The 229,954-nt window shown below is 64.2% G+C and carries 208 protein-coding genes and 1 pseudogene (1 of these 209 cut by a window edge); 115 read left to right on the top strand and 94 right to left on the bottom strand.

Annotated features, from left to right (window positions below; all coding sequences use genetic code 11):
* From LFL96_RS28715 to LFL96_RS28740, 6 genes are all read left to right on the top strand, one after another.
* On the top strand, positions 1-232 hold the end of the coding sequence (locus LFL96_RS28715; RefSeq protein ID WP_281001281.1) for a SidA/IucD/PvdA family monooxygenase. It extends 1,139 nt beyond the left edge of the window; the window shows 232 of its 1,371 coding nt (coding positions 1,140-1,371); its start codon lies beyond the left edge, outside the window; the stop codon is at positions 230-232.
* 70 nt (positions 233-302) lie between these two features.
* The gene (locus LFL96_RS28720) at positions 303-1,406 is read left to right on the top strand and encodes a GNAT family N-acetyltransferase (RefSeq protein ID WP_281001282.1); all 1,104 of its coding nucleotides are present in this window, start codon (positions 303-305) and stop codon (positions 1,404-1,406) included.
* 236 nt (positions 1,407-1,642) lie between these two features.
* Positions 1,643-2,365 carry an alpha/beta fold hydrolase gene (locus LFL96_RS28725; protein ID WP_281001283.1) on the top strand — a complete coding sequence of 241 codons (723 nt, stop codon included), beginning with the start codon at positions 1,643-1,645 and terminating at the stop codon, positions 2,363-2,365.
* A 13-nt stretch (positions 2,366-2,378) separates the two neighbouring features.
* Entirely contained in the window at positions 2,379-3,365 is a 987-nt protein-coding gene (locus tag LFL96_RS28730) for a TauD/TfdA family dioxygenase (protein ID WP_281001284.1), read from the top strand.
* A 95-nt stretch (positions 3,366-3,460) separates the two neighbouring features.
* Positions 3,461-3,991, top strand: a complete 531-nt coding sequence (locus LFL96_RS28735) for a sigma-70 family RNA polymerase sigma factor (RefSeq protein ID WP_281001285.1) — start codon at positions 3,461-3,463, stop codon at positions 3,989-3,991.
* A 64-nt stretch (positions 3,992-4,055) separates the two neighbouring features.
* Positions 4,056-4,268 (top strand): MbtH family NRPS accessory protein, encoded by a 213-nt coding sequence (locus tag LFL96_RS28740; protein WP_281001286.1) that lies wholly within the window; start codon positions 4,056-4,058, stop codon positions 4,266-4,268.
* Positions 4,269-4,364: 96 nt separating this feature from the next.
* Here the strand turns inward: LFL96_RS28740 and LFL96_RS28745 are convergent, their stop codons facing one another.
* Complete coding sequence (locus LFL96_RS28745; RefSeq protein ID WP_035559916.1) at positions 4,365-4,838, bottom strand: Lrp/AsnC family transcriptional regulator; 474 nt, start codon at positions 4,836-4,838, stop codon at positions 4,365-4,367.
* 396 nt (positions 4,839-5,234) lie between these two features.
* On the opposite strand from LFL96_RS28745, the gene LFL96_RS28750 reads away from it, so the two are divergent.
* On the top strand, positions 5,235-5,855 hold the full coding sequence (locus tag LFL96_RS28750) for a LysE family translocator (RefSeq protein ID WP_281001287.1): 621 nt from the start codon (positions 5,235-5,237) through the stop codon (positions 5,853-5,855).
* Between the two features lie 343 nt (positions 5,856-6,198).
* Here LFL96_RS28750 and LFL96_RS28755 read toward each other — a convergent pair whose 3' ends face one another.
* From LFL96_RS28755 to LFL96_RS28770, 4 genes are all read right to left on the bottom strand, one after another.
* Positions 6,199-6,999, bottom strand: a complete 801-nt coding sequence (locus LFL96_RS28755) for an SDR family oxidoreductase (RefSeq protein WP_281001288.1) — start codon at positions 6,997-6,999, stop codon at positions 6,199-6,201.
* Positions 7,000-7,218: 219 nt separating this feature from the next.
* Positions 7,219-7,374, bottom strand: a complete 156-nt coding sequence (locus LFL96_RS28760; protein ID WP_281001289.1) for a DUF3309 family protein — start codon at positions 7,372-7,374, stop codon at positions 7,219-7,221.
* A gap of 142 nt (positions 7,375-7,516) precedes the next feature.
* On the bottom strand, positions 7,517-8,185 hold the full coding sequence (locus tag LFL96_RS28765; protein WP_281001290.1) for a GntR family transcriptional regulator: 669 nt from the start codon (positions 8,183-8,185) through the stop codon (positions 7,517-7,519).
* Between the two features lie 96 nt (positions 8,186-8,281).
* Positions 8,282-9,049 carry a DinB family protein gene (locus LFL96_RS28770; protein ID WP_281001291.1) on the bottom strand — a complete coding sequence of 256 codons (768 nt, stop codon included), beginning with the start codon at positions 9,047-9,049 and terminating at the stop codon, positions 8,282-8,284.
* A 200-nt stretch (positions 9,050-9,249) separates the two neighbouring features.
* Between LFL96_RS28770 and LFL96_RS28775 the strand changes: the two genes are divergently transcribed.
* The 10 genes from LFL96_RS28775 to LFL96_RS28820 all read left to right on the top strand — a co-directional run bounded on the left by LFL96_RS28775 (position 9,250) and on the right by LFL96_RS28820 (position 18,677).
* Positions 9,250-10,137, top strand: coding sequence for a LysR family transcriptional regulator (locus LFL96_RS28775; RefSeq protein WP_281001292.1), 888 nt, complete (start codon positions 9,250-9,252; stop codon positions 10,135-10,137).
* A 198-nt stretch (positions 10,138-10,335) separates the two neighbouring features.
* Complete coding sequence (locus LFL96_RS28780) at positions 10,336-11,031, top strand: GntR family transcriptional regulator (protein WP_281001293.1); 696 nt, start codon at positions 10,336-10,338, stop codon at positions 11,029-11,031.
* A gap of 299 nt (positions 11,032-11,330) precedes the next feature.
* Positions 11,331-12,314 (top strand): ABC transporter substrate-binding protein, encoded by a 984-nt coding sequence (locus LFL96_RS28785; RefSeq protein WP_281001294.1) that lies wholly within the window; start codon positions 11,331-11,333, stop codon positions 12,312-12,314.
* A gap of 7 nt (positions 12,315-12,321) precedes the next feature.
* Complete coding sequence (locus LFL96_RS28790; RefSeq protein WP_281001295.1) at positions 12,322-13,185, top strand: ABC transporter ATP-binding protein; 864 nt, start codon at positions 12,322-12,324, stop codon at positions 13,183-13,185.
* Positions 13,182-13,940 carry an ABC transporter permease subunit gene (locus tag LFL96_RS28795; RefSeq protein ID WP_281001296.1) on the top strand — a complete coding sequence of 253 codons (759 nt, stop codon included), beginning with the start codon at positions 13,182-13,184 and terminating at the stop codon, positions 13,938-13,940. Before LFL96_RS28790 ends, LFL96_RS28795 begins: the two co-directional genes overlap by 4 nt.
* Positions 13,937-14,713: an ABC transporter permease gene (locus tag LFL96_RS28800; RefSeq protein WP_281001297.1), complete on the top strand. Its 777-nt coding sequence runs from the start codon at positions 13,937-13,939 to the stop codon at positions 14,711-14,713. The genes LFL96_RS28795 and LFL96_RS28800 overlap by 4 nt, the downstream gene beginning before the upstream one ends.
* 13 nt (positions 14,714-14,726) lie before the next feature.
* Positions 14,727-15,617 carry an isocitrate lyase/PEP mutase family protein gene (locus LFL96_RS28805; RefSeq protein ID WP_281001298.1) on the top strand — a complete coding sequence of 297 codons (891 nt, stop codon included), beginning with the start codon at positions 14,727-14,729 and terminating at the stop codon, positions 15,615-15,617.
* Complete coding sequence (gene leuC / locus LFL96_RS28810; protein WP_281001299.1) at positions 15,614-17,038, top strand: 3-isopropylmalate dehydratase large subunit; 1,425 nt, start codon at positions 15,614-15,616, stop codon at positions 17,036-17,038. The genes LFL96_RS28805 and leuC overlap by 4 nt, the downstream gene beginning before the upstream one ends.
* Complete coding sequence (gene leuD / locus LFL96_RS28815; protein ID WP_281001300.1) at positions 17,035-17,655, top strand: 3-isopropylmalate dehydratase small subunit; 621 nt, start codon at positions 17,035-17,037, stop codon at positions 17,653-17,655. The genes leuC and leuD overlap by 4 nt, the downstream gene beginning before the upstream one ends.
* Positions 17,656-17,771: 116 nt before the next feature.
* On the top strand, positions 17,772-18,677 hold the full coding sequence (locus LFL96_RS28820; RefSeq protein ID WP_281001301.1) for an isocitrate lyase/PEP mutase family protein: 906 nt from the start codon (positions 17,772-17,774) through the stop codon (positions 18,675-18,677).
* Between the two features lie 163 nt (positions 18,678-18,840).
* Here the strand turns inward: LFL96_RS28820 and LFL96_RS28825 are convergent, their stop codons facing one another.
* On the bottom strand, positions 18,841-19,737 hold the full coding sequence (locus tag LFL96_RS28825) for a LysR family transcriptional regulator (RefSeq protein WP_281001302.1): 897 nt from the start codon (positions 19,735-19,737) through the stop codon (positions 18,841-18,843).
* A gap of 99 nt (positions 19,738-19,836) precedes the next feature.
* On the opposite strand from LFL96_RS28825, the gene bla reads away from it, so the two are divergent.
* Positions 19,837-20,775, top strand: a complete 939-nt coding sequence (bla, locus tag LFL96_RS28830; RefSeq protein ID WP_281001303.1) for a class A beta-lactamase — start codon at positions 19,837-19,839, stop codon at positions 20,773-20,775.
* A gap of 79 nt (positions 20,776-20,854) precedes the next feature.
* Here bla and tehA read toward each other — a convergent pair whose 3' ends face one another.
* From tehA to LFL96_RS28860, 6 genes are all read right to left on the bottom strand, one after another.
* Positions 20,855-21,868, bottom strand: coding sequence for a dicarboxylate transporter/tellurite-resistance protein TehA (tehA, locus tag LFL96_RS28835; protein WP_281001304.1), 1,014 nt, complete (start codon positions 21,866-21,868; stop codon positions 20,855-20,857).
* A 179-nt stretch (positions 21,869-22,047) separates the two neighbouring features.
* Entirely contained in the window at positions 22,048-22,878 is an 831-nt protein-coding gene (locus tag LFL96_RS28840) for a citryl-CoA lyase (RefSeq protein ID WP_281003883.1), read from the bottom strand.
* Positions 22,875-24,074 carry a CoA transferase gene (locus tag LFL96_RS28845; protein ID WP_281001305.1) on the bottom strand — a complete coding sequence of 400 codons (1,200 nt, stop codon included), beginning with the start codon at positions 24,072-24,074 and terminating at the stop codon, positions 22,875-22,877. Before LFL96_RS28845 ends, LFL96_RS28840 begins: the two co-directional genes overlap by 4 nt.
* Positions 24,075-24,090: 16 nt before the next feature.
* A complete protein-coding gene (locus tag LFL96_RS28850; RefSeq protein ID WP_281001306.1) occupies positions 24,091-25,524 on the bottom strand; it encodes an MFS transporter in 1,434 nt (477 codons plus the stop codon).
* Between the two features lie 246 nt (positions 25,525-25,770).
* Positions 25,771-26,121: a response regulator gene (locus LFL96_RS28855; protein ID WP_281001307.1), complete on the bottom strand. Its 351-nt coding sequence runs from the start codon at positions 26,119-26,121 to the stop codon at positions 25,771-25,773.
* Positions 26,122-26,127: 6 nt separating this feature from the next.
* A complete protein-coding gene (locus LFL96_RS28860) occupies positions 26,128-27,678 on the bottom strand; it encodes an ATPase domain-containing protein (RefSeq protein ID WP_281001308.1) in 1,551 nt (516 codons plus the stop codon).
* A 312-nt stretch (positions 27,679-27,990) separates the two neighbouring features.
* Here LFL96_RS28860 and LFL96_RS28865 point away from each other — a divergent pair, with 312 nt between their 5' ends.
* Together LFL96_RS28865 and LFL96_RS28870 are read left to right on the top strand one after the other, a co-directional pair.
* A complete protein-coding gene (locus LFL96_RS28865; protein WP_281001309.1) occupies positions 27,991-29,037 on the top strand; it encodes a phytoene/squalene synthase family protein in 1,047 nt (348 codons plus the stop codon).
* A 133-nt stretch (positions 29,038-29,170) separates the two neighbouring features.
* Entirely contained in the window at positions 29,171-29,419 is a 249-nt protein-coding gene (locus LFL96_RS28870; RefSeq protein ID WP_281001310.1) for a hypothetical protein, read from the top strand.
* 237 nt (positions 29,420-29,656) lie between these two features.
* Here LFL96_RS28870 and LFL96_RS28875 read toward each other — a convergent pair whose 3' ends face one another.
* Together LFL96_RS28875 and LFL96_RS28880 are read right to left on the bottom strand one after the other, a co-directional pair.
* Positions 29,657-29,977 carry a DUF4148 domain-containing protein gene (locus LFL96_RS28875; RefSeq protein ID WP_281001311.1) on the bottom strand — a complete coding sequence of 107 codons (321 nt, stop codon included), beginning with the start codon at positions 29,975-29,977 and terminating at the stop codon, positions 29,657-29,659.
* Between the two features lie 371 nt (positions 29,978-30,348).
* Positions 30,349-30,780 (bottom strand): transposase, encoded by a 432-nt coding sequence (locus LFL96_RS28880; protein ID WP_281001312.1) that lies wholly within the window; start codon positions 30,778-30,780, stop codon positions 30,349-30,351.
* Between the two features lie 304 nt (positions 30,781-31,084).
* Here LFL96_RS28880 and LFL96_RS28885 point away from each other — a divergent pair, with 304 nt between their 5' ends.
* Positions 31,085-31,963 (top strand): EAL domain-containing protein, encoded by an 879-nt coding sequence (locus LFL96_RS28885; RefSeq protein ID WP_281001313.1) that lies wholly within the window; start codon positions 31,085-31,087, stop codon positions 31,961-31,963.
* Positions 31,964-32,115: 152 nt separating this feature from the next.
* Here LFL96_RS28885 and LFL96_RS28890 read toward each other — a convergent pair whose 3' ends face one another.
* Both LFL96_RS28890 and LFL96_RS28895 read right to left on the bottom strand, forming a co-directional pair.
* Positions 32,116-33,384 carry an isoprenylcysteine carboxylmethyltransferase family protein gene (locus LFL96_RS28890; protein ID WP_281001314.1) on the bottom strand — a complete coding sequence of 423 codons (1,269 nt, stop codon included), beginning with the start codon at positions 33,382-33,384 and terminating at the stop codon, positions 32,116-32,118.
* A 204-nt stretch (positions 33,385-33,588) separates the two neighbouring features.
* A complete protein-coding gene (locus tag LFL96_RS28895; protein WP_281003884.1) occupies positions 33,589-34,752 on the bottom strand; it encodes a collagen-like triple helix repeat-containing protein in 1,164 nt (387 codons plus the stop codon).
* Between LFL96_RS28895 and LFL96_RS28900 the strand changes: the two genes are divergently transcribed.
* A complete protein-coding gene (locus LFL96_RS28900) occupies positions 34,748-35,638 on the top strand; it encodes a highly repetitive protein (protein ID WP_281003885.1) in 891 nt (296 codons plus the stop codon). The two genes, LFL96_RS28895 and LFL96_RS28900, sit on opposite strands and share 5 nt — an antisense overlap.
* A gap of 356 nt (positions 35,639-35,994) precedes the next feature.
* Here the strand turns inward: LFL96_RS28900 and LFL96_RS28905 are convergent, their stop codons facing one another.
* The 3 genes and pseudogenes from LFL96_RS28905 to LFL96_RS28915 form a co-directional block, all read right to left on the bottom strand.
* Complete coding sequence (locus LFL96_RS28905; protein WP_281001315.1) at positions 35,995-37,158, bottom strand: iron-containing alcohol dehydrogenase; 1,164 nt, start codon at positions 37,156-37,158, stop codon at positions 35,995-35,997.
* Positions 37,155-37,463 (bottom strand): putative quinol monooxygenase, encoded by a 309-nt coding sequence (locus LFL96_RS28910; protein WP_281001316.1) that lies wholly within the window; start codon positions 37,461-37,463, stop codon positions 37,155-37,157. The genes LFL96_RS28905 and LFL96_RS28910 overlap by 4 nt, the downstream gene beginning before the upstream one ends.
* Positions 37,464-37,507: 44 nt before the next feature.
* Positions 37,508-37,747: pseudogene (locus LFL96_RS28915) on the bottom strand (glycerol-3-phosphate responsive antiterminator); the annotation flags it as partial.
* Positions 37,748-37,993: 246 nt separating this feature from the next.
* Between LFL96_RS28915 and LFL96_RS28920 the strand changes: the two are divergent.
* The gene (locus tag LFL96_RS28920; RefSeq protein WP_281001317.1) at positions 37,994-38,581 is read left to right on the top strand and encodes an RNA polymerase factor sigma-70; all 588 of its coding nucleotides are present in this window, start codon (positions 37,994-37,996) and stop codon (positions 38,579-38,581) included.
* On the opposite strand, the gene LFL96_RS28925 is transcribed toward LFL96_RS28920, so the two are convergent.
* Positions 38,490-40,142: an MFS transporter gene (locus tag LFL96_RS28925; RefSeq protein WP_281001318.1), complete on the bottom strand. Its 1,653-nt coding sequence runs from the start codon at positions 40,140-40,142 to the stop codon at positions 38,490-38,492. The two genes, LFL96_RS28920 and LFL96_RS28925, sit on opposite strands and share 92 nt — an antisense overlap.
* A 196-nt stretch (positions 40,143-40,338) precedes the next feature.
* Between LFL96_RS28925 and LFL96_RS28930 the strand changes: the two genes are divergently transcribed.
* Positions 40,339-41,262, top strand: a complete 924-nt coding sequence (locus tag LFL96_RS28930; protein WP_281001319.1) for a LysR family transcriptional regulator — start codon at positions 40,339-40,341, stop codon at positions 41,260-41,262.
* A gap of 132 nt (positions 41,263-41,394) precedes the next feature.
* Here LFL96_RS28930 and LFL96_RS28935 read toward each other — a convergent pair whose 3' ends face one another.
* Positions 41,395-43,584, bottom strand: coding sequence for a TonB-dependent receptor (locus LFL96_RS28935; RefSeq protein WP_281001320.1), 2,190 nt, complete (start codon positions 43,582-43,584; stop codon positions 41,395-41,397).
* 440 nt (positions 43,585-44,024) lie between these two features.
* Here LFL96_RS28935 and LFL96_RS28940 point away from each other — a divergent pair, with 440 nt between their 5' ends.
* Entirely contained in the window at positions 44,025-46,253 is a 2,229-nt protein-coding gene (locus LFL96_RS28940) for an NADP-dependent isocitrate dehydrogenase (protein WP_281001321.1), read from the top strand.
* A 152-nt stretch (positions 46,254-46,405) separates the two neighbouring features.
* Here the strand turns inward: LFL96_RS28940 and LFL96_RS28945 are convergent, their stop codons facing one another.
* The 5 genes from LFL96_RS28945 to LFL96_RS28965 all read right to left on the bottom strand — a co-directional run bounded on the left by LFL96_RS28945 (position 46,406) and on the right by LFL96_RS28965 (position 51,665).
* Positions 46,406-46,636: a hypothetical protein gene (locus tag LFL96_RS28945; protein WP_281001322.1), complete on the bottom strand. Its 231-nt coding sequence runs from the start codon at positions 46,634-46,636 to the stop codon at positions 46,406-46,408.
* Positions 46,637-47,044: 408 nt separating this feature from the next.
* Complete coding sequence (locus tag LFL96_RS28950; RefSeq protein ID WP_281001323.1) at positions 47,045-48,346, bottom strand: DUF3443 domain-containing protein; 1,302 nt, start codon at positions 48,344-48,346, stop codon at positions 47,045-47,047.
* A 30-nt stretch (positions 48,347-48,376) separates the two neighbouring features.
* Complete coding sequence (locus LFL96_RS28955) at positions 48,377-48,883, bottom strand: DUF2844 domain-containing protein (protein WP_281001324.1); 507 nt, start codon at positions 48,881-48,883, stop codon at positions 48,377-48,379.
* Positions 48,884-49,122: 239 nt separating this feature from the next.
* Positions 49,123-50,685, bottom strand: a complete 1,563-nt coding sequence (locus tag LFL96_RS28960) for a diguanylate cyclase (RefSeq protein ID WP_281001325.1) — start codon at positions 50,683-50,685, stop codon at positions 49,123-49,125.
* Between the two features lie 263 nt (positions 50,686-50,948).
* A complete protein-coding gene (locus LFL96_RS28965) occupies positions 50,949-51,665 on the bottom strand; it encodes a FadR/GntR family transcriptional regulator (RefSeq protein WP_281001326.1) in 717 nt (238 codons plus the stop codon).
* A 277-nt stretch (positions 51,666-51,942) separates the two neighbouring features.
* Between LFL96_RS28965 and LFL96_RS28970 the strand changes: the two genes are divergently transcribed.
* On the top strand, positions 51,943-53,277 hold the full coding sequence (locus tag LFL96_RS28970; protein WP_281001327.1) for an MFS transporter: 1,335 nt from the start codon (positions 51,943-51,945) through the stop codon (positions 53,275-53,277).
* A gap of 171 nt (positions 53,278-53,448) precedes the next feature.
* The gene (gene gudD, locus LFL96_RS28975; protein WP_281001328.1) at positions 53,449-54,798 is read left to right on the top strand and encodes a glucarate dehydratase; all 1,350 of its coding nucleotides are present in this window, start codon (positions 53,449-53,451) and stop codon (positions 54,796-54,798) included.
* 127 nt (positions 54,799-54,925) lie between these two features.
* Here the strand turns inward: gudD and LFL96_RS28980 are convergent, their stop codons facing one another.
* The 5 genes from LFL96_RS28980 to LFL96_RS29000 form a co-directional block, all read right to left on the bottom strand.
* Positions 54,926-55,399, bottom strand: a complete 474-nt coding sequence (locus tag LFL96_RS28980; protein ID WP_281001329.1) for a hypothetical protein — start codon at positions 55,397-55,399, stop codon at positions 54,926-54,928.
* Positions 55,400-55,526: 127 nt separating this feature from the next.
* Positions 55,527-55,985 carry a DUF2501 domain-containing protein gene (locus LFL96_RS28985; protein ID WP_281001330.1) on the bottom strand — a complete coding sequence of 153 codons (459 nt, stop codon included), beginning with the start codon at positions 55,983-55,985 and terminating at the stop codon, positions 55,527-55,529.
* A gap of 35 nt (positions 55,986-56,020) precedes the next feature.
* On the bottom strand, positions 56,021-57,532 hold the full coding sequence (locus LFL96_RS28990; RefSeq protein ID WP_281003886.1) for an MFS transporter: 1,512 nt from the start codon (positions 57,530-57,532) through the stop codon (positions 56,021-56,023).
* Positions 57,533-57,750: 218 nt separating this feature from the next.
* Positions 57,751-58,317: a GNAT family N-acetyltransferase gene (locus LFL96_RS28995; protein WP_281001331.1), complete on the bottom strand. Its 567-nt coding sequence runs from the start codon at positions 58,315-58,317 to the stop codon at positions 57,751-57,753.
* Positions 58,318-58,469: 152 nt separating this feature from the next.
* Complete coding sequence (locus tag LFL96_RS29000; RefSeq protein ID WP_281001332.1) at positions 58,470-59,348, bottom strand: NmrA family NAD(P)-binding protein; 879 nt, start codon at positions 59,346-59,348, stop codon at positions 58,470-58,472.
* 116 nt (positions 59,349-59,464) lie between these two features.
* Between LFL96_RS29000 and LFL96_RS29005 the strand changes: the two genes are divergently transcribed.
* The 5 genes from LFL96_RS29005 (at position 59,465) to LFL96_RS29025 (ending at position 67,383) form a co-directional block, all read left to right on the top strand.
* Positions 59,465-60,358, top strand: a complete 894-nt coding sequence (locus LFL96_RS29005; RefSeq protein ID WP_281001333.1) for a LysR family transcriptional regulator — start codon at positions 59,465-59,467, stop codon at positions 60,356-60,358.
* A 51-nt stretch (positions 60,359-60,409) separates the two neighbouring features.
* Positions 60,410-61,876, top strand: a complete 1,467-nt coding sequence (locus LFL96_RS29010; RefSeq protein ID WP_281001334.1) for a phosphatidylserine/phosphatidylglycerophosphate/cardiolipin synthase family protein — start codon at positions 60,410-60,412, stop codon at positions 61,874-61,876.
* Between the two features lie 171 nt (positions 61,877-62,047).
* Entirely contained in the window at positions 62,048-63,721 is a 1,674-nt protein-coding gene (locus LFL96_RS29015) for a methyl-accepting chemotaxis protein (protein WP_281001335.1), read from the top strand.
* An 82-nt stretch (positions 63,722-63,803) separates the two neighbouring features.
* A complete protein-coding gene (locus tag LFL96_RS29020; RefSeq protein WP_281001336.1) occupies positions 63,804-64,952 on the top strand; it encodes a porin in 1,149 nt (382 codons plus the stop codon).
* An 814-nt stretch (positions 64,953-65,766) separates the two neighbouring features.
* Entirely contained in the window at positions 65,767-67,383 is a 1,617-nt protein-coding gene (locus LFL96_RS29025; RefSeq protein WP_281001337.1) for an alpha/beta hydrolase, read from the top strand.
* 22 nt (positions 67,384-67,405) lie between these two features.
* Here the strand turns inward: LFL96_RS29025 and arsH are convergent, their stop codons facing one another.
* From arsH to LFL96_RS29045, 4 genes are read right to left on the bottom strand one after another with little or no spacing between them, the layout of a single operon-like run.
* Positions 67,406-68,161, bottom strand: coding sequence for an arsenical resistance protein ArsH (gene arsH / locus LFL96_RS29030; protein ID WP_281001338.1), 756 nt, complete (start codon positions 68,159-68,161; stop codon positions 67,406-67,408).
* On the bottom strand, positions 68,161-68,583 hold the full coding sequence (gene arsC / locus LFL96_RS29035) for an arsenate reductase (glutaredoxin) (protein ID WP_281001339.1): 423 nt from the start codon (positions 68,581-68,583) through the stop codon (positions 68,161-68,163). The genes arsH and arsC overlap by 1 nt, the downstream gene beginning before the upstream one ends.
* A complete protein-coding gene (gene arsB / locus LFL96_RS29040) occupies positions 68,580-69,668 on the bottom strand; it encodes an ACR3 family arsenite efflux transporter (RefSeq protein WP_281001340.1) in 1,089 nt (362 codons plus the stop codon). Before arsB ends, arsC begins: the two co-directional genes overlap by 4 nt.
* Positions 69,665-69,991, bottom strand: a complete 327-nt coding sequence (locus tag LFL96_RS29045) for a metalloregulator ArsR/SmtB family transcription factor (protein ID WP_281001341.1) — start codon at positions 69,989-69,991, stop codon at positions 69,665-69,667. The genes arsB and LFL96_RS29045 overlap by 4 nt, the downstream gene beginning before the upstream one ends.
* 171 nt (positions 69,992-70,162) lie before the next feature.
* On the opposite strand from LFL96_RS29045, the gene LFL96_RS29050 reads away from it, so the two are divergent.
* Positions 70,163-70,669: an N-acetyltransferase gene (locus LFL96_RS29050; RefSeq protein WP_281001342.1), complete on the top strand. Its 507-nt coding sequence runs from the start codon at positions 70,163-70,165 to the stop codon at positions 70,667-70,669.
* Positions 70,670-70,702: 33 nt separating this feature from the next.
* On the opposite strand, the gene LFL96_RS29055 is transcribed toward LFL96_RS29050, so the two are convergent.
* Entirely contained in the window at positions 70,703-71,398 is a 696-nt protein-coding gene (locus LFL96_RS29055; protein WP_281001343.1) for a methylated-DNA--[protein]-cysteine S-methyltransferase, read from the bottom strand.
* 195 nt (positions 71,399-71,593) lie between these two features.
* Between LFL96_RS29055 and LFL96_RS29060 the strand changes: the two genes are divergently transcribed.
* The 3 genes from LFL96_RS29060 to LFL96_RS29070 all read left to right on the top strand — a co-directional run bounded on the left by LFL96_RS29060 (position 71,594) and on the right by LFL96_RS29070 (position 74,899).
* Positions 71,594-72,304: an acetyltransferase gene (locus LFL96_RS29060; RefSeq protein WP_281001344.1), complete on the top strand. Its 711-nt coding sequence runs from the start codon at positions 71,594-71,596 to the stop codon at positions 72,302-72,304.
* A 134-nt stretch (positions 72,305-72,438) separates the two neighbouring features.
* Complete coding sequence (locus LFL96_RS29065) at positions 72,439-73,776, top strand: protein kinase (protein WP_281003887.1); 1,338 nt, start codon at positions 72,439-72,441, stop codon at positions 73,774-73,776.
* 94 nt (positions 73,777-73,870) lie between these two features.
* Positions 73,871-74,899, top strand: a complete 1,029-nt coding sequence (locus LFL96_RS29070; RefSeq protein ID WP_281001345.1) for a substrate-binding domain-containing protein — start codon at positions 73,871-73,873, stop codon at positions 74,897-74,899.
* A gap of 40 nt (positions 74,900-74,939) precedes the next feature.
* Here LFL96_RS29070 and LFL96_RS29075 read toward each other — a convergent pair whose 3' ends face one another.
* The 6 genes from LFL96_RS29075 to LFL96_RS29100 form a co-directional block, all read right to left on the bottom strand.
* A complete protein-coding gene (locus tag LFL96_RS29075; RefSeq protein WP_281001346.1) occupies positions 74,940-75,371 on the bottom strand; it encodes a PRC-barrel domain-containing protein in 432 nt (143 codons plus the stop codon).
* 123 nt (positions 75,372-75,494) lie between these two features.
* Positions 75,495-77,024: an efflux transporter outer membrane subunit gene (locus LFL96_RS29080; protein ID WP_281001347.1), complete on the bottom strand. Its 1,530-nt coding sequence runs from the start codon at positions 77,022-77,024 to the stop codon at positions 75,495-75,497.
* Positions 77,025-77,029: 5 nt separating this feature from the next.
* Entirely contained in the window at positions 77,030-78,127 is a 1,098-nt protein-coding gene (locus tag LFL96_RS29085) for an HlyD family secretion protein (RefSeq protein WP_281001348.1), read from the bottom strand.
* A gap of 42 nt (positions 78,128-78,169) precedes the next feature.
* Positions 78,170-79,825, bottom strand: coding sequence for an MFS transporter (locus LFL96_RS29090; RefSeq protein ID WP_348638428.1), 1,656 nt, complete (start codon positions 79,823-79,825; stop codon positions 78,170-78,172).
* Between the two features lie 202 nt (positions 79,826-80,027).
* Positions 80,028-80,924, bottom strand: a complete 897-nt coding sequence (locus LFL96_RS29095) for a LysR family transcriptional regulator (protein WP_281001349.1) — start codon at positions 80,922-80,924, stop codon at positions 80,028-80,030.
* A gap of 98 nt (positions 80,925-81,022) precedes the next feature.
* Positions 81,023-81,736 (bottom strand): hypothetical protein, encoded by a 714-nt coding sequence (locus LFL96_RS29100; protein ID WP_281001350.1) that lies wholly within the window; start codon positions 81,734-81,736, stop codon positions 81,023-81,025.
* A gap of 258 nt (positions 81,737-81,994) precedes the next feature.
* Here LFL96_RS29100 and LFL96_RS29105 point away from each other — a divergent pair, with 258 nt between their 5' ends.
* From LFL96_RS29105 to LFL96_RS29125, 5 genes are all read left to right on the top strand, one after another.
* A complete protein-coding gene (locus LFL96_RS29105) occupies positions 81,995-83,023 on the top strand; it encodes an ABC transporter substrate-binding protein (protein ID WP_281001351.1) in 1,029 nt (342 codons plus the stop codon).
* A gap of 26 nt (positions 83,024-83,049) precedes the next feature.
* A complete protein-coding gene (locus tag LFL96_RS29110; protein WP_281001352.1) occupies positions 83,050-84,108 on the top strand; it encodes an ABC transporter permease subunit in 1,059 nt (352 codons plus the stop codon).
* Complete coding sequence (locus tag LFL96_RS29115) at positions 84,102-84,989, top strand: ABC transporter ATP-binding protein (protein WP_281001353.1); 888 nt, start codon at positions 84,102-84,104, stop codon at positions 84,987-84,989. The genes LFL96_RS29110 and LFL96_RS29115 overlap by 7 nt, the downstream gene beginning before the upstream one ends.
* Positions 84,990-85,050: 61 nt before the next feature.
* Positions 85,051-86,181 (top strand): ABC transporter substrate-binding protein, encoded by a 1,131-nt coding sequence (locus LFL96_RS29120; protein ID WP_281001354.1) that lies wholly within the window; start codon positions 85,051-85,053, stop codon positions 86,179-86,181.
* A 206-nt stretch (positions 86,182-86,387) separates the two neighbouring features.
* Positions 86,388-86,981: a flavin reductase family protein gene (locus LFL96_RS29125; protein WP_281001355.1), complete on the top strand. Its 594-nt coding sequence runs from the start codon at positions 86,388-86,390 to the stop codon at positions 86,979-86,981.
* Between the two features lie 58 nt (positions 86,982-87,039).
* On the opposite strand, the gene LFL96_RS29130 is transcribed toward LFL96_RS29125, so the two are convergent.
* Positions 87,040-87,705, bottom strand: coding sequence for a GntR family transcriptional regulator (locus LFL96_RS29130; protein ID WP_281001356.1), 666 nt, complete (start codon positions 87,703-87,705; stop codon positions 87,040-87,042).
* 244 nt (positions 87,706-87,949) lie between these two features.
* Between LFL96_RS29130 and LFL96_RS29135 the strand changes: the two genes are divergently transcribed.
* Positions 87,950-90,217 (top strand): alpha/beta hydrolase domain-containing protein, encoded by a 2,268-nt coding sequence (locus LFL96_RS29135; protein ID WP_281001357.1) that lies wholly within the window; start codon positions 87,950-87,952, stop codon positions 90,215-90,217.
* Positions 90,218-90,369: 152 nt separating this feature from the next.
* Positions 90,370-91,173, top strand: coding sequence for a hypothetical protein (locus LFL96_RS29140; RefSeq protein WP_281001358.1), 804 nt, complete (start codon positions 90,370-90,372; stop codon positions 91,171-91,173).
* A 31-nt stretch (positions 91,174-91,204) separates the two neighbouring features.
* On the opposite strand, the gene LFL96_RS29145 is transcribed toward LFL96_RS29140, so the two are convergent.
* Entirely contained in the window at positions 91,205-93,040 is a 1,836-nt protein-coding gene (locus LFL96_RS29145; protein WP_281001359.1) for an ABC transporter ATP-binding protein, read from the bottom strand.
* Positions 93,041-93,322: 282 nt separating this feature from the next.
* Between LFL96_RS29145 and LFL96_RS29150 the strand changes: the two genes are divergently transcribed.
* Complete coding sequence (locus LFL96_RS29150) at positions 93,323-93,511, top strand: DUF2970 domain-containing protein (protein ID WP_281001360.1); 189 nt, start codon at positions 93,323-93,325, stop codon at positions 93,509-93,511.
* Between the two features lie 57 nt (positions 93,512-93,568).
* Here the strand turns inward: LFL96_RS29150 and LFL96_RS29155 are convergent, their stop codons facing one another.
* The 6 genes from LFL96_RS29155 to LFL96_RS29180 all read right to left on the bottom strand — a co-directional run bounded on the left by LFL96_RS29155 (position 93,569) and on the right by LFL96_RS29180 (position 100,788).
* A complete protein-coding gene (locus tag LFL96_RS29155; protein WP_281001361.1) occupies positions 93,569-95,002 on the bottom strand; it encodes a PLP-dependent aminotransferase family protein in 1,434 nt (477 codons plus the stop codon).
* 205 nt (positions 95,003-95,207) lie between these two features.
* Entirely contained in the window at positions 95,208-96,344 is a 1,137-nt protein-coding gene (locus tag LFL96_RS29160) for an FAD-dependent oxidoreductase (protein ID WP_281001362.1), read from the bottom strand.
* Positions 96,345-96,556: 212 nt separating this feature from the next.
* Complete coding sequence (locus tag LFL96_RS29165) at positions 96,557-97,093, bottom strand: flavin reductase family protein (protein WP_281001363.1); 537 nt, start codon at positions 97,091-97,093, stop codon at positions 96,557-96,559.
* Between the two features lie 30 nt (positions 97,094-97,123).
* Positions 97,124-98,071: a 2-dehydropantoate 2-reductase gene (locus tag LFL96_RS29170; protein ID WP_281001364.1), complete on the bottom strand. Its 948-nt coding sequence runs from the start codon at positions 98,069-98,071 to the stop codon at positions 97,124-97,126.
* A complete protein-coding gene (locus LFL96_RS29175) occupies positions 98,072-99,832 on the bottom strand; it encodes a carbamoyltransferase C-terminal domain-containing protein (protein ID WP_281001365.1) in 1,761 nt (586 codons plus the stop codon).
* A 56-nt stretch (positions 99,833-99,888) separates the two neighbouring features.
* Entirely contained in the window at positions 99,889-100,788 is a 900-nt protein-coding gene (locus LFL96_RS29180; protein WP_281001366.1) for a transglutaminase-like domain-containing protein, read from the bottom strand.
* A 395-nt stretch (positions 100,789-101,183) separates the two neighbouring features.
* On the opposite strand from LFL96_RS29180, the gene LFL96_RS29185 reads away from it, so the two are divergent.
* The 15 genes from LFL96_RS29185 to LFL96_RS29255 all read left to right on the top strand — a co-directional run bounded on the left by LFL96_RS29185 (position 101,184) and on the right by LFL96_RS29255 (position 117,585).
* On the top strand, positions 101,184-101,465 hold the full coding sequence (locus tag LFL96_RS29185) for an acyl carrier protein (RefSeq protein ID WP_281001367.1): 282 nt from the start codon (positions 101,184-101,186) through the stop codon (positions 101,463-101,465).
* A 3-nt stretch (positions 101,466-101,468) separates the two neighbouring features.
* Positions 101,469-102,578 carry a hypothetical protein gene (locus LFL96_RS29190; RefSeq protein WP_281001368.1) on the top strand — a complete coding sequence of 370 codons (1,110 nt, stop codon included), beginning with the start codon at positions 101,469-101,471 and terminating at the stop codon, positions 102,576-102,578.
* Between the two features lie 94 nt (positions 102,579-102,672).
* Positions 102,673-103,617 (top strand): hypothetical protein, encoded by a 945-nt coding sequence (locus tag LFL96_RS29195; protein WP_281001369.1) that lies wholly within the window; start codon positions 102,673-102,675, stop codon positions 103,615-103,617.
* Positions 103,614-104,969 (top strand): hypothetical protein, encoded by a 1,356-nt coding sequence (locus LFL96_RS29200; RefSeq protein WP_281001370.1) that lies wholly within the window; start codon positions 103,614-103,616, stop codon positions 104,967-104,969. The genes LFL96_RS29195 and LFL96_RS29200 overlap by 4 nt, the downstream gene beginning before the upstream one ends.
* A complete protein-coding gene (locus LFL96_RS29205) occupies positions 104,966-106,588 on the top strand; it encodes an AMP-binding protein (protein WP_281001371.1) in 1,623 nt (540 codons plus the stop codon). The genes LFL96_RS29200 and LFL96_RS29205 overlap by 4 nt, the downstream gene beginning before the upstream one ends.
* Before the next feature lie 34 nt (positions 106,589-106,622).
* On the top strand, positions 106,623-107,327 hold the full coding sequence (locus tag LFL96_RS29210) for a hypothetical protein (protein WP_281001372.1): 705 nt from the start codon (positions 106,623-106,625) through the stop codon (positions 107,325-107,327).
* Positions 107,324-108,352 carry a hypothetical protein gene (locus tag LFL96_RS29215; protein WP_281001373.1) on the top strand — a complete coding sequence of 343 codons (1,029 nt, stop codon included), beginning with the start codon at positions 107,324-107,326 and terminating at the stop codon, positions 108,350-108,352. Before LFL96_RS29210 ends, LFL96_RS29215 begins: the two co-directional genes overlap by 4 nt.
* 8 nt (positions 108,353-108,360) lie before the next feature.
* Positions 108,361-109,638, top strand: a complete 1,278-nt coding sequence (locus LFL96_RS29220; RefSeq protein ID WP_281001374.1) for an acyl-CoA dehydrogenase family protein — start codon at positions 108,361-108,363, stop codon at positions 109,636-109,638.
* Between the two features lie 72 nt (positions 109,639-109,710).
* Positions 109,711-110,784 carry an LLM class flavin-dependent oxidoreductase gene (locus LFL96_RS29225; RefSeq protein ID WP_281001375.1) on the top strand — a complete coding sequence of 358 codons (1,074 nt, stop codon included), beginning with the start codon at positions 109,711-109,713 and terminating at the stop codon, positions 110,782-110,784.
* A gap of 79 nt (positions 110,785-110,863) precedes the next feature.
* A complete protein-coding gene (locus LFL96_RS29230) occupies positions 110,864-111,943 on the top strand; it encodes a cupin-like domain-containing protein (RefSeq protein ID WP_281001376.1) in 1,080 nt (359 codons plus the stop codon).
* Positions 111,944-112,018: 75 nt separating this feature from the next.
* Positions 112,019-113,284, top strand: coding sequence for a pyridoxal-dependent decarboxylase, exosortase A system-associated (locus LFL96_RS29235; RefSeq protein WP_281001377.1), 1,266 nt, complete (start codon positions 112,019-112,021; stop codon positions 113,282-113,284).
* 34 nt (positions 113,285-113,318) lie between these two features.
* Positions 113,319-114,023, top strand: coding sequence for an ABC transporter ATP-binding protein (locus LFL96_RS29240; RefSeq protein ID WP_281001378.1), 705 nt, complete (start codon positions 113,319-113,321; stop codon positions 114,021-114,023).
* Positions 114,020-115,411, top strand: coding sequence for an FtsX-like permease family protein (locus LFL96_RS29245; protein ID WP_281001379.1), 1,392 nt, complete (start codon positions 114,020-114,022; stop codon positions 115,409-115,411). The genes LFL96_RS29240 and LFL96_RS29245 overlap by 4 nt, the downstream gene beginning before the upstream one ends.
* Positions 115,412-115,483: 72 nt before the next feature.
* Complete coding sequence (locus LFL96_RS29250; protein WP_281001380.1) at positions 115,484-116,311, top strand: outer membrane lipoprotein-sorting protein; 828 nt, start codon at positions 115,484-115,486, stop codon at positions 116,309-116,311.
* Complete coding sequence (locus LFL96_RS29255; protein ID WP_281001381.1) at positions 116,311-117,585, top strand: hypothetical protein; 1,275 nt, start codon at positions 116,311-116,313, stop codon at positions 117,583-117,585. The genes LFL96_RS29250 and LFL96_RS29255 overlap by 1 nt, the downstream gene beginning before the upstream one ends.
* A 119-nt stretch (positions 117,586-117,704) precedes the next feature.
* Here LFL96_RS29255 and LFL96_RS29260 read toward each other — a convergent pair whose 3' ends face one another.
* The 8 genes from LFL96_RS29260 to LFL96_RS29295 form a co-directional block, all read right to left on the bottom strand.
* On the bottom strand, positions 117,705-118,721 hold the full coding sequence (locus LFL96_RS29260; protein ID WP_281001382.1) for a zinc-binding dehydrogenase: 1,017 nt from the start codon (positions 118,719-118,721) through the stop codon (positions 117,705-117,707).
* A 379-nt stretch (positions 118,722-119,100) separates the two neighbouring features.
* Positions 119,101-120,267, bottom strand: a complete 1,167-nt coding sequence (locus LFL96_RS29265; protein ID WP_281001383.1) for a prolyl oligopeptidase family serine peptidase — start codon at positions 120,265-120,267, stop codon at positions 119,101-119,103.
* A gap of 167 nt (positions 120,268-120,434) precedes the next feature.
* Positions 120,435-121,253 (bottom strand): AraC family transcriptional regulator, encoded by an 819-nt coding sequence (locus LFL96_RS29270; protein WP_281001384.1) that lies wholly within the window; start codon positions 121,251-121,253, stop codon positions 120,435-120,437.
* Between the two features lie 515 nt (positions 121,254-121,768).
* Positions 121,769-122,995 carry an MFS transporter gene (locus LFL96_RS29275; protein WP_281001385.1) on the bottom strand — a complete coding sequence of 409 codons (1,227 nt, stop codon included), beginning with the start codon at positions 122,993-122,995 and terminating at the stop codon, positions 121,769-121,771.
* Positions 122,996-123,346: 351 nt separating this feature from the next.
* On the bottom strand, positions 123,347-124,750 hold the full coding sequence (locus LFL96_RS29280) for an SUMF1/EgtB/PvdO family nonheme iron enzyme (protein WP_281001386.1): 1,404 nt from the start codon (positions 124,748-124,750) through the stop codon (positions 123,347-123,349).
* Positions 124,751-125,001: 251 nt separating this feature from the next.
* Positions 125,002-125,658 carry a helix-turn-helix domain-containing protein gene (locus LFL96_RS29285; RefSeq protein WP_281003889.1) on the bottom strand — a complete coding sequence of 219 codons (657 nt, stop codon included), beginning with the start codon at positions 125,656-125,658 and terminating at the stop codon, positions 125,002-125,004.
* A gap of 438 nt (positions 125,659-126,096) precedes the next feature.
* Positions 126,097-126,564: a universal stress protein gene (locus tag LFL96_RS29290; RefSeq protein WP_281001387.1), complete on the bottom strand. Its 468-nt coding sequence runs from the start codon at positions 126,562-126,564 to the stop codon at positions 126,097-126,099.
* Positions 126,565-126,881: 317 nt separating this feature from the next.
* Complete coding sequence (locus LFL96_RS29295; protein WP_281001388.1) at positions 126,882-127,475, bottom strand: acyl-homoserine-lactone synthase; 594 nt, start codon at positions 127,473-127,475, stop codon at positions 126,882-126,884.
* A gap of 154 nt (positions 127,476-127,629) precedes the next feature.
* Here LFL96_RS29295 and LFL96_RS29300 point away from each other — a divergent pair, with 154 nt between their 5' ends.
* The gene (locus LFL96_RS29300; protein WP_281001389.1) at positions 127,630-127,947 is read left to right on the top strand and encodes an XRE family transcriptional regulator; all 318 of its coding nucleotides are present in this window, start codon (positions 127,630-127,632) and stop codon (positions 127,945-127,947) included.
* Here the strand turns inward: LFL96_RS29300 and LFL96_RS29305 are convergent.
* Positions 127,931-128,635: a LuxR family transcriptional regulator gene (locus LFL96_RS29305; protein ID WP_281001390.1), complete on the bottom strand. Its 705-nt coding sequence runs from the start codon at positions 128,633-128,635 to the stop codon at positions 127,931-127,933. The genes LFL96_RS29300 and LFL96_RS29305 overlap by 17 nt on opposite strands.
* Before the next feature lie 653 nt (positions 128,636-129,288).
* On the opposite strand from LFL96_RS29305, the gene LFL96_RS29310 reads away from it, so the two are divergent.
* Both LFL96_RS29310 and araD read left to right on the top strand, forming a co-directional pair.
* On the top strand, positions 129,289-130,224 hold the full coding sequence (locus LFL96_RS29310; protein WP_281001391.1) for an SMP-30/gluconolactonase/LRE family protein: 936 nt from the start codon (positions 129,289-129,291) through the stop codon (positions 130,222-130,224).
* A 62-nt stretch (positions 130,225-130,286) separates the two neighbouring features.
* Complete coding sequence (gene araD, locus LFL96_RS29315) at positions 130,287-132,011, top strand: L-arabinonate dehydratase (protein ID WP_281001392.1); 1,725 nt, start codon at positions 130,287-130,289, stop codon at positions 132,009-132,011.
* Between the two features lie 46 nt (positions 132,012-132,057).
* Here the strand turns inward: araD and LFL96_RS29320 are convergent, their stop codons facing one another.
* Together LFL96_RS29320 and LFL96_RS29325 are read right to left on the bottom strand one after the other, a co-directional pair.
* Positions 132,058-132,663, bottom strand: a complete 606-nt coding sequence (locus LFL96_RS29320; RefSeq protein WP_281001393.1) for a short chain dehydrogenase — start codon at positions 132,661-132,663, stop codon at positions 132,058-132,060.
* Positions 132,664-132,970: 307 nt separating this feature from the next.
* Entirely contained in the window at positions 132,971-133,426 is a 456-nt protein-coding gene (locus LFL96_RS29325; RefSeq protein ID WP_281001394.1) for a DUF3005 domain-containing protein, read from the bottom strand.
* Positions 133,427-133,803: 377 nt separating this feature from the next.
* On the opposite strand from LFL96_RS29325, the gene LFL96_RS29330 reads away from it, so the two are divergent.
* The 3 genes from LFL96_RS29330 to LFL96_RS29340 all read left to right on the top strand — a co-directional run bounded on the left by LFL96_RS29330 (position 133,804) and on the right by LFL96_RS29340 (position 136,014).
* A complete protein-coding gene (locus tag LFL96_RS29330; RefSeq protein WP_281001395.1) occupies positions 133,804-134,037 on the top strand; it encodes a hypothetical protein in 234 nt (77 codons plus the stop codon).
* Between the two features lie 219 nt (positions 134,038-134,256).
* The gene (gene epsC / locus LFL96_RS29335) at positions 134,257-135,183 is read left to right on the top strand and encodes a serine O-acetyltransferase EpsC (RefSeq protein ID WP_281001396.1); all 927 of its coding nucleotides are present in this window, start codon (positions 134,257-134,259) and stop codon (positions 135,181-135,183) included.
* 3 nt (positions 135,184-135,186) lie between these two features.
* Positions 135,187-136,014 carry an AraC family transcriptional regulator gene (locus LFL96_RS29340; RefSeq protein ID WP_281001397.1) on the top strand — a complete coding sequence of 276 codons (828 nt, stop codon included), beginning with the start codon at positions 135,187-135,189 and terminating at the stop codon, positions 136,012-136,014.
* Positions 136,015-136,140: 126 nt separating this feature from the next.
* On the opposite strand, the gene LFL96_RS29345 is transcribed toward LFL96_RS29340, so the two are convergent.
* The 3 genes from LFL96_RS29345 to LFL96_RS29355 all read right to left on the bottom strand — a co-directional run bounded on the left by LFL96_RS29345 (position 136,141) and on the right by LFL96_RS29355 (position 138,693).
* Complete coding sequence (locus LFL96_RS29345; RefSeq protein ID WP_281001398.1) at positions 136,141-136,656, bottom strand: metal-dependent hydrolase; 516 nt, start codon at positions 136,654-136,656, stop codon at positions 136,141-136,143.
* A 133-nt stretch (positions 136,657-136,789) separates the two neighbouring features.
* Positions 136,790-137,143 (bottom strand): sugar ABC transporter ATPase, encoded by a 354-nt coding sequence (locus LFL96_RS29350; protein WP_281001399.1) that lies wholly within the window; start codon positions 137,141-137,143, stop codon positions 136,790-136,792.
* A gap of 398 nt (positions 137,144-137,541) precedes the next feature.
* Positions 137,542-138,693, bottom strand: coding sequence for a porin (locus LFL96_RS29355; protein WP_281001400.1), 1,152 nt, complete (start codon positions 138,691-138,693; stop codon positions 137,542-137,544).
* 701 nt (positions 138,694-139,394) lie between these two features.
* Here LFL96_RS29355 and LFL96_RS29360 point away from each other — a divergent pair.
* Both LFL96_RS29360 and LFL96_RS29365 read left to right on the top strand, forming a co-directional pair.
* A complete protein-coding gene (locus LFL96_RS29360) occupies positions 139,395-139,943 on the top strand; it encodes a hypothetical protein (RefSeq protein WP_281001401.1) in 549 nt (182 codons plus the stop codon).
* A gap of 260 nt (positions 139,944-140,203) precedes the next feature.
* Positions 140,204-142,189 (top strand): alkaline phosphatase PhoX, encoded by a 1,986-nt coding sequence (locus tag LFL96_RS29365; protein WP_281001402.1) that lies wholly within the window; start codon positions 140,204-140,206, stop codon positions 142,187-142,189.
* 193 nt (positions 142,190-142,382) lie between these two features.
* Here the strand turns inward: LFL96_RS29365 and LFL96_RS29370 are convergent, their stop codons facing one another.
* Positions 142,383-142,814 (bottom strand): hypothetical protein, encoded by a 432-nt coding sequence (locus LFL96_RS29370; protein WP_281001403.1) that lies wholly within the window; start codon positions 142,812-142,814, stop codon positions 142,383-142,385.
* A gap of 239 nt (positions 142,815-143,053) precedes the next feature.
* Here LFL96_RS29370 and LFL96_RS29375 point away from each other — a divergent pair, with 239 nt between their 5' ends.
* From LFL96_RS29375 to ppk2, 7 genes are all read left to right on the top strand, one after another.
* Positions 143,054-143,782, top strand: coding sequence for a CDP-alcohol phosphatidyltransferase family protein (locus LFL96_RS29375; protein ID WP_281001404.1), 729 nt, complete (start codon positions 143,054-143,056; stop codon positions 143,780-143,782).
* Positions 143,779-144,606: a 2OG-Fe(II) oxygenase gene (locus LFL96_RS29380; RefSeq protein ID WP_281001405.1), complete on the top strand. Its 828-nt coding sequence runs from the start codon at positions 143,779-143,781 to the stop codon at positions 144,604-144,606. The genes LFL96_RS29375 and LFL96_RS29380 overlap by 4 nt, the downstream gene beginning before the upstream one ends.
* Positions 144,603-145,622 carry a flippase-like domain-containing protein gene (locus LFL96_RS29385; protein ID WP_281001406.1) on the top strand — a complete coding sequence of 340 codons (1,020 nt, stop codon included), beginning with the start codon at positions 144,603-144,605 and terminating at the stop codon, positions 145,620-145,622. The genes LFL96_RS29380 and LFL96_RS29385 overlap by 4 nt, the downstream gene beginning before the upstream one ends.
* Before the next feature lie 27 nt (positions 145,623-145,649).
* The gene (locus LFL96_RS29390) at positions 145,650-146,414 is read left to right on the top strand and encodes a phosphocholine cytidylyltransferase family protein (protein WP_281001407.1); all 765 of its coding nucleotides are present in this window, start codon (positions 145,650-145,652) and stop codon (positions 146,412-146,414) included.
* Positions 146,415-146,624: 210 nt separating this feature from the next.
* Positions 146,625-148,028, top strand: coding sequence for an MFS transporter (locus tag LFL96_RS29395; protein WP_281001408.1), 1,404 nt, complete (start codon positions 146,625-146,627; stop codon positions 148,026-148,028).
* Positions 148,029-148,154: 126 nt separating this feature from the next.
* Positions 148,155-149,888 carry a gamma-glutamyltransferase gene (ggt, locus tag LFL96_RS29400; RefSeq protein WP_281001409.1) on the top strand — a complete coding sequence of 578 codons (1,734 nt, stop codon included), beginning with the start codon at positions 148,155-148,157 and terminating at the stop codon, positions 149,886-149,888.
* Positions 149,889-150,293: 405 nt separating this feature from the next.
* On the top strand, positions 150,294-151,220 hold the full coding sequence (ppk2, locus tag LFL96_RS29405) for a polyphosphate kinase 2 (protein WP_281001410.1): 927 nt from the start codon (positions 150,294-150,296) through the stop codon (positions 151,218-151,220).
* 153 nt (positions 151,221-151,373) lie between these two features.
* Here the strand turns inward: ppk2 and LFL96_RS29410 are convergent, their stop codons facing one another.
* Complete coding sequence (locus LFL96_RS29410) at positions 151,374-152,960, bottom strand: inorganic phosphate transporter (protein ID WP_281001411.1); 1,587 nt, start codon at positions 152,958-152,960, stop codon at positions 151,374-151,376.
* A 550-nt stretch (positions 152,961-153,510) separates the two neighbouring features.
* Here LFL96_RS29410 and LFL96_RS29415 point away from each other — a divergent pair.
* Complete coding sequence (locus LFL96_RS29415; RefSeq protein ID WP_281003890.1) at positions 153,511-154,371, top strand: CHAD domain-containing protein; 861 nt, start codon at positions 153,511-153,513, stop codon at positions 154,369-154,371.
* A gap of 45 nt (positions 154,372-154,416) precedes the next feature.
* On the opposite strand, the gene LFL96_RS29420 is transcribed toward LFL96_RS29415, so the two are convergent.
* Complete coding sequence (locus LFL96_RS29420; RefSeq protein WP_281001412.1) at positions 154,417-155,496, bottom strand: VTT domain-containing protein; 1,080 nt, start codon at positions 155,494-155,496, stop codon at positions 154,417-154,419.
* A gap of 240 nt (positions 155,497-155,736) precedes the next feature.
* On the opposite strand from LFL96_RS29420, the gene LFL96_RS29425 reads away from it, so the two are divergent.
* A complete protein-coding gene (locus tag LFL96_RS29425) occupies positions 155,737-156,666 on the top strand; it encodes a DMT family transporter (RefSeq protein ID WP_281003891.1) in 930 nt (309 codons plus the stop codon).
* A 66-nt stretch (positions 156,667-156,732) separates the two neighbouring features.
* Here the strand turns inward: LFL96_RS29425 and folE are convergent, their stop codons facing one another.
* Positions 156,733-157,371: a GTP cyclohydrolase I FolE gene (folE, locus tag LFL96_RS29430; RefSeq protein WP_281001413.1), complete on the bottom strand. Its 639-nt coding sequence runs from the start codon at positions 157,369-157,371 to the stop codon at positions 156,733-156,735.
* Positions 157,372-157,446: 75 nt separating this feature from the next.
* On the bottom strand, positions 157,447-158,373 hold the full coding sequence (locus tag LFL96_RS29435) for a LysR family transcriptional regulator (protein ID WP_281001414.1): 927 nt from the start codon (positions 158,371-158,373) through the stop codon (positions 157,447-157,449).
* Between the two features lie 342 nt (positions 158,374-158,715).
* Here LFL96_RS29435 and LFL96_RS29440 point away from each other — a divergent pair, with 342 nt between their 5' ends.
* The 5 genes from LFL96_RS29440 to pcaC all read left to right on the top strand — a co-directional run bounded on the left by LFL96_RS29440 (position 158,716) and on the right by pcaC (position 162,723).
* Positions 158,716-159,414 carry a 3-oxoacid CoA-transferase subunit A gene (locus LFL96_RS29440; protein ID WP_281001415.1) on the top strand — a complete coding sequence of 233 codons (699 nt, stop codon included), beginning with the start codon at positions 158,716-158,718 and terminating at the stop codon, positions 159,412-159,414.
* A gap of 16 nt (positions 159,415-159,430) precedes the next feature.
* Positions 159,431-160,093: a 3-oxoacid CoA-transferase subunit B gene (locus tag LFL96_RS29445; RefSeq protein ID WP_281001416.1), complete on the top strand. Its 663-nt coding sequence runs from the start codon at positions 159,431-159,433 to the stop codon at positions 160,091-160,093.
* 72 nt (positions 160,094-160,165) lie between these two features.
* Positions 160,166-161,524, top strand: coding sequence for a 3-carboxy-cis,cis-muconate cycloisomerase (locus LFL96_RS29450; protein ID WP_281001417.1), 1,359 nt, complete (start codon positions 160,166-160,168; stop codon positions 161,522-161,524).
* Positions 161,525-161,548: 24 nt separating this feature from the next.
* Positions 161,549-162,340, top strand: coding sequence for a 3-oxoadipate enol-lactonase (pcaD, locus tag LFL96_RS29455; protein ID WP_281001418.1), 792 nt, complete (start codon positions 161,549-161,551; stop codon positions 162,338-162,340).
* Complete coding sequence (gene pcaC, locus LFL96_RS29460; RefSeq protein WP_281001419.1) at positions 162,337-162,723, top strand: 4-carboxymuconolactone decarboxylase; 387 nt, start codon at positions 162,337-162,339, stop codon at positions 162,721-162,723. The genes pcaD and pcaC overlap by 4 nt, the downstream gene beginning before the upstream one ends.
* On the opposite strand, the gene LFL96_RS29465 is transcribed toward pcaC, so the two are convergent.
* Positions 162,678-163,451, bottom strand: a complete 774-nt coding sequence (locus LFL96_RS29465; RefSeq protein WP_281001420.1) for a TetR family transcriptional regulator — start codon at positions 163,449-163,451, stop codon at positions 162,678-162,680. The genes pcaC and LFL96_RS29465 overlap by 46 nt on opposite strands.
* 333 nt (positions 163,452-163,784) lie before the next feature.
* Between LFL96_RS29465 and LFL96_RS29470 the strand changes: the two genes are divergently transcribed.
* From LFL96_RS29470 to LFL96_RS29520, 11 genes are all read left to right on the top strand, one after another.
* Entirely contained in the window at positions 163,785-165,404 is a 1,620-nt protein-coding gene (locus tag LFL96_RS29470) for a 6-hydroxynicotinate reductase (protein WP_281001421.1), read from the top strand.
* A gap of 56 nt (positions 165,405-165,460) precedes the next feature.
* Positions 165,461-166,453, top strand: coding sequence for a UPF0280 family protein (locus LFL96_RS29475; RefSeq protein WP_281001422.1), 993 nt, complete (start codon positions 165,461-165,463; stop codon positions 166,451-166,453).
* Complete coding sequence (locus tag LFL96_RS29480; RefSeq protein WP_281001423.1) at positions 166,429-167,019, top strand: amino acid synthesis family protein; 591 nt, start codon at positions 166,429-166,431, stop codon at positions 167,017-167,019. The genes LFL96_RS29475 and LFL96_RS29480 overlap by 25 nt, the downstream gene beginning before the upstream one ends.
* A 97-nt stretch (positions 167,020-167,116) precedes the next feature.
* Positions 167,117-167,701, top strand: a complete 585-nt coding sequence (locus tag LFL96_RS29485; protein ID WP_281001424.1) for an amino acid synthesis family protein — start codon at positions 167,117-167,119, stop codon at positions 167,699-167,701.
* Between the two features lie 33 nt (positions 167,702-167,734).
* A complete protein-coding gene (locus LFL96_RS29490; RefSeq protein WP_281001425.1) occupies positions 167,735-169,696 on the top strand; it encodes an ABC transporter permease in 1,962 nt (653 codons plus the stop codon).
* Positions 169,693-170,526: an ABC transporter ATP-binding protein gene (locus LFL96_RS29495; RefSeq protein ID WP_281001426.1), complete on the top strand. Its 834-nt coding sequence runs from the start codon at positions 169,693-169,695 to the stop codon at positions 170,524-170,526. Before LFL96_RS29490 ends, LFL96_RS29495 begins: the two co-directional genes overlap by 4 nt.
* The gene (locus tag LFL96_RS29500; RefSeq protein WP_281001427.1) at positions 170,523-171,236 is read left to right on the top strand and encodes an ABC transporter ATP-binding protein; all 714 of its coding nucleotides are present in this window, start codon (positions 170,523-170,525) and stop codon (positions 171,234-171,236) included. Before LFL96_RS29495 ends, LFL96_RS29500 begins: the two co-directional genes overlap by 4 nt.
* Before the next feature lie 58 nt (positions 171,237-171,294).
* Entirely contained in the window at positions 171,295-172,494 is a 1,200-nt protein-coding gene (locus LFL96_RS29505) for an amidohydrolase family protein (RefSeq protein WP_281001428.1), read from the top strand.
* A gap of 13 nt (positions 172,495-172,507) precedes the next feature.
* Positions 172,508-173,026 (top strand): (2Fe-2S)-binding protein, encoded by a 519-nt coding sequence (locus tag LFL96_RS29510; protein ID WP_281001429.1) that lies wholly within the window; start codon positions 172,508-172,510, stop codon positions 173,024-173,026.
* Entirely contained in the window at positions 173,023-176,691 is a 3,669-nt protein-coding gene (locus LFL96_RS29515; RefSeq protein ID WP_281001430.1) for a molybdopterin cofactor-binding domain-containing protein, read from the top strand. The genes LFL96_RS29510 and LFL96_RS29515 overlap by 4 nt, the downstream gene beginning before the upstream one ends.
* A 93-nt stretch (positions 176,692-176,784) precedes the next feature.
* Entirely contained in the window at positions 176,785-177,993 is a 1,209-nt protein-coding gene (locus tag LFL96_RS29520; RefSeq protein WP_281001431.1) for an ABC transporter substrate-binding protein, read from the top strand.
* Positions 177,994-178,104: 111 nt separating this feature from the next.
* Here the strand turns inward: LFL96_RS29520 and LFL96_RS29525 are convergent, their stop codons facing one another.
* Positions 178,105-178,356, bottom strand: a complete 252-nt coding sequence (locus LFL96_RS29525) for a hypothetical protein (RefSeq protein ID WP_281001432.1) — start codon at positions 178,354-178,356, stop codon at positions 178,105-178,107.
* A gap of 227 nt (positions 178,357-178,583) precedes the next feature.
* Between LFL96_RS29525 and LFL96_RS29530 the strand changes: the two genes are divergently transcribed.
* Positions 178,584-179,111, top strand: a complete 528-nt coding sequence (locus LFL96_RS29530) for a DUF6496 domain-containing protein (RefSeq protein ID WP_281001433.1) — start codon at positions 178,584-178,586, stop codon at positions 179,109-179,111.
* A 138-nt stretch (positions 179,112-179,249) separates the two neighbouring features.
* Here the strand turns inward: LFL96_RS29530 and LFL96_RS29535 are convergent, their stop codons facing one another.
* Entirely contained in the window at positions 179,250-180,578 is a 1,329-nt protein-coding gene (locus tag LFL96_RS29535) for an aspartate aminotransferase family protein (protein WP_281001434.1), read from the bottom strand.
* A gap of 237 nt (positions 180,579-180,815) precedes the next feature.
* On the opposite strand from LFL96_RS29535, the gene LFL96_RS29540 reads away from it, so the two are divergent.
* Positions 180,816-182,231, top strand: a complete 1,416-nt coding sequence (locus LFL96_RS29540; protein ID WP_281001435.1) for a PLP-dependent aminotransferase family protein — start codon at positions 180,816-180,818, stop codon at positions 182,229-182,231.
* 6 nt (positions 182,232-182,237) lie between these two features.
* Here LFL96_RS29540 and LFL96_RS29545 read toward each other — a convergent pair whose 3' ends face one another.
* The 3 genes from LFL96_RS29545 to LFL96_RS29555 all read right to left on the bottom strand — a co-directional run bounded on the left by LFL96_RS29545 (position 182,238) and on the right by LFL96_RS29555 (position 185,485).
* Complete coding sequence (locus LFL96_RS29545) at positions 182,238-182,852, bottom strand: LysE family translocator (protein ID WP_281001436.1); 615 nt, start codon at positions 182,850-182,852, stop codon at positions 182,238-182,240.
* Between the two features lie 191 nt (positions 182,853-183,043).
* On the bottom strand, positions 183,044-184,138 hold the full coding sequence (locus LFL96_RS29550) for a branched-chain amino acid ABC transporter substrate-binding protein (protein WP_281001437.1): 1,095 nt from the start codon (positions 184,136-184,138) through the stop codon (positions 183,044-183,046).
* Between the two features lie 378 nt (positions 184,139-184,516).
* The gene (locus LFL96_RS29555; protein WP_281001438.1) at positions 184,517-185,485 is read right to left on the bottom strand and encodes a LysR family transcriptional regulator; all 969 of its coding nucleotides are present in this window, start codon (positions 185,483-185,485) and stop codon (positions 184,517-184,519) included.
* Between the two features lie 157 nt (positions 185,486-185,642).
* On the opposite strand from LFL96_RS29555, the gene LFL96_RS29560 reads away from it, so the two are divergent.
* The 4 genes from LFL96_RS29560 to LFL96_RS29575 all read left to right on the top strand — a co-directional run bounded on the left by LFL96_RS29560 (position 185,643) and on the right by LFL96_RS29575 (position 190,692).
* Positions 185,643-187,073 (top strand): aldehyde dehydrogenase family protein, encoded by a 1,431-nt coding sequence (locus tag LFL96_RS29560; RefSeq protein ID WP_281003892.1) that lies wholly within the window; start codon positions 185,643-185,645, stop codon positions 187,071-187,073.
* A 43-nt stretch (positions 187,074-187,116) separates the two neighbouring features.
* On the top strand, positions 187,117-188,031 hold the full coding sequence (locus LFL96_RS29565) for an NAD(P)-binding domain-containing protein (protein WP_281001439.1): 915 nt from the start codon (positions 187,117-187,119) through the stop codon (positions 188,029-188,031).
* Positions 188,032-188,116: 85 nt separating this feature from the next.
* Positions 188,117-189,451 (top strand): MFS transporter, encoded by a 1,335-nt coding sequence (locus LFL96_RS29570; protein ID WP_281001440.1) that lies wholly within the window; start codon positions 188,117-188,119, stop codon positions 189,449-189,451.
* A gap of 53 nt (positions 189,452-189,504) precedes the next feature.
* Entirely contained in the window at positions 189,505-190,692 is a 1,188-nt protein-coding gene (locus LFL96_RS29575; protein ID WP_281001441.1) for a pyridoxal phosphate-dependent aminotransferase, read from the top strand.
* A gap of 31 nt (positions 190,693-190,723) precedes the next feature.
* Here the strand turns inward: LFL96_RS29575 and LFL96_RS29580 are convergent, their stop codons facing one another.
* The 10 genes from LFL96_RS29580 to LFL96_RS29625 all read right to left on the bottom strand — a co-directional run bounded on the left by LFL96_RS29580 (position 190,724) and on the right by LFL96_RS29625 (position 200,709).
* On the bottom strand, positions 190,724-191,128 hold the full coding sequence (locus LFL96_RS29580; protein ID WP_281001442.1) for a PaaI family thioesterase: 405 nt from the start codon (positions 191,126-191,128) through the stop codon (positions 190,724-190,726).
* 65 nt (positions 191,129-191,193) lie between these two features.
* Positions 191,194-192,672 (bottom strand): aldehyde dehydrogenase, encoded by a 1,479-nt coding sequence (locus tag LFL96_RS29585; RefSeq protein ID WP_281001443.1) that lies wholly within the window; start codon positions 192,670-192,672, stop codon positions 191,194-191,196.
* A 19-nt stretch (positions 192,673-192,691) separates the two neighbouring features.
* A complete protein-coding gene (locus tag LFL96_RS29590; protein ID WP_281001444.1) occupies positions 192,692-193,519 on the bottom strand; it encodes a CoA ester lyase in 828 nt (275 codons plus the stop codon).
* Positions 193,512-194,888, bottom strand: a complete 1,377-nt coding sequence (locus LFL96_RS29595; RefSeq protein WP_281001445.1) for an MmgE/PrpD family protein — start codon at positions 194,886-194,888, stop codon at positions 193,512-193,514. Before LFL96_RS29595 ends, LFL96_RS29590 begins: the two co-directional genes overlap by 8 nt.
* A 22-nt stretch (positions 194,889-194,910) precedes the next feature.
* The gene (locus LFL96_RS29600; RefSeq protein WP_281001446.1) at positions 194,911-196,089 is read right to left on the bottom strand and encodes a CaiB/BaiF CoA-transferase family protein; all 1,179 of its coding nucleotides are present in this window, start codon (positions 196,087-196,089) and stop codon (positions 194,911-194,913) included.
* An 11-nt stretch (positions 196,090-196,100) separates the two neighbouring features.
* Positions 196,101-197,261 carry an acyl-CoA dehydrogenase family protein gene (locus LFL96_RS29605; protein WP_281001447.1) on the bottom strand — a complete coding sequence of 387 codons (1,161 nt, stop codon included), beginning with the start codon at positions 197,259-197,261 and terminating at the stop codon, positions 196,101-196,103.
* A gap of 14 nt (positions 197,262-197,275) precedes the next feature.
* Positions 197,276-198,154 (bottom strand): MaoC family dehydratase N-terminal domain-containing protein, encoded by an 879-nt coding sequence (locus LFL96_RS29610; protein ID WP_281001448.1) that lies wholly within the window; start codon positions 198,152-198,154, stop codon positions 197,276-197,278.
* 105 nt (positions 198,155-198,259) lie between these two features.
* A complete protein-coding gene (locus LFL96_RS29615; protein WP_281001449.1) occupies positions 198,260-199,192 on the bottom strand; it encodes a LysR substrate-binding domain-containing protein in 933 nt (310 codons plus the stop codon).
* 288 nt (positions 199,193-199,480) lie between these two features.
* Positions 199,481-200,086, bottom strand: coding sequence for a thiamine pyrophosphate-dependent enzyme (locus LFL96_RS29620; RefSeq protein ID WP_281001450.1), 606 nt, complete (start codon positions 200,084-200,086; stop codon positions 199,481-199,483).
* Positions 200,087-200,094: 8 nt separating this feature from the next.
* Positions 200,095-200,709, bottom strand: coding sequence for a thiamine pyrophosphate-binding protein (locus tag LFL96_RS29625; protein WP_281001451.1), 615 nt, complete (start codon positions 200,707-200,709; stop codon positions 200,095-200,097).
* Between the two features lie 211 nt (positions 200,710-200,920).
* Between LFL96_RS29625 and LFL96_RS29630 the strand changes: the two genes are divergently transcribed.
* The 6 genes from LFL96_RS29630 to LFL96_RS29655 all read left to right on the top strand — a co-directional run bounded on the left by LFL96_RS29630 (position 200,921) and on the right by LFL96_RS29655 (position 207,968).
* Positions 200,921-201,670 carry an electron transfer flavoprotein subunit beta/FixA family protein gene (locus LFL96_RS29630; RefSeq protein WP_281001452.1) on the top strand — a complete coding sequence of 250 codons (750 nt, stop codon included), beginning with the start codon at positions 200,921-200,923 and terminating at the stop codon, positions 201,668-201,670.
* 62 nt (positions 201,671-201,732) lie between these two features.
* On the top strand, positions 201,733-202,680 hold the full coding sequence (locus tag LFL96_RS29635) for an FAD-binding protein (RefSeq protein ID WP_281001453.1): 948 nt from the start codon (positions 201,733-201,735) through the stop codon (positions 202,678-202,680).
* A gap of 37 nt (positions 202,681-202,717) precedes the next feature.
* Positions 202,718-202,984 carry a hypothetical protein gene (locus tag LFL96_RS29640; protein WP_281001454.1) on the top strand — a complete coding sequence of 89 codons (267 nt, stop codon included), beginning with the start codon at positions 202,718-202,720 and terminating at the stop codon, positions 202,982-202,984.
* Between the two features lie 454 nt (positions 202,985-203,438).
* A complete protein-coding gene (locus LFL96_RS29645; RefSeq protein ID WP_281001455.1) occupies positions 203,439-206,636 on the top strand; it encodes an autotransporter outer membrane beta-barrel domain-containing protein in 3,198 nt (1,065 codons plus the stop codon).
* An 800-nt stretch (positions 206,637-207,436) separates the two neighbouring features.
* Complete coding sequence (locus LFL96_RS29650) at positions 207,437-207,634, top strand: hypothetical protein (RefSeq protein WP_281001456.1); 198 nt, start codon at positions 207,437-207,439, stop codon at positions 207,632-207,634.
* 13 nt (positions 207,635-207,647) lie between these two features.
* Positions 207,648-207,968 (top strand): hypothetical protein, encoded by a 321-nt coding sequence (locus tag LFL96_RS29655; protein ID WP_281001457.1) that lies wholly within the window; start codon positions 207,648-207,650, stop codon positions 207,966-207,968.
* 134 nt (positions 207,969-208,102) lie between these two features.
* Here LFL96_RS29655 and LFL96_RS29660 read toward each other — a convergent pair whose 3' ends face one another.
* Positions 208,103-209,623: an ATP-binding protein gene (locus LFL96_RS29660; RefSeq protein WP_281001458.1), complete on the bottom strand. Its 1,521-nt coding sequence runs from the start codon at positions 209,621-209,623 to the stop codon at positions 208,103-208,105.
* Positions 209,604-210,317 carry a response regulator gene (locus tag LFL96_RS29665; protein ID WP_281001459.1) on the bottom strand — a complete coding sequence of 238 codons (714 nt, stop codon included), beginning with the start codon at positions 210,315-210,317 and terminating at the stop codon, positions 209,604-209,606. The genes LFL96_RS29660 and LFL96_RS29665 overlap by 20 nt, the downstream gene beginning before the upstream one ends.
* A 204-nt stretch (positions 210,318-210,521) precedes the next feature.
* Here LFL96_RS29665 and LFL96_RS29670 point away from each other — a divergent pair, with 204 nt between their 5' ends.
* The 4 genes from LFL96_RS29670 (at position 210,522) to LFL96_RS29685 (ending at position 215,046) form a co-directional block, all read left to right on the top strand.
* The gene (locus LFL96_RS29670) at positions 210,522-211,775 is read left to right on the top strand and encodes an ABC transporter substrate-binding protein (RefSeq protein WP_281001460.1); all 1,254 of its coding nucleotides are present in this window, start codon (positions 210,522-210,524) and stop codon (positions 211,773-211,775) included.
* Positions 211,776-211,878: 103 nt separating this feature from the next.
* Positions 211,879-212,949 carry an iron ABC transporter permease gene (locus LFL96_RS29675; protein ID WP_281001461.1) on the top strand — a complete coding sequence of 357 codons (1,071 nt, stop codon included), beginning with the start codon at positions 211,879-211,881 and terminating at the stop codon, positions 212,947-212,949.
* Positions 212,946-213,764: an ABC transporter ATP-binding protein gene (locus tag LFL96_RS29680; RefSeq protein ID WP_281001462.1), complete on the top strand. Its 819-nt coding sequence runs from the start codon at positions 212,946-212,948 to the stop codon at positions 213,762-213,764. The genes LFL96_RS29675 and LFL96_RS29680 overlap by 4 nt, the downstream gene beginning before the upstream one ends.
* A gap of 130 nt (positions 213,765-213,894) precedes the next feature.
* Positions 213,895-215,046 carry a porin gene (locus tag LFL96_RS29685; RefSeq protein WP_281001463.1) on the top strand — a complete coding sequence of 384 codons (1,152 nt, stop codon included), beginning with the start codon at positions 213,895-213,897 and terminating at the stop codon, positions 215,044-215,046.
* A 242-nt stretch (positions 215,047-215,288) separates the two neighbouring features.
* Here LFL96_RS29685 and LFL96_RS29690 read toward each other — a convergent pair whose 3' ends face one another.
* On the bottom strand, positions 215,289-215,561 hold the full coding sequence (locus LFL96_RS29690; RefSeq protein ID WP_281001464.1) for a hypothetical protein: 273 nt from the start codon (positions 215,559-215,561) through the stop codon (positions 215,289-215,291).
* 3 nt (positions 215,562-215,564) lie between these two features.
* On the opposite strand from LFL96_RS29690, the gene LFL96_RS29695 reads away from it, so the two are divergent.
* Both LFL96_RS29695 and LFL96_RS29700 read left to right on the top strand, forming a co-directional pair.
* Positions 215,565-215,828 (top strand): hypothetical protein, encoded by a 264-nt coding sequence (locus LFL96_RS29695; protein WP_281001465.1) that lies wholly within the window; start codon positions 215,565-215,567, stop codon positions 215,826-215,828.
* A 12-nt stretch (positions 215,829-215,840) separates the two neighbouring features.
* Complete coding sequence (locus LFL96_RS29700; protein WP_281001466.1) at positions 215,841-217,532, top strand: PepSY-associated TM helix domain-containing protein; 1,692 nt, start codon at positions 215,841-215,843, stop codon at positions 217,530-217,532.
* 191 nt (positions 217,533-217,723) lie between these two features.
* On the opposite strand, the gene LFL96_RS29705 is transcribed toward LFL96_RS29700, so the two are convergent.
* The 4 genes from LFL96_RS29705 to LFL96_RS29720 all read right to left on the bottom strand — a co-directional run bounded on the left by LFL96_RS29705 (position 217,724) and on the right by LFL96_RS29720 (position 223,372).
* Complete coding sequence (locus LFL96_RS29705; RefSeq protein ID WP_281001467.1) at positions 217,724-219,985, bottom strand: TonB-dependent siderophore receptor; 2,262 nt, start codon at positions 219,983-219,985, stop codon at positions 217,724-217,726.
* Between the two features lie 295 nt (positions 219,986-220,280).
* Positions 220,281-221,003 carry an aldolase gene (locus LFL96_RS29710; RefSeq protein ID WP_281001468.1) on the bottom strand — a complete coding sequence of 241 codons (723 nt, stop codon included), beginning with the start codon at positions 221,001-221,003 and terminating at the stop codon, positions 220,281-220,283.
* A gap of 4 nt (positions 221,004-221,007) precedes the next feature.
* Positions 221,008-222,387, bottom strand: coding sequence for an MFS transporter (locus LFL96_RS29715; RefSeq protein ID WP_281001469.1), 1,380 nt, complete (start codon positions 222,385-222,387; stop codon positions 221,008-221,010).
* 94 nt (positions 222,388-222,481) lie between these two features.
* On the bottom strand, positions 222,482-223,372 hold the full coding sequence (locus LFL96_RS29720) for a LysR family transcriptional regulator (RefSeq protein ID WP_281001470.1): 891 nt from the start codon (positions 223,370-223,372) through the stop codon (positions 222,482-222,484).
* 86 nt (positions 223,373-223,458) lie between these two features.
* Here LFL96_RS29720 and LFL96_RS29725 point away from each other — a divergent pair, with 86 nt between their 5' ends.
* On the top strand, positions 223,459-223,890 hold the full coding sequence (locus LFL96_RS29725) for a response regulator (protein WP_281001471.1): 432 nt from the start codon (positions 223,459-223,461) through the stop codon (positions 223,888-223,890).
* A gap of 116 nt (positions 223,891-224,006) precedes the next feature.
* Here LFL96_RS29725 and LFL96_RS29730 read toward each other — a convergent pair whose 3' ends face one another.
* Positions 224,007-225,014, bottom strand: a complete 1,008-nt coding sequence (locus tag LFL96_RS29730) for an FAD-dependent oxidoreductase (RefSeq protein ID WP_348638429.1) — start codon at positions 225,012-225,014, stop codon at positions 224,007-224,009.
* Between the two features lie 334 nt (positions 225,015-225,348).
* Here LFL96_RS29730 and LFL96_RS29735 point away from each other — a divergent pair, with 334 nt between their 5' ends.
* The 4 genes from LFL96_RS29735 (at position 225,349) to LFL96_RS29750 (ending at position 228,530) form a co-directional block, all read left to right on the top strand.
* Positions 225,349-226,518, top strand: a complete 1,170-nt coding sequence (locus LFL96_RS29735; RefSeq protein ID WP_281001472.1) for a MerR family transcriptional regulator — start codon at positions 225,349-225,351, stop codon at positions 226,516-226,518.
* A gap of 27 nt (positions 226,519-226,545) precedes the next feature.
* Positions 226,546-227,163, top strand: coding sequence for an RNA polymerase sigma factor (locus LFL96_RS29740; protein WP_281001473.1), 618 nt, complete (start codon positions 226,546-226,548; stop codon positions 227,161-227,163).
* On the top strand, positions 227,160-227,720 hold the full coding sequence (locus LFL96_RS29745) for a DUF2878 domain-containing protein (protein WP_281001474.1): 561 nt from the start codon (positions 227,160-227,162) through the stop codon (positions 227,718-227,720). Before LFL96_RS29740 ends, LFL96_RS29745 begins: the two co-directional genes overlap by 4 nt.
* A gap of 123 nt (positions 227,721-227,843) precedes the next feature.
* Positions 227,844-228,530 (top strand): dihydrofolate reductase family protein, encoded by a 687-nt coding sequence (locus tag LFL96_RS29750; protein ID WP_281001475.1) that lies wholly within the window; start codon positions 227,844-227,846, stop codon positions 228,528-228,530.
* Positions 228,531-228,607: 77 nt separating this feature from the next.
* Here LFL96_RS29750 and LFL96_RS29755 read toward each other — a convergent pair whose 3' ends face one another.
* Complete coding sequence (locus tag LFL96_RS29755; RefSeq protein ID WP_281001476.1) at positions 228,608-229,384, bottom strand: DUF4410 domain-containing protein; 777 nt, start codon at positions 229,382-229,384, stop codon at positions 228,608-228,610.
* Between the last annotated feature and the right edge of the window lie 570 nt (positions 229,385-229,954).

Raw genomic sequence — 229,954 nt, forward strand, 5'->3', positions numbered from 1 at the left:
GCTGGAAAACCTCGCGCCGTATCTCGGCGAGTTCAAGGTCGGCCGCGATTACCGGATCGAATCGCGCGACGACTTCCTGCCGGGCATCTGGCTGCAAGGTGGCTGCGAAGCGACCCATGGTTTGAGCGACACGCTGCTGTCGATTCTCGCGACGCGGTCGGCGGAGATTTGCGCGTCCTTGCATGACGCGTACGAAACGCTCGCGGAACAGCGCGCGCATGCGGTGGCTTGATCGTTGATCGTTGATTGAACTGCGATCGAGCGCCCGGCACCTATTTTTTGACTATCAACGGAACACCATCATGGACCAGGCTGTGAGCCATGCGCCGACTCTCGCGACGAGCGATCCCGCCGGCGCGGGCGGCAACGAATTTTCCTCGTTTTCCCACGCGCTGCCCGATGGCCGCGTGTGCTGCGTGCAAGTGCTCGCGGGCGGCAGCGTGGCGCTGCACGTCGACGGCGAAGCGCAGGCGCTGCTGACCGCGCGCTTCGACACCACGCACGTGTCGATCGACAATCTCGGCGACGCGCGAACGCTCGGTCGCCAGCCGCCGGAGATTTTTCTACCGCTGCTGGCCGAGTACTTCGCGCGCCCGGATCAGGTATCGACGATCGAGATCACCTTGCCGGTGAGTCGCGCATGGGCGGTCGACGCCGTGCGCAACGGCATCTTCGACGAGATCGAGGAAACCTCGGCCGGTTGCCGTCTGCGTTGCCGCCGCGCGAGCTTCTGGCAGCATCCGGCGATGTGGCTGCGGGCGACATCGAGCCGGGGCTTCGCGCCGCGCTACACGCTGACGAATCATCATCGGCATCCGGTGCGGCCGCCCAAGCCGCGCGGCGTCGTGTACGAACGCCAGCTTCCGCATCTGGATCTGACGTTTTCTCTGCGCACGATCCACGGCGAACAGGATCTCGAACTGTTCAATCGCTGGATGAACCTGCCGAACGTCGCGAGCGTGTGGGATCAGGCCGACGACACGATCACGCACGCGCGTTTTCTCGCCGATCAGGAAGCGGACCCGCATACGCAAACTTTGTTCGGCTGCTTCAACGGCGAGCCGTTCGCGTACTTCGAGGTGTACTGGGTCAAGGAAGATCGCCTGTCGCCGTTCTGCAATGCCGGCGATTACGACCGCGGCATTCATATTCTGGTGGGCAATCGGCGCCATCAGGGACCGGCGAAACTGGAAGCGTGGCTGCGCTCGCTATTCCATTACGTGTTCCTCGATGAACCCCGCACCCAGACGATTTACGGCGAACCCCGCATCGATAATGCGCGCTGGATCGATTACATGCAGGAGCAGGGCGGCGTGAAGCAGAAGGAATTCGACTTTCCGCATAAGCGCGCGGCGCTCATCAGTCTCGCCAGAGAGACTTACTTCGAGCACTTTGGTCCACGATAACAGCGCGATGTCTGAAGAAGGGGCGCTTCGGCGCCTTTTTTGCGTGTTGGGCACAAGCATTCAAGGAAACGTCACTTGACACGCATCACGCTCACACTTTTAAATGCGAATCATTATCAGTATCATTGCCAAAATTATTTCACGAGAGAGTTGCATTCGATGACGCATCGACAGCCTGCATTAAATCGCCTCATTTGCGTGCCTGCCGTTGCGGCATTTCTGCTGTGAGCGCTGCGTTGAATCTCTTTTGCCTGCCATTTGCAGGCGGCAGCGCGGCGGTATTCAACCCGTGGCGAACGCTCGCTCCCGCATCGATGCGCGTGACGCCGATGGTGTTGCCGGGACGCGGGACGCAATGGGGCGAACCGTTGGTCGCCGAGTGGGCGACGTTGCTGGATCGGCTGTATGCGCAGATCGCGCCGTATGCGCACCAACCGTACGCGTTGTTCGGCCACAGCATGGGTGCGCTGCTCGCGTTCGAACTGGCGCATCGGCTGCGTGCGCACGGCATGCCGGCGCCTGCGTTGCTGATCGTGTCGGCGACGCGTCCGCCGCGCGAGGATCATCGCCTGTCCGGTATCGACTGGCGGCGTTGCGCCGACGAACAGGTGCTCGACACGCTGTTCGGCATCAGCGGCAGCGATCCGGCCTGGGAACACGCCGAGTTGCGCGAGCTGATGTTGCCGATCGTGCGCAACGATTTTCAGCTTTGCGCGGATTACCGCTATCGGGAACGCGCGCCGCTGGCCGTGCCGATTCACGTTCTCGCCGGTCGCGACGATCACGGTTGTCCGTATGCGCCCGCCTTCGCCGCATGGCGCGACGAGTCCAGCATGAGGACGACCGGCCGTGAAGTCGATGGCGGCCACCTGTTTCTTCGCGACGATCCGGCTGCCGCGTTCGCGGCGGTCATCGACGCGCTCGACGCTTTGCAGCGCGAACCTTTTCACTCTATCTAGTCAGGAGTCAAGCATGTCGACCGATATCCGGGAAGCACCCGCTGAAATCCAGCTCGCCGACACCGTGTTCCAGAAGGGCAGCACGCGTCTGCCCGTCATGCACGCCCCCGCCGACGCCAGCGACATTCTCGATCGCGGCTGGCACGCAACGATCGCCCGCCATCTCGCCCGCGACGGCGGCGTGTTGCTGCGCGGTTTCGCGGACATGAGCATCGATCGTTTCCACGAATTCGCGAAGAGCTTCGGCTCGCCGCTGCTGTCGTACGAATTCGGTTCGACGCCGCGCAGCGAGGTGCAGAAGGGCGTGTATTCGTCGACCGAGTACCCCGCGCATCAATGGATTCCGCAGCACAACGAGCAGGCCTACACGACCAACTGGCCGATGAAGATCTGGTTCTATTGCGACGTTCAGCCGGAAGATCGCGGCGAAACGCCGGTGGCCGATTCGCGCGTCGTGTATCAGGGCATCGACCCCGCGCTGCGCGAGCGCTTCGCAAGCCGCAAGCTGATGTACGTGCGCAATTACGGCGGCGGTCTCGATCTGTCGTGGCAACAGGTCTTCAATACCGACGACACCGCGGTTGCCGAAGCGTATTGCCGCCAGCATCAGATCGAATGGGAGTGGAAGGAAGACGGCAATCTGCGCACCCGCCAGATCTGCCAGGCGGTCGCGCGTCATCCGCGTACCGGCGAGGACGTGTGGTTCAACCAGGCGCATCTGTTCCATGTGTCGGCGCTCGAGGAAACGACGCGCGAGGCGCTGCTCGACATCGTCGAGGAAGAGGACCTGCCGCGCAACGTGTACTACGGCGACGGCTCGCCGATCGCCGACGAGGAACTCGACAGCGTGCGCGCGGTGTACGACGCGCATCGGCTCGATTTCGCGTGGCGGCGCGGCGACGTGATGATGCTCGACAACATGCTGATGACGCACGGCCGCGCGCCGTTCTCGGGGCCGCGACGCATCGTCGTCGCGATGGCGGAAGCGCACGGCGTGTAAACGCGGCGCACCGTTTCGTTGCGCGCGCATCGAACGTTGCAAACGTTTCACGCGCCCTTTCATTCGTTTGAACGAACCAGAGAAGAGGTCCCATCATGCAGGAACCGATGCCCATGCAGAAGCAGGCGCTAGCGCATGCGCTGATGACATCCCGGCGCACGCTGATCGATACCGCTTCGCGCATCGTCGGCTGCCGTCGCGGCGGCGAGGATGTCGTGCACGACATCTGGCTCAGGCTGGAAGAAGCCGACGACTTCGGCGAGATCCGTCAGCCTGGCGGCTATATTGCGCGGATGGTCCGCAATCATGCGATCGACCGTTGCCGTCGTCTGAATCTCGAAGCCTTTTATTGCGCGCCGGAAGAGGCGGCGCTCGACGTCGCGTGCGAAGAGCCGTCGCCCGAGCAGGCCAATATGAATTGTCAGGCCATGTGCATGCTCTCGGATGCGCTCGACGCGTTGCCCGAACGCTCGCGCACCGCGTTCTGCCTGTATTACGTGTACGGCTACACGCAGCGGGAAATCTCGGACCACCTCGGCGTATCGTCGACGCTCGTCAACTGCATGGTGCGCGACGCCACCGTGCATTGCCGTGCGCGTCTCGAAGCCTATCGTCCGGGCCAATGAATTCGTTCCGGGCGGCATTGCTGCCCGGACTCACTCAAGTCAAGCTAACCAGGAGAAGTGAACCATGAGTTTCGATAACGACGACGCGATCTACCAGGTGGTCATCAATCACGAGGAACAGTATTCGATCTGGCCGGATTTCAAGGAAGTGCCGGCGGGCTGGAGCAAGGTGGGCGTGCAGGGTAATAAGCAGACCTGTCTCGAACACATCGAAAAAGTGTGGACCGACATGCGTCCGCTGAGCTTGCGCCAGGCGCTGGCACAGCAAACGGCCTGAAACACAGGCGCGCTTCGAGGCGCAATTCAGGCGCGCCTCACGAACTACGCGGGCGGGTTGCGATCGTTTCGACGATGGCGACCCGCCCGCTTCGTTTCACACTGCGATGGACGGAATGCTCTTCATGCAGCGCAGCGCGAACATCGACCGGCTGTGGCGGATGCCGGCGATCTTGTAGAGCTTCTCGCGCAGAAAACGTTCATAACCCGCGGTGCCGTCCACCGCGACCTTCACCAGATAGTCGTAGTCGCCCGAGACCAGATACGCCTCGAGTACTTCCGAGAGCGTGGCGAGTTCGGCGCCAAAGCGCGCGAGCGCGTCGTCGTCGTGACGGTCGAGCGTGACTTCGAGCAGCACCACATCCGCGAAACCGAGCTTCTGCTGATCGAGCAGCGCGACGTAGCCGCGAATGTAGCCCTCGGTTTCCAGCTGGCGCGTGCGATTCCAGCACGCGGTGGTCGACATGCCGACCAGTTCGGCGAGTTCCGCGTTGCTCAGGCGCGCGTTCTTCTGCAGTTCACGCATGATCTTGCGGTCCTGGTTGTCGAGTGGGCGATTTCGGGTGGTCATGGGGTGTCAGGAAGGTTGTTCCGTGTATTGCAATGATAGCGGAATATCGTCCTGTATTTAATGGCTGCGTGCGCAACTTTAAGAAGCCTATCCAGCCTATCGCCGGGTATATTTTCAGCGTGCATTCATGCCCGGGACAACCGCCCGGGCCGCGGGCCCCAACCCGCGGCCTCGTTCAGCCACAAGCTGTCTTCCGGTGTCTCGCTGCCTTCACGGGAAGGCGGCACGCGGGCGAATTCCGGCGCTATCCGCGCGGGAAGGCGCGCTCGCCGGGCATGGACGCATGTTCCTAACCGAATGCTTGCCCACATCACCACGTCGATAGCGACGGGTTTATCCGACCCTGAGCGAGTCGCGGCTGCGTGCCGTGGCAATGCATGTAACCCATGCCTGCCGATGTCGATCCAGCTGTACGTTTCATTTCTTCTTGCTTCGTTAGTTCTCGTCTACTCCCCCGGTCCCGTCAATGTACTGACGATGAGTCAGGCACTCAGCGCCGGTTGGCGCGCCGCGTTGCCCTGCGTATGGGGCGGCACCTGCGCGGTGCTGGTCCAGCTCGTTTTCACCGCCCTGTGTCTGAATTCACTGCTGCTTATCGACGAGCGCGCGTTGGTCGCGCTGCGTTGGGCCGGCGCGATCTATCTCGTGTATCTCGGCTGCAAACAATGGCGCAGCGCGACGTTTGTCGCGACTGCAAGCTCCGATCGCGAACGCGGGTTGTTCTGGCGTGGCTTTGCCACGTCCGGGCTGAATCCGAAAACGCTGCTGTTCTTTCCTTCGTTCTTTCCGCAGTTCATCAGCGCGCCTGCCGATTCCGCGGACTGGTCCGCGAATCAGCAATACCTGTTGCTGGCCGCGACGTTTGCACTGGTGTTTGCGCTCGGCGTTGCATCGACGGCGGTGTTCTCGCATCGGCTGCGGACGGTTTTACAAAGGCCGACGCGATTGCGCGCGGTGAATCGCTTGATGGGCAGCTTGCTCGTTGGCATGGGCGCGTTGATGGCAGCGATGCGTTGAACGCAGAGCGCTAGAAACGCCTGAAAAAACACAAGCGCGAAAGGCGACGTCCCGGTAACGGGTGTTGCCTTTCGCGCTTTCTTTCGTACTCGTCGTACGTTTGGAACCGTGGTTTTCGTTCTTCGGAACAGCCGGCCGGTCAATGGAAAATCAGATACAGAATGACCAGCACGATCAACGGAACGCCAAGAAGCCAGCCAAGTAGATAAGGCATGATGTGATCTCCTTTCGTGTTGAAGTTTAAGTACGAAATAGATCGAGCATCCGGCGTGCCTGCCCTCGTGATCGTTGCGATGAGTCGAGTGTGGTGCGCCGCATCACGCGCCTGACGCGGGCTCGGACGTCAACCGTTGTCCGCGAAGCCCGGATACAAGGTCATGCCGCCATCGACGAACAAGGTCGTGCCGACCACGTAATCGCTTTCATCAGACGCGAGCCATACGGCAGCCTTGCCGATGTCGTCGGTTTCACCGATACGTCCGTACGGAATCAGCTTCAGCAACGTGTCGAGCGCGGCCTGCGTGTCCCACGCGTCCTTATTGATCGGTGTGCGGATCGCGCCTGGTGCGATCGAGTTGACGCGGATGCGCTCCGGCGCAACTTCCTGCGCAAGGGATTTCATGAACATCTGAATGCCCCCTTTCGACGCTGCATAGTTGACGTGCCCGGCCCATGGAATCACTTCGTGCACCGAGCTCATGCAGATGATTTTGCCGAGCGCTCTGGACACGTCGCGCGGCCCGCGTCGGCGGAATTCCCTGACGGCTGCCTGCGCGGTCAGAAATTGTCCGGTCAGATTGGTGGCCAGTACCGCCTGCCAATCCTGTAACGTCATCTCGGCGAAGGCGCTGTCTTTCTGCATGCCCGAATTCGCGACCACGATATCGACCGTGCCGAAATGGGCGCGGCACGCGTCGAACATGTGGTCGACCTGTGCGGGGTCGCTGACGTCCGCTTGCACAGCGAGCGCTGCGCCGCCGGCACTTTCTATTTCCTTGGCCAGTTGTTGCGCTTCTTCCGCATGAGCGTGGTAATTCAGTACGACAGCCGCGCCCGCATCCGCCAGTGCTTTTGCAACGCCATAGCCAATGCCGGAACTGGCGCCGGTGATCAACGCAACCTGTCTTGCGAGTAACTTTTCCATCGCACTCTCCGCGCGTGAATACGGTGACGGGTAGATGACAACGAAGCATCGAAACAACGAAAACAACAAAGCAAAGCCGCCGGATACGCGCCGCGATTTGCGACGATATCCGGCGGCCGTTCGGCTCGCCACCTTGCCTGTGCTACCCAAACTCTACCCAAACTGCGAGAGCGCGACGAACAGGCGAAAAGACTAACCGAAGCGCTCAACCCGCGACGGCTATATCACGCCCGCCACCAGCAACACGATAATCACGATCAGCACGATGCCGATCCCGCCGGTAGGCGCATAGCCCCACGAACGGCTATGCGGCCAGGTCGGAAATGCACCGATGAGTAGAAGAATCAGCACAATCAGAAGAATAGTTCCCAACATATATGACCTCCGCTTGGGTTGATAGGACCTGCCGTGACGACAGCCATGCAGCGCCCGTTGTGGGACGGGTTGGCGAAAGGCAGATCGACACTCCTGTCGAGCAAACCGCATGCCCAGACAAAAATTCAAACGGAGGTAGGTTTCAAACGTCGAGAATCCGGAAGCGCCGCAGCGTGTCGATCTGAAACTGCACGCAGCTCGCGCGGTAGTCGCGGCAGAGTAGTTCCGCTTGAGCGACGTCGCCATGACGAATCGCGTCGAGAATGGCGCGATGCCGATCCATCGGCAAGTCGGCTAACGCGGTGAGCCGTAACGTCAGATCGCGCACACGGCGAATCTGATCCCAGCACTCGTTGACGATCTGCGCGAGCCGCGGATTGCCGCCGAGTTTCAGCAGATGCGCGTAAAAGGTTTCGTCGGCGGCGCCCCATGCGTCGAGATCGCTCTTTTCGCGGGCGCGCTCCAGTGCCTGGCATGCGTGATCGAAAGGCGCCAGATCTTTCGCGCGCAGATTCGCCGCGGCGACGATGCCGGCCGCCGTCGCCTCCAGACTGGTTTGCACCTGATTGATTTCCTCGACATCCGCCAGCGACACCTGGCGCACGCGAATGCCGTGGCGCGGCACGATCTGCAGCAGGTTTTCCTTTTGCAGCCGGACCAGCGCTTCCCGCACGGGCGTGCGGCTCACGCCGAACAGATCGACGAGATCGCGCTCCAGCAATTGCATGCCGGGCCGGAATTCGTTGCTGAGAATCTTGGCACGCAGTTGTTGATACACCGCGTCGGTGGATGTTTCGCGCAGCGTGGTCATCTGTTCTGTCTCGCCGACGGATTGAAGGCGATTCTGCCACGCACGCGTGCAAACACTCAACGCTCGAACACCCGAACGAGGGAGCAATAAAAACCGCTACCTGTCCCACACTTCGTCGGGCAACGGCAATCCCGCCAGATCCTGCGCGGTCAACGGACGCTCGACCGGCACGCCTTCGCTCTCCAGCATCAGCATCACTTGCCGCGTGTGCTGCGCGCTATGCCACGCGGTACGTTCCAGCACTTCATGCATCGGACGCCGCCCATAGTAAGTCGGCACCTCGTAGCTCAGCGAGCGGTCCGTCTCGGCCTCCCACCATGCGCGTAGACGCTTGCGCACGCTGTCGCCCCATGCGGCGATGTCCTCGGGGCCCCAATCGCCGGGCGGCACTTCGTCGAAGCCCTCGAACAGCAGTTCGATCTGCTGCGCGGCTTCGATACCCATCTCGGCGACGCGAAACACGTGAAACGTCAAACCCGCCGGGGTGCGATTGCGATTGCGGAAGCGCTCGCGAAACGCCGGACCGCTGAACTGCCGCGTGTAGCGCGCATTCGATTCGAGCACGAGCTCAAGCCGGTCGACGAGTTCGGCCGGCGGCAGCGGCGTCAGGATCTTCGTCTTCAGATCCAGAAACTTGATGACGTCGTTGATCGACTGGCAGAACGTGTATTTGCCGCCGAGCGCCACGACGGGGACGCTGCGTGCGCCGAGCGCGGTCAGCTTTTCAAGGCCACCGGCGTCGTTGTGCACGTCGATGGATTCGAACTCGATGCCCTGTTTGGTCAGGAATTCCTTGGTCCGCAGGCAGGACGAACAGCCGGGCTGCCAGAACACCTGGATCTTGGCGTGGGTCGCGGTTTGCATCATTGGCTCCTCTCGGTCGGGCGGCGCGGCGTGGGCTGACGGTGGACGTCATGGGTTGTGTCCTAGGTTGACGTCATTGTTCGCCGTACCGCGCGGCGTGCAAAGCATTGCTTGACCATGCCGCCATCGCGATCCACGATGGCAACGCGCGGATCCAAGTCCCACTGGCTCGCGCGTTCCCTCATTTGCCGCGAGCCGCCATGCCGACACTCGATCCGCTTTCACTCAGGCTGTTCGTCAGCGTCGCCGAAACCGGCACGATCGCGGCGGCGGCGCAGCGCGAACATATCGCGGCGGCGGCCGTCAGCAAACGTATCAGCGAGATCGAAACGACGCTCGGCGTGACGCTTCTGCGACGCACCAACAAAGGCGTGATGCCGACCGCCGCGGGCGAGCGGCTGGTCACGCTCGCGCATCGCGCGCTGCACGAACTCGACGACATCGCGGTGCAGATGCGCGACTACGCGAGCGGCTTCAGCGGCTTGATCCGGTTGGTGGCGAACGTGTCGTCGGTCGTGCAGTTTCTGCCGCATGAAATTCAGGCGTTCGCCGCGCAGCATCCGCGCATCCGGATTCAGCTCGAAGAAAAACCGAGTGCTGGCGTGGTGAAAGCCGTGGCCGGCAATGCGGCCGATATCGGCGTGTTCACGTCCGTGCCGCATGGCTACGACGTGCAGACGTTCCCCTACCGGCGCGATTGCCTGACGCTCGTCGCGCCAGTGGGTCATGCGCTCGCGCAGCGTCAGGCGATCGCCTTCGCCGATACGCTCGATTTCGAATACGTCGGCTTGCCGTCCGATACCGCCATCAGCCAGCAATTGACGCGCGCGGCGCACGCCCACGCGCGACCCGTCAATCTGCGCATTCAGGTGACGAGCTACGACGCGCAGTGTCTGATGATCGCCGCCGGCCTCGGACTCGGCGTGATGCCGCGCGCGGTCGCGCAACAGCAGGCCGCGAAACTGGGACTTGCGACGATCGCGTTGACCGACGCGTGGGCCGAGCGCGAACTGCTGCTGGCCGTGCGTTCGCTGGACGCGCTGCCGGTCGCGTGCCAACTGCTGGTTGCGCATCTTCGCGGTGTGTGAGTGTGGCGGGGTTACCGCGTGATCGCCGCGAGAGTGGTGCACGGGTCCCACCGGCATTAAGCGTTTCCCCCTTATCCCGCAGCGCCGCATGCGGTGCTAGCATCGGAACGTTCGCGCGCGGCGGCGCCTGGCCAGCGCCGTGCGCGCCTTGCCCTGCCGGACGTCCGCGTGCGCTCCGGCGCCGCCTGGAGAAGCGTCGTGCCCAAGACCCGATCGACCGCACAGCCCGAAGCGCGCAACGGCAATTCATCGCAACTCGCGTACGAAAGCCTCCGGCAGAAAATCATCGAAAGCGAGTTGACGCCTGGCTCCTACGTGCTCGAACAGGAACTCGCGCTGATGCTCGGCGTGAGCCGCACCCCAATCCGCGAGGCAGCGATCCGTCTGCAGGGAGAAGGTCTCGTCGAAATCGTGCCGCGTCACGGCATCCGCATCGTGCCGACCTCGGTGACCGATATCAGCCACATCTATCAGGTTCTGATCAGCCTCGAATCGACGGCGGCGGGGCTGGTGGCCGCGCGCAGCGGCGTGGACCTCAGCCCGCTCGACAACGCCTGTCAGCAGATGACGGAGGCACTCGCCGCGCAGGACATGCAAGCTTGGGCCGCCGCCGATGAAGCGTTCCACGAAGCGCTCGTGCAGCTCGGCGGCAACTCGCGGCTCGCGCAGGTGGTGATGAATTGCCGCGACCAGGTGCATCGCGTGCGGCGTTTCACGCAGCAGTTGCGGCCGCATCCGCAGCCGAAGAAATCGATCGCGGAACACTACGAAATCATCGAGGCGATCCGTCGCGGCGATGCAGCGCGCGCGAGCCGGTTGTATCGCCAACACCGCGAGCGCGGCTGGCGCGAGCAGACTGCGGTGCTGCAGCAACACGGTATTCATCAGGCTTGATGCCGCCTTGGGCGATTTCATGAGATCGCCAGAAAATCCCTTGAAATCAGGCATAAAACTGACGAATGATTCGTGAGAAAGCGGGGTAAACCCAGCCGGTTTTCAACGCGGATGTTCTGTACTTTTAACGATTTAATGCATACATTAACTTACACGGCGATCGCGTAACGCCACATCGGCGAGCTCGATTTCCGACCCGCTACCGGCGTCGCGGCGCGTGGCGGTGCGAGAAAAAAACGCGGCACGGAAGGCGACCATGACGGGCCATCAACCGTCAATCGTGGATGGAGACGAACCACATGAACGCGATTTGCCAGATCGCGCGGGCGGTGTGCCTGTGCGCGACGCTGACGCTTGCGAGCGTCGGCGCCAACGCCAGTTCGTTGACGGTGACGCACTGGGGTGACGGAATGTACGGCGTGCCGTTCGCGGTCGCGCTGGACAAGGGGTACTTCAAGGAAGAGAAAGTCGACGTGACCGGCTTTATCACCTCGGAAGGCGGCGGCACCAGCATCCGCAATGCAATGGCGTCGGAGATTCCCTACGGTGAGGTGGCCTTGCCCGCCGCCATCGCGGCGGTGAAGCAGGGCGTCGATCTGACCATCGTGCACGGCGGCGTGCAAAGTCTTGGCGACCTGGTGTGGGTCGAATTGAAGAACGGCTCGATCACCAACATCAAGCAGATGAAGGGCAAGACGATCGGCTACAGCAGTCCCAAATCGACCACCGACATGATCTCGACGATCGCACTCGATCGCGTCGGTCTGCTCGGCCAGGTGCAACGCAAGCCGGTCGGCAGTTCGAGCGGCATGCTCACGTCGCTGCAACAGGGCGCGGTGGATGTCGCCTACATGACCGAGCCGTCGTACAGCGCGAAGAAGGACGGTCTGCGAATCGCATTCCGTTCGAACGACGTGGTGCCGAACGAAACGCAAACGGTGGGGATTGTCCGCACCGATTATCTGAAGGCGCACCCAGAAGTGATTCGCGGCATCATCGCGGCGCGCCGCAAGGCGGTGATCTACATGGCGACGCATCGCGCCGAAGCCGCGCAGATTCTCGCGAAGGAGTACAAGATGGACCCGGCGGTCGCCGCCTCGGCCATCAACAACGTGCTCGACGCTGATCCGAAGTACTGGAGCGAAGGCGGCTTCGACTACAAAAGCATGGACGAAGTCCTGAAAGGTCTGGTGCTGGTGAAAGCCATTCCCGAAGGTCCGTTCGACTGGCCGAAGATCGTCGACGAATCGATGTTGCCGGCCGATCTGCGCAGCAAGAAGTGAGGCCGCGATGAGCGCGTTATCCCGCCATAAGCCCAACATCTCGGTGGTCGCGCCGAGTACGCTGTCGCCCGACGGCAAGCGCATCGAAGCCACGCTGACCGACGTCACGCGCATCTATCCGGGCGTCGACGGCAAGCCGCCGTTTCACGCACTCGGTCCCGTGAGCCTCGAATTGCGGGCCGGTGAATTCTTCTCCGTGGTGGGGCCGTCGGGTTGCGGGAAGTCCACCCTGCTCGACGTGCTGGCCGGTTTGAATCCGGCGAGCGGCGGCACGGTGACGTTTGAAGGCAAACCCGTCGGCGCGCAGGTGCCCGATGGCGTGGCCGTCGTGTTTCAGGAAGACGCGAGTTTTCCGTGGCTCAACGTGTTCGACAATGCGGCGTTCGCCGCGCGCCAGGCCGGTGTCGCCGAAACGGAAGTGCGCGAACGCGTCGAACACGCGCTGTCGTTCATGGGCCTGAAGAAGTTTGCGAGCGCGTATCCGGCGCAGCTGTCGGGCGGCATGCGTCAGCGGGTCTGCATCGCGCGCGCGATGGTGGTGCGGCCACGCTTGCTGTTGCTCGACGAGCCGTTCGGCGCCCTCGATCAGCAAACCCGTCTGCTGATGGGCGACGAAACGCTGAAGCTGTGGCGCGACACCGGCGCGACCGTGCTGCTGATCACCCACTCGATCGACGAAGCCGTGCTGCTATCCGATCGCATCGGCGTGATGTCCGCGTGTCCGGGCCGTTTCATCGCGACGATCGAAACCGGTTGGCCGCGCCTGCGCGACAGTACGACCGCGCTCGACGCGCGCTTCGGCGAATTGACCGCCCAGGTGTGGGGCCTGCTGCGCGAGGAAGCGCTCAAGGCACTCGGGAGCCAGGCGTGAAACCCGCCCTTCGCTGGCGGCTCGGCTTGATCGTCGGGCTGATCGTGGTGCTGGAGATAGCGAGCCGGATGGCGTGGATCAACCCGGTGTCGTTCATTCCACCATCGCGCATGATCGTGAGCGCCGCCGAATTGTTGTGGTCGGGCCAGTACACCACCGACATTCTGCAAACGCTCGGCAGCGCATTGCTGGCGGTGGCGCTCGCGGTCGTGGCGGGTTTTGCCGGCGGCGTGCTGCTCTTCAGACTGCCGCGCGTGCGTCGCGTGCTCGATCCGCTGCTGCTGTCGTACTACGCGGTGCCGGTGTTCGTGCTCTATCCGATCCTGATCGTGCTGCTTGGGCTGAATCGCTGGCCGCTGGTGGGCATCGGCTTCGTGTTCGCCGTCGTGGCAATGGCGGTGAATACGCTCAACGGTCTCGAGCGCGTACCGCGCGTGATGTTGCGCACGGCCCGCGTGTGCCGGCTGAATACCTTCGACGAAATCCGTCTGATCACGTTGCCGGCGAGTCTGCCGTTCGTCTTCACCGGTATCAAGCTGACGGTGGTGTACGCATTCATCGCGGTGGTGGCGGGCGAATTCGTCCTGTCGGGTTCAGGCTTCGGCTATCAGATCGCGTTCGCGTATAACAACTTCGATAACCCGACCATGTACGGCCTGATGGTGCTGATGCTGCTGTTCGTCGGCACGCTCAACGCGCTGCTGCGCACGGCCGAAGCGCGTCTCTACCGGCGCATTCGCAGGGAGGCCGCATGAGTACGATCGTCGTTGCGCATACGGAAAAACCGCGCCACGCGCGCCGCTGGGTCGACGGCGTGGTGCTGCTGATCGTGCTCGCCGCGCTGTGGCAGATTGCCAGCGAATTGCTCGGCCCGGATGTACTCACCACGCCGTGGCGCACGCTGATCCGCGCGGTGCATATCGCGAGCGATCCGGATTTTCCGGCGAGTCTGTACGTGACCGCGTTCGCGTTCGGGTCGGCGTTCCTGATCTCGGCCGTGTGCGGCGTATGCGCCGGCATGCTGCTCGGCGTGCGCAAGTTGCCCGGCGACGTGATGGAGCCGCTGATGATGGGCTTCTACTCCATTCCGAAGGTCACGCTCTACCCGGTCGTCCTGCTCGCGTTCGGCTTGGGCCTGTGGGCCAAGATCGTGTTCGGCGTGATGCACGGCATCGTGCCGATCACGTTGTTCACGATGAACGCGGTGCGCAACATGCCGCCCATCTATTCGCGCGCGGCCCGCACCTACCGCTTGAATCCGGGCGCTTTCGCGCGGCACATCCTGTTTCCCGCGTGCGTGCCGGAAGTGGTCGCGGGATTGCGGATCGGTTTTTCATTGACCTTGCTCGGCACGTTGATCGGCGAAATGTTCGCGTCGCAAAGCGGCATCGGCCACATGCTGATGATCGCGATGAACCGCAGCGAGACCAGCACGATCATGGCGCTCGCGCTGATGCTCTTCGTCTTCGCGACGCTCGTCAATCTGCTGCTGCTCGCGTGGCAACGGCGACTCACACACAGCAACTGAGCAGGAGCGTTCGATGAGCACATCCGCGAAACTGAAGACGATTCTCCAAAGCGGACGCTTCGTCGTCGCGCCCGGCGTGTTCGACATGTTCTCGGCGCGCGTGGCCGACCGGCTGCCGTTCGAGGCGCTGTACATGACCGGCTACGGCGTGTCGGGTTCGTATCTGGGCGTCGCCGATGCGGGGCTGGTCAGCTACGCCGACATGGTCGGACGTGCGCGGCAAATCGCCGAGGGTATCGGCAAGCCGTTGATCGCGGATGCGGACACCGGTTTCGGCGGCCTGCTCAATGTGCGTCATACCGTACGCGGTTACGAGGCCGCCGGCGTGCAGGCGATCCAGATGGAAGACCAGGTGATGCCGAAAAAATGCGGCCACACGCAAGGGCGCCAGGTCGTTCCGCTGGACGAGATGCTGAAGAAAATCGACGTGGCGCGGGAAGCGCGCCGCAGCGACGACATGCTGATCATCGCGCGCACCGATTCGCGCACCACGCTTGGCCTCGACGAAGCGATCCGGCGCGGCAGGGCGTTTGCGAAAGCGGGCGCGGACATCGTGTTCGTCGAATCGCCCGAAAGCGCGGAAGAGTTCGAGCGGATCGGCGGCGAGCTTGGCGATTGCGGCGCGTGGCTGTTCGCCAACATGGTGCCCACGGGACGCTCGCCGGTCGTGGCGAGCAGCCAGTTGAAGGCGTGGGGCTTCAGCATCGCGATCTATCCGTCGATCGGCATGGCGGCTGCCACCGCCGCGCTGGATAGCGCGTACCGTCATCTGCTTGAACACGGCGATTCGCTGGACTTGCAGGTGCCGTCGTTCACGATGGACCAGCTGCACGAACTCGTCGGCTTTCCCGAGGTGTGGGCCTTCGAGAAACGTCATGCGCAAAGCGGCGAGGCCGCATCATGAACGCGCCGCGCACGCTGTTCGACAAGCTGTGGGACAGCCATGCGATTGCGTCTCTCGCCGGTGGCGTCGATCTGCTGCAGGTGGATCGCAACCTGATGCACGAGTTGACCGGCGTCGAGGCGATCCGGGTGCTCGAAGCACGCGGCCTGCCTGTCGATCAGCCGGCCTTGACCTTCGCGACGCTCGATCACGTGATCTCCACGCAACCCGGCCGCCGCGCGGGCGACGCCGGCTGGAGCACGACGATGGTCGACGCATTGCGTGAACAGACCGCGCGCTACGCGATTCCGCTGTTCGATATCGGCGCGCAGGGGCAGCAGGGCATCGTGCATGTGATCGGGCCGGAGTTGGGTTTGTCGCTACCGGGCACGCTGATCGTCTGCGCGGATAGCCACACGTGCACGCACGGCGCGCTGGGTACGCTCGCGTTCGGCATCGGCTCGACGGAACTGGTCCATGTGCTGGCGACGCAGACGGTGCGGCAGAAAAAGCCGCGCACGATGCGGATTCGTTTCGACGGCAGCGTGGCCGAAGGCGTCACCGCGAAAGACATGATTCTGTATGTGATCGGTGCGCTGGGGGCGAGCGCGGGCACCGGTTACGCGGTCGAGTTTGCCGGCCCGGCGGTGCAGGCGTTGTCGATGGAAGCGCGTTTGACGCTGTGCGATCTGACGATCGAACTCGGCGCCAAATTCGGCCTGATCGCGCCGGACCAGGTGACGTTCGATTATCTGCGTGGCCGTCCGTACGCACCCCAAGGGGCCGACTTCGATGCCGCGGTGAGCGATTGGCGTGGCTTACCGAGCGACGCGGGCGCGCAGTTCGACCACGAGGTCGAGATCGACGCATCGGCGATCGCGGTGCAGGTGACGTGGGGCACGAGCCCCGAGCACGTCATCGCCATCGATGCCGCCGTGCCGGACCCCGTCAGCGAATCCGACCCCGCCCGTCGCGAAGCACTGCAGCGCGCGCTCGATTACATGGGCGTGCACGCGGGGCAGCATCTGGAAGAACTGGCCGTCGACCGCGTATTCATCGGCTCGTGCACGAACAGCCGTATCGAAGATCTGCAGGCGGCCGCGCGCGTGGTGGCCGGCCATCATGTCGCCGATGGCGTGACCGCGTGGGTGGTGCCGGGTTCGTTGAGCGTCGCGCGCGAAGCCGAGGCGCAGGGACTCGCGCAGGTGTTTCGCGCGGCGGGTTTCGAATGGCGCGAACCCGGCTGTTCGATGTGCGTCGGCGCGAACGGCGACGTGGTGGGGCGCGGCGAGCGTTGCGTGTCGACGTCGAACCGCAACTTCGTCGGCCGGCAGGGCCCCGGCGCGCGCACGCATCTGGCTAGTCCAGCCGTCGCGGCGGCGAGTGCGCTCGCCGGTCATATCGCCGCGCCATCGAGCGTGAGTGCGGGAGCCGTGCGATGAAACCGTTCACCGTCGTCAAGGGGCCGGCCGCGCCGCTGCTGCGCAATAACGTCGACACCGATCTGATCATCCGCATCGAACGGATTTCGCAACTCGTGCGCGGTCAACTCGAGCCGTGGCTGTTCGAGACACTGCGCTATCGCAATGGGGGTCCCGAAGAGGGCGAGCGTGACGATTTCGTGTTGAACCGGCCGGCGTTTCGTCATGCGTCGATTCTGCTCGGCGGCGCCAATTTCGGTTGCGGCAGTTCACGCGAAATGGCCGTGTGGGCGCTGGAAGAGTTCGGCATTCGCTGCGTGATCGCACCGTCTTTCGGCGACATCTTCTTCAACAATTGTCTGCAGAACGGCTTGCTGCCGGTGCGTCTAGACGCTGCGTCGATCGACACGCTGGCGGCTGTCGCAGCGAATGGCGTGCCGCTCGAAGTCGATCTGCGCGCGCTGGAGATTCGCGCGAGTGGACTGGCGCCGGTGTCTTTCGACTTCGATCCGTCGCGCCGCGCGGTGCTGCTCGAAGGACTCGACGAGGTCGACCAGACGCTGCGCCTCGCCGACGAGATTGCCGCTTTCCGCCGCGAAGATCGCGCGAGGCGTGCCTGGGCTTACCTGCCGCGATAGCGCGCGCTGTCGTTGGGACTGTCTTGACGAATGTACCGGCGAATGCGAATGCGGATGAATGCGTTCGCATCGATCCGTCGGCGTCGTCCGATCCGACCTTCACTGGGAGAAGCACCGTGAGCCGTTCCGCACGTTTCAGAGAGTTGTTGAAATCGCCGCCCTTCGTTTGTCTTGGCGCGCACGACGCGTTGACCGCGAAGCTGGCCGAGCAGGCGGGCGCGAAAGCGATCTACGTCAGCGGCTTTGCGGCGTCGGGCATTCTGGCCGGCGAGCCGGACGTCGGCTTGTTGACGCAGACGGAAATGTTCGAACACATCCGCCGGATCTGTCGCGTGACTTCATTGCCCGTGTTCGCCGACGCCGATACCGGCTATGGCGGCATTCTCGACGTGCAACGGACGATTCGTCTGTGGGAAGAGGCGGGCGCATCGGTGTTGCATCTGGAGGATCAGGCGGTACCGAAGAAATGCGGCCACTTCGCGGGCAAGCAGGTGATTCCGAAGGAAGAGATGCAGGCGAGGCTGCGCGCGATGCTGGCCGCGCGCACCGATCCGGATTTCTTCGTCGTCGCGCGCACGGACGCGATTGCCGTGACCGGACTCGACGACGCGATCGACCGGCTCACCGCCTATGCCGAGGCTGGCGCGGATGGCTTGTATGCGGACGCACCGGAAAGTGTCGAGCAGATGCGCGAGCTGGTGCGCCGCCTGAAGCCGCTCGGCAAACCGATCCTGTTCAACATGGCGCGCACCGGCAAGAGCCCCTTTCTGACGCTCGACGAGGTGTACCGGATCGGCTTCGACTACACGCTGTGTCCGATCGAATCGATGCTGGCCACGCACAAGGCGGTGAAGGAGATGATGGAAATCTTCCTGCGCGAAGGTTCGACCGACGCGGTGGCGGACCGGCTGACTTCGTTCAAGGACTTCAACCGCTTTGTCGGTCTCGACGAAGCGGTGGCCGTGGAAGCTTCGTATAACGTGAGTACGATCGCGCCTGAACCTAAAGTCGACGCGGCCTGAAACCGATCGACGCTTTTAGCCAATCTTCAGGTTAAATGCACAGAAGCCCCGTCACGAATCTTTCGTGACGGGGCTTCTGTTTTCCAGATTGCCGTTATGTTCAACGTGCTGAGGTCTCCTCGCACTGTGAGTATAGGAAATCCGTGTGCGACTTGCCGGCTGTTTATTGGTGTCTCATGGAATCGCCGCGCGCGTGCGCCGCCGCTTCCTTCACGATCCACTGACTGAACAGCAGCATGGCTGGGGTCGCGGGTTTGCCCTTCAGACAGGTCAGCCAGTAGCTGCCCGAATGGACTTCCACGTCGAATGGCCGTACGAGACGACCTGTATTGATCTCGTGATCGAACATCAACGCCGGCGCCAGGGCGATTCCCGCACCTTGCATCGCCGCTTCCACCATCAGCCGCGACGAATCGAACACCGGCCCGCGTATCGGCCGCGGCGGAATGCCCGCGGCGTTGAACCAGTTCATCCAGTCGTCCGCGCGATAGGAGCGCAGCAGCGTTTCGTCGGCGAGATCGCCGGGTGCCGAGAGACGCGCGGCGATTTCCGGTGCGCACAGCAACGACAGCGGCGCATCGAGCAGGCGGGTGGCGAGCGAACCGGGCCAGGTGCCATCGCCGAAACGGATCGCGAAGTCGAGGCCTTCGGTGGCGAGATCGACCAGGTTGTTGTTGGTTTGCAGCCGCAATTCGACGAACGGATGCGCTTCGCGAAACGACTTCAGACGCGGCATCAACCAGCCGACCGCGAACGTGCCCACTACACCGAGCGTCAATACCTCGTGAAAATGGCCGCCCTCGAATTGCTTGAGCACGGCTTCGATGCGGTCAAATGCATCAGTCAGCACCGGGCGCAGCGCGAGGCCCTCGTCGGTCATCGCGAGTCCGCGCGGCAGGCGCTTGAAGAGCGTGGTGCCGAGCCGCTCTTCGAGAGAGCGGACCTGCTGGCTCACGGCCGCTTGCGTCACGTTCAATTCGAGCGCCGCGCGCGTGAAACTCAAATGCCGGGCCGACGATTCGAACGCGCGCAGCGCGTTCAGTGGCAGGTAAGGTCGCATGGCGAACACATAAGATTTTCTTGTGAGTCGTCTAACTTATCATCGTTTGTCAGCGAGCGGCGGAAATCCGATAGTGGCGGCTTCTCACAAGGAGCGGCAATGATCACAAGACGGAAATTCGCGGGCGCGGTGCTGGGTGTGTCGATAGCTGGCGTTGCGGTTGGCGGCGTGGGGGCGTTCGGCAAGGTCATCCATAAAGGGGGCGCGGCGTCGCCGGACCGGCAACTGGCGAAGGCCGACACGATTCGTCGACGACTCGCGCAGATCGAGGCGGAAAGCGGTGGACGGCTCGGCGTATCGATCGTCGATACGGTGTCGGGTTTGCACGCGGGGTTGCGCGGCGACGAGCGGTTTCCGATGTGCAGCACGTTCAAGGCGTTGCTCGCGGGCGCGGTCCTGACGCGCGTGGATCGCGGGCAGGAAAACCTCGCGCGGCGCGTCGTTTTCTCGAAGCGCGAGCTGGTGTCGAACTCGCCGGGCACGAGCCCGCATACGCGCGAGCTGACCGGCGAGGAAGGCATGAGCATCGCCGATCTCTGCAAGGCGGCGATTACGTTGAGTGACAACACGGCGGCCAATCTTCTGCTGAAGACGATCGGCGGTCCGCCGGGATTGACCGCGTTTGCCCGCGATCTCGGCGATGGCATCACGCGTCTGGATCGCATCGAGCCGATGCTGAACGAGGCGACGCCCGGCGATCCGCGCGATACGACCACACCGAACGCGATGCTCGGCAATCTGCGGGAACTCCTGCTCGGCGAGCATTTGTCGTCGCCGTCGCGTGCGCAATTGCTGGCGTGGCTGGTGGCGAACGAAACGGGCGGCGCGCGGCTGCGCGCGAAGCTGCCGCCGGACTGGGGCGTCGGCGACAAGACCGGAACCGGCGAGCACGGCACGGCGAACGATATCGCGATTCTGTGGCCGCCTGGACGCGGCCCGGTGCTGGTCGCCGTCTATCTGACCGGCACGGATGGCGATGCGGCACGTAGCAACGCGGCGATTGCGAACGTCGGCGCGCTGGCGGTGGAATCGGTTTGACGTGACCGCAACGAGTGAGGCGCACCAAACGAAACGAGGCGCACGTGGCGCCTCGTCGTTTGCGGGAGGGTGCTGCTTGTCAATGCGCCTGCGCAATCCGGCGCGGTTCCACCGGCGCAGTCTGAGCGGCCACAGCCGCAACTGCCGGCGGAATCAACTTCCCTTGCACCAGCAAGCTCACCGTCTTCACCACCAGAATCCCGACGATCACATTCGCGGCAACGAACAGCACCGGCGCCGCCCATTCGACCGGACCCGTCGCGCCTCGTTCGACGAGACGGATCGCCATGGTCGGCAATGCCGCCACGCCGAAGCTGAAGGCCCAATAACCGGGGACGAAAGCCTGCTGACGAATCCAGGGCAGCAGACGCAGCAGCATCAACGCCTGATACAGACCGTAACCGAGCAACATCATCGCGAACAGATCGGGCACGCCCGTCGTGAGGCTCAGATACGTGACCCCACCCACTACCGGCGGCGCGAGCTGGATGCCGAGCACCGGCCGCAACGCTTCGGGCAACGCGTCATGCACCGTGGCGCGATGCAGGATGATCGACTCGATCGCGAGCCAGGACAGCAGACCCGCGCCGAAGAACAACGTGCCCAGCTGATGGAAACCGAACGCCGCCGATGCCGTTCCCGCCACGAAGCTCGACGCGACGCTCGGCAGATAAATGGCGGGCGTGACCAGCTCGGGCTTGCGTCCGCCTTGCCAGAGCCGTCCATGCAGATAGACGCCGAGCGCCAGTTGCCCGACCATCGCCACGCCGAACACGCCGAGCGCCAACGCATGCGCAATCGGTTGCAGCAGTTGCGCGGCCAGCAGGCTCGACACCGGCACGAGCGCCGCGAACGACGATTGCACTGGATGCTGCATTTCCGCGCGTGCCTCGTCGGCGTGCGCAAGCCACTTGTGTGCGTACGCTGCCAGCAGCACGACCCACACCACCAGCGCGACGGCCGTGCTCAACGCACCGATTTCGGTGGGCAGATGCCACACCGAAATCGCCACACGCCACAGATTGGCGAACGCCAGTGCGCCCACCGCGATCCCGAAGAAAGCAACTGGAATCGTGCCACGATTGCTGTTCATCACCGACCCTCCGACAGTTGCGACGCGCTCCGATGTTCTGGCCTCACGCGTTCGATGACGTACTGTAAAAGGCGGCGGCCCGGCGGTGAACGCGGACGACGCTCAACAAATCGCGCGATCGTCTCAAGCTGCGGGGAAGCGCAAAACGACGTAAGCCACGGAAGCCGACGCGATCCGCATCAAGGCAGATGACGCTCGGGCTTGCCGGTGTAGGTGTAGCTCATCTGGCGCGGCATCGGCCCCTTATTGCGTTCGTGGCGCCCGCGCTGCTCCCACGCGTGCGACAGAATCCCGACCGCGCGCGACAGGCAGAACACGCCGCGCGCCAGCTCCGGCGCGAAACCGAGTTCGGCGTAGATGACCGCGGTGGCGCCGTCGATATTCATCGGCACGGGTTTGCTTTTGCGGCGCATCAGCAACGCCTCGATGCCACGCGCGATCGCCGCGTAACGTCCGCCGATGCGACCCTGCGCGACGTTGTCATCGACCAGCGCGAGCAGGCGTGGCGCGCGCGGATCGACCGGATGGAAGCGGTGGCCGAAGCCTGGCAGATACTTGCCGCGCGTCTGCGTGAACGCATCGACGCCCTGTTCGACCGCTTCGTCCAAGGTTGCGCCCGCATCCATTCGGGCGCCGATCGCATCGTAGAGTTCGACTGCCTGTTGTCCCGCGCCGCCGTGCACGTCGTCGAGCGCGTTGAGGGCCGAGGCCATCGCGCCGTTTAGCGGCAAGCCGCAACTGGTCGCCATCCGCGAAATCGCGATCGACGGCGCGTGCGGTCCGTGATCCACCGACGCGACCAGCGCCGCCTCGAACAGACTCGCCTGCGCCGCATCCGGCAACTCGCCGCGCAACATCAGCCAGATCATCTGCGGAAAGCTGATGTGGCCGATCAGCTCCTGAATCGGAAAACCGCGCACGTTGATCGAGCCCGGATGAATGTCGATGATCGACGTGCTCCAGTAGTCGGCGGCGAGTTTCGCGGCGTCGAATGTTTGCGTCATGGTCAGATCACGCCTTCGGCGCGTAGTTGGTCGATGTGGGCGTCGTCGTAGCCGAGCGCGCCGAGTTGTTCACGGGTGTGCGCCGACAGCACCGGCGCGGGCGTGGCGGGCGCCGTGTCGGCGTCGTGCAGACGGAAACCCGCGCGCGTCACGCGTTGCCGGTCGGTGTCGTGCGTGCCGTCGAACTCGCGGATGAATTCGCGCGACGCCAGATGCGGATGCGCGAGGATTTCCGGCACCGACATCACGCGGCCGGCCGGCACGCCCGCTTCGTAGCATTTCGCTTCCCAGTTCGCGGCGCTGTCGGCGGCGAGCGCGGCTTCGATTTCCGCTTTCAGCGCGGCACGGTTCAGCTTGCGCGCGTTGCGTTCGGCAAAGCGCGGGTCGTCGAGTAGATCGGCGCGGCCGATCAGGCGGCACAGGCTCGCGAACTGTTTGTTCTCGTTCGCGGCGATGTTCAGCGGGCCGTCGCCGGTCTTGAACGTGCCCGACGGCGCGGCGGTGAAATTCTCGTTGCCCATCGGCGTGGGCGTGACGCCCGCGTTCAGATAGTTCGACACGACCCAGCCCATCGTCGCGAGCGTGGCTTCGAGCATCGACACGTCGAGCATGCGGCCGTGGCCGGTGGCGCGCGCATCGAGCAGCGCCGCGCAGATGCCGAACGCCGCGGTGAGGCCGCCCACCGTGTCCGACACCGGATAGCCGACGCGCAGCGGCGCGCTGTCGGCGTCGCCGGTCACGCTCATCACACCGGCAATGCCCTGGATGATCTGATCGTAAGCGGGGCGTTTGGCAAACTCGCCGTCCATGCCGAAGCCGGAAATCGCGCAGTACACGAGCTTCGGATTGACTTCGCTCAGCGCGGCGAAGTCGAGGCCGAGCCGCGTCATCACGCCGGGCCGGAAGTTTTCGACCAGCACGTCGGCGGTTTTCACCAGCTCGCGCAGGATGTCCTTGCCGCGCGGGTCTTTCAGATTCAGCGTGACGGACTGCTTGCCCGCGTTCACCGCGACGAACGAGGCCCCCATGTTGCGCGACGACGCTTCCTTGTCGGCGCCGAGCCGTCGCGCGAGATCGCCGCCTTCGGGATGCTCGATCTTGATCACTTCGGCGCCGAGCAGCGCGAGTTGATACGCGCAGAACGGCCCCGCCAAAACATTCGATAAGTCCAGTACGCGGACTCCAGCCAACGGCAGCGTCATTGCAGAAGCCTCTTGTTCAATGCGAGATTTCGTCGAGATTGAGATTGTTGGTGCGCGGCCCGAACAGACCGATCGCGCCCATCACCATCACCATCGACACGCTGATCAGCGCGAACACGCCGGTCACGTCGAAGTGCCGCAGCGCGAATGCGATCATGAAGCCGGAGAACATCGCCGACAGTCGCGACATCGAGTACACGAAACCGACCGCGCGCGCCCGCAAACGCGTGGGGAACAGTTCGGTCTGGTACGCGTGATAGCCGACCGAGAGAAGCGTGCCGCACAGCGTGATGAGCACGCCGAGCGTCATCAGCATGGCGGGCGAGGTCTGCGTGGCGAACAGGCTGCCGAAGATCACGATGCCGAGCGCCGACAGCACGATCAGCGTTTTACGTTCGATACGGTCCGCGATCGCCATGCCGAGCAGCGGCCCGAACGGATTCGAAATCGCGATCACGAACGAGTACAGCAGGCTGTGCGTGATGGTCACGCCCTTGGAGACCAGCAGCGTCGGCACCCACGACGCGAAACCGTAGAAGCCGATCGCCTGGAACAGGTTGAACACGAGCATCGTGATTGCGCGGCGGCGATACGGCGGTTGCCAGATTTCGCGGAAGGCCGCCTTCGTGGTGGCGGGTTCGACGGTCGGCACGGGCGGCGGCAACGGTTTGCCGTATTGCGCGGCGACCTTCGCTTCCAGCGCCTGCAGCACCTGTTCCGCTTCGGCGGCGCGCCCTTGTTGCGCGAGCCAGCGCGGGCTTTCCGGCACGCGCCGGCGAATCGCCCACACGATCACCGCGCCCAGCGCGCCGATGATCACGACCCAGCGCCAGCCGTCGAGACCGAACGGCGTTTGCGGCACCAGCCACCACGCGAGAAACGCGACCGACGGCACCGCCGTGTACTGCACCAGATGCACGAACGCGAACGCGCGGCCACGCAGATGCTTCGGCACGAGTTCGCTGACGTAGGTGTCGATCGTCACCAGTTCGACGCCCACGCCGATGCCCGCGATCAGCCGCCATGCGTTGATCGCGGGCGCGCTGCTTTGCAGGGCCATGATCAGCGTGGCGACCGAATACCACAGCAGGGATACGGTGAACACGGTGCGCCGGCCGTAACGGTCGGCCATTCCCGCGAGAAAAAACGTGCCGATGAACAGGCCGGCGAACGACGCCGCCACGAACGCGCCGAGGCCGGACACGCCGAAGAACGAGGCCGTGGTGGTCGCGTACATGCCGCTCTTGACGAGACCGGGGCCGACATACGCGGTGAAGAACAGATCGTAGAACTCGAACCAGCCGCCGATCGACAGCAGAAACACCAGCGTCCACACCGTGCGCGTGGCGGGCAGACGGTCGATTCGCGCGTTGATGCCGGGCGTCGGCTCCGGCGTCCCGGCGGGCGGGTTGGATGATGCGTGTCGCGCATCGAGCGGCAGGCTTGCCATGGAATCCTCCTTCGGATGTCTCTCGGCTAGATTGTTTTCGTTCTATTGGGCAGAACGATGTTCTATAAAATGGATGTGCCGAGAGTAGTCCGAGCGCGCGTCGGCAGATATCGGGGTTTTACCTGGAGGGCGCTATATCGCGCGGCGTTGCGCTTTCACGAGTGGCAGGCCGCCAAAAACGAAAGCGCCGGATGGTCGTTCGACGATCCGGCGCTTCGCTTCAAGGTTTTTGCAGAGTTGCGTGCGTTACACGGCCATGCGTTGCAGGGTTTGCAGCAAGGTATCGAAGGACAGCGGTTTGCGCGCGTATTCGATACGAGGATTCGGCTGAATGGGAATGTCCGCGGCGGCGCTGCACAACAGGATCGGAATCTCGCGCAGGTCCGGGGCGGCGTTCAGGATCGCGCAGAGTTGCAAGCCGGACATGACCGGCATCATGCAGTCGGACACGATGATGTCGGGCCGGGTCGTGCGAATCTGCACCAGCGCGGCCGCTCCATTCGACGCCGTCAATACCGTATAGCCGTGCCGCTCCAGCAACAGTCGCCAGACCGTGAGAATGTCGAATTCGTCGTCCACGACCAGAATGGTTTTCATGGGCGGCTAGGGAAGTCGTCGCGCTTGCAGTGTGGCTGACAGGCCAGGTACCGACACCATGCTGGCCGGGCCGGCTGAATTGGCCGTGACGTCGAGTCCGTCGGACGAAATCACGAGCTCGCGCAACGACGTGTCGTGTGCGCTCTCGCGTTGCTTGACCACGGAAATCATTCGATGCAGACCGCTGTCGGTTTCGGCGTAGCGCAGCAGCACGAGGTTTTCCGTCAACGCGGAGACACGTACGCTCTTCGCGTGACCCGGGTCGGCGTACAGAGGCAGTTCTTCCGTGATCAGCGTGGTCACGCAGGCCTCGCGAAGCTGATGCAGGAACGCGTTGAGGAACAGGCCGAAGCGCTCGGTACGCAGCGCCGAGTCGCGGAATCCTTCCACACCGTCGATCACGATGCGCGTTGCGCCGGTCCGTTTGACCGTGGCGAGCGCGGTGGCCGCGAGTTCGTCGACCGCGAGTTCGATTGCCGGTTGCCATTGAATGGCCAGGCGACCGTCCTGATAGGCGTCGGTGAGCGGGATCGAGACGGCCTCGGCCTTGCCGATCAACCGCTGCGGCCCTTCGTAGAAACCGAGGTACACGCAGCGTTCGCCGCGCGTTACGCCGGCCGCGAGGAACTGTAGACAGAGCAGCGTCTTGCCGACGCCCGACGGGCCGATCAGCGTGGTGGTGGAGCCTTGCGCGAAGCCGCCGCCCAGCAACCCGTCGAGATGCGGCAATCCGAAGCCGAGACGCGATTTCAGATCCACCGGCCCCGGCTGCGCGGCGCACTGCGCTTCGAGACGCGGGAACATCAGCAGGCCGCTTTCGGCAATACGGAAGAAGTGCTTGCCCATCAGATGATTGCGCGCGCGCATCTTGTGCACTTCGATTTCGCGCGCGCGGCGCATGCCGTCGCTATAACGGTTCAACTCGATCAACCCGTCGACCAGCGTGTGCTCCGGATGCGGTTCGTTACCGGACAGCGGCGCGAGCAGCAGCGTGGTGCAGTCCATCGCCGCGACCAGCGCGTTGAGTTCGTGAATGAACTTCGACAGCGACAGCTCGGTTTCGCTGAATTCACGCGCGCTGCGAAAACCGTCGATGATCATCAAACTCGGGCGGTAGTCGTAAATGCTCGACGCGATCAGCTTCAGGAAACCGTCGAGACCGTCCTGCATCAACTCGTGGTAGCCGGAAACGAACAGCATCTGCTGGGCGACCGCGCGTTCGTCGAAGAAGCTCAGACCCTTCAGGTGGCCCAGCAGCTTGTCGTGCGATTCGGCGATCAGGGTCATATACAGCACCTTCTCGCCCTGGCTTACACGGTGAAATCCAATCTGGCTCGACAGGATCGTTTTACCTGCACCGGCCATGCCTTCCAGCAGATAGACGCCGCCGCGGACGAGGCCGCCGCCCAGGATTTCGTCGAGGCCCGGTACGCCCGTCTCGACATTGGCGCGAGCCGCGTCAGGCCGGGCCGCGTCAGGCCGAGCCGCGTCAGGCCGAGCCGTGCCCGGCCGGCCCGGGTCCGGCGATGGAGACGACTGGGATTCGTGGATAGTCATTGTCGATGTGTCATTCAGAGTGCGAAGAGGCGAAGGCTCGTGCGTGCGGTCCGGATCGCCCAAACAAGATAACGTAGCAATCCGCGTTCCTTAACGTACCCGCTCACGAGCGTGATGACGCCCGCCGACGTTGGATGGAGGGGATTCTATCCGGCCCTGGCCCGCTTGGCGAACCGCGGGCCGACTGGAGCTGCCGCATCGGACCGGCACGCGACGCAAGGTCCGAACGCTTGTGCCGTATACAATTCGGCAGCGCCGGAGGCTTACCGGCTTGTGCTTCGCGTTCCACCCAATCCTGACCTGATCCGATCCATGCCGACTCCGACCCGGGCCTTTCTTCTCGGCCCGCTCCTGAAAGGCGTTTCACGCTCCTTCTATCTCACGCTGCGCGTGCTGCCCACCGGCATGCGCGACCCGATCGGCCTCGCGTATCTGCTGGCGCGCGCGGCCGACACGATTGCGGATACCTCGCTGATCTCGCCCGAACAGCGACTGGAATTGCTGTTGGCGTTGCGCGCCCACGTGAACGGCGCGACCGACGACGGCACGCTGCTGCGTCGCCTCACCGCCGAGGTGGCGGGTCAACAGACGCAGTCGGATGAAAAGGTGCTGCTCGAATCGCTTGGCCCCGCGCTCGACGTGCTGTCGCAACTCGGCGAGTCCGATCGCAAAGCGGTGCGCGGCATCGTCACGACGCTGAGCGAGGGCATGGAATTCGATCTGCGCACGTTCCCCGACGAACGTTCCGGCCAGATCGCGGCGCTGGGCAACGAGGACGATCTCGATCGCTATACGTATCTGGTGGCGGGATGCGTCGGCGAATTCTGGACCACGATGACCTATGCGCATATGCCGGGCACGCTGAAGGAGCGGCCCGACACGATGACCGGTCGCGGCGTGCGTTTCGGCAAGGCGCTGCAGATGACCAACGTGCTGCGCGATTGCGGCAAGGATCTGCGGATCGGCCGCTGCTATCTGCCGCAAACCTTGCTCGATCGCCATGGTCTCGGCGCGCGGGACTTGCTGTTGCCCGCCAACTCGCTGCGCGCGCGTCCGCTGATGGTCGAACTGCTGCGCAAGTCGCTCGATCATTTCCACGCGGCGCTCGACTACACGCTGGCGATTCCCGGGTGGTCCGTGCGCTTGCGTCTCGCCAGCTTGTGGCCGATCCTGATCGGCCTCGACACCTTGCTGCTGCTCGTGCAAAACGATGCGTGGCTCGATCCGCAGAAGGTGTCGAAGGTGCGGCGCAATCACGTGTACCGGATCATCGGCGAGTCGTTCATGATGGTGGCGTCCAATGCCATGGTGCGCAAGGCGGTCGAGAAACGCATCGCGCAGATCGAAGCGCGGTTCTGAATGACCTGTTTCGGCGTTCGTTGCGCCGGCATCGATCGATTTAATCTGGATCATTGAATCGCGATCGATCGGGAAACCCCTAGGACCGTGCGTCCGTGGTTCGCGTTAGTCTCTGTTCAAGAGGAGACGAACCATGAGACAAGCGTTTTACATTGCCGTGGTGTTGTTGCTTGGCTATCTGATGGCCGATCGGGCGCTGATGCGCGCGCAGGCCGGAGAGATAGGCACCATTACGTGCCATCAAGGCGCGGAACTGGTCAAATCCGGCGCGTTGAAGAAGGGCTTCGGCGAAGTCGGCGCCAGCAGCCAGGGAGAGAACTTCCTGTCGAGCTGCCTCGTTACCGGCCGTGGTCAGGTCGGCGATCTGATCGCACGCGAATAAAGACAGCAGGAAAAAGCGCCCGGACCAGATGGCCCAGGCGAAGTCATCGGGAGCCCGATGACGGAGGTATCGAATACGAAACTGGCCCGCGATCGGGGATGCTCGGTCGCGGGCCAGTTCGTTTACAGCGTGTTGTGATGCGTGCCGGGTGCGTGAAGATCGCAAATCCGAAGCGCGGCCATCAATCCTTCTTTTCCAGCGACAGCCCAGGTATCGGTATAACGGTACGCGACTGGCTTAATGGCCGAAGTAGACCGATTGCGGACCCGTGCCGACCGCGACCGGATGACCCCCTTCCGACGATCCGCTAACGACGCCGCCATATCCCGATTCCGCACCTTGCGCGGTGCCGTTTTTCGCGTCGACACGCGCCTGGGCCGCTTGAATGTCGGCGGGGTAATACGGGTCGGCGTGGCCCGGTTGATAGCCGGCCTGTTCCAGTTGAATCAGTTGGGCGCGCACTTCGGCGCGGGTCATCGGCTGGTTGGACTGGGCAAACGAAGCGACAGGCGCGGCCAGCGCGGCGGCGATAACGACAGCTTGAATGAGCGATTTCATGATGAACTACCTCCAGTTCGGTCTTTGTGGCGCTACGAACGCGCTTGTTCGTAGTCAGTGATTACATTGTAGTTTTGAGAACTGGGCGGAGTAATCGCCAAAACAGGTAATGTTTGTTGTTAAAACTGAGACAAATGCGCCGGAACTCTGGTGCTGGATTTGCCGCTGGTGGCGACGCAAAGGAGATAGGCCGTTCGATCGAAGAGTAAACGGCATGGGCGGATGCGGGCAAGGCTCGACGGTCGCATCGCGGAGTGTGGGATGACGAGGTCACCGTAATTCGCTACGGCATCCGAATCAAATTGAAGGTGTCGAAAAATTACGCCACGACACGACGCAACGATCGCGACGCCAGGGTCGCGACACACGATTCACGACACGGAACACTCCGGATCGCTGACGAGAAGAAGTTCATTGACCTGATCCAGCACGCCGGATTTTTTCCACGCCGTATAACGAAGATAACAGGTCTGTTGCGGCGGAAAGGTGGCTGGAAGCCGGTGCCATTTTTCCTTGGTCTGTTGCAGCCACAGTATCGCGTTGAGAATCTCGCGATCGCTGCGGCGCGGTCGCCCGCGTACGGATGAAGACTCCGGAAAGAGACTCTGGACGCGAGCCCAATCGGCGTCGGAGAGTGGGATCTGTAGCATCGGCTGCCTGAATGACGGTGGGGGAAATTGGCGGTCGTCGCATGCTGCGCTGAAGCCGATACTAGAGAATCTTTTTAACCCGGTCAAACGTTCCGGTGCTGATATATCGCACTGAAAACGTTTATGTTTCAGCGCTATTTCGCGATCTTGCACGGCATGCCGTTTCGTTCGCATTCGACGATTTTTCGTTATCGTCGCGCGCAATCATCGTTGGCGTGCCGCTGTAGTGTCGGTGGCGTTCCCGCAGCGTAACGTCACGTGTTTCGCTACGTAACGTGCGTGCTGGAACGAACCTTTTCGATGCCGGAACGAGGCGGCGAAAGTTTGGGGAAGATGCCCGCGAAGCATTGCGCGGCGTGGCTTTGCGGTGAGGCGCGACGTTTCATACTGGTGTTGTACTGGCGCCTGGCATAAGCCGTGCATACGTTGGCGAAGTTCCATCGATCATCGGTTCGCCATGCACACCCTCGACTATATCCAACCTGTTGCGTTCGCAACGAACTCGATCGCGGGCGCGCTCAGCGCCGCGCGGCACGACGCGGACGACGCCCGCGACCCTTCGTCGGGTTTGACCGGACTCGAGCAGCGGGTTCAGGACGGACTGCGCGCGGGCGAGTTTCATCTCGTGTTTCAGGGCGCGCATCGTGTGGCGGGCGGCGCGCTGGCGCGTCTCGAAGCGCAGGTGCGCTGGACGCATCCCGATTACGGTTTGCTGCTTCCCGGTATCTTCATGATGCCGCTCGATCATCCGCAGCTCGCGCTGGAGATGGCGCAATTCGTCGTGGATGGCGTGTGCCGCGAGTTGCGAGACTGTCTCGCCGCGCAACTGCCTTTGCGTCCGGTGGCGATCAGGGTGCCCGCACAGGTCGCCGTGCTCGCGTCGTTCGCGGAGGACATTGTGCGGATCGCCGGGTCGTACGGCGTGCCGGTCCATCTGCTCGATATCGAAGTCGTCGACGGCGCCGAGGCGGCCAAGCTGCTGTCGTTGCGGACCTTAACCGCGGGCTTGCGCGATGCCGGGGCGAGCATTTCGTTGGGGCAATGGGGCAACGGCGCGTCGTCGCTCGCGTTGCTCGGAGCGCTCGACGTCGACACCATCACGATTTCGCGTGACCTGATGGCGACCGTGCCGCGCGAGGCGCGCGCCGGCCTGGTGATGTCGACGCTGATGGACCTGTTGCAGGCGCTGGACGTGCAGGTGGTGGTGAACGGTATCGATACCGAAGCGCAACTGGCATGGTTGAAGCGTTGGCCGCAAGCGCTGGCGCAAGGGCTATTGTTCTCGCGCCCGCAAGCCGGCCTCGCGAGTGTGTTGAAGCTGCGCCGCGTGCCGTGATCTGCGAGCGCAAGGCGATGAGCGGTATCTGATTCACGGGCGGCATAGGCACACTCACGGCACACACGCAAAACGCACACGCAAAACACGAATGACAACGCCGGTTGAACTCACGTTCAACCGGCGTTTGTTTTGCGCGGCACCCGACTGGACTAATCGAACACGCGCGACAGTCTCGCGAACAAGCCGTTCTTCGCGATCCACTCGGCGTACGCGCGGTAGTCGGGATCGTTCATCAAATGTTTTTCCTCGGTTTTCGCGCGCAGGAAATACAGCATGTTCACCATCGCGAGCGCGAAGCAGTGCATGAGCGCCGCGCGCCAGCCCAGCGGTTCGATGAACGGCACGGCGATCATCCAGTAAGACAGATTCTTGGCGATGTACGCGGGGTGCTTGGTGAAGCGGTAAGGCCCCGACGTGATGATGCCGCGATTGGTCAGGTTCGAGAAACGCAGGCCGAACGAGATCGTGGCGAGCGCGTAGCACAGCAGCAGCGCCACGATGACCGTGCCCCACACGATGCGCAGCAGCGGTAGCGAAATGAGCCAGTTGTCCCAGAACATCGATCCTTCGTAATGGATGTACTGGTTCGAGATCAGCGACCAGAACGGCTGATAGCAGATCAGCGCGACGAGCCAGCCGAGCGCGGTCGGCTCCGCGCTCCGCACGTGGGTGTCGAGAATGCGCAGCGTGCACAGATAGCCGACGGTGCCGAACATCAGGTCCATCGCGAACGACAGGTCGTACATGAAGCGGAACGTGGCGAGCGAGAACGGTGCATTCAGCGCGGCGGTCAGCGACGCGTCGAGGTGATCCGCGTTGGTCGACAGGTAGACGATCATCAGCGGCAGGAAGAAGGCCTTGACCATCCACCCCGCCAGCATCTCGCGCACGGGGCGGAAGTTCGCCGGCCGCTCGCCGCGAAACAGCAGGCGCGCCCACACCAGATACGCGTCGTCGACATCGCGCTGATGCCGGTCCATCCACGCGAAATAGAACGGCGCGACGATCAGCACGTAAGGCGCGAGGGTGCGGATCAGCGACCAGAACGGGTTGTAGAACGCGCCGTGATATTCGGGCAGCAGCCAGTACAGCGCGCCGATGCCCGCGTAGACCGAACTGAGCGCGGCCAGCCGCGCGCCGACTCGCGCGACACTCAGCGGCCGCACCGCACGGCTCGCGAGGCCGGCGCTCGGGCGCAGATAGACGCGCGCGACGAAGAGTTCGTAGGTGGCGATCGTCGCGATGATCGCGAGACAGGCCAAGGTGCCGCGCGCCGCGCCGTCGAGCGTGGTGCTGTCGCGCAGCAGCCAGAGCGTGAGCAGGCCGGCGGCGATGCCGAGCAGGCCGATCGAAAACGGCGTCGCGGATTGCGGCCGCGCGTCCTGGAGATGCGCAACGGTGTCGAAGGTCGAGTTCATGTCATCCTCGTAGTCATGACATCGCGGCCGGGCTGTTTGGTTTTTTGAGGGCTGGCCGCTGCGGTTGAATGCTGGGTCGAGACGATGATTCAGTGGGGCGTCGTGTAGTACCGCGTTCGATATGGCGAAAGCTTTTTGCTTCGAAGCGCCGCGCGCGAGGTATCGACTCGAAGCGCGGCGCTTCATCTGCTGCTGTCCGTTCGGTTACTTGCCGGTGGCGACGCCGCCGAGCAATCCGCCGACCAGATTCGTCACCGGCGCGAGCGGATTCTTGCTGGTGGAACCGCTGCTGCCCGAGCCGCTGGCGGTGCCGCCGGTCAGCCCGCCGATCAGACCGGTCACCGGATTGGCCGCCGTGCCGCCCGACGACGACGCGCTGACGCCGCCTGTCACGCTGACCGTCAACGAACCGACCAGACTGACGACTGGCGTCAGCGGATTGCCCGTGCCTGTACCTGCGCCGCCGAGCGAGCCGACCTTGCCGAGCAGACCGGTGATCGGCGTGAGCAATCCGCCGATGCCGCCTGCGCCGCCGATACCACCTGCGCCACCCGCGCCACCGAGCGAACCGAGGTTGCCGATCAGACCCGTCAACGGCGGGATCGAGATGCCGCCGGTTCCGCCGAGTCCGCCTAGCCCACCCAAAGGTCCGAGCAGGCCGGTGATCGGTGCAAGCGGGTTCGATGTCGCGCCGGTGAACAGACCGCCGGTGCTCGTGACGGTCTTGCCCAACTGACTCACGACGCCGCCGATGTCCTTGCCGACCGGGTCGCCGGTCGAGCCCGACACCTTGATACCGGCCGCATCGAGGCCATTGCCGAGGGTGCCGAGCAGGTTGTTGAGCGGTGCGCCGAGACCGGTCGCGTTGCCGAGCGTCTGCGTCGTGTTCGAGACGGTCAGGGTGATCGGGTTGATGGCCGAACTGAGCTGGGTCTCGATCTGCTGGACGGGGGCGCTCGCGAGGACGTTGTTCAATCCCGAACCGACCGACGTCACACCGTTGCCGACACCGCCGACCACGCCGCCGACCGCGGACGTCACGGGAGAAAGCGGCGACAGCGGGCCGCTGCCGAGACTCGACACCACGCCGCCCACGGCGGTCACCGCGTTGCCGGTGTTGGAGACGAGGCCGGAGGTGGAGGTGAGCGTCGGGCCGAGCGGGTTGGCGGCGCTGCCGACCGTGCCGAGACCCGCGGCGGTGCCGTTGCCGAGCGTCTTCACGCCATTGCCGAGATCGGTGAGGGCGTTGCCGAGGTTCGTCGTCGTTCCGCTATCGACGCCAGGGACCGATGTGCCGGTGACTTTGCCGCCGGTATCGGCGACTGTCGTGCCGACCGCGGCGATCAGGTTGCCGGTTTGCGTGATGATGTTGCCGAGCGGGGTGGAGGAGGTGCCCGAGGTGCCCGAGGTGCCCGAGGTGCCCGAGGTGCCCGAGGTGCCCGAGGTGCCCGAGGTGCCCGAGGTGCCCGAGGTGCCCGAGGTGCCCGAGGTGCCCGAGGTGCCCGAGGTGCCCGAGGTGCCCGAGGTGCCCGAGGTGCCCGAGGTGCCCGAGGTGCCCGAGGTGCCGGAAGTACCCGAGGTGCCGGAAGTACCCGAGGTGCCGGAAGTACCCGAGGTGCCGGAAGTACCCGAGGTGCCGGAAGTACCCGAGGTGCCGGAAGTACCCGAGGTGCCGGAAGTACCCGAGGTGCCGGAAGTACCCGAGGTGCCGGAAGTGCCTGAGGTGCCGGAAGTGCCTGAGGTGCCGGAAGTACCCGAAGTACCCGAAGTACCCGAAGTACCCGAAGTACCCGAAGTACCCGAAGTACCCGAAGTACCCGAAGTACCCGAAGTACCCGAAGTACCCGAAGTACCCGAAGTACCCGAAGTACCCGAAGTACCCGAAGTACCCGAAGTACCCGAAGTGCCCGAAGTGCCGGAAGTGCCGGAAGTACCCGAAGTGCCGGAAGTACCCGAAGTACCCGAAGTACCCGAAGTGCCCGAAGTGCCCGAAGTGCCCGAAGTGCCGGAAGTGCCCGAAGTGCCCGAAGTGCCCGAAGTGCCCGAAGTGCCCGAAGTGCCGGAAGTACCCGAAGTACCGGAAGTCCCCGAAGTACCGGAAGTCCCCGAAGTACCGGAAGTACCGGAAGTCCCCGAACCACCCGAAGTCCCACCACCCCCACCACCCGACGTCCCACTCCCCGACGTCCCCGCGAGCCCTCCTCCGCCGAGCCCGCTCGTAGTACCGGGGCTAAGCGTCGATCCACAACCATAGAGAGCGAGCAATGTAGACGTCGCAACAGCGATGGCTGTCCGACCCGCGAATTTGTTCATGATGTCCCCGTTGTGCGACTAATGGTGGGGACATCATTGCAAGTTGCACGCCAATGGCGGCTTGTGTCTCAATCACGGCGATTGACAGAAAAATCACCGTCAAGATGGAACAAAATCAGAATTTAAATCGCCAAATCGGCAATTTCATTAACATGAAGAGGGCGGTGTTCCCATGCGTGCTACGTAACACACCGAGCGTTCGTAACGCCGCATGGACGGAGAACGAAAGCAAACTCGACCCGAGCCCACCACCGCAACGCCCGTTTGAAGACACCAAGAAAAAACCTCAAAAACACCTCAAAACGCCGCCGTATAAATCGCCAACGCATCCCCCTCGCTAACCGGCCGGGGGTTATTCACCAGCAGACGCGTCTGCAACATCGCATCGCTCGCCATCCGTTCGAGGCCGCTCCGTTCAATCCCGACGTCGCGCAACCGCGCCGGAATCGCGGTCGCCGCGATCATCCGTTCGAGCCGCTCGATCAACGCCTGCGTCTTGCTCTCGTCGCTACCGGCTACGCCCGGTACGACCACCTCAGCCAGTTCCGCGTACAGCCGCGCGGCGGCCGACGCATTGAAACGCAGCACATGTGGCAACACCAGCGCGTTCGAAAGACCATGCGGTACGTGATAAATCCCGCCGATCGGATAAGCGAGCGCATGCACCGCCGCGACCGGCGAGTTGGCGAATGCCTGCCCCGCGAACGTGGCGCCGAGCAGCATCGCCTCGCGCGCGGCCTGGTTGTGACCATTCTCGCAAGCGGGCAGCAGATTGCGCGACAGCAATTCCAGCGCCTTGACTGCGAGTAGATCGGAGACGGGGTTCTTCAAATGCGCGGACGTATAGGCTTCGATCGCATGCACCATCGCGTCGATGCCGGTCGCCGCCGTGGCCGCGACGGGCAACCCGAGCGTGAGCTCCGCATCGAGAATCGCGAGGTCGGCGATAAGCTGCGGCGCGACCACGCCCATCTTCTTCGCCTCGCCGACCGTCACGATCGATACGGCCGTGACTTCGGAGCCGGTGCCCGCGGTGGTCGGCATCTGCACGAGCGGTAGCCGCGCCACCGTTACCTTGTTCACGCCATACATTTCGCTGAGCGCCTGCTGCTGCTGGGGTGCGAGCACGGCGATCAGCTTCGCCACGTCCATCGACGAGCCGCCGCCGAGCCCGAGCACGAGTTCGGCGCCGGCCTGCCGCGCGCGCGACGTCGCTTCGAGCACGATGTGTTCGGGCGGATCGGCGATCACGTCGTCGATTACCGTGGCGTTCCAGCCATGCGCGGCGAGATCCGCGAGCGCGGGACTCAGCAGGCCGCTCGCGTGAAGAAATCCGTCGGTCACTACGGACACGCGTTCGAGCGCGGGAAATTGCGCGCGCAACAAGGCACCGAGACGGCGCGCCGCGCCGAATTCGACCACCAGCGTCGGCACGGTCTGAAAACGGAACGCGTTCGTCATGCCGCGTCTCCCTGCACCATGTGGCTCGTCACCTCGCGCCGGTCGAGCAGCGGAATGATGGTGCCGAAACCCAGGCGCTGGAAATGTTCGGTCTCGCGATGTTCGGCGAGGCCATTGGCGTCGCTGTACTTCTCCAGAATCACGAAGTGATCCGGATCGAGCGGCGAGCGGAAGAATTCGTAGTAAAGATTTTTGGGCTCGCCGCGCGTGGCGGCGGCGAGTTCCGTGAGGGGGCGGACAAGCGCGTCGCCGTTGCCGGGTTGGGCGAAATAATGGGCGATCACCTGCAGATAAGCTTGAGCCATCGATCACTCCGACAGGTTGGGTACGTCTCTCGTGAGTCTGCGTTTCAGCGTTCCGGGTCCAGCTTCCACCATTCGCTATCGCTGGTGGAGACCGCCACCGCGCCGTTCTTTAATGCATCGAATACGTCGCCCTTGTTGCAGACGAAACCCGACGCGACGATCGGCGGCAGTGCGTTGCGGTCCTGTTTGGACAGATGCGAAAGCATGGGCGCAGGCATCAGTTGTACCAGATTCGGGTCGCTCTGTTCGAGCGCCTTGAGACTGCGCGGCCACGTGGAGCGGTCCCTTCCACTATTGCTCGGCAGGTAGCACCGTGCGGCATGATCGACATTGATGTGGATGCCGAAATAAATCGTGCTGCGCTTGAGATCAATCATGCTTGGGCTTGCACGATCGTTTGACCCGGTCCCCAACACGACGAAACGTCCGCAAATCGATCGATCCAATTCCGTCATGCAAATTTAATATTGAGAATCATTCGCATTTAGGATAAATTGGCGCCCTGTCTTTTTTAGCAAGCGGAGCGAGGTATGTCCTGGAAAAACGGCGCGCTGTTCGACGTGCTGATCGGCCATCGGCCAATGCTCGTCGAACTGTCGCAAGGCGTGGTCGGTTGCCCGTGCGTTGCCGAGGACGTGGTGCACGACGTCTTCATCAAGCTCGTCGAGTTCCGCGACCAGGATGCCGTGCGTCAACCGCTGGCTTACGTCACGCGCATGGTGCGCAACGCGTCGATCGACGTGCTGCGCCGCCAGAGCGCGGAAGACGCCGATCACGTCGACGAAGACGACAGCCTGCACGTGCCGTCCCCGACACCTTCGCCGGAAGCCACCTTGCTGGCGCGCGACACGCTGCGGCATGTGTACGACGCGCTCGAACAACTGCCGCCGCGCAACCGCACCGCCTTCGAGATGGTGCGGCTGCACGAAGAGACGTTGCAGCACACCGCGCGCGCACTCGACGTCTCGCCGACCCAGGTGCATGTGATGGTGCGCAACGCGCAGCGTCACTGCGCGGTGAGTCTCGCTAGCACGAGTCGCAGCGAGCAGCTTGCGGCGCGTTCGTCCTTGCCTGCCCGCCCAGCTTGCGCGACGCGCGCCCCGAGATCGCGAAACTGAGCACGGCGAGGATCGCCACGCCCGCGCCGCCGTAGAGCATCACCCAGCCGAATCCTTCCATCAGCGCGGCATGCACGATGCTGCCGGTGGGATCGATCCGCGCGAGTCCGGGGATGCCGGCGTGGATCGCATCGACATTGCCGGCGGCGATTTTCTCCGCGAGACGCGCGAGCACCGCGCTATCGAGCGACGGGTCGTTGAGCACCGCATCGCCGAGCCGCGTCTTCAATCCGAACAGAATCCCGCCGACCAGGATCGCGCCCATCAACGCGATGTTGATCGCGAGCGTGATCATGCGCGCGCTCATGTCGATGCCCGAGGCCATGCCCGCGCGTTCGGGCGGCACCGCGGCGGTCGTCGTGTTGGTGACGGGCGTGTTGGTGAGACCGAGGCCCGCGCCGGCCAGCAGGCAACCGGGCATCATGCTCAGCACGCCAGGATGCGCGACGCTGCTGCCGAGTTTCATCAACAGAAAGCCGATGCCGATCGTCAGCAGACCGGCGGGGATCGCGATACCCGAGCCGTAGCGCAGCGCGAGGCGTTCGCCGAGCGGCGGAAACAGGAGTGTCGGCAGCGTGTAGGCGAGCAGCGCGAGGCCCGCGTTCACGCTGTCGTAGCCGAGGCCGATCTGGAAGTAGATCGGCAGATAGATCATGAACGGCCAGAAGCTGAAGTTCATTCCCGCCGAGCCCATCAGCGCGCCGGAAAACTGCGGGATGCGGAAGACCGAGAAGTCGAACATGGGCCGCGCGCTGAAGCGCTCCGCGCACAGGAAGGCGACGAACGCGAGCAGCGTCGCCGCAACGATCAGCATTGCGCGCGCGCTGGCGATACCGAGATCCGACGCCTGCGTGATGAAGTACACGAGACCGAATACCGCCACCGACAGCGTCACGATGCCGGCGACGTCGAGCGTATGCGCGTGCGGATCGCGCGATTCCTGCACGCCGCCGAACACCATCGCGAGAGTGACGATCGCAAGCACCGCGTGCACCCAGAACACCCACTGCCAGCTCGACAGTGCCGCGATCATCCCGCCGATGATCGGGCCGAAGCCGAGCCCGATCCCGAAGATGATCCCCCACGCGCTGAATGCGCGGGCGCGCTCGGGGCCATCGCTGAATTGATGCGATAGCACGGCCACCTGGCAGATCAGCATGACGCCACCGCTCGCGCCTTGCAGCAGACGCGCGACGATCAGCGTCGGCACGCTTTGCGCGAGACCGCAGATCAGCGACGTGATGCCGAACAGCGCGATGCCGATCACGAAGATGCGCCGTCGCCCGAAGCGGTCGGCCAGCGTGCCGGTCGCCATCAGCACCGTGGTGACCGCGAGCGTGTAGGCATTCATGATCCATTGCATGCCTTTGAAGTCGCCGTGCAGCACGCGTTCGAGCGTCGGCAGGATCACCGGCACGCCGGAGATTTCCAGGCCGAACATCAGCGACGCGAGACACACCGCGCCTAACGCGAGCGTGTTCTTGCGGATCGAAAACAAACCGGCAATGCGCAATGCTGCGCGTTCATCGCGCCGTGGCGGCGCGGTTGGACGAGTGGACATGAAGGGTTACCTCGAGAGTCGGTGAGCGATGTTTGTGTTCGTGCGTGTGTGTATATGTGTTTCGTTGCGTCGGGGCCCTGACGGAATTGCTAATATAGGGGGAATCAACGTCCCGATTGCGATGCCTGAATCCCAGCAATGAGTCGTGACAGGAACCAATGGCGCGCAATTCAGGACGCAAAACAGGACGCAAACAATGAGCGACATCCTCGAAGGTGTGACGACGTTCGTGCGCGTCGTCGAAACGGGCAGCTTCTCCCTGGCCGCCGAACGGCTGAACCTCACGCGCTCGGCGGTCGGCAAGGTGATCGTGCGGCTCGAAAAGCGGCTGGGCGTGCGGCTGATCAATCGCACCACGCGCAGCCAGAGCCTGACCGAGGACGGCCAGGCGTACTACGATCGCTGCGTGCGCGCGCTTGCCGAACTGGAGGCCGCCGAGGCGGATCTGGATTCAGGCCGCCGCGAGCCGAAAGGGCGTCTGCGGGTCAGCATTCCGCAGTGCTTCGGCCATCACTGCGCGGCGCCGGTGCTGCTGGACCTGGCGCGCCGGCATCCGCAATTGAAGATCGAGATGTCGATCTCAGATCGTTTCGTCGACGTGGTGGAGGAGGGCTTCGATCTGGTGGTGCGCGTGGGTCCGCTCGCCGATAGCGTGAGTCTCGCCGCCCGCAAACTGGGCATGCAGTACGCGAGCATCGGCGCGTCGCCCGAGTATCTGGCGCGACACGGCACGCCGCGTAACGTCGACGAGTTGCGCGGTCATGCGGTGATCGCCTATATGCGAGGCGGAACGGCGATGCCGTGGGATGTGATCGATGTCGACGGGCAGGTGCGGCGTGCGCAGGTGCAGCCGCAATTGGGTTTCGACGACATGCAGGGCATCGTGGATGCCGCCGTCGCCGGTTTTGGTCTCGCGTGGTTGCCGAGCTGGCTGCTGGCTCGGCACGCGGGCAAGGGCGAACTGGTGACGGTGATGGAGAACTGCTTCCGCCCCGCGCAGGAGATTCATGCGGTGTGGCCGAAGAGCCGCTATCTGCCGCTGAAAACGCGCTATGCGATCGACGCGCTGGTGGCCGGTATTCCGGCGATGATCGGCGCGTCGTCGGCGCAGTCGGTGTAGTCCGCGCTTTCCGCGCCGGGGCCGATGCCCGGGTGAGGCGAGACTCGCTGACCGGGTCCGTGCCGATGCCGGCAACGGACCCGGCGCCGCTTTACTAGTCGCTGTGTAGACGAGCTGGCAGACAAGCCGATTTCAGAACTGCAGCGTCGCGCTCGCGACCGCCGTGCGCGTCGCCGACAGCGACACGAACGAGCCCCACGCCGTGGTCCAGTAGCGTCGGTTGAACAGGTTGTTGATTCCCGCGCGGAACGTCACGTCCTGGCCGGCGATCTTCGTCTCGTAACGGCCGCTCAGGTCGTACGTCACATAGGCCGGCACGAACTGCGTGTTGGCGGCATCCACGGCCTGGTTGCCGACGTACTTGCCGCCAAACGCCACCGTCAACGGACGCAGATACGCCGGGTTGTATTCGACGCGTCCCGTCACCGTGAAGCGCGGCGCGCCATACACGCGTTTGCCTTCGATGTTCGGATCGTCGATGTCCACGGCCTTCGTGTCGAGCCACATCACGCCGCCCATCACGCGCCACTCGTTGGTCAGCGCGAGCCAGCCGCTTGCGTCGACGCCGGTGTAGCGCTTCGTGCCGTCCTGCACGAAGTAATTGGACGTGTTCGTGTAGTTGTAGTCTTGATCGACGTGGAACAGCGCGAGATTCGCGCCCCACTTGCTATGGTCCGTCTTGTAGCCGATTTCGTATTGCTTGCTGCGCAGCGGGCCGAACGTCGCCGGGTAGTTCAGATTGGTGTTGGCGGCCGCGCCGCCCTGTTCCAGCGACTGCACATAGCTCGCGTAGACCGTCGAATACGGATCGGTCTTGAACATCAGCGCGAGCGTTGGCGTGACCGGGCTCGCGCTGTATTGCGAGGTGATCGTCGCCGACGGGTCGTACACGTTCTGGCGATATTGCGTGTAGCGCACGCCAAGCAGCGCCGACAGACGCGACGTGAACTGCACGGTGTCGCTCGCGTACACGGCGGCCTGCGTGGTGCGCTGCTGGCGATAGAGCTCCGAGCCCACGCTGACTTCGTCGTTGGTCAGTAGCGTGGTGGTGTACAGGTTGCCGGTGCCGAGCGCGTAGCCCAGGTTCCAGCCCGTGCTGTTGCTGTACTCGCTGGTCTGCGACTCGAAGCCGGCGCCCACCACCACGTCGTGCTTGATGCTGCCGGTCTCGAACTTGCCCTGCACCATCGCGTCGACGTTCTGATAGAAATAGCGCGTCATCGCGGCGTAGAGCGTGTTCGTGTAGTTGCCGGCGCTGTCGCCCACGTACAGGAAACTATCCGAATTGGTGCGGTTCTCCTTGGCGAAGCGGTACTTCACGTTCGCATGCCAGTTCTCCGACAGACGGTAGTCGAGGCCCGTGCCGAACGAGGCCATTTCCGTCTGGTAGTAGTTTTGCGGCTGGGTCAGCGCGGCGCGATTGATCGTGCTCGCGTCCGGAATGCCGCCGGCGGTGGAGCCGAAGCCCAAACCGAACAGCGTGCCGTTGGTCTTGCGCTTCTGGTACAGCGCATCGACGGTCCACGTCAGATCCGGCGTGATGCGGAAGTCCAGCGCAAGCGACGCCACCTTGCGGCGCACGTGACCGTTGGCTTCGGCGGTATTGCCGTCCTCGTTGACGAGATTCAGGCGGAAGCCGAAGCGCTTGTCGTTGCCGAAGCGGCCGCCCAGGTCGATCGCCTCGGTGAACACGCCCGCCGACTTATAGCCGACGGTGACGCTGCGGTACGGGTCGTCGGTCGGCCGTTTCATCACGTAGTTGACGATGCCGCCCGGCGCGCCGAAGCCGTACATGAAGCCGGACAGACCCTTGAGCAATTCCACCTGCTCGAACGGTTCGAGCGACAGGTCGGTATCCCACGACGGGAACGACTGGCCGTCCACCTTGATGCTGTTCAGCGTGTCGATCGGCATGCCGCGCACGTTGAACATGGAGTTTTCGGCGAGCGCGTTGTCGCTGCTGATCGAGACGGCCGGGTCGTATTTGAACAGGTCGTTGGAGGTGGTGGCGAACAGGTCCTTCGCTTCGTCGCTCGTCACGACGTGGGTCGAGAACGGCGTATCGACCTGCTTGCGCGTGCCGAGCGCGCCGGCACCGACCGTGTCGGCCTGCGCGACCGGGGCGTCTTTCGCCGCCGAGACCTTCACCGCCGGCAGCGTGGCGCCGGCATCGCTCGCGGCGGCGGCTTGCGCCCATCCGCTCGACGACAGGGTGGAAAGCGTCAGGCCCACGCTGACGAGAAGTCCGGCGCTCAGCAGCGACGGAGCGCGACGCTGAGCGCGCGCGAACGCCGGACGCCCGGCGATAAAAGATTTCTGCATTTTGTTCGAATTGTTCGAATTGGACGGGCTACGGCCGCCGCGCACCGGCCCGGTGCGGACGGCGTGTCGCGCACGCCTGGCGAGTCAGTGACAGTTAAACGGACGGTGAAAATTTTTTGGCCGACGAATGGTAATGCATCTGATTCGCATTAACAATGTTTTTGAAAGGCTTTTGACAAGTACTGAGTCATCTATAAGACATCTATCGTAAGACCGAGGGTATTGGGCTGAAAGCCTTGTCTGGCGGGGCTCGACCCCATCGGCGCCGATGCGGGAATATGTTTGTTTAACAGCAAGTAGAGGAAAACACGCATATACTCACGGTCGGGCCGTAAAAAGTAGCGTCGTGCCATGCGCGCGGTTTTGCTGCTTCGTCGCACCTTGCCGGCTTAGCGCTACCAAACGCTCTGTCTTTCACTTCACCTAGCAAAGCATCGAACATGTCCACATCGCCGAAGATCATCTACACCCTGACCGACGAAGCGCCTGCACTGGCGACCTACTCGCTGCTGCCGATCGTCAAGGCGTTCACGCGCTCGTCCGACGTGATCGTCGAAACGCGCGATATCTCGCTTGCCGGCCGGATCATCGCTGCCTTCCCGGACTACCTGAGCGCGGAACAGAAGGGTTCCGACGATCTGGCCGAACTGGGTGGACTCACCACGCGTCCGGAAGCGAACATCATCAAGCTGCCAAACATCAGCGCGTCGGTGCCGCAACTGAAGGCCGCGATCACCGAACTGCGCGATCAGGGCTACAAGCTGCCGGCGTACCCGGACGTCGCGACCACGGACACCGAAAAGGACGTCAAGGCGCGCTACGACAAGATCAAGGGCAGCGCGGTCAACCCGGTGCTGCGTGAGGGCAACTCGGACCGCCGCGCGCCGCTGTCGGTCAAGAACTACGCGCGCAAGCATCCGCACAAGATGGGCGCGTGGACGGCGGACTCGAAGTCGCACGTCGCGCACATGAGCGGCGGCGATTTCTACGGTAGCGAGAAGTCGGCGCTGATCGCGGCGGCCGGCGCGGTGAAGATCGAATTGACGGCCGCGGACGGCACGAAGACGGTCCTGAAGGAAAAGACCAACGTGCAGGCGGGCGAGATCATCGACGCTTCGGTGCTGAGCAAGAATGCGCTGCGCAGCTTCATCGAGGCGGAAATCGCCGACGCGAAAGCGAACGGCGTGCTGTTCTCGGTGCACCTGAAGGCGACCATGATGAAGGTGTCGGATCCGATCATCTTCGGTCACGTGGTGTCGGTGTTCTACAAGGACGTGCTGACCAGGCACGCCGACGCGCTGGCGCAAGCCGGCTTCAACCCGAACAACGGTATCGGCGACCTGTACGCGCGCCTGAAGGATCTGCCGGCGGCGACCGTCGAGGCGATCGAGGCCGACATGAAGGCGCAGTATGCGGCACGTCCGCAACTGGCCATGGTGAATTCGGATAAGGGCATCACCAGTCTGCACGTGCCGAGCGACGTGATCGTCGACGCGTCCATGCCGGCCATGATCCGCGAGTCGGGCAAGATGTGGGGCGCCGACGGCGCGCTGCACGACGCCAAGGCGGTGATTCCGGACCGCTGCTACGCGGACGTCTATCAAGCCGTGATCGAAGACTGCAAGAAGCACGGTGCGTTCGATCCGGTCACCATGGGCACGGTGCCGAACGTCGGCCTGATGGCGCAAGCCGCCGAAGAATACGGTTCACACGACAAGACGTTCCAGATTCCGGCGAACGGCGTGGTCCGCGTGACCGACGCGAGCGGCGCGGTGCTGATCGAACAGCCGGTGGAAGCGGGCGACATCTGGCGCATGTGCCAGACCAAGGACGCGCCGGTGCAGGACTGGGTCAAGCTCGCGGTGAACCGCGCCCGCGCGACCGGCACGCCGGCCGTTTTCTGGCTGGACGCGGCGCGCGCGCACGACGCGCAGATCATCAAGAAGGTCGAGCAATACCTGAAGAACCACGACACCACCGGTCTGGACATTCGCGTGATGACGCCGGTCGAGGCGACGAAGTTCTCGCTGGAACGCATCCGCGCGGGCAAGGACACGATCTCGGTCACCGGCAACGTGCTGCGCGACTACCTGACCGACCTGTTCCCGATCATGGAACTGGGCACCAGCGCGAAGATGCTGTCCATCGTTCCGCTGATGGAAGGCGGCGGCCTGTTCGAAACCGGCGCGGGCGGTTCGGCGCCGAAGCACGTTCAGCAGCTGGTCGAGGAAGGTTTCCTGCGTTGGGATTCGCTGGGCGAATTCCTCGCGCTGGCGGCGTCGCTGGAGCATCTGAGCAACGCGTATCACAACCCGAAGGCGCAGGTTCTGGCGAAGACGCTGGATCAGGCTACGGGCAAGTTCCTCGACAACGACAAGTCGCCGGCGCGTAAGGTCGGTGGTATCGACAACCGCGGCAGTCACTTCTATCTGGCCATGTACTGGGCCGAAGCGCTCGCGGCGCAAACCGAAGACGCGGCGTTGCAGGCGCAGTTCGCGGGCGTCGCGAAAGCCATGGCCGACAACGAAGCGAAGATCGTCGAAGAACTGGGCAGCGCGCAAGGCAAGCCGGTCGATATCGGCGGCTACTACCGTCCGAGCGTCGAACTGACGAGCAAGGCCATGCGTCCGAGCGCCACGCTGAACAAGATCGTGGATTCGGTCGCGTAAGCAGGCGAATGCGGTAGCCGGCAGGGTCAGCAAGGCAAAGGCCAATCCCAACGCCGCGCAACCCGCATGCAGACAGGCAGTCAGCACGACGATGGCGCCCTCGGGCTCCATCGTCGTTTTCACGTCTACGGGGATGGCGGTCATGCGCGCCATCACACGTGAACGATTTCCCAGTCGCTGAGCTTCTCCGGAATTTCCAGCGACGACGTATCGTCGCCCTCCGACAGATGCGGGCAGATCAAGCCGCGCGCGAGGTCGTCGGCAGCCTGTTGCGGGCTGGCGAATTCGCCGAGCGTTTCGTTGCCGTACGTCGCTTCCCAACCATCCTGTCCCGGCAAAATGTAGAACGCTCCCTGGGTCGAGCCAAAGCGAAAGCCTTTCATTTTTAGTCTCCCAATTGCCATTTAAAAACCGCTGTGCCGGAGCGATCCTCTCGACTTCACTGCCTGAAGCGCCGGCTCTTGTAAAAGAGTCTACGTCAGCGGGTAACGGCGCAAGCGTCGGCCAGGTGGGGCGATCTAATAAAAAATAATCAATAAAAATAAAGACTTGTGCGTTTCATTTTGCGATGTGCAATGCGGGGCGACATTGCGAAATGGCGATTTTGTGCCACGCACCACGATTTTTTACGAAGCAAGCGGTCATGCCACATCGTGAAAAATTCCCGGTTCGGGCGACGGATCGGCAGCGCGTGGGCCGGGCAAGCATAAAAAAACGGGCGGCATGTCGATCCGACATGCCGCCCGTTCTGCATGAGCCTGGCGTCCCGATAACGGCCGCCCGATCAAACCTTAGCTCGACGTATAAGCCACATACGGTCCCATGCCGCCGCCGGTCGACGACTTGCCCGAAATCCCGTAATACACATGCCGGCCGAAGAAGAACGGCAGACCGAAGTCGAACTGACCGGTCATGTAGACGCCGATGTCGTTGAACGCATTGTTCGACGTCGCGTTCAGCGTCTGCGCGTTGGCGATGTTGAAGCCCAGCGTCACGCTCGACGGGCTGGTCGCGCTCAGCGTGATCGTACGGCCCACCGTCGACGTCGGCACGTAGTAGCTCGACGAGAAGTCGCGGGTGATCGTCGAGTCCGGGAAGAACATCACGGTCGAGCCGGAATCGAAGAACGTGTTGCTCTGGCGGACGCCGTTATACGTCGACGTGAAATCGCCGTTGATGTCCGTGCTGATCAGCGTCGCGCTCGTGCCGGCCAGTGCGTTGTTGGCCTGCGTATCGATGCCGAACACGAGCGTGCCTTGCGCCGACGCGCTGCCCATGTCGCCCACCTGGCCCATTTCCAGAATCACGCCGTTGTTGTCCTGCGCGAACAGCGTGACGGGATTGGTCACCTGGTTCAGGACGGGCGCCTTCGTCGGCGTACCGCTGTACGTGTAGTAATGCGTCGACAAGGCCGATACGGCGCAGGGCGAGCCGCAATCGTTCGGACTCACGCCGAGGCCGAGAATGCCGTTGGCGCCGATGTCGCTCGCCGTCGCCATCGCACGGCCCACCTGGCATTCGGACGGCGCGGCCGTCGTCAGCGCCGCGTCGCCGATCACCTGGATCGGCACCGTATTGGCGATTTCGCCCGACAGCACGAGCCCCGCGTTGCGGACCGTCCCCCACGTGTAGCCGCTACCGAACAGCGCGCATTCGGCGAGCGGCTGACCGCTGACCGTGTCGGCCGTGAGCGTATTGAAGGTCGCGTCCGGAATGGCGGAACGCACGAGGCGCAAACCGTACGAGCCCGTGTCGACGAGCACGTTCGGAATCGTGGAGCAGGCGGCGGTTCCGGTGGTGCCCGGCGTGCACAGCTTGATGGTGACCATCGGCTGGTTGTGCAGGCTGGTGCCCGTGACCGTCACCGACATCGTGTTGCCGGGACCGACGGCGGTCGGCACGGCGGACGCATCCGCGGCGAGTGCGCCGGGTGCTGTCGTGCCGACCGTGAGCGGCGTGTTGGTGTTGGAGTTGGTATTGGTGTTCGTGGGCGTGTTGGCCGTCGAGCTGCTGTTGCTGCTACCCCCGCCGCCGCCGCAGGCGGCCAGACTCAGGCCGAGCGCCGCGGCTATGATCCATGCGATTTTGCGCACTTGTATTCTCTCGTTCGATTTCTGGTTGAGTTACTTGATGTCGTCGGCGCTCAAGCCTTGCGGCAGCGCTTGCGGCAGATACGCACGGCCCACGAAGGCACCCATGTGTCCGCCCGTTTCGACCACCAGCCCCGTCTGATGCACGACGGCTGCGCCGTAGCCGCTGCCTTGCGCCGCGTGCGCGTCGGTGAGCGCCTGCACGTAGGTCGGGAAGTACGTCGCGAGCAGCGTCTTGAGCGGCGGCATGGTCGGGCCTTGCCAGCTCAGCGCGAACACGGTGTTGCTCGACGTGATGTACTCGTTGACCACCGTGCCCGAGGGCAGCGTTGTTTGGCTGACGGTGTACGCCGGTGTCGCGGCATTGCTGCTGGCCGCGAACCGCGCGACCGCTGCGCCGCCCGGGCTGGCCGCCCCCGCGCTGGTGCTGCTCGCCGTCACCGGATAGGTCGGCGCGCTGCCGAGGCCTGCGTAGGCGGGCGCGGCGGCAGCCAACGACGCGGCGATCGCCACGGCAATTCGAAGTTGACTCGTTATCATTATCTGGATTTGGAAGTTTTTCGGAAAACGCACACGAGCTGGTCCTCGCTCTCGCGTGTAACGCGATATTAGCGGGCGGCGTCGTATCCGGATCGAACGAATAGTCAGGCGAATCCGCTTCTGTTTGAAATTGAAAGCCTGCAAGCCGCGTGGTTCGGCATGCTCGAGCAGACGCTGGTGGACTTGAACGGACGCAGACGCAGACGCGGGCAGGTAGACACCCGCAAACGCAAGCACACTCAGGCAGTCGACTGCGCACCGCTGACCGGCGCCATCACCCGATTGCGGCCGGCGTCCTTGGCCGCGTACAACTGCGCGTCGGCGGCGGCGAGGAGCGCCGCCGCATCGCCGCCTTCGGGCGGCAGGCAGGCCGCGCAGCCGATGCTGACCGTCACATGTCCAGTCTGCGTCCCCTGATTCGCGAGGCCGGCCGCCTCGACGCGTTTGCGGATTTTCTCCGCGACCTTCAGCGCGCCGTCGAGCGTGGTGTTTGGCAGCAGCACCGCGAACTCCTCGCCGCCGTAGCGCGCGGGAAGATCGTCCGCGCGGCGCGTGCCGGACATGATGCGTTCGGCGACGACGCCCAGCACTTCGTCGCCGACCGCATGACCGTACGTGTCGTTAAAGCGCTTGAAGTGATCGATGTCGATGAACAGCAGCGCCAGCGACGTGTGCTCGCGCTGCGCGCGCCGCCACTCCTGCGCGAGCCGTTCGTCGAACGCGCGGCGGTTGCCGAGGCCGGTCAACGCGTCGGTGGCGGCGATGCGTTGCAGCGCGGCTTCCGCGTGCACCTTGTCGCGCAACGCGAAGGCGAACAGCCACACCACCACCACGTAGGCGCCGCCGAACACCACCGTCATCACGCCGGCCAGCAGATTGCGGCGACGCCATTCCGCCAGCACGTCCTGCACCGCCGGCGCGATACCGACGATGAGCGGCGTGCCCGGCACATGGGCAAACGTATAGAGACGCGAGACGCCGTCGAGCGAGCCGTCCGACGTGAAGTTGCCGGACGGATTGCGGACGATCGACGCGAAGTTCGCCGTCTTCGCGTAGTTCGAGCCGATGCCCAGACGCGCCGCCGGCCGGCTCGCGAGCAGGGTGCCGTTGTCGAGCACGATAAAGCCCGCGCCGTTGGGCCCGAGCGCGATGTCGTCGAGCAGACGCTCGAAATATTCGATCCGTACGCTGGCCATCGCGATGCCGTCGAAGCTGCCGTCGGGCGCGTCGATACGCCGGGACAACGCGACGGCGAGCGTGCCGTTGCGCACCTGCGCCGGGTAGGGATTCGACAGATAAAGCCCCGCCGATGCATCGTGCTGCTGCACGCTGAAGTAGTCGCGCTGCGCGAACGACTGGCCGGGATAGAGGTTGCCGCTCATCGACGCCTTCACGCGACCCTGCGCGTCGAGCACGTACGCGTCGCCGGCCGCGGGCGATTTCAGCGAGCGGTCGAACAGCACGCGGTCTCTGAGCGGCGGCGGTAGACGCCATGTTTCGGGTTGGCTCGCTTCGGCCACGACACCGAGCAGGGACGCGTCGTACAACTGGAAGTTGCCGGCGAGATCGCGGCTGATGAGGGTGGCGAGATTGCGGGAGCTGTCGACGGCGTGGCGGATTTCCTCCTCGCGGCTGTTGTAGAGCGCGAGGAAGGTGAGGCCGGCGAGCAGCGTCGCGGTGAGCATGCCGGTCAGCCCCGCCAGAAACGGATGCCGGCCGATCGCGCGCAACGCGCGCACACGCGCTTCGACGAACCGTCGCGTGAGCCTGTAGCGTAGGGTGAGAAGCCGTCCTGTTGACACTGCATGACTCCGGGCGGATGCCGGTCGATTCGGCGTTCGGAACGACGTCCGTCATCGCTTCTCGGCGTTGAGATTGAAGCATCGAAGCGCGCGAGGGTCAATTGCAGCGGAGGCAAGGCGGTGCAAGGCGCGGACCTCGGCGTTCGGCGTGCGACCACGCCGTGATGCAGGATCGATCAACCGTACCGCGCAGTGTCTTGAATATCGATTCGATGCGCGCGTCGAAGGCGAACATGCCGAACGGTGGAATGGGAATGGGCGCCCTAGATCGTCCCCTCCCGCTTCCCCACCTCATGCGCCCGCCGCAACCGCTCCCGGCTATTGCTCAAATGCATGCGCATGGCCGCCCGCGCATCGTCCGGGTCTTGCCGTTCGATCGCGCGATAGATCATCTGATGCTCGCCCAGCACGTTCCGCAGATGCTCGATATGGTCCAGCTCCGCGATCTCCGCGCTGCCGAGTCGCGTGCGCGGACTCACGGAGCGCCCCAACTGACTCAGCACATCGAAGAAATAACGATTGCCGCTGGCCCGCGCGATCTGCAGATGAAACTCGATGTCGTGCGCGACGGTATCCGTACTACCACGCTCCAGTTCCGACGCGAAGCGCTCAAGCGCCACGCGCATCTGCTTCAGATGCTGCGCCGAGCGTCGCGCCGCCGCGAGCGCGGCCGACGCCGCCTCGACGTCGATGCGGAATTCGATGATCGCCATCACGTCGAGCATGCTGGAGAGATCAGCGGCGGGTAAGCGCAAGGTTTGCTCCGAAGCCGGCGCGAGCACGAAGGTGCCGATCCCGTGACGCGTCTCGACCACCTTCGCCGCCTGCAGCCGCGAGATCGCCTCGCGCACCACCGAACGGCTCACGCAGAGCTGTTTCATCATCGCGACTTCGGTGGGGATGCGGTCGCCGGGCCGCAGCGCGCCGCGGCGGATTTCATCGGACAGGGTGGCCACCACCTTTTCGGTCAGGCTGCTCATTGCCGGGTTTCGCAGGTCGTCATGTCATTCGTGGATCGTAGCCCATAATTTTACCTTCAATCCAAGTCATCAGACGTCTTATTTTGACCATGAATGACAACGCAATCGCCCAAGTTGGGGGCCAATAACACCGTAAAGCGCTACCAGTAAGCCATGAATGCAAGGGTAAACACGGCATTGGAATGCCAACGCTGATCCCTGTAGACTGTCGTCAGACAACGTATCACAAGTTCAGCGTTCGACCCGCCCGCCCGCGTGGCCGACATTGGAGACAACCTTGACCTCTCTTTCCGCCCCGGCCACCGATCCGCTCGACTCCGCGGTCGCCAAAGTCAAGCGGCACATCCTGCCGCTGTTTCTGATCATGTTCATCGCGAACTACATCGACCGCGTGAATATCGGCTTCGTCAATTCGCACATGCAGACGGATCTGGGCATCGGCGCGGCGGCTTATGGCTTCGGCAGCGGGTTGTTCTTCATCGGCTATGCGTTATTCGAAGTGCCGTCCAACGTGTTGATGCAGAAGTACGGCGCGCGTGCGTGGCTGACCCGCATCATGGGCACCTGGGGTCTTGTCGCGGCGGCCATGGCGTTCGTCTGGAACGATACGTCGTTCTACGTGCTGCGCTTCCTGCTCGGCGTCGCCGAGGCCGGCTTCTTTCCCGGCGTGGTTTTTTACTTCACGCAGTGGCTGCCGCAAAAAGAACGCGGCAAGGCGGTGGCGGTGTTCCTCTCCGGTTCCGCGCTGGCGTCGGTGTTGTCCGGGCCGATCACCGGCAGTCTGCTGTCGATCCGCGGTCTCGGTCTGCAAGGCTGGCAGTGGATGTTCCTGATCGAAGGCGCGTTCTCGATCGTGCTGTGCGGCGTGAGCTGGATGCTGCTGAAGTCGCGCATCCGCGACGCGTCGTGGCTCACGGCCGAGGAGCGCAACGTGCTCGAAGCGTCGATCGCGGTGGAGCAGTCCGAGCGCGAAGCACGCGGCAGCGCGCACCTGCCCGCGATGAAACTGCTGAAGGACCCGCAGATCCTGCTGTTCTGCTTCCTGTACTTCGCGATCCAGTTGACCATCTACGCCGCGACCTTCTGGCTGCCGACGATCATCCGCAAGATGGGCGGTCTGTCCGATTTCCAGGTCGGTCTGCTCAACGCGATTCCGTGGCTGATCGCCATGGTCGCGATGTACTGCTTCGCGGTGCTGTCGGCGAAGTGGCGTCATCAGCAGGCGTGGCTCGCGGTGGCGCTGGTGATCGCGGCGTGCGGCCTGTTCGCCTCGACATCAGGCAATCCGGTGTTCTCGTTCGTGGCGATCTGCTTCTCGGCGATCGGCTTCAAAGCCGCGTCGTCGTTGTTCTGGCCGATTCCGCAGGGCTACCTCGATGCCCGCGTGGCCGCCGCGGTGATCGCGTTGATCAACTCGCTGGGCAATCTCGGCGGCTTCTTCGCGCCGGCCGCGTTCGGCTATCTGCAACAGCACACCGGCTCGATCACGGGCGGGCTGTATGGCCTTGGCGTCGCGTCGCTGGTCGCGGCGGCGGCCGGCTTCCTGACGCGCGACCGGCGCGTGGATCGCGATCCGATGCCGAAGCAGCCGTTGCCACGCAACGCGCACTGACTACGCTGACCGTCATGCGATCGATCATGCGCCACGCCCCTACTTCTTTCCGTCTCCCGGCGGCGTCGACCGCGAGCGCCTCGTCGCGCAACGCGCTTCGCTCGCCCGCGCACTAAACCAACAGGGCTCACTATCATGTCTACTGAGATGTCCACCGAGAAGTCCACCCCAATGTCCATCCAACCTACCCAGGCGAACGCCACGCCGACCGTGACCGAACTGCGCGTCGTGCCGGTCGCCGGTCGCGACAGCATGCTGATGAATCTGAGCGGCGCGCACGGCCCGTTCTTCACGCGCAACATCGTGATTCTGCGCGACAGCGCGGGCCACACCGGTGTCGGTGAAGTGCCGGGCGGCGAGAACATCCGCAAGACCATCGACGATGCGCGCCCCTTCGTGGTCGGCCAGTCGATCGGCAATCTGCAGGCAATCCTCAACAAGGCGCGCACGCAGTTCGCCGATCGCGACGCAGGCGGCCGCGGTCTGCAAACCTTCGATCTGCGCACCACCATTCACGCGGTGACCGCGCTCGAAGCCGCGCTGCTCGATCTGCTCGGCCAGCATCTCGGCGTACCGGTCGCGGCGCTGCTCGGCGAGGGCCAGCAACGCGACGAAGTCGAGATGCTCGGCTATCTGTTCTATATCGGCGACCGCAACAAAACCGATCTGCCGTACGCGAGCGGCGCGGATGGCCGCGACGACTGGGAACGGGTGCGGACGGAAGAAGCGATGACGCCGGAGGCCGTGGTGCGTCTCGCCGAAGCGGCGCAAGCGCGTTACGGTTTCAATGACTTCAAGCTCAAGGGCGGCGTGTTGCAAGGCGACGCGGAAATCGAAGCGGTCACGGCCCTCGCCGAACGTTTCCCGGACGCGCGCGTGACGCTCGATCCGAACGGCGCATGGTCGCTCGCCGAAGCGGTGCGTCTGTGCCGCGACCAGCACGACGTGCTCGCCTACGCGGAAGATCCGTGCGGCGCGGAGAACGGTTATTCGGGCCGCGAGGTGATGGCCGAATTCCGCCGCGCGACCGGTCTGCCGACGGCGACCAACATGATCGCCACCGACTGGCGTCAGATGGGTCACGCCATCCAGTTGCAATCGGTGGACATTCCGCTCGCCGATCCGCACTTCTGGACCATGCAGGGCTCGGTGCGCGTCGCGCAGATGTGCAACGATTGGGGCCTCACGTGGGGCTCGCATTCGAACAACCACTTCGACATTTCACTGGCGATGTTCACGCATGTCGCAGCCGCCGCGCCCGGCAAGATCACCGCGATCGACACGCACTGGATCTGGCAGGACGGTCAGCGTTTGACGCGCGATCCGCTGCGGATCGTCGGCGGCAAGGTGAAGGTGCCGCAGGCCGCGGGCCTTGGCGTGGAGCTGGACATGGATGAGCTGGAGAAGGCGCACGCGTTGTACCGGCAGCACGGTCTCGGCGCGCGCGACGACGGCGTTGCGATGCAGTACCTGATTCCGAACTGGACCTTCGACAACAAGCGTCCGTGCCTCGTGCGCTGAGCGGCGAAGCATTCGCGCGATCAGCAAGCGTCGCCACCCAAACAAACGCCGCCGGTGAACTGCCCCGGCGGCGTTTGTGTTGTCGAAGAGCGCGTAGACCGCGCTAGCCGCGTGACGGCATCCTCGGTTACTGGCAAGCCTTGCCGTGATCCGCGCGATAGCCCTTCGCCTTGGCATCCGCCTCGGACATGTACTCGCCCTGTTTCGTCTTACCGTAGTACTTGTCGCCCGAGCAGTGATAGACCTTGGTGCTGGTATTGACCCACACCTTGCCCGGACCGCCGCCCGCGGCGGGCGCAGCCGACATCGCGGCCATGGGCTTCGGCGTCGTGGCCGACGGTGCGGAGGCCGCGCTCAAGGTGCCGTTCTTGCTGTCGGGGCTGGTGCTGGCTGCCGCGCCGCTCTTGCCGCTCGCCTTCTTGTCGACGCCGCCGTGACCCCGGCACGCGCCCTTCATGGTGGCGCCGGAATACGACGTGCCGTCCTTGCAAACGGCGCTCACCGCGTTCGACGATGCCGCCATCGGCGCGCTCGCTTGCGCGAACACGGCGGACGATGCGAAGGCCGCGCTCAACGCGAGTATCAGCAAAGGCTTGTTCATTTCGTTGCTCCCCAGGAAAGCACGACGGTTACGTGCGTTTCCCAGAAACGTTAGCCATCCCGATTACGTTGACCGCGGTGCAGACCCTTAAGGGTATTTAACAATTCGACGCATCAAACGGACACGCTCACAGCAGGGATTTCCCCTGGGCGAGTATCTTGTCGCACACCTGTTTGGTGATCTGCTGCTTCAGGCCGCCGCCGCTCAGGTCCAGCTGCTGACCGTTGCCGCTTTTCAGAATGCCCTGGGCGCCTTGCGTGTAGCCGCTATCCGAGGTGGACGAGCCGCCGGGCAGTTTGCTCATCAGCGAATCTTTTACCGACGACGCGCCGTTGCCGCTGAGGTAGTTGTTCTGGATGCAGAACTGCAGCACGCCGGCGACATTGCCGGTGCTGCCCGAGGTCACGGATTGTCCCGACAGCGCGCCGCCCAGTCCGCCGAGATTGCCGAGTCCGCTGCCGCCGGAACCTCCCGAACCGCCGCCCTGCTGAAGCAGATTGCCGAGTTGCGCATGGGCCGCCGTGAGCGGCAAACACGCGGTGAGAAGGATGCCTGCGATTGCGGCCCGATACGTGCCTGCTTTCATGCTCGCCTCCGTCTACGGGTTTTGAAGACCTTCTACTATAGACTCCGGCGAAACACCACGTGGGAAATGCGCTGCACCAGCAAGGCGGCGGCCAGCGCCGCGACGGCCGTCAGCCATACACCGATGTGAATGGACTGCACGAGCGCATCGCGCGCGGTATCGAGCAGCGCGAGCGTGTCGAGCCCGGACGGCTTCATGTCCGCGATCAGCTTTGCGCGCGACGCTTCGTCGATCAGCACGCGCAGATCGACGAGGCGCGGCCGCCATTGCGAGGCGGCCGGTTCGCCGAGCACGCTCAGGGTGCGTGTGACGACGTTGCGGTAATGATGCTGCACCACCGTGGCGACGATGCTGGTGCCGAGCATGCCGCCCACCATCCGCGTGGATTGCAGCAGCGCGGTCGTGATGCCGAAGCGTTCGCGTCCGGCGATCTCCTGGCCGAACACGTTCAGATTGTTGAGGATGAAGCCGAGGCCGATGCCGACCGCCGCCATCGGCAACTCGATCCACATGTGCGGCGTATCCGCATTGGCGAACGCGAGCGCGACCGACGCGCCCAGCAACAGCACGAAGCCGATCGACAGAATGCGCGTCGGCTTTTTCATGTGGATGACGATGCGCGTGTTCAACAGACTGCCGAGCGCGATGCAGGCGGCGATCGGCGTGGCAAGCAAGCCGGCCTGTTGCGGCGACAAACCGAAGCCGCCTTGCAGCAGCAGCGGCGCGAAGAAGATCAGCGAGAACATCACGAAGCCCGACAGCATGCCGAGCGTGAACAGCGTGACGAGTTGAGCGTCCTTGAACAGATCGAGCGGAATGATGGGATGCGTGGCGCGCTTTTCGCACACGAGCAGGGCCGCCGCGCCCACGATCACGCAGACCGCCAGCACCAGATTGCCCGGGCTCAAACCGTCTTTCGGCACGGCTTCGATCAAGGCCTGCAGACTGCCGAGCACGGCGGCGACGAGTGCCGCGCCGAGCCAGTCGATCTTCACGTCGCCTTCATGCGGACGGCGAAACGTCGGCAGATGCGCCCAGATGAAATACAGCGCCGCCGCGCCGACCGGCAGGTTGATCAGGAAGGTGGAACGCCAGCCCCAGTGTTCGCTCATCCAGCCGCCGAGCGACGGCCCCGCCGCCGTGCCGATGCCGTACGCGGCGGCCATCACCACCTGCCAGCGCACGCGGGCGCGCGGGTCGGGAAACAGATCCGGAATCGACGCGAACGCGGTGCCGACCATCATCCCGCCGCCGACGCCTTGCAGGCCGCGCGCGATCACGAGAAACAGCATGTCGTTGGCGACGCCGCACAACACCGAGGCGATGGTGAAGGTGACGACGGCGGCGATCACGAAGCGCTTGCGGCCGAAGTAGTCGCCGAGCCGCCCGAACACCGGCACCGTCACCACCGACGCCAGCAGATACGCGCTCGCGATCCACGCGTAGTACTCGAAGCCGTGCAACTCCGCGACGATGGACGGCAGCGCGGTGCTGACCACCGTCTGGTCGAGCGCGACCAGCATGTTGACGAGTCCGATGCCGAGCATCGCGAGCAGGGCGTTTCGGAAGGGCAGGGCGGCGGAGGGCGTCGTCGGATTCACGGAGCGGCTGAAGATGGGCAGATGAGGGCAAATGAAGGACGCGGCGCATGGGGGCGCGTCGCGGCAGCGGCCAGTGCTTGCCTCGACAACTCAGTCCTCTAGTTGTCTGACCTCTGCGACGACGATTATACGGGTATTCCCTGGCGAGAAACTATGAGGCCCGATTATTTGCCGGCAGGGCGGTCGCGCGCGAGGAGTCCATACAGCGCGCTGTCCGACACTTCGTCGCCGACTATCCAGCGTTCGCGCAGCAAGCCCTCGCGGACGAAGCCGAGCCGTTCGAGCAGTCGCGCCGAAGCGGTGTTGCGCGGATCGATATCCGCTTCGAGCCGCCGCAATTGAAGCGCGCCGAACGCGTGGGCGACCACGGCGCCGGCGGCTTCGCTCATGAAACCGTGTCCCCAATGGCGGCGCTTCATGCTGAAGCCGATTTCCGCGCGACGGCATGGGTCGTCGAGGCGGAACAGGTCGCAGTTGCCGAGCACTTCCCCGGTCTCGCGCAATTCGACGATGGCCACGACATCCTTGCCTTCTTCGGACGAGCTCACCAGCCGCGCGATGCGTTGCCGCGCCTGCTCCGGATCGGTCATCGGCGCAAACGAGAAGTAGCGCATGGCTTGTGCGTCGGACCAGATTTCGTAGAAGGCGTCGGCATCGTCGAGACGTGGGGGACGCAGAATCAGACGCGGCGTGGTGAGTGTGGTGAGTGTGGGGTGGCGGGTGACGGACATGGCGTGGCGTCGCGAGATGTGGCGCGAGAATGGGTGTGCCGGGATGGTAGCGGATACCGGCACGCGGCGGCGCCGGCGAGGGCGTCGGCGAAGGCGCCTTCGCAATCACCGACGCAATCGTCAACGCACGCATCAACGCCGCCGCGCGCTCCTCAGCCCTTCGCCCAGGCCGCCGCCGTTTCGATCGCGAAGTCGCGGTACGAGCGCGGGCGGTGTCCCAGCAGCGCCGTCAACCGCGCGACGTCCTCGTTCGAGGCCACCGCGCCGTCCTGCTGATAGCGGCTCACCATCAGACGCATGTCGTACGCGAGCCAGGCAGGCGCGACGGCCTTCAGACGCTGTTCGAGCACGTCGAGATCGTCGCCGCCGTATCGCACGCCGCGGCCCAGCGCCTCGGCCCAGATCGACGCCACGCGTTGCGCGTCGATCGCGTCCGGACCGACAAGCGCGTACGTTTCGCGCGGCAGCGGCTGCGCGGCCCGCTCTCGACGCAGCAATTCGAGCGCGGCTGCTTCGCCGATATCGCGCACGTCCACCATCGAGATGCCTTTCGCGCCGATCGGCATGCCGTACACGCCGTGCGCCAGCAACGCGTCCTTCAGGCGCACGTCGTTCTGGATGAAGTACGCGGGACGCAGCACGGTCGCCGGGATATCGAGGTGTTCGATCATCCGCTCGACCGTGTGCTTGCCGGTGAAGTGCGGCACGTCCACATACTCGGCGCCCTTGAACACGGACAGGTACACCACGCCTTTCACGCCCGCTTCGCGCGCCACGCTGAGGGCCTGCAGCGCCTGCGTCAGTTCGTCCGCCGCGTTCGGCGCGAGCAGGAACAGCGTGCTGACGCCGGCCATCGCGCGGCGCAGACCGTCGATGTCGGACAGATCGCCTTGCACCGCGGTCACGCCGGCGGGGAATTGCGCTTTTTCCGGCGAGCGGGTCAGCGCGCGAATCTCGACGCCCGCGCCGCTCAGTTGCGCGAGAACCTGCTTGCCGATAACGCCGGTACTGCCGGTAACGAGGATTGCCATGATGTTCTCCTTGGGTTGAATGGGCCGCGCTCGGCCCGTGAGAAGAACGATAGACGTTCCAATCCTCGCTAGATAGTGCAAAATCACAGACGGTTCGTCTCATAAATGGAACGATCATGGATTTGACCTCGCTGGCCGATTTCAACGCGGTGGCGCTGCACGGCGGCTTCGGGCCGGCCAGCCGGGCGCTGGACCGGCCGAAGGCCACGCTGTCGCGGCGCGTCGCGGAGCTGGAAGAACAACTGGGCGTACGGCTGATCGAGCGGGGCGCGCGCACGCTGCGCCTCACCGAGGAAGGCCGCATGCTGCACGAGCGCACGCATGGGCTGTTGACGGAAGTCCAGCAGGCGGGCGAAGACGTCGCGTCGCGTGCGCCGGTGCCGCGTGGACGCCTGCGGATCAGCGCGCCGATGGTGTTCGCGCACGTCGTGCTGGGCCAGATCGCGACGCGCTTCGCGCTTGCCTATCCGCAGGTCGAACTGGAGGTGGTCGCGGAAGACCGCGTGGTCGATCCGGTGGAAGACGGCTACGACCTCGTGATCCGCATCAACCCGCCGCATGACGAGCAACTGGTGGGGCGCCGGATTCTCGGCGACCAGCGCGTGCTGGTCGCGGCGCCGACGGTGTCGATTCCCGCCGGGTCGCCGGACGACCCGACGCCCCTGCCGGTGCCCGCGGTGATGTACACGACGGCATCGCGCGAGGCGACCTGGACCGTGCGCGCGGACGACGGCGGCACGCGCTCGTTCCTGCCGACGCCGGTGCTCAGCATGTCGTCGCTGCTGATGGTGCGCGACGCGGTGTTGAACGGCGTCGGCGCGGGGCTGCTGCCGCGTCTGCTGGTCGCGCCGGACGTCGCGGCGGGACGGCTGATCCGGTGGGGCACCGACGACGGACCGCCCGTCGAAATCTGGGCGCTTTATCATTCGCGACGCCTGCTGAGCGCCAAGGTGCGGGCATTCATGAATCTGTTGCAGGATTTGCCGGGATGGGAGCGCGACGCGGGTTAAGGCGTCGGCGCGCGCGGTTGCCGTGGGATTTTGAACTTGCCAGGAGAGGTCGTGGAAGATCGCGCAGCGTCGTTACCGGATTTGCACGCTCACGCCGTGCCGTGCGTGGCCGCGGCGTCCTATCCCGTGCGCGCGGGCAACCGGCTGCGCGCGTTGATCGATAGCGGGCCGGCGTTCCGGCGCATCTGCGAAGCGGTCGATGCCGCGCGCCGTAGCGTGTGGCTGACCGTCACCTTCGTCGCGATCGATTACGCGATGCCCGATGGACGCGGCAGCTTCCTCGACGTGCTCGATCGCGCGGCCGCGCGCGGCGTCGACGTGCGCGTGATCTTCTGGCGGCCGAATGCGCAGAGTAGCGGTTACGGTCAAACCTTCGCGGGCACGCCCGACGACTTCGCTTTGCTGCGCGCGCGCGGCTCGCGCTTTCTTGCACGTTGGGATCGCGCGGCGCGGGGCTTCTGCCAGCATCAGAAGTTCTGGTTGATCGACGCGGGGCAGCCGACGGAGACGGCGTTCGTCGGCGGTATCAATCCGACCTTCGCGGCGGTCGAGCCGGGGCATGCAGGCGAGGGCGGTCACAGTCGTCACGATGCGTATGTGGAGGTCACCGGTCCGAGCGCGACCGATGTGCATCACAACTTCGTGCAACGGTGGAACGAAGCGAGCGAGAGAGACGAGGCGGACGGCATGTGGCCGTGCCGCGGCGACGGGATTGAAATGGGAAACGCAGTTGACGGCGCCCACGCCATTGACGGCGCCCACGCCGCACCCAACGCGCCGTTACCCTTTCCCGAACGCCTCTCCGCACCTCGCGGCAAATCCGCCGTGCAAATCCAGCGCAATATCCATGCAGGCCGCTACCGTGTTCGACACGCGAGCCCCGGCGGCCTCGCCTACGACATCGAAGCCGGCGAGCATTCCATCTCCGATCAATACGTGCGGGCAATCCGCGCGGCGCGTCGTTCGATCTACATCGAGAACCAGGCGTTACCGGTGGCTTCCGTGGCCGCCGAACTCGACGCCGCACTCGAACGCGGCGTGCGCGTCGTGTATCTCGCGCCGGGCGAGCCGGAAGCCTACGTGCGGATGTGGCGCGAAGGCGGCGAATACGCGGCGTTCTTCGAACGGATCGCCGCGCTCGGCCGGCACGAACATTTCTCGCTGGCGGGCCTTGCCGGGCCCGACGCGACCGCCGGCCGCCATCATGTCTACGTGCACGCCAAGCTGATGCTGATCGACGACGCCTGGGCCACGATCGGCTCGTGCAACCTGCACGCGAACTCGCTGACGGGTCACAGCGAATTGAACGTCTCGGTATGGGACGCCGATTGGGTGCGTGCATTGCGCTGCGAATTGCTGCGCGAACATCTCGACGAAGACACGAGCGCGATGACCGATCGCGCGGCATTCACGCGATACGCATGCATCGCGCGTGAAAACGCGGCACGTTGGCGCGCGGGGCATGGCGCCTGGCAAGGCCTCGCGTTCGAGATCGAGCCGGCGGCGTACGGCGCGTGAACAGGCCGGCAGGTCTCGCCATCCATGCGTTTCGACGAAGGGTTTGTCTCTACGTAACTTGCCGCCCGGTTTGCCGATAAATGAATTGAACGGCTGTTTTCAACGCAGCCAATACAACAAAAAACTCGAAAGACTTCGTTCAATTCTTCGACACCGATCCGAGGCGCGGGCATGCATCGATTCAGTTTCACGCAGAAACTCTGGCTGCCGCTCGTCGTCAGTTTGATCGCGCTGCTCGCCGTGTCGGTGTCGGCGGCGTGGCTGTCGCGCCAGACCCGCATCGAGGAGCGCAAGCACGATCTGGTCAATGTCGCGCACGTGGGGCTCAGCATCGTCGCCGAATATGCGGCGCTCGCGCAAAGCGGTGCGCTGGGCGAGGCCGAGGCGCGCAAGCAGGCGCTCGAACGTCTGCGCGGCATCCGCTACGGCGAAGACGGCTATTTTCTCGTGATCGACTCGACGCCGCGCATGATCATGCACGCGGTCAAACCCGCGTTGAACGGCAAGGAACTCGCCGCCACCGCCGATGCCGACGGCCGTCACCACTACGTGACGTTCGCGCGTGTCGCGCAGGCGCCGCAGGGCGGCTTCGTCGATTACGTATTCCCGCATCCGCAGGACCCGCCGTCCGCGGCGGTCGGCAAGATCGGCTACGTGGTGCGCTACGCGCCGTGGGACTGGATCATCGCAACGGGTGCCTACGTCGACGATATCGACGCCGCGTTCCGCGCGTCGCTGTACTTCGTCGGCGGGTTGTTTCTCGCCGTCGCGCTCCTGCTGTCGGCGCTGGTGAGCGTGATCAATCGCAGCATCCGGCGCACCATCGGCGGCGATCCCGCGTATGTGGCCGAGGTCGCCGGTGAAATCGCGCACGGCAATCTGGCCGTGCCGATCCGCACGCGCGACGGCGACGAGGTGAGCCTGTTGCGCACCATGCACCGCATGCGCGACGCGCTGTCCCATACGCTCGAACAGATCAAGGGCGCCGCCGATAAAGTAGCGACCGGCGCGCGCGAAATCGCCGGCGGTAATGCCGACCTGTCGGCGCGCACCGAGAGCCAGGCGGCCTCGCTGCAGCAAACCGCCGCGAGCATGGAACAGATGACGGCGATGGTCCGGCAAACGGCGGAGAACGCGCGCACGGCGAGCCAGTTGACCGCCAGCGCGGAGCAGATCGTCCATCGCGGCGGCGAGATGGCCGCCGAGGCGGTGGCGACCATGCAGGACATGTCCGCGCAATCGCAGCGGATGGTCGAGATCATCGCGGTGATCGAGGGGATCGCCTTCCAGACCAATATCCTCGCGCTCAACGCGGCGGTGGAAGCCGCGCGGGCCGGCGAGGAAGGGCGCGGCTTCGCGGTGGTGGCGGGCGAGGTGCGCACGCTCGCGCAGCGCAGCGCGTCGGCCGCCAAGGAGATTCGCACGCTGATCAGCCACGCGGCCGAGAAGGTCGCGAGCGGGGCGGGGCTGGTCGACCGGACCGGCGCGTCGATTCACGATGCGCGCGACGCGATCGCCAGGGTCTCCGGCGTGATGCGCGATATCGCCGCCGCCGCTGCCGAGCAGAGCGCGGGGATCGATCAGGTCGGCGACGCCGTCACGCAGATGGACAGTGTCACGCAGCAGAACGCGGCGCTCGTCGAGCAGGCGGCGGCGGTCGCGCAGACATTGACCGAACAGGCGCGGCTGCTGCAGGTGTCGATCGCGTCGTTCCGCTTGCGGGATGGCGCGGATCTGGCGAGCAGGGCGCGCAGCGACGGCACAGCGGGTTATGCAGGCCGTGCCGGCTCCCGCCCGCGATCAACCAGCGACCGCCATACGCGCGAGTTGGCCGGCACGCTGTGAGTTGGCACGAAATCGCTAGATTCACCGGCATCGTCCGGACGAGTGGGCCGAATATAATCAGCCAGCGTTCGGAGGATCTGATGTGCATCGCATTTCGACATCTTCGTTCAAGGCGGTATCGCGTCGGCAGGCGCGGGTGGCTCGACATGCCGCCTTGATGTGCGGCGTTGTCGCGCGCGCGGGCATCGTCAATGTCATCACCAATGTCGTCGCCAATGTCATCGGTATCGCAGCGCTGATCGCGTGTCCGCACGATGCCGGCGCGTACGCGCCGGATAGCGGCAACGTCGCGTTATATGGCGTGCTCGACACCAGCATCGAGGTCACGAATCCGGGTTCGGGTTGGGCGGCGCGTGTCGATTCCGGCGCGTATCGCGGTTCGCGGGTCGGCTTGCGCGGCGCCGAGCCGATCGGCGGCGACACCTACGTGACGTTCACGCTCGAAAACGGTTTCAGCACCGCCGACGGTACGTTGCAGAGCCCCGGCCTGCTCTTCAACCGCCAGGCGTGGATCGGCGCGCGGGGCAACTGGGGCGAGCTGCGCTTCGGGCGTCAATACTCGCCGCTCTACATCCCGTTCAAAGGCGATCTGGACGCGTTCGGCGCAGGCACGATCGCATCCGGCCTGAACAACCTGTCGAAGATCACGCCGTACACCAATAACGCGATCGCCTATCTGTCGCCGCGCGTCGGCGGATTCGACGCGACCGTGATGATGGCGACGCGCGATCCGTCCGAAAGCGACGGCAGCGGCATCGACGGCTATGACCTCACGGCCGGTTATCAGATCGGCAACGCCCGGCTCTCATACGCGCGCCAGCAGACGCACGGCGCGGGCGCGTTGCGCGCGAATCTCGGCGGCGCGAGTTATGCGTTCGAGCGGGTCCGCGTATGGCTGGCGTTTTTCAACGGCGAGGGCGGCACGCCGCTCTATCACGGCGCGGGCGGCTCGCTGTCCGCGCAATACAGCCTGTCCGTGCAGGCGCGGGCCTCGTTGGGCTATGCGCACGTGCGCGACTTCACCGGCGAGGGCGCGAGCGCGGATCAGTTCAGCGCATCGTTCGAATACGATCTGTCGCGCACGCTGCTCCTGTACTTCACCGCGGCCTACCTCGCGAATCACGACGACGCGAGCTTCACGCTGCGCGGCGTCAACGTGACGGGCTTGCCGGTTGCGTATCCCGGCGCGCCGGTCAAGGGCGTGCAGCTGGGCGTGGTGCAGCGCTTCTGAAACGTGTTGCTCATCCGGTGCATACGTAGTGCATATGCGGTGTTGTAACGAATCGATCGGCGTGGACCATAGAGGCTTCTCTTGATTGACATCGCTTTGTCATTCGTTACAACGATTTGAATATCGCCGCGATTATCGACGATCGATGGTCTAAAGCTTTCAGAATCATTTAATTTTTCTATCGCGCGAACATCTCTTAAATAAGTAGGAGAAGCGCTTCTATTTGCCCGGCGACGCGGGAATAAAAAAGGCCGACACAGCGTGTCGGCCTAAAGACTCTGGCGTCCGAGGATTGCATGCCAGAACCTGAGAGACGATAACGGGCCGGCTTTGCAGCCGATGCGGCGAATTCGGAACGTGTTGCTCGATCTCGAAGCCGGGTGGGCCTGTGCGAGGTTTCGTGCGAGCCGGCACTGTTGCTGTGCCGTCATGGTAGGCGAGATATTAAACCAAAAACGAGTGCTTCAAACATAAGCAGGCTAATAATTTTTTGCACCGTCAGCGCACCCTCAATTTAGCGTCGGAAAAAGCCGATAACCTGTCGGGATTTCCTGAATGTCAATTCGGTTCCTGCTCGTCCGATGTCGTATCGCGAACGGCGATTCACTGTTCGGTAATCGCGCGGGATCGCGGCTTTTGTTTTCGGCGCATTTCGCGACTGCGACGAATGTTTAGTGCCGGCTGCTAAACAGGGCGTCCATAATATGAATTCGCGCGATCGCGCGTCATGCGTTCGCATGGAGTGGTTGACCTATACTCGACTCACTCTGCAAGGCCGCCCACTCGTCGTCATACCAACAAGACGGAGCCTCACATGCCTGTAGCGATGCGAACCGCGGCCCTCGGGCTGCTGACTGGTTTCACGTTGTGCGCCGGAGTCAATGTGCAGGCGGCCGCCGATTGCGATGCGGCGTGTCATGCGCGCGGCGGTCTGCGCGATCATCGCGTGTCGTTGCGGCTCGATAGGGCGGCATTCGCGAAACTGCTGGCATCGAATGCGCAAGGGCGGCAACTCGCGCAGATCGCCGGCGAACCGGCTTGCGGCGTCGAGATCGTGAGCTTTCGCTATCGCACGATCGGCGGCGCGGGCGAAGCGACCCAGGCCAGCGGCGCGCTGATGCTGCCGACCGGCGGCGCATCCGCGTGCCGCGGTCCGCGGCCGCTGCTGCTCTACGCGCACGGCACCACGCCGTATCGCCGCTACAACCTCGCCGACATCACGCAGACGGACCCGGCCAACGAGGACGGCGCGGGCGAAGGTCTCAGCGTTGCCGCGATGTACGCGGCTCAGGGCTTCATCGTGGTGGCAAGCAATTACGCGGGCTATGCCGGCTCCGATCTGCCGTACCACCCGTATCTGAACGCCGACCAGCAATCCGCCGACATGATCGACTCGCTGCACGCGGCGCGCGTCGTGCTGGGCGACCTGAAGAACAAACACGCGACGCACGAGAACGGCAAGCTGTTCATCACCGGCTATTCGCAGGGCGGCTATGTCGCCATGGCCACGCATCGCGCGTTGCAGGCGGCCGGCGTGACCGTGACAGCGTCCGCGCCGGGTTCGGGACCGTACGCGCTCGCCGCGATGGGCGACGCGCTGATCGAAGGCGAAGTGAATCTCGGCGCGACGCTGTTCACGACGATGATCGTCAACGGCTATCAGCGCGCGTATGGCAACCTCTACGGCAAGCCCGGCGACTTCTACGAAGCGGCCTACGCGCCTGGGATCGACACGCTGCTGCCGAGCACGCAGCCGCTCGACGCGCTGTTCGCCGCGAAGAAGCTGCCGCCGTCGCAACTGTTCAGCAGCGTGCCGCCCGCGCCGCAATTCGCTTCGATGACGCCGCCTGTCGCTGCATCCGCCGAGTCGACCGGTGCGTCCGGCGGCGCGATTACGCCGGTCGCGTTGACGCCGATGTTCGCGGCGGGTTTCGGCCGCGCGAATCTCGTACGCAATACCTATCGCTTGAGTTTGCTGGAGGATGCCGCCGCGAATCCCGATGGCGCATTCCCCAACGCGACCGCGGCTCTCACCCCGGCTGCCCATCCCCAGCAGCCGCTGCGTCAGGCGCTGGCGCGCAACGATCTGCGCAACTGGCAACCGCACGCGCCCGTGCTGATGTGCGGCGGCCAGGCGGACCCGATGGTGTTCTTCTCCAACGCGCGCATCGAAGCGGCGTACTGGCGGAACGCGAAGGTGCCGGCGGGGCTCGCGTCGGTGCTGGATGTGGATTCACCGGCCACCGGTTCCGACGATCCCTATGCGCCGGTCAAGCAGGGCTTCGCGAGCGCGAAGGCTTCCGTCGCGAAACAGGCGGTGGCGAACGGCGCGACCGATGGCGGCGCGTCGGCGGTATTGCAGGCGTATCACGGCGAACTGGTCGCGTCGTTCTGCATGGTGGCGGCGCGGGCGTTTTTCGCGAACTTTTGAGGCGGGGTGGGGCTCGTTCCGGCTACGACGCTCCGTTGCCGCTGGTGTCACCAGGCGCTTCGTGTTCCATTGCCGCGTTCACCAACGCGGCAACCGCGGTCGCCCCAGCTTCCTTGCGTTCGCTGTAGCGATCGGTCAGGTAGTCGGCACGGTCGCGAATCAGCAGTGTGAACTTGAACAGTTCTTCCATCACGTCGACCACGCGGTCGTAATACGCCGATGGCTTCATCCGTCCGTCGCCGTCGAATTCCTGATATGCCTTGGCGACGGAGGACTGATTCGGGATGGTCACCATGCGCATCCATCGGCCGAGCACACGCAACGCATTGACGGCATTGAACGACTGCGAGCCGCCGCACACCTGCATGACCGCGAGCGTGCGTCCTTGCGTGGGACGTACACCGCCGCTTTCGAGCGGTAGCCAGTCGATCTGATTCTTGAAGACGGCGCTCAGCGTGCCGTGGCGCTCTGGACTGCACCACACCTGACCTTCGGACCACACGGAAAGTTCGCGAAGTTCGGCGACCTTGAGGTGGCTGGCCTCCACGCTGTCCGCGAGCGGCAGACCGTGCGGATCGAATACGCGCGTCTCGGCTCCGAGGCGGCGCAGAATGCGCTCGGCCTCCAGCGTCAGGAGCCGGCTGAACGAAGTGGGACGCAACGACCCGTAGAGCAGCAGAATGCGCGGCGCGTGCGCGGAGATCGTATGCGGTTCCAGCTTTTGATGATCCACTGTGTGGAAATGTGGATCGCGGAGATTGGGCAAGGTGTCCGGCACTACTTCACCCTTCGTCCAGCCTGGTCGATAACCTGCTCGCCGTCTTCCTTCGCGAACGCCCCTTGCTGTCCGGCGGGCAGGAGATCGAGTACGCGCTCCGATGGACGGCACAAGCGAACGCCGAGCGGCGTCACGACGATCGGACGATTGATCAGAATGGGATGCGCAAGCATTGCGTCGAGCAACTGCGCGTCGCTCAGGCTCGGATCGCCGAGCCCGAGTTCGGCGTACGGTGTGCCTTTTTCGCGCAGCAGATCGCGCGTGCTCAGGCCGGCGCGTTCGATCAACTGTTCGAGCGTGTCCCGCGTGGGCGGGTGCTTCAGATATTCGATGATGTCGGGCTCGATACCCGCGTTACGAATCATCGCCAGCGTGTTGCGTGACGTGCCGCAATCCGGGTTGTGATAGATCGTGACGTTCATGCGTTGGCTCCTGCGATGGCCCGTCCTGCCTCGTACCACTGTCGCGAGCGGTTCACCACGCCGACGACCAGCAACATCACGGGCACTTCAATCAGTACGCCGACGACGGTGGCCAGCGCTGCGCCCGAATGGAATCCGAACAGGCTGATCGCCGTGGAGACCGCGAGTTCGAAGAAGTTGCTCGCGCCGATCAGGCTCGACGGTCCCGCGACGCAATGCGCGACGCCGAGCCGTCGATTGAGCAGATAGGCGAGGGCAGAATTGAAGAACACCTGGATCAGAATCGGGACGGCGAGCATCGCAATGACGAGCGGTGCATCGACGATCGCCTGACCTTGAAACGCGAATAGCAAGACCAACGTCGCCAGTAACGCGCCGATCGAAAATGGCGCGATGCGTGCGATGGTTTTCAGCAGATGTGCCTCGCCGCGTTTGAGCAGCCGGCGGCGCAGCAGTTGGGCGAGGCCGACCGGCACGACGATATACAGGCCGACCGATACCAGCAAGGTGTCCCACGGCACGCTGATCGCCGACAAGCCAAGCAGTAGTGCGACCAGCGGCGCGAAGGCCACGATCATGATGGAATCGTTCAACGCCACCTGGGAGAGCGTGAAATACGGGTCGCCCTTGCAGAGTTGCGACCAGACGAACACCATCGCGGTGCAGGGCGCGGCGGCGAGCAGAATCAGTCCCGCAATGTAGCTGTCGTGCTGGCCGGCCGGTAGCCACGCTGCGAACACGTGACGGATGAAGAGCCAGGCGAGCAGCGCCATTGAAAACGGTTTGACCAGCCAGTTGACGGCCAGCGTGACGCCAATGCCGCGCCATTCGTTTCTGACTTGTGCCACGGCGGCGAAGTCGATTTTCAGCAGCATCGGCACGATCATGATCCAGATCAGGAGACCGACGGGCAGATTGACGTGCGCGAGTTCCATGCTGCCGATAGCCTGAAACAACCACGGCAGCGCTTGACCCAGCACGATGCCGCCGCCGATGCACAGCACCACCCATACCGTGAGATAGCGTTCGAAGAAACCGATGCTCGCCGGCGTGTCGCGCGGCGGTTTCGAAGTCGCGGCGTTCATTTTTCGCAGCACCCTGGAAGGGTGTTGGCGCTGCAGGAGGCACCCGCGCAGCAGTTCTCCGTGAGGAAGCCGATCAGATCCGTCATGGTGTCGAAATTCGCCGAATATAGAACGAAGCGGCCATCCGGACGAGAATCGACGAGCCCCGCGTGGGACAAGTCCTTCAAATGGAAGGACAGACTCGACGGGGATAGACCCAACTGCTGCGCGATTTCTCCGGCCGCGATGCCATCGGGCCCTGCCACGACCAGCAGACGGAAAATCGCGAGCCGCGATTCATGAGCGAGTGCGCCGAGCGCGCGTACAACGAGGTTCGAGTCCATGGAGAGAACGATACGCGATTCATTTCGATATTTCAAGAGTTGTTGAAATGATAGTGGGTGTGAATACAATGTTTGACTGCAGATACCGCCTACCTGTGACCGACGATCGCGGCGACGCTTGCCTCGCTTCGGCGCGTCCCAAGTTGCACCGCCCCCGAATCGAATAATCCAATGACCGTCACCATCCGCACCGAACATCCCGCCGACATCACAGCGATCGAACAACTCACCCGCGCCGCGTTCGCGGATGCGCCGCACACGAGCGGCACCGAACAGGCCATCGTGAATGCATTGCGGCGGGCGGGACAATTGTCGCTATCGCTTGTCGCGCAGCGGGGCGGCGACATCGTCGGACATGTCGCGCTGTCTCCCGTGTCGGTCTCAGATGGCACGGGCAACTGGTTCGGCCTTGCGCCGGTGTCGGTGCTGCCTGCGTGTCAGCGCGAAGGTATCGGCTCGCGTTTGATCCAAGCCGCGCTCGCGCATTTGCGGCAGACGGGCGCGGGCGGTTGCGTGGTGCTCGGCGATCCGGGCTATTACGGGCGTTTCGGTTTTGTGGCCGAGCCTCGGCTTGTGCTGCCGGGCGTACCCGCCGAGTACTTCCAGTCGATCTTGCTCGATGGCGCGTGGCCCAATGGCGAAGTGAGCTATCACGAGTCGTTCAACGCCACGCAATAGCCCGCAACGCGCGGCGCTTGACCGCGCGAGTCGTCAGTTGCCGAACAGCGATCCTTGCGCGTCGTGATCCGGCGCAGGACGGGTGGCTTTAGCGCGGGTTCTCTCGTCGCCCGCGCCCTTGCCCTTGCCGTCGGCCTTCGACACATCCGCGTTCTTCTCTCCCTTCAGCACGACGGCGGCGTCCCGCGCCGCCGCCGTTGCGTTCGAAGGCCGCGCACCGGCGCCATCCGCCGCTGCCTCCAGCGACGTCTGCCCCGCTTCGAGCGACAGCAGCAACATCTTGTTCGCCAGCCCGCCCGCGAAGCCGGTCAACTCGCCGGACGCGCCGATCACGCGATGACACGGCGCCACGATCGAAATTGGATTCCTGCCGTTCGCCGCGCCGACCGCGCGCACGGCATTGACATTGCCGACCTGCACCGCGATTTCCGAATAGCTGCGCGTTTGCCCGAACGGAATCGTCAGCAGCGCGTGCCACACTTTCTTCTGAAACTCGGTGCCCTGAAAATCGAGCGCGAGATCGAACGCCTGGCGACGGCCGGCGAAATACTCGTTCAGTTGCCGCTCGGTGTCGAGCAGGATCGGCCGGTCGTTCTCCTCGACCATTGCGTCGAGCCGGACCCGGTTCGGCTTGTCGTGCTCCCACAGAATCGCGGCGAGCCGTTCGCCCCGGGCGACGAGCTTCAATTGCCCCACGGGCGAATCCATCAACTTGTATGCGTACGTCACGGTGCTGCTCCTGGTTTTCGCTTTCGACTTCATGGAGAAGCATGACAGATGTCCGCGTCGAACGGGGCGCGTTGCTGACAATCACCCGATTAGCGCCGGACATCGCCCTCATTTCCGTCGATCGCGGTCCCGCGCCTGACGCTAAGCTTTCGTTGAAAATATTTCCATGACGCGGGCTTGGTCGAACCACAATCTATGAACGTTACAACATCCGACGACTTCATCGGCGTGCTGCCGAATCATCGTCTGTCGAAGCTTTTTATCGTGCTGGGTTACCGCGACGGCACGTTCTCCGCGATCCCGAACAAGTTCTTTCGCGACTGGACGGACGAGGAGCCGCCGCACGGCACGTTCAACATCGGCCGTTGCACGTGCCTGGGCGTGGGCTCGATCGCGAAGTACGACGCCGGTCTGCAAAATCTGAGCGTCGGCAAGTACGTGTCGGGCGGCCTGCGCGTCAAATTTCTGCTGAACGGTCAGCACGAAATCCGCACGATCTCGACGTCGATGTTCGCGTTCCAGGAAGTCGGACTGTCGAGTCCGCCCCAGCCGCAACACAGCGACATGATCGTGCACAACGACGTGTGGATCGGCGACGAGACGATGATTCTCGGCGGCAGCGTGATCGAAAGCGGCTGCGTGCTCGGCGCGCGTGCGCTGATACCGCCGAATTTCCGTACCGAGCCCTACGGCATCTATGTCGGTTCGCCCGCGCGCCTGGTGCGTTTCCGTTTCCCCGAGAAGGTCCGCGAAAAACTGCTGGAACTGAAGTGGTGGGACCAGCCGCTGGCATGGCTGAAGAAGCACAATCAGGCGTTCCTCACCGACCTGAGCGCGGACGAAGGGCGCGCGCTGGAAATCCTCACCGAATTGCAGCGCGACCAGGTCGATCAAGCGACGGCCTGAGCGGCCAGAGCCGCCATGATTGCGCGATCATGACGCGGCGACACCTCGCCGCGCACGTCCGTTCATCGTGTGACTGAGTAGAATCGATACCCTCGGTGCGCTGTGCACCGGTCATGGATATCCAGACTACGATAGTGACGACGACACTTGAACAACTGCGTGCCGGCGAGCTTGCCGGCGCGCGCCATCTCAAACTCGCCTGCGGCCTGAGCGAATTTCCGCGCGAGATTTTCGATCTCGCCGACACGCTCGAAGTCCTCGATCTGAGCGGCAACGCGCTGCGCTCGCTGCCTGACGATCTGGCGCGGCTGAGCAAACTGCGCATCGTCTTCGCATCCAATAATTGCTTCACCGAATTGCCCGAAGTACTCGGGCAATGCGCTCAACTGCGTCTGATCGGATTCAAGGCGAACCAGATCGAGCGCGTGTCCGGCAACGCACTGCCGCCGCTGCTGCGCTGGCTGATTCTCACCGACAATCGCATCGACACGTTGCCCGACGAGATCGGCGCCTGCACGCAGATGCAGAAGCTGATGCTGGCGGGCAACCGGCTGCGTACCTTGCCCGACTCGCTGGCGGCATGCTCGCGGCTCGAATTGTTGCGCCTCGCCGCGAACCGGCTCGACGCGTTGCCGGCATGGTTGCCGCGCATGCCGCGGCTCGCCTGGCTCGCCTATGCTGGCAATCCGTTCAGCGCCGCACTGGAAACATCGGCATTGGACGACACGCCGATCGCCGCGATTCGCTGGGACGCGTTGCAACTCGCCGAGGTGCTGGGCGAAGGCGCATCCGGCGTCATCTATCGCGCGATATTGCGGGAGGCGGATGGCCAAACCGCGCGCCCCGTCGCGGTCAAGCTGTTCAAGGGCGCGATGACCAGCGACGGTTTGCCCGATTGCGAAATGGCCGCCTGCATTCAGGCGGGCGCGCATCCCGATCTGATTCCGGTGACGGGTAAGGTGAAAGGCCATCCGGCGGACACGCATGGACTCGTGATGGAACTGATCGATCCGCGTTTTCGCAACCTCGCCGGACCGCCGAGCCTCGACTCCTGTACGCGCGATGTCTATGCCGACGGCACGCGCTTCAATCCCGCTACCGCGTGGGCGATCGCATACGGCATCGCATCGGCGGCAAGTCATCTGCATCGGCGTGGTGTGATGCATGGCGATCTGTACGCGCACAATATCCTGCACGACGGCGACGCGCATGCGCTGCTGGGCGATTTCGGCGCGGCGTCGTTCTATCGTACGGGCGACAGGGAAGCCGGCGTTGCGCTTCAGCGCATCGAAGTCCGCGCGTACGGATGTCTGCTCGGAGAATTGCTCGACCGCTGCGACTGGTCCGGCACGCAAGCCGAACTGTCGCGAGAACTTGCGGTGTTGAAGGACAATTGCCTGAGCGAGGCGATCGAGCATCGTCCGTTGTTCGATGAGATTGCCGCCGCTTTGCTGGCGTTGAAACCCGCGTGAATACTGCAAGGATGCCGAGCGTGCACCGCGACGGAAAGACAATACGGGTGTGCATGCCGGCGTTTCGTCCGCTCAGTCGAGGAGGACACAGCTCATGACGCAGAACAGGTCCGGAAGCGAACACCATCGTGCGCAAGGCCGGGACGCGGCGCCGCGCTCTGCTTCGCGTCGCCGCATCGTGTTCGCCGGCGCGTTGGGGGCGTGGGGCGCGGCAGGTCTCGCGATCTCGCCACCGCTGTTCGCGCTGCCGGACAGTCCGCTGAAGATCGGTCTCGTGCTGAAATCGCTCGCCGATCCGTTCACCGTGGCCATGCAGAACGCCGCGCGCAATTACCAGCAGCATTACGCATCGCAATTCGCGTTGACGATACGCGGCACCGCGACGCAGGGCGATACCGCCGTGCAGATCCGCATGGTGGACGACATGATCCGCGCGAAGATGAACGCGATCGTGGTCGCGCCGACCGATTCCAAAGCGTTGATCGCGGCGATCGCGCGCGGCATCAAGGCAGGCGTCGTCATGATCACGATCGACAATCCGCTCGACGATGCCGAGCAGGACGCGGCCGGCATCTCGGTGCCGTTCGTCGGACCGAACAATCGCAAGGGCGCGTTGCAGGTCGGCAATTACCTTGCCGCGCGGTTGAATGCGGGCGACGAGGTCGGCATTATCGAAGGCAGTTCGGCGGACCGTAACGCACAGCAGCGCACCGCGGGTTGCAGGGACGCGATGAACGCGGCGGCCATCAAGGTGGTCGCGGTGCAGTCCGGCGAATGGGATTACGCCAAGGGCCGCGACGCCGCGGCAGCGATGCTCGGCGAGCATCCGCGCATTCGCGCGCTGCTGTGCGGCAACGACAACATGGCGATGGGCGCTGTCGACGCGGTGCGCGACGCCGGCCGCTCAGGCAGCGTCGCGATCACCGGCTATAACGACGTCGACGCGATCAAGCCGTTGATCGCCGATGGCCGCGTGCTGGCCACGATCGATCAATTCGCGGACCGCCAGGCCGTGTTCGGGCTCGACGTCGCATTGAAGGCCGTGACCGAGCATAGAAAGGAGAGTGATCTGTCGAGGGTGATCGAGACGCCGTTGCAACTGGTGACGGCGCCTCGGCGTTGAGATCGCGGATCGCGGACTCATCCGCCGCCTCATCCTCCACTCAATTCGTGCTGACCTTGTGCGGCTTGGTCGCCTTTTCGAGCTTGTTGTATTCGAACTCGGGCACGGACTTCAGCGCCTCCTTGGTGGCGCCCGCGAGGAACAGATTGCCGTCGCGGATCTCGAAGTGATCCACCGGAATCGCCACGTAGTGCTTGCCCATGCCGAGGAATCCGCCCACCGACACGACCGCGTAACTGGCCTTGCGATCCGGCGCGATGATCACGTCGTAGATGCTGCCGATCTTGTCGTTCAGATCGTTGTAGACCGGCTCGTCGACGAGTGCGCGACGCACGCTCCAGCCCTTGAGCAGCGCATTGGTTTGCTCGACGGTGCCGCCGAGCGGTTGCAGGCCGGCGAGTTGCGCCTGTGCGCCTTGCGATGCGCAGATTGCCGCGAGCGCGACCGCGCAGATCAATGTATTGGCTTTCATTTCGGCTCCTGATTGTCTGTTCGAGTGGGGATGCCGGGTGGTCCCGAGCGGGTTCCACGATGGTCCCGACGTGCAGCTTCCTGCCAGCAGAATGCGGTAGCACGTGGTGTGCCCGGATGGGCATCAAGCGTCATGGTCGGTTGCTCCGGACAGGCGCCCCGCGCCGCGAGAAGGATCGGGATTCGATGCCGCTGGGAACGTGCTCTGCCAACCGCCGCCCAGCGCCTTGAACAACGTCACGAGCGACACGGCGACCTCCGTCGAACTGACGGCAAGCGCGCGTTGCGTGGCGAGCAGATCCCGTTGCACGGTCAGCACATTCAGAAAATCCGCCGCCCCCGCCACGTATTGACGCTGCGCGTTGTCGAGCGCGATGCGGTTCTGTTCGACCGCTTCCGCAAGCCGCTCGCGGTGCACCTGGCGCGCGCTGTAATCGCTCATCGCGTCGTCGACCTCGTGCCATGCGTTCAACACCGTGCGCTGAAAGTCGAGGGCCGCCTGTTGCTGCTGCGCTTCGCGCAGCGCCAGCCGCCCCTTCAATCGGCCGCCTTCGAAGAGCGGCACGCTCAACGACGGACCGATGCCGAACATCCGCGAACTCCACTCGTCGAGATCGCCGGCGTGCAGGGCCTGCAAACTCAGATTGGCGGACAGCGTGACGCGCGGATAGAAGTCGCCGGCCGCCACGCCGATGGCGGCGGTCGCGGCATGCAGGCGCGCTTCGGCCGCGCGGATGTCCGGACGGCGTTCCGCGAGTTCCGACGGCAAGCCGGCGGGCACGTTCGCGGGCAACGCCGGCATCGGTGCGGCGGTGCGCAGTTCGCTCTCCAGCGTGCGCGGTGGCGCGGCGATCAGAAAGCTCAACGCGTTGACGAGACGTTTGCGTTGATTGTCGAGCAAGGGCAACTGCGCTTCGATCGTGCTGACCTGCGCGGCGGCCTCGGCCATGTCGAGGCGTGTCGCGACGCCATCGGCGAAACGGATTTTTGTCAGCGCGAGACTATGCCGCGCGATCTCCAGATTCTGCGTGACGATCTGCTGCTGCGCCTGCACGCCGCGCAATTGCAGATAGTCGCTCGTGGTTTCGGCCAGCGTGGCCAGCAACACGTCGCGGCGCAGATCGGCGTCCGCTTCGACGGTGGCGTCGGCGGCTTCGTTCGCGCGTCGCACGCGGCCCCACAGATCGAGTTCCCACGTGGCGTCGAGGCCCGGTTGCCACAGGTTGTAGTCGTGCTTGCCGTCGAACCCGGCGGCATCGAGCAGTCCGTTCCGGCTCGAACGCGCATGCTGATACGCCGCCGTGCCTTCGATGGCGGGCAGCGCGTCCGCGCCGCTCACGGCGCGCGCGGCGCGGGCTTGCAGCAGCCGTGCGCCGGCGGACTTGACGTCGAGGTTGTCGTTCGCGACGCGTGCGATCAGCGCGGATAGTTCGGCGTCGTGGAATGTGTCCCACCATGGCGCATCGAGCGCCCCGTCGACGATTCGCGAGGACGACGGCGAAGCGTGCGCCGATGAATTCGTGGCGGCAGGCTGATCCACATGCCAGCGCGCCGGCAGGCTGGCTACTGGACGATGGAAGTCCGGCCCGACCGTGCAGGCGGCAAGTGCCAGCAACGCGGTGCTCAACGCGATGCGCAAGATCGATGTGTTCATCGCGTTCATCGTGCGGCGACCTCGGTCTGGGTGGAAGCCGATCCGCCGCTAGTCCGTATCGTCGCTTCGACCGACATGCCGACGCGCAGCTTGCCGAGTTCCTGCTGACCGCCGTTCAACGCGATCTTGACCGGAATCCGCTGGACCACCTTGGTGAAATTGCCGGTCGCGTTGTCGGGCGCGATGGCCGCGAACGTGACGCCGGTCGCGGGCGCAAAACTGTCGACCTTGCCGCGCAACACCCTGCCCGGATACGTATCGACACGAATCTCCGCGAGCTGGCCGGGCGCCACGCCCGTCAATTGCGTTTCCTGAAAATTCGCCACGACGTAGGCCTGCTGCAACGGCACGACCGCGAGCAGCGGCGTGCCCGGCGTGACGTACGCGCCGACCCGCGCCGCGCGCTGGCCGACCACGCCGTCGATCGGCGCGACGATGCGGGTCCACGACAGGTTCAGACGCGCGGTATCGAGGGCCGCCTGCGCCTGCTGAAGCGCCGCGACGGCGCGCTCGCGCTGAGCGGCTAACACGGCGACTTGCTGTCTTGCGGCTTCCAGCCCGGCCGCATTGCGCGACACGTCGGCGAGCGCGGTGTCGGTGCGCGAGCGCGCCTGTTGGGCGTTCTGCGTGCTGCCGGCGCCGTGTTCCGCGAGATCGTTATAGCGCGCGTAGTCGGCGCGTGCGAACACCGCGCCCGCCTTCGCGGCGGACAGCGACGCGGCGGCCTGATCGATCGACGCGTGCTGTTGCACGATGCTGGCAGACACGTTGTCGATGGCCGCCTGGGCGGCCGCGACGTTGGCTTGCGCGGAAGCAACCGCCGCGGCGTAATCGCGATCGTCGATCTGCGCGAGCAACTGCCCCTTGTGGACGACCTGATTGTCGTCGACGGATAACGCGCTGATCTGGCCGGCCACACGCGGCGCGACCACGGTGAAATCGGCGCTCACGTAGGCGTCGTCGGTGCGGGGTCCGGCGGGACTGAACGCGCCGTACGCGAGCGCGGCGCACAGGCCGAGCAACGCGAGCGCCGCCGCGGCCAGCGCATGGATTTTTTTGTTAGACGGCAGTTTCGACTGCGGTTTCGATTTCGATTCAGACATGAGACGACCTTTCTGCTGGCTGGAACGGAGTAATGGATTCGTTCACGACGGAAGCGCCGCGGTGGGCGCGGGGGCCGGAGTAGCCGGAGCCGGCGCCGGCGCGCGCGGCGGATATACGCGCGTCGGCAACACCGCGGTCAGCACGATCAACCCGAGTGCGATGCAACCCATCAACCGGAACACATCCGCCGACGCGAGCACCAACGCCTGCTCGCGGATGCGCTGGTCGAGCAGCGCCAGCCATGCATGCGGATCGCAATGCAGGCACGCGAAGACGTTCTGCTGCATCGTCGCGAACGCATGCGGCCGATTGCCGAGCGCGTCGACCAATACGTTCGAATGGAAACGCTCGCGCATCGTCGTCAGGCCTTCGGTGACGCCCGTGCCGAGCACGGCGGCAAACCCCTTCACGGTGTTGAACCATGCCGACGCGAACGGACCTTCGGCAGGCGTCATGCCGTTGGTCGAGAGCATCAGCAGCGGAATCACCGCCATGGGTTGCGCGACGATCTGCAGGACTTGCAGCGCGTAGAAGTTCTCGCGGGTCCAGTCGGACGTCATGAAGCTGCCCGCGTAGCACGACAGCGCGATCAAGCCCAAGCCGCTTGCGAGTACCCAGCGGCAATCGACGCGGCGCAAATTGCAGAGGGCCGCGACGGCGGGCAGCGCGACGAGTTGCGGTAACGCGACGCACAGCGCGAGCGGCGCGAGTTGCAGCGGCCGGTAGCCGTGCGCTTCGATCAGATAGGCGGCCGGCAGGCCCGGCATGGCGACGAGGATCAGCAACACGCCGCCGAGCGTGAGCAGCGCATGCGTCAGATTGCGCCGCGCCAGCAACTGGATCTTGAAGAATGGCAACGGATGAAACCATTCGTTGACGAAGAACAGCATCAGCAAAACGGTCCCGCCGACGAGCAGCGCGCAGAGCCACGACGCGTCGGTCCAGCCGGCACGGGTGCCCTGTTCGAGCGCGACGACCAGCATCGTCATGGCGGGAAAACCGAGCAGCACGCCGCGCCAGTCGAATTGCCGGAAGCGTTCGAGACGCAGCGGGTCTTGCGGCAAGCCCCACGCGATCATGCAGACCGATACCAGCGCGAGCGGCACGATCTGCCAGAACAGAAAACGCCAGCCCACGTAGTCCGTCCATAACGCCGCGAGCGGCGTGCCGAGATTCGGCGCGAACGTCGCGGTCAACGCATAGGCCGCAAGGCCGTAGAGTTTGATGCCGGGCGGCAGGAAGCGCAGCGCGACGGTCATCAGCATCGGTGGAAGGCAGCCGCCGGCGAGGCCTTGCAACGCGCGCAACGAGAGTTGCGTGCCGAACGTCGACGCGAACGGCAATGCGATGCCCAGCAGCGCGAAGGCGATCACCGCGCCGATCGTGAAGCGCCGCAACGAAAACGTCGTCGAGCACCAGGGGGCGAACATCATCGCCGAGACCTGCGTCGCCTGATAGACCGTGCTCAGCCACGACGCGTCATCGCGGCCGATGCCCAGCGCGCCACGAATGTCGGCCATCGCGACTTCGGTGACGTGGTCGTTGAGTTGCGCGATGACCACCGCGATCAGCACGCCCGCGAGACCGACCATCACGCGTGTGTTGAAGGCAGCTCCGGTGGCACTGGGCGACGACGGCGCGTGCGTCGCGGTGAGCGTAAGCGCGGACGCCGGCACGGGTGGGACGACGGTATTCACGCGCGCCGCCTGTCTTGCCGACGGGGTGCGCTGCGTGCTTTGCAAAACGACATGATGCTGGCTCCAGCGATGGGACGGGTGCCAGTCTACGAATTGCCGATCGGTTCGAATATTGCGATTTTCGCAATCGATCAGTGCGTCCGGCGCACGCATCGTGTGGCGCGTTGTGGAGCAGGCGAGAATCGATCCGCCTACCGGCTCGCTACGCGCCGCAGACCTCGCGCACCACACGCCGCAGCCACTGATGCGCCGGATCGCTCTGAAAGCGCGGATGCCATGCCTGAATCACCACGATCGTTTCCAGCGGCATCGGAATCGGGAACGGACGCACGCGGATGCCGAGCGCCTGTGCCGCCGTCGCGACGTGTTCCGGCACGGCGGAGATCAGATCGGAGGCGCCCAGTGCGAACACGCCGTTATGAAACGACGGCACCACCAGCGACACCGTGCGCGCGAGACCGAGCGCCGCGAGCGCGCCGTCGATCGGGCCGGTGGCAAGACCGCGCCGTGACACGCTGATGTGGTCGCAGGCCGCGAAGCGCTGCGGCGTGATTTCTTCGTCGAAGATCGGATGATCGTCCCGCGCGAGGCCGACGATGGTCGTCGTGAACAGCGTCTGCATATGAATGTCCGGCCCTAGCGGCCGCATCGACGTGATCAGCAGGTCCGTATTGCCTTCGAGCACGACGTGCGCGTCGATGTCGTTGGCGGGTTCGAAGCGCAGCACCGAACGCGGCGCTTCGCGTCTGACACGATCGAGCACGGCGCCGCCGAAGGGGCTGGTGAACGTATCGTTGGCTTGCAGGTTGAAACGCCGCTCCAGCGTGGCGATGTCGAAGTCGCGCTCGGGTTGCAGCAGCCGTACCGCGCTTTCCACCGACGCGCGCACCTGGTCGCGTAGCGCGAGCGCGCGCGGCGTGGGCACCATGCGCCGGCCGATCTTGACGAGGATCGGGTCGCCGACGGCGTCGCGAATCCGCGCGAGCGTGCGGCTCATGGCGGGCGCGCTCAGATGCATGCGTTGCGCGGCGCCGACCACGGAGCCTTCTTCGAGCAGCGCGTCCAGCGCGATCAGCAGATTGAGGTCAGGTAGCTGCATGGCACGCAACGATGGTGAACGAGGCGTGCAGTTTGAAGCAGGATGGGAATGGGTGCAGGGAAACTGGCGAATGGGCTGCGGGTGGATTCAAAAGCCGCCTATTGCGCTCCGCCTCGCACCGCCGGTTGCGACACCGGATCGACGTGCGCCGATTGCCTGACCAGTTCCTGCGTCATCGCCGCGCCGACCGCGGTCGAGCCGTGCGGATACTGTCCATCGCGTGCCGGTGTTTGCGATTGCGGCGACTGCATCGCGCCCGGCGGCATCGGCAATGAAGGGTCGGGTTTCGACGATTCCTTCACGAGCGCCGCCGTCATCGCCGCGGCAACCGTGTTCGAACCTTGACGGCTCAAGTCGCCGCTTGCATGGGCGTTCGGCTGGACGGCATACGCATTCGCCGGCGCGCCGTGTGAATTCGCCTGCACATTGGCGGCCATTGCAGCCTTCGGTTCGGCAGGCGCATGCACGGCCGCCGAGCGGCTCGTATGCACCGGCGGTTGATGCGGCGGCAGCGGCGCCGTCGCGATCGCGCCCGTATTCGCCGGCGGCGTGGGCGCGTCGGGCAGCACACTGCCGCCCACCACGTGGGTATCGCTCGCACGAGGGCTGGCCGGCACCGCGCCGATCGTGCTGGCCGATGAATCGAGCGAACCGGTGGACGGCGCGAGCGGACGCTCGGCGTCGGCTTGTTCGACCGCGACCGTGCCGTTCGCCGCTTTCGTGCGTTCGCCTCTCGGCACCAGCAGATAAGCCGCAACGGCGAGGTCGATCAGCACCAGCCCGATAATCAATGCTTTGCCTGTATTCGTCATATCCAACCGCCGGGTGTCGCTCGCTGAGAACGCTTAATGATAGTCGAGTGGGTGTGACACCTCCGGGACCGGCCGGTTCAATGGCGCCCTGCTCGAGCGCCGCGAGCGATGACAACGCAGACCGGCGCGCACCGCGATGAAGCATGCCTCTGCATGCAAAAGATAAATATTGAATCGATATAAACATATCGAAATAGAATAATTCTCACGGCCCGGCTTCGTCGCTACGCTTGCATCCAGTTTCGCCAGCGAGGGCATATGGCCGTTTCCGTTCCAGCATCGTTTTCCGCATTCACCGCGCGGCGGCGCGCACTCAAATGGTTGAGCGCGGCGCCTGCGTCGCTCGCCGTGGGCGGCACGCTTTCGGCACTCTCCGCGTTGTCCGCGCGCGATGCGTTAGCGGCCGACAGCGCGTCCACGACCACGCTCGTGCTCGGCGATCAAGCCGGCGGCACGCGTGCGCTCGCCGAAGCGGCCAAGGTGCTCGACGGCACGCCGTACGCGTTTCGCTGGGCCAATTTTCAGGGCGCGGCGCCGCTCTTCGAAGCGCAGCGCGCGGGCGCGGTCGATCTCGCGCCGGCCGGCGATCTGCCCGTGCTCGCGGCGGCCGTCGGCGATCCCACGCTGAAGATCGTCGCGACGCGGGTCGGTTCGGGCGCGCAACTCGGCATTCTGGTCGCGCCGGATTCGAAGCTGCGCAGCGTCGCGGATCTGAAGGGCCGCACGGTGTTTGTATCGTCCGCACGCGGCAGCATTTCGCAATTCCAGCTGTACGGCGCGCTCGCCGAAGCGGGACTGTCGAAGGACGACGTCAGCGTGCGGTTCATTCTGCCCGTGGATGCATTCGCCGCTTTCGCGTCCGGCTCGATCGACGTGTGGGCCACGTTCGATCCGTATTACGGCATCGCCGTGCAACGCGGCGCGCGGATTCTGCGCGACGGCAGCGGTATCAACAGCGGTCTCGGTTTCATCACCGCATCGGGCGCGGCGCTCGCGGATGCGCGCAAGCGCGCCGCGATAGCGGACGTGCTGACGAGACTGCAGCGCGCCGGCGATTGGGCGCTGGCCCATCCCGACGAGTACGCGCAAATCTACGCGACGCTCACGCGCTCGCCGCTCGATGCCGCGAAGCGCATCACGCAGCGCGCGTCGCTGAAACAGCATTTCGTCAACGACGCCGACATTGCCGCACTTCAAAAGGTCGCCGACAGCGCGAACCGCGACGCGATCCTGCCGCGACGCATCGACGTGCGCGCGATTTCCGACACTCACATTGCGAACGTTTGACGTCTGCCTCAGGAGAATGCCTCGACATGTCCACGCAATTGCAATCACTCGAACTCGGCGGTCTTCACGCGAGTGAGGCGGCGTCCGGGTCGCATCATCGCAAGCTGATCGTTCCCGCGCTGGCGGCGCTCGCGTGGTTCGGCGGCGCGGCGCTCACGCAGTGGTGGCCGAGTCTCGACGACTGGCCTTATACGCGCGAGTTGCTGATCCTTGAAATTGCGCTGGGCCTGGTGTCGGCGGCGCTCGGGGTGACGGGCTGGCGTCTGGCCACGCGCCGGGTGCAGGCGCGACCAGCCGACATCCCGGCCGAGGCAACCCGCATCGACAACTGGATCGCCGTCGCGCCGTGGCTGCTTGCACTCGCATTGGGTTTCAGCGGCTGGGAAATCGTCACCGCGAAACTCGAATGGCTGCCGCGTCCGTTCTTCGCACCGCCGCAAGCGTTGATCGCGGTGTTCTTCGACGATCTGCCGCGACTGTCGGCCAGCGTCGTGCATTCGTTCGGCCTGCTGGCCTACGGTTATCTGCTCGGCGCGCTGACGGGTTTCGTGGTCGGCGTGAGCATCGGCTGGTCGCGCGCGGTCGGTTACTGGCTGCATCCCGTGCTGCGTCTGATCGGGCCGTTGCCGGCCACCGCGTGGCTGCCGCTGGCGTTCTTCTTCTTTCCGTCGAGCTTCAGCGCGAGCGTATTTCTGATTGCGCTGGCCAGCGCGTTTCCGGTTGCCGTGCTGACGTGGTCCGGCGTCGCGAGCGTGAATCCCGCGTATTACGACGTGGCCCGCACACTCGGCGCGCGGCCGTCGTTCCTGATTCTGAAGGTGGCGATTCCGGCCGCGTTGCCGTCGGTTTTCGTCGGCCTGTTCATGGGGCTCGGCGCGTCGTTCTCGGTATTGATCGTCGCGGAGATGATGGGCGTGAAGGCCGGGCTCGGCTGGTATCTGCAATGGGCGCAGGGGTGGGCCGCTTACTCGAACATGTACGCGGGGCTGCTCGTAATGGCGCTGATGTGCTCGGGGTTGATCACCGTGCTGTTTCGTGTGCGTGACCGTTTGCTGGTCTGGCAAAAAGGATTGCTCAAATGGTAGCCGTTGCGTCTGCATCCATTCCCGCGTCTGCTTCTCCTGATCTCGCGCAGGCAAAGCATGGCGCGCGCATCGACGTGCGCAACGTCAGTCATCGTTTCGCGCTGCGCGGCGCCGCGCTGCCGGTGCTCGACGACGTCAGCCTGACGGTCGAACCCGGCGAATGCGTCGCGTTGCTGGGGCCGAGCGGTTGCGGCAAGTCGACGCTGCTGCGGCTCGTCGCGGGGCTCGACAAGCCGGCGCACGGCAGCGTGCATGCCGATGGTGAGCCGGTGAACGGTCCCGCGCCTTCGCGTGTGGTCGTGTTCCAGGACCCGACATTGTTTCCGTGGCGCACGGTGCGCGACAACGTTGGACTTGGGCCCGATGCGCAGCGGCGGAATACGAAGCGAGCGGAAGGCGGCCGAGACACGGCAGGGGCCAAACACCCGGGGCATTCGCCGCAAGCGGTGCCCGCGCGCAGCGTGCGCGAACGGGTCGACGCGGCGCTCGAACTCGTCGGCCTCACGCAGTTCGCGGATGCGTTTCCGCATCAACTGTCGGGCGGTATGGCGCAGCGGGCGGCGCTGGCGCGCGCGCTCGTCAACGATCCGCAATTGCTCGTGCTCGACGAGCCGTTCGGCAAGCTCGATTCGCTCACGCGTCTGCGCATGCAGGGCGAACTCGTGCGGCTGTGGCAGGCCGCGCGTTTTTCGGTGCTGCTGGTCACGCACGACGTGGAAGAAGCGCTGGTCGTCGCGAATCGCGTGATCGTGTTGAGCGAGCGTCCGGCGCGCGTGATCGCGCAGGTACGCAACGACGCACCGTATCCCCGCCATCGCGACGATCCGAAGCTGGTCGCGCTACGCCGTGAAGTGCTCGCGCAACTCGGCCTCGACGCATGAGTGCAGCGAAACAAGACACACCCGACGACCTCCCCACACCACCACACGCCAGGACCTCCTCATGAAACTCACCGACGATGCCGCGCGGACCGACATCGCAGCGGCCGACACCGCCGTCCCAATCGAATCAGCCGCCACGACGTTGAACGCGCGCGCCGACTCGCTCGCCGGCTTCGATAAGCCGGCCAATCCGACGCGCCGCGCGTGGCTGCGCAAAAGCTCGTGGCTGGCCGGCGCGGCCGCGCTGGGCGGCGCGTCGTTCAGCCTGCCTGCCACGCGCGCATTCGCCGACGGCAACCTCAAGCCGCTCAAGCTCTCGTGGAATGCCGGCGCGATCTGCACGGCGCCGGTCGCGGTGGCGTTGAAGGAAGGCTTCTTCCAGCGCCACGGCCTGCAGGTCGAGCTGGTCAATTTCGCCGGCTCGACGGACCAGTTGCTCGAAGCGATCGCCACCGGCAAATCGGATGCGGGCGTGGGCATGGCGCTGCGCTGGATCAAACCGCTCGAACAGGGCTTCGACGTGAAGCTCACGGCCGGCATCCACGGCGGCTGCATGCGGCTGCTCGCGACCCGAGCGTCGGGCATCGTCGATCTGCAAGGCCTGAAGGGGCGCACGGTCGGCATCAGTGACATGGCAAGCCCGGCGAAAAACTTCTTCGCGATCACGCTGAAGAAAATCGGCATCGATCCGGACAACGACGTGCATTGGCGTCAGTATCCGGCGCCGCTACTCGGCGAGGCGCTGAAGAAGGGCGAAGTGCAGGCCATCGCGGACGGTGATCCAACCATCTGGACGCTGCGCGAATCGGACCATCTGTACGAGGTGTCGAACAACCTGTGCGGCGAATACGCGAACCGCGTGTGCTGCGTGCTCGGCGTGCGCGGCTCGCTGATCCGCAAGGATCGCGCGACGGCGCAAGGGCTCACGCAGGCGTTGCTCGAAGCGACCGAGTGGAGCGCGAATCGTCCCGCCGACGCCGCGAAGATCTTCTCGGCCTACGTGCCGGGCGCGGATGTCAGTCAATTGACGGCGATGCTGAAGAGCCACACCGATCACCATCATCCGGTCGGCGATGCGTTCAGGCAGGAAATCGCGCTCTACGCCGACGATCTGAAAACCGTCGGCGTGGTGAACGCGAATACCGATTCCGGGCGCTTCGCGAGCCGCGTGTTCTCGGACGTGCTGGCCTGACGAGCCTACGATCTGACAATCTGACGAACGGCCGATTGGACGATTGGCCGATTCCGTTCACGGTCGGTTTCCTCCGCCACGCGCCGTAAGCCGCGAACCACAGCGGTGCGCGCGGCACGCGTCCGCTCGCGTTCATCGCGTCTGGGATAAGCTTCGGCTGGTCTGCAACGTGAGACGCGCACGCGTCGCTATGGAAGGAAACACGCATGGATAGTCATATCGCGCCGGTCGACATGAAGAAGGCTTACCGGCTTCTCAACCACGGGCCGACCGTGCTGGTGTCCGCGCGTCACGGCGGCGTGGACGACGTGATGGCGGCCGCCTGGTCGTGCGCGCTCGATTTCGCGCCGCCCAAGCTGACCGTCGTGCTCGACAAGTCGACCCGCACGCGCGGCCTGATCGAGCAGAGCGGCACGTTCGTGATTCAGGTGCCGACCGTCGCGCAGCTTCAACTCACGCACGATGTCGGCACCCGCAGCCTCGCCGACATGCCGGACAAACTGCAACGCGCGGCGGTGAGTCTGTTCGACATCGACGGCTACGATCTGCCGTTCGTCGCGGGCTGTTCAGGGTGGCTTGCCTGCAAGCTGATTCCCGAGCCGCACAATCAGCAAACCTACGATCTGTTCATCGGCGAAGTGGTCGGCGCGTGGTCCGACACCCGCGTATTCGAAGACGGCCATTGGCACTTCGATCGCGCGGACCCCGCATTGCGCAGTCTCCATTACATTGCCGGCGGTCAGTTCTATGCGATCGGCGATGCGATGTCGGCGCTCGTCGATCCGGCGGAAGACGCGTAGCACACCGCGCTCGCTCGCGGCGCCGCGAGTCGGCGCAACGGCTCAGTCTCGCGCACCGCTAATCCGCGCCGACCTGCGCCAGCGCGGCGATCAGATCGCCGAAGCGCTCCCCCTGCACCAGAATGTGCCCGCGCAGCGTGGCGGCGGCGGCTTCGCCGTCGCCCGCCGCCAGCGCATCCACGACCGCCTGATGTTCGTCGAACGAGGCGGCCACTCGCCCCTTCACGCGCAACTGCAAACGCCGGTACGGACGCAGCAGCTTGTGCAGCGCCTTCGCCTGATCGTGCAGAAAGCTGTTGTGGCTGCCCACGTAGATCAGACAGTGAAAGCGCTCGTTCAGATGGAAGTAGTCGTCCGGATTGCCGGCGTCGCGAGCGTTCTGACACGCGATGTGCGCCTCGCGCAGCGTCTCCAGTTCCTGGGCGTTCATGCGGCGCGCGGCGAGCCGGCTGCACATGGCCTCCAGTTCCGCCATCACCTCGAACATTTCGATCAGCCGGTGCAGGCTGATCTTCGCGACCACCGCGCCGTGCCGCGGCCGCATCTCCACCATGCCGGCGGCAGCCAGCTGCAATAGGGCCTCTCGCACCGGCGTTCGCGATACCTCGAAACGCGCGATCAATTCCGCTTCGTCGAGCCGCGCGCCGGGCGGCAGATCGCCGGTCGCGATCGCTTCCTCGATGGATTCGCGCAGCCGGTCTGCGAGGGTGAGCTTGTTTGTCATGTTTGGACTCCGCACGGAACCGAGTTGACCACAACGAGCATGCTGCCACCGTACGCGTAAACGATAGTTGAGAACGGTGTCGGTCGAATTATAAATACGTAGCAAGGTTATAAATATAAAAATAGCCTTTCCAAAAAATACTGACAGGCCCTGATGAACATATCGGCGACAACCGCCGAAGTTTCGTCCGTTCCCGCCAAACACACGCACGCCTTTTTCTCGACGCTGTCCGGAGGGCTTGACCATGAAGGTGCAGTCGCTTGCTGTATCGGTGGGAGTCGGTGTGGGAGTCGCCTTGATCGGCGGCTGCGGGCATGGCGATCACGGGTCTCCACCGCCCGTCGCGCGCAGCGCGGGATTCATCCAGAGCTTCCAGATTCTCTCCAGCGCGCCCGCCTTCGGTGGCGCGACGCCGGCCGGCGCCGCCGGTCCGTATCAGGTGATCACGGCGCTCGTGCACGGCGAACTCGATCCGAACAATCCGCTCAATGCGGGCATCGTCAACATCAAGAACGCGCCGGTCGGCAGCGACGGCTACGTGGCCTACACGACCGACGTGGTGATCCTGCGTCCGCAGAGCGCGTCCAATGCGACCCGTGTGCTGTTCTACGACGTGGTGAATCGCGGCAGCAAGATCGGCGCGGCCGCGTTCGTGGGCGGCGGTGCGCTCGACACCGGCGCGGCGCCGCCGTCGACGTTCCCGTCGCTGCTGCGTAACGGCTACACGGTGTTGTGGAGCGGCTGGCAGGGCGATGTGCCGCTCACCGGCAACCCGACCACCGCCGGCGCGGGTCTGCTCGGCGTGAGTTTCCCGGTGGCCACCAACCCGGACGGCTCGCCGATGGTCGGCTGGAGCCGCGAGGAATTCATTCCGGACTACGCGGGCGGCGCGCCCACCACGATTCCGCTGACCTATCCGCCGGCCAATCTGAACGACAAGACCTCGGTGACGTTCACCGCGCGGCAGTCGTGGTTGACCGCGTACGGCAGCATTCCGGGCGGCCTCGAAACCTACACCGCGCCGTCGCAGCCGGTGACGACGTGGAGCTACGCGAGCACGCCGAACAACGTCTACGAAGGCAATTACTCGGTGACGTTCACGCCGCCCGCGAGCGTGCCGGGGCCGAACGGCACGCAGGTGGCGCCGGATGCCGGGACCATCTACAGCTTCGTGTATCAGGCCGCCGCGCCGACGGTGGACGGTATCGGCTTTGCCGCGCTGCGCGACCTGGTGTCGTTCCTGCGCTACAACACCACGGATGCGCAAGGCGTGGCCAATCCGCTCAACGATCTGAAGGGCGCGGCGTGCGTGTCGTCGACGTGTTCGACGAGTACGAACTTCGATATCGCGATCGGCGAGGGGATTTCGCAGTCCGGCCGCTTCATGAAGGACTTCCTCTATCAGGGCTTCAATGTCGATGCCAACGGGAAAATCGTGTTCGACGGCATGTTCCCGATCATTTCGGCCGCGCGCCGTACGTGGACCAATACCGCGTTCGCGCAACCGGGACGCTGGTCGAAGCAGCATGAGGATCACTTCATGCCGGGCTTCCAGTTCCCGTTCACGTACGCGACCATGACCGATCCGGTGAGCGGCGTCAGCGACGGCGTGCTGAAGCAATGCACGGCGACCAATACCTGCCCGAAGATCATGCAGCTCGACGGCGCGTTCGAATGGTGGGGCGGCGGCGCATCGCTGGTCGTCACCGACGGACGGGGCAACGACATCACGCTGCCCTCCAACGTGCGCTACTACCTTGTGCCGGGCACGCAGCACGGCGGCGGCAGCGGTGTGACGACCGGCAATATGACGGTGCCGGCGGCGGGCAGCCAGTGCCAGTTGCCGGGCTCGCCGGTCGAGGAAACGCCGGTGGAACGTGCGCTGATTCCGGCGCTCGTCAACTGGGTCGGCAAGGGCACGATGCCGCCGCCGTCGCAATACCCGACGGTCGCATCCGGTACCCTGGTCGCGCCGACGCAGACTGCAACGGGCTTCCCGTCGTTGACCAACGTGATGGTGCCGAGCGGTCCGGCGGCGACGCCCACGCAACTGCAACTCACCTTTAACGGCGAGTACAACCAGCTGTTCGTGACGACCTTCGCGAACGCGGTGCCGCAGGTGAACACGGCGCAGCAGTACACGATCCTCGTGCCGAAGGTGGATGCCAACGGCAACGAAACGACCGGCGTGCTGGTGCCCGATGTGAGCGTGCCGCTCGCCACGTACACCGGCTGGAACTATCGCGGCGCGGGTCATGCGATCGGCGACGGCTGTATCTCGAACGGCGCGGCGATTCCGTTCGCGATCAGCGCCGCAGCCGAAGCGGGCGGAACCGATACGCGTACCAACCTGACCACCCTGTACAACGGCAGCCGGTCGAAGTATCAGGCGGCGGTGGCGACTGCGGCGAATGCGCTCGTGAGTCAGGGTTATCTGTTGCAGGACGACGCGACCAACGTCTTCATCGCGAATGCGGCCAGTGTGTCGCCGACCTTGCTGCCGCAACCTTGATGTGCGGTGGGGTGGGGTTGTTGGTGGTTGTAGGTTGTTGGGCAGGACGATGCGCGGCCGCGCCGCGCATCGCGTACGAGTGGTAACGACGACGATGGCGAAGACAGCCGGCGGGGGCGAACGCGATGAGACAGATAGCGAGCAGGTCCATCGTGGCGTTTGCCGCCGCTTGCGCGGTCGGTGCCTGCGGCGGCGGTGGAGGCGGCAGTAGCAACGGCAGCTCCGGCAGCGGAACCACGGGCACGAACACGCCGCCGCCCGCGCCGGCGAATGCCGCCGTGGTCTACGCCAACAGCCTGACGCTCGGCAGTATCGCGCCGGTGTCGTTGTCGCTCACCGCCGCGACCTCGACCAGCAACGCGTTGCTCACCACGCCCGTTGCCGCGCCGTTGCTCGCGGCCGGCAGCAATTCGCTCGTCTCGACCTTCGTCGCGACCAACGTGACAGGTGCGGGCATGGCCTGCGTGTCGGCGGCGTCGAACACGATCGGCACCGTGAGCGGTGTGAACGTCGGCGTCGATATCAAGAGCGTGGCCGCGTTGCTCGACGCTACGTGGACCGCGTCGTCGACGCCGTCCGCGGACTGGACGGCGCTCGGTGCGCTCGGCACGCAATTCAGCGGTTGGGAAAACTGCGGCGCGAAGGCGGAGGGTGCGCCTTCGCCGTCGTCCACGCTGACGGTCGGCGCGGACGGCAGTTTCACCGACAACGTGTTCGACGGCAATCCCGGCACCACGGTCACCATCGTGAATCAAAGCTTCACGGCCGCGCAGGCGACGGCGCTGCTGTCCAGCGCGGGCTATCTCGACAACGCGCAAGCGGCCAATCCGCAGACGATACGTTTGAAGATTTATCACAACGCGGCGGCGCAAACCGTGCTCGTCGAACAGGGCATTCCGGCGAGCGGCGCGACCAGTCAGAACCCTGGGTTCATCGCGTTGTACGTGCCGCACTGACCGGCGCACGCATCTACATCTGCATCGACATCTACATCGACTCGACGCGTGTCGCGGGCATGCGCTTGATCTGCCGCGCCAGCGTGTCGCGATAGATGCCGGGCACGGCCGCCAGTTGCGCAGGCGTGCCTTGCTGAACGACCCTGCCGCGATTGAGCACGACGATGCGATCGAAACTCTGCAGCGTCGATAGCCGGTGAGCGATCGCAATGACCGTGCGGTTTTTCATCAAGCGGTCCAGCGCGGTCTGAATCGCGATTTCCGAGCCGGTATCGAGTGCGGACGTCGCTTCGTCGAGCAGCAGAATCGGCGAGTTCTTCAGGATCGCGCGTGCAATCGCGATGCGCTGCCGTTGTCCGCCGGATAACTTGGTGCCGCGATCGCCGGCGATCGTGTTCAGGCCCTCCGGCAGCGCGCCGATGAAATCCATGCACTGGGCGTCCTCGCACGCGCGGCGCACGTCGGCCTCGCTCGCATCCGGACTGCCGTAGCGGATGTTCTCCAGCAACGAGCGATGCAGCAGCGTCACGTCCTGCGGCACGATCGACAACGCGCCTTGCAAACTTTGCACGGTCACCTGCGCGATGTCCTGTCCCGAGATGCGCACGTAGCCCGAGTTCGGTTCGTAGAAGTGTTGGAGCAAGGCCAGCACGGTCGATTTACCGGCGCCGGACGGACCGACGAGCCCTACGCGTTCGCCCGCCTCGACGTGCAGGTTCAACGCATTCAGCACCGGCCGCCGGCCCGGATAGGCGAAAGTCACATCTTCGAAATCCACGGTCGCGCGGCGAATGTCGAGCGGCGCGGCTTTGGTGGGCTCGGGCATGGTGTGAGGAATCAGCAGCGTTTCCGACGCTTCGCTCAGCCGCGCGACGTGCTGCGTCAGATCGACGAAAGCCACCGCGATATCGCGCGAGCCGTGCAGGATCGAAAAGCCGAGCGAGCCGATCAGCACGACGTCGCCGGTCGTCGCGCGGTCGATGCTCCACAGCCACACCGTCCAGCCGAGCACGGCGGCGGACAGGATCGACACCGCGATCGCGTGCAGCAGCCTCAGCTTTTCGAGGAACAGCAGACTGCGCCGGCGCGCTTCGCTTTCCGCGTCGAGCTGGCCGTCGAAGCGCCGCCGTTCCGCGAGCACCGCGCAGAACGCGCGAACCAGGCCCATGTTGCCGATCACGTCGACGAGCTCGCCGTCCACCGAGGCGGCCTTCTTCGCGAACGCTTCGTGGCGCGCGGTGCCCTTGCGCGCCAGCAGAAACAGGCAGAACGCGAGCACCGCCGACATCGCGACCAGCGCCAGACTCATCGGCACGCTCACGGCCGCGACCATCGCGATCGCGCCGATCACGGTGAGGGTTGGCGGCAAGGCGGTCCACGCGACGGTGTTTTCGAGCACGTACATCGCGTTGGCGGTCGCGGAGATCCGGCTCGACAGCACGCCGGGCTGTTTGTCGGCGAAAAACGATGGTGCGTGGCCGGCCAGATAGTCGAACATTTCGCGGCGGATGTCGCCGGTCACCGCCACGAAAGTGCGCGCCGACACCCAGCCGGCGACGCGCCAGAACAGGTTGTCGGCGAGAATCAGCGCCACCAGGATCGCGAACGCGCGGATCACGTTTTGCGGATGCGCGCGGCCGGTCGGCAATGCGTCGATCAGATTGCGGATGCCGTATTGCGCGAGCAGCGCACACGCGACGGCCGCGACCACGCTTGCCAATACCACCGTGTGCGCCAGCTTGCGCCGCGCGACGTAGCGCCAGATCAGACGAATGGGGCGGCCCGCATAGCGGGACAGCACGCGAGAGCGCCGTTTTCTGCGCACGCGGCCGGCACGGCCGGTATCGCCGTCGTCGACAAGTTCCATGGCAACGTCTCCGAGCTCGATGAGTTCGATGGAGTCGGGCGTCCATGGAATCCTGCGCGGCAGGGGTCAGTGGAGGTGTCCGGCTTGCGGGTGTCGCAAGCGCCGTGCCTTCGCGCCGATCGCGATGAATCGTCAGCTTGCGGAAAGCATGATGGCTTGGTGGACCGATTGAATTTGCGGCTGCTGCGCCCGAATCGTCGTCAACTGCTTCTGTTTTTTATGACCGGGCGGCCACACACTGACGCGTGAGATATAACAATCCTGCGTTCCGAGGGTGCTGCCATGAATCTGTTGAAAATGACGCGTATCGTGCTGTGGAGTTTTTTCGGCATTCGCCGTAGCGCGTCGCATCAGGCCGATATCGCGGACGTCAAGTTACCGCTGTTGCCGGTCGTCGCCGTGGTGCTCGCGGCCGGTTTCGGTGCGACGTTGTTCGGGCTGGTGAAGCTGGCGATCAACGTCGCGCATTGAGAACTGGCGCGCGACGCGTCGTTCGCGACGCACGCGGGTCGATGCCGCGTCGCGCGCTTAGCGGCTGCCTTGCGCGATCAATTCGCCGAGTGTCTTGACGGCGTTTTCCATGGCGTCGCTCCATGGATGACCGAAATTCAACCGCACGTGATCCCGGAATTCGTGCCGTGCCGAGAAGATCGGTCCCGGCGCCATGCCGATGCCCTTCTCCAGCGCGAGACGATGCAAGGCCATCGCATCGACATGCCGCGGTAGTTCGAGCCACAAAAAATAGCCGCCTTCCGGTAGCGTCCAATGCGCGCCTTCAGGCAGGTAGCGGAGCAATGCCGCATCCATCGCGGACAGTTGAGTGCGCAACGCACCGCGTAATTTGCGCAGATGTTTGTCGTAGCCGCCGTGCTGGAGGTAGTCGGCAATCGCTGCCTGAGCGGGAATGCTCGCCGATAGCGTGGTCATCAATTTCAGGCGCTGCACTTTTTCGGCGTAGCGTCCCGCCGCGACCCAGCCGATGCGATATCCCGGCGCGAGCGTCTTCGAAAACGAACTGCAGTGCATCACCCGTCCATGCGTGTCGAACGCTTTCGCCGGCAGCGGATGAGCCGCCGTGTGATGCAATTCGCCGTATACGTCGTCTTCGATCAGCGGCACGTCGTGCCGGGCCAGCAACTCGACCAGCGCCTTCTTGCGATCTTCGGCGAGCGCCGCGCCGGTCGGATTCTGGAATTGCGTCATGAACCAGCAGGCCTTGATCGGATGCCGTCCAAGCGCTTCCTCCAGCGCAGCCAGATCGAGACCCGTGACCGGATCGACGGGAATCTCGACCGCCCGCAGGTCCAGACGCTCGATCGCCTGCAATGCCGCATAGAACCCCGGCGACTCGATCGCGACCACATCGCCGGGACGCGTGACCGCCATCAGACACAGATTGAGCGCTTCCAGCGCGCCGTTGGTGACGACGAGTTGGTCCATCGGCTGGGCGATGCCCATCCCCAGATAGCGCAGCGAGATCTGCCGGCGCAATGCTTCGTTGCCCGGCGGCAGATCCACGACCGTGCTCCATGGACTGATCAGACGGCTCGCATGGCCCAGCGATTTCGCGAGCCGCTGTAACGGGAAGAGTTGCGGCGACGGAAAAGCCGAACCGAGCGGCGCCACGTCGGGATGCTTCGCGGCTTCCAGCACGGAGAAGACGAGTTCGCTGATCTTGACCTTCGCGGATTCGACCGCGAGCGGCGGCCGCGCAGCGGGTGGCGTTTGCCCTTGCCCTTGCGCTTCAAGCGCGGCGCCCGGCGCGACGTAATAGCCGGAACGTTCGCGGGCTCGAATCAAGCCCCACTCTTCGAGCTGATAGTAGGCGCGAAATACCGTCGATTGACTGACGCCGTGCTGCGCGGTGATGTGCCGCACGGAGGGCATGCGCGATCCGACCGGACGGCTACCCGAGCGGATTTCGGCGGCCATCGTGGTGGCCAATAGTTCGAAGCGTTTCATTGAGCGGTGGCGGGACTCGTTCTGCGCAAGGCCGTGGCTACGTCGGCATGTGCCGTGGGTGGCGGACACATCGCTATCCGCATCGGCGAAATGAGCGATCATAAACTGATCGGACATCGAATTGCAGACGCGGTGCGGATGCGGTTTCGTACCCATCGCGTGAGCGACGAACGCGCCCGCCGACCGTCAATGAACGTAGCGCAAACTATGCCACCAGCGCGCAGGCTCCAAACTGCGTTTCGCCCGAATCGAACAGTTCGGCGACCCGTTCCGCCACTTCCGTCGCGCAGCCCCACGAGAACGTGACGCCCGCGCCGCCGTGTCCGTAGTTATGAATGATCGACGTGCCGGTCACCGCTTCGAGCCGGACATTTCCTTTTCTGAACGGCCGCAATCCCACGCGCACCGGTTCGACCGGATCGATCTCCGCATCCTTGAGCATCGGCAGGAACTCGGTGCAACGTTCGTAGATGCGCCGCACGGGCTCGTAGTTGTGCAGGCCGATGTCGGTACTCCACTGATCCGCTTCGGCGATGGCGCCCAGCACGATACGATTCTCGCCGCGCGGCACGATGAACACGATGTCCTGATCGCTTGTCACGTTGTCGTGCGACACGCAGAAGGCCTGCGTCAGCTTCGGCATGCGCGTGCCGTCGTTGACGAGGCGGATCACCGCGCCGCGTAGCGGGTACATCGATTCGCCGGCCAGTTCGCGCGCGCCGAGACCGCTGCAATTCACGATCACGTCCGCGCCGAATTCCTGCTTCAGCGCTGCTTCGTTATCGTGCAGATCGCCGGCGATCCTGCGCGCCACCACCTCGATGCCGGCCGCGCGCACGCGTTGCAGCAGCCATTTCATGTAGACGTCGGTATCGACCATCGGCGCCAGATGACGATAGGCGTCGATCAGACCGATGTGCGGATTCACGCCGTTGTCGCCGATCAGATGCGTGCCTCGAACGAAACCGGGTACCTGTGCCTCGATTTCGTTCATCTTGGTCAAGTGAAACTCGTTCTCCTCGATGAGGTTCCTGAAGTAGAACGTCACCGACCGGACGTACACGCCGGCTTCGGGAATCGCCGCGAGCGTTTCGAATTTCCGGAACGAAGTCATGCACCACGCTTTCGAGCGCGCCAGCGAGATCTCGTCGTGGTGATAGCCGCACACGGCAGGCGGCCACTCCCACAACGCCCCCGCGACGTTCGAGGTGATGTGCGGCGAAAACTTCTCGCCGACCACGGTGGACGTGATGCCGCGTTCGTGCAGGCACAACGCGGTAGTGAGGCCCGATACGCCGGCGCCGATGACCAGCGCGTGCAGTTTGTCTGATGAGTAGTTCACCCTATCTCCTCGCTTGATGAATATGGCTCGAAAAAATCGACACTGGGGCGGTCAGGCACGGAGCGAATGTCTGTGCGACAGGTGCGAGGCAATCGGCGGAACGCTACATCCGTACCGCGAAAAGCCGGCTATGACCGTCGAGTCGATTCAATCACTGTCCATGCGGACCTGTTCAACCAAACTTGCCAAGCTGAACGGTTCTTGCCTTTATTTCAGCGGTGTTCCGTCAACATGTCGTGCTCGTCCTCGACGCGCGGCGGCGCGCTGAGATAACGTCCCGCGCAATACGCGAGCGGCGCGCGAGACGAACGCGACAGGCGTGCGACCTGCCCGATGTAGACCATGTGATCGCCGCATGGGTAGGCGGCCACCTTCACGCATTCGAGCGAAGCGGCTGTGCCGTGCAGCAGTGGCGCGCCGCCGATACCCGGCGCGTGGTCGATGCCGCCGAACTTGTCTTCGCTGGCCTTCGCGAAGTGGCGCGACAACGACGATTGATCGTGCGCGAGGATGTTGATTGCGAAGTGTTCGTTGTCGCGAAACGCTGGATAGCTTTTCGACGTGGTCGCCTGGCACCACAGGATCAGCGGAGGATCGAGCGACACCGAACTGAACGAGTTCGCCGTGAGACCGTGTTTGACGCCGTCGACATCGCAAGTGGTGACGACCGTGACGCCGGTGACGAAGGTGCCCAGCACATCGCGAAAGATTCGCGGGTCGACGGACGGCGCCGTGATCAGCTCTGACATAAACGCTCCCATCGCCTCGCGGACTGCGCGTTAAAGAAAGGTTGGCCGGTGCTGCGTCAACGTGATGTGCGCGAGGCTCAGCCGCGGCACACTCACGCCGGCACGATGCGCACGGCGAACGAGATCGCCGAGCAGCAGATCGGTTTCGGTCGCGGGCCACTGTTGCAGGTCCGCGAAAATAAGGTCGGTCAACGTGCTATCGGGCGCATCGAGAATCATCCGGGCACGCGCGACGGCGGCGCTACGCAACGCAAAGCCCGCGGCCTGGGCGACCGCGCGGCATTCGCTCAGCAGTGCGCCGGCTGCGCCAGGTCTGGCGGTTTCGCGCACGGCATCCGGTGCGACGCGAGCGATCACGGTCACGCCGATGGCGGTGACGATGAACGCCCACTTCTCCCACATCTCCAGCTGGATCTGCGTGCTGGCGGCGCGCTGAAATCCCGCCGCGCCGAATAGCGAGGCGAGCGCTTCCACGCGCGGCGACAGCGTGCCGTCGAGTTCACCGAGCGTGAGTGCGTGCGAGTCGTTCAGATGCCGCACGCAACCTTCCGGCGACAGCGCGGCGGCCAGCGTGCATTGCGCGCCTAGCACGCGATGCGCGCCGCACGCGCGCGCTATGTCGTCGAGATGCGCGATCCCGTTCAGCAACGGCAGCACCACGGTGTGCGGGCCCAGCGCGGGCGCGAACGATGCCAGCGCGTCATCCAGTTGCCGCGCTTTGCACGCGACGATGACGAGATCGTAGAACCCGTCGATCGTACTCGCGCTCACGCAGCGAACCGGGGCAATCGCGCAGTCGCCGAGCGCGCTCTCCACGCGCAATCCATCGCGCGCCAGTTGCGCCGCCCGCTTCGGCCGCACCAGGAACGTCACGTCCTGGCATGCCGCCAGCAGACGCGCGCCGACATAGCCGCCCACCGCGCCCGCGCCGACGATCAGGATGCGCGGAGCCGCGAGCCGGTCACGTTCGTCGTTCATCTATTTCTCGATCAGGATGTCGCCGATGAACAGCGCATCGAGCCCGCTCGTGAAGAACACCGCGAGCGCGTCCTCCACCGAATGCGCGATCGGCTTGCCCATCACGTTGAAGCTGGTGTTGAGCACGAGCGGTACGCCGGTCAGCCGGAAGAACTCGCTGACCAACGCGTGAAAGCGCGGGTTCCAGTTTTGCCTGACGGTCTGCAAACGTCCGGTGCCGTCGGCATGCACGACGCCCGGCACGCTCCCGAGCGCGTGCTCGCGAAAACGCAATGTGCGCTCCATATAGGGCGACTCGTGATAGTCGTGGAAATAGTCCGCGCCGAATTCGTGAAGAATGGCCGGCGCGAACGGCCGGAATTCCTCGCGGAATTTCACGGTGGCGTTGATCCGGTCCTTCACGGCCGGCGAGCGCGGATCGGCGAGGATCGAACGGTTGCCGAGCGCGCGCGGACCGAATTCGGCGCGGTCCTGCACCCAGCCGATGATCTTGTCGCACGCCAGCAATTCGGCGGCGCGCTTCGGTGCGTCGCCCGCGCATTGCGTGAGTTTTCCGATGCCGCCGAATGCGACCAGATTGCGCAGCGTCTCGCCGGACATGCGCGAGCCGAGATAGGGCGATAGCGGTTCGCTGCGCGCCGGCACGGCGGGATGGTCGTCGCGATAGGCGAGCAAGGCGGCGCCGACCGCGTTGCCGTCGTCGCCCGGCGCGGAGAACACGTGCAGGTGGTCGAACGGCGTGTGAGCGAGGATCTTGCCGTTGGCGGACGAATTCAGCGCGCAGCCGCCGCCGAATACGAGATTGTCGGAGAAGCCGGCCGCGTGCCGGTCGTGCAGATTGCGCAGGAACGCGAACAGCACGTCGGAGAAAACACGCTGGCCCGCGTAAGCGAGATCGGCGAATTCGATGGCCGGCTGTCCGTCCTTGCGGCGCATCGCGTGCAGCTTCGCCTGCAATTGCGCCATCCGGGCCGGCGCCGCGAAACGAATGCTCAAGCCGTCCACGTCGATCATCTCGCGCAGCATCGCGTAGAGCGCATCGTCGGGGTGTCCGTACGCGGCGAGGCCCATCACCTTCCATTCCTCGCCGGACAGATGATTGAAGCCACAGGCCTCGCACAGCAGGCTATAGAAAATGCCGAGGCTCGCCCAGCCGTGACTGTCGAGTCCTTCGATCGGCGTGAGCCGGCCGTTGTCGTAGCGGAAGCACGCAAACGAACTGCGCTCGCCGAAACCGTCGAGCACCGCGCACAGCGCGCGATCGAACGGGCTGCTGAAGCAGCTGGCCGCCGCATGAGTCAGATGATGCTCGAAGCGCCGGTAGCTGATCGGTGTGCGCTCCCAGCGTTCGCTCTGACTCAACTCGTATTCCAGCAGACGGCCGGGATGATCGAGCATCGACAGTTGCGAGCGGAAATAGAAGTTCTGCCGGCTCAGTTGCCGCCTGAGCGGCGCGGGCACTTCGCCGAGCATGCCGCTGTAGCGTCCGGTCGTCTCGGCGGCCTGGTCGAGATTGCGCCGCATGATGTCGGCGGTGTCGTCGCTCCAGCTCGTCGAGATCACGAGTTCCGCGTCAGGGTCGCAGTACGTATCGATCAGACTCGCGGTGCGCATGAACAGATCCGACGGAATCCCGATCGTGCGCTTGTGCTGGAGATACCGCTCGGTGGCTTCGGCGAATACGACTTCGCCGCGAGCGTCGACGATGGCGATGGCCGAGTCGTGAAACGAATTCGCCAGACCGACGTAGTTGCGTTTCATGGTGTAGTCCGCGAGGTGAGGGCGTGCGGTTGAACGGGGCGCGCGGGCGTGTCGAACTACGCCTTGATCGAATAACGTCCGAGCACGGGGCTGAAGCTATGAATCTCGGTGCCGTCGGCGATGCCGGTCACTTGCCGGAAGCGCTCGACCAGTTGCTCGCACTGCGTGTCGATCCGGCAGTCGGTGGTGATCGCCTGATCCAGCAGATCGAGCAGTTCGCCGTCGTTGAACGCGCGGCGCGGCCGGCAGAAGTTGTAGTGACGTCCCCACTGATCCCACATCAGCGGTTCGTAGCCCGCCAGCGACGCGAGGTCGTACAGCGCGAAGCTGCGCACCAGCCACGCGCTCGGATGTTCGCCCAGCCGATGACCGCTGAAGGTCTGCGCGCTTCGTTCGCCGTTGCGCAATTGCCGCCACGCCTCGGCGCCCACCATGAATTGCGCGCGCGGCAGATCGTCGGGGCTGAACGGCGTGTCGGAACCGCGTACGTACGGCATGCGGCTTTCCGCGAGCAGCCATTCGTTGCCGTTCCAGTACTCGACCACGGCATGGTTGTGCAGCGGATTCGCCTGTTGATACAGCATGTGCGCGAAGCCGAAGCGCACGCGCGCCGGAATGCCCTGATGCCGCATGAACGAACAGAGCATCACCGCGGTATCGCGGCAGGTGCCCAGCAGACGGCGTTCGACCGGTCGCGGCTCACCGAGCGGACTGCTGTCCAGACTGAAGATGCGGTGAAGCATCGTCGACGCGAAGCGCGAGTCCACCTCGTGCCGGCGCTTGAGCAGGATCTGTTCGTCGAGCGCCGCCTTGTCGGTTTCGAAATGAATGATGAGACCGTCGACCTTGTCGACGAGCTCGCTGACGGTGCGGGGCAAATTGTCCAGTTCCGCTTCGTACGGATGGACGGCAGTGACACTGCTTTGTTCGCGATAACGCGCTACATGGTCTGACACGCCTCTTCTCCGTGGTTTCAGCTAGCGGTGGATCGGATCGATATGGCGTCATTGAAACCAGATTGCATCGCGTTTGCTCCACACAAATTGCGAAGCTTTACTTTTCTTGCCGCTTTTTTCCTGTGCGTGCTCATGAGACGAACGGGGCGTCGATCACGCTTGCCGCGGGCCTGAAAAAACGGTTGTTGTGCCGCGTCTAAAAATAACGGCAAGAAAAGTAAAGCTTCGCAATTTGTGTGGAACCCCTGCGCGCAAATTCCATTTAACTAGGCACCGTCGAGTATCGAGTCCAGCAGCGCAAGTGCCTGACCTACCCGACGCGATCGGATGACGGATCGACAACCAATCAATCAATCTGCCTGGTGGGATGAAAAATGCCGAATAACGAAAGCAGCATGAGAGAGACGATTCTGGCCGCGATCAGCGAAGTGACGGGACGTCCGTTTCCTGCGAGCGTGATCAATGGTGAGACCAGCGTCTACGAGTTGGGCATCGATTCGATGAGTCTCGTCGAACTGATCTTCAAGCTCGAAGCGGAATTGCAGATCGACATTCCGCTCGCGGAACTGAACGAGAGCATCTTCGAAAGTCTCGATTCGCTGACCGCCTATCTGAACGGCCGCAAGCAGGCCGCCGCCGAGGCGGGTTCGCTCGCCGCCGCGGACGCGGTGAAGTAAGCCGTGTCGAGCGTCGCGACGACGGTGCAGGCGCGCCGGCAGAACCTGGTGTCGAGTTCCATCGCGGGACTCGCGCTCAACGTGTTCGTGCCGACGTGCAGGATCGATCTGGCCGACCAGCACACCGAGCATGCGCACGCGCGGCACGGTTCGCTGGAGGGCCTCGGTCACGCCCACCATTCCATTCTGTTGTCGATGAATCGCGGCAGCCGCGTGGCGACGATGAATGCGCAGGCCGATTGGCGCAAGCGTCTTGCCGCGGCGCGCGAGGATGCCGGCACGATCTTCGTCGAGCACGAGATGCCGCTTGGCGACATGGTGTCGCGCGCGGCGGAACCGTTGCTCGGCAGGCTCGCACCGGCAGGCAACCTGGTGATCAATTGCCAGAGCACGCGCGAGTCCGTGTTCGGTTCGTCGAACGCGGGCCGCATTCTGAGCGAGGCGTCGCGCAGCGGTCTGGGTTTCACGATCGGTCAGCGTGGCCTGGTGGGCGGTTTGCAGGCGCTCGAAGCGGTGCTCGTGCTGGGCCGCAACGCGCGATTTTCCGGTAGCGCGCTGGTATGCGCGGGCGATCGCTGGATCGACATCTACCCGCGCATTCTCGGCGACTGGGCGATGTTGAGCGACGGGGCGGCCGCCGCCGCGTTCACGCTGACCGACGGCATTCAGGCAAACGTATGGGTGATCAACGACCGCGTGTCGTGTCATCCGCTCGACAGCGGCGCCGCGCGCGAACGCGTCGCGCCGCGTTTGCACGAGGAACTCGTCGAACGGTTGTCGAGTTTCGTCGAACGCGTGCAGATGCAACGCGCGGGTTCGCTTGCGATTGCGTCGCCGCGTATCTGCGGCACGCTTGGCGAGGACGTCGAGGCTTCGCTGGCCGCGCGCCATCCGTTCATCGTGGCGGGCGCGCCGAACGAGCGGCCGCATTTCGGTGCGGCGAACGTGCTGATCAATCTGCACCGGTCGGTCGAACGGCATCGGCATGCGCACGGACATGAAACTGAAGTGGCCATGCGGGCGCCGCAAGGCTACCTCGTGTGGGATTGCGATCCATCGGGATTGTTCGGCGCGGTCATTGTCGAGCAGTCCGCATTCGATACCGTGAACTGAGGAGGCTTCGTTGAACCGTCCCGCCGAGTCACTTGCAGGCTCATTTGCCGACCCTCATGCCGGCTCTTTCGCCGGCTCTTTCGCCGAGGCTCCGTTGCCTGCGCTCCGTCAGTTCGGCATCGCCGGGCTGAGTTCGTGTTTCGGCGACGCTGCCATCGAACTGGACGACCTGACCAACCGCGACATCTGCACGAGCGATCGTGTGGAGGCGATCCGTGCCGCCGGCAGTTGCCAGTTCTTCCGTTCGATGACGCTCTCGGTCGAGGAACTGGCGGTGGAAGCGACCCGCAAGGTTTTGCGCGAAGCGGGCATCGAGCCGGCGGACGTGGGCTTCCTGGTGTTCTGCAGCACGGTGTTCGAAAGCACCGCGCTGTATCCCGACATCATCGCGTCGCGGATCGCGGACGAGGTCGGCTGCAGCCACGCGAAGACGTTCTCGGTGCAGCACGCGTACTGTGTGTCGCCGTTCGTCGCGTTGCAGATTCTCAAGGAGTATTTCGACGAACACGGACAGCCGGCGTACGGCGTGGTGGTCTGCTCGGACGTGATCGTCGAGACGGCCGAATTCCTGCGGCCGATCGGCGCGCTCGGCGTGCATAGCGACGGCGCGGCGGCGATGCTCGTCACCAATCATCGCCCAGGCTTCGAGTTGCTGGACACCGAACTGTTCATCGACCCGGCGCGCTTCCAGGGGCAAAACGACGACGGCAGCATCCAGCACGACGTGCGCTATTTCATGCTGCTGGCCAAGGTGCTGAAGACGCTGCTCAAGCGCTGCGAGGTCGAGTCGATCGACGACATCGCGCTCTACCCGAACAATCTCAGCGCGCCGTCGTGGCACAAGATCTGTCAGTTGCTGTCGATCCGTCCGGAGAACGTGCACCTCGGCGAGATGCCGCGCGTCGCGCATGTGTTCGGCGCGGACCCGTTTCTGAACCTCGCGTCGGCGGGTTCCGCGACGGACCGCAAGTATGCGTTGCTCGTCGCGAGCGGTATTGCCGGCGCGTTCGGCGCGGCCCTGTTGCGCAGGTGCGTATGAACGCCGACGTCACATTACGCGTGCCCTCCGTGGCGTCGGCGCTGACCGAGAGTGTCGCGGCGCTGGTCGCGCAGATGTCGGTCGCGCTGCTCGGCTTCATGGATGCCTGGTTCATGGCGAAGCTCGGCGTCGAGACGCTCGCGACGGTGTCGTACGTGGCGGGCTTCGTGATTCTCGTGAACGCCTCGTTCGCGGGCGCCTTGCAGGCGTTTCTGATCGTCGGCGGCGGCTGTCTCGGCAGCGGCGATAAGGTCGGGTTCTCCGCCGCCGCGCGGGCCGCCGTGCGCGCGGGCACGCTGCTCGGTGGCGTCGCGCATCTGGTCGTGCTGCTGGCGATCGGCGCGCTTTCGCTGGTGTCGTCCTCCGCGCCGCACGGTGCGTTCGCCCTCGCGCTGATGCTGACGCCCGGCATCGTGCTCAACGCGATGTGCCTCGTGTTCCGCCTGAAGGCGATGCTGCTGAAAGCGCCCGCGATGCTGATGACGATGTCGCTCGTACTCGTCGGCGCGAAATTCGCCGCGCTGAACCTGATGTTCCACACGCAGCCGTTCGCCACGCTGCATCCGTTCGTCGCGCTCGCGGCCAGCGGTTTCGCGGCGGCCGTCGTGTGCCTCGCCGCCTCGTGGCTGCTGGACCGCTGGCGCTTCCGCCGGATCAACCAGCATCGCGCCGACGGCCGCACGGTCGCCGCGCTGATGCGGCGCATCTTCATGATCGGTTTGCCCATCGGCGCGGTGATCGTGCTGGAGATGTCGGTGCTCGGCTTCGGCCAGATGATCCAGACGCTGCTGGGTACGCGCTTCGGCGCCGCGTTCGGCCTCGTCATCCAGTTCGTGCTGCTCGCGCAAACCGTCGCGGTGGCGCTCGGCCAGGTGACGACGATCAACGTTTCGATCGCCCTCAACATGCGGCATCGCGGCGCGCTGGCGCAGGCGGTGACGATCGGCGTGGTCTCCACCGCGCTGATACACGGCCTGATCGCGACGGTCGCGATCGGCTGGCCGGATGTGCTCGTCGACTGGATGCTGCCGCACCGTTTGAGCGGCGACGTGGCGTTGATCCAGACGCTGACCGGCTATCTGCGCTACGGCGCGGTATGCCAGCTCCTGCTCGCGATGGTGGTGTGCCTCGCGTCGATCCTGCGCGGCATGGACGACCTCGGGCATCCGCTCGTCACCATCGCACTCAACTATCTCGGCCTGGGCGTCGCATGCTCGGCGGCGATCGCTTACTTCACCGCGCTGCGCGATCTGGGCGTGTGGATCGGCATTGCCGCCTCGCTGGCGAGCAGCCTGAGCTTTCTTGGCCTTCGCGTGATGCGCAACATCAGACGACCGGAGCTGCTGGCATGACACACGATATTTCGACCCCGTTGTTCGACATCGACGATAGCTTCTGCATCGTCTACAAGGGCGAGCCTCATGGCGGCGCGCAGTTGCGCGAGCGCGTCGAAGCGACCGTCGCGACGCTGCGCCGCCTCGGGCTGAAACGCGGCGGCCGCGTGGCGCTGTGCGGTCCGAAGTCGGTGGACCTGTGCGTGCTGATGCTCGCCACCTGGGCAGCGGGCGCGGTGGCGGTGCCGTTGTTCTCCGGGCTGAAGACGAAACAGGTGCGCCACATTCTCACGGACAGCGACCCGGCACTGGTGTTCGCCGGCGCTCGCGACTTCGAACTGGTCAAGTCGGCGCACGAGGGACAGACGTGGCCGCTGGAAGACATCGACGCGATCGACACGGTCGCCGCCGGTTTCGCGCGGGACGCGGAGCAAACTGCGGTGCCGGATACGACGCCGGCCGCAACGACGCCGCGTCAACCTGCCCCCGCCATCACGACGGAAGGCGAACCCGCGCTGATCGTCTACACCTCGGGATCGACCGGGCAACCGAAGGGCGTGGTCTTCTCGCGCGGCAACCTGGTGCTGGGCGCGAAATCCGTCGCGCGTCTGATGCGTCTCGCGAGCGACGACCGCGTGCTGTGCCTGCTGCCGTTCAGCTTCGACGCCGGACTCAATCAATTGCTGAGCACGCTGATCGCGGGCGCGACCGCGGTGCTGCTCGACTTCCTTCACGCGAGCCAGGTCGAGGAATGCTGCGCGACGCAGCGCATCACCAGCATGATCGCGGTGCCGGGACTGTGGAGCCGGATCGGCGCGGCGAAATGGAGCGACCGCGCGCGTCTGCACGTGCGCCGGATCGGCAATACCGGCGGCCATCTGCAAACCGAATTGCTGAAGCGGCTCAAGGGCATCTTCTTCAATGCCGACGTATTCCTGATGTACGGCTTCACCGAGGCGTTCAGGGCAACCTATCTCGACCCGGCGAGCGTCGCGGCCAAACCGCATTCGGTCGGCCGGCCGATTCCCTATGCGAGCGTGGCGGTCGTTTCGGAAGCCGGGCGCTTGTGCGGACCCCACGAGATCGGCGAACTGGTGCAGTTCGGACCGCTCGTGACGCTCGGCTACCGCAATCTGCCCGAGGAAAACGCCGTCAAATTCCGCCCGCTGCCGGCCGGGCTCATCGACGCATTGATGGGCCCCGAGGGTCGCCGCTATGCATTCGATCCAGCACACGCGAACAGCGCCGCGTGGTCCGGTGATCTCGTCAGCATCGACGAGGACGGCGACATCGTCTATCGCGGCCGCAAGGACGACCTGATCAAGGTCAACGGCTTTCGCATCTGCGCCGGCGACGTGGAAGACGCGTGCGTCGACGCCGGACTCGCGCTGGCTGTCGCGATCGGCATCACGGAAGGCGACGAGGAGTCCATCGTCGTATTCGGCAAACGCGGCGACGCGGCCGTACAGGAAGCCGGCGTTCGCGACCGCCTGCGGGCGAGTCTGCCCGCGTACATGGTGCCCAAACAGATTCTGTTTCTCGACGACTTTCCGCTGACGGCGAACGGCAAGTTCGATCGCCACGCGCTGCGCACGCTCGCGTTGCAGCAGGCGGAGCGCGTCGCGCCCGCGCAATGAACGCGCCCCTCCATTTCTCGACGATGCAAACGCTATGAACGCAGATTCCCCAACGTGGTGGTGTGCCGACGATCTGGTCGATGTGGATCGTCCGAGGCAGGCGTTTTCCGGTGCGCAGCGCGTGTCCGCCGATCAGCACACCGCGCCGCTCAGCGTCGACGACGCACGGCGCCGCTGGCGCGATCTGGTGAGCGCCGCGCATCGCGATCTGACCGGCTGTGCGTCGTTGCTCGGCGTCGATGCGCCGCCGTCCACGGATGCCGCCACGCTCGCACGCGAGCTGGAACTCGGCTGCGACCGGCTCGCCTCGCGCGACGCCACGCCCGCGCAACTCGCCGTATTGCTGCGCGCCTGCGTGTTGTCGGGCCTGACGGGCCGCCTGATTCGCGACGCGTACGACTACGCGAATCAGCGCGTGGTGATGGGCAGCGTGTTGATCGAGTACCAGCTGATCTGCGCGAAGCTCGCCGATATGGCGATTGCCGACGACATCATCGAGCAACGCCTGATCGCGGCGCTGGATGCGCGCGAGTGCGCCTCCGCCGATGCGGGATGGCGCGGCATCCCGGCGCTGACGGCACGCCAGCATGTCGTGGAGATCGCGCGCTGCGCCGCTTCGGTGCTCAGTCTTTACGTCGAGATTCACGCGGGCCATGCGTTCGTGCAGCGCGCGGCGTCCGCGCCGGTGCTGGCGGTGGCGCAGACGCTGCTCGACGGTATCCAGACGTCGGCGTCATGAGCAGCGTGATGCGCGTGGCGTCGGACATTCGGGTCGAGGCGCTCGACGACCACGAGCAGATCTGCGCGCTCGTGAACAGCGTGTGGTCCGCGCAGTATCTGAACGCGCCGGTGCTGCCCCGATGGACGCCCGAATTCTTCGACTGGCAATTTCTGCGCGTGCCGGATGCGTGGCCCGCCGTCTGCCTCGGCATCTATCGCGACGGGGAGCTGGTCGGCATCTTCTGCGGCGATTGCTGGCCGTTGCAGATGGAGGGCGAGCAAACGCGCGCGACCTTGCTGTCGTGCGTGTCGGTCAGCGCGAAGGCGCGTCATCCCGATGTCGCGAAGGCAGGCCTCGACGGTCTGCGCGACTGGTCGGAAGGCAACGGCTCGCGCTATTTCGTCGGCTTCGTGAACCCCGAGTCGTCGGATGGCGTGGGGCGGCGTTACTGGACCACGCGGCGCGGCTATGCGCATGCGTTCTCCACGCTGTCGCGGCAATGGCAGATCAATCCGATGAATGTGCCCGACAGCGCCGGCCTGCTTGAAGGCGACGCGACCGGCATGGTGGTCGAACCCAGCGATCTCGATGCGGCGGTCGCGTTGCTCAAGTCGAACGCCGCGGCGCTTGCCGGTCGCGACATCGCCACGCTCGATTGCTCCGAGTCGCGCTTGCGGCATCAGCTGAGCTTCGAGTCGATCGCGCGTTCCGTGGTGGTCAGGGAACACGGCGAAATCGGCGTGTGTTCGTTCTATGTACTGCCGACGCACGGTGGCGGCCAGGTCGGGTTCTTCGACTACATCGCGTCGTCGGAGCCGCAAGGCGCGCTGGCGGACAAGGCGTTCGCGCGCGCGATCGCCGCGATGAAGGCGCAGCACTGCGAGCGCGCGTTCGTGCTGGGCCAGCCGAATCACGACGACGCGCTGCTTCAGCGGTTGGGTTTTCATCCGTGTTTCCCGAGCTACGCGCCGTTGATCGTGAGCTGGGACAAGTCGAGACCGCTGCCGAAGGAAGGCGCGTTCTGTTCGCCGATCTATCGCTAAGAGGCTATATGACGATGTATCCGATTATCCGGCAGGCGCTGGACCAACGGCCGGGACTTCAGAAGATCTACGCCAATCTGCGCAAGCATGGGCGCGAGGCCGATCGCCTCGGCGACGTGCCGGCCGCCCTGTTCGACGGTCTCGACGTGGCCGATCTGAACCGCAACGGCATGGCCATGGCCGACGGGAAGAGCGCGGAACCCGCGGAACAAGCCGGGCACGCGGTACGTAAGGTCGCGGATCTGTGCGTGGTCAACGAGGTGTTCGGTCACGGCGACCCGGCGCTGGCGATTGCGCTGCCCGGCGGCAGCCTCACGCTTGCGGTGATCGATTTCGCGAGCCGCGCGCAGAAGGACCGGATTCTCGCGCGGTTCGACACCGACCGTCCGGTGTGGGGCGCGTTCGCGATGACGGAGCCGACCTCCGGCACCGACGCCACCCGCATGAACACGATCGCGACGAAGGTGCCCGGCGGCTACCGGCTGAACGGCGAGAAATGCTTTATCGGCAATGCGGGGCGCTCCGCATATGTGATCGTCTTCGCGACCGTCGCGCCGGAGAAAGGCCAGTTCGGCATCCGGCCGTTCTTTATCGCGATCCCGTCCGAGGGGCTGCAGATCGACGACGGCGAACGCATGCTCGGTCTGCGTGCGGTCCGCGCGAGCCGCATCACGTTGCGCGACTGCTTCGTCGCGGATGACGACGTGATCGGCGCGGGCACGAAGCTCGATCCCGCGCGTTCGTTCGCCTATGCACAGGCGAGCTGGAATTCGATGCGGCCGTGTCTCGGTTCGCTGATCGTCGGCGCGACGCAGCGCGTGCTGGATGACCTGAGCGATGGCCTCGACGATCTTGATGGCTATGGCGCCGCGCTGCGTCACGGCGCGGCCGCGACGCTCGACGAATTTGCCGGGCGGCTCTATTCGGCGCGGTTGCTGTGCCGCCGCGCGGCCACGCTGATCGATGCGGGACAGCCTTCGCTGATCGCTTCGTCGATCGCGAAAGCGTATGCGAGCGATTGCGCGCGCACCTGCATCGAACGCGTGATGAGTTTGCCGGGCATCGGCGAGCATCGGTCGATCGCGGATTTCTCGCGCTGGCGGCGCGACTTCCACGCGTTCAACGTGATGGAAGGCACGGGCGATATCCACCGGATGATGATCGCGCGCGATCGCAACCGCCGGCGTGCCGAACTCGCGCCGTTGACGCGCGACGCCTCGGAAGCCGTGCCGGCTTCACCTGCCGCGCCCTCCGTCCGCCAGCCCGGCGAACCGAGTCTTGCCTGACATCGACGCAACTTTCAGCCACGTAACCCCCAAGCCGACTCCACGCGCTCAATCTACCCACGCAGAGGTGCTATGAAGTTCTCTCTCTTCTACGAATTGCAGATGGCCAACCCGTCCCCCGCCGAAGAGGCGCGCCTGATCGCGCAATGCGCGCGCCAGGCGATCATGGCCGATGAACTGGGCTATCACTGCATCTGGGCCGTCGAACATCACGGACTGTACGGCTACTCGCATTCGTCCGCGCCGGAGGTGTTTCTTTCGTACGTGGCCGGCAAGACGCGCAAGATCCGTCTCGGTCACGGCATCTCGCTGACGCCGCAAAAATTCAATCATCCGGTGCGGGTGGCCGAGCGCGTCGCGATGCTCGACATTCTGTCCGGCGGCCGCGTGAACTGGGGCTCCGGCCGCAGTTCGAGCAACTGCGAGCCTGAGGTGTTCGGCGCGTCGCGCGACACGCTCGAATCGGAGTGGCTCGAAGCGCTCGAACTGATTCCGACGATCTGGCAGAACGACATCGTTGAATGGAACGGCACGCACTACAAGGTGCCGCCCACGCGGATTCGTCCGCAGCCGGTGCAAAGCCCGCATCCGCCGATGTTCGCGCCGGCCTTCTCGGAAACGTCGCTGATCAAGCTGGCCGAACTCGGTCTCGGCGCGCTGAACTTCAGCCTCGGCAGCTTCGAGGAAATGGTCGCGAAGATCCAGAAGTACCGGACCGCCGTGGAAAACGCGCCGGCCAGGCCGTATCAGCACAACAACCGTTTCGCCGTGACCGTCAACACGTGCGTGTTGCCGCAGGACCATGAGGCCTGCCAGCACGGTTTTCGCGGCGCCCGTTATTTCAAGGACGCGTTCAACGTTTACTACGACCGCACGCCGTCGCCGCTCAGCGCGCCGATGAACATCCGCACCGGCGATCTCGACGCGCAGACGATGGACTTCACGAAGAAGATGCGCATGAATCCGGAGACGCAGCTGCTCTCCATGATCGGCGATCCGGCGATCGCGCGCGAAAAGGTGCGCCTCTTCAAGGAGGCCGGTGTCGACGAACTGCTGTTGTGCATGCAGATGGGCACGGTGCCGCCGGAGATCGTCGAGCGTTCGCTGATGTGTTTCGCCGAGCAGGTGATGTCGCATTTCCTGTGACGCGCCGCAAGCACGCAACCGGAAGCCGACCGAAGATCAACCGAACGTTAACGACAGGTTAACCAAAGGCCGAATCGCCATGACGACCCTTGAGAATCTCCTCGCGCAGATACAGGCGCTGTACTACCCGCCGCCGCGGCACGGCACGCTGAAGCTGTCGATTGCCGCGCATCCCGAACTCGACCGCTACTTCACGATGGCGGACACGCTGTCGGTAAAGGGCGGTTCGGACCTCGCTCACGACGCCGAGCTGCGTCTCAGTCTGAGCATGATCGACTACATCATCGCCAATGCGCAGACGTTCGATCCGCGCGATACGCCTTACGTGAAGGCGATTCGCGCGCACGGCGAGATGAGTCTGGTGCATCACTTCACGCAATTGCTGAAGCGCCCGACGCCGGAAGTGAGCGCGATCCACGCCGGTCTGCAACACCGTTCGTACGACGCCTGTCAGGCGGTCGCCGAAACGGAGCGGATCGATCTCGACGAAATACTCGATGCGATGCGCGAGAGCCGGCCGCTATGTCTGCGCGGCGCGCTGAAGTCGCCGCTGGTGGAACTCGGCGCGGAGCAGTTCGTGGAGCGCTACGGCGACGTGGTGCTGCGGCAGAACGCAGTGATCGGCCGTCAGGAAACGGTGGCCGACATCGCGCGCAGGATTCGCGACGAGTCCGTGGACCGCGTCTATCTGAACGGCGTCGAGGTGCCGCCGGAACTGACGCCGCACGTGCAGTTCCCGATGTTCGAGGACAGCGCGTACTCGATCGGCTTGCTGTGGTGGGGCAAGAAGACTTCCAGCGGCGTGATCACCAAGCTCCATCGCGACTTCCAGATTTCGTTTCTCGCGCAGATCTGGGGCGAGAAGAAGCTGCACCTGTTCTCGCCGGACCAGACGGAGGAACTGTATGCGGCGCCCGCCTTCAACATGTACCAGTTGTGCGGCGTCGATCCGGGCGCGCCGGATCTGCAGCGCTATCCGCGTTTCGCGCAGGCGCGGCCGCTCGAAGTCACGATCGGCCCCGGCGACATGCTGATGATCCCGACCGGCTGGTTCCATTGCGTGTGGGCGTTGACCGACGTGCTGTCGGTCAATCGCTTCATGGAGGAAGCGACGCTGGCGGAACTGCTGGAAAAGGATGCGGCTGCCGCCGCGCGCTAGAACCCGTTCGACACCGCTTCGAACCAACCCCGGCGAAAACGCCTAGCGGATTTTCGCCTAGCAGGAGTACGACGGATGAATGCATCGACAGCGAACGCCGTGACGATCGACACCGAAGCACCGTATCAATCGCCCATTGCGGCGCTATGGCCGCGCACGCGCGACGGCGAATTCGCGCTCGCGGACACGCCGTTGACGCAGGTGGTCGAAGCCGTCGGCGGCACACCGTGTTACCTGTACGACCGCGCGCTGATCACGCAACGCGTGAACCGGCTGCGCAGCGCGTTGTCGCCCACCGTGGACCTGTACTACGCGATCAAGGCGAACCCGATGCCGGCGGTCGTCGCGCATGTCGCGCGGCTGGTGGACGGGCTCGACATCGCGTCGATCGGCGAGATGCGGATCGCGCTGGATGCGGGCGTGAACCCCGCCGACATCAGTTTCGCCGGGCCCGGCAAGTCGGATCAGGAACTGCTGCAGGCACACGCGGCGAACATTCTCGTGAACGTCGAGTCGCGCCGCGAACTGCATGTGCTCGCGCGTAAAAGCGAGCAGAGCGGGCGCGCCGCGCGCGTGGCCTTGCGCGTCAACCTGCCGTTCGAGCTGAAGGCATCGGGCATGCAGATGTCGGGCGGCGCGCGCCAGTTCGGCATCGACGCGGAAAGCGTGCCGGACGTGATCGCCGAAACCGCGGCGCTCGGCCTGAAGCTGGAGGGTTTTCATCTGTTCACCGGCTCGCAGAATCTGCGTGCCGACGCGGTGATCGAAGCGCAGCGCAAGAGCTACGACTGCGCGCGCGAGTGGGCGCAACTGGCGCGCGAGCCGATCGACTCCATCAATCTCGGCGGCGGCATGGGCATTCCGTACGGCGACGGCGATGCGCGCATCGTGGAGCGCGCGGTCGTCGAGCATCTGAACGAACTGGCCGCCGACACGCGGCGCGACCTGGGCAGCGTCAAGCTGGTGCTCGAACTGGGGCGCTATCTGGTCGGCGAGGCGGGGCTTTACGTGAGCCGCGTGGTGGACCGCAAGGTGTCGCGCGGCAAGACCTTTCTCGTCGTCGATGGCGGGATGCACCAGCATCTCGCGGCGTCGGGCAATTTCGGTCAGGTGCTGCGCAAGAACTTTCCGGTGGCGATCAACGGCAAGCCGCTCGGCGACGAAACCGCGAGCGTGGTCGGGCCGCTGTGCACGCCGCTCGATCTGCTCGCGAGCAATGCGAAGCTCGCGCACGCGGAAGAGGGCGATCTCGTCGTCATCTTCCAGTCCGGCGCCTATGGGCGCACCGCGAGTCCGGCCGCGTTTCTCGGTCACCCGCCGGTGCGCGAGGCGTTGGTCTGAACGGCGGCCACGCCGGGTGTCCAGGGAGGAACGTATGCAAGTCGCCAGTTTGAAGAACGTGTCGCGATCGTATGGCAAGGGCGCGGCGAAAGTCGATGCGGTGCGCGATGCCAGCATCGAGATTCTGAACAATCGCTTCACCGTGTTGTCGGGACCGTCGGGTAGCGGCAAGACCACGCTGCTCAACCTGATCGGCTGCATCGACAAGGCGGACACCGGCAGCGTGAGCGTGGCGGGTGTCGATGTGGACCGGATGCGCGACAACGCGCTGTCCGATTTCCGCGCATCGCACATCGGCTTCATCTTTCAGAATTTCAATCTGCTGCCGGTGCTGAGCGCGGTGGAGAACGTCGAGTATCCGTTGACGCTGCTCGGCGTGCGCGCGGCCGAAAGGCGCCGCACCGCGCTGGCGTTGCTCGATGCGGTCGGTCTCGCGCAGCAGGCGAAGCGCCGGCCCGGCGAACTGTCGGGCGGCCAGCGCCAACGCGTGGCGATCGCGCGGGCGCTCGCCACCGGGCCGGCACTCGTGCTCGCCGACGAACCCACCGCGAACCTCGACAGCCGCACCGGCATCGAGATCATCGAACTGATGCGGACCATGCAGCGCGAACGCGCGACTTCGTTCGTGTTCTCTTCGCACGATCCGAACGTGCTGTCGAGCGCCGACGACATCATCCTGATCAAGGACGGCGCGATCGTCGAGACACGCCGCGACGTACGCAACGGAAGGCCATCATGAAAACGCTCTCCATCGCATTCCGGAATCTGCTGCGCAACCGGCGCCGCTCGACGCGAACCTTGCTCGCGATGGTGGTCGGGCTCACGGCGGTGCTGCTGTTCGGCGGCTACGCGCGCAACGTGACGTACGGCTTGCAGACCACCTTCGTGCGTGGCGAAGGACATCTGCAGATCCAGCGCAAGAACTACTTTCTGTATGGCGCCGGCGACCCGATGGCCTACGGCATCGACCGTTACCAGCATGTGATCGACGTGGTGCGCGCCGACAAGGTGCTGGCGCCGCTCGTCACGGTGGCGACGCCGCTGCTGTCCGTCAGCGGCATCGCGGGGAATTACGGCGCGGGCGTGTCGAGCACGGTGATCGGCGTGGGCATCGTGGTCGACGATCAGAACCGCATGCGGCAGTGGAACGATTACGGCTTTCCGCGCCGCGCCGCGCCCTTGTCGCTGACGTCGACCGGCGGCGATTCGGCGGTGATCGGCACGGGCCTCGGCCGCATTCTGCGGCTGTGCGGGCCGCTCAACATTCCAGACTGCGCGCTCAACGGCGGTGTGCGCAAGGCCAGCACCGGCCCTGCGCAGCCCGCGGACATCGCGCAGCTATCCGCGCTGGCCGCGGCCGATATGCCGAAGGTGGACAGCACAGGTATCCAGTTGCTCGCGGCGAACGCATACGGTGCGCCGAACGTCGCGCAACTGACGGTGGTGAAAGCGGAAAGCCAGGGTGTGCGTGCAGTCGACGATCGTTATCTGCAACTGCATCTGCCGGAAGCGCAGAAGCTGATCTATGGCAACGAACCCGGCAAGGCGACGGCGATCGCGGTGCAGTTGCACCATACCGCCGATCTGCCGGCCGCGATGCAACGCATCCGGCAACTCGAAGCGACCACGCTGAAGGACGACGACCTCGACGTGCTCGACTTCCGCACGCTCAATCCGCAATACCTGCAGATCACCGGGATGTTCAGCGCGATCTTCGGCTTCGTCACGCTGCTGATCGGCGTGATCGTGATGTTCATGGTCGGCAACACGATGAGCATGGCGGTGATGGAGCGCACCGTCGAGATCGGCACGTTGCGCGCGATGGGCGTGCGGCGGCTCGGCGTGTTGCGGATCTTTCTGCTGGAGGGCGCGTTGCTCGGGCTGCTCGGCGCGGCGCTCGGCATCGGCTGCGCGTTGCTCGGCGCGTGGGCGATCAACCACGGCGGTTTCCACTGGACGCCGCCCGGCGAGATCGATCCCGTGCCGTTCACGGTTCGGCTGTTCGGCGAGACGCGGATGATCGCCGGCTACGCGGTGGGGATCGTGCTGATCGCCGCGCTGTCGGCATTCTGGCCGGCGCGGCGGGCCGCGCGGATGCCGGTGGTCGATGCGCTGCTGTTCGCGTGAGCGGTCGGCGGCAGGCAATCGCGCATGAATCGGCACGCTTGGGCACTGAGCACGATGAAACGAAGAGGCGTTATGAAACGGAATCGGCTTTACTCGACATGGCGGTTGGCGGCAGTGCTCTGCTTCGGCACGCTCGGCACCGTCGCCACGCTTGGCGCGTTCAGTACGCAGGCATGCGCGCAGGCGGATACATCGAAAGCGCAGCAGCTTCTGGAGGCGAGCGACGCGATCCGCAACCCCGGCCGCCCGTTCAGCCTGACGACGACCCTGATCGAGTTCCGCGCCGGTCAGCAGACCGGCACGAACACGCTGACCGTCTATTCGAAGGAAGACCCGGCAAGCGGTCAGTTCAACAGCCTCGTACGTTTCGACGCGCCGCTGCGCGACGCGAACAAGCTGGTGCTGAAAAACGGCAATGACCTGTGGTTCTACGATCCGAACAGCCAGGCGAGCGTGCGGATTTCGCCGCAGCAACGGCTGCTGGGCCAGGCCGCGAATGGCGACGTCGTCACCGTCAACTTCGCGAAGGACTACACCGCCACGCTGGCGGGCGAGGAAGACGTGACGGACGGCGATCATCAGACGCGGCACGCGTACAAGCTGGCACTGGCGGCGCGTTCGCCGAGCGTCACGTATCACGCGATCGACATGTGGATCGACACGAGCACCCGGCAACCCGTCAAGGCGCGTTTCTACGCGGACAGCGGCAAGCTGCTGAAGACCACCTACTATCGCAAGTTCACCCAGGTGCTGGGCGCCGACCGGCCGACGGAGATGGTCATCATCGACGGGCTCGATCCCGGCTGGGTCACGGTGATGCGCTACGCCGACTACGCGTGGCGCGACATTCCCGACGAATGGCTGCAGCGCTCGTATCTGCCGCATTTCAAGGCGAATTGATGATCGCGCGACGGCGTGCCTGGGCGCTGGCGGCCGTCGTTTCGCTCGCCGTGGCGGCTAGCGCGCCGCGCGTCGCGCGGGCCGACAGCGATACCGACGCGCTGTCCCTTGCCGACACCGCGACCGCGAACACGTCGGCGCATCGCGACTGGCAGGCGTCGTTCGAATTCGCGATGGGCAACTACAACCAGGCGAGCCAGACGACCAGCGCGGAGCTGGCCGATACCGCGCGCGTATCGTCCTTGCTGAGCTACGACGGTTCGTTCGCACCCGGCTGGCGCGCGGTATTCTCGAACCGCCTGGATGCGGGCTGGCGCGCGAACGTCGGCCAGTACAACGCGATCGATACACTGAAGCAGGCGTATCTGAGTTGGCAGCCGAACTCGACCACGATCGTCGACGCCGGTCGCGTGAATCTGCGCGAAGGCGTCGCGCAGGGCTTCAATCCGACGGACTTCTTCAAGACCAACGCGGTGCGCTCGATCGTGTCGATCGACCCGGCGAGCTTGCGCGAGAATCGCCTCGGCAGCGTGATGCTGCGCAGCCAGGTGCTCTGGTCGGGCGGTTCGCTAAGTGGACTGGTGTCGCCGAAACTCGCGTCGCAGCCGAGCAATGCAACCTTCAATCCGGACTTCGGCGCGACCAATAATCAAACCCGCTATCTGCTGACGCTGACGCAGCGTCTGTTCGGCACGGTGGCGCCGCAATGGCTGTTATACGGCGGCGACGGCATCTCGCCGCAACTCGGTCTGAACGTGACGACCCTGCTCGGCGATGCGACGACCGGTTTCATCGAGTATTCGGGGGGACGCAGCCCGACTTTCGGCGCGCAACCGGACAGCACGGACGCGTTTCATTCGAAGCTCGCGGCGGGCTTCACGCATACCTTCACGAACAACCTGTCGTTGACGGTCGAATACGACTATGACGGCGCCAGCGCCGATCGCGCGACATGGAACCAGCTTGCGTTCGATCCCGCGCGCTACTGGCAATACCGCACCGCGATCAACGACGCGCAGGAACTGATGACCCGCCAGGCGTTGTTCAGCTACGCGACGTGGCAGGATGCGCTGATGCGTCATCTGGATCTGACCGCCATGCTGCACTACGACCTCGTCGATCACAGTTATTCGACATGGCTCGAAGCGCGGTATCACTGGCCGCGCGCGGATGTCGCGATTCAATGGCAGACGAATCACGGCGCGTCGCACAGCACATATGGCGCCGACTCGCAAAGACAGGTGCTGCAGGCGCTGACGACGTTTTTCTTTTAGCGCTTCCAGCTCTGTAGCTCTTCTGCGCACCGTGCCGGCGGCGTCATCGATGATAAAAAAGGCCGCCTCGCGAGGCGGCCATTGCAAGCGTCAGCGACAGTGCCGCTGCCGCTACACGCTCACGGACGCAGGATCACCTTGCCGAAATTGCGGCGCGCGTGAATGTAGCGGTGCGCTTCGGCGGCGTCGTCGAGCGCGAAGATGGAATCGATCATCGGCATGACCTGTCCGGATTCGTACAGCGCGAGAATCTCGTAGATGCCCGCCACGCAGATCTCGTAGCGCGACCACAGCGCGGGAAGATGCAGCCCGGAGATCGACTTGTTGGCCGTCATCAGCGCGATCGGCTCCACGCGCATGGCCGGATGCCAGAACCGCACCAGTTGCAGCGGCGATGCACCGGCTTCGTTGATGACCCCCGCGCCGCCGAGCAGCACCAGCCTGCCCAGCAAGCCGAGACTTTCATAGCTCTGCTGATACGACTTGCCGCCGGTGGAATCCAGAATCACGTCGGCGCCGCGGCCGCCCGTCAATTCGCGCAAGCGCTCGGCGAGATTTTCCTTGGCCGGATCGATGCAGGCATCGGCGCCGATGAAGGTCAAGCGTGCGTGCTTGCTCTCGGTCGCGATGGCGATCACGCGCGCGCCGCGCGCGAGACACAGTTGCAGCGCGGCCAGACCGACGCCGCCGCCCGCCGAATGCACCGCGACGGTTTCGCCGGCGCGCACGCTCGCCAGACGATCGACCGACAGCCACGCTGTCAGATAGCTGGTGGCGATCACCGATGCTTCGTCGTCGGACATCGCGTCGGGCATCTTGAACAACTGATGGCTCGGGCACACCACATGGGTGGCGTAGCCGCCGCCGTCGATGGTGGCGAAGACGCGGTCGCCGGGCACGAAGTCGGTGACGTCCTTGCCGACTTGAACGACGCGGCCGGCCACTTCGTACCCCGGCACGTAGGGCAGCGCCGGGCTTTCCGGATAGATGCCGAGGCGGATCACGAGGTCGGGAAAATTCACGCCGCTGGCCGCGACTTCGATCATGACGTCCCGGTTGCCGGGTTCCGGCGCGACGAAGGGTTCCACGGTCAGCGCATCGGGTTGGCCGAATTGACGAATGATGACGTGTCTCATGCGTATCCTCGTTTTATCGATCCGCGGCATCGCAGAGGGAATCCGGCCGCATATTGTTCATTGCGCCTGTATTCGAATTAGCTTTCTCTTTTCCGGCTATTTCTGGTTTGGATTGCTGATTAATATTCACAGGAGATATCCTTTTTTTCATGGCCCTGATGGTGAAATCCGTGAGCACGGTTAGGCGATGCCTGAAGCCAGGCGCCGGGTACGCGTGTGTCGATGCGGGAGAGAAAAAGCGCGCGGCGTCTGTTAAAGGAATTCTAATTCGCTCGTCGCGAAGCCACGCAAATCATCGAAAATTTTTAAGCAAGATGCGTGTAACTTGGCAAGATCGGTGGAATGGATATTCGTCGTGCGTGGAAAAAATTCTATTCGATTACTTCGGCATATCCGGATTGACCGGCTGTTGCGATAACGCATCGTTCCGTTCGGTGAGCGATGCGCCGAAAAACGTCACGGCCTGTTCGATCGCCAGCGCGTGAACTTCGTCGCGATTCACACCGGGCGCTTCCTCGCAAATGTTGGCGAGCTTCGTCATGACCGCCGGCAGACAACTGTTGATGAAGCTGACGTGGGTCGCGCCGTCGATCATGTCGACCTGCGCGTGCGGCAAAAAGCGGGCGATGTGGAGAATGTTCGACGGCGGCGGCGCGGTCGTGTCGGCGGTGCCCGCGATCAGGCGCAGCGGGATGTCGATACGGGTCAGCGATGGTTCGTCGAGCGCCTTGCCGATCGCGGGTGCGATGGCCAGCACCGCCTTCACGCGCGAGTCGCGGTACGACGCGCCGGCACGTTCGATCGACGCGAGCGCGTCGGCCGGAAGCGGCGTCGCCGCGACCGCCTGGCGCGTCGTGCCCGGCGGATGGCAGTTGGTATCGGCGGCGTTCGAATGGCAGAACGCCTTGAATGCCGGCAGGTTGGTGCGGGCGCCCGCGAGTTCGAGCACCGTGTAGCCGCCGAGCGAGTAGCCGGCGGCGCCGATCCGGGCCCGATCGATGTGCGGGCCGAACGTCGGGTCGGCGAGAACGCCGTCGAGCACGTCGCTCAGATCGCGAGCGCGTTCCCACCAGAGCACGAAGCCTTCGCGCGTCAGCGGTTCGAGCGCGTTGTTGCCGGGATGATTCACAGCCGCGACGATGTAGCCGTGCGCGGCCAGTGCGGACGCAAGCCAGTCGAGATCGTCGGCGCTGCCGGTCGTGCCGTGCGACATGACGAGTAGCGGGTAGGTGGCGTGGGCAGTCGACAGCGAAGCGTTCTGCGCCAGATCGTGCCCGCGGAAGGCCGCGCGTCCCGGCGGCCCGATGTCGTGCGGTAGCACGTGCGCGTCGCTGTCGACCGGATACCAGACGCGCGTGATCAGTGCCCTCGTCTGCGCGCCGCGCCATTCGCGCGGCCCGGCGGGATGAAACACGCGATCGGTCGCGCCGACCGGGGCAGGGTCGCCGGATGCGGCGTTCGTGTTCGCGCCGGTGTAAGTGCCGGTGGCCGCGTGGGCCCACGACGCTACGATCAACATCGAGGCAACGGCACAACGACGGAGCATGACGATTCCTTGCGGTGGCGCGCGGGCGCGTGGATGGATCGCCGATCAGTATCGCAGATGTGTTTTTCGTTTGGCTGTCCCGGCGCATGCGTCGAGCATCACCTGCATGAGATCTCATCGCGGCGGCGCCGGAAGAACGCCTGCGCGCTCTCCGGATTGACGAGCGATTACCTCGCTTCGTGCAGAAAGCTGCGTGCTTCGCCGGCCTGGCCGCGCCAGTGGCTCGGCGTCGTGCCGGTGATTTTGCGGAACGCGCGGCTGAACTGGCTGGAGCCGGCGAAACCCACGGAGATAGCGATCTCGAGCAGGTTGGCATCGCGTTTCATCATCATTTCCTTCGCGCGGTCGATGCGGCGCGTCAGGATGTAGTGATACGGCGATACGCCGAATGCAATGGTGAACGAGCGCGAGAAGTAGTAAGGACTCAGGCTGACCAGATTGGCCAGATCGATCAGATGGATGTCGGTGCTCAGATGTTCGTCGATATAGCGCACCAGTTGCTTCGCCTGAAACGACGACAGTCCCGATTTGGGCAATGCGGAGACCCGGGCCGAATGCTGGAGGCCGAGATTGCGCGCTTCGTGCAGACACGTCAGCGCGAGCGCTTCCACGTGCAGACTGTTCAGCTCCGGCGTTTCCGCGACTTGCGCGATATGACGGAGAAGCGACACCAGAAATGCATTGCGTTCGGTCATCATGGGCACCAGATCGGAGAGAGGTTGAAAGGCCATGGACAGCCTGGCCAACGCGGTTTCGTCGATGGTGAGAACGGTCCTTTGCGTCAGGCCGCTTTGATGCACGTTGGCGATGAACTCGACCCCGGCGGGCCGAAAGTCGACGCTGCCGAGCGCCTTGCCCGGGCGCACCACGCGCCGCCCGTTCAGGATGAATTCCGCCGCGCCCGGCTTGATCTCCGCCTCCCATAGCACGAACACATGCCGGCAATGCACCAGCTCCTGACGGTAGGGTTGTTCCGGTTCGGACATTCGGCCTATCGTTCCCCAGGATCCCAGCTTGCGCAGCTTCAACGCCTCGCCTGAAAAGGCGCTCAAGTCGCTGTGATCCACGGCGATCCCCGGCGTGGAGAATAAGGACGGGTCATTCAATTAGAGTCTCCAATTTTCATTGTTCGTATGGGTACCGATGGCCATCGATGAAACTCTGCTTGAGAGGCGATTGCGGATTCGACCCGGCGGCGTGGGCGTATTGTCAGGTTTTTTAACGCCGCGACTCTATATCAGAGATTGACTGCCGGGCCAATATTCCAGAATGTCAATTTTCTTCCCGGCTTTCTTCCTGTGGCCGGGATATTTTTATTACAGCGCCTTTGTCGCGTTACGAAATATAACGGGACGCGGGGCGTGGTGCTGAATGAAAACGTTGTCGTGGGATGATAGTGTTAAAACGGTCGACGATTCGGATATTTCACTCGATCGCGTGATGCGTTATTAAAGCCAGTTTCTCGCGGTTTTGTCAAAGTCATATCGTGGCATGGCGCGCGCTACTCGGCGAACTGTTCTTTCAGCGGCGCCAGCGCCAGCAGCGAAACAAGACTGCAAATAATCATGTAGTGCGCGGGTGCCATTAAATCGCCGGTGACGCCGATCAGCCACGTCACGATAAACGGCGCGAAGCCGCCGAATACCGATACGCCGACGCTGTAGATGGTCGAGAAACCGGTGGAGCGCACCTGCTTCGGAAAGCTCTCCGCGAGCAACTGGAAACTGGCGCCCGAGCCGAGCGCGAGGCAGCCGGCCAGCACCGCGATCGCCGCGACGGCAATCCAGCCAGACTGCGGATTGCGGTTCAGCAGCCAGAACGCCGGATAGATCAACGCCGCGCCGAGCAACCGCGAATACGCGACGAACGGCTTGCGGTGCGTCAGCCGGTCGGACAGCCGGCCGGCGAGCGGCGAGCCGAGCAGCAGGATCGCGCCCGCCGCCGATGCGGCCACGTAAGAGACCGAGGCGGGCATGTGCAGCGCGACGACCAGATATGTCGGCATGTAGAGCACCACGATGAACATGGACGCCGTGCCGCCGACCATCAACAGAATGCCGCTGACGAGTGCGCGCCGATGCGTGGTGAACACCGGCCCGACCGGATTGCGGATGCGCGACGGCGTGGGATGCGTCTCGTGCAACGTGCGACGGATCGCGTAACCGAGCGGCCCGATCAGCAGCCCGAACAGGAACGGCACGCGCCAGCCCCAATCGGCGAGTTGGCGTGGCGACAGCAGCGCGGTCAGGAGAAAGCCGGTCAGCGCGCCGGCCAGCGCGGCGCCGCCTTGACTCGCCATCTGCCAGCTGATCATGAAGCCGCGCTGCGAGCGTGGCGCGGCTTCGGCGAGCAAGGTGGTCGATGCGCCGATTTCGCCGCCCGCGGAAAAGCCTTGCAGCAATCTGCCGAGCACGATCGGCAGCGGCGCGAGCGCACCGATCTGCGCGTGGGTCGGCGCGAGTCCGATGAGCGCGGTGCCGGCGGCCATCAAACCGATGGTCAGCGTCATCGCCGGTTTGCGTCCGGCGCGATCCGCGTACGCGCCGATCGCGATACCGCCGAGCGGACGCATCACGAAACCGGCGCCGAAGGTCGCCATAACGAGTAGTAAAGCGTTGAACGGCGTGGAAGAAGGAAAGAACTGCTGGCCGATCAGTACCGCAAAAAAACTGAAGATCGTGAAATCGAACATTTCGAGGCCATTGCCCAACGTGACAGCGGCAATCAATGTCCAATTCGTTGTGGACTGGCGCGCGAATAAATGGGATGGATCACCCAACGCAGGGGCGGGATGGGGTTTCATCGCATTCCCGGAGCGACCATCATGTTCGATAGAGATTTATGGGTTCCGCACGGCTTCGTGAGCGTCGCCATCATAAACTACGTGCGCGGCGGATATCAATTAGCGAACGAGGTGGTTTCGCGAAACGGCGCTGATTCTAGATGGAGTTAATGCTGGTTGAATAAAAATGAATTGATCGAGGTAATCGGCGGGACCGTGGCGGGTGGGATTCGATGCCACGGTCCTGGGTTCGGCAGGCCGGTCATGCTTTTTTTATGTCTTCATGGTTTCACGCTTTCACGTTTTCACGCAGCGAAACCCTGCGTACACATATTGATAGTGCGGTTGAAACCAGTTGCGGAATGCCGGCCGCAACATGCACTGCGCGGTGCGTGCCGAACCGCCCTTGATGACATAGTGCTGGCCGTCGAAGAAATTGGCCGAGTAGCCCGGATAAAACGGAAATGCCTCGAAATCGGGCAACGCGTCGAATATCGTCGAGGTCCATTCCCAACCGTTGCCGAACTGGCCTTCCACGCCAAATGCGCTGACGTTGTCGGGATGAGCGTCGACGGGTTGCGGATCCCACGCGCGGAAATCGAAATTACCCGACGCGGCATGCGGCGCGCCGTGCGCGGCACGTTGCCATTGCGCTTCGCTCGGCAATGACTTGCCGGCCCAGCGCGCGTAAGCGCTGGCTTCGGCGTGACTCACGTAGACGGGCCAGTCGAGCGGCAGCGGCACTTCGTCGAACATGGTGCGCAGCGACCATCGGGGGTGCGGGCCAACGTCGCTAACGTTGCCGTCGTTGCCGTTGCGCGCCCGCGTATCGTCGTTCAGCGACCAGCAAGCCGGGTGCGTGATCCGCTCGGCCTCCTTCCACGTCCAGTCCTTGTCGGACCACCATGCCCGCTCGCGATAGCCGCCCGCTTCCATGAATGCGAGAAACGCGCCGTTCGTCACCATATGACGATCGATCTCGAACGCGGGAACGTCGACGCGCAACTCGCCGAACTCGTTGTCCCAACCGAAGCGACCGGCGTCGCGTGACATGCCGAGCGCGGTCGAGCCGGCCGGCACACGGACCATCGAGGTCAATGCGTTGGCGGGGCGGTCATGACGTGTGGTCACCGGTTCCCGCAGATTGCTGACCTTCTGGTCGAGCGGCAATTGATGAAGCATGTACGCGAGCGTTTCCGCGTGCATCAGCCGATGCTCGATCGCAACGTTCAGTAACTGTTCGACGGTTGCGCTGTCTGGCGATTCCGTTGGGCCGCTTGAGCTGCTCGAACCGATCGAGCCGCCCGGGTTGCCGGCACGAGGCGGCGCGCGGTCCACCCGCGCGGCGAGCGCATGATCGATCTGCTCGCGAGCGCGCAGCGCGTAATCGCGCACGCTATCGAGCGACGGCCAGTCACCGGGTTCGTCGGTCGGAAAACCGCCGTCGACGGGGTCGATGCCGAACGCGAAAAGCTGGTCGAGGTGGGGGTCGAATTCCGGCAGCTCGAACAGCCGTCGATCGAACAGATTGCGGTCGAACGCTTCCAGATGGCCGATGTAGAACACGATCCGGTGGCGCTCGCGGATCGGACGTTCATAAAGAAATGCGGGCTTGACGATGGCAAACAGCTCGTCGGTGATTCGGCGCGCGTCGATCAGACGCTGGACGAGCGGATGAAGCGGGGCGGGGTCGCGATTCATTTCGCCGGGTCTCCTTGCGGGGGACGGACTCAAAACTGTACCCGCTCGCAGGAGCCATGCCAAGGCGATTGCGTGTGATTGACGGTAAGGGGCGGCGGCGAATGTGGCCGGTTGATGCGTCTGGGTGAGAGGGCGGGCCGCGGCGCCGGACTGAAACGCCGAAACGCTGTGCTATGGCGGGCCGCCAGGAAGCGGCCGCCGGAGCTTGGGAGCCCGCGCGGCTCGCGAGCCGCGCTACCCGCGCCGGCGAATCACAGATGCCGCAAACCGTCGAGATCGACGATCCGGATGTGCTTACCCTGTATGTCGATCAGCCCGCGCTTTTGAAATCTTGACAGGGTACGGCTGACGGTTTCGAGCGTCATGCCGAGATAGCTGCCCATGTCTTCGCGCGTCATCCGCAGATTGAATTCCGCCGACGAATAACCGCGCTGTGCATTGCGCTCCGACACGTCGAGCAGAAAGGCCGCAACCCGCTCGTCGGCGGACAGCGAGCCGAGCACCATCATCTGCGCGGCCTCGCGCACGATCTGCTCGCCGAGCAACTTATGCAGGCGCTCCTGCATCGAGCCGATTTCGCGGCACAGCGACTTGAGCGCGTTGTACGGCACGATGCAGACGGTGCTGTCTTCAAGCGCGAGCGCGCTGCATGCATGCACGTCTTCGCTGATGCCGTCGAGGCCGAGCGCTTCGCCGGCGAGACGCAGGCCGGTGACCTGCTCGCGGCCATCGCGGTGCGCCATCACGGTTTTCATCGAACCGGAACGGACGGCGTAAACGTTATCGAAGCGGTCGCCGCTGCGATACAGTGCGTCGCCGCGCGGCACCGAGCGCGCCGTGCAGATCAGCGTTTCGAGTTTTGACAGTTCGTCGGACGACAAACCTTGAGGCATGCATAGCTGGCGCATCGCGCAACTCGAGCAGCGCGCCGCGCTGCGCGTGCTGGCCCGGAACGATGCGGCACGGCGGCCGCTGCGTACGGGAATGGAACGGGCGATGGAATCGTCGGGGCTGATCGAGGAAGCGGCGGTGGTGGAAGTCAGCATGTTCTGCAGCCATTGGGTCGAGTGCGATAACCCATTGTCCCACCGGCCATGCACCGCGTTTAGCGGCAAAATGACGCGTTCGTTTAGTTAGTCATCTTGAGCAATGTCACGCGGTGTCCGTGCAGGGGGGCAGCGTGCTATTCAATGCAGTTGATTGCCGAGTGTCGACGACGCGAATCGCGTGAGCGGCAAGGCAAGGCAGGATCACCGTAACCGTGGACGTGACGGCCACTGTCGCCCTACGGCAAACGAAGACGCCGCGCGCGCTGCCATCCCATCCGGCGCGCACGGCATCGAAGCTCATTGCGCGTCGCTGTCCTTACCGGCCGCGGACGGAATCAGCAGAACCGGCAGATTAGCCTGCCGCACGCAACGCTCGGCGACGCTGCCGAGGATCAACCGCTGGAAGCCGCGCCGGCCGTGCGTGCCCATCACGAGCAGATCGGCGTTGAAGGCGGCAGCGCCTTTGAGCACCACCGTCGAGACATCGTCGAGCGACGAGGCTTCGTTTACTGTCAGCTCGCCTTTCACGCCATGCTCCGCCATGGCCTTGGCGAACTCGGCGCCGAGTTCCTTGCCTTCTTCCACCAGCCGGTTGCGCAACACCGACGGATCGTAGCCGGGCGCCTGGAAATACATCGGCGTGTTTTCGACGACGTAGAAAGGTTGCAGCACGGCACCGCTGGATTTGGCGAGTTCGAGCGCTGCGTCGAACGCGCGGCGCGAGGTGTGGCTGCCGTCGACCGCGACAAGGATGCGTGTGTACATATCGACTCCGCGTCTAAAGGATGAATATCGCGACCGCTACCCGGCCGGTCGCGGCTGGCGCTTCGCAGGGGCAAGTCATTGCCGGTCCATTGCCGGTCGTTGCCCATGCCAGCTTAAATGATCGCTGAAAAAACCGGCGGCGAGCAGACCTGCGTCAAACGCACGTCTAATAAGAGGCGGCGCGAAGCCAAGGGGAAGAGCGCAAGACACGAACGGCCGCTTCAAGATGCCAAATATATAAGCGGCGTGACGATCCGTCCCTTACAGTCCGAAACCGCCACGCCGCCTATCCTTGATGCCAGTAAGGGTAAGCCCAGCTAAGCCGCCGCCGCCATCTGGCCGAACAACGCGGTGCGGGTCTTCTCGCTGATGTGGACGTCCAGCGCCACGGCCCGCTCCACGCCGATCTGCATCGGCGCGCCGAGGCGGCTGATGTCCATGCCGGTCTTGCGCAGCATCCGCTCGATCGCCACGGTCGTCACCGTCACGTAGCTGGTGAAGCCCATGCGAATGGCATAGGCGATGACTTCGCGAATCGCGTGCATGGTCAGATCGGCAAAACCGAACGACTGTTCCGCGCCATCGGTTTCAATCGCGAAACGGCTCAATTCCCAGATACTCCGGCCCGCCGGCGCCTCCTGGCCGTGCAGCAGTTGCGGGAAAGTGTCCTTGAGCATGTTCGGCCCCTCGGTCGGCATCAGCCGCCAGCAGCCGCGCAGACGGCCGGTCTCGTCCTGAATCAGCATGTAATGCGGTCCGAGCGCATCGTAGCCGTCGATCTCCATTCCCGCGATGGTCGGGACTTCCCAGCCCATCCGCCCGTGAAACACCCGGGCCCGCAGCCGGTACATCTCGTTGATGTCTTCGTTGTCGAATTCCTGACGCATTCCAATCCGAATCACTGTCTGCATGGCGTTCTCCTGAACGTGTTGGGGGTGTCCAATACGCTGGAAAACTTATGCATTTTGAATCGCACTTACACCTACCTACCTGGGTAGGTGTGCATGCTTATCGGGTAACGCAGAATTCGAGACAGGCATCCGTACTTAACCGACAGGACAAAAAATGGAACTTCTCGAAAATCATTGGCAACCGCAAACCGGCCTGCAAGCGCGCGTGGCCGATCCGTCTTCGGCAGTCGATCGCGTTCTGATCATTGCCTACCGTAAAAAGAAGAAAGAGAGCCAACGCCGCTTCTGGGCGCGCTTTGGCGTGACGCAGTCGCGCGGCAGCCGGTTTGAATCGGGCGCGGAAATCCCGGCGCCGGTGTCGATCCTGCTGGGCCTGTATTTCACCAAGACCGTGTCCGACGCGGATCTGGGCCGTGCAGAACGCGTGCTGTACAGCCGCGATGCCGCTGCCCTGCTTAACCCGGGTCAATAAGTCCGAGTTGCGCGGCGATGACGGCCGCCGCGCGCCGTGAATTCACGCCGAATTTCGTCCTGATGTTCTTCATGTGGAAGTTCACCACGGCTTCCGAACAGTTCAGGATATGAGAAATTTCCCACGTGGATTTACCGCGCGCGGTCCATTTCAGGCATTCGCGTTCGCGCGGCGTCAATTTGGGCAATAAGCTCTGCGCGTGCGTATTCACGTGCCGCTGACTGGTATCGATGACCAGGTCGCGTAAAAGTAGCAAATTCGGCAATGCCACGTCGATATGACGCCAGAATGCGTCATTCGGATTGCTGTCGTTGACGAAGCACATCATGCCCGCTTCCTGATTCGGGCCGTGAATCGGCAAGGTCACGCCGGCGCGTAGTCCATACGAGCGCGCTTCCTCGAACATGGCCTGCTGCGCCTCGGTCTGGCAAAGCTCCGGCGACCAGATCAGCGGCGTGGAGCGCGTCATGCAATGGGCGACCGTCGGGTCGATGTGCACCATCCCCTGTTCGTCATAAGTGCGGCGCCAGTTCGGCGCGTACGTGCTGCGCAAATAGGCGTCTTCCAGACGAATCGTCGGACGCGGCAGCATGGCGATCAAAATCTTGTCGAAGCCCCACGTCTCGGCAAGGCCCGTGATCGCACCGAACCATTCCGCCTCGTCGGCGGCGTTCAGTAGCGGTGCCATCTGCTCGATAAAATGTAGCGACAATTTCTGGGCTCTCTCAGCGCAGGCAGCGCATTGCTGTGATCAGCGGGGCGGCGTGCCTTGCGGTTGTTGTTATCTTCACAATCTATCACCAAAAATTATTTTGCAAAGGCAGGTCGGTTTCCCTGAAAACCGCGTGGCGATGCCTGTTATGCCTTTTGCAAGTGGGTGAATGAACTGCTCTGTCTACCGTGAATCCGTGACTCAATTGTCATGCAGTGGCCATTAAAGCAGATAATTCTCGTCTGGCCGCTATTTTGATGCACGCAAAATGCAACTTATCTGGTGGTTCATTCTAAATAGCTAATTTTTGCCGAAATTTCAGGCAAAACTCCGCGAGTTGCCAATTGTCCGGTTTTCTCGCCGCTGGTCCTGGCGGCGCAAGCGCTGGTCGCGTCAGCCGCTATTGTCATATAAAACAGGCGTTTTGCCGTTCACTTCTTCGTCGCGTTAGGGTTATGTCCGGTACGCGTGCCGGTTTCAACTACGAGAAATATGCGGATTCAACGTATTTCCTGGTACTAACCCGCTACCCTACCGCGATTGTGTTACGGCTTCGCGGTTCGACGCGACTCCGGCATCGTGCGAAGATCGGTCCATTCCATCCCCCACGTTCTCTCTCTCACGCCAGCATGTCCGACAACAGCCGACGCTATCCCGATCCGTCCATCCGCGTGCTCGATGCACGCTTCAAATCGCTGATGCTCGCGTCGGCATCCGTCGAATGTCTGTATCAGGGGGCGCGCTGGTCCGAAGGCCCGGTCTGGTTCGGCGACGGCCGCTATCTGCTGTGGAGCGACATTCCCAACGATCGCATCCTGCGCTGGGACGAGGCGAGTGGCGCGGTCGGCGTCTTCCGGCAATCGTCGAACAATGCGAACGGCCATACGCGCGATCGTCAGGGGCGTCTCGTGAGCTGCGAGCATTTGACGCGGCGCGTGACGCGCACCGAATACGACGGCTCGATCACGGTGCTGGCCGACCGGTATCGCGGCAAACGTTTCAACTCGCCGAACGACGTGGTCGTGAAGTCGGATGGCTCGATCTGGTTCACGGACCCGACGTTCGGCATCGACGGTTTTTACGAGGGCGAGCGGCAGGAGTCGGAGTTGCTGGCGCGCGTGTATCGCATCGACGGTCAGTCGGGTGAAGTCACCATCGTCGCCGACAGCGTGCTTGGCCCCAACGGTCTGGCGTTTTCACCGGACGAGTCGCTGCTGTACATCGTCGAATCGCGCGGCGAGCCGCGCAAGATTCGCGCGTTCGACGTCGTGAACGGCAACGCGTTGTTGAACGATCGCGTGCTGATCGACGCCGGGCCCGGCACGCCGGACGGCTTTCGCGTCGATGTCCACGGCAATCTGTGGTGCGGCTGGGGCATGGGCAGCGACGAGCTCGACGGCGTGCGCATCTTCACGCCGCAAGGCGAAGCCATCGGCCATATCGCGCTGCCGGAGCGATGCGCGAATGTGTGCTTCGGCGGCCGGCACCGCAATCGTCTCTTCATGGCGGCAAGTCACGGCCTCTATTCGCTGTACGTGAATACGCAGGGCGTGCGGGGCGGCTGACCGGCCTTGTGGCTGGGATGGTGGCTGGCGTTGCGGGTGCGGCAAGCAAGGCGGAGGAGATCATGACCAGAAAGAAACGCCCCGAGGATCTGCGCAGCCACCGCTGGTATGGCGTGAACGATCTGCGCTCGTTCGGCCACCGCTCGCGCAGCGCGCAGATGGGTTACCTCCGCGAGGAATACGCGGGCAAACCGGTCATCGCGATTCTCAATACGTGGAGCGAGATCAATCCGTGTCACACGCATTTCCGTCAGCGTGTGGAGGAAGTGAAGCGCGGCATCTGGCAGGCCGGCGGTTTCCCGATCGAGTTGCCGGTGCAGACGCTCTCCGAGCCGTTCCAGAAACCGACCACGATGCTCTACCGCAATTTCCTCGCGATGGAGGCGGAAGAGACGCTGCGCTCCTATCCCGCCGACGGCGTCGTGCTGATGGGCGGTTGCGACAAGACCACGCCCGCGCTGCTGATGGGCGCGATCTCGATGAACCTGCCGGCCATCTTCATGCCGGCCGGCCCGATGCTGCGCGGTAACTGGAACGGTGTGACGCTGGGTTCCGGGACCGACTCGTGGAAATACTGGGCCGATCTGCGGGCAGGGACGATCGCGCAGGAGGACTGGCAGGGCGTGGAAGGCGGCATCGCGCGCTCGCCCGGTCATTGCATGACCATGGGCACCGCGTCGACCATGACGAGCGCAGCCGAAGCGCTCGGCTTCACCTTGCCCGGCGCCGCATCGATTCCCGCCGCGGACTCGCGTCACGCGCAGATGGCGGTGAAGACCGGCATGCGCATCGTCGACATGGTGTGGGAGGATCTGAAGCCGTCCGATCTGCTGAGTGCCGCTGCCGTCGACAACGCCGTGACCACCTGCCTCGCGCTGTCCGGCTCGACCAACGCGATCGTGCACATGATCGCGCTCGCGCGCCGAGCCGGTATCGACCTGACGCTCGAACGCTACGACGCGATATCGCGGCGCACGCCGGTGCTCGCGAACATCCGGCCGACCGGCGCGTATCTGATGGAGGATTTTTTCTACGCAGGCGGTCTGCGCGCGATGCTCGCCGAACTCGGCGATCTGATCGACGGTACGACGCTCACGGTCAACGGCCGCACGCTCGGCGAGAACCTCGAAGGCGCACAGATTTTCAACGACGATGTGATCCGCCGGCGCGGCCAGCCGCTGCTCGCGAATAGCGGACTCGCGGTGTTACGCGGCAACATCGCGCCCGACGGCGCGGTGATCAAACCCGGCGCCGCCGAACCGCATCTGCTCGTGCACACGGGCCGCGCGGTGGTGTTCAAGGACTATAACGACATGGCCGCGCGCATCGACGACGACGCGCTCGACATCGACGAGCATTGCGTGATCGTGCTGCATCATGCGGGCCCGGTCGGCGCGCCGGGCATGCCGGAGTGGGGGCAGTTGCCGATCCCGCGCAAGTTGTTGAAGGAGGGCGTGCGCGACATGGTGCGCATCTCGGATGCGCGCATGAGCGGCACGAGTTATGGCGCGTGCGTGTTGCACGTCGCGCCGGAGTCGTTCGTCGGCGGGCCGTTCGCGCTGATCGAGAACGGCGATCTGATCGAGCTGGACGTGCCGAACCGCGCGCTCAACCTGCTGATCTCCGACGCGGAACTCGCGCGTCGCAAGGCCGCGTGGATTGCGCCCGCGCCGCGTTTCACGCGTGGGTACGGCGCGCTGCATCAGGCGCACGTGATGCAGGCGAACCTGGGGTGCGATTTCGATTTCCTGCAGCGCGGCGCCGACGACGAGCCGGAGATTCACTGACTAAGGAGCCGGCGCCTTCACACCCGCTGCATCCATAGCCGCTGCGTCAATAACCAATGCGGTACACGCGCCCCGTCTCCGCACCTTCCACGCTACGCACATAACCCAGCGCCGCACGTTGCGCCGTCACCGGTTCAAAGCCGCGGAAGTACGGCGCGTAGGCGTCGAGCGCTTCGGTCAGCACGGTCGGACTCACGAGGTTGATGCGGATGCCGCGCGGCAACTCGATCGCGGCGCCGCGCACGAAACCTTCGAGCGCGAGATTCACGGTCGTTGCGCTCGCGCCGAGCTTGATCGGTTCGTCGGCGAGAATGCCGCTCGTCAGCGTGAACGAGCCGCCGTCGTTCACGTATTGCTGCGCGGCGAGCACCACGTTCACCTGGCCCATCAGTTTGTCGCGCAGACCGACCCAGAACTGTTCGACGCTCATTTCATCGAGCGGCCCGAAGTGCACCTTGCCGGTGGCGGTGACGACACCGTCCACCTTGCCGATCTCGCGAAACAGACGCTCGACGCTCGCCGGGTCCTTGATGTCCGCGCGATATTGGCCGCGCGTCGCGCCGACTTCGATCACTTCGTTGCGTGCTTTCAACTCCGCGCTCACCGCCTGGCCGAGCGTACCGGTAGCGCCAATCACGACGATCTTTTTCATCTGCTGTTCCATTGAGTGATGTTGAGGTCCGATCGATTGTGCCGGCATTGGTGACGAAGAAAAAGGCGCGGCGGCGCGGAGGACTTGCAACTCCGGGTTGCGAATCGAATGAGGCAACACTCGCCCGACAAGCCCATTCTCGCGTCGTATGACGCGTCGCACAAAGTCGAACGCACGCCATTATTCAAACGGCGTGCGTTCAGCGATACCTGATTTAATCGGACTGCGCGCGGTCATTCAAACAAACTAAACAGACTAAAGAGAACCGCCGGAGAACCGCGGTAAAACATGCGCGCGGCGCGAATGCTTATTTCACCCGATGTAATTCGATCACGCGCGCCGGCCGTAAATGATTGAGCGCGTAGTGAATGCGGCCGCGATCCTGACGACTGCCCACCGGGCGCGGATCGTCGTATTGATGGTCGGCCGAATAGACCTCCTGCGGCGCCACCATGCCACGATCGATCACCGTATAACCCGGTTCGAGCGCAAGCAGCAGATGATTGCCGCCGACCCGGCTGTCGAAGCCCGCCATGCCGTCGAGCGCCTCCGGTACGCTGTTGACGAGCGTCGCGTTGCTGCCGGTGATTTCGTCGGGCGAGATCGGGCTGTGACCGGCGATACGCGCGGCTTCGAGGTTCTTGCCGTCGGTATCGACGGTGCTGTCGTGCGTACGGTCGTTGTGCAATTCGGTCGAGCTCGGGCCGCGGGTGTTCGGCAGCGCATCATTGGACGATGCCTTGTTGGTATCGCTGTTCATCATGCTTTCTCCTTGAAAGAGGACATGGGGTGAAGTGCAGCAAGACCCGTTCCGCCCGGTTCGATGTGCGTCGCGGTTGTGGTCCGCAGATGACCCGCGAGCGACCCGTAGTGCTCTCGCAGCGCTTTCGCGGCGCTTGCGGATGGCACGCCTATCCGGGGGCGATGACATCCAGAATTCTTTTCGTTTTTTTAATGGACGCGTATTTTCTACAGAGTATGATCTTACTCCGGCGAGCGAAGCGCGGTTAAATGCAGGGGAGACGTCGACGAGTTTTTACCGGCCAATGTGTCCAGTTCATCGGCATGGCCGGCAACGATTCGGTTCAGACAACCGCGCGCAACTGAAAACATTTATGGGGCCGTCAGGGCGGGTGACACATGCACTTCGATGCTGCATTCACACATCGCGGCTATCTGTTGAATTGCGCGCCCGCGCGCGCGGTCGATGGCTCGTGGCAACCGTATGTAGTCATCTCACGCTCGAGCGACGGCGAACTGGTCGCCAACCGTTTCTTTCCCACCGACCTGCGTTTTCCCGACGAAGCCGCCGCCATCGCGCATGCGCGTGATTGGGCCGTGCGCTGGATCGACGCGAGCAGCGTCACCATCTGATTCGCGTTCGCACTCGTTCACACTCGTTCGTAACATTGCGCACGCAACCGGCACGAACCGTGTGCGCCGTGTAGCGATTCGCGCGCGACGGGGCACGCTTCGCGCCGCTCTCCGTCTGCTATACCGGCGCTCAGGCCGCTGCTGCGCGAGCTCCGGCAAAACGCGGTAATCTCTCGACACAATCACTCTTGACCGTGCGTCGCACGGCGCTGTCCTTTTATGCCTAATGTGCCTGCCCAGAACTGGGGTCTCGAACAGATCGTCGCGAATCTGCGCGCGTCGCGTGAAGAACTGCATCGCACGCGGCATCCGCTCGGCATTCGCGAACTGCCGTCGCGCGAAGCCGTCGTCAACATCGTCGCGGGCTTGCGCGCGGCCTTGTTTCCCACGCACTACGGCGCGCCCGATCTGACCGACGAAACCGTCGATTACTACGTCGGCCACACGCTCGAGAGCACGTTGCGTCTGCTCGCCGAACAGATCCGCCGCGCGCTGCGTTTTCTGCCCGAGTCGGGTGCGACGCCGGACGCGGAGTTGAAAGCGCGCGCGTTCGATGTCGCGCGCGAATTCGGCACGCAGTTGCCCGGCATTCGCGCGCTGCTCGTGAGCGACATTCAGGCGGCCTTCACCGGCGATCCGGCCGCGCAGCACATCACCGAAATTCTGCTGTGCTATCCGGGCGTGTGGGCGATGACGCATCATCGGCTCGCGCATGCGCTGCATCGGCTCGGCGTGCCGCTGCTCGCGCGCTTCATCAACGAGATCGCGCATTCGGCGACCGGTATCGACATCCACCCTGGCGCGACCATCGGGCCGAGTTTCTTCATCGACCACGGCACGGGCGTGGTGATCGGCGAGACCGCGATCATCGGCGAACGCGTGCGCGTGTATCAGGCGGTCACGCTCGGCGCGAAGAGTTTCGCGGCGGATCTGGACGGCACGCTGATCAAGGGCAACGCGCGCCATCCGATCGTCGAGGACGACGTGGTGATCTACGCCGGCGCGACGATTCTCGGGCGCGTCACCATCGGGCGCGGCTCGGTGATCGGCGGTAACGTGTGGCTCACGCACAGCGTGCCGCCGGGCAGCAGCGTGTCGCAAGGCAAGGTCCGCGAAGGCGAACGCGGCGACGAGGGACGTTCCTGAGCCATGCCGCGCGGCCGCGTCCACATGCCTCGTCGCGCGCTGGCCGGCGTCGAGGCGACAGTTGCCGAAACCGCGCACGCGTTTCCGCGTCATTCGCATGATCGCTTCGGCGTTGGCGTGATCGTCAGCGGCGGGCATCGGTCGGCGAGCGGACGCGGTGTCGTCGAAGCGCGCGCGCAAGACGCGATCATGGTCAATCCCGGTGAAGTCCACGACGGCAGTCCGCTCGACGAACGCGGACGCGCCTGGCGGATGCTGTACGTCGAACCGTCGATGCTGAACGATGCCGCGCGCGAATTGAACGGCGATGCGACGGACGAGCGCGAGATCGAATTGACGCGGCCCGTCGTGCGCGATCCGTTGTTGGCGCGATTGTTCGAGCGTGTGTTCGCGGTGTCGGTGGAGACGCCATCGGTGCCGGACGACCTGATTCGCGAAGAGGCGCTGCTCGACCTGCTCGGGCATCTGGTCCGCACGCACGCGACGCGGCCGGCGCGCTCGTCGCCGGCGAAGGCATTGGGGCCGATCGCGCGCGCGAAGATGCGCATCGACGACGATCCCGCCGCGTCGCTCACGCTTGCCGAGCTTGCCGTCGATAGCGGCCTGAGCCGCTTCCAGTTATTGCGCGGTTTCGCGCACGAGATGGGTCTGCCGCCGCACGCGTACCGGATGCAGCGGCGCGTGGGCCTCGCGAGGCAATGGATCGCGCGGGGTGCGCCGCTTGCGGACGCGGCGCTTGCCGCGGGTTTCGCCGATCAGAGTCACATGACGCGCGCGTTCGTGCGATTGCTCGGCGTGACGCCGGCGAACTACGCGGCGGCGATTCGCTGAAATCGCGGACGTTCGCCGGTTATGCCGTGCGTGGTTCCCGCGCAGTTACGCTGCAGTTACCGCGCGGGTACTTGTAGTAAGCCCCACCATCCCCCGCAGCCCCCCACAGCCTTTCCGCAATCACCCTCAGCCCACGCCCCAATGTCGCAACAACGTGAGCCCATGCACGCCATGCGGCCACACATGTTCGCCGACGAACCACGCGGCCACCCACGACGCCGCCACCACGATCAGATCGCAGTGCCCGCTATTCCATAGATTCAGCGAATGCCGGCCGGCGACCCACGGTACGCCGAGCGGATTCGGCCAGTCGGCGAACAGGTGCATCAGACCGCCGCACGCGAAGCCGAACGCCGGCGCGGCATAGAAGGAATGCCCGAGCCAGTGCCAGGACACCGCGAGCAGCACGACCCAGCCGATGCCCCAATGCGTCAACGTGCGATGCGTGATCCACAGCCTGCGCGTGCGCGACCACCACGCGACTTCGAGCCAATCCGGCGCCGTGGCGCCGGCCACGCCCGCGATGAAGCTCAGCAAAACGCCGATGTGAAACGAACCGCCGCCGCCCGTTCGCGCGACGATCGCCGCCGCGATGACGCCCGCCGCGAAGCCGGTTGCGTGATGTGCCTTGCTGGATGCCATCGAAACGTGCGCCGCTCGAAGAATGGAAGGGCGGCTATGTTCGCAGATGAGCGCATAAAAAAATAGCCGATGCGCGACTTAAAAAATTCGCGCATCGGCGTGGGGTTCGACAAGCAGTAGGACGACTCGACGCTCAGGTCGCGCAGCGTGCGATATCGAAGCGCAGTTCGGGTTCGGGCGGATCGTCCGGTGCGTTCGCCGGATGCATCACCTTGATCACCGAGCCGGCGTTGTACGGCGTCAGCGTGACGAAATACGAGTTGTTCGAATCCGAGCCGATCGCGAGTTCGGTGGCGCCGCCGACATTCGACATCCGCACGCGCGACAGACGGCTTTCGAGGCAGTTGGCGATATACGCGGGCGCGTATTGCGACGACACGTACATCAGCGGTTGGGACGCATCGCGGATCGGTCCGCTGGACGAGCCGCAGGCGGCGAGGCAAGCCGTCACGACAGCGACGGGGGCAAGCAGGAAAAGTCTGTTCATGGTCCGGTCGTCGGCGTCCCCGGTGAAGCGCGGGAACTTGGGGCGCGGGCGAAGCGCGACGCGTTTCAGCGCGTATCGGCGTCATGCTTCGCGACGAAGCTGCCGTTCAATCGCAAACGCGTTGCGGCGCGCATTTGCGGCGGAAAGACAGCCGGGCCAGTATACCTATCGCATCGTCTCTGCGTCACTACCTCGCTGCACGACGAAGGCGCGGAGTAGCGCGGAGTCATCAACGTCGCATCGTTTCGTAAGCTGTATGAAAAAACCCGCGCGTGATCGTGTCACGCGCGGGTTGATTTGCTGTCGCCAAGCGGACCAATCGCACCGATGCGTCCGCTTCGCCGAGCTCGTCGATACGCGGGGCGACGCCAGAGCCGCCCCAACCTTCGACACAAGCCTTAGAAGCGGTGACGCAATCCCACCGCCGCCGCAACCTGATTCCCCGTCGACGACGGCGCGAGCGTATTGATCGACGCGACGTTCGCGCCGAAGTTGCCGAGCTCGCCCGACGCGTGCTGATACACGCCTTCCACATACACGTCGGTGCGCTTGCTCAGCGAGTAGTCGCTTTGCAGCGAGACGGTGTGCCACTTCGGATCGCCCGAGCCGTTCGAGCCCGTCATCTTGCCGTCCGTGAACGTGTACGAGGCGGCGAGGCTCAGTGCCGGCGTCAGCGCATAGCGGCCGTTCACCTCGTAGTTGTCGAGATGCAGGTTGGTGCCCGCCACGCCCGGCAAGGTCGCGCCGCCGACATCCACACCCGTGATGCCGTCGAGTTGCGTATGCGTGTACACGAAGCCGGCCGTCGCGGGGCCGAACGTGTAGTTGACGCCCGCGCCGAACGTGCGCTGCAGGTTCGCCGCAACGGCCGCGGTGCCGTCGCCTTGCGAGACCGCGCCGCCCAGATTCGTGCTGCCCGAGTTATTCAGTTGCAGGTAAGCCGCCGCGACGCTCAACGGACCGTTGTCGTACGAAGCGCCCGCGCTCCACGCGCGATTGTTCGAGAACTGGCCGGCCGAATTGCTGAAGCCGTACAGGCCGCCGAACTTCAGACCCGCGTAGTTCGCGCTCGTGTACTTCACGGCGTTCTTGATCGAGAACGAGTTGTCGAGGTTGTCGTTGTCGAACGGATGGGCTGCGAGGTTGTTGCCGTAACCCGCGCCGGCTTCCGATAGCGGCGCCAGATAGTCGACCACGGAATCGTATTGACGGCCGAGCGTCAGCGCACCGTACTGGTCGCTCTTCAGACCGACGAAGGCCTGACGGTTGAACATCGTGCCGTTCTCCGTATCCTGGCCGTTGTTCAGATTGAAGCCGTTTTCCAACGTGAAGATGGCGTGCAGACCGCCGCCGAGATCTTCGCTGCCGCGCAGACCGAAGTAGGTGTTCGAGACCGAGCCGCTGCCTTGCTGCCAGTTGCTGTGGCCGCCCTGGTTGTTCGAGTAGACGAGGCCGGCGTCCAGCGTGCCGTACAGGGTGACGCTGCTCTGCGCGTGAGCGTTGATGGCGAACGCGCCCATGAGGCCTGCTGCGATGAGGGTTTTTTTCATGTTTGGATAACTCCGGGACAGTGCATGGGGAATCGCATTCCAGTGCTGAGCGCCGCATGCGCGGCGGCCTGGCGATCCGCAGCGAAGTGTATTCCCGTCATTCGAATCTTTAACCGCGTATGGCACAACAATTAATTATCGAATTGGAAATGAACTTTTAAATGCTGGATAAGTGCGGGTAAATAAAGAGGAATCGAGTCGAATGAAAAATCCGGAAATGTTCTCGCGGAGCGTGCGATGTTGTTCGGTCGCGACGCGGCCTGCGTATGTTACGGGGCAAGGATGTGGAAGGTGTGACGACTGATTTTGCGATTCCTTGCGCTTTCTGCAACGCACTCTTCCAATTCATGCGATCTATTCGGGCGAATTACGCATCTACAATTGAGCCACCCCTTGACCAAGGGTGTCTTTTTCATCTTTTATACGCGGCCCACGGGCCGCGTTTTTTTATGGTGTTTTTATAATCGATTTATAAGTTCCCGCCAAACGCGAAGCAGAATATTTCCACTCGTGACTGCCGAGTGACCGCGCGTGTCCACGCGTGACCACGCGTGACCACCGCGTGAACGCCTCATCCGGCCTTGTCCGGAAGTCATAGGGCCACGTTGGGCGAGGGGCGGGCAGGTAGAATTGCGCGCTTGAGATCTGCGCATCTGCACGTCAGATCTGTTTCCTGCCCCGCGAACGTGAGTAAACCTGTAATGACCGATACGCCCCTTCCTTCGTCCGGGAACCCTGTCGATACCGAGGCCGACCTCGCGTCGGAAGACTCGTCCGAACTGGGCGAGACCGTGCACGAAGACCGCCTGTGGCGCGACGACGGCTGGACCGCGCGCGTCATCAAGAACGAAGACGACGACGGCTGGGCCGTCGCAATGATCAAGGACGGCGAAGCGGAACCCGCGCTCGTCGGGCCGTGGACCATGGGCCGCAACAAGAAGGACCCGAAGCCGCTCGATACGTCGGCGTTCAACACGCTGGTGAAGACCGCGTCCGAAGTGCTGCGCCGTCACGAGCAGCAACTGCGCGCGCAACTGCATAAAGCCGTGCGGGTCGCGAGCGCGGACGGCAACGACGAACTCGACATCACGCTCGACATCGTTCCCGACGACATCGAACCGTACGCGTTGCTGACCGCGCTCGATGTATTCGGCGAGCAGCTCGCGCAGGTGCAGGTGGCGCCGAATTTCAAGCTCAGCAAGGCGAGCGCGGTGGCGTGGGTCGAAAACGAGTTCCGCCGGCCGGGCTGATCCCGGGTTGATGACGGTCTGACGGTTTCACAGACTGACCGCGCGCCGGCGTGGGCGCCGTGCGAGGAAAAATTGACAGGCTGAATTCAGCTAACGGCAAGCTGAATTAAACATTACCAATAGCTGTCAATATACTTTCACATTCACTTCATAGAATCCTCGCGTCATAGCGGCGCGAGCGTGAGCCATGCGGTTGCGGGTTCAGCGTGCGTGCCGGCTGTGCATTCACCCACGCTACCCGAACTCTGGATCACGACAACATGGCAGAGCCGTTCGACCTTTCCCGCCGCAAGGCCCTGAAACTTCTGGCCGGTGCGCCGATGCTGCCGCTGGGCGGCCTCGCCACCGCCTCGATGCTGACCGCCTGCGGTGGCGGCAACGACCTCGCCGGCCCCGCGGGCTCGGCCGCCACGCCGACCGCGAACTTCGCGTCGGCGTCGTTCGCCAGCATGCCGGCGCCGTCGCTCGCCAACCCCGCGGCCATGGCGACGACCACGGTCGGCTCGAGCCTGAGCGTCGCGTATTCCGATGGCTCGAAGCGGGCCTACAAGCTCGCTTATCAGCCGTTCTTCATGACCGGCGATCAGGTGCCCGACGGCAAGGGCGGCACCGTGCTCGCGGGCGGTTATTTCGACATCAACAATCAGCCGATCTACGACAACACCGATCCCGCGCGCCGCCGCCAGTTCTTTTCGGATTCGCCGGACGGCACGTCGCTGCTGAAGATCGAGGGTGCGAAGGTGGCCGGCGTGAAGGGCAACACGGTGTTCGCCGTGGTCCAGTTCGAATACACGACGCGCTCGCTGTCCGGGGCCGACATGTACGGCCGCCTGCCGTCGCCGATCGCGGTACTGACGCTGGATCAGGACCCGGCCACCGGCAAGCTCACGCTGGTGAAGTATCACAACGTCGATACGTCGCCGGCGAACGGCTTGTGGATCACGTGCGGCGCGAGCCTGTCGCCGTGGAACACGCACCTGTCGAGCGAGGAATACGAGCCCGACGCATTTACCACCAGTTCGAGCAACCTCGCGCAGTACAAGGCGTTCAACGACAACCTGTACGGCAACACGAACATCGCGTTCAACCCGTATCTGTACGGCCATCTGCCGGAAATCACGGTCAAGGCGGACGGCACCGGCACGGTGAAGAAGCACTATTGCCTCGGCCGCATTTCGCACGAACTCGTGCAGGTGATGCCGGACAACCGCACCGTGCTGATGGGCGACGACGCGACCAACAGCGGTCTCTTCATGTTCGTGGCGGACAACGAAAAGGATCTGTCGTCCGGCACGCTGTACGTGGCGAAAGTCGGCGCGGGCTTCTCGGTCGATCCGTCCGCTGCCGGCGCGGACCTGACGTGGGTCAAGCTCGGCCATGCAACAAGCGCGGAAGTCGAGGCGATGGCGAAGTCGAACCGCCCGCAGGATGTGATCGACGTCAAATGGACCGATCCGGGCGACGCGAGCTACCGGAAGATTTTCGCGAGCGGCGTCGCGCAGTGGGTGAAGGTCGTGCCCGGCAAGGAGAAGGTGGCGGCCTTCCTGGAGACGCACCGCTATGCGTATCTGGCCGGCGGCAGCATGGGCTTCACGAAGATGGAAGGCACGACGGTCAACATCAAGGACAAGATCGCGTACTCGGCGCTGCAGAACATCGTCGATTCGATGGTGAAGGGCAACACCGCGAAGGGCTGGAACGCGGAGAGCAACATTGCCGTCGACGCCGCGATCAACGCCGGCGGCGTGCTTCAGCACAAGCTCGCGGGCGGCCAGCGCGACACCGGCGGCGCGGCGATCAACAGCGAGTGGGTGCCGGTGCACACGAGCGCGCTGCTGGTCGGCAAGGACATTACCGCCGACGCGCTCGGCAACAAGGCCGATCCGGAACGCGTCGCGAATCCGGACAACCTGAAGTTCTCGGAGAAGCTGCGCACGCTGTTCATCGGCGAGGACAGCGGGTATCACGTGAACAACTTCCTGTGGGCGTACAACGTCGACACGAAGCAGCTCACGCGCCTGCTGTCGACGCCGGCCGGCGCCGAGTCGACGGGTCTGCATGCCGTCGACGAGCTGAACGGCTGGACCTACATCATGAGCAACTTCCAGCACGCGGGCGACTGGGGCAGCCAGCATACGCAGACGCTGAGAGACACGCTCGATCCGCTGGTGCGCGCGAATTACAAGGACCGGTATGGCGCGTCGGTGGGGTATCTGACGGCGGACCCGGTGGCGCTGAAGCTGTAAACAAGCGCGGCTTGCGATGTATTGCCAGATGCCCCTGGGTCATCTGGCGAGGCGATTCGCGACCCGGGGTATAACGCCCGTCAGCCGCACGACCGGAAATAGCGACGCCAGAAATAGGTGAGGCCCCACAAGGGGGCCTCATAATATTCGCCGTTCCACGCGATTGATGCGCATGCGACGCACCTTTTGCGCATCAACTCCGTTTGCAGAAAATCGCCGTGATCAGCGGCGCCACGCGATGCACGATCGCCGTGCTGCCCGCCGCGGTAACCGCGCTCTGCACCTTCGATTCGCTGCCGAACACCACCACGCCGTACGCCGAGCGCGCGACCGGCTCGCCGTCGCCGACGCGGAACATCGGGTCGTCCTTCTCGTAGCCGACCACCGCGAATACGTGGAAACCGTACGCACTCAGATCCGCGCCCGAGGTCGGCGAAAACGCGTTGATCGAATTGCTTTCCACGCGCGTCGGTTTCGGATCGATCAATTGCTGCTGCGCAAGATCGGCGATGAACTGGTGGCCGCTCTCATTGCAGAGAAGCGGCGTATCGAGTGTGGCGGCGTGACCGGTCAGCGGCAGTGCGCCGGTCAGCGCAAGGAGTGCAGAGGAAAAAATGCGTTTCATAAAGTGAACGGCGATCGTTGTTCGATGTAGTGTGTGCGCAACGGGCGGCGGTGTGGCGGCGCGGCCCGAAAGACGTTGCGCATCGAAGGGATCCCGCTTGACAGGCGCAACTGGATTCGCACTTTATATCGATTCGGCAGATTTTGCTCGGCCGCTAACATACTGCGGCAATGAGTCCGCCTCAAAGAAACGTGCGGGAAGAAAGCAATCTTTTGCGATCCCGTATATATTTCCGGGTTATGAATTCGAGACCCCAAACTCCAATTAACGTGCCGCCGCCCCGAACCTGGGACGCGCGGCTCGCCCGCCGACTCGTCACCCCGCTGGTCAACACCTGGGTCACGCCGAACCACCTCACCACGCTGCGCCTGCTCATCGGGCTGGCGGGCGCGCTGTGCCTCGCTCACGGCGGATTCGCCTGGGCCAACGCCGGCGCCTTCCTGATCGTGCTGTCGAACTTCGTCGACCATACGGACGGCGAACTCGCGCGCATCGGCGGGAAGTCGAGCCGAATCGGTCATTTTTACGACCTTGCGTGCGACGCGCTCGTCACCGTCATGCTGTTCGTCGGCATGGGAGTGGGTGTCGATGCCGCGCATGTCGGTAATCTGAAAATCGAGCCGGGTTGGCTCGGCGCGCTGGCCGGCGTCGCCATCGCGCTGATTTTCTTCCTGCGTATGCGCATCGAGGAAATGGCGGGCAAGGCGGGCACGAAGCAGGCATCGGTCGGCGGTTTCGAAACCGAGGACGTGCTGTACCTGCTGCCGATCGTCACGCTCACGGGTGTCGTCGGGCCGTTCGTGGTGGTCGCGTCGATCGGCGCGCCGCTGTTCGCCGCGTGGGTCGTGATCGACTACTGGCGCGTCGCGCGCCGCACCGCCGTACCGGTCGCTTCTAGCGCATCGGTCGCGCCGGTCGCGACAGTCGCCGCTGCTCCCGAAACCCGTCAGATGTGGGCCAGCGAATGAGTACGCACGCCGAAGACGACGTGGTCGCGACAGTCGCAGCGAACCGGGGCGCGTCGTCCGCCGCCGCGCCGATCGCGCCCGCGCCGAATGCGGACCACGCGGTCGCAAGCCGCACGCGAACGTTCGACACGCCGCGTCTGCGCAAGGATTTCACCGGCCAGGACGCATTCCTCTATCTCGAAGACTTTCTTGCGCCGGAAGTCACCGCGCAACTGGTGCACAGCGCGCGCTCGCTGCTCGACGAGGTGAACCGTAATTACCTGCCGGGCCACAAGCAGGGCGGCAGCGTGAGCCGTCACACCATCGACCGCCTCGCGCCGTTCATCGCCGAGCTGTATCGCTCGAAGGAACTGATCGGCTGGCTCGAGCAACTGAGCGGCGACAAGCTGCAGGTGTCCCCGGCGGACGATCCGCATGCGTACGCGCTGTATTACTACACGCGCGCGGGCGATCACATCGGCTGGCACTACGACACTTCGTACTATGACGGCCGCCGCTACACGCTGCTGCTCGGCGTGATCGACGAATCGTCGTGCCGCCTCGACTACGAATTGCACACGCGCAATCCGGACGTGCCGGACCAGCCGGGCTCGGTGCAGATTCCGCCGGGTGGTCTGGTGTTTTTCGACGGCGACAAGCTGCGTCATCGCATCACGCCGGCCGGCGCGAACGAGATGCGCGTATCGCTGACGTTCGAGTACGTGACCGATCCGAACATGCGGCCGTGGCGCCGCTTCATCTCGAACATGAAGGACGCGATCGCGTACTTCGGGTTCCGCCAGGTGTTCCGTCAGATGACCGCGCGCGGCAAGGATCGCTCGTGAGTCGCGCCGCCCTGATTCTGCTGTCGATCGGGACGGCGCTGTTTGTCGGCCTGCTCGCGTGGCAGGGTTTCGGTTCGGTCGCATCGACGCTGCTCGCCGCCGGTTGGGGGCTCGCACTCGTCGCGCTGTTCCATGTCGTGCCGCTCGTGCTCGATGCCGGCGCGATTTCGGTGTTGTTCAAGAACCGTCACGACGGTGTGCATCACGATCTGTCGCTGCGCGACGCGTTGTTCGCGCGCTGGATCGGCGAATCGGTAAACAGTCTGTTGCCGGCTGGGCAGATCGGCGGTCCGGTGCTGATGGTGCGGCAACTGTCGCAGCGCGGCATGCGCATGCGCGACGCCGCCGCCGCGATCACCGTCAGCACGACCGCGCAAGCGCTCGCGCAAATCGTCTTCGCGTTGGGCGGATTGCTGCTGTTCGGCGCCTATGCCGCGCATGGCGCGCTGCACGATCTGCAAACCGCCACGCTGATCGCAACCGGCGTGCTGGGCGCGATGATCGTCGGCTTCTACTATGCGCAGCGGCGCGGGCTGTTTGGCCGGCTGCTCGGCGTGGTGTCGAAGGTGTTCGGCAAGCGCGACTGGTCCTCGCTGATGACCCGTGCCGAAGCGGTCGATGCCGCGGTGCAGGCCATGTACCGCGAACGCGGCCGGGTCGCGGCGAGCTTTGCCTTGAGCCTTGCAGGCTGGATTGTCGGCACGGTCGAAGTGTGGCTCGCGTTGCGCTTTCTCGGTCATCCGGTGGACTGGGTCGACGCGTTGCTGCTGGAAAGCCTGGGTCAGGCGATTCGCGGCGCGGCGTTCATGATTCCCGGCTCGCTCGGCGTGCAGGAAGGCGGTTATCTGCTGCTCGCGCCGCTCGTCGGGTTGCCGCCGGATGCGGCGCTGGCCTTGTCGTTGGCGAAGCGTGCGCGTGAAATCCTGCTAGGCTTGCCGGGTCTGCTGGTTTTGCATTTCAGCGAACGAAGCTGGCAACGGCGGCGCGCCACGGGGCGCGTACCGGTTGTCGATTAAACTCCGTATTTTTTCAAAGGACCGCGCATGCGTGCCATCATTCTCGCAGCGGGCCTCGGCCTGCGTCTCCAGCAACCGCCGCAGGCCCAGTTTCCGAAGTGTCTGTTGCAGTTCGACGGCATGAGTCTGCTCGAACGGCATCTGCAGATGCTCGAAACCGCCGGCGTGACGGATGTCGTGCTGGCGCTCGGCTTCCAGCCGGAGTCGGTGCAGGCGGAACTGGAGCGCATCAACTGGCCGCACAAGGTCGAAACCGTGTTGAACACGCGCTTCGATCTGGGCAGCGTGCTGACGGTGCACACCGTCGCTGACGCGCTGACGCGCGGCGGCGACGTGCTGCTGATGGACGCCGACGTGCTGTACGACGAACGCATTCTGAACGCGCTGGTCGCCGGCGAAACGGTCAACCGTCTGTTGATCGACCGCGATTTCGAAGCCGGCGACGAACCCGTCAAGCTGTGTCTGAAAGACGGCGTGCCGGTCGAACTGCGCAAGCAGCTCGCGGTCAACCTCGACTACGACACCATCGGCGAATCGGTCGGCTTCTTCCGCTTCCGCCAGGAAACCGCGCAGCGTTTCGCGGAGATCGTTGCGGGTTATGTCGATAGCGGCCGGGCCAACATGCCGCACGAGGAAGCGGTGCGCGATCTGCTGCTGGAGCGCAGCCAGGTGTTCGATACCGCCGACGTGACCGGCGCGCCCTGGATCGAAATCGATTTTCCGAATGACGTTGCACGCGCAACGACCGAGATCCTGCCGCAGTTGCAGCCGCTGGTCAGCGCATCGCGGTAAGACGGGTTCGCGACTCGACGCGACTCAGAGCAACTCAAGGCAACTCAGAGCAACTCAACGCACCGCCGCGCAAGCGAGCGCGACGAAAGCACAAAGAGCCGGCTCCCGCCGGCTCTTTGCCGTTTACGGCCCGCGTAACAACATTCGTTGTCGATGCGATGCCATAATCGACGCTTTACATCGACGGCCTCCCAACCTGTCGCTCTGCCAATGCCCTTCGCTTTAGGCACTTTCATCGTTCCGCTGATCGTCGCTTGCGCGATGTTCATGGAAAACGTGGACGGCACGGTCATCGTGACGTCGCTGCCGGTTCTGGCGCGCGATCTCGGCCAGGACCCCATCACCCTCAAACTCGCGGTCACCGCCTACGTCATCGGGCTCGGCGTGTTCATTCCGATCTGCGGCTGGGTGGCCGACCGCTTCGGTTCGCGGACCGTGTTCCGCACGGCGATCGGCATTTTCATGGCGGGTTCGCTGATGTGCGCGGCGTCCACCTCGCTCGGCACGTTCGTGGTCGCGCGCTTCGTGCAAGGCATCGGCGGCGCGATGATGGTGCCGGTGGGGCGCATCATCATCTTCCGCTCGGTGCCGAAGTCGGACTTCATTCGCGCGGTCAACTATCTGACGGTGCCCGCGCTGCTCGGGCCGGTCGTCGGACCGCCGCTCGGCGGGTTCATCACGACGTATCTGCATTGGCGCCTCATTTTCTTCGTCAACATTCCGATCGGCCTGCTGGGCATCTGGCTCGCGAACAGGCATATCGGCAACGTGCGCGAAGCGCATCCGGGCCGGCTCGACTGGACCGGCTTCGTGTTGTCCGCGAGCGGCGCGTCGCTGTTCATGCTGGGGTTGTCGCTAGTGGGCGGTGAACTGGTGTCGAACGCGGTGTCGTTCGGCATGTGCGCGATCGGCGTGGCGTTGCTCGTGTTGTACGCGCTCTACGCGAGCCGCGTCGAATTGCCCGTGCTCGATTTGCGTCTGTTGCGCATTCCGAGTTTTCACGCGAGCGTGGTGGGCGGATCGTTGTTCCGCATCGGCCTCGGCGCGGTGCCGTTTCTGTTGCCGCTCGCATTGCAGGAAGGTCTCGGCATGACGGCCTTCAAGTCCGGCTCGATCACGTGCGCGTCCGCCTTCGGCTCGATCTTCATGAAGGCGGCGGCGTCGCGCATTCTCGAACGCTTCGGTTTTCGCACGGTACTGATGTTCAACGCGGGCTGCGCGGGTCTGGCGATCGCGGTGTATGGCCTGTTCTTTCCGGGTACGCCGCATTGGCTGATCTGGTGCGTCGTGTTGTTCGGCGGCTTCTTTCCGTCGTTGCAGTTCACGTCGCTGAACACGCTCGCGTACGCGGATATTCCGAGCCGCGACGTGGGCCGCGCAACGAGTGTTGCCAGCGTGATCCAGCAGATCTCGCTGGGACTCGGCGTGACGATCGGCGGCATCGTGCTGCAGCTCTCGCACAACGTGCAGGGACACGCGGCCATCGTGTTCTCCGACTTCTGGCCGGCGTTCCTCGTCGTAGGCCTGTTCTCGGTATTGTCGATTCCCGTCACCGCGCGTTTGCCGCACGGCGCGGGCGATGAAATCGCGCGAGGCAGTCGCGGCCGCGCGTGATTTTTTGTGTGCCGCAGCATGCGGACTACGGACAGTTGCGGCTTCGCAAGCGAGCGGTTCGCATGTTATAAGCCCAAGGCAGCTCCTGTAATCGTCAGGTCATCGCGTCGTCTTGGGGGATCTTCAATGAGGTTGTTCCGCAACGCCAAATCGTCTGCCGGCGGGTTCGCGCTGGTTGCACTCGTTACCGTTTCCACCGGCTTTCTCGAAGCGACGCCCGCGGTCGCGAAGACCGCCGCGAAAAACCAGCCCGCCGTACTCACGGCCTCCGCGATCGCGGTCGCGGATAAATACAGCGCCGACGCCGCCGAGCAGATCTTCAAGGAAGGCGGCAATGCCGTCGATGCGGCCGTCGCGATTGCCTTCACGCTTGCCGTGACGTATCCGGAAGCGGGCAACATCGGCGGTGGCGGCTTCATGACGCTGTATGTCGGCGGCAAGCCGTACTTCCTCGACTATCGCGAGCGTGCGCCGCTGGCGGCCACGAAGAACATGTACCTCGACGACAAGGGCGAGGTGATCAAGGGCATGAGCCTGTTCGGCTATCGCGCGGTGGGCGTGCCGGGCACCGTCGACGGCATGTGGCAGGCACAGCGCCGCTTCGGCAAGCTCAAGTGGAAACAGGTGCTCGCGCCGGCCATTCACTATGCGCGCGACGGCTTCGAAGTCAGCCAGCAATTGCAGGAACGCCGCGACGCGGCCGCGAAGGACTTCGCGGGTAAGACCAACTTCGACACCTATTTCGGCAACCTGAAAGAGGGCGTCAACTTCAAGCAGCCGGATCTCGCCGCCGTGCTGCAACGCATTTCCGATCAAGGCGCGAAAGACTTCTATCAAGGCAAGACCGCCGATCTGATCGCGGCGTCCATGCGCGGCCACGGCCTGATCACCAAGGCCGACCTGCAGCAGTACAAGGCCGTCTGGCGCGACCCGATCCAGGCCGACTGGAACGGTTATCGCGTGTACACCGCGCCGCCGCCGAGTTCGGGCGGCATCGGCCTCGTGCAGTTGCTGAAGATGAAGGCCGACATCGCGCCGGACTTCAAGGACGTGCCGCTCAATTCCGCGCAATACGTGCATCTGATCGCGGAGATCGAGAAGCGCGTGTTCGCGGACCGCGCGCAATATCTCGGCGATCCGGACTTCTACAAGGTACCGATCGCGCAATTGACCGACGACGCGTACATCGCCAAACGCGCGGCGGAAGTGAATCCGAACACGCCGTCGGACACGAAGAGCGTGGTGCCGGGACTCGGCACCAACATGCCGGAGAAAGCGGAAACCACGCATTTCTCGGTGATCGACAAGTGGGGTAACGCCGTGTCGAACACGTATACCATCAACGGCTATTTCGGCTCGGGCGTGGTGGCGGATCGCACCGGTATCGTGCTGAACGACGAGATGGACGACTTCTCCGCGAAGCCGGGCGTGGCGAACATGTTCGGCGTGGTGGGCAGCGACGCGAATTCGATCGAGCCGAAGAAGCGTCCGCTGTCGTCGATGAGTCCGACCATTGTGACGAAGGACGGCAAGGTGTCGCTGGTGATCGGCACGCCGGGCGGGTCGCGTATTTTCACGTCGATCTTCCAGGTCATCAACAACGTGTACGACTTCAACATGCCGTTGCAGGACGCGGTCGCGGCGATGCGCTTCCATCACCAGTTGCTGCCGCCGAACACGATCTTCTGGGAGCCGTACAAGCCGATCGAAGGCGAACTCGCGCAGCAGATCGAAGCGAAGGGTTATACGCTGAAGGGGCAGGATTTCAGCGGCGACATCCAGGCGATCAAGGTGAATGGCGATACGCCGGAAGCAGCGGCCGATCCGCGCGGACGTGGCGTGACGCGGGTGATTCCGTAGGCTTTACGCCGAAGTTGCACGACGTGTCGTGCAATCGTGCAATCGTGAATGCCAATGCAAAAAACCTCGCACTTGAAAGAGTGCGAGGTTTTTTTATGGGCCGATTGTGTCGTGACGTTAAGCTAAGACGTTGCGCGTTCAACTAACCTGCTCGACGGGCGTCAACGTCAGATCGAGCTTTTGCGTGCCAGGCAATACCGTGACATTCACCGGCCTGCCGATACGCGATGCGTCGGAGTGTGCGCTGCAGACTATCTCGTCCGCGCGGCAAAAGTCGCTATCATGGGTAAGAACCCCAGGCTCGCGGCGGTAACACGGCTGACACCTCGCGCTTCGATAATCGAACGCGGTCGCGTCGTGATTTTCGCCGCGCGCTTAACCATTTCCGTTGCCAGGAGAGCCGCAATGAAAGAGCTGGATCCGAGACCCGAAAGCGAGCTGCTCGCAGAGCGGCAACGCCGTTTCGAGGAAGACCTGATCGACGCGTATGACGAAGAGCTCGAAATGGAGGTCGACGACCGCATTATCGACGGCGCCGAAGGCTTCACGGCCGAGCATCGCGAAGCCCGCAAGATGTACTTCCGCGAGTTGTTCCGCCTGCAAGGCGAGCTGGTCAAGCTGCAGGACTGGATCGTGCAAACGGGGCATCGGCTGGTAGTGATCTTCGAAGGGCGCGACGCGGCCGGCAAGGGCGGCGCGATCAAGCGCATCACGCAGCGGCTCAATCCGCGCGTGTGCCGGGTGGCCGCATTGCCCGCGCCGAATAACCGCGAACGCACGCAGTGGTATTTCCAGCGCTACGTCTCGCACTTGCCGGCGGGCGGCGAAATGGTGCTGTTCGACCGGAGCTGGTACAACCGCGCGGGCGTCGAACGTGTGATGAATTTCTGCTCGGACGAAGAATACGAAGAGTTCTTCCGCTCGGTGCCGGAGTTCGAGAAGATGCTGGCGCGCAGCGGCGTGCAGATTCTCAAATACTGGTTCTCGATTACCGACGAAGAGCAGGAGATCCGCTTCCAGAATCGTATTCACGATCCGCTGAAGCAATGGAAGCTGAGTCCGATGGATCTGGAAAGCCGCCGCCGCTGGGAAGCGTACACGCAGGCGAAGGAAGTGATGCTGCAACGCTCGCATATTCCCGAAGCGCCGTGGTGGGTCGTGCAGGCGGTCGACAAGAAACGCGCGCGCCTGAACTGCATTCACCATCTGCTGAGCCAGGTGCCGTACCACGAGGTCGAGCATCCCACGGTCGAGTTGCCGGATCGGGTTCATCACGACGAATACAGCCGTCAGCCGGTCCCGCAATCGATGATCGTGCCGGAGATTTACTGAGCGTTCGCTGGCCGGAGTCTGTTCCGTTCCGGCCGGCAAAAGAAAAAGCGCGGCTCGATGTGTGAGCCGCGCTTTTTTTTTATCCTGCCGGTCCGGACCGCTAACGAGAAGTCGGACCAGCGCGTTTTTCAGTACGTTCTTTTGGGTCGCGTTTCAGAACACCATCCGGAACACCCAATACAGCCCCGCCGCGAGCGCGATCGACACCGGCAGCGTCAGCACCCAGGCGAGGATCAGGCTGCGCACGGTGCCCCATTGCAGGCCCGAGCCGTTGGCCGCCATCGTGCCCGCCACGCCGGACGACAACACGTGCGTCGTCGAGACCGGCAGACCGTACATGTCAGCCGCGCCGATCGTCAGCATTGCGACCACTTCCGCCGATGCGCCCTGGCCGTACGTCAGATGCTGCTTGCCGATCTTCTCGCCGACCGTCACGACGATCCGCTTCCAGCCCACCATCGTGCCGAGACCCAGCGCGATGGCGACGGCCACCTTCACCCAGGTCGGAATGAACTTGGTGGCGTGATCGGTCTGCGCCTTGAAGTTGTCGATGGCCTTCTGGTCTTCCGGCGCGAAGGCCGGTTGCTTCGCCTTGTCCATCAGGCGGATCGCTTCGGACGCCACGTACATGTTGTTGCGCACGTTATCGACAATGCCTTGCGGCACCGCGCCCATCGAACCCGACGCGCTGACCTGATGCGTGATCTGGTCGGTCAGTTGCTGCAATGCGGGCAGCGTGGCGGGCGTCAGTTGATGCGTGCGGACATAGGTTTCCACATCGCCGCGCGGATTCGTCGAGGGCGTTGCGCCCTGCGTGTACTTACCGAGCGTCGCCGACGCATGTTGCGCGACCGCGATGAAGGTCTGCGTCTGTTCCGGCGTGACCGCCTTGTTCAACGCGTAAGCGGTCGGCACCGTGCCGATCAGGATCAGCATGATGAGGCCCATGCCCTTCTGACCGTCGTTCGAACCGTGCGCGAACGACACGCCGGTACACGTCAGGATCAGCAGCGCGCGAATCCAGAACGGCGGCGGTTCCTTGCCCTTCGGTTCGGCATACAGCGCGGGAACACGTATCACGGCCTTCAGGACCAGCAGCAGCAAGCCGGAAAGAAGAAAGCCGACGATCGGCGAAAACAGCAGCGACTTGCCGACGCCGAGCGCCTGGTTCCAGTCCACGCCGCTGGTGCCGTTCGCACCATGCATCATTTGATTCATCAGACCGACGCCGATGATCGAGCCGATCAGCGTGTGCGAACTCGACGACGGCAAACCGAAATACCAGGTGCCGAGGTTCCAGATGATCGCCGCGATCAGCAGCGCGAACACCATCGCGAAGCCCGCGCTGCTGCCCACCTGCAGGATCAGCTCGACGGGAAGAAGTTGCAGCACGCCGAAGGCGACCGCGCCGGTCGAGGTCAACACGCCGAGGAAGTTCCAACTGCCGGACCACACGACCGCGAGGTTCGGTGCGAGCGAATGCGTGTAGATCACCGTGGCCACCGCATTGGCGGTGTCGTGGAAGCCGTTCACGAATTCGAAGCCGAGCGCGATCAGCAACGCGACACCGAGCAGGAGATACGGTAGAACCGAGCTTTCGCGGACAGGTTGCAGATCGTCCACGAGATGCATCGCGCAGTAAGCGGCGCCGACGGCGATCACCGCGAAGAAGATAAGCAGGCTTAGGTTGCGCCCCTTACCGCTTGCAGTGCCCGGTTGCGGGTACGAAAGTTCCGGCATGACTTGTGCCCCAAGATAGTTTGTCGCGGAACTACCGATCCTGCGGGGCACGTGTGTCGTATTGATGACAACGGCGTGACACGCCGACGGGACCAAAGTCGCGCGGAAAGGCGCGCGGATATGGGCCGAGCGCCGCTTCGAAGGTGAGTTGCGTAAAAAACCGTCGGATACCGATGCTCAGATGTCCGAAAAAGAAGGCATGTGCGACGGCTGAAAATGGCGAAACTTCCCCGCTCGCCTGCCGTGCATACGGGTCGATTTTTATCGGGAGCCGTGTGTGCCTGGACGTGTCCCGGATTCCTCGTTGCGATGCGACCGGGTTCGCGTGTAGCTAAAGATAGTCGCTGTCCGTGCGCATTGCCAAATGAAAGGCGGAAAAAATAAATGCGTAAAACAAGTGCTTTTTGCGCATATTTTGTGCGAGCGTTGTTGATGTCGCGCAGCGCGGGACGAACGACTTAAGCTAACCCATACCTTCCGGGCCTCGTATTTGCTAATCTCACTGCAGGGTGTTTTCAACGGAGCGTCGATGAAACGCGAGAGTTTGAAAATGGATAAACGGCCCGGCGACGAAACGGTCGTCGACGTTGCGCCCTCGGCGCAGTCAGCCTTCGCATCGTATGCAGCGCCGATCGTGGATCAGGCCATCGAAAACGCTCACGCGGTGCGCGACGATGCATCGCCCGAAGCGCTGCACAAGCTGCGGGTTTCGCTGCGGCGCTTGCGCTCGCTCTGGTGGGCCTTCGAGCCGCTGCTGGAGAAGGGCGAAAACACGCGGCAACGCGCGCTCTACAAATACCTCGCCACCGCGGCTGGCAAGACACGCGACTGGGACATCCTGATCGAACTGATCGCGCGCAAGGACGGCGCGGCGAATGCAATGACCGCGAGTCTCGATCAGGTGCGCGACAACGCGTTCGCGACCAGCCGCGAAACCCTCTCGAATGCCGACGTCAAGCATCTGCTGCGTGAAGCGTTGACGACCACGTCGACGGAATTGAATACGGCGCATGAACGCCTGCCGTTGCGCAAATTCGCGGAGCGACGAGTCGCGGCGTCGGAACGGTCGCTGAAAAAGCGGATGAAACGCGCGCGAGCGGCGAAGCGCTCGAATTACACCGCCTTTCATAATGTCAGGAAGGCGGGCAAGAAGCTTCGTTATCTGCTCGAGTTTTTCGCGCCGGTGTTGAGCGGCGGACACAAGCGCACGGTGAAGCGGCTCAAGCAGATCCAGAAGCGCTTCGGCGCGCTGAACGATGTGGTCGCGAGCGAAGTGCTGCTGCGCGACAACGCGGCGTTGCTGAGCGGAGCGGGGGCGGTAGCCGGCAATGCGGATGATGCGTTGCAATGGCTCAAGAAAGAACGCAAACGCAGAATGCGAGCGGCTGCCGCCGTGCTGCGCAAGATGTAGCGATGCGGCGATGGAGCGATGGAGCACGCCGTAACCGACGCCGCGCTACACGCCTTGACCTTGCCGCTGACGTTGACGCTGTGCACGCCTTGGCGCAACACCGCGTAGCGTGATCGCATCGCGTGCGTCTTCAATTTCCCCACTCACCTCGGCGGCACGTTTTCCATTCGCAAGCTCCTCCGGCGGCGTGGTATGCGCCACCGGAAAGCCACGTCGCTGCCATGCATCCAGACCGCCCTTCAGCGCGCGAATCCGCGTGTAGCCATGCCGGCGCATCCCTTGCGTAATCTCGACGGCGACCGCGCTGTCCGGGCAGATGCAGTAGATCACCACGTCGTACGCGTCGAGCGCGGCGTCGATCTGCTCAGTCGAGTGCGGGTCGAAAGTTTCGGCGCCGGGGATGCGTCGTTGCACGGCGAGCGCTGGCGTTTGTGGACGTGCATCCAGTACCTTGGGCGGCGCGATGCGGCGCCAGCCGCCCGTGCCGTCCTGCGTTGCGGTGGCAGCCGTAGCGGCGGCACGGCGTTGCCGTTCGCGCCGCCGTTGCAGCACGCGATACGCGAGGTACAGCAGCGCCGCCGCGAGCAGAATGTCGATCACCGTGCCGCCGCGCGCTTTCACGAAATCGAGCAGCATGTGCAATTCGCGCTCGGCGGCCGCGCCGCCAAGCAGCCAGAAGTTGGCCCAGGCGAGCGCGCCGGCGAGGTCCCAGATCGCGTAGATTTTCGTATCGACGGCCGTGGTGCCCATCAACGGCGGCGTGATCAAGCCGAGACCCGGGACGAATTTCGAAATCGCCACGAGCGGCACGCCGTAGCGTTCGAACAGCGAGCGCGCCTTCTCGACCTTCGCGTCGATCGCGGGCGACAGGCGGCCGAGTGCGGCCATCAGCCTGCGGCCGTACAGGCGGCCGGCGGCGAACCACGCGCCGTCACCGATCAGCGCGCCCAGCACCGCCGCGCCGAGGATCGGCCAGAACGACAGCGTGCCGGCCGCAATCGCGGAACCGGCGAACAACAGCACGGGCACGGCGGGAATCGGCACGCCGAGGCGCGTCAGCAACACGTTGACGAACACGAACACGCCGCCCCAGGTGGACACCGCCGACGTCGGAAACGCGATCAATTGAGCAGCTCCTGTTATTGCTGTTGGGCCGGCTTGACACGGGGCTGAGTCCACTGCCATGCAAGGTGTGTTCCCGATGCGCCGGGCGCGGCATGAGTGCGGAGCCCTGCCGCGCCTGTTCTCCCTGTGCCGAGGATACTCGATGACATCCGCACCGCCGGATCTTTGCAATTTCGTTCAAGACCGCGTGCCGCGTCCGCACCTACTCTGCCTGCTCGTTTCAACGACCGGGACAGCATGATGAATTCGCGGCATCTGGGGTATCTGTTTTGCGCGCTGGCGATGCTTGGCGTCGGCAGCACGGTGGTGGTGAGCAAGTCGATCGCGGCGGGTTTGCCGCCGTTCAGCGCGACCGCGCTGCGCTTCGCGATCGCGTTTCCGTTGTTCGTGCTGATCATGCGCTGGCGCGGCGTGCGCTGGCCGCGTCTGTCGCGCCGCGACGCGCTGCTGGTGATCGCGCAGGCGGGTGCGGGCAGCGTCGGCTACACGGTGCTGTTGATCAGCGGGATGAAGATGGCGTCGGCCGCGGATGCCGGTGTGATCGCGGGCACGCTGCCCTCGGTGTCCGCGCTCGTTGCGGTGCTCGCGCTCGGCGAGCGGCCCGCCCCCGCTTTGATCGGCGCGATTCTGCTCGCCACGGCCGGCGTACTGGTGTGCACCGTCCATCCCGGCGCGTTCGCCGGACCGCATGCGGCCAGTTCGTGGATGGGCAATGCGCTGGTGTTCGCGGCGATCGTCTGCGAGGCGTTGTTCATTCTGCTCAATCGCAAGCTGCGCACGCCGGTTGCGCCGCTGCCGCTGTCGGCCTTGATGTGCGGCATCGGCTTGCTGGTCGCGCTCGGGCCGGCGTGCGTCGAGAGGCCGTGGACAATCCCGCTCGACACGAACGCGCTCGCCGGCGTGCTGTACTACGCGTTGGTGCCGACGGTCGCGGGTTTCGTGCTCTGGTATGCCGGCGCCGCGCGCATCAGCGGCGCGGAGGCCGGTTTGATGACCGCGCTGGTGCCGGTCAGCGCGGTGGCGCTCGCGGCGCTCGTGCTGCACGAACCGGTGAGCGCCGCGCAATTAGCCGGCGTGGCCTGCGTGCTCGGCGCGGTATTGCTGGCCACGCTCGGTAAGGCAGCGAAGGCAGGCGTCGCACGTAGCAAGGCGCCGGGTGGCGGGACTTAAAAGCCGGGACCTAAAAGCCGGGACCAAAAAGCCGTCAGCTAAAAGCGAATACTTAAGTGCAGAAACTTAAGTATTCGCCACCGCCACCACGCCCGGATTGCCGACGATCGACAGAAACTCGCGACGCGTCGACGGGTCCGTGCGGAACGTGCCCAGCATGCGCGACGTCACCATCGTCACGCCGGCTTTGTGCACGCCGCGCGTGGACATGCATTGATGCGCGGCTTCGAGAATCACGCCGACGCCGGCCGGTTGCAGCACTTCGTTCAGCGTGTCGGCGATCTGCACCGTCATCTTTTCCTGAATCTGCAGACGCTTGGCGAACGCATCGACGAGCCGCGCCAGCTTCGAAATGCCGACCACCCGATGCTCGGGCAGATACGCGACGTGCGCGCGGCCGATGATCGGCACCATGTGATGCTCGCAATAGCTTTCGAAGCGGATGTCCTTCAGCACGATCATCTCGTCGTAGCCGTCCACTTCGGAAAACGTGCGGGCCAGGATCTCGCGCGGATCGACCTGATAGCCCGCGTAAAACTCCTCATACGAGCGCACCACGCGCGCCGGCGTATCGATCAGACCTTCGCGCGCCGGATTGTCGCCGGCCCAGCGCAGCAGGACGCGAACGGCTGCTTCGGCTTCTTCACGGCTCGGACGTTCGAGCGCCGCCGCGGGTTTGGTTTTTTTGGCCTTGCTGCTGGTCATGCGGTGTTCCTCCGGGATCGCGCGTCGACGCTGCGGGCACGCGGGGTCAATGAGTGCGGCCATTGTTCCATGTTTTCACCTGGGCCACTCGTCCATCGCGTCGTTGAAGAGTTCGGCCACCACGCCGCGCAGCCAGCTCGCGCGCGGATCGTTGTGAAACTTGCGATGCCAGTGTTGCCGCAAGTCGAAGCGCGGCAACGGTAGCGGCGGCTCGATCAGCGTGATCGACGCATGCTCCGATGCGTACGCGAAGCCGATCGCGTGCGGCACCGTCGCCAGCAGATCGGTGCGCGCGAGGATGAACGGCAGGCTCATGAAGTGCGGCGTTTCGAGCACCGCGCGCCGCTTGATGCGCTTCTTCGCCAGAAACTGTTCGAGCACTTCCTGGCTGCGTCCCTCGGCGCGCACCACTGCATGGCCGGCCGCGACGAACTGCGCGAGCGTGAGCGGCGCCTTCGCGAGCGGATGACCGGCGCGCATCAAACAGATGAAGCGGTGCGTGAAGAGCCGCTGCTGGAAGAAGTTGTTGCCGGCGAGATCCGGGAAATAACCGACGGCCAGATCGACATCGCCCGATTCGAGCCCGCGTTCCACATGGGCGGGCGGCAGCGACACCGAGCGCAGATTGGCGTGCGGCGCGCGTTCGGCGAACAGTTGCAGCAGACGCGGCAGAAAGACGATTTCACCGACATCGGAGAGCGCGATCGAAAACGTGTGCGTGCTGGTGTCCGGGTCGAAGTCCTGCACGTCGAGCATGCCTTTCTCGATGCGCAGCAGTGCGTCGCGCGCGGCCGGCAGGATCGCGAGCGCGCGCGGCGTCGGCTCCATGCCTTTCGATGTGCGCACGAACAGCGGATCGTCGAAGTATTCGCGCAGGCGTCCCAGCGCGGTGCTCACGCGCGGCTGGCTGACGCCGAGTTGTTCGGCCGCGCGGCTGACGTTGCGGGTGTCTTCCATCGCGACGAGGTAGGGGATCAGGTTCAGATCCAGATTGGTGTCCATGTGGGGTTTGAGCTGGCTGCGCCGTGGCGTTTCGTGTCGTTTGGTGTCGTGTCGTGCCCGCCATGCGCGGCACCGACTATTCGTCTACGGCATAAAGGGTAGTCGAAAAATCTCGACTGTAGATAGCGGGATGAGGTGAGCGGTGTGGCGAAACCTGTGATGAACGGGAATCCTCTGCCTTGACAATGCATCGGCGGCACAATCATAATTCTTTGAAACGTTCGCTAAACGAATGTGTGTTCATATACCGAACAAAAACGGATGGACTTTAGCGGAAGTTCGAAGCGAGTATCAAGCCATGCTGTAGCCCGGCGGCACGCAGCGCCCCAGAGGAAATTCGACATGATCAACAAGATTTTCGAGTCACTTGAGTCGGCGGTCGCCGACGTGTACGACGGCGCGACCGTCATGATCGGCGGCTTCGGCACGGCCGGCATGCCGTCGGAGCTGATCGACGCGCTGATCGGTCAGGGCGCGCGCGAGCTCACCATCGTCAACAACAATGCGGGCAATGGCGACATCGGCCTTGCGGCGCTGCTCAAGGCAAAGCGCGTGCGCAAGATCATCTGCTCGTTCCCGCGCCAGACCGATTCGTATGTGTTCGACGCGCTGTACCGCGCCGGCGAAATCGAGCTGGAACTCGTCCCGCAAGGCAATCTCGCGGAACGGATTCGCGCGGCGGGCGCGGGCATCGGCGGCTTCTTCACGCCGACCGGCTACGGCACGAAACTCGCGGAAGGCCGCGAAACCCGTATCATCGACGGCAGGCATTACGTGCTGGAATCGCCCTTGCATGCCGACTTCGCGTTGATCAAGGCCTTCAAGGGCGACCGCTGGGGCAATCTCATCTATCGCAAGACGGCGCGAAATTTCGGCCCGATCATGGCGAGCGCGGCGAAAACCGCAATCGTGCAGGTGTCGCAAGTCGTGCCGCTCGGCGAGCTCGACCCTGAAGTGATCGTCACGCCCGGCATCTTCGTGCAACGCGTGATCGAAGTGCCGCAAGCGGCCCATCAATCGAGCGCCGCCAGCGCCGCCTGAACCGGAGTAGACCGACATGAAAAAGCTGACTCGCGATGAAATGGCGAAACGCGTTGCGCTGGATATCCCCGAAGGCGCGTATGTGAATCTCGGCATCGGCGTGCCCACGCTGGTGGCCAATCACCTCGCCGCCGACAAGGAAATCTTCCTGCACAGCGAAAACGGCCTGCTCGGCATGGGCCCGGCGCCGGCCGCGGGCGAGGAAGACGACGAACTGATCAACGCCGGCAAGCAGCACGTCACGCTGCTCACGGGCGGCGCGTTTTTCCACCATGCCGATTCGTTCGCGATGATGCGCGGCGGCCACCTCGATTTCTGCGTGCTCGGCGCGTTCCAGGTCTCGGCCAAAGGCGATCTGGCGAACTGGCACACCGGCGCGCCGGACGCGATTCCCGCCGTCGGCGGCGCGATGGATCTGGCGATCGGCGCGAAGCAGGTGTACGTGATGATGGAGCACCTGACCAAACAGGGTGAAAGCAAGATCGCCGCCGAGTGCACGTATCCTGTCACGGGCGTCGCGTGCGTCGATCGTATTTACACGGACCTCGCGATGATCGATGTCACCGCGCAAGGCCTCGTGGTGCGCGAGATTTTCTCGGACATCGATTTCGATACGTTGCTCGAGCTGACCGGCGTGCCGCTGATCGACGGCACGCAGTCGCCGGCGCGCGCGGCCTGAACACGCCGCCTTACTGAGCCACCGCACGCAACACCGCATCACCGCGATAAGAACAAGGACAGGGACGCCACCATGCTCGACTCCAGCGCTCGTTTGACCGGCCTGCTGTGCGGCACGCAACCGATGAACGACATCTGGTCGCCGCACGCCACGCTGCAACGCATGCTCGACGTCGAAGCGGCGCTGGCGCGCGCGTCGGCCCTGCATCGCGTGATTCCGGATTCGGCGGTACCCGCGATCGAAGCCGCGTGCCGCGCCGGACAACTCGACGCCGACGCGCTCGCACGCGACGCCGCGTTGGGCGGCAACCTCGCCATCCCGCTCGTCAAGCAACTCACCGCGCGCGTGAAGAGCGCCGACGCGGAGGCCGCGAAATACGTGCATTGGGGCGCGACGAGTCAGGACATCATCGACACGGCGACGGTGCTGCAACTGCGCGATACGTTCGCTCTGCTGGATCACGGCCTGCAAGCCACATGCGACGCATTGGCCACGCTCGCGGCCACGCATCGCGCGACACCGATGATCGGCCGCACGTGGTTGCAACAGGCGCTGCCCATCACGCTCGGCCTCAAATTCGCGCAATGGCTCGACGCGCTGCTGCGCCATCGCGAGCGGCTCGACGCCTTGCGCGCGCGTGTGCTGGTGCTGCAATTCGGCGGCGCGGCCGGCACGCTCGCGAGTTTGCGCGAGGCCGCGCCGTCGGTGACGCAGTCGCTTGCCGACGAACTCGGCCTCGCCGTACCCACCCTGCCGTGGCACACGCAGCGCGATCGCATCGCTGAAACCGCCGCGCTGTTCGGCATGCTGATCGGCACCCTCGGCAAGATCGCGCGCGACATCTCGCTACAGATGCAGACCGAAATCGACGAGCTGGCCGAACCCGCCGCGGCGGGCAAGGGCGGTTCGTCGACGATGCCGCACAAGCGCAATCCCGTCGGCTGCGCGGCGGTGCTGACCGCCGCGACCCGCGCACCGGGCCTCGTCGCCACCGTGTTCGCGGGCATGGTGCAGGAACACGAACGCGCGCTCGGCGGCTGGCAGGCCGAGTGGGATGCGTTGCCGGATCTCGCGCGTCTCGCGGGCGGTGCGCTCGCCCATATCGAACAGATCGTCACAGGGTTGAACGTGAACGTGGCGCGTCTCGCCGCGAACCTCGACGTCACGCACGGGTTGATTCTCGGCGAGGCGGTCATGCTCGCGCTGGGTGACAGCATCGGGCGGCTGGATGCGCATCATGTGGTCGAGCGCGCGTCGAAGGAAGCGATCCGCGACGGCCGTACCCTGTTCGACGTGCTCGCCGCCGATCCGGCCGTCACCGCTCATCTATCGGTCGAGCGTCTGAAGCAGTTGCTCGATCCCGCACACTATGCCGGCCAGGCGCACGCCTATGTCGACGCCGTGCTGGCGCTTCACACCACGCGCGCCTAGCGCACTCACCAGGGAGTAACCGGCATGCCCTACGCCGCAGTCAACGGCACCGAGCTGCATTACCGGATCGACGGCGACCGTCACGGTAACGCGCCGTGGATCGTGCTGTCGAATTCGCTCGGCAGCGATATGTCCATGTGGACGCCGCAGGTCGCGGCGCTGTCGCGGCACTTCCGCGTGCTGCGCTACGACACGCGCGGTCATGGGCACTCTGAAGCGCCGAAGGGACCGTATTCGATCGATCAACTGGCCGGCGACGTGCTCGGCCTGATGGATACGCTGAAGATCGCCCGCGCGAATTTCTGCGGGTTGTCGATGGGCGGGCTGACTGGCGTCGCGTTGGCCGCGCGTCACGCGAACCGGCTGCAGCGTGTCGTGCTGTGCAATACGGCGGCGCGTATCGGCTCGCCGGAAGTGTGGGTGCCGCGTGCCGCGAAAGCGCGCGGCGAGGGCATGCTCGCGCTTGCCGACATGGTGCTGCCGCGCTGGTTCACGGCGGAGTACATGGCGCGCGAGCCGGTCGTGCTGGCAATGATCCGCGACGTGTTCGTGCACACGGACAAGGAAGGCTACGCACTGAACTGCGAAGCCATCGACGCCACCGATCTGCGCCCCGAAGCATCCGGTATCCAGCTACCGGCGCTCGTGATCAGCGGCACGCACGACCTTGCCGCGACGCCGGCGCAGGGCCGCGAACTGGCGGCATCGATCCCGGGCGCGCGATATGTCGAATTGGACGCGTCGCACATTTCCAACATCGAACAGACGGACGCGTTCACCAAGACCGTACTCGATTTTTTGACGGAGCCGACATGAACGACGAAGACCGCTACGAAGCCGGACTCGGCGTGCGTCGCGCGGTGCTGGGCGATGCGCACGTGGACCGTTCGCTCGCCAACCGCACCGAACTGACTGAGGAATTCCAGAACCTGATTACCCGCTACGCGTGGGGTGAAATCTGGACGCGCGACGGCTTACCGCGTCACACGCGCAGCCTGCTGACCATCGCGATGATGGTCGCGCTCAATCGCGGCGAGGAGCTGGCATTGCATTTGCGCGCGGCGAAAAACAACGGCGTGACGCGCGAGCAGATCAAGGAAGTGCTGCTGCAGACCGCGATCTATTGTGGCGTGCCGGCCGCGAATTCGGCGTTTCATCTCGCCGACAAACTGTTCCGCGAGGAAGACGCGGCATCCTGAACGTCGCTTGCCGACACGGGTGACACGGACGACTCGGGCAGCGATGACGGCATCGGCGGCATGGGCGGCAATTGCAGCCGCACTGCCCGCAACACCGTGTCCTTGATCACCTCGCGCCAATGCGCGAGCGCCGCCTTGTCCATCAGCGGCTCACCGAGAAACGCGCCGAGCGTGTACTGATTCGCGTTATAGAAATAACCGAGCGACGCGATCATCAGATACACGTCTCGCGCTTTCACGTCGGCGCGAAACACGTTTTGCGCGATGCCTGCATCCAGCAGCCGCTGCACCACGGAAATCGCGTAACCCGAAATCTCCTTCAGTTTGAGCGACTTTTTCGCGTGCTTGCCTTGATGCAGGTTTTCGCTCGACAGCAGCGTGACGAACTCGGGGTGATCGAGGTAGTACTGCCAGACGAATTCCACCATCTGTTCGAGACCGTGAATGGGGTTGTCGACGTCGAGATCGAGCCGGCTTTCCGCCTCGTTGAACTGCGTGTAGATGGTTTCCAGTACTTCGACGAACAACTGTTCCTTGCTGCCGAAGTAGTAGTAGATCATGCGGTCGTGCGAACTCGCGGCCTTCGAAATGCTCTCCACGCGGCCACTCGCGTAACCCTGTTTCGCGAACACCTTGATCGCCGCCTTGAGGATCTTGGCGCGCGTGTCCTGCGCCTGTTTCGCGCGGATGCCGGTAGCGCCCGGCTTGCGGACGGCAGTCGAACTCATGACGGTCTCGGCTCTCGTTGTTGGACTCACGGTGAACGGCTCGCGCGACGCGTTCGCCGGCATCGGCGTAGATTGAAGCCTCGCCGTCATGGCGCTCAGGGTGCGGATGCCGCGTTGCACCATTGAAGCGAATGCCGGGAAACACGTTGCGCGGACTAATTTGATCGAGTAGATTTCTAACGAGTTTGGTGTAGCGGATACTACACGAACGGTAAGTGACCGCAACATGGAAAGCGGCGATGCGCGAGAAAAGGCCTTCAAACAAGGGTTAATCGCGATGCCTCGCCGCCCGGAGCAGGACCGCTTGTAATGTCGTCGTATGGAAACCCCACCATGACAGAACATACGAAGGTCGATTTCGGTGCGGAGCGCGTCGACGGCGAAACCGCGTCGACGCCGGGTCCGACCGTGCTCGAAAAGGCGGCCCCGCGCAGCGAGCGGATGGCGGCCAACAAGATCGAATGCAATGCGTGTCCCGTGCTGTGTCAGATATCCGAGGGCCGCACCGGCGCGTGCGATCGTTATGCGAATGCGCAAGGGCGGTTGATTCGCGTCGATCCGGTGGTGTTTCTGTCGCGCGATCAGCGTGCCGCTCATGACGGCGCGAACGCCTCCGCTGCGATGGTCGAATTTGGTGCATCGCCGTCGTCTTCATCGGCCTTTGATTCCGCTGCTGGAGAAGACGCGCTGTTCGTCACCGGCGTCGGCGCATCGTCCACTTATCCGGACTACAAACCCGCGCCGTTCATCGTCGCGTCGAAACACGACGGCGTCGACATGGTCACGGTGGTGACCGAAGGCATTTTCAGCTATTGCAGCTTCAAGGTGAAGATCGACACCGATCGCTTTCTCGGCGCGGAGCAATCGAACGTGCGTTGTCAGGGCGAGATCGTCGGCCACGTCACCACCGCGGAATACGGCTCGCAGATGCTGAGCCTCGGCGGCGTCCATCATCTGACCGGCGGCAGCAAGAAGGAAGGCCGCGTGACCTGCGACATGATGCTCGCGCTCGGCAACAAGGAAGCGGTGGAATTGAGCATCGACGACGGCGCGGGTCTGGTGATTCGCGCGGGCGCCGCGCCGGTCGTCGACGGCGTCGAGGAGCAGCGCATGCGCGTAGGTTGCGGCTCGGCGACGATCGGCATCTTCGCCAAACAGTGGTTCGGTCACGTCGACGAAGTCGTGGTGGTCGACGATCACATCACTGGCGTGCTGAGCGAGCATCAGGCGGGGCGCTGTCTTGGCATGGAGCGTTCCGGGGTGAAGATTCGTGGACGGAAATCCACGCCGGGCCGTTACTTTCAGGTCGCGAATCCCGGCACCGGTTGGGGCGGCACCGATATTCAGGATCCTTTGGCGATCGTCGAGGGCTTCGATCCCGCGGTGGCGAAGCCGGGCATGCGCGTGCTGATGGTGTCGACGACCGGCGAACATGCGCAGTGGTACGAACTCGATCGCGATCTCGTGCCCCGCGTCGCGCCGATGCCGGATGCCGTGCGCCGCACGGTCGAGCGGATCGGCGAGAACTGCGAGCCGTCGCTCGCCACCGTGCTGTTTCTCGGCGGCGCGGGCGGCAGTCTGCGCGCGGGCGCGACCGAGAACCCGGTGCTCCTTACGCGTGCGATCAAACAGAATCTGGTCAACGTGACGTGCGGCGGCGCGCCGGCCTATGTGTGGCCCGGCGGCGGCATCACGGTGATGGTGGACGTGTCGCGCATGCCGGACCGTTCGTTCGGCACGGTGCCGACGCCCGCGCTCGTCGCGCCGATCGAATTCACGATGACGTACGACGCGTATCGCGATCTCGGCGGTCATCTCGATGCGGTACGTTCGTTGAGCAGCGTACTGGCGAATGGACCCGAGCACCGGGAAGGCGCGCCGCTCGCGCGCCGCACGCTGGCGCGCCATGCCGGCAATCCATGGCCGCCGGGCATGCCGCCGATGCTCGGCTGACCGCCCGAACCCAAGGCACGAACCCACGGCACGAACCCAAGGCACGAACGAACCTCATGACCCCCACCCGCACGCCACTCGATGCGACCCGCTGGCATTGGCAGCATGGTCCCATCGATCTGATCCTCGCCGCCGACGGCGACGCCCCGGCGTTGCACGCGGCCTACGAGGCGTGCTGGGCGCGCTTCGCGGAGATCCTGCCGGAACTGGTCGCCGAGTTGAAACGGCTGCGTGCGCCCGTGGACCCTCATGCGTCGCTCGACACCTGCGGCGTGCAAGGCCCGGTCGCGCGCCGCATGTGGTCCGCCTGCCAGCCGCACAGCACGCGCTACATCACGCCGATGGCGGCGGTAGCCGGCAGCGTCGCGGACGAACTGATCGCGGCGTTCGCGCGCGACGGCATCTCGCGCGCGTACATCAACAACGGCGGCGACATCGCGCTGTATCTAGGCGAAGGGCAGCAGTATCGGGTCGGTGTCTTCGCCGACCTTGCGCAATGGCGAGGTGCACAAAGTGCCCTGAAACACGGCCCATCGCGCACCAATGACCTGGCGCTCGACGCCAGTCTCACGCTCGACGCCACGCAACCCGTCCGCGGCATCGCGACGAGCGGATGGCGCGGACGCAGTTTCAGTCTCGGCATTGCCGACAGCGTGACCGTGCTCGCGCGCGACGCCGCCCGCGCTGATGCCGCCGCGACGATGATCGCCAACGCGGTGGACGTTCCGCATCCGGGCATTCTGCGGCGCCCGGCGGCTTCGCTGAAAGACGACAGCGATCTCGGCGACATCCCTGTCACCGTTCACGTGCCCGCGTTGCCGCTGCCGCTGATCGACATCGCGTTGGCGCGCGGCATCGATGCCGCGCGACGTCTGCGTGAACAAGGTTTGATCGAAGGCGCCGCGTTATTCCTGCAAGGACAGATACGCGTCACCGGGATTCCCGACGACACTCGCGCGCTGCCGGGCCGGCGCGATCAGACAACCCAGCATACCCAGAATATCCAGAAGACTCAGGAGGCTCCGTGTTCGAAATACGCCGCGTGCTGACGCATGTCGAAGAGATTTTTCACGAGTTCGGTCCCGCGCCCGCGCAGCCGCTCAAACGCGGCGCGATTGCCGCGGTGATGACGAATCCGTTCGCGGGCCGCTACGAAGCGAAAATCGATCACGCGATGGAAGCGCTCAAGCCGATCGGTTTCGACATGGCGCAACGTCTGCTCGCGGCGATGGCGGTGCCGCATGCGGCGATCGAGAGTTACGGCAAGGGCGCGATTGTCGGCGCGCGCGGCGAACTCGAACATGGCGCGCTGTGGCACGTGCCCGGCGGTTACGCGATGCGCGAGCTGCTGGAGAAGAACGGCGTGCCGACCAACGCGATCGTGCCGTCGACGAAGAAAGTGGGCGCGCCGTCCAGTTCGCTCGACGTGCCGCTCACGCACGTCAACGCGAGTTATGTGCGCAGCCACTTCGACGCGATCGAAGTGCGCGTGCCGGGCGCGCCCGCCGCCGACGAACTGGTTTACATCCTCGTGATGAGTACCGGGCAGCGCGTGCATGCGCGCGTCGGCGGACTCGCGAAAGAGGCGATCGTCGGCAAGGACGGCTTGCGCTGACCGGCCGCCGGACGAAAAACGCGACACGCACGCAACACGCACGCAACATGCAACACGAAAAGAACACGCGCAACACGCACCCCAATCGGAGAGCGACATGGCAATCAAGCTTCGCAAGCTGATCGTACAGGTAGACGAAACACGCATTGAAATGGGCCAGCCGATCGATCCGCCGACGCGCCGCGCGGTTGCGATCGCGGTGATCGACAACCCCTACGCGGGCCGCTACGAAGCGAAACTCGACGCGCTGATCGAAGCCGGCGAAGAACTGGGCGCGCTGCTCGGCAACAAGTGCGTCGAAGCCCTGGGCATCGCGCCGGGCGACGCGCACAGTTACGGCAAGGCCGCGATCGTCGGCGAAGCGGGCGAGCTCGAACACGCGGCCGCGATCCTGCACCCCAAGCTCGGCGCGCCGCTGCGCGTGGCGGTCGAGAAAGGCGCGGCGCTGGTGCCGTCGGCAAAGAAGATCGGCACGCTCGGCACCGCGATCGACGTGCCGCTCGGGCACAAGGACGCCGCCTTCGTGCGTAGCCATTTCGATGCGATCGAAGCGCGCGTGTCCGACGCGCCGCGCGCCAACGAGATCGTGGTAGCCGTCGCGGTCACGGCGTCGGGCCGGCCGCTGCCGCGCATCGGCGGCTTGCAGGCCAACGAAATCAAGGGCGAGGACGGCTTGCGCTGAGTTAGCATTCGGGTATTTTTGCCGAGGGTCGCGATGCTTTCGAATTTGCTGGTACAGCTGGTCAATGGACTCGCCGACGCGTCGACGCTGTTTCTGGTCGCCGCCGGTTTGTCGTTGATCTTCGGCGTGACGCGCATCGTCAACTTTGCGCACGGCTCGTTCTATATGTTCGGCATCTACGTCGCGTACAGCATCGCGAGCCGGTTCGGCCACACCACGGGCGGCTTCTGGCTCTCGGTGCTGGCCGCCGCGCTGGTCGTCGCGGTGCTCGGCGCGCTGGTCGAGATCGTCGTGCTGAGGCGGATCTATCAGGCGCCGGAACTGTTCCATCTGCTGGCGACCTTCGCGCTCGTGCTGATCTTTCGCGATGCCGCGCTGTGGCTGTGGGGCCCGGAAGATCTGTTCGGCCCGCGCGCGCCGCATCTGGCGGGCGCGGTCGATTTTCTCGGCCATCCGCTGCCCACCTACGACATCGCGCTGATCGTGATCGGCCCGGTCGTGCTGCTGCTGCTCTGGTATGCGTTGACGCGCACGCGCTGGGGCACGCTGGTGCGCGCCGCGACCCAGGACCGCGAGATGCTCGGCGCGCTCGGTATCAACCAGGCGTGGCTGTTCACCGGCGTGTTCTTCGTCGGCGCGTTTCTCGCCGGACTCGGCGGCGCGCTGCAAGGGCCGCGCATGTCGGCGAACCTGTCGCTGGATCTGGAGACGATCGGCAATGCGTTCGTGGTGGTGGTGGTCGGCGGCATGGGTTCGATTCCCGGCGCGTTCGTCGCCGCGCTGATCATCGCGGAGATCAAGGCGTTGTGTATCGGCATCGGACACGTGACGATCTTCGGCATCGGTCTGTCGTTGAGCCGCTTTACGCTGGTCGCGGAATTCGTCGTGATGGCGGTCGTGCTGGTGGTGCGTCCGTGGGGCCTGCTCGGCCGCGCCACCGCCGCGGTGCGCGGGATGGCGGCGCCGGAAGCGCCGTTGCGGCCGGCGGGCAAACGTCTGAAGTGGCTCGCCGCGATCGCATTGCTGGTGCTCGCGCTCGCGCCGCTCGCGGCCAACGCATTCCCGTATATGCCGGTGTTGCTGGTCGAGATACTGATTGCCGTGCTGTTCGCCACAAGTCTGCATTTCATCATGGGGCCGGGCGGCATGCATTCGTTCGGTCATGCCGCGTACTTCGGCCTTGGTGCGTACGGCGCCGCGTTGTTCCTCAAGGTGCTGAACCTGCCGATGGAAGCCGCGTTGTTGCTCGGCCCTCTGCTCGCCGTAGCCGGTGCGCTGGTGTTCGGCTGGTTCTGCGTCAGGCTTTCCGGCGTCTACCTCGCGATGCTGACGCTCGCGTTCGCGCAGATCGTCTGGTCGGTGGTGTTCCAGTGGGACGACGTGACCGGCGGCAGCAACGGCGTGCTCGGCTTGTGGCCGTCGAACTGGCTGTCGTCGCCGGTCGCGTTCTATTACCTGACGCTGGTGTGCGTGGTGATCGGCGTATGGCTGCTGCGCAGGATGCTGTTCTCGCCGCTCGGCTACGCGATGCGTGCGTCGCGCGATTCGGTGCTGCGCGCCGAGGCGATCGGCATCGACGTGAAGCGCGTGCAGTGGGCGGCGTTCGTGATCGCGTCGCTGTTCTGCGGGCTCGCCGGTTCGCTCTACGCCTTCTCCAAGGGGACGATCTCGCCGGAAGTGATCAGCGTGAGCCGTTCGGTGGATGGCCTCGTGATGGTGCTGCTCGGCGGCTTGCAGACGCTGACCGGTCCGATCGTCGGCGCGGCCGTGTTCACGTGGCTGCAGGACGCCGTCGCGCGGCAGACCGATTACTGGCAGGCGCTGCTGGGCCTCGCGATCCTGTTGCTGGTGATCGCGTTTCCGCAGGGCATCGTCGGCTTCGTTCGCGAGCGTTTCGGCGACGATGGCGCGGACCGCACCGACTCGGCCAATCTTCCTAGCGGCGGTGCGTCCGAACCGTCGCAACGCACGGCGGCGATCGAGGAGGGACTATGAGTCTGCTGCAAGTCTCCAACCTCAGCAAATCGTTCGGCGGCCTCAAAGCGGTCGACGACGTCTCGTTCAATCTCGAAGCAGGCCAACTGCTCGCGCTGCTCGGGCCGAACGGCGCGGGCAAGTCGACCTGCTTCAACATGGTCAACGGTCAGTTGCCGCCCTCGTCGGGTTCCATCCGGCTCGACGGTCAGGAACTGGTCGGCATGCGGCCGCGCGACATCTGGCGTCTCGGCGTGGGCCGCACATTCCAGATCGCCGCGACCTTCAATTCGATGACCGTGCAGGAAAACGTGCAGATGGCGCTGGTGTCGCGCGAACGCAAAACCTTCGGCCTGTGGACGCCTGCAAGCTCGCGCCATGCCGGCGAAGCGCTGGCGTTGCTCGATCAGGTCGGCATGGCGGCGGATGCGCAGCGCGCGTGCGGCGTGCTCGCATACGGCGACGTGAAGCGCGTCGAACTCGCGATCGCGCTCGCCAACCGGCCGAAGCTGCTGCTGATGGACGAACCCACCGCCGGCATGGCGCCGAAGGAACGCAACGACTTGATGGCATTGACCAAGCGCCTCGTCGTCGAACACCGGATCGGCGTGCTGTTCACCGAGCACAGCATGGATGTCGTGTTCGCCTACGCCGATCGCATGATCGTGCTCGCGCGCGGCAAGCTGATCGCCGAGGGCGACGCCGACACGATCCGCAACGACGCCCGCGTGCAGGAGGTGTACTTCGGCACCGGCAAGACCTTCCAGCCGCGCGCGCCGCTGCACGAAGCGGCAGGCGCTGAACCCGGTGACGATCACGCGAACAACCCGGGCCAGGGAGCGCTGCAATGAGCGAGCCGATGCTGAAAGTCTCCGGTCTCAACGCGTTCTATGGCCGCGCGCATATCCTGTTCGACGTCGGCATCGAAGTCGGCCGTGGCGAGGTCGTGGCGCTGATGGGCCGCAACGGCGCCGGCAAATCGACCACGATGAAGGCGGTGATGGGCTTGCTGCCGCGTCGTCAGGGCGAAGTCACGTTTCGCGGCCAGAACATCGCCGCGTTGCCGCCGTACAAAATCGCGCGCCTCGGCATGGGCTTCGTGCCCGAAGACCGCCGCGTGTTCGCCGATCTCACGGTGATGGAAAACCTCGACGCCGGCCGTCAGCCGCCGCGCGAAGGCGCGCCGCAGTGGACGCCGGAAAAACTGTTCCGGCTCTTTCCGAATCTCGGCGAAATGCCCAGGCGCCCCGGCGGCCAGATGAGCGGCGGCGAGCAGCAGATGCTGACCGTGTCGCGCACGCTGATGGGCAATCCGTATCTGGTCCTGCTCGACGAACCGTCCGAAGGCGTTGCGCCCGTGATCGTCGAGCAGATGGCGAACATGATTCTCGAACTCAAGCGCGAAGGGCTGTCGATTCTTTTGTCGGAACAGAATCTGCACTTCGCCGAGCTGGTCAGCGACCGCGCGTATGTGCTCGAAAAAGGGCAGATCCGTTTCAGCGGCACGATCGGCGAACTCGCACGGAACGAAACAGTGAGGCGCGCTTATCTGAGCGTGTGATTCCATCGGCGCCGCGCAAGCACGGTAGTCGCGACGATCGTAACGAGAGGAGAAGCAGATGGCGGCAGAGACGTTGACAGGCTTGTCGGGCAAGGTCGCGGTAACGAACATCGGGCTGCTGTTATCCGGCGACATCGACCGGCCGATTCTCGACGCGACGACGCTGGTGATCGACGACGGCGTGATCGTCGCGATCGGCCAGGAGAAAGACTGCGATCTCGAAGGCGCGCGCACCACGGTCGATTGCAAGGGCACGACGGTGGCGCCCGGTTTGATCGACTCGCACGTGCACCCGGTCTTCGGGGACTGGACGCCGCGACAGAATCAGATGGGCTGGATCGAATCGAATCTGAACGGCGGCGTGACGACCATGATCTCGGCGGGCGAAGTGCATCTGCCCGGCCGTCCGAAAGACGTGCTCGGCGTGAAGGCGCTGGCCATCACCGCGCAGCGTTCGTTCGAGGGGATGCGCGGCGCGGGTGTCGGCGGCGGCGTGAAGGTCATGGCGGGAGCGCCGGTGATCGAGAAGGGCATGGTCGAGGAGGACTTCAAGGAGCTCTCGGAAGCGGGCGTGAAGCTGCTCGGCGAAGTCGGGCTCGGCAGCGTGAAGGGCGGCGAGGAAGCCGCGCAGATGGTCGCGTGGGCGCGCAAGTACGGCATTCAGAGCACGATCCACACGGGCGGCCCGTCGATTCCTGGCTCCGGGCTGATCGATCGCGACGTGGTGCTCGCCGCCGACGCGGACGTGATCGGCCATATCAACGGCGGCCATACGTCGCTGTCGTACCGGCATGTCTGCGATCTGTGCGAGCAATCGACGCGCGCGCTGGAGATCGTCCACAACGGCAACGAACGGATCGCGTTGCTGACCGCGCGGCATGCGATCGAATTGAAGTGTCCGCATCGCATCATCCTCGGCACCGATAGTCCGGCCGGCTCCGGCGTGCAGCCGCTCGGCATTCTGCGCATGATCGCGCTGATCGCCAGTCTCGCCGACGTCCCCGCCGAAATCGCCTTCTGTTTCGCGACGGGCAACACCGCGCGGCAACGCAACCTGCGCCAGGGCTTGATCGAAGTGGGCCGTCCCGCCGATCTGGTGTTCATGGACCGCGCGCAGCACACGGCCGCCGACACGCTGCTGGAGAGCGTGCAGCTCGGCGACATTCCGGGCGTCGGCATGGTGATGATCGACGGTTTGATCCGCTGCCGCCGCAGCCGCAACACGCCGCCGGCGACCGACGTGCCGGTGGTGCTGTGAACGCGCGACGCTCATGAACCGCGCGACGCCGCTGACGCTGAACGTGAACGGCGCGACGCATCGCGTCGCCGCCGCTGCCGACACGCCGCTGCTGTATCTGCTGCGTAACGACCTCGCGTTGAACGGCCCGAAGTTCGGTTGCGGGCTCGGCGAGTGCGGCGCCTGCACGGTGCTGCTCGACGGCGTGCCCACGCGCGCGTGCGTGACGACGGCGCGCGTCGCGCTCGGCCACGAGATCACCACGCTCGAAGGACTCGGCACGCGGGTCGCGCTGCATCCGGTGCAGCAGGCGTTCATCGAGGAACAGGCCGCGCAGTGCGGCTATTGTCTGAACGGCATGATCATGACGGCCAAGGCGCTGCTCGATCGCGATCCGCATCCGGGCGTCGAGACGATCCGGCGCGAGCTGTCGCGCAACCTGTGCCGCTGCGGCACGCACGTCGAGATCGTGCGCGCGGTGCAGCGTGCCGCCGAATTGCTGGCGGCGCAGCCCGCCGCGCAGTCGGCGGTGCATGAAGGAGTGCGCGCGTGACGGGCCCGGACTTCAGCGTCGATCGCCGCGCCGCGCCGCCGTCGCGCCGGCAGTTGTACGACGCGCGCAGCGTGCTGATCGTCACGCGGCCGCCGCAGGCGCCGGTGAAGCCGGCCATCGGTCAACCGGGCTCGCGCTCGTCGTTCGTGCCGACCGAGGCGGACATGTTCCTTGTGGTACGCGACGACGGCAGCGTGGTCGCGTTCAATGGCCACGTCGATCTCGGCACGGGTATCGGCACCGCGCTCGCGCAGATCGTCGCGGAAGAACTGGATGTGCCGTTGACGCGCGTGTCGATCGTGCTCGGCCATACGCGCGAAGCGCCGAACCAGGGGCCGACGATCGCCAGCGCCACGATCCAGATTTCGTCGGTGCCGTTGCGTCAGGCTGCCGCGCAGGCGCGTCAGTATCTGCTCGCGCGGGCGGCGGCGCGCCTGCATGTCGAGGCCAGCGAGCTGGACGTACGCGACGGCGTGATCTTCGTGCGTGGCGACGACGCGCGGGCCAGGGGCGTGGCGACTTACGCGGAACTGGTCGACGGTCAACGCGTGGAGTTGCAACTCGCCACCGATGCGCCGCTCAAATCGCCGGACGCCTACAAGGTGGTCGGCACCAGCGCGCCGCGGATCGACATTCCCGCGAAGGCCACCGGCGAGCTGAGCTTCGTGCACGACGTGCGCGTGCCGGGCATGCTGCATGGCCGCGTGGTGCGTCCGCCGTATGCGGGCGTCGCGCAGGGCGAGTTCATGGGCAACAGCCTGCAGCATGTCGACGAACATTCGGTCGACGACTTGCCCGGCATCGTGAAGGTCGTGGTGATCCGCGACTTCGTCGGCATCGTCGCCGAGCGCGAGGAGGTCGCGCAGCAGGCGGTCAAACGGCTCGACGTGCGCTGGAAACCGGTGGACGCCATGGACGGTTTGCCGCCGCTCGACACCAGCGACGAAGTGGAAGCTGCGTTGCGCGCGAATCCGGCCCAACGCCGTGATCTCGTGATCGAAGGCGACGTGGAGGCCGCGCTCGCGCAAGACCCGTCCCGCACGCTGGAACGCACCTACGTGTGGCCGTTTCAGATGCATGCGTCGATCGGACCATCGTGCGCGGTGGCCGACTATCGCGACGGCTCGCTGAAGGTGTGGTCGGGCACGCAGAATCCGCATTCGCTGCGCGCCGATCTCGCGCTGCTGCTGACGCTCGACGAGGCGCGCATCGAGATCGTGCGGATGGATGCGGCCGGCTGCTACGGCCGCAATTGCGCGGACGACGTCGCCGCCGACGCCGCGTTGCTGTCGCGCGCGACGGGCAGTCCGGTGCGCGTGCAACTGTCGCGCGAGGACGAGCACGCGTGGGAGCCGAAAGGCGCCGCGCAATTGATGGACGTGCGCGGCGCGCTGAGTGCCGAGGGCGAACTCGCGGCGTACGACTTCGCGACGCGGTATCCGTCGAACGATGCGCCGACGCTGGCGTTGCTGCTCACCGGCACGATCTCCGCGCAGCCGCAGGTGTTCGAGATGGGCGACCGCACGGCGGTGCCGCCGTACGACTATCGCGCGATGCGCATCGTCTGCGACGACACGCCGCCGATCGTTCGCGCGTCGTGGCTGCGTGGCGTATCGGCCTTGCCGAACACGTTCGCGCACGAGTCGTTCGTCGACGAACTCGCGGAGCAGGCGGGCGTCGATCCGCTCGAATTCCGTCTGCGCCATCTCACCGATCCGCGTGCGGTGGATCTGGTCAAGGCCGTGGCCGACAAGGCCGGTTGGGAACCGCGTGGTGCCGCGCATGCGGAGGAGCGAAACCGGCAACGCGCCGAGCAGGAAGGCGACGTGCTGCGCGGCCGGGGCATTGCCTACGCGCGCTACGTGCACAGCAAATTTCCCGGCTTCGGCGCGGCGTGGTCCGCATGGGTCGCGGACGTCGAAGTGAATCGCCGCAGCGGCGAACTCGCGGTGACGCGCGTGGTGGTCGGCCAGGACACCGGCACGATGATCAACCCGGACGGCGTGCGCCATCAGATCCACGGCAACGTGATCCAGGCGACGAGCCGCGCGCTGAAGGAGCGCGTGACCTTCGGCGACAACGCGGTGACGAGCCAGGAGTGGGGCGCGTATCCAATCCTGACGTTCCGCGAGGTGCCGGTCATCGACGTGGTGATGATGCCGCGTCACGGCGAGCCGCCGATGGGCGCGGGCGAATCCGCGTCGCTGCCCGGCGCGGCGGCGATCGCCAATGCGCTGTACGACGCGACCGGCGTGCGCTTCCGGCGCCCGCCGTTCACGCCCGAGACGATCCGCGCGGCGCTCGCCGACGCGCAGGCGCAAGAGGCGTCGGCGCGCAGAAAGAAGCGGTGGCGGCTCGGCTTTCTCGGCGCCTTCGCGGCGGGCGCCGCGGGCTGGCTCGGCGCGTTGGCGCTGACGCCGGCGGCGATCGCACCGATCACGCCGCCGCTCGCGAGCAGCTTCGCGCCGGAGCTGATCGCGCGCGGCAAACTGCTCGCCGCGCTCGGCAATTGCGCGGTGTGCCACACCGCGCACAACGGCGTGCCGAACGCCGGCGGCAAACCGCTCGACACGCCGTTCGGCACGGTCTACAGCACCAATCTCACGCCGGACGGCCAGACCGGCATCGGCCACTGGTCGCTCGACGCGTTCATTCGCGCGATGCGGCAGGGCATCAGCCGCGATGGACATCGGCTGTATCCGGTGTTTCCGTACACGTCGTTCCAGAACACCTCCGACGACGACCTCAAGGCGCTCTACGCCTATCTGATGGCGCAAACGCCGGTGCGCTCGCGTCCGCCGGAAACGAAGCTGCCGTTTCCGTTCGGCGTGCGTCCGCTGATGGCCGGGTGGAACGCGCTGTTTCTCGGGCGTACACGCTTCGATGCCCACGCCAATGCGACTGCAAACGCCAACGCAGCGCCGAGCGCGCAATGGAATCGCGGCGCGTATCTGGTGAATGGACTCGGTCATTGCAGCGCCTGCCATACGCCGCGCAATGCGTTCGGCGCGGAGAAGAGCGGCGCGGCCTTCATGGGCGGCGGCCTCGCCGAAGGCTGGGAAGCGCCCGCGCTATCGGCGCTCTCCAACGCGCCGGTGCCCTGGAGCGAAGACGAACTGTTCCGCTATCTGCGCGATGGCCATGCGCCGCTGCACGGCGTCGCGGCGGGGCCGATGGCGCCGGTCATCGGCGATCTGGCCGCGCTGCCCGACAGCGACATTCGCGCGATGGCCACGTATCTGGCCTCGCTCAATCCGCTGGAACCGAACGCCGATCCGCTAGCGACCGCGCGTCAATACGAACAGGCCAGCGCGATCACCGGTGCGCCCACGGGGCTCGGTGCGCGACTGTTCGACGGCGCGTGCGCCGCGTGTCATCACACCGGCAGCGGGCCGCAACTGTTCGGCGCGCACCCGTCGCTCGCGCTTAACACGAATCTGCACAGCGCGACGCCTGATAACCTGATTCGCGTGATTCTGGACGGCATCGCCTCGCCGGCACGCCCCGAACTCGGTACGATGCCGGCTTACCGCGACAGTTTCAACGACGCCCAGGTCGCCGAACTCGTGACCTGGCTGCGCGGCCAGTTCGCCGGCGGCAAGCCGGCCTGGCAGAACGTCGCGGCGAGCGTCGCACGGATTCGCGCGACGCCGCGGGCCGAGTAGCAGGCCGAATAGCAGGCCGCGGGCCGTAACCCGAACGAAGCTTCGATAACAAGTAACCGTATTCCCGCAATCCTTTTGATAACGGAGAAACGCATGACCACGCGCGCAGGATGGATCTCTCGCCTCATGGTGCCGACGCTGCTCTCGTTCGCCGCGTTGAACGCGAGCGCCCAGCAGACCATCAAGATCGGTGAAATCAACAGCTACAAGGCGCAGCCCGCCTTTCTCGGCCCTTACAAGAACGGCTGGAATCTCGCGCTCGACCAGGTGAACGCGGCGGGCGGCGTACTCGGCAAACAGCTCGAAGTGGTGTCGCGCGACGACAACGGCAACCCGGGCGATACGATTCGCGTGGCGCAGGAATTGATCGCGCGCGAGCAGGTGCAGTTGCTGTTCGGCGGATTTCTGTCGAACACCGGTCTCGCGCTGACCGATTTCGCGAAGCAGAAGAAGATTTTCTTCCTCGCCGCCGAACCGCTGACCGACAAGATCGTCTGGGCCGACGGCAACAAATACACATACCGTCTGCGGCCTTCCACCTATATGCAGGTGGCGATGCTGGTGCCGGAAGCCGCGAAGCTGAAGAAGAAGCGCTGGGCGCTGGTGTATCCGAACTACGAGTACGGGCAGTCGGCGGTCGCGACGTTCAAGAAGCTGCTGACGGCCGCGCAGCCCGACGTGCAGTTCGTCGCCGAACAGGCCACGCCGCTCGGCAATGTCGATGCGGGCGCGGTGAGCCAGGCGATCGCCGACGCGAAGCCGGATGCGATCTTCAACGTGCTGTTCGGCGCCGACCTCGGCAAGTTCGTGCGTGAAGGCAATACGCGCGGTCTGTTCAAGGACCGCAGCGTGGTATCGCTGCTGACCGGCGAACCGGATTATCTCGATCCGCTGGGCGCGGAAGCGCCGACCGGCTGGATCGTGACCGGCTACCCGTGGTACTCGATCGATACGGCGGCCAACAAGAAATTCGTCGACGCGTATCAGGCGAAGTATCACGACTATCCGCGCCTCGGTTCGGTGGTCGGCTACTCGGCATTGATGTCGATCGCGGACGGTATCAAGAAGGCGGGTTCGACCGATCCGGATAAGCTTTCCGCGGCCTTCAAGGGCTTGAATGTCGATACGCCGTTCGGGCCGATCAGCTACCGCGCGCAGGACAATCAATCGACGATGGGCGCGTATGTCGGCGTGACGGGCGTGAAGGACGGCAAGGGCGTGATGACGTCGTACCGTTATATCGACGGCGCAAGCGTGCAGCCGTCGGATGCCGAGGTCAAGAAGCTGCGGCCCGCCGACTGAGGCCGACAGGCCCGGCTTTCCTGGCTGGCCTGGCTGATCTCGCCGGCCTCACCGGCCTCGCCGGCTCCACGCCAGCCAGCGATAACGCCGTGCCGCGAACCCGCGGCACGGCTATTCTTCCGCGTCGTGCTCGATCACGAAACGCTTCAGATACGCGAGCACGGCGGCTTCCACCGCGCGATGATCCGCGGTGCTCTTCGAGCCCGCATTCTCTTCGTCGCCGAACAGGGTGGACGGCGCGTTGTGCACGTCCACCTCCTGTCCCTCGCGAAACACGCGAATCTCGTGAACGTCTTCCGCGTATTCGGCGATCCAATGCACGCCTTCGATATGCGCGCCTGCGCGAACGGTCGTTAGCTTCATGGACGTCTCCTGGCGAGATGGGCCACGACGGCAACCCTTGCCGTCACCATACGCCGTCCGGTCGGACGACGCGAGCCCCGGGCCGGCGATTGCCAATACCCCGCTGATGATGGATACGCCGCAAGCCCGCTGCGGTAAGGCTTTCGGTACGTTCCCGTGAGCGTGATCCGGCACGCGGCACAGCGGTTGCTGCATGTCCAGGGTCTCAAGCCAACTGGAGAATCGTCATGCCCGAGCAGAGAACCCTTAAGCGAGCTCAGGCCGACAAACGTGCCGGCAAGGCGCCGAGCACGCAGGCCGGCGAGTTCGTGAAGGAACAGGTCGACAAGGTGCGCGCCGGCAAGCACGGCGTGCGGTCCGCGAAACAGGCGATTGCGATCGGTCTTTCCGAAGCGCGCCGTGCGGGTGTCGCCGTGAAGTCGCCGAAGAAGGGCGCGGCGAGCGAAGCGACCCGCAAGAAGGCGGATAAGGACAATGCGGCTGGGCAGCACCGTCATGCCGCGAGCAAGGGTACGAAGAGTACGGAGTCGACCGCGAAGCGCTCGCGTGCGGCAAGCGCCGCGTTGAAGCGCGAGGGCAGCGCGGGCGCGTCGCCTCAGGCATTGTCGAAGCAGACGAAGACGGCGGCGGCGAAGCGTCCGGCGGCAAGCCGCTCCGCGGCGGCGAAGAAGGCCGCCGCGACGAAGGGCGCAGCAGGGCGTTCGGCGGCGGCAAAGAAGGCCGCGCATACGAGGGCTTCGCGGACGCATCATTGAGCCGCCACGTTTCGTCTACCGACGCGCAGTCTCTGACGCAGGCCAATAAAAAAGCGCGTGCCGCAATGGCACGCGCTTCACAGAGCGGCGTCGCGCGGTAGCGTGAATCGCCCGCGCCGCGCCGTCTTCCTTCTACGATTACTGCACGGTGGCCAGCACGTCGCCCACGGTCTTGAAGATATGCGCGATCTGCTCTTCATCGATGATGAGCGGCGGCGAGAACGCCAGAATGTCGCCGGTGAAGCGCACCAGCACACCCGCCTCGAAACATTTGACGAAGGTCTCGTAAGCCCGCGCGCCCGGCGCGCCGTCGCGCGATTCCAGTTCCACGCCCGCGATCAGGCCGAGGTTGCGCACGTCCTTCACATGCTTCGCGCCGCGCAGCGAGTGGGCGGCGGCCTCGAACGTCGGCGCGAGGCTGGCCGCGCGTTCGAACAGACCTTCGCGGCGATACAGATCCTGCGTGGCGATTGCCGCGGCAACCGCCGCCGGGTGCGCCGAATACGTGTAGCCGTGGAACAGTTCGATCGCGCCCTGCGCGCCGCTGTTGACGATCGTGTCGTGGATCGTGCGGCTTGCCGCCACCGCACCCATCGGGATCGCCGCGTTGTTGATCGCCTTGGCCATGGTGATCAGATCCGGCGTCACGCCGAAATACTCGCTGGCGGTGGCCTTGCCGATGCGTCCGAAGCCCGTGATCACTTCATCGAAAATCAGCAGGATGCCGTGCTTCGTGCAGATCTCGCGCAGCTTCTGCAGATAGCCTTGCGGCGGAATCAGCACGCCCGTGGAGCCGGCCACCGGTTCGACGATCACCGCTGCGATCGTCGAGGCGTCGTGCAGCGTGACGATCCGTTCGAGTTCCTCGGCGAGATGCGCGCCCCACGCGGGCTGGCCCTTCGAGAACGCGTTGTGTTCGAGGTTGTGCGTGTGCGGCAGATGGTCGACCGCCGGCAGCAGCGCGCCGGAAAACGTCTTGCGGTTCGGCGCGATACCGCCGACCGAGATGCCGCCGAAGCCCACGCCGTGATAGCCGCGCTCGCGGCCGATCAAACGCGTGCGCTGGCCTTCGCCGCGCGAGCGGTGATACGCGAGGGCGATCTTCAGCGCGGTGTCCACCGATTCGGACCCCGAGTTCGTGAAGAAGATGCGGTCGAGCCCTTGCGGCATGAGTTCGGCCACCTTGGTGGCCGCTTCGAACGCGAGCGGGTGACCCATCTGGAACGTCGGCGCGAAGTCGAGCGTGGAGAGCTGCTGGGTGATCGCGGCGACGATTTCGTCGCGGCCGTGGCCCGCGTTGACGCACCACAAGCCCGCGCAGCCGTCGAGCACGTCGCGCCCGTCCGTGCTGCGGTAGTACATGCCCTTGGCCGATTCCAGCAGGCGCGGCGCGGCCTTGAACTGGCGATTGGCGGTGAACGGCATCCAGAAAGACGACAGATCGTCGATGACGGGGCGCGAAGTCATGGGTATCTCCTCGAAGTGGATTCCCCGGGCAATGGACCTTCGGGGCATGGCGAAACTGTAGCGTCCGCGCTTTAATGGCGGCATAAACAGTTGACGCAGTGTGGCGCTAACTGTATTGGTAGGTTTGTTTGAACTGTGTCGCTGGAGACGGGCGTTGGCGAGCCGGTGGCCAGCGGCGATCTAACGCCACGTCGCCGCATCGCGCGGCGGTTTTTTTGCCCTGACTTCGTTCTGCCCATGATCGAACTTCATCTCGAGCGCGACCGGCGCGCCGCGCCCACGCTCGTCGAGCAGGTCGTGCAAGGCTTCACGCGCGCCATCGAGGCGCAGTCGCTGCGCGCGGGCGCGTTGCTGCCCTCGGTGCGGCAACTCGCGCAGCGCCATGAACTCAGCACCTTTACGGTCACCGAGGCCTACAACCGTCTGGTGTCGATGGGGCTCGTGGTCGCGCGGCGCGGTTCGGGCTACCGGGTGGCGGCGCGCTCGCAGCCGGCACGGGTCGCGGCGACCGACTGGCAACCGCCGAGCCTCACCGCGACCTGGCTGCTGTCCGACGTGTTCGCCGATCACTCGGTGCCGATCAAGGCGGGCGGCGGTTGGCTGCCGAACGAGTGGATCAACGAGACGGGTTTGCAGCACGCGTTGCGCGCGATGAGCCGGGTGCCGGCCGCGCGTCTGGGCGACTACGGTCATCCGTATGGTTTTGCGCCGCTGCGCGAGCGGATCGCCGAACAACTGGACCGGCGCGGTCTGCCGGTGGACGTGTCCAACGTGCTGCTCACGCAGGGCGCGACCCAAGGGCTCGATCTGATCGTGCGCACCTTGCTGCGCGCGGGTGACGTGGTGATCGTCGAGGATCCGGGTTACTGCAACCTGCTGCAGATTCTCAAGCTCGCCGGACTGGTCGTGCATGGCGTGCCGCGCACGCCGGCCGGCGTCGATACCGAGGTGCTCGAAGCGCTGGTCGCGCAGCACAAGCCGAAGGCGATCTTCGTCAACACCACGTTGCAGAATCCGACCGGCGCGACGTTCGGCATGTCGGCGGCGTTCCGGTTGTTGCAGATTGCCGAGCGTCAGCGCATGTGGGTGATCGAGGACGACGTGAGCCGCGAACTCGCGCCGTCAGGTGCGCCGATGTTCGCCGCGATGGAAGGCTTGCAGCGCGTGCTGTACGTGGGCGGTTTCTCGAAGACGGTGACGCCGGGGCTGCGCTGCGGCTACGTGGTCGCCGAGCGCGCGGTGCTGCGCGAACTGGCGCGCACGAAGATGGCGGTGGGCTTGACGTCGTCGGAGGCGATCGAGCGGATCGTCGACAAGGTGCTGCTCGAAGGGCGCTACGCGCGCCATGTGGATGCGGTGAACGAGCGGCTGAAACTCGCGCATGCGGTGGTCGAGGAGCGGCTCGACTCGCTCGGTCTCGAGCTGTTTCACCGGCCGCGTGCGGGGTTGTTCCTGTGGGCACGTCTGCCGATCGAGGCCGGGCGCGCGGGCGAGATCGCGACGGCGGCGCTCTCGCATGGCATCTGGCTCGCGCCGGGTTCCTACTTCCGTCCCGACGATGCGCCGAGCGCGTGGTTCCGTTTCAACGCGCCGTACTCGACCGACGACGCGTTGTGGCGCTTCATCGAGCGCGTCGGGAAAGGGGCGGTGTAGCCGTGCTTAGCCCAGCAGCTTCAACGCGATCGGGTACATCGACAACACCAGCAACAGCGCCATCACGACGTTAAAGATGCGCAGGCGCGTCGGGTCGGACAACACCTTGCGCATCGCCGTGCCGAAACCGGCCCACACGCAGATGCACGGAAAGCCGATCACGTAGAACACGGCCGCCATGGCCACGGCATTCATGCTGGTGCTCTCGCTGAGGTGAATGGTGGTGGCGGCGGTCAGCACCATCATCCAGGCCTTCGGATTGACCCATTGAAACGCGATGGCCTCGTGGAACTTCATCGGGCGGCGCTCGCCGCTCTTCACCTTCAATTCACCCGACGTACCGATCTTCCACGCGAGATAAAGCAGATACGCGACGCTCGCGACTTCGAGCACGGTGTACAGCATCGGGAAATGCACGAAGGCTTCGCCGAGACCGATGCCGACCGACAGCATCAACAGCACCACGCCCGCGCTGATGCCGGACAGATGCGGCAGCGTGCGGCGAAAACCGAAATTGACGCCGGAAGCCAGCACCATCGTGTTGTTCGGACCGGGCGTGATGCTGGTGACGAGCGCGAACAGGATGCCGGCGGGCAATGCGCTGAGGCTGAGGTAAAGCATGGTGGCTCCGCTGTCTGTTGTAGTGGACGTCGGAGCATTCTAGCGGCATGGGCCGGTACAGTAACGGTACAGATTTTGAGATGGTGTCCGGTACGGGCAGCGGGTGGAGGCCGGCCCGTACGCGTCGTTCGCCGGCGGGCCCAACGCCCGACGCCCGGCGCGCTGCGTTCGTCGCCGGGCCACCCGGAGCGTCACATCTTCACGACATCGATCAACGTCTTCTTTCCCGCCTTGAAGGTGTACAGGGAAATAGCGCCGTGTTTCAGATCGCCTTTCGAATCGAAGCTGGTTTCTCCGATCACGCCCGTGTAGTCCGTGTTCGGCATGGCGGCCAGCACCTTCGCCGGGTCGGTGGAATCCGCGCGCCGCATCGCGTCGACGATGATATAGACCGCGTCATACGTGAAAGGCGCGTAGATCTGGATGGGCGCACCGAAGCGCTTCTCGTATCGGGCTTCGAAGCTCTTCCCTTCCTTCATCTTCTCGATGGCCATGCCGGCTTGAGAACACACGACGTTCGGCGCGGCGTCGCCCGCGAGCTCGGACAATTTCTCGGAGCAGAGACCGTCGCCGCCCATCACCCTGGCACGAAGCCCGAGCTGCTTCGCCTGTTTGGCGAACGGTCCGCCCGTCGCGTCCATGCCGCCGTACATGATCGCGTCGGGGTTCTCTCCCTTGATCTTCGTCAGAATGGCCCGGAAATCGACTGCCTTGTCGTTCGTCGCATCATGGGACATCACGTTGAGGCCCAGCGATTTCGCCGTCTTCTCGAACTCGTTGGCGAGACCCTGGCCGTACGCGGTCGAGTCGTCCACGATTGCAACGCTTCTGACCTTCAACTGATTGGCCGCGTACTTCGCCAGTGCGGGCCCCTGTTGCGCGTCGGTGGCGACGACGCGGTACGTCGTCCGGAATCCTTGTTGCGTGAAGGCAGGATTAGTCGCTGACGGCGAGATCTGAACGATGCCCGCATCGCTGTAGATTTTCGAGGCGGGAATCGACGTCCCTGAATTCATGTGGCCGACCACGGCCACCACCTTGTCGTCGACGAGCTTTTGCGCGACCTGAGTGGCGGTACGCGGGTCGCCAGCGTCGTCCTGAGCGTCGAGTTGCAGCGTGACTTTCTGGCCGCCGATCGTCAGCCCTTTGGCATTGATTTCCTCGATCGCGAGGCGTGCCCCGTTCTCATTGTCTTTCCCCATGTGCGCGGAGCCGCCCGTGAGCGGCGCCACGTGGCCGATGGAAACCACGACATCGGACCACGCGCTGGTTGCCGCCATCAACATCGTCACTCCAGCGAGAAGTCTCGTTTTTTTGTTTCGCGTTTGCATGATGCAAGCCTCTTCAAGTTATTGACCAACGAGCGATCGGTACGACGTTCAGACGACATGGACGGCGCGCGTGGATAAGCGCGCCGGAAACGGACGATGGCTGCCGGAACGGGATGTCTCCATCACCCGCCGGCGTCGTCCGTTGTCGTGTGAAGTGCGGCTAGCGTGACGTACCAGAAAGGCGGTTGCCATTTCTGTTCGAAGAAGAGGGCCTTAAACGCAGACTAACTTCATACGCGGCTCGTTTTTCTCGTGCGTTGAATCGTCTGAGCGCGAGGCGTCGACAGGCTTGCATGGTCGCGGGCGCAACACCGCGAGAGCGGAGGCGCGACCTCAAACGTGATGTGCCGTACCGAGGTTGGATATCCATTCGGCGTCGAGCCAATGTCCGTCCGACACCAGTTGACGAATGCAGTCGCGCAGTACACGCGCTGTACACCGCACTGCCTGAGACGTTTGACGCGCCGCCGGCGCAGGCTGTGCCAGCGCGATCGTGCGAATGAATTCGGGGCCGTCGATGAATGCGGCGGACAGCGTAGCGGCATCGAGCTCGTCCCTGACGGCGACGCGCGGCAGTACCGACATACCGTACCCCTGAACGACGAGGCTCTTCTGCACGGGAAGCGCGTGGGTTTCCGCGGCAACCGCTATATCGACGCCGTGAACCGCGCATGCGTGTTCGACCAGACTGCGCAACCGGTGATGAGCACCGGGAAGAATCAAAGGCGAGCGTGCGAGCGCCGACACGGGGACCTTCTTTTTGCGCGCATCGATCTTCGACGGCAAGCCGATCAGACACAAAGGCTCTCTCAATAGCGGCTCGATATCCAGAGCCGGCGCGGCGGAAGCGGACGGGTTGTACAGCAGCGTCGCGTCCAGCTCGCCCGAGATGAGCGACTTGAATAACGGGTCGGAATAGTCGACCGATAGCGAAATCTGGATATACGGATACGCCTGATGCATGGCCGCGTACAGAGCGTCGGCGACCAGATCGCAACTGCTCGGCAGCAAGCCGATACGCACCACGCCGGACAGCTTGCCGGCTTCCGCCGGATGGATTTCCTCGCGAGCGATATCCAGCTCGCGAACCGCGCGCCTTGCACGTTCTATCAGCAGATTGCCCGGCTCGGTCAACTGCATGCCCAGCCGTGTGCGAACGAACAACGCGCAGCCCAATTCCTGCTCGAGCAGCCTGATTTGCCGCGTCACCGCGGGTTGCACGACATGCAGCAGTTCGGCTGCACGCGTGACGGTGCCGGTATCGGCGACGGCCAGGAAGGCGCGGATCTGTCGAATGTCCACGGTTTGAGTCCAGTCGGCTCCATGCCGCAACGTAATGGAGCCATCAGTTTATGTTATTCGACGGCGGGTTGTATTGGCTTTTAACATGACTCCACCTTTGAGTGTTGCCGCGCCGCCGGTGCGGCGGCTCGTGTCGGACCAATTTGTGGAGCTAAAGATGGAGACGAAAGCAAACCTGATCGACGGGGAATGGGTCGCGGGTGGGGATTCGATTCGCAACGATAACCCGTCGAACCTGAACGATCCGGTCGGGACGTACGCGCTTGCGACGCCGGAGCAGGTGCGCGAGGCCACGCAAGCGGCGCGCCGCGCGTTGTCCTCGTGGTCGGTGACGACCACCCAGGTGCGTAGCGATCTGCTGATCCGGACCGCGATGGAACTGCTCGACCGCAAAGCGGAACTCGGCGAACTGGTGTCGCGCGAGGCCGGCAAGACCCGGGCAGAAGGCGTCGGCGAGGTGGTTCGAGCCGCACAGATCTTCCAGTTCTTCTCGGGAGAAACGGTCCGCTACGGTGGCGAGAACCTGCCCTCGGTGCGGCCTGGCATCGGCGTTCAGACGAGTCGTGAGCCGGTAGGTGTGGTGTCGGTCATCACGCCGTGGAATTTCCCCATTGCCATTGCTGCGTGGAAGCTGGCGCCCGCCCTCGCTTTCGGCAATACCGTGGTCTTCAAGCCTTCCGAGGAAACACCGGGCATCGCGTGGGAATTGCTGAACATCATGCAGCGGCATGGGTTGCCCGCCGGCGTCGTGAACCTGGTCAACGGCAGAGGCGCGGTGATCGGCAAAGCGATGACGGAAGGTGTCGACGCTATTACCTTCACGGGTAGCGTGCGGGTCGGCAGAGAGATCGCGGGGCATGCGATCGCGAGCATGACACGCGTGCAGCTCGAAATGGGCGGGAAGAACCCGCTGGTGATTCTTGACGACGCGCAACTCGATGTGGCGGTCGAGTGCGCGGTGAATGGTGCGTACTTCTCCGCCGGACAGCGGTGTACCGCATCCAGCCGGTTGATCGTCACGGACAAGATTCATGACCGGTTCGTCGACGCGCTGGTGACGCGTATGCGCTCGCTGAAAGTCGGGCCGTCGTTGGCCGATGGCATCGACATCGGGCCGGTTATCAATCAGCGGCAACTCGACGCCATCCAGCGATATATCCAGGTCGGCAAGGACGAGGGCGCCGAGCTCATCGCAGGCGGTGAACTCGTCGACGCGCCGACCCCCGGATTCTTCATGCAGCCGGCGCTCATGGCAGGTAGCAATGCCCTGCGTATCAATCGTGAAGAAGTATTCGGACCGTTTGCCTCGGTCATTCGCGTCGCGGACTACGACGAAGCGTTCGCCGTGGCCAACGACACGGACTTCGGCCTGTCTTCCGGGATCTGCACGACTTCTCACCAATTTGCCACCCACTTCCGGATGAACGTGAAGAGCGGCCTGACGATGGTGAATCTGCCTACCGCGGGACTCGACTATCACGTGCCGTTCGGAGGCCGCAAAGGTTCCAGCTACGGGCCGCGAGAACAAGGCAAGGCAGCGGTGGAGTTTTACACGGTCGGTAAGACCGCCTACGTGAGCTACGTCTAAAAGTACTCGCGACACACTTTAAAAGAACAACCTGGGAAGACAAATGGAAACGATTGGATTTATTGGATTGGGCCGCATGGGCAAGTCGATGGCCGCCAACCTCGTCAAGAAGGGGTTTCGGCTGATCGTGACGGATCTGAATGAGAAGGCGGTGGCCGATCTGGTTGCCCTCGGCGCGAGTGCACAGGCGGATGTCGCTCAACTGGCGCGCGAGTCGACCATCGTGATTACGATGCTGCCCACCTCGAAGGAAGTGGAAGCCGTGGCGCTCGGCGTGCAAGGCGTTTTCGCCCATGCCAAACCGGGAACGGTGCTGATGGACATGAGCACGATCGATCCGGTCGCCACGGACCGGTTGCAGGTAGAAGCGGCGAAGCAGGGTATGTCCGTGGTCGATGCGCCGGTCGGCCGATTGGCCGAGCATGCGGACCGTGGCGAGTCGTTGTTCATGGTCGGCGCCACGGACAGCGACTTTGCACGCGTCAAACCGTTGCTCGATGCGATGGGCACCACGGTTTATCACTGTGGCGGGGTGGGAACCGGCGGCAGAACCAAGCTGGTGAACAACTACGTTGCCATCACACTGTGCCAGGTGAATGCCGAGGCTCTGGCATTGGCTCAGCGATTCGATCTGGACGTGACGCAAACGCTGAAAGTACTACTCGGCACATCGGCGAATAACAACCAGCTACGCCTGAACTTCGTGAACAAGGTTCTTGCGGGCGATACGTCGCCCGGCTTTACGATCGATCTGGCGCACAAGGATCTGTCGTTGGTGATCAGTGCGGCGCACGCCGCCAGGGTGCCGATGCCTGTCGCTGCCGCGGTTCACGAGTCATTCAGCCTCGCACGAGCGAGCGATAAGGGGAACATCGACTTCTCGGGCATTGCGGACGTGGTTTGCGACCTGGCTCATATCGCACGCCCGCGTGTTCCGGCCGGCTGGTCACCGGCCTGATCATCGCGCCGTCATTCTTGCTCACCTCGCGGCTTCCTCGGAAGCCGTCTGTTTTAACTAAAAATAAACCATATCAGGAGACATCATGTTGGAAAGCCTAGCGAAGGAGGGTGATTACGCGAGCACACCCGAGATCGAAAATTCAACGTACAGAAGAGTCACGACGCGACTCGTGCCTATCCTCTTTCTGGCCTATGTTTTTTCGTATCTGGATCGGGTCAATGTCGGCTTTGCCAAGCTGCAGATGCTGTCGGATTTGAACCTGAGTGAAGCGGTCTACGGCCTGGGCGCCGGGATATTCTTCATTGGTTATGCGTTGTTCGAAATTCCCAGCAACATTCTGCTCCACAAGTTTGGAGCAAGGCGCTGGATTGCACGGATCATGATCACGTGGGGCGTGCTCGCGGCGGCGATGATCTTCGTGAAGAGTCCGGGATCGTTTTATGTGCTGCGATTTCTGCTGGGCGTTGCCGAAGCGGGGTTTCAACCGGGGATCGTTCTGTATCTGACGTTCTGGTATCCGGAACGCCGACGTGGTCAGATCATGGCGCTCTTCTTTGCGGCGGTTCCCGCATCGAGTATTTTGGGCGGTCCGCTATCCGGCTGGATCATGAGTTCCTTCACTGGCGTGCACGGTCTGGCCGGCTGGCAATGGATGTTTGTGATCGAAGCGCTGCCGGCGATCGCGATCGGTCTGGTGATCTTGTGCACGTTGCCGGATAGCATCGGCAAGGCGTCGTGGCTTTCGAAGACCGAGGCAACGTATCTCGAACGGGCGATCAACCAGGAAGCCAGGAAAGCGCACGAGTTCTCGCTGAAAGGCGTGTTCTCGAACCCGATGGTGCTGGTGATGGCGGCCATTTACTTCTGTAACGTGATTGGCATTTACGGTATCAGCTTCTGGTTGCCGACCATCATCAAATCCACCGGCATCACGAATCTCCTCGATATCGGTTTGCTCACCGCGGCACCGTCGCTGGCGGCGATCGTGTTCATGATCTATATCAGTCGCAAAGCCGACAGAACCGGAGAGCGGAAACGCTATCTGGCGATCATGATCGCGATTGGTTCGCTAGGGCTGGCAGCGAGTGTGTTGTTCAGTTCGAACACGACCCTTTCTCTGCTCTCGCTAGCCGTTGCCACGGTCGGCATGTATTCGGCGCTGCCGCTGTTCTGGAGTCTTCCGACTGCCTACCTCTCGGGCGTTGCCGCCGCCGCGGGCATTGCACTGATCAACTCGTTGGCCAACGTATCCGGTTTTGTCGGTCCTTACCTGATCGGGTGGGTGAAGCAAACCACCGGCAGTACGAATATGGCGATTATCGCGCTCTCGGTTGCGTCGGCGTTGGGGTTCGTTCTGGTTCTGTCCATCCCTTCGAAGATCGTCAATCGGGTTCCTTCTTCACGGGTCGAAGGCTGACTACAGACGCAACCTTGCGACCGGCCTTCGACGTTCTTATTGATCTAGCAAATATGTTCCAAAAATCTTCGGTTGGACCGAGAGATACGGTCGAGTCAATGTCTTCTTCCCTGATCCGGGAGGTCGCGGACAGCGGAATGGGGCGTGCCGACGTTTTGCCGTTCTGGTTCGGCGAATCCGACCGGGTGACGCCCGATTACATTCGCGACGCGGCTATTCAGTCATTGAGCCGCGGCGAGACCTTCTACCCGCAGAATCTCGGCAGACCTTACCTGCGCTCCGCGTTGTCATCCTACTTGACGAACCTTCATGGACAAGAAGTCCGTGAAGATCGCATCGCCGTTGTCAGCGGCGGGATTTCGGGTTTGATGATCACGGCGCAGACCATTGTCGATCCCGGCGATCGAGTCGTGGTCGTGACGCCGTTGTGGCCGAACATCGCGGAAATCCCGAAGATCCTCGGCGCGGAGGTAGTGAGAGTACCGTTGTCCGTGAAGAATGGCGCATGGAAGCTCGACATCGATAAGCTGATCGATGCGCTTGTACCGGGAACGCGAATGCTGGTGGTCAATTCGCCCAGCAATCCGACCGGATGGACGATGGAGGAAGGCGATGTCGACGCTATTCTGGCGCATTGCCGGAAGCACGGTATCTGGGTACTGGCGGATGATGTCTACCAGCGGCTCTCGTACGATCCGCTTGTGTCCTGCGCCCCGTCTTTCCTGACTCGCTATCAGGACGGCGACCGGATCATCTCGGTCAACAGTTTTTCGAAGTCGTGGCTGATGACGGGGTTCCGGGTAGGGTGGGTTGTCGCGCCGCCGGCGGTCATCAGTGCGATGGCGAAAATGATCGAGTACAACACGTGTTGCATTCTCGAACCGAGCCAACGAGCCGCGCAGGCGGCGATACTTCACGGCGAGGCCACCATTCAGACACTGCGAATCGAACTCGTATCCAATCGAAAGATCCTGGTCGAGGGGCTGCGCAAACTGCCGGGGGTGGAGGTGCCCGATGCCGGTGGTGGCATGTACGCGTTCTTCAGGATAGCCGGCGTTCGAGATACGACTGCGCTGGCAAAGAAGATGCTGGAAGTATCTGGGTTAGGGCTGGCGCCGGGGGCCGCGTTTGGGCCCGAAGGTGATGGGTGGTTGAGATGGTGTCACGCCGTCTCTGCCGAGAAACTCAAGGAAGGCTTGTCGCGCATGGCGCGGGTCATCGAGCAGTTGCATACGGTTTAGTGTTTCGCCCCGCAACGTGCGGGGCGAAAGATCAATCGGATGTGCGCGGCGTCGAATATTTAAATGTACCTTGAGCGGTCGCTATCAACAGCGTGTCATCAAGCCAGGCCTCGGCACGGGCAAAGTAGATAGACCGCCCTTTACGCTCCAGCATGCCTTTGGCCGTGACCCGTTCTCCCGCGCCATTGTCGAGAAAACTGGTTGTGAGCGATAAGGTGAAAGCATGCAGGGGCGGCTCGCCGGGTTCCGAGAAAATACCCGCGTAGCCGCTCGCGGCGTCCAGCAAGGTGGCCACCGCGCCGCCTTGCACGACCCCTTGCCGGTTGAGCTTGCTCGCATCGACCGGCATGACCATCTCCGCATAGCCGGCCCGCCATGCGATCAAACGAACGCCGAGCATCTCGAGAAACGGATTGTCCAGCGAACGCGAAAGCATAACGGGCCCTCCCTACTCACAATTTCACGCAATTCAAGCGCAGTGCAATTCAAGCGCAGTGCGACTCAACGCATGACGAACGGGTTCGCGGTCTTCACGCCCGTATTGATCCAGACACTCTTCGTTTGCAGGTACTCGCGGATGGCGTCGATTCCGTTTTCGCGTCCGAGTCCTGAGTCCTTATAGCCGCCGAATGGCGACATATAGCTCACGGCGCGGTAGCTATTCACCCACACCATACCCGCCTGAATACGCTCGGCGACCCGGATCGAGCGGCCAATGTCGCTGGTCCATATCCCCGAGCCGAGACCGAACCGCACATCGTTGGCAATTTCCACCGCTTCGTCTTCGTCTTTGAAACGGATGATCGACAGGATCGGACCGAATACCTCTTCCTGCGCGATACGCATCCGGTTGTTCACGTCGCCGAAAATGGTCGGCTCGACGAACCAGCCGTTGCCGCAGGCGGGCTCGCTGCCCGGCTTGCCGCCGAGCAGCAGGGTCGCGCCGTCCTGCCGGGCGGTGTCGATATAGGAGAGCACCTTCTGATACTGCGGGCGCGTGGTGACCGGCCCAACCTGAGTCGCCATGTCGGTCGGGTCGCCCATCTTTGCCGTGCGCGCGATCGCAAGCAGACGCTCGACGAACGTGTCGTAGATGTTCTCCTGAAGCAGAAGCCGCGAGCCCGCGATACACGTTTGCCCCGTCGCCGCAAAAATACCGGACACCGCGCCGTTCACCGCATCGTCGAGATCGGCGTCGTCGAACACGATGTTAGGCGACTTGCCGCCGAGTTCGAGGCTCACGTGCTTGAACTGGCGTGCGGCCGCTTCGTTGATCGCGCGGCCTGTCGAGTCCGCACCCGTGAAGGTGATTTTCTTGACGAGCGGATGGTCGACGAGTGGCGAACCGACATCCTTGCCGAAGCCGGTCACGACGTTGACCACGCCGGGAGGAAAACCCGCTTCGATGAAAAGCTTCGCGAATTCGATCGTGGAGACCGAGGTGAACTCCGAAGGCTTGATGACGACGGTACACCCGGCGGCGAGTGCCGGCGCGATTTTCCAGGTGGCGAGAAGAAGCGGCGAATTCCAGGGCGTAATGGCCGCGACGACACCCAGCGGTTCATTGCGCGTGAAATTGAAATAGCCCTTCTTGTCGAGCGGAATCACGGCGCCCTGAATCTTGTCCGCGAGGCCGCCAAAGTAGTAATACCACTGTGGAATGTATTGGCACTGACCGTACATCTCCGCGATCAGCTTGCCGTTGTCGCGGACCTCGAGATCGGCGAGGCGGCGCGCGTCGCGTGCGATCAGGTCGCCTACCCGATGCAGGAGCATGCCGCGCTGGCTCGCTGTCATCTGCGACCACGGGCCGGAACTGAATGCCGCATGCGCGGACTGCACGGCGCGATCGACATCGAGCGCATTGCCCTTCGCGACTTCGGCCCACGGTTCGCCCGTGTAGGGGTTCTCGGTTTCGAACCATTCTCCGGACGCGGACGGGCAGGACTCACCGTCGATAAACATCTCGAATCGTTGCATCACTTAGTCTCCAGTTGTTTCAGGCGCCGGCGGGCGTGCGTCGTTGCGCTTCCGCGATAATTTCCCGCGCCTTCAGAATGATCGGCCGATCGACCATGCGTCCGTCCACCGCTACCGCTGCGCCGTGCGTCACGGCGGCCGCGTCGACGACTTTGCGCGCCCACTCGATATCGGTTTGCGTAGGAGCGAATGCCGCGTTGACGGCCGGTACCTGCCTGGGGTGAATGCAGAGCTTGGCGCCGAAGCCCAGACGTTTGGAGCGGACGGTGTCGCGCGTGACCTGGTCGATGTCGTCGAGGGCGGTCGAAACGCCGTCCACCGGCGGCGCCAGATTGCCGATGCGTGACGCGAAAACGATGTGCGAGCGGAAGTAGGTCAATTGCTCGCCATCGCCGTCGATTCCCAAATCCAGCTGAAAGTCGACATTGCCGAATACGAGGCGCGTGGTCAGCCGGTGCTGGGCAATCGCCACGATATTGCGGAAGCCCTGCGCGGTTTCGATCATGGGCAGGATATCGGTAGGCTTGCCGGCGAATTCGCACAGAAAGATGTCGTCGATACGTTCGGTCTTGGGCAGCATCACGGCTGTCACCGACGGCGCCCGACACAGTGCGATATCGTCGCGAAACCATTCGCTGTTGACGTCATTCACGCGAACCGCGACAGACGTATCGTTCGAGGCCAGCCATTCCGCCAATGCGGCGCGCGCGATCTTTTTCTCGGCGGGCGGCACGGCGTCCTCCAGGTCGATGACGACCACGTCGACACCGGATGCGGCGGCCTTCGCGAAACGATCCGGCCGGTTGCCCGGAACGAACAGGTAAGAGCGGGGGGCGAGTTCAGTCATGATTGGACTCCGTGCCTTGAGAGGGAAGCAAAACCGGTACGATCGGTGCATCCGTCATCGACCAGATGGATCGAATTGCGCGGCGGATTTCGTCTTCGCTGGCGGCGCCGCCATAGCTGCCGAGTACCAGCGCCTTGTGTTCGAGTTCGGCGCGCGAGAGCGTGTTGCCCGGATCGCCTTTCGGTTCGTCGACGCGCCCCGAAAAAGTACGGCCGTCGCGGGTCTGCACGGTGACCTTGCCGATCCAGCGGTTCGGATAGGCCGTGTCGACTTCCTCGTCCAGCTTCATCGACACTTTCGAGGCGAACGACAGGATGGCCGACTGATCGTAATGGGCGTCGAATTCACGCACGCCGGCATGCGCATGATGCGCGACGATCGCGAGCACAGTGCCCATCGAGAATTTCGCCTGATGAACGGTGCGGGGATCGGTCACCGGCCCCAGCACGTCGATTGCCGCTTGATGCACGTGCGTGACGATCGTTTCGATATCCTCGGGCACCAGCTTTTCGCGTTGCATGACCTCGAGGAGTGCGTCGGCGGCAGGGTGCGTATGCCGGCAGGAAGCGTGAAACTTGAAGGAGGTCTCGGACAGTGCCCATCGCGTTCCAAGTCCGTCGACGAGCTTTTCCGGAAATGTCTGCGTGGACATGCCGGCGCCCATGCCTTTGCTGCCCGCGAGAATGTCCTGCGCGCCGGTGAATCCGTCGGCGGCGAGCCACGCTGCGATCAGACCGTTAGCCGCCGCCTTGGCGGTGTGCAGTTGTTTCGAATCGGCTGCGTCGCGAAGAAATTCCCATAGCCCCGCTGCCTGCGTGCCCGCTGAACCGAAGGCATTCAGCATCTGGTTTTCGTCGAGCTGCAACAGATTGCCGACCGCGGCCGCCGCGGCGATGGTGCCGACTGTGCCCGTGGTATGAAAGATCCGGTAGTGCGAGCGGCCGAGAAACTCTCCGACGCGAATGCCAGCTTCGTAACCGGCCACGGAGGCCGCGATGAACTCCTTGCCGCTTCGCCCGAGCGCCTGCGCTGCCGCCCAGGCAGCGGGAAACACGACGGTCGCCGGATGCAGCACGGAACTGTTGTGAAGGTCGTCCTGTTCGGCGAAATGCGACGCCGCGCCATTCACCAGCGCGGCGAAGAGGGGGCTGGTTCGACGGCGCGAGATCAGGATCTCGCATGCGCCGGTTTGCGGACCGAACTGTTTCGCCAGACGCTCGATACTTTCGACGGGCCGGGCGCCGCGCCCCGCGAGCGCCGAGCCGAACCAGTCGAGAAACAGTTCCTCCGTGCGTTCGACAACCGGTTGCGGAATCTGATCGAAGGTCAGTCGCGACACGAAGCTGGCAAGCGTTTTCGTTTGACTCATGGTAGTGGCTTTGAAGAAAAAGTTAGACGATGGACGCGGCGCGAAGCAAGCGTATCGAGTCCTGGCTGTAGCCGAGTTCCGCGAGGACGGCGTCGGTGTGTTCTCCGAGGCCGGGTACCGGGTCCATGCGCACGTCGTCCGGTGCATCGACACCCGGCGGCAGCAGCGCGGGCAGATCGCCGACCGGTGAGCTAACGGTGACCCAGCGCTTGCGCGCTTCCAGTTGTGCATGCGCCCACACGTCGGCCATTTCGTTCATGCGTGAATTGGCGATCTGCGCGTCGTCGAGTCGCGCGATCACTTCGTCGGAACTCAGTGTCGAGAAAACCTCGACGATGATTTTCCGTAACGCTTCCCGCGCCGCGACGCGTTTCGAATTCGACTGGAAGAGGGGATCGACGGCAATCCCGGGCATTCGAAGGACCTTTTCGCAGAACAACGCCCATTCCCGTTCGTTCTGCAAACCCAGCATCACAGTCTTTCCGTCGCCCGCGGGGAAGGGACCATAGGGATAAATCGTGGCATGCGCGGCGCCGGCGCGCGACGGCGGCGTCGCACCTTCGAAGGCGTAGTACATCGGGTACGACATCCATTCGACCATGCTCTCCAGCATGGAGACGTCGATCGCGCGGCCCAGGCCGGTTTTGCCGCGCTGAAGCAGCGCCGCGAGAATGTTGGTGTAGGCGTACATGCCCGCGGCGATGTCGGCGATCGAGCAGCCGGCTTTGGCCGGCGAATCCGGGCTGCCGGTGATCGACAGGAAGCCCGCCTCGCTCTGGATCAGCAGGTCGTACGCCTTCCGGTCCCGGTAAGGGCCGTCAGAGCCGTATCCCGAGATGTTGCAGACGATCAGCTTCGGGTATCGCGCATGCAACGCGTCGAACGACAAACCCAGGCGGTCCGCGGCGCCAGGTGCGAGGTTCTGCACCAGCACGTCGGACTCAGCGAGCAACTGGTCGAGAATGTCTTGCGCCGGGGCCGCCTTGACGTCGAGCGTGACACTTTCCTTCGACCGGTTGCACCAGACGAAGTGGGACGCCATCCCGCGTACGCGTTCGTCGTACGCCCGCGCGAAATCTCCGCTGCCCGGACGTTCGATCTTGATGACGCGAGCGCCCAGGTCGGCGAGTTGACGCGTGCAGAACGGCGCGGCAATGGCATGTTCCAGCGTGATGACCTTGATGCCATCGAGCGGCTTCATTTTCTCCATCCTCAAAAGGAACGCGGCAGGCCAAGCAGATGCTCGGCAACGTACGACAGGATCAGATTGGTCGAGATAGGCGCGACCTGATAGAGACGCGTCTCGCGGAACTTGCGCTCCACGTCGTATTCGTTCGCGAAGCCGAATCCACCGTGAAATTGCAGGCAGGCATTGGCGGCTTCCCAGGATGCGTCGGCGGCAAGCAGCTTGGCCATGTTTGCCTGAGCGCCTGCCGGCTTGCCGGCGTCGAACAGCTCGCACGCCTTGTAGCGCATCAAGCTGGCTGCTTCGACGTTGACGAGCGCGCGCGCGATCGGAAACTGAACGCCCTGGTTCTGCCCGATGGGACGCCCGAACACCACGCGTTCCTTCGCGTAGTTCGTCACCTTGTCGATGAACCAGTAACCGTCGCCGATGCATTCCGCGGCAATCAATGTGCGTTCCGCGTTGAGGCCGTCGAGTATGTATTTGAAGCCCTTGCCTTCCTCGCCGATCAGGTTTTCGACGGGTATCTCGAGGTTGTCGAAGAAGAGTTCGTTGGTCTCGTGATTGACCATGTTCGGAATGGGACGCACGGTCATGCCGTGGCCGATCGCCTGGTGCAGATCGACGAGAAAGATCGACATCCCTTCCGATTTCTTCGCGACCTGGTCGATAGGCGTGGTGCGCGCGAGCAGGATCATCAAATCGGAATGCTGAACACGTGAGATCCAGACCTTCTGCCCATTCACGACGTAGCGATCGCCCTTGCGCACGGCCGTCGTCTTGAGCCGGGTCGTGTCCGTACCGGTCGTCGGCTCGGTCACACCCATGGACTGCAGCCTGAGCTTGCCCGCCGCGATATCCGGCAGATACCGTGCTTTCTGTTCCGCCGAGCCGTGCCTCAACAACGTACCCATGTTGTACATCTGGCCATGACAGGCTCCAGAATTGCCGCCATTCCGGTTGATTTCCTCCATGATCACCGAGGCCTCGGTCAGGCCGAGGCCCGAGCCGCCATATTCCTGCGGGATCAAGGCGGCGAGCCAGCCGGCCTGCGTGAGGGCATCGACGAACGCTTCGGGGTAGCCACGCGCGTCGTCGATCTTGCGGAAGTACTCGGCGGGAAAGTTCGAACACAGATCGCGAATGGCTTCGCGGATATCCTGATACTGGTCGGGGGAAGCTAACACTGCATCTACTCCTTCTACTTTGCTTTGTGACTGGCAGCGGGTGCCGAGAGCGTGGCATTCGCATCGACGCACAGGACGCCGGCGGTATTGACGGCCCATAGCTTGATGTCGTTCGAATTGGCAACGGGTTCGGCGCGCACGTGAAATGCGGCGTCGTCGAATAGCGGATTCACGGCCTTGAACGAAAAGCTCGCGATCGTTGCGTCGGGCAGGCTGCGCTGCAGCAGATCGAGCAGCAGCGTGGCGATCAGCGGGCCATGCACGACGAGAGCGGGATAGCCTTCCCGCTCGCGGGCGTAGGTACGATCGTAGTGAATGCGGTGGCCGTTGAAGGTGTCGGCCGAATAGCGGAACAGCAGGGTGGGGTCGGGCGTGATCGTGCGACTCCACGTGAACCGGTCAGGCGCGAGCGGGCTGGTCGCGTGCTGATAGGCGCTGGCGGCGGCCTCCTTGTACACCACGTCCTGCTCTTCCGAGAGCAGCGGGCCGTCATCGTCTTCCAGCTGATGGCGGATGCGGATGAAGACTAGCTTGCCGCTGCGGCCTTCTTTTTCCGCGACATCGACGATGTGCGAGGTTCGGGTGACGACGCTGCCGATGGTGAGCGGCCGCTCGAACTGGAGCTTGCTGCCCGCCCACATCCGGCGAGGGAGAGTGACCGGCGGCAGGAAGCCGCCGCGTTGAGGATGTCCGTCCGCGCCGAGCTGTGCCTGCGCCGCGATAGAGGGAAAGAGCGCCCAATGCCAGAGCGGCGGCAACGCGGCGCCCTCTTCGGGAAAGGATTCGTGATCGAGCGTGGCCGCCAGTTGACTGGCCAGACGCGGCGAGACGAGTTCGCGCTCTGTGCGAGTGCGACCGATCCAGGCGCGGAGATGATTGAGTTCGGCGGCCATGTGTCATTACCCTTTGCGTTGATGTCGCTAGGTTGACGTATAAGGCCGCTCTCTACAATTTGCGTATTGGAAAGACCGCTTTAAGGAGAGGTTAACCGCGCGGGATCATGTGGGATCGACGGTGGGGCTAGCGGCGGGCCCGTCGTTGCATTTCTGCGTGAGCAGGTCGATGAGTTCACGAGCGAAACTGGGGAGCAGATCGAGATTGCGCACGCAGATCAGCAGATTGCGCGTCGACCATTCGTCGGCGATATCGACGATACGAACGCCCATTGTCCTGGCGTAGCGGATGGCCGACGAGTGCGGCAATACGCCGATGCCCACGTTGGCCTCGATCATCCGGCACAGCGCTTCGAAATTGCCGACCTCGATTCTCACCTGCAGCTTCTTGTGCAGGTCGCCGGCGACGCGGTCCAGGAACATATGGATCGCGCTCGCCTCGGGCATGCCGACGAAATCGTACTCGGCGACATCGTTGAACAGGATGGACTGCTGGTCAGCGAGCGGATGGGTAGCGGAGACCGCGAGAACGAGCCGGTCCGAACGATAGGGCAGCAGTTGCAGCGATTCCGGCCGGACGTTGCCGGCGACGATGCCGATATCCGCCGTTCCCTCGCTGACCGCGCGCACGACGTCGTGACTCAGCCGCTCGCGCAACTGCACATTGACATCGGGATGGCTCGCGAGAAAGTCGCGCAGGTCGTTCGGCAGGAACTCGGTGGTCGCGGTCGTATTGGCGAATATCCGGACGTGTCCCTTCACCCCTCGCGCGTACTCCTGCATGTCGCCGCGCAATTGTTCCAGTTGCGAAAGAACGAGTCGCGCGTGATGCAGGAATGCCTGCCCAGGCGGCGTCAATGTCACGCCTTGGCTGGTGCGATAAAGCAGCTTGGTGCCGAGACTTTCCTCGAGATTCTTGATGCGTGTGCTCGCCGCGGGCACTGACATGTGAAAGCGTTCCGCACCTCGAGTCAGGCTGTCCGTTTCCGCGATGCAGGTAATCAGCCGGAAATCTACCAGATCGAAATGCATGGCCATGCTGCGGACTCCAGAAGACGAGAGTGTGTCAAAGCAGTGTACCAAATCGCCCCCACAAGCGAATTGGGGATTGTTCTATTTCTTGTCGGAGGAAATAACGGGAATGCCAGCGTCTTTTATGCCGGAGACAAATCGCGAAAGGACTGTCGTTCGCTGGATCAGCAGGGAAAATGGCGCGCGCAATGGCGACAGCGGCGTCATTCGCTGCCTCCCCAATCGGAAACAGACTGACGCCGCTGAAAAACAGGTCGAGCCGCTTAACGTAGCCAGCGTTCGACCGTCGGCTAATTACTGGCTGGCGTGCGCATTCACGCCGAGCAAGGCTTCCCGGAAACGGCTACGCAAGTACGGGCCATCGCGCGGGGGCAGCGCCGTGGGTTCAGGCGCGGTACCTACCTTGATCGTGGCGAGCACGGGCCCGCTCTGTTTCAGCAGGACCTCCGCGTAATCTTCAAGCTCGCTTTCGCTATGGATGGTCTGCGCGTGTTCGAAGCCGGCGGCACGTGCGATCGCGGTGATGTCGACGCCGCGGCCCGCGTGCGCGAGCTGCATGCCGGTTTCCGCATAGTGCTCGTTGTCGATCACCACGATCGAGAGATTGGCCGGCCGATCGACGCCGACCGTGGCGAGCGAGCCGAGGCCCATCATCATTTCGCCATCGCCGACGAACACGATCACGCGTTTCTGCGGCTGGGCCAGCGCGATGCCGAGCCCGAACGTCACCGCACCGCCCATGGCGCCCCACAGATAGAAGTTCTGCGGCGTGTCGCCGGCGGCTGCCACATCGAAAGTCGGATTGCCGAGACTCGTGACGGCAAGCACGTCCTGCTTTCGATCGCGCAGAATACGCTTCACTGCCAGCCGGCGGTTCAGTAGCGTCGTCTGTTGTTTCATGTCATTTCTCACTTTTGAAAGTTCTTGGTGCCGATCACGCGCTGGCCGATCAGAACCGCGACCATGCGCGAAGTGTTGTAGGCGAAGTTCATTGCCGCCTGTACCGTTTCGGCGACCCGGTCCGCGTCGTCGGCGCGATAGACGTACACACCGGCCGATTCGAGAGCGTCCTGCGTCGACTTGCCCATCGCGACCTGCCACGGATTGAACTCGCCCCACTCGCCGCGCATGGTGACGAGCATCACGATCGGCATGCGGCATTCATGCTGCAGCGAGAGCATATTGATGCAATTACCCACGCCGCTCGATTGCAGTAGCAGCACGCCACGCTGACCGCCGGCCCACGCGCCGCCCATCATGGCGACGCCTTCTTCTTCGGTCGTCAGGGAGACGGCGTGGATTCCGTCGTCCGATTCGCAAAGTTCGATCAGGCGTTTGTGTCCGGCGTCCGGTACATACGCGACTTGCCGCACGGAGGCGGTCTTGAAATGCTCGAAGATTGTTTCCGGCCAGGTAGCTGACATAGTGAGGAGACTAGATTCGGAGAGTGGATGAAAGCGGAGTCCCGCTGCGCGAGATAACGGACCGATGGTCGCGCTAGCATGATCGGTAGCGTGCCTCAAGCCCCGGCCCACCTCAATTGCTCATTACCGAAGGGGTAGTTAGTCCCCGGTTAACGGCGCCTCTGCGCTGACTTCGTGGCAGGCGGTGCGGGCTGGACGCCTGCAAGCCGCGGCATTCGACACCTGGTAATGCCGGCTTCCAAAATGCGAAATTCCGCGACGGCCTACGTTTGTCCACACTGTCGGGTAATTCTGAATTGGAGGGAAGACAGTGAGGATCGTGGTCGCGGTGAAAAGAGTGGTGGACTACAACGTGAAGATTCGCGTGAAGTCGGACGGCACGGGTGTCGATATCGCGAACGTGAAGATGTCGATGAATCCGTTCGACGAAATCGCGGTGGAAGAGGCCGTACGTCTGAAAGAGGCGGGCGTGGCGACGGAGGTGATCGCCGTATCGGCGGGTGTCGCGCAGTCGCAGGAAACGTTGCGCACGGCGCTGGCGATTGGCGCGGATCGCGCGATCCTGATCGAGTCGAACGAAGAGCTGCAGCCGCTGGCCGTGGCGAAGCTTCTGCGGGCAGTCGTCGACAGGGAGCAGCCGCAACTGGTGATTCTCGGCAAGCAGGCCATCGACGACGATTCGAACCAGACCGGGCAGATGCTCGCCGCGCTGGCAGGCATGCCGCAGGCCACGTTCGCGTCGAACATGACGGTGGCCGACGGCAAGGCGACGGTGTCGCGCGAAGTGGACGGCGGCGCGGAAACGCTGTCGCTGACGCTGCCCGCGGTGGTGACGACCGATCTGCGCCTGAACGAGCCGCGCTACGTGACGCTGCCGAACATCATGAAGGCGAAGAAGAAACCGCTGGAGACGCTGAAGCCCGAGGATCTCGGCGTGGATGTGAAGCCGCGCCTGAAGACGCTGAAAATCACCGAACCGGCCAAGCGTTCCGCCGGTGTGAAGGTGCCGGACGTGAAGACGCTGGTCGAGAAATTGAAGACCGAAGCGAAGATCCTGTGATTGGGCGATGGCTGACCAGGCGAATAAGCGAGTAAGCGAATAGGCAGAGGCTAAACAAACATATGACGATTCTGGTAATTGCGGAACATGACAACGCGTCGGTGAAGACATCGACGCTCAATACCGTGGCAGCGGCACGCGAGATCGGCAAGTTCGTCGGCGACGATGTGCACGTGCTGGTTGCGGGCTACGACGCGCAGGCCGCGGCGGATGCCGCGGCGAAGATCGCGGGCGTGACGACGGTCCTGCTGGCCGACGCGCCGCAACTCGAAGCGGGCCTCGCGGAGAACGTCGAGGCGACTGTGCTGAACGTCGCGCGAAACTACTCGCACATCCTTGCGCCGGCCACCGCCTACGGCAAGAACATCGCACCGCGTATCGCGGCGAAGCTCGCGGTCGCGCAGATCAGCGACATCACCGCGGTGGTAGGCGCCGATACCTTCGAGCGCCCGATCTACGCCGGCAATGCAATTGCAACCGTGCAATCGACCGACCCGGTCAAGATCGTCACCGTGCGGGCGACGGGTTTCGATCCGGTTGCCGCCGAGGGCGGCGGCGCAGCGGTCGAGAAGATCGAAGCGGCAGCCGATAGCGGAATCTCGCAGTTGATCAGTCGTGAAGTGACGAAGCTGGACCGTCCGGAGTTGACGGGCGCGAACATCATTGTGTCCGGTGGTCGTGGCCTTGGCAGCGGCGAGAACTACATGCAGGTGCTCGAACCGTTGGCCGACAAATTGGGCGCGGCGCTGGGCGCGTCGCGCGCGGCGGTGGATGCGGGCTATGTGCCGAACGACTTTCAGGTCGGCCAGACCGGCAAGATCGTCGCGCCGCAGTTGTACGTGGCCGTGGGCATCTCGGGAGCGATCCAGCATCTGGCCGGCATGAAGGACTCGAAGGTGATCGTCGCGATCAACAAGGACGAAGAGGCGCCGATCTTCAGCGTCGCCGATTACGGCCTCGTTGGCGATCTGTTCGAGATGGTGCCCGATCTGGTGACGCAGTTGGGGTAAATGGCTTCCGGCCGGCGACGGTTGGGTGGTAAGGCGTATGGGCGATCCACGTGAGTTGAGACTCGATGCCGCGCACGCGGCGAATGCGGAAGATGCCGATATCTGGCGATGGTTTTCCTTGCTGGTGGATGAAAACCGCATTCGTTGGTGTCGCGCGGATCGAAGCTGGCTGGTCAGTGTCGACCATGTTCATGTCGCGACGGAGGCGAGCTTCGATCGTGCGATTCGCACGGCTTGTCAAACCGTGCGGGAAGTCGCCGAACGGCCGGGTGTGGCGGCACCGCCTAGACGCCGTGTAGCCTGATTCGTTGTATTCGCCGCGCCCGGGTCCGGGCGTGGCTTTTTCCCCTCGTTTCCCTCACTCTCCTCGCGATCTGCGCGCTCGTCAGCGCGATTCACGTTATCGAACGACGCTCCGCGCCACGCGTTCCGGTAATTGCCGGGTTAAAAGCATCAACATTAATTGTCATTTTGATGCGCCGGAATTGAATCTGTTTAACAGTGCTTTCGGTATCGATTCCTTAAAATCAATTTTCCAGATGCCGCGTGTCTTTGCCATGCGCGGCTAGACGGGACGCGGTCCCGAACCATCATGCAAACCCCACGCCAGGCGTGCGATAGGGCGCAGGTCGCCTGACCGGCTCCTCTTTGTTCGCCGCAACAAACGGCCGGCAGGTCAATTCGTGCCGCTGGAAAAACATCGTTCGCTTTTTGCGAATGACATGCCGTTTCGGATGCGCGGATAAAGGAGTCGATAAATGAACAGATGTTTTAAATCAATCTGGAATTCCGCGCTCGGCAGTTATGTCGCCGTGGCTGAAAATGCGAAAAAAACGGGCAAGGGGCGGCACGCTGTGAGCAGTTCGGCAGCGGCGGCCGTGATCGCCCATCTTGCGCTGGTGCCCTTGTCCGCGCATGCGAACTGCGCGACGAGCGGCAACACGACGACCTGCGATACGAACGCGCCCTCGCCGTGGACCTCGACAATCGGCACCGGCGCATCGACCGCATCGGGCTATACCGTCACGCTTCAGCCGAATGCGCAACTGGTGGTGGGCGACGCGTCGGCGATCTCGCTCGGCGATAACGCCAGCATCACCGTGAATGCCGGCGCGCGGGTGCAAAACTCGGCGGTGACGAACAACGGCCTGTACAACACCGGCGCCAATACCATCGAGTTCAATAACAACAGCACGCTGCTCGTTCAGCAAGGTGCGAGCGTGATCGCGCAAGGTTCGAAAACGAATTCGGAGCCGGTGAACCCACAAGGCAGCGGCAATACGATCATCAACAACGGCACGATCCAGGGCTTCAATTCGGCGGCCATCTGGTTTCAGAATCTCACCGGCACGAACACGGTCATCAACAAAGCGACGGGCGTGATCGAGGCGCCGGGCAATGTGATCGGCGCGACGGGTAACGGCGCGGTGGATTTCACCAATCGCGGACAGGTGATCGGCAATCTGGTCTTCGCCGGCGGCGACGATACGTTGCACCTGTACACGGGCTCCGTCATCACCGGCAACTTCGACGGCGGTGGCGGCAACAATCTGCTCACGCTCAACGGCACGGGCAGCGCGAGTCTGCCCGGCGACATCGCTAACTTTCAGACGCTGGTCAAACAGGATAGCGGCACGTGGACGCTGACGGGCGCGATCTCCGGCGTGAACAGCGCCGAGGTGCAGCAGGGCATTCTCGCGCTGAGCGGCAACAACGCGAATTACAAGGGGACGATGACCGTCGATAGCGCCGGCATCCTGCAGGCCCCCGCGCAGAGTTTGCCGCCCGCGGTCACGAACAATGGACTCGTGCAGTTCACGCAGAACGTCGACGGCACGTATAGCGGATCGATCAGCGGCAGCGGTACGGTCGAGAAAGACGGCGCGGGCACGTTGACGCTTGCGCCTGCCGCCGCGAGCGGCAACACGTACGCGGGCGGCACGGTGCTGAATCAGGGTGTGCTCTCCATCGCGGCCGACAACGCGATCGGCGCACCGGCGGGCAGCGTCACGTTCAATGGCGGCACGCTGCAACTAGGCAGCAGTTTCAATCTGGCGAACACGCGTTCGATCGCGATCGAGGCCGGCGGCGGCACGATCGACACGCAGGGTTTCCAGTCGACCGTCGCGCAGAACATCACGGGCACGGGTGCGTTGACGAAGCTCGGCACTGGAACGCTCGTGCTCGACGGTGTGAACACGTACGGCGGCGGCACGACGGTGAGTGCGGGGGCGTTGGGCGTCGGCGATGCGTCGAACGCGGGCGCGTCGCTCGCGGGCGGCGGCGCGGTGACGGTGGCAGCGGGCGCGACGCTCGGCGGCTACGGAAACGTTTCCGGCAATGTGACCAATAACGGTACGCTTAGCGTCGCAAATGCGTTTGCGCCGTTCGGGGGCGGCCCGAACGGCAGCTTCACGATCAATGGACAACTCGTGAATGCGGGCCTCGTGCAGATCGGCGGTGGGCAGACAGCGGGCAATACGCTGAACGTCGGCAGTTACGTCGGCAAGAATGCGACGGTGGCGTTGAACACGTATCTCGCGGGCGACAATGCGCCGTCGGACAAACTCGTCGTGAATGGCGGCAGCGCGAGCGGAACGACATCGCTGCGGGTCACGAACGTGGGGGGGCCGGGCGGCTTGACGGTCTCGAACGGTATCGAGGTCGTGCAGGCGACCAGCGGCGCGACGACCAGCGCGGGCGCATTTACGCTTGCGGGTGGCACGATCAAGGCGGGAGCGTACGAGTACTATCTCGCGCAGGGTGGCGTGACGGCCGGGACGCAGGAGAACTGGTATTTGCGGAATACGGTGCCGCCGACGCCGACGCCGACACCGACGCCGACACCGACACCGACACCGACACCGACACCGACACCGACACCGACACCGACACCGACACCGACACCGACACCGACACCGACACCGACACCGACACCGACCGCTGCGAACAACACATCGCAGGTACCCGTCGCCCCGGCAACCGGCGCCGATCCGGTGCCCTTGTACCGGCCCGAAGTCGCGCTCTATTCGGAGATCCCCAGCGTCGCGCGTCAACTCGGCATCCTGCAACTGGACAATTTCCACGACCGGCAGGGCGAGCAATCGCTGCTTACGGAAAACGGCACGCTGCCTGCCTCGTGGGGACGTGTGTGGGGCGGTCACAGCGTGCTCTCGCAAAGCGGCACGGTGAACCCCGCATTCGACGGCTCCATGGTCGGCATGCAGGCCGGTCAGGATCTGTACGCGAACACCACCGCGAGCGGGCACCGCAATCACTACGGCTTCTTCGTCGGCTATGCGCGCGCGACCGGCGACGTCAGCGGCTTCGCGATGGGCGTACCGAATGCGGACGTCGGCCATCTCGCGATCAGCGCGTACAGCCTGGGCGGCTACTGGACCCACGTCGGCCCGAGCGGCTGGTACACCGATGCGGTCGTGATGGCGAGTTCGCTCGTCGTCGATCCTTCGTCGAGCGACGGCATCAGTACGTCGACGCACGGCAACGCGGTAACGGGCTCGATCGAAGGCGGTCTGCCGATCGCGATCGGCCACGGCCTGACGCTCGAACCGCAAGCTCAGCTGATCTGGCAGCACCTGTTGCTCAACGACTTCAACGACGGCGTGTCGAACGTGTCGTTCAACAGCGGCAATACCTTTCTCGGCCGGCTCGGCGTGCGCCTCGCCGGTTTGTACGAAGCCGGCGGCACGACATGGCAACCGTATCTGCGCGTGAACCTGCTGCGCTCATTCGGCAGCGGCGATACCACGACCTTTGCCGGCGTCACGCCGATCGGCACCTCGGCCGGTCAGACGGCAGCGCAGATCGGCGCGGGTGTCGCGGCGAAATTGACGAAGCAGGGCAGTGCGTTCGCGACGGTGAACTACACCACCAACCTTGGCGGCGAACATCAGCGCACGGTCATGGGCAACGTCGGCGTTCGATGGGCGTGGTAAGCAAGGAATACAAGCAGAGGAAACAGGCAGGAGAAACAGGAAGTGGAAACAAGCACGAAAAAAAAGCCCCGTCGCGACAACATCCTGTCTTCATCGTATCGCGATGCCGATGCATGAAATGATGAAAAGACTTTTAAAACGAAGCGAATTGAAGCGAATTTTTCGAAGAGGAATTACAGGAAAAATAGCACATTGCGTAGTCGCTGAAGCGTGATCGAAAGCCTGTGACGTTATGCGGCTAAGCGTGGCTGATTTTCGCTTGAGCCGTCATCGCTTCTCTTCTTCTCATTTAACGTTATTGAACAATCACGATGTGCTGCTGCATGCAGCAGCATAGCAACGCGCGTGTTATCGCAATGCGATGTCGAGCACAGATGGCTGCACGTCGAACGACAGGCCATCATGAAATCGCGCCAACGTACCCACTATTGCGCGTGTCGCTGCGTTTGAAACGCTCCATGAGACCGTGCCTCCAAAGCAATGCCGAGACTATCGTTGCGAACGCAACGTCCCGGATAAGCGCTTAACGACTTCCGTTTTAATGAAGTATTCGATGATGCATGAGCGCTTTCACACACTCTCTCATTGCGGACATTCATGCGCGAGTTGTCTGATTGCGTTGGCTCGCGAAAACCCTATGTGCGCTGACCGACATAACGAATCAATTGGCAATCTTTTTGAACGATCAAGAGTACTAACATGCAGTCTGCATTACACAAGGTGAGCGCCCGCCAATGAGATGTGCGCCACATACACACAGCAGGACACGCCGACCCACCCTCACATCACAGGACGCCATCATGAGCAAACTCACCAAGCTGTTCAAAACCGTCTACAACGCAACGAAGACGCCTGACTATCCGGAAGACCACACATGGAGCCCGTCGTCGATGGCGCAACAACGCGCACTCGGCGCAGCGGAAGCGGAGAAGCTTGCCGCCAACCGCGAAACGGTGGAGCGCGAAGGTGCCGCTCTGCCGGGCAATGCAGTTGCTTAACGGGAGGCGGGCCATGTTCAACTTCATTGCCCGCGTCTTTCGCACGAAGTCCGTCACGGTCATGACGACACGTCGCGCACAGTGGGCGGCGGTCAAGGCCGTCGCGGCCCTGTCGGGCGACGCGTCGCTGATCGCGTCCGTCGCGGACGCGGAACTGCGTGCGCGCGATGCTCTTGCGAAGACCTACGGCGCCGCGGCGCTGACCCAGCTCGATGACAGGCAGACCGACCAGATGTACGGTCTGGCGCTGCGCCTGATCGAAGCCACAGAAGAATACCAGGCGAATCCCGACGTTCATCAGGAACTGGCGCGCATCCTCTACGCGGCCGCGTGAAAACCGCCTGAAAACCTTTACACCCCCGGCGCCTGCCCGTTGCCTTCAAGGAAGCAACGCGCAGGCGTCGCATTTTGCGTGTCGCTTTACGGCCGTCCGGTTGCGACCTGACGTTGCAACCGCGAGGATGCGTGCTAGCCGTCGCGACGCAGTGTCAGGATCGCGTCGAGTCCGCCATTCGTCCGATTTTTCAACACGAGGGTGCCACCATGCGCGGTGGCGATACTGCGCGCGATCGTCAGACCGAGGCCGGTGCCGGACGGGGTCGATGCATCCGCTCCGTGTCCTGCCGTGCGAGCGGCGAGCCGGAAATACGGCTCGAACACGCGTTCGAGCATCGCTTCGTCGGCGATGCCGGGACCGCGATCGCCGACTGCGATCCGCACCACTCCCTCCGCTTCGTCGATGCGGATCGACGCTTCGCCGCCGTGGCGGATTGCGTTGTCCACGAGGTTCTGCAGGCAGCGCTTCAGATTGCGCGGATAGCCGGGAAAGGGACTCAGCGCATGGCCGTCGACCGAAACCGTATGGCCGGCTTCGCGTGCATCCGCGGCAAGACTCTCGAGCATCGAGTCGAGATCGATGTCGTGACGCGCTTCCGTGATCTCCACGCCTTGCACCGCGTCGAGCGTGGCGCGCACCATCGCTTCCATCTCGTCGAGGTCGCCGCGTAAGCGCTCACGCCATTGCGGATCGGGCAGCATCTCCGCACGCAGTCGCAAACGGGTGAGCGGCGAGCGCAGATCGTGCGAGACGGCCGTGAGAAAACGCGTGCGTGCCGCGAGGCCATCGGTCAACTGCTGTTGCATCGTGTTGAACGATTGCGCGGCGGTGCGGACTTCGCGCGGTCCGCTCACGGGTAAGGGCGCGCGATACATATTGCGGCCGAGCGCTTCGGCGGCTTTCGCGAGTTCCCGCAACGGCCGCACGGCGAAACGCACCGCGACGAGCGCGATGAGAAACACGGCCATGAAGCGCACGAAGTAGATACGCAGCAGATAGTCGAGCACCAGCGACCAGGGTTGGGTCTGCATGCCGGCTTGCCCTTCGTTCGCCTCGACATCGAGCCACGGCCCGTTGGGTACTTTCAGCTGCACGTGAAAATCGCCGGTGGGCATGCGCGAATTGAACAGGCTGAGCATGCCCGTGTGGTGACCGCTTTCGTCGCGCAGATGGGCGTCGAGCAGATGCAGGTCGACGCTTTCATGAAGGCGTCGCGCGATGACGCCCGACACGAGATTGCCCACCATCTGCTGCGCGATCGAGCCATCCGCGTGGTTGTTCGTCGATGCCGTGGGCGTGTCGATCACGTTCAATCGATAACGCGCGTCGCCGAGCTGTTCGACGATCGCGCGGCGTGAGGTGGCGTCGGGCGCATGTTGCAGAAGCCGCACCGTGTCCGCGAGACGGCTCGCGAATAAACGCGCGGGAATTTCGAGCGTGCGATTGTCGTGCGTCTCGAACCAGATCGTGCTGGTGAACAACTGACCGCCGAACATGCCGGCGACCAGAATCAACACGAGCCGGCCGTACAACGTGTCGGGCCATAGCAGCGACAGACAACGGGCCGTACGCCGACAGGCGCAGCGAAACACAAGGCGCGGCCACGCACGCAGCTTCATCGCGCGAGCCGCTTCAAGCTTCGTATGCGACATCGGCGACCAGCATATAGCCTTCGTTGCGCACGGTGCGAATCACCTCCGGGCGCCGCGTGACATCTTTCAGATGCTGCCGCAGACGGCTGATGCACACGTCGATCGAACGGTCCAGCGGCGTGCGTTCCTTGCCGAATACCTGGTCGAGCAGAAACTCGCGCGACAGCGGCCGGTTCGGATGATCGAGCAGGGTTCGCAGCGTGCGATAGTCGGAGCCGCCGAGCGACACCACCACGCCCTCGGGCGACAGCATCTGCTTCATGCGCGTGTCGAGCCGCCAGCCCGCGAAGCTGACGAACGCGCTCGCATCCGCACGCGGCGCCGCCGGCATCGCGCGCGTGCGTCGGAGGACCACCTTGATCTTGGCGATCAGCTCGCGCGGGTCGAAGGGTTTGGGCAGGTAATCGTCGGCGCCCATTTCGAGGCCGAGAATGCGATCGAGCAGTCCGCCGCGCGCGCTCAGGATAATGATCGGCACGCTGTGCGCGCGCCGCAATTCACGCGTGATGTCGAGACCGTCCTCGCCGTCCAGCATCAGATCGAGCACGATCAGATCGACCTGCGATGTGTCGAGGATGCGTTGCATCTGCGTACCGTTGGCGGCCGTGCTCGCGTCGTAGCCCATCTCGCGCAGATAGTCGCGCAGCAACTGACGGATGTTGGGATCGTCGTCGACGATCAATATGTGGTCCATCTTCAAACTCTGGTCTTTGCCCGAATGCGCCGTGTTCGCGGTGCGGATGTTAGCCGCGTCGCGAACGGCGTGGGGCGTCAAGGATGCGTCGCGAAGCGCGCCAACACATTCCATTACAAAACAGCGCGTTTTCAACACATCGCCATTACATTGCGTCGCTAAAGTGACGCCAAATGGCAATCATTCTCATTCACCAACTATATCATGTCGATTTTTCGAAGCCTGTCCGGCCGTCGTTCCCTTGCGCGGCTGGGCTGCGTCGTCGCCGTGTGTTCGTGGTTCGCGCTGGGCGCGCTTGCCGGTAGCGATGACGCCAATGCGGCGACGCCGGTTGCGGCGTCGAGCGCGCCAGTCGCAGCGGCCGCCAATGCATCCGCCAATGCACCCGTTACCGTCACCGATCTCGCCGGCCGCACGATCCGGATTCCCGCCGAACCGCATCGCATTCTGCTCGGCGAAAGCCGGCTGCTGATGGCGGTCGCGCTGCTGGAAGGTAAAGAGCCGCTTGCGCGCATCGTCGGTTGGCAAGGCGATCTGCCGGCGATGGACCCGCAGACCTTCAATGCCTACGCACAAACCTTTCCCGCGATCAATCGCATCCCGCTGATCGGCAAGGCCACCGAGGACAGCATCAGCGACGAAAAAGCGTTGAGCCTGAAACCCGATCTCGCGATCTTCAGCCTCGGCGGTCATGGACCCAGCCGTTACAACGCGCTCGTCAAGCAACTCGAAGCAACCGGTACGACGGTCGTGTTCGTCGATTTTCGTTTGCATCCGCTGCAGAACACGCTGCCGAGTATCAAGCTGCTCGGCGCGGTCATGCATCGCGAGAAAGAGGCCGATGCGTACGCGCAGTTTTACGAAGCGCATCTGTCGCGCGTGCAAAGCGTGGTGAACGCCGTACCGCAAGCACAGCGGCCGAAGGTGTTCGTCGATCTGCTGGCCGGCGTGTGGGACGCGGGTTGCTGCCACACGGCGGGCAATGGCAATTTCGGCGAATTCGTCACGGCGGCGGGCGGGCGCAATATTGCTGCCGGTCTGGTGCCGGGTGTACTCGGCGACATCAGCATGGAGCAGGTGATCGCCGCGCGCCCCGACGTCTACATTGCAACGGGCAGCCGCACGAAACCGGGGCTTGCTTCGCTGCGCGTGGGTGCACTGACGAGCGACGCGGATGCGCGCGCGAGTCTCGCGACGCTGGTCGCGCGACCGGGCTTCGACACGATCAAGGCGATTCACGATGGCCGTGTGCACGGCATCTCGCACAACTACTACGACTCGCCGTACAACATCGTGGCGATCGAAGCGTTCGCGAAGTGGTTCTATCCGCAACAGTTCAGGAACCTCGATGTGCACGCAACGCAGGCGGAGTTGTATCGCCGCTTCCTCGCGGTGCCGCCGGATGGCGCGTACTGGGTTGACAGCCCGGCGGGTGCATCGCCCATGGCATCGCGCTAAGGCGCCAAGGCACAAATCGCTGAAGCCTCAGCGGCAGCCGCAGCCGCAGCCGCAGCCGCAGCTTCAGCCGTCTTCATCGCCCCGTCACGCAGAGACCGTTTCGATGTCCACGCTTCAGAATCACGCGTTCGCGCACGGCGCGAGCGTGCAACGTTATCGCCGTCTCACACGCCGCCGCGTCATCGCGCTACTCGCGCTTGGCGCGCTGATCGTCTGCGCGCTGCTGTTCGATCTGCGCTCCGGTCCGTCGGGTCTGCCGATCGCGACACTGCTGCGCACGGTGTTCCAACCGTCGTCAGCCGATCCGGCGACGAGCGTGATCGTATGGCAGATCCGTTTGCCGTACGCGGTGATGGCGCTGATCGTCGGCGCGTCGCTCGGATTGTCGGGCGCGGAAATGCAGACCATCCTCAACAATCCGCTCGCGAGTCCCTACACGCTCGGCGTGTCGGCCGCCGCGGCGTTCGGCGCGTCGCTCGCGATCGTGCTCGACGTCGCGATTCCCGGCGTGTCGCAAACGTGGATCGTGTCCGCCAATGCCTTCGTGTTCGCGTTGCTGTCCGCGCTGTTGCTCGACGGCGTCGCGCGCTGGCGCGGCATGAGCACGGCCGGCGTCGTGTTGATGGGCATCGCGCTCGTGTTCGCGTTTCATGCGCTGGTGTCGCTGATGCAATTCATCGCGTCGGCGGACGCGTTGCAAGGGCTGGTGTTCTGGACACTCGGATCGCTCGCGCGCGCCGACTGGACGAAGATCGCGGTGCTGAGCGCGGCGCTCGCGCTGGCGTTGCCGCTGTCGATGCGCAACGCCTGGACGCTGACCGCATTGCGTCTCGGCGAGGATCGCGCGGCAAGCTTCGGCATCGACGTGCGACGCTTGCGGCTCGGCACGCTGCTGCGCGTGTCGGTGCTGTCGGCGCTAGCGGTGTCGTTCGTCGGGACGATCGGCTTCGTCGGGCTGATTGCGCCGCATATCGCGCGCACGCTGTTCGGCGAGGATCACCGTTTCTATCTGCCGGGTAGTGCGTTGCTGGGCGCGTTGATGCTGTCGCTGGCGTCGATCGCATCGAAGCTGATCATTCCGGGCGTGCTGATTCCGGTCGGCATCGTCACGGCGCTGGTGGGCATTCCGCTGTTTCTCGGCATCGTCGTGCGTTCGCAGGGGCAACTCGGATGAACGGTCTGCATATTCACGATCTCAGCGTCGACTATGGGCGCCGTCGCGTATTGACCGCGCTCGAAGCCGGACCTCTGCCGCGTGGGCAGATCACCGCCTTGCTCGGCCCGAACGGTAGCGGCAAGTCGACGCTGCTGCGCACGCTGGCGGGTCTCACGCGAGCCAGCAGCGGCGCGCTATCGCTCGATGGCGAAACGCTCGCGCTAACGGCGGCGAGCGCGCGCTCGCATAGCGTCGTCTATCTGCCGCAAGCGCTGCCCGCGGGCGTGCGATTGCAGGTGCTCGAATCGGTGCTGGTCGCGTGCCGCGCGACACGCCCGGCGACGTGGCACGCGCGCGGCGCGCATCGCGCGGACGACATCGCGCATTCGCATGCGGTGCTGCAACGCCTCGGCATCGACGCATTCGCGACGCGCTCGCTCGACGAACTGTCCGGCGGCCAGCGTCAACTGGTCGGCATCGCGCAGGCGCTGGTACGCGACCCGCAGGTGCTCCTGCTCGACGAGCCGCTGTCGGCGCTCGATCTGAACCACCAGTTCCACGTGATGCAGGTGCTGCGCGACATTACGCGCGAGCGCGGCATCGTGACGGTCGTCGTGCTGCACGACATCAACGTCGCGGTGCGCGCGTGCGATCGCGCGATGCTGCTGAACGGCGGCCGCATCGTGCGCTTCGGGGCGCCGGCGGACGTCGTCACGACGGCCAGTCTTGCCGAGGTATTCGGTGTCGTCGCGCGGATCGAGCCGTGCTCGCGCGGACACCATCAAGTGCTGATCGACGGTCTCGCCGATCGCATGGACGTCGCCGGTCGCTGAGCAGCACGCGGCCGTTCCGTTTCATTTCGCCGTCAGCTCTGTTTCGAACGATGTCCTCGCACAGGACATCGCCTCGTCACGCGCGCTCGCGGCGCTTCAACTCAATCGACAGACAGACCAGGGGAAAACAATGAAAAAGGTTCTCGTAGTGGCGGCATGCGCGGCAGGGTACGGCGCGATGCACGCGCCCACGGCGCACGCGCAGTCGAGCGTCACGCTGTCCGGCATCATCGATGCGGGACTTTCTTACGTGAGCAATCAGAACGGTCACGACAACGTCCAGGCCGGCAGCGGCAATGTGACCGGCAGTCACTGGAGCGTGCGCGGCCGCGAAGATCTGGGCGGCGGCACAGCCGCGATCTTCCAGCTCGAAAGCGGCTTCAGCGTGATGAACGGATCGCTGCGTCAAGGTGGCCGGATGTTCGGCTACCAGGCGTACACCGGACTGACGGATAACCGTTTCGGCACCTTCACGCTCGGCCGGCAATACGATTCGGTGGTCGACTATCTGGCGCCGCTCAGCTTCACCGGACATCATCCCGGCGGCAACAATCTCGCCGCGCATCCTTACGACAACGACAACCTGAACAACTCGTTTCGCGTGAACAACTCGCTGAAGTTCGCGAGCAACAATTATTCGGGCCTGCGCTTCGGCGCACTGTACGGTTTTTCCAACGAGGCCGACGGTTTCGACGACAACCGTCTGTATAGCTTCGGTGCGTCATACGACACGGGACCGTTGAGTTTCGGCGCGGGTTATCTGCAAGCGAACAACGGCGGCAGCGCCAACACGAACGGCGCATTGACGCTGACCGATCGCACTTTCGTCGCCGCGCGTCAGCGCACGTACGGCGCGGGCGTGAATTACACGCTCGGCGCGGCGCTTTTCGGTTTCGTGTGGACGCGCACGCAACTCGGCGGCCTCGCGACCATCAACGGCGCGAACAGTCTCGGCCTCGTGCAGAACGGCCAGGGCGCGAGTTTCAGCAATTACGAAGCGAACGCGAGCTATGCATTGACCGCGGCGCTGAGTCTGAACGGCGAATACACGTACACGTCCGGCGCGATATCGAACGTGAGCGGCGGCCATCATCCGAAGTGGCACGAAGTGTCGTTGCAAGCGGAATATGCACTGTCCAAACGCACCGATGTCTATCTGCAGGGCAGCTACGAGCGCATCAGCGCGGACGGCTCGGGTTTGACGGCGGATATCAGCGGGCAAGGCGCGTCGTCGACGAATCAGCAGGTGGTCGTGGCGGCCGGCATGCGGCATAAGTTCTGACACTCGCCAAGACTGAGGACTGAGGACTGAGACTTGACGCTAAGGCGTTGGATTCGACGCTCGTCGCCGACCCCGTGCGGGACGATCGCGACGAGCGCCGGCGTGAGGGTGTCACGACGAAAAACCGACCGGGCGTGTATGATAATCATTCTCATTAACAAGCTCTGACCTCGGACGCCGCTTCGTCGCATCATGGGTAATGTCTTCATCGCCACGCTGGCCTGTGCCGGCGCGTTGTTTTTCTACTGCAGCGCGCCCAGCCAGCGCTGGTTGCGCCGGCCGTTACCCGCGCGTCCCGCCCGCATGGCGGCGGCGGTGTGCGTCGCGTCGTCGGTCGTGTATGCGGCTGGCGCGATGCCGGCGGCGACTTCCTTGTCCATCGTCGTGACGACGTTGATGGCGAGCCTGACCGCTTGTCCGTTCATCGGCGCGTTGATCGAGCGCGGGCGCAACCGGCGCGTCGTGCGATGACGCGCGCGCTGAATGCACGGCACGCGGCCGGTTCGATCGAACACGGGTTGCTGCTGAAATGCGTCGCCGGCGTGCTCGGCGGATTCGGTCTGGCGATCGCGGCGAGCGCACTGCTCGCGCGCCTGTCGCCAGGCGGTCTGACGGCGGCGAGCAAATTCCATGTGGTGATGTGGCTGGTGCCGCCGCTGTGGATCGCGGTGGTCTCGGCGGCGTTTCTGTTTCGTGGCGCCGCGCGCGCGTTCGTCTGGCTCGCGGTCGCGAACGCGGCGGCGTTTGCGTTGGTGCTGGTGTGCCAGCGCTGGCCGGTTTGAGGGCGCAGGCCGTTGACCCCGCGAGCGGCGCGCCGCTCGCTTCATTTTCCGTTCAGCATGCGCAGCGACATTCTTCGCGTCTATAAATCCGTTCATACGTGGACCGGCATTCTCGCCGGTCTGCTGCTTTTCATCGCGTTCTACGCGGGCGCGATCACCATGTTCAAGGACTCGCTGAACGAATGGGCGACGCCGCCCGCGATCGCCGCCTCGCCGGGCGTGCCGCTCGACCATGCGGATGCGTTGATCGATCGCACGCTCGCTGCGTATCCGGCGGCGCGCAAGTTGTTCACCCTCTCCATCGTCGATGCCGGCCACGTGCGTCTGTACTGGCAGCCGGCGGCGGGGCAACGCTGGTACGCGTGGCTCGACGGCAGCGGCGCGCTGCACGCGATGCCAGGCCGTCCGTCGGACGCCGCGCGTCTGATCGACGGATTGCATATGACGGGCGGCGTGCCGGGCGGTTACGAATTCGGCGTCGCCGTGATGGGCGTGGTGTCGCTGCTGTACGGACTCGCACTGGTGTCCGGCGTGATCGTGCTATTGCCGACGCTGGTGAAGGATCTGTTCGCGCTGCGTATCGGCAAAAATCTGAAACGGATGTGGCTGGATGCGCACAACGTGGTCGGCATACTGAGCTTGCCGTTTCATCTGGTGATGGCGTTGTCGGTGGTCGCTTTCGGATTGGGCGACACCATCTTCAACATACAGGACAAACTGATTTATCAAGGCACGTTGCAACCGATGATGGTCGCGCAGAACCCGTTCTTCGCGAAGGGATCGGCGGGCGCGCACGGTGCGTCCACGCCCACGCTATTGCCGCCCACGCAACTGCTCGCAAGAGTCCGCGAACGTGCGCCGCATTTCGTGCCGACGGCACTGCGTTATCGTCGCGCGGGCGAAGCCGATGCGACGGTGTTCGTCGGCGGCGACGACGAGCGCTATCTCGCGCGCGACGGTGGCTTTGCGTTGATGGACCCGTACAGCGGCGCGTTTTTCAACGCGCAATTCCTGCCGGGCGAAGGCAACGGCAACAACTGGTCGGCCTCGACGAGCGCGTTCTACGCGCTGCACTTCGGCAGCTATGGCGGTGCGCCGGTGCGATGGGGTTATTTCGCGCTCGGGCTCGCGGGCGCGTTTCTGTTCTATTCGGGCAACCTGCTGTGGATCGAGAGCCGGCGCAAGGCGATGCGGCGCGATGGCGTGCTGCTCACGCAGCGGCGTTCGACGTTCTTCATGGCGTCGCTCACGGTGGGCGTGACGCTCGGCTGCATCTGCGGCATCTCGGCGACGCTCGCGGCGGCGAAGTGGCTGGCCGCTCACGTGGGCAATCTGACTGCGTGGCACGTCGGCATCTTCTACACGGTGCTGGTCGCGTCGATCGGATGGGCGTTCCTGCGTGGCGCCGCGCGCGGGTCGCTGGACCTGCTGGTGCTGGCGATGGTGTCCACCGCCGCGATTCCATTGGCGAGTGCGATTGGATGGCTCGCGCCATCGAGCGGATTGTGGTTTTCCGCCGATGCGGGACCGCTCGGTGTCGATATCGGCGCGACGTTAGGCGTGCTGTGTTTCGCGTGGATGTGGCGCGCGACGCGGGCGCGGGTTCGCTCGGAACGTGTGGATAGCGTGTGGTCGCTGGGGGCGGGAGCGCGTGTCGAAGCAGAACGGGAGGCGGTAGTGGAAGCGCAGCAGCAGGGGCGCTGACGGACCGAAGCGCGATAACGCTTCATTGCAGCAACGCGATAATGCAGAAACGCAGCAATGCAAGAACACAGCAACGCAAGAACACAGCAACGCACCCAACAAAAAACGCTGCCGGGCATGACACCCGGCAGCGTTTTTTTATCCTCGACGCGACGCCGTCTCAAAGCACGACTCGCGTCTTTCCCTACCGCTTAAAAATCCGTCGTCACCGACAGCAGGAACGTACGCGGCGCACCTTGCGTCAGATACCCGCCCGTCGTCGATGCCCAGTACGCCTTGTTCGCCACGTTCAGCACACTCGCGCGGAAGGTCGTCGGTTTGCCGAACACCACCGCCGCATAGCGCGCGCCGAGATCGAACGTGTCCCATGTCGGAATCGACAACGTGTTGGTCGCGTTCAGATATTGCGGACCCGTATGCGTCCAGCGCGCGGTCAGCGTCAGACCGTTCAGCATCGGCACGTCGTATTCCGCGCCGAGGTTGAACATGAAGCTCGGCACGCCGATCGGACGCTTGCCGTCGGTCGCGCCGCCGGCCGTGTCGAGCTGCTGTGCGTTGATGTAGGTCGCGCCCGCGATCACGCGCACGCCCTTGTACGGCTCGCCGAACACCGACGCTTCGACGCCGCGATGCCGCTCATTGCCGTCCGCGACGAAGAAGCCCGCGCCGTTCGTGAAGGTCGACGGCTTCTCGATCTGGAACGCGGCCAGCGACGCGCCGTAATGCCCGTTGTCGTATTTCGCGCCGATCTCGTATTGCTTCGAGCGCTCCGGCGGCAACAGCGCGCCGAAGTTCAGCGCGGTGTTCGGCGCCTGCGAGCCGATCGTCAACGCCTCGCTGCGGTTCGCGAACAACGACACGTTCTCCCACGGCTTGACGACGAGGCCGAACAGCGGCGTCGTGATCGAATCGTTGTAGGCCTCGGTCTGCTTGCCGGTGTAGTCGAACGCGTTCGAATGCAAGGACTGATGACGCGCGCCGATCGTGAACAGCACGCGGTCGTTCAGGAAGCCGAGCGTGTCCGACACCGCGATACTGCGCATCAGCGACAGCGCGACAGTCTGCGGATCGGCGAGATTGCCGCCCGAACCGATCGTGGCGGGCAACGGTACCTGCGGCGTGTTGTACAGGTCGGTGTTGAACGAACCGCTGAACGTAAAGGCCGATTGCGAATCGACCCGTACGATCGACGCGCCCGCCGTCACGAAGTGCGACACCGGACCAGTGTTGAAGCGGCCGCGTACGCCGGTTTCGGCGGAGGTCGCGTCTTCCTGGTGCGGCACGCCGAGTCGCGACGAGGTCGTGCCGGTATTGCCGATCGTCGGCGACGCGTATTCGCCGTGCTCGTCGGTATGACGCGCGCCGCCCGCGACATACGCGGTCCAGCCCGGCAGGAAGTCGTATTCCGCGCGCAGGATGCCGACCGTGTCTTCGAGCGAGCTGTAGCTCCAGGTCTGCGCGTAGTTGTACGTGGCCGACGGCGCGGCCGGTATGAAATCGCCGTTGACGTTGACCGTTGGACGGCCGTCGTCGACGCGTTGCCGCTGATACAGGAAATCGCCGTACAGGCGTACCTTGTCGCCGCGCCAGTCGAGCGACACGGCGGTGGTGTTGTCGCGCCGGTGTTCGCCGTCGACCGAGGTCTCGCCGTCGCGGTTCGCCTGATTCACGCGAATCCCGAACTGGTCCTCGCTGCCGAAGCGGCGGCCCACGTCGACGTGCGCGCCGATCTCGCCCGAGCCGCTGCTTTCCAGCGTGACGCGGGTCAGCGGCTTGTCGTCGGCACGCTTGAGCTGCAGGTTCAGGCCGCCGCCCACCGCCGAGCCGTTCGGCGATGCGCCGCCCAGGAACGCGTTCGCGCCCTTGAACAGATCGACGCGTTCGAGCGCGTCGGTCGCCACCAGCTGGCGCGGCGTGATGCCGTACAGGCCGTTCAGCGACACGTCGTCGCCCTGCAACTGGAAGCCGCGAATCACGTAGACCTGCGAGAAGTTGCCGAAGCCGTTCGCGACGCGCACCGCCGGGTCGTTGGAGAGCACGTCGCCGATCGTACGGGCCTGCTGGTCTTCGATCAGCTTCGACGTGTAGGTCGTCATGCTGAACGGCATGTCGAGATTCTTCTGCTGGCCGAGCACGCCGAAGTCGGCGCCGCGCGCCACCTGACCGCCGCCGAAGGTCGGGGCGAGGTCGCCGGGCAACGCGTCCTTCGCGGCCTGGACCTTGACGGTGGGCAGGGTGCTGCCGGGCGCGGCGGTCGTGCCGCCCGAGTGGGTCGATGCGGGCGATGTCGTGGACTGGCTCGTATCAGCGGGCGTCGCTGACGAGGCCTGCGCCGACGCCAGCGCCGGCGCGCCGAACGCAACGGCGATGGCGGTCAGGATGGCGGCACGATGAACGGCGGTTTGGGTTTTCGCAGGCGCGGCCTGCGGCGTGTGCAAACGGGAAGCGGGCATGAAAAAGTGAGCGTGGTCGTCGAGGTTCCGTCCCGGGGCGCACTTGGAATCCGGGCGGCATTTTTCTGTCGTTCCGGCGCGTGCTGAAAGGGCTTGTCTGGAGCATCTGTGCAGGCGTGGAACTTTTGTTCTCGCGGATTGTAGTGCAAATGCGAATGATTTGTATTTGAAAAAATGGATTTCGCATCACGTCGTGTCGCGGTGACAACGACGGCGGCACCTCCGGGCCGCCGTCGTCGTGTTTTGATTCTGGCCAGAAAGCCTGCGCGGGCCGTCTACTCACACCAACTTGTTCTTAAACGCCGGCCAACTCCCGCCAATACGCAAACGTCGCCTTCACGATCGACGGTTGCAGCAGAAAGTCGTGCGCCGCTTGCGCGAGATCGGCGCGCACCGGCTGGATCGTCCCGGCGCTCATCGCCAGCAAGGCCATTTCGGCGGCGCTTTCCATCGACACGGCCATGTACACGCTTTCCTCGACCGACGCGCACGCGCAGATGTAGCCGTGATTGACGAGCAACGCGGAGCGGCGCGAGCCCAGCGCCTCGGTGATGATGCGGCCCTCCTCGTCGTCGATCGGCACGCCGGGCCATTGCGCGAGAAAGCCGCAGTCGTCGTGGAACATGCAGGCGTCCATGTGCGCGACGGGCAGCGGCACGCCGAGCATCGACAGCGCGCTGACGTGACGCGGATGCGTATGCACGATCGCGCGCACGTCCGGCCGATGCCGGTACACCCACGCATGAAACCGGACCGCCGGATTCGGCCGGCCGTTGCCTTCCAGCACGTGAAGTTCGTCGTCGACGAGCAGCATCGACGCAGCCGACGCGCGGGCGAAGTGGGTCGCGAGCGCGGGCGTCCAGTAGCCGCGCCCGGCCGTGTCGCGCCAGGTGATCTGGCCGGCGAGGCTGGCCATGTGGCCTTGCGCGTGAAGGATGCGGCAGGCGTCGGCGAGCGTGTCGAGCGGATCGCGGGACTCGCTCGTGCCGATGTCGGTGACGGTGGCACGCTGTTTCATGGGGTCATTCTCCTTGAGCGTTGGGCGCTGCCGGCGCGGCGCGCACGTTCTGCATCAGACGTGCGCACAGCGCGGCCAGCAACGCGAGCGCGCCGACGTAGAGCGCGATCGCTTGCAGACTATGGAAACGTGTGACGAGCGCGGTCGCGACGATCGGCGCGAGGCCGCCGCCGAGCGCCGCAGCGAACTGAATGCCGATCGAAATGCCGGAAAAGCGCACGGCGACGGGAAACTGCGCGGCGAACAGCGCCGATTGCGGCGCGAACAGCAGCGGGTAGTTGATGCCCAGCGCGATCGCCACCGCCACCTGCAACGCAACGAGGCTGCCGCCGTCGATCCAGCGCAGCAGCGGCACCACGCACACCGCCATGACGAGCGCGCCGCCGCCGTAGAAACGACGCACGCCGATGCGGTCGGCGAGGTAGCCGAACAGCGGCAAGGTGACGATCTGCAAGGCCGCGCCCAGCATCACCGCCTGCAACACGGCGGCGCGGCCGAAGCCCAGCCGGGTCGACGCATAGGCCACCAGAAACACGGTCAGCACGTAGTACAGCGTGACTTCGGGGAGCTTCGCGCCGATCGCCAGCAGCAGCGCTTTCTTGTGCCGGCTCAGCAGTTGCCACAGCGGCACCTCGGCGGTCTGGCGGGCGCGCGCGGCCTTCTCGAATGCAGGCGATTCGCCGACGCTGCGCCGCACGAACGCGCCGAGCAGCACCAGCACGACGCTGGCGAGAAACGGCACGCGCCATCCCCAGCTCTGAAACGCGGCCTCGGGCAGGCGGGTGAGCAGGCTGAACGCGAATGTCGACAGCAGCAGACCGATCGGCGGGCCGATTTGCGGCAGGCTGCCGAACAGGCCCGCGCGGCTCGCCGGCGCGTGTTCCACGGCCATCAGCACGGCGCCGCCCATCTCGCCGCCGAGCGCGACACCTTGCAGAATCCGCAAGACGACGAGCAGCACCGCCGAGCCCACGCCGATCTGCGCGTAGTTCGGAATCAGGCCGATCGCGATGGTCGACAGGCCCATCAGAAACAGCGACAGCGTCAGCATCGACTTGCGGCCGAGCCGGTCGCCGAAGTGACCGAACAGCATCGCGCCGAGCGGCCGCGCGAACAGTCCCGTGGCGAACGCGCCGAACGACGCGAGCGTGGCGCTGGTCGGATCGAGGTTCGGAAAGAACTGCCGGTTGAACACCAGCGCCGCGGCGGTGCCGTACGCGATGAAGTCGAAACCTTCGATGATCGAACCGGCCGTGGCCGACAACACGGCCTTGTATCGGGGCGATAGCGCGCGGGGCGCGAGTGCGGGCGAGGACGCGGACGCAGACGCGGACGTAAGAGGCGGGGCGTCGAGGCGGTCGAGCGCGGAAAGCGGGTCGTTCACGGGCGGTCTCCAGTGATCGGCGAATGGCTGCCGAACTGGCCTCAGTATTGGCCGCGCGCTTGACGCGAGCCATGCGCCCAGAAATAACTCTGGATTAACCGGGAGTTATCGCGCCGATCTGCCTCGCGATCTCCAGCGCCACGTCGAACCCGCCCGACGGGCCGCGCGCGCGGCGCGACAACGCGACCACCCGGCGCGGCGCGATCGCGCCCAGCGGCACGCGCCGGATGCCGCGCTCCTCGACCATGTCGCGCGGCAGGTTGTCGGGCAGCACGGTCACGCCGTCGCTGATCGCGACGAGCCGCAGACTCAGTTCGAGCGAATCGCATTCGATGTACGGCTGCACCGTGTAGCCGAGCGCGCGTTCGACGATCCGGCGCAACGCGTAGGGCCGCGGCGGCAGGATCAGCTTCGAGGTGGACAGATTCGCCAGCGCGGCGTCGTCCTGTGCGTGACCGGCGCACGCGTACAGCGCCAGCCGTTCGTCGAACAGCGGTTCCGTGATCAGTTCCGGGCCGTCGACGGCGGTCTCGTACACGAAGCCGAGATCCGCCTTGCCGCGCTCGACGCTTTCCACCACGTTCGCCGAACTGTCGCAGTGCATCGTCAGATGCAGGTCGGGATAGCGCGCGAGCAACTGCCGGCTGAGCGCGGGAATGAACCACGCGACGAGCGTCTGCACGGTCGCGATCCGCAGACTGCCGCGCGACTGCGCGGCCTGGCCGGCGTGCGCGAAGGTCGCGTCGAGCGAGACGAACAGCGGTTCGAGCTTCAGAAACAGCGCCTCGCCGGCGGGCGTCAGCTGCATGCCGCGGCCGTGGCGCAGGAACAGCGTGTCGCCCAGCGCCGCCTCCAGCGCGCGGATCTGCTTGCTGAGCGCGGGCTGCGTGAGACCGAGAATGTCGGCGGCTTCGCGCAGCGAATTCGCTCGCGCGACGGCGACGAACAGGCGAAGTTGGTAGTCCCGGCTGGCAAGCGTTTTCATGGGCGCGGCGGTCGGCTCTAAAAGGGCAATGGTGGGTATGGTACGCAGCTTGCTGAACATGCATGTTTTTTTGCAAGCGTTGACTCATGCCCCGAACACCATCGACCTGTCAAAGGTGGAGCGCCCGCGAGGTGCGGGTTCTGCACGAAATCCCGCGTGTGCTGGTCGTCGACGATAACGCCGGCGCCGCCGAGGCGCTCGCCACCTACCTCTCCTACGAAGGCGTGGAAGCCCGCTCCGCCAACGGTTGCGCGGAAGCGCTGCGCTGCGTGAAGGACTGGGTGCCGGACGTCGTCGTGCTCGACATCATGATGCCGGAGCACGACGGCTACGAGACCGCGAGCGCGCTACGCCGCTATCTGCCGACGCACAGTCTGGGGATCGTCGCGTTCACGTCGCTCGATGAAGATCACGTGAAGGAAACCGGTAAAGCACGCCATAACTTCGACGGTTATTGTCAAAAAGGCACGGCCCCCAATGTGTTGCTCGCGTTGATGCGCAATCTCTGGCGGGGGTAGCGCGCGGCGGATGGCGGGTGGCGCGCGGCCTTCGCTCGCCGCGCCGTTTGCCGGCGAAGCGGGCCGGGGACTTGCGCTTTCCTGGCTCCGCAACCCCGCAACCCCGCCCCGGCCACCTAAATCGACTGCAACGCCCGCAGCATCTCGTGCCCGAGCGCCCGGCCGCTCAGCCACGCCCCTTCCACACGGCCGCCGTTCAGCCAGTCGCCGCACAATCCCAACCCATCCACGTCGCGCCACACGTAGCCCGGCGCGGGATCGCCGTCCGGCGCCACGTCCGCGTGCGGCCAGCGATGCGCGGTCCACGCGGCGGGCCGGCGTCCGCCGCAGCGCTCGAAGGCGGCCAGCATGGCCGCCGCCACCTGTTCCGGCGGCGTGTCGAGATGCGCGTCGCTCCACTCCGCGCGTGCATGCAACAACCACGTTTCCGGGCCGCCGCGGCCGGGTTTGCTGCTGTCGCGCGCCATCCAGCGCAACGGGCCGTGATTGACGAAGGCGGCGTCGAAGCCGAGCGGCAGCGGACTGTCGAAGCGCAGCATCAACGCCCAGCACGCGTGCATCACCGTGCTGCTGGCCATGGCGGCGAGTTCCGGTGCGGGCGCGCGCAGCAGCGGCGCGACCTGCGGCGCGGGCATGGCGAGCACCACCGCATCGAAATGCTCGTCGATCGCGCCTTGTTTCGTCGACCACAGCCGCCAGCCACGGGCCTCGCACCGCACTTTTTCGATCGTGCAGCCGGTGGTGAGCGGCAGCGATTCGGCCAGTAGCCGCGCCGGCGCGCTCATGCGCGGCGTGCCGACGAAACGCTCGATGCGCGTGGTATGCGCGACCGGATTCGGCTCGTCCAGCACCGCGAGCCGCGCGGGCCACGCGGCCGCCGCGCCGGCCTTCTCCCAGCGCGCGACTTCGGCGCGAAACGCGCGGTCGCGTGCGGTGAAGTACTGCGCGCCGTGGTCGCACTGCCAGTCGCCGTCGCGCCGCGCGCTCATGCGCCCGGCGGGACCGCGGCTGCGGTCGAACAGACGCAGCCGGCAACCGGCCGAGCGCAGGGTCGTCGCACACGACAAACCGGCGATGCCGGCGCCGACGACCGCGATATAGGGGCGGGAATCAACAATATTCACGATATGGCCTGCCTCGCTGGGTAGGCGCCGCACGTCCGGCGCAGTCGACGACGACGCGGGACGTGAAGCGCGCAACGAGTACGAAACGGTCGAAAACGGCTAGCGGGGGCGTCGACGACGCCGGGAACGTCGAGCGCCGGACGCCCGTGCGGCAAGGCGGCGGCGGGTGTCGCGGGCATGGCGCGGCATCTCGGAGCGAAACACAAGGGGATTGAAAAAATCATAGCGCATCAAAAATGTCGTTTCAAATGACGGAAATGAGTCAAGAAGTCGTTTCGGTATGTCCAGAGTTCGCCTATCATTGACCGGTGAGTGACGCATCTGGAGTTTCATAATGACTACATCTGACGACCCAATTCCTATTCAACAGGGATACAAAAGCGGCGAGGCGGCCCGTTTGGCCAAAATGCCGGTCACCACGCTGCGGATCTGGGAGCGCCGCTACGGCGTGATCGGCCCGGCCAAAACCGCGTCGGGACAGCGGCTCTACACGGAAGACGACGTCAGGCGTCTCACTTTGATCAAGCTGCTGGTGAGCCGCGGCCATGCGATCGGCGCGATCGCGCGGCTCGATCGCGAGCAATTGCAGTTTCTTGCCGCCCGTAATAACCGCGATGGCGACGGTTCGGCGGATTTCGGGATCGGCGAGATCGATCTGACGCTCGGTCTGGTGGGCGGCACGCTCGCGCAGCGCCTGCAGGGCTCTGGCCTGGATGTGCGCCGTTATGGCGTGAAAGCGCTGGCCGCGTTCGCGAATCTGCCGGAAGCCGCGAGCCATGCCGCCGACCAGGACGAACCGGTCGACGCGCTGCTCGTCGATGTCGATTCGCTCCAGGAGGACGTGGCCGCGCAGATCATCGCGCTCGGCGACGCACTGCGCGCCAAGGCGATCGCGGTGGTCTACGGCTTCGGCACCGGCCCGGCGGCCGAGCTGTTGCGCGTGGCCGGCGTGCGTCTGTACCGCGAGCCCGACGGCCGCACGGAGTTCCGGCAGATGCTGGGCGACCTGTGCGAGCGCGTCCGTATCCAGGAGCGCACCGGCGACGACGCCGTCTGGTCGCGCGTGCGCCGCCGCTACGACGACAACGAACTGGAGGCGATTGCCAGCCGCTCGTCGACGATTGCGTGCGAATGTCCGCGCCATCTCGCGGAACTGGTGATGAAGCTGTCGGCATTCGAGCGCTACAGCGACGCCTGCACGTCGCGCTCGGTGCAGGACGCGGCGCTGCACCGCTATCTCGGCGATGTCACCAACCGCGCGTGCGCGATGGTCGAGGCAGCGCTCGAACGGGTCGCGCGCGAGGAGGGCTGGTTCGCCGCACCGCCGCCGCTGCCACCGGTGCGCTCTTCGGCGCACGAGGCCTCGCACGACTCCCGGCATGACGTCCGGCATGACCCCCGGCATGACCCCCGGCACGAGTCCGCGCATCAGGGGCAGCACGGCTCCGCGCACGAACCTTCGCAGCCTCGCCAGCCGCAGGCGCCGCACGCTGGCGACGAATAACGCGCACGTACCGTTCCGGAGGATGGGATGCCACGAGTTGCTTCGACGGACGTGAACGCTGGCGCGACGACGGGCGAGGAGCGCAACGCGTATTTCGCGGCGCTCATCGCGCGCATTGCACGGCGCGACGCGGCGGCGTTCGAGGCGTTGTACCGCGCGTCGGCGCCGTCGTTGTTCGGGCTGGCGGTGCGCGTGACGCGCACCAGCGAATCGGCGGAAGACGTGGTGCAGGAGGGCTTCATCAAGATCTGGCGCTTCGCCGGGTCGTACGATGCGGCCAAGGCGTCGCCGTCCACGTGGATGTCGACGATCGTGAAGAACCAGGCGCTCGACTATTTGCGGCGCAATCCGTATGCGGGCGTGTACGTCGACGAACTCGACGACCGTCACGCCGCGAGCGACGGCGATGCATCGCACCAGACCGCTCTCGACGCCGAGCGCTTGAGCGGCTACCTGGGCCGTCTGTCGCCGGGGCAGCGGCAAGCGATCGCGCTCGCGTATTTTCGCGGCCAGTCGCAATCGGAAATCGCCCATACGCTGGGCGCGCCGATCGGCACGGTCAAAAGCTGGATCAACCGCGGGCTGGAATCGCTGCGTGCGATGACCGAGCCGCGCCGCGTGCCGCCCCGCGGCGGTTTTTCGTGAGTCGACGCGGGCGCGGCGGCGACGCTTCGGCGGCGGGACTCTATTTCGTGGTCTGCCAGGCCGGCTGGTTTGTTTGCGTGCTGGGCGGCGCGCACGACATGGGATGGCTGGGCATGCTGTTCGCCGCCTGCGCGGTTGCGTGGCATCTGACGCGGGTGGCTGGCCCGCGTCGCGAAGCGCGGCTACTCGTGGCGACGGTAGGCATCGGCATGGTCTGGGAAAGCGTGCTGGTCGCCTCGGGATTGCTTTCTTACCCGAGCGGCACGCTGATCGAAGGCTGCGCGCCGTACTGGATGAGCGCGCTCTGGGCGCTGTTCGCCATTCAGTTCAATGTTGTGTTCGCGTGGTTGCGCACACGGCTTCTGCTGGCCGCCTTGCTCGGTGCGGTCGCTGGGCCGTTGTCGTTCCGGGCCGGCGCGTCGCTCGGCGCGGTGCATTTTGATCAGCCGTTGGCGGCGTGGATCGCGCTTGGACTCGGCTGGGCGGTGCTGCTGCCCGGGCTATTGCGTCTCGCGCGACATTGGGACGGCGTGCACGATTCGCCACGCGCTCGCTAACGTCGCCCCGCGAAACCAATCGGCACACACCGGCACACGCCGGCACACTCCGGCGTCCATCGGCGCTGCGGAACGCCCCTTGCTGACAGGTCTTCTCATCGACCCGGCACGGAGGCCTTGCGCATGAAACCCTATATCGTCGCTCACATGATGTCCTCGCTCGATGGCCGCAGCCTCACCGACGGCTGGCATCTCGACTTCGCGTCGGACCTGTACGAAGACACGGCGGCCAGCTTCGAAGCCGACGGCTGGATCTGCGGCCGCGTGACCATGCAGGAGATTTCGCACGGTACCGACTATCCGCGTGGGCTCGCGAAGGGCACGGTGCCGCGCACCGATCATTTCGTCGAGCGGCACGCGGATCAGTACGCGATCTCGATCGATCCGCAAGGACGTGTGGCGTGGAAAAGCAATACGGCGCTGAAATCGCACGTGGTCGAAGTGCTCACCGGGCAGGTGGCCGACGATTACCTCGCGTACCTGCAATCGATCGGCGTGTCGTACGTGTTCGGCGGTGAACGCGACATCGATCTCGGCAAGGTCGTGCAGACGCTCGCGCACGAACTGGGGGTGAAAAAACTGATCGTGGAGGGCGGCTCGCACGTGAGCGGCGCGTTCGTGAATGCGGGACTCGTCGACGAAGTGAGCGTGTTGATCCTGCCGCTCGTGGATGGACGCAGCGAGCATCCGTCTTCATTCGAAGTCGCGATGGAGAAGTGGCAGGCGCCGGCGTATCTGAAGCTCGCATCGGTGGAGAAGACGCAGCATGACGGCGTCTGGCTGCGCTATACGAAATCCGTGAAGGTATAAAAAAACGCGGCATGGCGAGCGGGTTTCGCTCGCCATGCCGCGTATCGGACGCTGAGGGAAATCTGTATTCGAAGGCCTTAACCCTTCACCTGTCCCGTCGACAACCAGCCGCCGCTCACGCCGATCTGCCCGATCTGTTTCGCGACCGCGTCGCCGAGGCGCTTCGCATCCGCCGACACGCCGGTCTTCTTCGCTTCCGACACGCCGTGCAATCCGCCGCCCACCGCCGCCGATGTCGCGATGTGCCCGGCCGCCGCGCCCACGCCAACCGTTTCGACCATGCCCGGCGCGCTGCCGCTGTCGCCCGTCGCGGTGAAGCGCTGCACCAGTTGCGGCGCGCCGCCCGCCGGCTTGTAGAAAATGCGCACCGAACTGCTCACCTGACTCTTGCCCGCGCCGAGACCGATCAACACACGACGACGGCGATTGCCGGAATCGATCGTATCGACGCTGCCTTGCACGAGCAGCACGTTCTGATCGGTGGGAGCGGGACCCTCCGCGCGAATCGCACGCAAGCCCATCGCCTGCAATTGATGGACGATTTCGTCGGCGACCTGCTCGCGCACCGCGAGCGCGTCGGCGGCCTGCTGTTGCGCGGCGGACGAACCTTCCATCTGCGTTTTCATTTTCTCCAGCATGCCGCCGTCGAGCTTGACCTGGTTCGCGTCGGTGTCGAACGTGTACACGTAGATGTTGTCGGGGCGCACGTGCGCCTGGGTGCTGCTCAGGTCCGCGGTGCTCGCGTTGTCGATGCGGCCGCTCGCGCAGCCGGTCAGCAGCGCGCCGCAGCAGACGAGCGCGATGCTCGCGAGACGGGTGGTGTGATTCTTCAGGGAGAGAAGTGAGGTCAACATGTCGATCCTGTGGCCGGCACACGGTGCCGCGATGTTCGTACGTCTCGTGCGGTGATCGGGCAACCGTGGATCGTCGATCACCGGCGAGACGCACTCGCACGTGAAACACCCTTGATCTCATGCGTCTTTCGTTTCCTGCTTCCTGTTTCCGACGCACCGGCAGCGAAACGAAGTATGCGTGGCACGCTCGCGCGACGCCATTCAACAATTATTTCGCGGTGTGTCATGACACGGCGGGGCAGGGCCATGCATGGCCTGCGCCGCGTCAGGCCGGTTCAATTCAAGGCGAGCTTGACGATGCAGCAAAGAACGAAGACGAGCAGGGCGGCGGCAACGGCCATGTTGAGCGGGTAGCGCATTCTTCACCAGGCTCCAGCGTTTCGGAGCTTCCATCCTAATCACCTGACGGAAGATGAAAAGTGGGCAGTGACGCGGCTGTGTGGGACAGCCAACGCACAACGCGAACAGCTTCGCGTCGTGCGTTGGCGGCAACGCTTCCACTTCAGGGATGCCGGAAAAATCGTTGCATTGTCATCGAGTTGGGCGGTCGGGATGACCTGGCGTCCGGCA

The organism is Paraburkholderia sp. D15 (genome assembly GCF_029910215.1).
GTDB lineage: Bacteria > Pseudomonadota > Gammaproteobacteria > Burkholderiales > Burkholderiaceae > Paraburkholderia.

What these genes read in the sequence shown, in the direction of transcription:
- LFL96_RS28805 (WP_281001298.1), top strand. Translation starts at nt 14,727, where the DNA reads ATGAGCACATCCGCGAAACTGAAGACGATTCTCCAAAGCGGACGCTTC.
- LFL96_RS29390 (WP_281001407.1), top strand. Translation starts at nt 145,650, where the DNA reads ATGCGTGCCATCATTCTCGCAGCGGGCCTCGGCCTGCGTCTCCAGCAA.
- LFL96_RS29265 (WP_281001383.1), bottom strand. Translation starts at nt 120,267, where the DNA reads ATGCTCCGTCGTTGTGCCGTTGCCTCGATGTTGATCGTAGCGTCGTGG.
- LFL96_RS29230 (WP_281001376.1), top strand. Translation starts at nt 110,864, where the DNA reads ATGACGACCCTTGAGAATCTCCTCGCGCAGATACAGGCGCTGTACTAC.
- LFL96_RS28885 (WP_281001313.1), top strand. Translation starts at nt 31,085, where the DNA reads ATGCACACCCTCGACTATATCCAACCTGTTGCGTTCGCAACGAACTCG.
- LFL96_RS29025 (WP_281001337.1), top strand. Translation starts at nt 65,767, where the DNA reads ATGCCTGTAGCGATGCGAACCGCGGCCCTCGGGCTGCTGACTGGTTTC.
- LFL96_RS28775 (WP_281001292.1), top strand. Translation starts at nt 9,250, where the DNA reads ATGCCGACACTCGATCCGCTTTCACTCAGGCTGTTCGTCAGCGTCGCC.
- LFL96_RS29185 (WP_281001367.1), top strand. Translation starts at nt 101,184, where the DNA reads ATGAGAGAGACGATTCTGGCCGCGATCAGCGAAGTGACGGGACGTCCG.
- LFL96_RS28845 (WP_281001305.1), bottom strand. Translation starts at nt 24,074, where the DNA reads ATGACGCTGCCGTTGGCTGGAGTCCGCGTACTGGACTTATCGAATGTT.
- LFL96_RS29590 (WP_281001444.1), bottom strand. Translation starts at nt 193,519, where the DNA reads ATGACTGAACTCGCCCCCCGCTCTTACCTGTTCGTTCCGGGCAACCGG.
- ggt (WP_281001409.1), top strand. Translation starts at nt 148,155, where the DNA reads ATGAGGTTGTTCCGCAACGCCAAATCGTCTGCCGGCGGGTTCGCGCTG.
- LFL96_RS29325 (WP_281001394.1), bottom strand. Translation starts at nt 133,426, where the DNA reads ATGATGAACAGCGATACCAACAAGGCATCGTCCAATGATGCGCTGCCG.
- LFL96_RS29220 (WP_281001374.1), top strand. Translation starts at nt 108,361, where the DNA reads ATGACGATGTATCCGATTATCCGGCAGGCGCTGGACCAACGGCCGGGA.
- epsC (WP_281001396.1), top strand. Translation starts at nt 134,257, where the DNA reads ATGCCTAATGTGCCTGCCCAGAACTGGGGTCTCGAACAGATCGTCGCG.
- LFL96_RS28800 (WP_281001297.1), top strand. Translation starts at nt 13,937, where the DNA reads ATGAGTACGATCGTCGTTGCGCATACGGAAAAACCGCGCCACGCGCGC.
- LFL96_RS29060 (WP_281001344.1), top strand. Translation starts at nt 71,594, where the DNA reads ATGAACGTTACAACATCCGACGACTTCATCGGCGTGCTGCCGAATCAT.
- LFL96_RS29240 (WP_281001378.1), top strand. Translation starts at nt 113,319, where the DNA reads ATGCAAGTCGCCAGTTTGAAGAACGTGTCGCGATCGTATGGCAAGGGC.
- LFL96_RS29545 (WP_281001436.1), bottom strand. Translation starts at nt 182,852, where the DNA reads ATGCTTTACCTCAGCCTCAGCGCATTGCCCGCCGGCATCCTGTTCGCG.
- LFL96_RS29650 (WP_281001456.1), top strand. Translation starts at nt 207,437, where the DNA reads ATGAGCAAACTCACCAAGCTGTTCAAAACCGTCTACAACGCAACGAAG.
- LFL96_RS28925 (WP_281001318.1), bottom strand. Translation starts at nt 40,142, where the DNA reads ATGTCCACTCGTCCAACCGCGCCGCCACGGCGCGATGAACGCGCAGCA.
- LFL96_RS28785 (WP_281001294.1), top strand. Translation starts at nt 11,331, where the DNA reads ATGAACGCGATTTGCCAGATCGCGCGGGCGGTGTGCCTGTGCGCGACG.
- LFL96_RS29505 (WP_281001428.1), top strand. Translation starts at nt 171,295, where the DNA reads ATGGCGGCAGAGACGTTGACAGGCTTGTCGGGCAAGGTCGCGGTAACG.
- bla (WP_281001303.1), top strand. Translation starts at nt 19,837, where the DNA reads ATGATCACAAGACGGAAATTCGCGGGCGCGGTGCTGGGTGTGTCGATA.
- LFL96_RS29610 (WP_281001448.1), bottom strand. Translation starts at nt 198,154, where the DNA reads ATGGCCGCCGAACTCAATCATCTCCGCGCCTGGATCGGTCGCACTCGC.
- LFL96_RS29130 (WP_281001356.1), bottom strand. Translation starts at nt 87,705, where the DNA reads ATGACAAACAAGCTCACCCTCGCAGACCGGCTGCGCGAATCCATCGAG.
- LFL96_RS29495 (WP_281001426.1), top strand. Translation starts at nt 169,693, where the DNA reads ATGAGTCTGCTGCAAGTCTCCAACCTCAGCAAATCGTTCGGCGGCCTC.
- LFL96_RS28750 (WP_281001287.1), top strand. Translation starts at nt 5,235, where the DNA reads ATGTCGATCCAGCTGTACGTTTCATTTCTTCTTGCTTCGTTAGTTCTC.
- LFL96_RS29245 (WP_281001379.1), top strand. Translation starts at nt 114,020, where the DNA reads ATGAAAACGCTCTCCATCGCATTCCGGAATCTGCTGCGCAACCGGCGC.
- LFL96_RS29095 (WP_281001349.1), bottom strand. Translation starts at nt 80,924, where the DNA reads ATGCAGCTACCTGACCTCAATCTGCTGATCGCGCTGGACGCGCTGCTC.
- LFL96_RS28760 (WP_281001289.1), bottom strand. Translation starts at nt 7,374, where the DNA reads ATGTTGGGAACTATTCTTCTGATTGTGCTGATTCTTCTACTCATCGGT.
- LFL96_RS29410 (WP_281001411.1), bottom strand. Translation starts at nt 152,960, where the DNA reads ATGCCGGAACTTTCGTACCCGCAACCGGGCACTGCAAGCGGTAAGGGG.
- LFL96_RS29255 (WP_281001381.1), top strand. Translation starts at nt 116,311, where the DNA reads ATGATCGCGCGACGGCGTGCCTGGGCGCTGGCGGCCGTCGTTTCGCTC.
- LFL96_RS29565 (WP_281001439.1), top strand. Translation starts at nt 187,117, where the DNA reads ATGGAAACGATTGGATTTATTGGATTGGGCCGCATGGGCAAGTCGATG.
- LFL96_RS29170 (WP_281001364.1), bottom strand. Translation starts at nt 98,071, where the DNA reads ATGAACGACGAACGTGACCGGCTCGCGGCTCCGCGCATCCTGATCGTC.
- LFL96_RS28955 (WP_281001324.1), bottom strand. Translation starts at nt 48,883, where the DNA reads ATGATAACGAGTCAACTTCGAATTGCCGTGGCGATCGCCGCGTCGTTG.
- LFL96_RS29225 (WP_281001375.1), top strand. Translation starts at nt 109,711, where the DNA reads ATGAAGTTCTCTCTCTTCTACGAATTGCAGATGGCCAACCCGTCCCCC.
- LFL96_RS28825 (WP_281001302.1), bottom strand. Translation starts at nt 19,737, where the DNA reads ATGCGACCTTACCTGCCACTGAACGCGCTGCGCGCGTTCGAATCGTCG.
- LFL96_RS29165 (WP_281001363.1), bottom strand. Translation starts at nt 97,093, where the DNA reads ATGTCAGAGCTGATCACGGCGCCGTCCGTCGACCCGCGAATCTTTCGC.
- araD (WP_281001392.1), top strand. Translation starts at nt 130,287, where the DNA reads ATGACCAGAAAGAAACGCCCCGAGGATCTGCGCAGCCACCGCTGGTAT.
- folE (WP_281001413.1), bottom strand. Translation starts at nt 157,371, where the DNA reads ATGACCAGCAGCAAGGCCAAAAAAACCAAACCCGCGGCGGCGCTCGAA.
- LFL96_RS29100 (WP_281001350.1), bottom strand. Translation starts at nt 81,736, where the DNA reads ATGACGAATACAGGCAAAGCATTGATTATCGGGCTGGTGCTGATCGAC.
- LFL96_RS29350 (WP_281001399.1), bottom strand. Translation starts at nt 137,143, where the DNA reads ATGAACAGACTTTTCCTGCTTGCCCCCGTCGCTGTCGTGACGGCTTGC.
- LFL96_RS28940 (WP_281001321.1), top strand. Translation starts at nt 44,025, where the DNA reads ATGTCCACATCGCCGAAGATCATCTACACCCTGACCGACGAAGCGCCT.
- LFL96_RS28935 (WP_281001320.1), bottom strand. Translation starts at nt 43,584, where the DNA reads ATGCAGAAATCTTTTATCGCCGGGCGTCCGGCGTTCGCGCGCGCTCAG.
- LFL96_RS29380 (WP_281001405.1), top strand. Translation starts at nt 143,779, where the DNA reads ATGAGTACGCACGCCGAAGACGACGTGGTCGCGACAGTCGCAGCGAAC.
- pcaD (WP_281001418.1), top strand. Translation starts at nt 161,549, where the DNA reads ATGCCCTACGCCGCAGTCAACGGCACCGAGCTGCATTACCGGATCGAC.
- LFL96_RS29145 (WP_281001359.1), bottom strand. Translation starts at nt 93,040, where the DNA reads ATGGAACTTGTCGACGACGGCGATACCGGCCGTGCCGGCCGCGTGCGC.
- LFL96_RS29615 (WP_281001449.1), bottom strand. Translation starts at nt 199,192, where the DNA reads ATGGCCATGCATTTCGATCTGGTAGATTTCCGGCTGATTACCTGCATC.
- LFL96_RS28850 (WP_281001306.1), bottom strand. Translation starts at nt 25,524, where the DNA reads ATGGCAAGCCTGCCGCTCGATGCGCGACACGCATCATCCAACCCGCCC.
- LFL96_RS28930 (WP_281001319.1), top strand. Translation starts at nt 40,339, where the DNA reads ATGAGCGACATCCTCGAAGGTGTGACGACGTTCGTGCGCGTCGTCGAA.
- LFL96_RS28890 (WP_281001314.1), bottom strand. Translation starts at nt 33,384, where the DNA reads ATGAACTCGACCTTCGACACCGTTGCGCATCTCCAGGACGCGCGGCCG.
- LFL96_RS29665 (WP_281001459.1), bottom strand. Translation starts at nt 210,317, where the DNA reads ATGGACCACATATTGATCGTCGACGACGATCCCAACATCCGTCAGTTG.
- LFL96_RS28790 (WP_281001295.1), top strand. Translation starts at nt 12,322, where the DNA reads ATGAGCGCGTTATCCCGCCATAAGCCCAACATCTCGGTGGTCGCGCCG.
- LFL96_RS29445 (WP_281001416.1), top strand. Translation starts at nt 159,431, where the DNA reads ATGAAAAAGCTGACTCGCGATGAAATGGCGAAACGCGTTGCGCTGGAT.
- LFL96_RS29675 (WP_281001461.1), top strand. Translation starts at nt 211,879, where the DNA reads ATGTCCACGCTTCAGAATCACGCGTTCGCGCACGGCGCGAGCGTGCAA.
- LFL96_RS29045 (WP_281001341.1), bottom strand. Translation starts at nt 69,991, where the DNA reads ATGGACTCGAACCTCGTTGTACGCGCGCTCGGCGCACTCGCTCATGAA.
- LFL96_RS29295 (WP_281001388.1), bottom strand. Translation starts at nt 127,475, where the DNA reads ATGCAGACAGTGATTCGGATTGGAATGCGTCAGGAATTCGACAACGAA.
- LFL96_RS28905 (WP_281001315.1), bottom strand. Translation starts at nt 37,158, where the DNA reads ATGACGAACGCGTTCCGTTTTCAGACCGTGCCGACGCTGGTGGTCGAA.
- LFL96_RS29320 (WP_281001393.1), bottom strand. Translation starts at nt 132,663, where the DNA reads ATGAAAAAGATCGTCGTGATTGGCGCTACCGGTACGCTCGGCCAGGCG.
- LFL96_RS29680 (WP_281001462.1), top strand. Translation starts at nt 212,946, where the DNA reads ATGAACGGTCTGCATATTCACGATCTCAGCGTCGACTATGGGCGCCGT.
- LFL96_RS29290 (WP_281001387.1), bottom strand. Translation starts at nt 126,564, where the DNA reads ATGTACACACGCATCCTTGTCGCGGTCGACGGCAGCCACACCTCGCGC.
- LFL96_RS28860 (WP_281001308.1), bottom strand. Translation starts at nt 27,678, where the DNA reads ATGACTATCCACGAATCCCAGTCGTCTCCATCGCCGGACCCGGGCCGG.
- LFL96_RS29155 (WP_281001361.1), bottom strand. Translation starts at nt 95,002, where the DNA reads ATGAAACGCTTCGAACTATTGGCCACCACGATGGCCGCCGAAATCCGC.
- LFL96_RS29600 (WP_281001446.1), bottom strand. Translation starts at nt 196,089, where the DNA reads ATGAAGCCGCTCGATGGCATCAAGGTCATCACGCTGGAACATGCCATT.
- LFL96_RS29425 (WP_281003891.1), top strand. Translation starts at nt 155,737, where the DNA reads ATGAATTCGCGGCATCTGGGGTATCTGTTTTGCGCGCTGGCGATGCTT.
- tehA (WP_281001304.1), bottom strand. Translation starts at nt 21,868, where the DNA reads ATGAACAGCAATCGTGGCACGATTCCAGTTGCTTTCTTCGGGATCGCG.
- LFL96_RS29465 (WP_281001420.1), bottom strand. Translation starts at nt 163,451, where the DNA reads ATGAGTTCGACTGCCGTCCGCAAGCCGGGCGCTACCGGCATCCGCGCG.
- leuD (WP_281001300.1), top strand. Translation starts at nt 17,035, where the DNA reads ATGAAACCGTTCACCGTCGTCAAGGGGCCGGCCGCGCCGCTGCTGCGC.
- LFL96_RS28910 (WP_281001316.1), bottom strand. Translation starts at nt 37,463, where the DNA reads ATGGCTCAAGCTTATCTGCAGGTGATCGCCCATTATTTCGCCCAACCC.
- LFL96_RS29635 (WP_281001453.1), top strand. Translation starts at nt 201,733, where the DNA reads ATGACGATTCTGGTAATTGCGGAACATGACAACGCGTCGGTGAAGACA.
- LFL96_RS29550 (WP_281001437.1), bottom strand. Translation starts at nt 184,138, where the DNA reads ATGTTGATGGCGGCAACCAGCGCGTGGTCCGATGTCGTGGTTTCCATC.
- LFL96_RS28920 (WP_281001317.1), top strand. Translation starts at nt 37,994, where the DNA reads ATGTCCTGGAAAAACGGCGCGCTGTTCGACGTGCTGATCGGCCATCGG.
- LFL96_RS29310 (WP_281001391.1), top strand. Translation starts at nt 129,289, where the DNA reads ATGTCCGACAACAGCCGACGCTATCCCGATCCGTCCATCCGCGTGCTC.
- LFL96_RS29740 (WP_281001473.1), top strand. Translation starts at nt 226,546, where the DNA reads ATGCCACGAGTTGCTTCGACGGACGTGAACGCTGGCGCGACGACGGGC.
- LFL96_RS29120 (WP_281001354.1), top strand. Translation starts at nt 85,051, where the DNA reads ATGAAACTCACCGACGATGCCGCGCGGACCGACATCGCAGCGGCCGAC.
- LFL96_RS29530 (WP_281001433.1), top strand. Translation starts at nt 178,584, where the DNA reads ATGCCCGAGCAGAGAACCCTTAAGCGAGCTCAGGCCGACAAACGTGCC.
- LFL96_RS29395 (WP_281001408.1), top strand. Translation starts at nt 146,625, where the DNA reads ATGCCCTTCGCTTTAGGCACTTTCATCGTTCCGCTGATCGTCGCTTGC.
- LFL96_RS29370 (WP_281001403.1), bottom strand. Translation starts at nt 142,814, where the DNA reads ATGAAACGCATTTTTTCCTCTGCACTCCTTGCGCTGACCGGCGCACTG.
- LFL96_RS29280 (WP_281001386.1), bottom strand. Translation starts at nt 124,750, where the DNA reads ATGAATCGCGACCCCGCCCCGCTTCATCCGCTCGTCCAGCGTCTGATC.
- LFL96_RS29640 (WP_281001454.1), top strand. Translation starts at nt 202,718, where the DNA reads ATGGGCGATCCACGTGAGTTGAGACTCGATGCCGCGCACGCGGCGAAT.
- LFL96_RS29250 (WP_281001380.1), top strand. Translation starts at nt 115,484, where the DNA reads ATGAAACGGAATCGGCTTTACTCGACATGGCGGTTGGCGGCAGTGCTC.
- LFL96_RS29365 (WP_281001402.1), top strand. Translation starts at nt 140,204, where the DNA reads ATGGCAGAGCCGTTCGACCTTTCCCGCCGCAAGGCCCTGAAACTTCTG.
- LFL96_RS28735 (WP_281001285.1), top strand. Translation starts at nt 3,461, where the DNA reads ATGCAGGAACCGATGCCCATGCAGAAGCAGGCGCTAGCGCATGCGCTG.
- LFL96_RS29075 (WP_281001346.1), bottom strand. Translation starts at nt 75,371, where the DNA reads ATGAAAGCCAATACATTGATCTGCGCGGTCGCGCTCGCGGCAATCTGC.
- LFL96_RS28740 (WP_281001286.1), top strand. Translation starts at nt 4,056, where the DNA reads ATGAGTTTCGATAACGACGACGCGATCTACCAGGTGGTCATCAATCAC.
- pcaC (WP_281001419.1), top strand. Translation starts at nt 162,337, where the DNA reads ATGAACGACGAAGACCGCTACGAAGCCGGACTCGGCGTGCGTCGCGCG.
- LFL96_RS29175 (WP_281001365.1), bottom strand. Translation starts at nt 99,832, where the DNA reads ATGAAACGCAACTACGTCGGTCTGGCGAATTCGTTTCACGACTCGGCC.
- LFL96_RS29080 (WP_281001347.1), bottom strand. Translation starts at nt 77,024, where the DNA reads ATGAACACATCGATCTTGCGCATCGCGTTGAGCACCGCGTTGCTGGCA.
- LFL96_RS29330 (WP_281001395.1), top strand. Translation starts at nt 133,804, where the DNA reads ATGCACTTCGATGCTGCATTCACACATCGCGGCTATCTGTTGAATTGC.
- LFL96_RS28875 (WP_281001311.1), bottom strand. Translation starts at nt 29,977, where the DNA reads ATGAAATCGCTCATTCAAGCTGTCGTTATCGCCGCCGCGCTGGCCGCG.
- LFL96_RS29540 (WP_281001435.1), top strand. Translation starts at nt 180,816, where the DNA reads ATGATCGAACTTCATCTCGAGCGCGACCGGCGCGCCGCGCCCACGCTC.
- LFL96_RS29485 (WP_281001424.1), top strand. Translation starts at nt 167,117, where the DNA reads ATGGCAATCAAGCTTCGCAAGCTGATCGTACAGGTAGACGAAACACGC.
- ppk2 (WP_281001410.1), top strand. Translation starts at nt 150,294, where the DNA reads ATGAAAGAGCTGGATCCGAGACCCGAAAGCGAGCTGCTCGCAGAGCGG.
- LFL96_RS29115 (WP_281001353.1), top strand. Translation starts at nt 84,102, where the DNA reads ATGGTAGCCGTTGCGTCTGCATCCATTCCCGCGTCTGCTTCTCCTGAT.
- LFL96_RS28870 (WP_281001310.1), top strand. Translation starts at nt 29,171, where the DNA reads ATGAGACAAGCGTTTTACATTGCCGTGGTGTTGTTGCTTGGCTATCTG.
- LFL96_RS29005 (WP_281001333.1), top strand. Translation starts at nt 59,465, where the DNA reads ATGGATTTGACCTCGCTGGCCGATTTCAACGCGGTGGCGCTGCACGGC.
- LFL96_RS29450 (WP_281001417.1), top strand. Translation starts at nt 160,166, where the DNA reads ATGCTCGACTCCAGCGCTCGTTTGACCGGCCTGCTGTGCGGCACGCAA.
- LFL96_RS29205 (WP_281001371.1), top strand. Translation starts at nt 104,966, where the DNA reads ATGACACACGATATTTCGACCCCGTTGTTCGACATCGACGATAGCTTC.
- LFL96_RS29150 (WP_281001360.1), top strand. Translation starts at nt 93,323, where the DNA reads ATGAATCTGTTGAAAATGACGCGTATCGTGCTGTGGAGTTTTTTCGGC.
- arsB (WP_281001340.1), bottom strand. Translation starts at nt 69,668, where the DNA reads ATGAACGCCGCGACTTCGAAACCGCCGCGCGACACGCCGGCGAGCATC.
- LFL96_RS29570 (WP_281001440.1), top strand. Translation starts at nt 188,117, where the DNA reads ATGTTGGAAAGCCTAGCGAAGGAGGGTGATTACGCGAGCACACCCGAG.
- LFL96_RS28855 (WP_281001307.1), bottom strand. Translation starts at nt 26,121, where the DNA reads ATGAAAACCATTCTGGTCGTGGACGACGAATTCGACATTCTCACGGTC.
- LFL96_RS29135 (WP_281001357.1), top strand. Translation starts at nt 87,950, where the DNA reads ATGAAGGTGCAGTCGCTTGCTGTATCGGTGGGAGTCGGTGTGGGAGTC.
- LFL96_RS29305 (WP_281001390.1), bottom strand. Translation starts at nt 128,635, where the DNA reads ATGGCACCGCTACTGAACGCCGCCGACGAGGCGGAATGGTTCGGTGCG.
- LFL96_RS29475 (WP_281001422.1), top strand. Translation starts at nt 165,461, where the DNA reads ATGACCCCCACCCGCACGCCACTCGATGCGACCCGCTGGCATTGGCAG.
- LFL96_RS29085 (WP_281001348.1), bottom strand. Translation starts at nt 78,127, where the DNA reads ATGTCTGAATCGAAATCGAAACCGCAGTCGAAACTGCCGTCTAACAAA.
- LFL96_RS29655 (WP_281001457.1), top strand. Translation starts at nt 207,648, where the DNA reads ATGTTCAACTTCATTGCCCGCGTCTTTCGCACGAAGTCCGTCACGGTC.
- LFL96_RS29490 (WP_281001425.1), top strand. Translation starts at nt 167,735, where the DNA reads ATGCTTTCGAATTTGCTGGTACAGCTGGTCAATGGACTCGCCGACGCG.
- gudD (WP_281001328.1), top strand. Translation starts at nt 53,449, where the DNA reads ATGTCCATCCAACCTACCCAGGCGAACGCCACGCCGACCGTGACCGAA.
- LFL96_RS29645 (WP_281001455.1), top strand. Translation starts at nt 203,439, where the DNA reads ATGAACAGATGTTTTAAATCAATCTGGAATTCCGCGCTCGGCAGTTAT.
- LFL96_RS29435 (WP_281001414.1), bottom strand. Translation starts at nt 158,373, where the DNA reads ATGGACACCAATCTGGATCTGAACCTGATCCCCTACCTCGTCGCGATG.
- LFL96_RS28720 (WP_281001282.1), top strand. Translation starts at nt 303, where the DNA reads ATGGACCAGGCTGTGAGCCATGCGCCGACTCTCGCGACGAGCGATCCC.
- LFL96_RS28945 (WP_281001322.1), bottom strand. Translation starts at nt 46,636, where the DNA reads ATGAAAGGCTTTCGCTTTGGCTCGACCCAGGGAGCGTTCTACATTTTG.
- LFL96_RS29525 (WP_281001432.1), bottom strand. Translation starts at nt 178,356, where the DNA reads ATGAAGCTAACGACCGTTCGCGCAGGCGCGCATATCGAAGGCGTGCAT.
- LFL96_RS29270 (WP_281001384.1), bottom strand. Translation starts at nt 121,253, where the DNA reads ATGTCCGAACCGGAACAACCCTACCGTCAGGAGCTGGTGCATTGCCGG.
- LFL96_RS28745 (WP_035559916.1), bottom strand. Translation starts at nt 4,838, where the DNA reads ATGACCACCCGAAATCGCCCACTCGACAACCAGGACCGCAAGATCATG.
- LFL96_RS29575 (WP_281001441.1), top strand. Translation starts at nt 189,505, where the DNA reads ATGTTCCAAAAATCTTCGGTTGGACCGAGAGATACGGTCGAGTCAATG.
- LFL96_RS29070 (WP_281001345.1), top strand. Translation starts at nt 73,871, where the DNA reads ATGACGCAGAACAGGTCCGGAAGCGAACACCATCGTGCGCAAGGCCGG.
- LFL96_RS29750 (WP_281001475.1), top strand. Translation starts at nt 227,844, where the DNA reads ATGAAACCCTATATCGTCGCTCACATGATGTCCTCGCTCGATGGCCGC.
- LFL96_RS29215 (WP_281001373.1), top strand. Translation starts at nt 107,324, where the DNA reads ATGAGCAGCGTGATGCGCGTGGCGTCGGACATTCGGGTCGAGGCGCTC.
- LFL96_RS29285 (WP_281003889.1), bottom strand. Translation starts at nt 125,658, where the DNA reads ATGCGCCAGCTATGCATGCCTCAAGGTTTGTCGTCCGACGAACTGTCA.
- LFL96_RS28990 (WP_281003886.1), bottom strand. Translation starts at nt 57,532, where the DNA reads ATGCTCGGCATCGGACTCGTCAACATGCTGGTCGCGCTCGACCAGACG.
- LFL96_RS29595 (WP_281001445.1), bottom strand. Translation starts at nt 194,888, where the DNA reads ATGAGTCAAACGAAAACGCTTGCCAGCTTCGTGTCGCGACTGACCTTC.
- LFL96_RS29015 (WP_281001335.1), top strand. Translation starts at nt 62,048, where the DNA reads ATGCATCGATTCAGTTTCACGCAGAAACTCTGGCTGCCGCTCGTCGTC.
- LFL96_RS29110 (WP_281001352.1), top strand. Translation starts at nt 83,050, where the DNA reads ATGTCCACGCAATTGCAATCACTCGAACTCGGCGGTCTTCACGCGAGT.
- LFL96_RS29050 (WP_281001342.1), top strand. Translation starts at nt 70,163, where the DNA reads ATGACCGTCACCATCCGCACCGAACATCCCGCCGACATCACAGCGATC.
- LFL96_RS28900 (WP_281003885.1), top strand. Translation starts at nt 34,748, where the DNA reads ATGATGTTGCCGAGCGGGGTGGAGGAGGTGCCCGAGGTGCCCGAGGTG.
- LFL96_RS29470 (WP_281001421.1), top strand. Translation starts at nt 163,785, where the DNA reads ATGACAGAACATACGAAGGTCGATTTCGGTGCGGAGCGCGTCGACGGC.
- LFL96_RS28995 (WP_281001331.1), bottom strand. Translation starts at nt 58,317, where the DNA reads ATGTCCGTCACCCGCCACCCCACACTCACCACACTCACCACGCCGCGT.
- LFL96_RS29340 (WP_281001397.1), top strand. Translation starts at nt 135,187, where the DNA reads ATGCCGCGCGGCCGCGTCCACATGCCTCGTCGCGCGCTGGCCGGCGTC.
- LFL96_RS29440 (WP_281001415.1), top strand. Translation starts at nt 158,716, where the DNA reads ATGATCAACAAGATTTTCGAGTCACTTGAGTCGGCGGTCGCCGACGTG.
- LFL96_RS29260 (WP_281001382.1), bottom strand. Translation starts at nt 118,721, where the DNA reads ATGAGACACGTCATCATTCGTCAATTCGGCCAACCCGATGCGCTGACC.
- LFL96_RS29685 (WP_281001463.1), top strand. Translation starts at nt 213,895, where the DNA reads ATGAAAAAGGTTCTCGTAGTGGCGGCATGCGCGGCAGGGTACGGCGCG.
- LFL96_RS29210 (WP_281001372.1), top strand. Translation starts at nt 106,623, where the DNA reads ATGAACGCAGATTCCCCAACGTGGTGGTGTGCCGACGATCTGGTCGAT.
- LFL96_RS28980 (WP_281001329.1), bottom strand. Translation starts at nt 55,399, where the DNA reads ATGAACAAGCCTTTGCTGATACTCGCGTTGAGCGCGGCCTTCGCATCG.
- leuC (WP_281001299.1), top strand. Translation starts at nt 15,614, where the DNA reads ATGAACGCGCCGCGCACGCTGTTCGACAAGCTGTGGGACAGCCATGCG.
- LFL96_RS28965 (WP_281001326.1), bottom strand. Translation starts at nt 51,665, where the DNA reads ATGAGCAGCCTGACCGAAAAGGTGGTGGCCACCCTGTCCGATGAAATC.
- LFL96_RS29345 (WP_281001398.1), bottom strand. Translation starts at nt 136,656, where the DNA reads ATGGCATCCAGCAAGGCACATCACGCAACCGGCTTCGCGGCGGGCGTC.
- LFL96_RS28985 (WP_281001330.1), bottom strand. Translation starts at nt 55,985, where the DNA reads ATGAAAGCAGGCACGTATCGGGCCGCAATCGCAGGCATCCTTCTCACC.
- LFL96_RS29105 (WP_281001351.1), top strand. Translation starts at nt 81,995, where the DNA reads ATGGCCGTTTCCGTTCCAGCATCGTTTTCCGCATTCACCGCGCGGCGG.
- LFL96_RS29360 (WP_281001401.1), top strand. Translation starts at nt 139,395, where the DNA reads ATGACCGATACGCCCCTTCCTTCGTCCGGGAACCCTGTCGATACCGAG.
- LFL96_RS29355 (WP_281001400.1), bottom strand. Translation starts at nt 138,693, where the DNA reads ATGAAAAAAACCCTCATCGCAGCAGGCCTCATGGGCGCGTTCGCCATC.
- LFL96_RS29670 (WP_281001460.1), top strand. Translation starts at nt 210,522, where the DNA reads ATGTCGATTTTTCGAAGCCTGTCCGGCCGTCGTTCCCTTGCGCGGCTG.
- LFL96_RS29125 (WP_281001355.1), top strand. Translation starts at nt 86,388, where the DNA reads ATGGATAGTCATATCGCGCCGGTCGACATGAAGAAGGCTTACCGGCTT.
- LFL96_RS29720 (WP_281001470.1), bottom strand. Translation starts at nt 223,372, where the DNA reads ATGAAAACGCTTGCCAGCCGGGACTACCAACTTCGCCTGTTCGTCGCC.
- LFL96_RS29235 (WP_281001377.1), top strand. Translation starts at nt 112,019, where the DNA reads ATGAATGCATCGACAGCGAACGCCGTGACGATCGACACCGAAGCACCG.
- LFL96_RS29510 (WP_281001429.1), top strand. Translation starts at nt 172,508, where the DNA reads ATGAACCGCGCGACGCCGCTGACGCTGAACGTGAACGGCGCGACGCAT.
- LFL96_RS29580 (WP_281001442.1), bottom strand. Translation starts at nt 191,128, where the DNA reads ATGCTTTCGCGTTCGCTGGACAATCCGTTTCTCGAGATGCTCGGCGTT.
- LFL96_RS29725 (WP_281001471.1), top strand. Translation starts at nt 223,459, where the DNA reads ATGCCCCGAACACCATCGACCTGTCAAAGGTGGAGCGCCCGCGAGGTG.
- LFL96_RS29560 (WP_281003892.1), top strand. Translation starts at nt 185,643, where the DNA reads ATGGAGACGAAAGCAAACCTGATCGACGGGGAATGGGTCGCGGGTGGG.
- LFL96_RS28730 (WP_281001284.1), top strand. Translation starts at nt 2,379, where the DNA reads ATGTCGACCGATATCCGGGAAGCACCCGCTGAAATCCAGCTCGCCGAC.
- LFL96_RS29300 (WP_281001389.1), top strand. Translation starts at nt 127,630, where the DNA reads ATGGAACTTCTCGAAAATCATTGGCAACCGCAAACCGGCCTGCAAGCG.
- LFL96_RS29375 (WP_281001404.1), top strand. Translation starts at nt 143,054, where the DNA reads ATGAATTCGAGACCCCAAACTCCAATTAACGTGCCGCCGCCCCGAACC.
- LFL96_RS29735 (WP_281001472.1), top strand. Translation starts at nt 225,349, where the DNA reads ATGACTACATCTGACGACCCAATTCCTATTCAACAGGGATACAAAAGC.
- LFL96_RS29710 (WP_281001468.1), bottom strand. Translation starts at nt 221,003, where the DNA reads ATGAAACAGCGTGCCACCGTCACCGACATCGGCACGAGCGAGTCCCGC.
- arsC (WP_281001339.1), bottom strand. Translation starts at nt 68,583, where the DNA reads ATGAACGTCACGATCTATCACAACCCGGATTGCGGCACGTCACGCAAC.
- LFL96_RS28865 (WP_281001309.1), top strand. Translation starts at nt 27,991, where the DNA reads ATGCCGACTCCGACCCGGGCCTTTCTTCTCGGCCCGCTCCTGAAAGGC.
- LFL96_RS29620 (WP_281001450.1), bottom strand. Translation starts at nt 200,086, where the DNA reads ATGAAACAACAGACGACGCTACTGAACCGCCGGCTGGCAGTGAAGCGT.
- LFL96_RS29000 (WP_281001332.1), bottom strand. Translation starts at nt 59,348, where the DNA reads ATGGCAATCCTCGTTACCGGCAGTACCGGCGTTATCGGCAAGCAGGTT.
- LFL96_RS28755 (WP_281001288.1), bottom strand. Translation starts at nt 6,999, where the DNA reads ATGGAAAAGTTACTCGCAAGACAGGTTGCGTTGATCACCGGCGCCAGT.
- LFL96_RS29585 (WP_281001443.1), bottom strand. Translation starts at nt 192,672, where the DNA reads ATGCAACGATTCGAGATGTTTATCGACGGTGAGTCCTGCCCGTCCGCG.
- LFL96_RS28765 (WP_281001290.1), bottom strand. Translation starts at nt 8,185, where the DNA reads ATGACCACGCTGCGCGAAACATCCACCGACGCGGTGTATCAACAACTG.
- LFL96_RS29200 (WP_281001370.1), top strand. Translation starts at nt 103,614, where the DNA reads ATGAACGCCGACGTCACATTACGCGTGCCCTCCGTGGCGTCGGCGCTG.
- LFL96_RS29705 (WP_281001467.1), bottom strand. Translation starts at nt 219,985, where the DNA reads ATGCCCGCTTCCCGTTTGCACACGCCGCAGGCCGCGCCTGCGAAAACC.
- LFL96_RS28770 (WP_281001291.1), bottom strand. Translation starts at nt 9,049, where the DNA reads ATGCAAACCGCGACCCACGCCAAGATCCAGGTGTTCTGGCAGCCCGGC.
- LFL96_RS29500 (WP_281001427.1), top strand. Translation starts at nt 170,523, where the DNA reads ATGAGCGAGCCGATGCTGAAAGTCTCCGGTCTCAACGCGTTCTATGGC.
- LFL96_RS29755 (WP_281001476.1), bottom strand. Translation starts at nt 229,384, where the DNA reads ATGTTGACCTCACTTCTCTCCCTGAAGAATCACACCACCCGTCTCGCG.
- LFL96_RS29520 (WP_281001431.1), top strand. Translation starts at nt 176,785, where the DNA reads ATGACCACGCGCGCAGGATGGATCTCTCGCCTCATGGTGCCGACGCTG.
- LFL96_RS29415 (WP_281003890.1), top strand. Translation starts at nt 153,511, where the DNA reads ATGGATAAACGGCCCGGCGACGAAACGGTCGTCGACGTTGCGCCCTCG.
- LFL96_RS29660 (WP_281001458.1), bottom strand. Translation starts at nt 209,623, where the DNA reads ATGTCGCATACGAAGCTTGAAGCGGCTCGCGCGATGAAGCTGCGTGCG.
- LFL96_RS29535 (WP_281001434.1), bottom strand. Translation starts at nt 180,578, where the DNA reads ATGACTTCGCGCCCCGTCATCGACGATCTGTCGTCTTTCTGGATGCCG.